Here is a 220,666-nt window from a genome sequence, read left to right on the forward strand (position 1 = left end):
GGGGGGGGGTCCGGGGGTTGGGGCGCCGGTGCCCGGGGGGGGGGGGGGGGGGGGGCGGGCGGGGGGGCGGGCCGCCGCGCGGCTCACGCCACCGCTCGACCTCCCCACCCTCCTCCGTATCCCTCCGCGTGTCATCGCGTGTCCTCCTCTGAAAGGCGTGCGCTCCCGTGTCTGCTCACGACGTCTTCGCCGCCGTCGACCTCGGCGCCTCCAGCGGCCGCGTGGTCGTCGGGCGGGTCGGCCCCGACACGTTCGACCTGACCGAGGTCCACCGCTTCGCCAACCGGCCGCTGCGGCTGCCCAGCGGCCTGCACTGGGACATCGGCGGCCTCTACCGCGAGATCCTGGACGGCCTGCGCGCCGCCGCCGCGCACGGGCCGCGCTCGGTGGGCGTGGACACCTGGGCGGTGGACTACGGCCTGCTCGACGCCACGGGGGCGCTGCTGGGCCTGCCCCACCACTACCGCGACTCCCGCACCGACGCGGTGGCGCCCGCCGTGGTGGAGCGGGTGGGCGCCTCCGAGCTGTACGCCGCCAACGGGCTCCAGTTCCTGCCGTTCAACACCGTCTTCCAGCTCGCCGCCGCGCGGGGCGGCGCGCAGTTGGCGGCGGCCGACACGCTGCTGCTGATCCCCGACCTGATCGGGTACTGGCTGACCGGGGAGCGCGGCGCGGAGGTCACCAACGCCTCCACGACCGGGCTGCTGGACGTGGCCACCCGGCGGTGGTCGGCGCCGATGCTGGCGGCGGCCGGGGTGGCGCCGTCGCTGCTGCCCGAGCTGCGCGCGCCCGGCTCCCGGCTGGGTCCGCTGCTGCCGGAGGCGGCCGAGCAGACGGGCTTGAGCGGGGCCGAGGTCCGGGCGGTGGCCTCCCACGACACCGCCTCGGCGGTGGCCGGGATCCCGGCGCGCACCGAGCGGTTCGGCTACATCTCGTGCGGCACGTGGTCGCTGGCGGGGCTGGAGCTGCCCGCGCCGGTGCTCACCGAGGCGGCGCGCGAGGCCAACTTCACCAACGAACTGGGCGTGGCGGGCACGACCCGGTTCCTGCGCAACATCATGGGGCTGTGGCTGGTGCAGGAGTGCCTGCGCGACTGGGGGCTGATCGACGCCGCCCTGCCGGACCTGCTGGCGGAGGCCGCCGCCGCGCCCGCGTTCGCGTCCCTGATCGACGCGGGCGACGCCCGGTACATGGCGCCGGGGGCGATGCCCGCGCGCATCGCCGCGCACCTGCGGGAGACCGGCCAGCCGGTGCCGGAGGGGGCGGGGGCTCGGGGGGCGCTGCTGCGCTGCGTGCTGGAGAGCCTGGCCCTGGCCCACCGCGACACCCTGCGCCGCGCGTGCGCGCTGGCCGACCGCGAGATCGAGGTGGTCCACCTGGTGGGCGGCGGCGCGCGCAACGAACTGCTGTGCCAATGGACGGCGGACGCGACCGGCCTGCCGGTGGAGGCGGGACCGGTGGAGGCGACGGCGATCGGCAACATCGCCGTCCAGTCCCACGCCCCCGACTCCCCGGAGGACCTGGCCCACCTGCGCGCCCTCATCCACCGCACCCAGCGCCCGCGCCGCTACGAGCCGACCGGCGACCGTGCGTCCTGGGACGCGGCAGCGGCCCGCCTGGGGCTGCGCTGAGGGAAAGCGGGCCACGGGCACAGGCCAGAGGGCTCCGTACAATCCGTTGTTGAACACCCCGGCTTGCCCGTCGACCGCCCGTGGCCTTCCCCGTAACTTAAGAGGATGAAGTGGGATTCCTCGAATACTTTATAACCATGGTAGTCTGCGCGTCCATTTTTATTATGGCGCTTGTGAACTACAGGCACTGGGAGCGATTCCAGGAGTTCTTGATATCCATAAGCCCGAGAATGCTGCGCGCCTACGACAGAATAAAAAGAGGCCCGGCCGAGCAGTTCAACAGGGTCGCGACCACGGCAATCCTGATCTTCATTTCAGGCATGGTCATGGTTTCAGCAACGCGCGGCTATTTCGGCATATGACTACAGCCGTCCGCCCTGCGAGCCCGATGCGCGCCGCCCGGACGTCCCCCACGGCCATGCCGGGGCCAGTGAACGTCCGGTCGGCGACTTGGCTCGACCCGCCCCTACAGATCGGTGGCCTTCACCGCCGTGAGGAACGCCGGCCACTCGTTCGCTGAGAATGCGAGGTGGCCGAGGTGCCGGTTCTGCGTGTCCCGGACGAGCACGACGGGCGCGGTGTCGGCGACCTCGACGCAGTCGCCGCCCTTTTGATTGCTGTAGCTGCTTTTGCGCCATCCACTGACTGAAGCGGGCGTAGGCCCCATAGAGTCATCCTCCTGGTCCGACGCGCCGCCGCAGGCGGTGCGTCGCCTCGTCGCGAGGAGGGCGGCCGCCGGTTGCGGGCGGCCGAGGGGAGGAAAAACACTCCCCTCCACTCTCAACGTATAGCGCACCCCCGGGCTTGCGGCAAGACCCCGGTCATGCCGCACAATCAACGTCCGTGGCCGGGACCCAGCGACCTGGGACCGCGTATTTCCCGTTTTCCGCTTGCCGTTTCCCGTTCCTCGGGTTCTGGTCGGCGCGCGAACACGAGGGGACGCCGACGCTCCCGCACCGCTCCCGGCCGGGTTCCTCATTCCTTCCTGATTGCCTGCTTCACGAACGGCGGATTTCCATGATTGACGTGATCGTTGCCGGTGCCGGACCGACCGGTCTGATGCTGGCCGCCGAACTGCGGCTGCGCGACCTGCGCGTGGTCGTACTGGAGAAGGAGGCGGAGCGGACCCCGCAGGTCCGCTCGCTCGGGCTGCACGCGCGCAGCATCGAACTGATGGACCAGCGCGGCCTGCTCGACCGGTTCCTCGCGCACGGCAGGAAGTACCCGCTCGGCGGTTACTTCGCCGCCATCCCCAAGTCCCCGCCGACCGGGCTGGACACCGCGCACGGCTACGTCCTCGGGATCCCGCAGACCACCACCGACCGCCTCCTGGAGGAGCACGCGGCCGAGGTCGGCGCCGACATCCGGCGGGGCCGCGAACTGGTCGGCCTGGCCCAGGACGACGAGGGGGTGACCGCCGAACTGGCCGACGGCTCGCACCTGCGCTCCCGCTACCTCGTGGGCTGCGACGGCGGCCGCAGCACGGTCCGCAGACTGCTCGGCGTCGCCTTCCCCGGCGAACCCGCGCGCAACGACATGCTGCTGGGCGAGATGGAGCTGGCCGAGGATCCGGACACGGTGGCCGCCGTCGTGAAGGAGGTCCGCAGGACGCACCTGTTGTTCGGCGCCGGACCCACGGAGGGCGGGGCCTACCGCGTACTGGTCCCGGCGGCCGAGGTCGCCGAGGACCGCACGGTCCCGCCGACCGTCGAGGAGTTCCGGGAGCGGCTGCGGGCGTTCGCGGGCACCGACTTCGGCGCACACTCCCCGCGCTGGCTCTCCCGCTTCGGCGACGCCACCCGCCAGGCCGAGCGCTACCGGGTCGGTCGGGTGCTACTGGCGGGCGACGCGGCGCACATCCACCCGCCGACCGGCGGCCAGGGGCTCAACCTCGGCCTCCAGGACGCGTTCAACCTGGGGTGGAAGCTGGCCGCCGAGGTCAGCGGCTGGGCGCCGGAGGGGCTGCTGGACAGCTACCACGCCGAACGCCACCCGGTGGCCGCCGACGTGCTGGTCAACACCCGCGCGCAGATGATGCTGCTGTCCACCGACCCGGGTGCCCAAGCGGTCCGGCACCTGATGTCGGAACTGCTGGACTTCGAGGAGGTCAACCGGTACCTGACCGAGAAGGTCACCGCAATCTCGGTCCGCTACGACTTCGGCGAGGGGCACCCCCTGCTCGGCCGCCGCCTGCGCGATGTCGAATTGAAGCAGGGGCGCCTCTACGAGCTGCTGAGGAGCGGCCGGGGGCTCCTGCTCGACCAGACCGGCCGCCTCTCGGTCGCGGGCTGGGCGGACCGGGTCGACCACGTGCACACCACCGGCGACGACCTGTCCGCCCCGGCCGTGCTGCTCCGCCCCGACGGCCACGTGTCCTGGGTCGCCGGGGACGGGGAGGACGAGCGAATGCAGCGGGACCTGACCGCCCACCTCCCCACCTGGTTCGGCCCCGCCTCCCGCTAAGGGCCGTTCGCCCCCCAGTCGGCACCCGCGCGGACCGGCCCTCAGTGCCAGGGGCCGGTCCGCCCGAGGGTGTCGACGGGGGTGGCGCCGGGGCGGGTCCACTGCGGCACGGGGCGGCTGGTGGGACCCCAGGTGGCGTTGCCCTCGGCGTCCGAGCGCCAGAACCAGCACGGTTCGCGCCCCTCCGGGTAGCCCTCGGGCTTGTCCTCCCACGCCTCGCCCCGGCCGTAGGGCGTCATGTCGAGCAGGCCGAGCGACCCGTTGACCCGCTCGGTGCCGCGACCCGTCGTGGAGTAGGTGAGGAACGTGCGGTCGCCGTCGCGCAGGAAGGAGGTCATGTAACCCGTCGCGCCGCCGACGGGCTCGGGCACGTCGCGCACCGAGTACCAGGGCTGGGTGTAGCCCATGAAGGCGACGAAGGCGGCCACCTCGTCCCAGCTCCCGGTGGTCACGATGGCGAAGGAGACGCCGCGTGCGTTGAGGTAGACGGCGTCCTTCAGGTGCCAGGCCGTGGTGGTGCACCCCTCGCACTGGCCCTGGGGCGGCGCGCCGTCGTACCACATGTGCTTGTAGACGACGAGTTCGTCGCGGCCCTGGAAGAGGTCCAGGAACGGGACCGGGCCGTCGGCGCCGACGACCTCGACGGTCCCGTCGAACTCCACCATCGGCAGCCGCCTGCGGGCCGCCGCGATGGCGTCGCCCTCGCGGGTGTGGGCCTTCTCGCGAATCAGCAGCTCCTCGCGCGCGGCCCGCCAGGTGTCCAGGTCGACAACGTCCGGCCGCCCAGGCAGGTCGGTGGTCGGCTTATCTGGAGTGTTCGACATTGCGCACCTCCACGGTGTCTCAAGGCCGACCGACACCACGCCGCCCGGCACCCCTCACCAGTACCGACTCCCGCCCCACCCGAAACTCATCGCCCAACCCCCGCCCGCCGCGAACACAAACAACCCCCTCCGGCCACCGCCACGTCGGCCGAAGGGGGTTGTCGCCGTGTCAGGACCGGTCGGACAATCAGTCCCGCGCCTGCGGGGGGACCAGCGGCCAGCGCCGGTCGCCGTCCTCGGAGCCGAACCAGACGTACTGCTCGTTCGGGGTCACGGTGGCGCCGAAGGCGCTCCAGTCGGGTGCGTTGTTGGCGGTCCACCACCGGTGGGCCTCCTCCACCGCCGTCCACAGCCGCCGGGGGCCGCCTTGCACCACGCGGAACCGGCTGCTCTCGACCGGTGCCAGGTCGATCTCCGCCCACGAACCGTCTCCGCCCTCCATGAAGAGGAAGTCGGTGCCGTCGTCGGCCTTCTTGAGGAGGGTCTCGGCGTCGCCCGAGGCGAGTTGGGCCACGAACGCCATGGCGGGGTCCCGCACGGCGGCGGGGTCCAGCGCCGTCCAGCCGTCCTCGCCGTCGTCGTCAACGGTGGTGCGTGTGTGCGGGGAGTGGCTCCGGGCCGGCATGAAGCCCGCCCACTGCGGGAGGAAGCGTCCCGTCGCGGTTCCGTCGCCGCGCACGTCGAGCTTGACCATGGCGCCGCCGGTACCGCCCGCGACGTTGACGAGCACACGTCCACCGGGCACCACCTGACCGAGCCAGGCCGGAGGGACATGGGTGAAGGCGGTGGTGGCGATGATCCGGTCGTAGGGTGCGCGCTCGGGATAGCCCAGGTGGCCGTCGCAGACGGCGGTGACGGGCGTGTAGCCGGAGCGGTCGAGCCGGTCGGCGGCGTCGGCGACCAGGCGCGGCGAGATGTCGACACTGGTCACCCGCTGGGAGCCGAGCACCTCGCACAGGATCGCGGCGTTGTACCCGGATCCGGCTCCGATCTCCAAGACGCGCTCTCCACCGGCCAGGTCGAGTTCGCCCAGCAGCCGGGCCATGAGGCCGGGCATGGTCGAGGAGCTGGTCCAGCGGCCTTTGCCGGTTCCCTCGGGGAGGGCCTCCACGACCGGCGTGCCGTTGATCTCGATGACCAGCGTCTCGTCGGCGTAGACGTGGGCGGCCCACTCCTCGCGCTGCTCGGCACGGTCGCCACGCACGAGCCGGTACCGGGTGCCCTGCGGGGTGTGGTCGAAGAGGGCGAACGCGGGAACGAACGCACCCCGGTCGACCCGCCGGAACGCGTCGATGAGAGCGCCCTCGGGCTCCAACACGCCCGCCTCGACAAGCCGATCGGCAAGCGCCACCGAAGGGGCGTGGACGGCACGCGTCACGTCTCTCCTCTTTCCAGTAGGGCGGCGATGGTCCGAGCGACCGGAAGATCGCAGTGGTGCGCCAGCCAGCCCCATTCGCCGTTGGGATTGACCTCCAGGAAGGACCAGCTCCCGTCGGGCGACACCACGAAGTCGACTGCTCCGAAGACGAGCCCGAAGGCGTCCATACAGCGTCTCAGGCCGACACGCACGTCATCCGGGATTTCGCAGACCTCGTACCGATGAGCGGCGTAGTCGCTGCGCCAGTCGACGTGCGCGGCCTGGGACTCCGCGTGGATGGCCACAGCGAACATGGCCTCGCCGACGATGACCACGCGGACTTCGTGGTGCTTGTCCACCCACTGCTGGAAGCAGTGCGCGGTCAGCGCCAGGGCCGGATCACGAAGTTCCCCGAGCGCATCGACAGGGGTGGTGTAGACGATCTTGGTGCGCCCTTCCTCGACGTGCAGCGCGCCCCCGAGCGGCTTGTACACGACCGCCCCGGAGACTCCGGCCGCCCACGCGGCGGCGTGCTCGGGCACGTTGGTGATGATGGTGCGCGGCACCCGCAGACCGGCCTTGGCGGCCGTCGCCAGTTGAACGGGCTTGTATTCGGCCGCGCTCATCAGTGACGGCCGGTTGATCCACAGGCAGTCCAAGCTCAGCAGGACGCCGCCCAGCCCCATCCGGGCCTCCCGGTAGGACCAGCGGGCCTCGGGGCCGGACATGCCGTCGACGAGCGTGAACTGGGACGGGCGGCGGTAGTAGACACTGCGCACCGACTTCAGGTCGATCCCCCGAAAGGCGTCCTGAACGGTACCCGTCCAACGCACGGAGTCGAACTCGGCTTCAACGGTCATTTCCGAGGGGAAATCGCCGGGGTCCAACCTGACGACCGGAACTCCCCGCTCGGTGAGGTGATGGATCACGGGGTCGACGGTGCTGTCCTCGACACCGGTGAGGACGAGCACTGCCTTCCGCGCTGAGGCGCGGGCCATCAGTCGTCGGTGGTCTCTTCCGGCGCGGGACCGCTGCTGTCGGGCTCGCCTGTGGTCTCCTTGGTGCCGCTGCTCCGCTTGCCGAGCGTGGGCGCGCCGGTGATTCGGTCGACGCCCATCTGGCTCACGGGGTCGTAGACCCGCCGTTTCCTCCAGAAAACCCCCTCCGGCCACCGCCACGTCGGCCGAAGGGGGGTAACGCTGTGAGAGGGCTACAGGTTGAAGGACTTCACCGCCACGAGGAAGGCGGTCCACTCCGCAGCGGGGATCTCCAGGTGACCCGCACCGCGATTCTGGCTGTCACGCACGTCGGCCCCCGCCATGTGCTCCCGAACTTCTACGCAGTTGGCGTTGTCGGGGGCACTGAAGCTGCTTGTGTGCCAACTGAAGTCCTTCATCCAAGCACGCCTCTCATCCGATCGATCAGTTCGCGCGATGCGGTAGGTGACAGTGCCTCCGATTGTAGATTGTCGAAGTAGCGGAACAGCTTCCCAACGTCCTTAGCTTGATTGACAACGACCTGCCCTAGTGGGTGCTCACTGTGAGCGACCATGCCACCGGTGGGCAGGGTCATGATCCGGAAGCTGCCACCAACCAGAGGACGATGAGGAGCATCACGGGGGATCACGGTGATGCGCACCCGTTGGTTGCTGAGTTCCAGCAGGCGAGTGAGCTGCTCCCGCATGATGTCCGCCGTTCCCACTACACGCTCCAGCACAGGCTGGTCCACGACAAACGTGAGCAGTGTCCTCGGAAGGGCCTCGTATCGCTCCATCCGGGCTTGGACTAGACGTTCGACCTCTTCTTCATCATCCACGCTGACGCTCTGGCGCAAGAGGGTACGGGCGTAGTCCTCCGTCTGTAGAAGTCCCGGAACCATCAGCGGCTGATACTCCCGGACCTGCGTTGCCTGCCGTTCCAACATGACGAAATCCCTCCAATCGGGAGGAATCTCCTCCTGCGCCTTCAGTTCGCTCCAAAGGTGTTGCAGGACTCCTCCTGTAGCAAGGGCCTCGTCTAGGGCGCCCGATATGGCAGAGCTTGGGGTGCGCGTCCCTGATTCGAGTTTGCCCAATTGAGGACGGCTGATCGTGACCAGATCTGCCAACTCCGCCTGCGTTTTACCAGCTCGGGACCTATGTTTTCGCAACTCGATCCCCCACCGGGACCAAACTTTGCTTGGTTTCTCAGTCATAGTGCCATCGTGCTACATCGACGTGCCAAGGATCTACGACTTCGCCGAATCGCTTCCAGTCCTGTACCAAAGGTCGATTTCCGCCATGTGGCCCACGAGGATCTTCACAAGAAGGCGGCCCTGTCGGTGTAGCTACCACCAGACAGGGCCTTGGTCCCCGACCTGGAGGAGCCAGGTGGAAACCCAAGATGAACCCTATACGCCCGCAAGTGCCCTATTCGGCACCGGCAAGCTCACAATTCCGGCGGCGGCCATGACCGTTCTCGCCACTTCGCGTACTTTCGCCGGTCATCGGCGAATGGTTCCCGAGGCGCGGCGGTGGCTGGACCTCATGCTCGGGGCCTCGCGACTCAGCGTTCCCGACGACACCCAGGCGACCGCCGTTCTGCTGTGCTCCGAGGCCGCAACGAACGCCGTCGTCCACACCGCCAGCGGGCGCCAAGGCACATTTACCGTCCACATCCGCGCCATCCCCGGCCACCTCACCGTCGAGGTCGAGGACGACGGCGCGGCGACCAACCCCGTCCCCGTCCAGGCCGGCGCCCTGGACGAGCACGGGCGCGGGCTGGCCCTGATCGCGGGCTTCGCCGACACGTGGGGGCCGCGCGCCCTCGGGTGCGGGATCTACTACACCCTCTCCTGGCGGCCCGCCCCGCTGAACATGTAGGCCGACCGACAAGCCACCCCCCGCGCGGGGCGGCCGACTCACCGGGAGGGGGAGACGGCCGCCCGCGCACGAGGGCCGCCGGGATGCCAGGCCCGGCGGCCCTCACTTTCCCTCCTGCACTCTCCCGCCCCAACACGGAGACCCGGCCCCATGCCCGAGACGCACGGCACCGCCCGACCGCCCCGCCTCTACACCACCACCGAGGTGGCCCGCATGTTCCGCGTGGACCCCAAGACCGTCACCCGGTGGGTGAGAACAGGCCAACTCCGCGCCCTGCGCACCCCCGGCGGGCACGCCCGCATTCTCGCCGACGACGTGGACGCGGCACTCGCCGGCCTGACCCAGCCACCCCCCGCGCACGGCGGCTGACTCGCCGGAAAGGGGAGACGGCCGCCCCGCGCACGAGGGCCGCCGGGATGCCAGGCCCGGCGGCCCTCACTTTTTCTCTGCAACTCCCCCGCCCCCGCTCCTCCGCCTCCCCTCCCTCGCGCTCCCGACCGACCCCTCCCGGGCCGCGATTTTCTTCGCGTTGACAAAACGGAACATGGTTCCGTATGTTCAAGCGGAACAGAGTTCCGCTTCGATGGCCACGGCCGTCCGAGTCGGGCTCCCCTCCTCCTCGGTCGCCGTCGGGTTCGGCCCGGCGGGCCGTCCGGGGCCTGCAACGGAAGTGCGCATCATGAGTGTTTCGTCCACCGCCGCCCGCGCCGCCGAACTCCTCGGCCCGCCCGCCCCCGTCCTCTCCCTCGCCCCGGTGGTGCTGCCCGCGCCCGGCCGGGCCGTGGACCTGGAGCTGCGGGTCTCGGCGCCCGTGACCGGCGACGACCTGCCCGTCATCCTGCTCTCCCACGGCCACGGCTGGTCACACCACCTCTCCTCCCTCAACGGCTACGCGCCGCTCGCCGACTTCTGGGCCGCGCACGGGTTCCTCGTCATCCAGCCCACCCACCTGAGTTCGCGGTCCCTGAGCCTGCCCGCCGACACCCCCGGTGCGCCGCTGTTCTGGCGGTCGCGCGCCGAGGACATGACCCGGATCCTGGACGCCGCCGACGCCGTCGAGGCCGCAGCCCCCCACCTGCGCGGGCGCGTGGACTGGAGCCGGGTCGCCGCGGCCGGGCACTCCATGGGCGGGCACACCACGGACCTGCTGCTGGGCGCCCGGACCACCGACCCCGACGATGGCTCGGAGCCGGACCTGTCCGAGCCGCGCATCACGGCCGGCGTCGTGCTCACCGGGACCGGCCGAGGCGGCGACGCCCTCAACCCGGAGGCGGCCCGGAACTACCCCTTCCTCCGGAAGACCGACTTCTCCCGCATGGCCACACCCGCGCTCGTGGTCGTCGGCGACAACGACGCCTCCCCCCACCTGACCGTCGCCGGCCCCGAGTGGCACGCCGACCCCTACCGCCTCTCCCCCGGCCCCAAGACCCTGGTCACCCTGTTCGGCGCCGAGCACGGGCTGGGCGGCATCTCGGGCTACGACGTCGCCGAGACCACCGACGACAGCCCCGAGCGCGTCGCCGCCGTGCAACTGCTCACCTCCGCCTACCTGCGCACGCGCCTGTACCCCGGCGACCCCGCGTGGCAGGCGGCCTGCAAGGAGCTGACGACCGGCCCCGACGCCCTCGGGAAGGTCGAGTCCAAGGGCGACGACATCGCCTAAGCCCTGAGCCCCGCGCTCGGCGCGCGGTCCGCGACGCCCCCCTGGTCCCGCTCGACGGCGGCCCCGCGTCGGCCCCGCAGCCCACTCGGCGCGCCGCCTGCGCGGCGCCGGCGGCGGCCCTTTCCGCCCGCCCCCGCGTCCGCCCCGGTCACCGACGGCACACCCGCCGTGGCCGGGGCGGATGCGTTCCTGGGAATTTGCTGAGAGAATTCGTCGGACGTTCGGACAGGCGACTGCGGGGCATCCCCTCGGGACGCCTGGCGGCACGGCCCGCCCGTTCCCCGCAGCGGGGAACCGGCGGGCCGTGCCGTCCTCCGCCCACTGGAGAACGGAGACCGCGCCCGGTGACCGCCGACACCCGCACCCTCGCCGCCCCCGCGTCCACCGCCTCCGCACCCGGCGCGCGCCGGTTCCTGCCCGAGGTGCAGGGGCTGCGCGCGGTGGCGGTGCTGCTGGTGCTGATCTACCACGTCGACCACGATCTGCTGCCCGGCGGCTACGTCGGCGTCGACGTGTTCTTCGTGATCTCGGGCTTCCTCATCACCACCCTGCTGCTGCGCGAGGCGCGCGAGACCGGCCGCGTCTCCCTCGCCGGGTTCTACGTTCGCCGCATCCGGCGCATCCTCCCGGCGGCCGGCCTGGTGCTCGCCGTCACCGGCGCGCTGTCCTTCGTGCTCCTGCCGGAGTTCCGGCTGCTGGACACCGCCATGCAACTGGCCGCCAGCGCCTTCTACGTCGAGAACCTGTTCCTGGCCGACCAGGCGGTGGACTACCTCGCCGCCGAGGCGGCCGCCAGCCCGGTGCAGCACTTCTGGTCGCTGGCGGTGGAGGAGCAGTTCTACCTGGTGTGGCCGCTGCTGTTCGTGGGCTGGGCCGCCCTGCCGCGCCGCCTGCGCACCGTGCGCGCGCTCCTGGCCGCCACCCTGATCCTGGCCGCCGCCTCGCTGGCCTGCTCGATCGCGATGACCCCCGACGGCCCCCAGCAGTCCTACTTCCTGCCGCAGACCCGCATGTGGGAGCTGGCGGTGGGCGGCGTGCTGGCGATCTTCCTCAGCCGCCGCGAGGTCCCCGCGGCGCTGCGGTGGGTCCTGGGCTGGGCCGGTCTGGCCGCCATCGGCGCCGCCGCCTGGTACTACAGCGACGCCACGCCCTTCCCCGGCTGGACGGCGCTGCTGCCCGTGCTGGGCGCGGCCGCCGTCATCGCCGCCGGGCACAACGGGCGGCGCCTCTCCTCCTACCAGGTCCTCTCCAGCCCGCCCGCCCGGTTCGTCGGCGACATCTCCTACGCCCTGTACCTGTGGCACTGGCCGCTGATCGTCTTCGCCCTCAGCCTCACCGACTCCACCCGCCTGGGCCCCCTGCACGGCGCGCTCGTGCTGGCGGCCTCCTTCCTGCTGGCCTGGGCCACCAAGGTCGCCGTGGAGGACCCGGTGCGCCGGTTCGGCCTGCTGCGCACCGGCCGCGCGGCCGCCGCGTTCGCGGTGTGCGCGTCGCTGCTGGTGGGGCTGATCGCCGCCGGCCAGTACGCCCGCTACGACCACCTGCGCGGCGTGGAGTTCGACCCCGTGCGCCACGTCGGCCCCTCGGCGCTGGGCACCGCCGAGCCCGCCGGATCGCCCGACGTCCCGATCTACCCCGCCCCGGTGGCCGCCGACGAGGACGTGCCCGACGTGTTCGAGCGCTGCCAGGCGTCGCCCCGGCTGACCGAGCTGCGCTCCTGCGTCTACGGCCCGGCCGACGCCGACACCACCGTCGCGGTCACCGGCGACTCCCACGCCGCCCACTGGGTGCCCGCGCTGCGCGAGATCGCCCGCGAGCGCGGCTGGCGGCTGCACATCTACGCCAAGTCCTCCTGCGCGTTCACCACCACCCTGCTGGAGCACCCGGCCGACGGCCGCGACTACACCGAGTGCGCCGACTGGAACGCCTCGGTGCTGGCCGAGCTGACCGAGCAGGTGCGCCCCGACGCGGTGTTCACCAGCTCCAGCGCCCGCTCGCAGGCGGCCGGGGCCGGGTTCCCCGAGGCCGGCAGCACCGACATCGCCGCCGGGATGAACGAGCTGTGGGCGCCGCTGGAGGAGGCCGGGACCGACGTGGTGGCCATCCGCGACACCCCGCGCATGGGCGCCCGCCTGCCCGAGTGCGTCTCCGAGCACGCCGCCGCCCCCGGCGCCTGCGCCCGCGGGCGCGCCGACGCCTTCGCCGACCAGGACCCGCAACTGCTGGCGGCGGGCAACGCCCCCGACGCCGACGTGGTGGACCTCACCGACGCGCTGTGCCTGGGCGGGGAGTGCCTGCCGGTGATCGGCAACGTCATGGTCTACCGCGACAGCCAGCACCTGACCGCCACCTACTCCCGGCTGGCCGCGCCGCGCCTGGCCGCCGCGATCGAGGACCTGGAGGAGGCCGGGTCGCTGAGCGGCCTGTCCTGAGGGCGGGCGCCGGCCGCCGCCTCGCCCCGGCACCCGGCCCGCCCCCGGCGGGGCCGCCGCGCTCAGCGCCCGGCGGCTTCGCCCAGCCCCTCGTACATCCGCGACAGCCCGTCCAAAAACGCCGACAGCGCCAGCTCGAAGCTGTCGCGGTCGATCTCGGCGGCGTGCTCGGAGAGCCGGTGCGCCTGGGAAAGGTTGGGGTAGCGGTCGCGGTAGACCTGCACGTCGGCGTCGAACCCCCGGGCGAAGGAGTTGATCGCCGCGCCCACCACCAGGTACTTGGTCGAGGCCCCGATCATGGTGGCGTGCCGCGCGGGCCAGCCCGCCGCCACCAGCCCGCCGTGCACGGCGTCGGCCCGGCGCAGCGCGGCCTCGCGGCGGCCGGGGCCGTGGGCGATCACCGGCACCAGGTTGGGGTGGGCCGCCAGGGCGGCGCGGTAGGAGCGCGCCCACACCGTGAGGCCGTGGCGCCAGTCGCCGGTGGCGAAGCCCGACACGTCGACCTCGGCCATGATCTCGTTGGCGATGTCGGCGAGCAGGTCCTCCTTGGTCCGGTAGTGGCTGTAGAGGGACGCCGCCCGCACGTCCAACTCCTGGGCCAGGCGGCGCATCGACAGCGCCTCCAGGCCCTCGCGGTCGATCACGGCCAGCGCCGCCGCGCGGATCCCGCTCACGCTCAGGATGGGGGTCCTGGGTCGGGCCATCCGGTGTCCTCCCTGGTTCGACGGCTGCTCGGGCGGCCCGGGCGCGGGGCCGGGGCGCGCGGTGGACGCGTGCTGCGATCCTGCCATGCCCGCGCCCACCGCGCGGCAGCCCTTGCGGGGACGGCGGTCCAGCGCCTACATTCAAAACCGAACAGCGTTAGGTTAAGGGGATGAGATGGTCGACTTCGGGCTGACCGAGGAGCAGCGGGAGATCCAGGCGTGGGTGCGCACCTTCGTGGAGCGCGAACTCATGCCCCTGGAGAACGAGGTGCTGCGCCGGGAGCGGGCGGGCGCCCAGCCCGGCCTCACCGCCGACGAGGTGCGCGACCTGCGGGCGCTGGCCCGCAAGTCCGACTTCTGGGGCGTGCAGACCCCGGTGGAGTACGGCGGCATGGGCCTGGACTCGGTCACCGCCGCCCTCATCGAGATCGAACTGGGCCGCACCTTCCTCAGCTTCAAGTTCGGCGGCGAGGCCGACAACATCCTCTACCACGCCAACGACGACCAGCGGCAGCGCTACCTGCTGCCCACCATCTCCGGCGAGCGCCGCTCCTGCTTCGCCATCACCGAGCCCGGCGCCGGCTCCGACGCCAAGGCCATCCGCACCCGCGCGGTCAAGGACGGCGGCGACTGGGTGATCAACGGCGAGAAGACGTTCATCACCGGCGGCAACGAGGCCGACTTCGCCATGGTGTTCGCGGTGACCGACCCCGAGCGCGGCGCCGACGGCGGGGTCACCTGCTTCCTGGTGGACCGCGACGCGGGCTGGACCTCCGAGCCCATCGACACCATGGGCGAGCGCCGCCCGGCCTCCCTGGTGTTCGAGGACGTCCGAGTGCCCGAGGCCAACATCCTCGGCGAACTGGGCGGGGGCTTCAAGCTGGCCATGCAGTGGATCGGCAAGGGCCGGTTCCTGCTGCCGGCCAACGCGCTGGGCGGCTGCGAGCGGCTGCTGTCCATGGCCATCGACTACGCCAAGACCCGGCACACCTTCGGCGCGCCCATCGCCGAGCGCCAGGCCATCCAGTGGATGATCGCCGACTCCCAGACCGAGATCGAGGCGCTGCGGCTGCTGGTGCTGCACGCCGCCTGGCAGGTCGACCAGGGCCGCGACTCCCGCCACGCCCAGTCCATCGCCAAGCTCTACGGCGGCGTCAAGGCCAACGAGATCGTCGACCGGGTCATGCAGATCCACGGCGGCATGGGCTACACCCGCGAACTGCCGATCGAGCGGTGGTACCGCGACCTGCGGCTGCTGCGGATATTCGAGGGCACCGACGAGATCCAGCGGCGCACCATCGCCCGCGACCTGCTCAAGGGGCACGTGAAGGTCGGGCAGACCCTGCGCTAGCCCGGCGCCGGGCCGCCGCGCAGGAGCCGGGCTTGAGATTGGGGCGCGCCGCGCACCCCGCCGCACGCGCGGCGCCCCGCACCGGAACCGCGTCCGGTGCGGGGCGCCGCGTCACGTCTCGTGCATCCGCGCCGGGCACCGCCCGGCGCGCTGGGGGTCAGTGGACGTCGACCAGGTCCACGACGAACACCAGCGTCTCGCCGGGCTTGATGACCCCGCCGGCGCCCCGGTCGCCGTAGGCCAGGTGCGGCGGGATGACCAGTTGGCGCCGGCCGCCCACGCGCATGCCCAGCACGCCCTGCTCCCAGCCCTCGATCACCTGCCGGCCGCCCAGGGTGAAGCTCAGCGGCTCGCCGCGCTCCCAGGAGGCGTCGAACTCCTTGCCGGTCGAGTGGGCGACGCCGACGTAGTGGACGTCGACGGTCGCGCCGAAGCCCGCCTGCGGGCCCTCGCCGATGGTGAGGTCGGACACCGCCAGGTCGGCCGGCGGAGGTCCGGGGGCGACGTCGACTACGGGACGTTCGAGCGTCATGAGGGCACTCCTCGCCATGATCGTGATGAAGCTCTCAGCGTACCCGCGCGCACGGGTGGTCGCGGCCACGGGCGCCCTCACGCGCTGGTCCCCCGCCGCGCGGCCCGCGCCCGCGGCGCCTCCGCCCGGCCCGCGGCGCCCTAGCCGCCGACAACCTCGGGGCCGTGCCCCACGGTGGCCACCACCAGGTGCCCCTCGCCGCGCACCTTGACGTGCCCGGCGCGGGCGGGCACGAACACCGACTCCCCGCGCGCCAGGCTGAGGGCGTCGCCCGACTCCGCCACCAGGTCGGCGCCGCCCTCCAGGGCCAGCGCGATCGCGGGCGCGCCGCCCGGCAGCCGGGTCTCCACCGGCCCCGGCCCCAGCGTGGCCAGCGCGAACTCCGGCACGCCCGGCCGGAACTCGGCGCGGCCGTCCACCTCGACGGGGCCGGTGTAGGGGATCGGCAGCACGGAGAAGTCCACGACCGACAGCAGTTCGGCGGTGTCGACGTGCTTGCCGGTCAGCCCGGCGCGCAGCACGTTGTCGGAGCTGGCCATGACCTCAACGGCCGTGCCGCGCAGGTAGGCGTGGACGTTGCCGGCGGGCAGGAACAGCGCCTCGCCGGGGCGCAGGCTCACCCGGTTGAGCAGCAGCGCGGCCACCGCGCCGGGGTCGCCGGGGTAGCGCTCGGCCAACTCCACCACGGTGTCGTGGTGGGCGCCGGTGCCGCCCGTCTTCCACTCGGCGACGAACGCGCCGACGTCGCGCTCGCAGGCCGACTCCCGCGAGAGCAGGCGGGTGAGGGCGGCGCGCAGCGCGCGGTGGGGGTCGGGGTCGGCGAGGTCGCGGCGCAGCACCTCGGCCAGGTCGCCGCCCAGGCCCTCCAGGTCGGCGCGCGCGGCGGCGGGGTCGCGGAACCCGCACAGCGCCTCGAACGGCTCCAGCGCCAGGACGAGTTCGGGCTTGTGGAAGGGGTCGCGGTAGTTGCGGTGGGGCGCGGTGACGGGGATCCCGGCGGCCTCCTCGGCGGCGAACCCGGCGCGGGCGCGCTCGGCGTCGGGGTGGACCTGGAGGGACAGCGGCGCCTCGGCGGCCAGCACCTTGAGCAGGAACGGCAGCCGCTCGCCGAAGCGGCTGACGGTGGCCTCGCCGAGCATGTCGGCGGGGGCGGCGGCGATGACGTCGGCGAAGGGGAAGGCGCCGTCGGGGGTGACCACGGTGCTGGGGGCGCCGGGGTGGGCGCCCAGCCACAGCTCGGCCTGGGGCCGGCCGTCGGGCTCCACGCCCAGCAGCCTCGGGATCGCGGTCCGCGCGCCCCACGGGTAGGGCCGTATCCGGTTGATCAGCCTGTGCATCCGCCCCGCTCTTCCCGTTCGCCTTGACCACCGCTGTCGGGGGACAGTCTGCTAAACGGGGCACCGCCGCGTCAGCCCTGCCGACTCCCCCGCCACCGGTAGTGCGGGCACTACCCCGCGCGGGGGCCGCGCCGGTCCGTGCGCACCATCCAACGTACCGAACGCCGAGGTCGGCCTACAGGGGGCGCCCGGGGCCGCCGGGCGCCCCCCGGGTCGGGCGGCACGTCGGACGGGCGGCGCGCGGGGCCGCCGGGCGGGCCGGGGACGCGGCGGCGCGGGCACCCCGGGGGTGATCGGCGCTGGTGGGCCGCCCGGGGCCGGTGCGGGCACCGGGGAGATAACAATTCCGAACGCCCGGGATCACATAAGCTCACAAATGGTATTACCATTGCGCCCAGCCATCCTCCGGCGCACGTCACACCCGCGCCCCGCGCACCCCCCGCGCCGGACCGTCCCCATTCGCGGAAGGCACACCGTGGAAGCCATCGAACCCGCCTACGGCACGGTGCCGCTGCTGCTCATCGCGGCCGCGGCGATCGCCGTCCTGCTGATACTCGTGATCTGGGTGCGCCTGCACGCCTTCGTGGCGCTCACCCTGGTCAGCCTGCTCACCGCCCTGGCCACCCGCATCCCGCTGGCGGACGTGGTGCCCACCCTCCTCGACGGGTTCGGCGGCACCCTGGCCAGCGTCGCCCTGCTGGTGGGTCTGGGCGTGATGATCGGCCGCCTGCTGGAGATCTCCGGCGGCGCCGCCGTCCTGGCCAACTCCCTGATCCGCGTCTTCGGCGAGCGCCGCGCTGGCTTCGCGCTGGGCGTGGCCTCGCTGATCTTCGGCTTCCCGATCTTCTTCGACGCCGGCCTGATCGTCATGCTGCCGATCGTGTTCAGCGTCGCCCGCCGCCTGGGCGGATCGGTGCTGTTCTACGCGCTGCCGGCCGCCGGCGCCTTCGCCGTGATGCACGCCTTCGTGCCGCCCCACCCCGGCCCGGTGGCCGCCGCCGACCTGGTCGGCGCCAACATGGGCACCACGCTGATCGTGGGCACCGTGCTGGCCATCCCCACCTGGTACATCGCCGGCTACCTGTTCTCGCGCTACGCCGGGCGCCGCTTCGACCTGCCGGTGCCCGAGGACTTCGTCGTCGCCGAGGGCCAGGAGGAGCGGCGGCCCCCGCACCTGCTGACGGTGCTGGCCGTGCTGCTGCTGCCGATGCTGCTCATCTTCGCCAACACCGGGGCCTCCACCCTGGTCACCACCGGCGCCCTCAGCGAGGACGCCGCCTGGGTGCAGGCGCTCGTGCTCATCGGCCAGACCCCGGTGGCCCTGCTCATCACCACCCTGGTGGCCATGGTCGTGCTGCCCATCGGGCGGTTCGGGCGCGGCCGGGTGGAGGACATCGCCAACGAGGCGCTGGGGCCGGTGTGCGCGATCATCCTCATCACCGGCGCCGGCGGCATGTTCGGCGGCGTGCTGCGCACCAGCGGCATCGGCGAGGCGCTGGCCTCCAGCCTGGAGGCCACCGGCCTGCCGGTGATCGTGGCGGCGTTCGTGATCGCCACCGCGCTGCGCGTGGCGCAGGGCTCGGCCACGGTCGCGCTGACCACCACCGCCGCCCTGGTGGCGCCGCTGGTGGAGGCCACCGACGGGCTGTCCTCGCTGGACCTGTCGCTGATCGTGATCGCCATCGCGTGCGGCTCCACCGTGCTCTCCCACGTCAACGACTCCGGGTTCTGGCTGGTGGGGCGGTTCCTGGGCATGGACACCAAGACCACCCTGCGCACGTGGACGGTGATGGAGACGCTGATCGGCGTGGTCGGGTTCGCCTTCGCGGCGCTGCTCAGCCTCGTGCTGTAGCGCCGGGTCCGCCCTGGGGGGAGCCGGCGGCGGAGTCCTCTGCCGCCGGCTCCCCGGCCGCGTCCAGCGCGGCCACCACCTCGTCCACGATGGCGCGCATGGCGGCCTCGGCCACGTCGGCCAGACCGCCGCCGATCGCCTCGGCGACGTGGGTGTGCAGGCGCAGCGCCTCGGGCCGGGGCAGGTTGGGCATGAGGTCGTACTCGGTGCGGCCGGTCAGGACCTCGGCCACCACGCCCGACAGCCCGGCGAACATCTCGTTGCGCGACAGCTCCAGGATGCGGCGGTGGAACTCGATGTCCAGGTGCAGGAACGCCTCCAGGTCGCCGCTGCGGCCGGTGGCGACCATGCGGGCGTTCAGCTCCACGATGCGCTCGCGCTCCTCGGGCGCCGCCCGGCGGGCCGCGAACGCCGCGGCGGGGGGCTCCACGGCCGCGCGCAGCTCGGTCAGCGACCGCAGTTGGGCGATGCGGTGGGGGCCGGCCAGGCGCCACCGGATGAGCTGGGGGTCGAACACGCTCCACTCCTCGGAGGGGCGCACCCGGATCCCGGTGCGGGGACGGCTGACCACCATGCGCATGGACTCCAGCACGCGCACGGCCTCGCGCGCCACGGTCCGCGAGACGCCGAAGCGCTGAGCCAGCCGGTCCAGGGTAAGGACCGCGCCGGGGGCGTACTCTCCGGCGGCGATGGCCGGGCCCACCTCCGCGAGCACGCGGTTGTGCAGGGTGCGGTGGTGGTCGGTCATCGGTCTCCTTCGCCGGCGGACGGGGCGCTCCCCGCGGAGCGCATCATTGATAACACTATTAGTACGTAGGCCGCGCACCTTCACAAAACAGCACGCACACGAACAACGGCCGCGCGGCCGCGCGAAGCGCCGCAGGGCGCGGGAACGGGACGGAGCCGGGAATGGCAGACGCACACACGGAGAACACCGCACCCACCACGCACTTCGTGGTGATGGGGGTCTCGGGCAGCGGCAAGAGCACGGTCGCCGAGGCGATCGCCGAGCGCCTGGACCTGCCCTTCGCGGAGGCCGACCACTTCCACCCCAAGGCCAACATCGACAAGATGTCGGCGGGCACCCCGCTGACCGACGACGACCGCCGGCCGTGGCTGGAGTCGCTCGCGGAGTGGATCGGCGAGCACGACCGGCGCGGGCAGGCCACGGTGACCGCGTGCTCGGCGCTGCGGCGGTCCTACCGCGACATCCTGCGCTCGGGCGCCCAGGACGTGCGGTTCCTCCACCTGGCGGGCGACACCGAGACCCTGGCCCGGCGGCTGCACGCGCGCAAGGGGCACTTCATGCCCGAGTCGCTGCTGCGCTCCCAGCAGGCCACCCTGGAGCCGCTGGCCGACGACGAACCGGGCGCCACGCTCGACATCGCGCCCCCGGCCGAGGAGGTCATCGAGCGCGCCGCCCGGATCGTGGCCGCCGCGCTGGGCACGGACGCCGACGCGCGGGGGCCGGAACGGGGGTGAGGCGGCGGGCCGGCGGGGTCAGCCGCCGGGGCTCTCCATGTGCCCCATGCGGATCGAGATCTCCATCGCGGCCTTGCCCACGGTCTCGCCGATGGTGTCGAGCTTGTCGCGGTCCATCCGGTAGGAGGGGCCGGAGGCGCTCAGCGCCGCGATGACCTCGCCGGTCAGCCCCCGGATCGGCGCGGCCACCGCGTTGAGGCCGACCTCCAGTTCCTCCACCGCCGTGGCGTAGCCGCGCTCCAGGATCTCCTCGATCTCCGCCCGCAGGACGTCGGGGTCGGTGATGGTGTCGGGGGTGAGCCGCTCCAGGCGGCCGCGCAGGATCCGGCGCTGGTCGGCGGGGCGCATGTGGGCCAGCAGCACCTTGCCGGTCGAGGTGGAGTGCAGGGGGTTCTGCCGGCCGATCCAGTTCTGGCTGACGATCGCCGAGGCGCCGCGGACCTGGTCGATGTTGACGACCATGTCGCCGCTGGGGATGGCGATGTTCACCGTCTCGCCCAGGTCGGAGGCCAGGTCCTCGCACACGCGGCGGCTCTGCTGGGTGAGGTCGAGCCCGGCGGCCATGGTGCCGGCCAGCCGGATGATGCCGAACCCCAACTGGTACTTGCCCCGCAGGCCGGGCTGCTCGACGAGTCCGCGCCGCTCCAGGGCTCCCACCAGGCGGAACGCCGTGGACTTGTGAACTCCCAACTCGGCCGCGATCTCGGTGACCCCGGCCTCGCCGTGCTGGGCCAAAATCTCCAGGACCGTGATGGCCCGGTCGACCGACTGCACGGGGGCACCGCTGCCCCCGGACGCCGCCCGGGCCGGTACCGCTTCACCACCCGACCGCCGCTCGATCTCCTCCGGATCAAGGATGCTCCGACTCTTTTCCGCGCGGTGGTCGTTGGAAGCCATGCGCACCACGATAGTGGGAGAACCTGTGCTCTCCCTGGACACGGAGTGCTCCAGGCCACACCACCGGCGCCGCCCCGAGCATCCGGGTGCGGGCGCGCGGGCCACTGACCTGCTGCGGGCCGGACGTCGGCGGCTCCCCCGGCGCGGAGGGTAACGGCCGTCCCAATCCCGGTGCCGCCCGTGGCCCGCAACCACGCCACCCAGCGCCCCGGCCCTGCTCGGCGGGGCCGAGGCGGGTGCGGCGCCACCGAACCGCCACACCCGTGTTGCCCGCCCGGCCCCGGCCGAGCCGCCGGAAGGGCGGTGGGGAAGGCGCCGCTCACCCCGCCGCGCCCGGCCACCGGGGGCGGCGGTGAACGGGGGGCCGGCGCCACCCAACCGTGATCGGAACGGAATCCGGCACCCCCTCGGCCAGCCGGAAACGGACGTCTGTTTCCGCCCGCCCTTTCATTCCGGAACGAAGGAACGCCGCTCCCGCGCGCCGGCCACAAGCCCCCGGGGTGCACCCGCCGCTGGAGACCCGGGGCTCCCCCTCGCTGAAGATCGGGAACCGGGCACCGCCGGACGCCCAAGGACCATCCCCTCGCCGCAGACCTGAAACCCAGGCACCGCCGCGCTCACGGGCTCACCCGCCGCTGGAGACCCGCGGACCGGGCACCGCCCCGGCGCCGCCTTGGGCGGGTGCGGCGCCTCCCGCCGCCGGTGCGGGGTCGTCAGCCGCCAGCGCGCCGTCGCCGGCCATCAGCGCGCCGTCGCCGGCCACCGGTGCGGCGTCACCCTCGCCCCCGAGGGCCGCGCCCAGGCCCGGCAGCGCGTCCAGCCGCGCCTGGAGCGGGACGGTGCGGGCGAAGGCGATCAACTCGGCCGCCACCACCGGCTCGGGATGCCGTTCGGCGACCACGATCCCCACCCCGGTGGGCTCGGCGGTCTCGGCCATGGGGACGGCGCGTAGGCCCTCGGGCACCCCGGTGGGGCGCAGCCACGCGTGGGTGATGACCGCGCAGCCGCCCCCCGCGCGCAGGTGGGCGAACAGGGCGTCGGGCGAGTCCACGGCCACGCGCACCTCGGGCTCGGCACCGGTGGTCATGGCCAGCGCCTCCCGCACGTGCCGCCACGTCGGGTCGGGCAGCAGGCGGCAGAACGGCACGTGGGCGAGTTCGGCCCACTCCAGGCGCGTCCGGCCGGCGAACCGGTCGCGGTCGCCGGTGAGCAGCACGGCGCGCTCGCGGTAGAGCAGCGCCTTGCCGCCGCGCGCGCGGGCGGGCGAGAGCGCCACGCGGATCACACCGCAGTCGACGGTGAAGTCGGTCAGCCCGTGCTGGATCTCGGTGGCCGGCATGGTCCGCACCGTCAGCGCCACCCGGGGGTGGCGCGCGGCGAAGGGCGCGGCAACGTCGGCGAAGGCGGCGGCGGCCTCGGGCAGCACCCCGACGCGCAGGGTGCCGATGTGGCCGGCGCGGACGGTGTCGACGTCGGCGGCCAGGCCGTCGCGGTCGGCGAGGATGCGCGCGGCCCAGCGCAGCACGCGCTCGCCCTCGGGGGTGAAGCCCTCGAACCGGTGCCCGCGCCGCACGATGGGCACGCCCAGTTCGCTTTCGAGCTTGCGGATGCCGGCGGACAGCGCCGGCTGCGAGACGTGGCAGGCGGCGGCCGCGCGTGCGAAGTGCTGCTCCCGCGCCAGCGCGACCAGGTACTCGAACTGCCGTATCAGCATCGTCGTCCCCACCCGCGGCACGGCCGACCGGGGCCGGACCCAGGGGTAGTCCGGCCCCGGAGCTTGACGACCGCCGCGAGCGCCAACGGCACCCACGGCGGTGCACGCCTCCGCGGCCCCCGCACGGGGGGCCGGGAGTTCATTGTGGTGTCTCAGACCACATTCGCGCCAGGTGTCGGAGCGATTCCCTAGGGAGGCGATCCGCAACGACCCGCAAATCCGGAGGTCAGACGGTGTGGACGGCAGGGAAACGTATCGGCGAGCCCCACGACCCCGCGCCCCGGCCACCCGGCCGCCTCAGCCGAGGCGAACCCCGCCGCGCCTCAGACAGCAACTCTTCGCGCGTTTCCCCTGCCCCCCACGTGCGCCGTGGCCGTGGGTGAGGAGGCCATTCTCCGTAAAACCCGCCGAGAGTCCGGCGACGAAGTCGCGTGCCGGCGCACAGGGCGACGCCGTCCACCAATGAGGAAAAGGTCTGCGCGCCTTGACAGGCACATCGGCGGAGCCGGCACGTCAACAAGGACAAGGGCGCGGCACCGGAACGGGATCTACGGGTCCCACAGCCGGACCCCCGGCCACCCAGTCGCCTCACCCAAGGCGACAGCCGCGCCCAGACGGCGACTCCTCGCGCGGTCTGCCCGCCTCCGGCGGGCACACGCAGCTTGGCCGACCAGCCAGGGACGGTCGCCAGTGGAACCGCACCGCCCTACCTCTCCCCCCTCTCCTTCAGCGGCCTTGCGAGGACGGCACCCGTCCCAGCACGCGCCCTGCGCGCCACCAGAGGGCGCCCCGCACCCGGCATGGGGGTGCACACGGCTGCGCCGTTGTCCACGAGTGGGGGCTAGAGCCCGGCGGCCCGGTCGGCCTCCGCCTCCGCCGAGGCGTCGGCCGCGCGCTCGTGGTAGGCCAGCCGGGTGGCCTCGGTGTGCTCGCGCATCAGTTCGGCCGCGCGCTCGGAGTCGCCGGCCTCGATGGCGTCGATGATGCGGCCGTGCTCGTCCCAGGACTCCCGGCCGCGCTGGGTGACCACCAGGCCGTGGTACCAGCGCACGCGGCGCGCGACCTGGCCCGCCAGCCCGGCGAGCACCGCGTTGCCCGACATCTCGGTGATGGAGCGGTGGAGGTCGGCGTTGCGGTCGACCATCGCGTCGCTGTCGCCGCGCTCCAGGCCGGCGACGCCCGCGCGCCACAGCTCGCGCAGCCGCTCCACGCCCTCGGGGGTGGCCGAGGCCGCCGCCAGCCGCGCCGCCTCGGTCTCCAGCAGCGTGCGCACGGCGAGCAACTGCTCGGCCTCGCTCTCGCTGGGCTGGTGCACGAACGCACCGTAGCCGGGGCGCAGGTCGACCCAGCCCTCGTTGCTGAGCCGCTGGAGCGCCTCGCGCACGGGCTGGCGGGAGACGCCGAGCTGCTCGGCCAGTTCGTTCTCGACCAGGTGCTGCCCGGGCGGCAGCCGGCGCCGGGTGATCAGCTCCAGCAGGGTCTCGTAGACGCTGTCGCGCAGCGGAGCGGGACGCTGCACCGGAGTGGCGAGCACGCCCTTGTCGAGGCGAGGCGAGGTCATGGGTTCATGGCTTTCGTCGGCGACGCGTCGGAGCCCTGGCGATTACGGGCGGGGACGGGATTTACGGCACCGAGTCTAAGCCAGTCCGGCCCGCCGATCGGTACAGCGCACCGCCGCGCCGCCCCTCCCCCACGGGGCGGCGCGCACCAGGCCGCAGTCCCCGCCGCCGGGCGCTTTTCGCCGCGCTTCGCGGCTGGCACGTCGCCGGCCGGCCGTCGCCGACCGCCCGCCACCGGGCACCGGGCACCGGGGCGTCAACCGCGCGGGAGCCACACCAGCGGGGCGTAGGGGCCGCTCCAGCCGGGCGGGATCACGGCGTAGGCGTCGGCGAGGGCGGGGCCGCGCAGGCTTCCGGGGCGGTCGTGGCCCACGGGCTCGGCCTGGCCGCCCATCACCCGCACGGCCACCAGGCGGGTGTCGTGGGCGTGCGGGCGGATGGCGCCCTTGACCCGGATCGTGGGCGGGAGCGCGGCGTCGGGGTCGGGGGCACCGGCCATGGCGCGCAGCAGGGGCGCGAGCAGGGTGACGGCGGCGGCCAGCGCCGCGTTGGGGTTGCCGGGCAGGCCGACGACGACCGTGCCGGGGTCCTCGGGCGTACCCAGGTGGGCGAGCAACTGCGGGTGGCCGGGGCGGCAGGAGACGCCGTCGACGACCACGGTCGCGCCGATCCGGGCGAGGGCGGCGCGCAGGTGGTCGGCGGGGCCCTTGGACGACGCCCCGCACACCACCACGACGTCGACCGGTCCGGCCGCCGACGCCAGCGCCTCGACCATGGTGTCGAAGCCGTCGCCGATGTGGCGCAGCCCGGTCAGCTCGGCTCCGGCCGAGGCGGCGAGCGCGGGGAGCATGGGGCCGATGGCGTCGCGGACCTGCCCGGCGCCGGGACGGCCCGTGGCGGCGATCTCGTCGCCGGTGACCAGGGCGGCGATCCGGGGGCGCCGTACGGTCAGCGTGTCGTGGCCGAGGCTGGCGGCGAGCCCGACGACGGCGGGGGTGACGGCGCTGCCGGCGGGCAGCACGGTGGCACCGGGGGCGGTGTCCTCGCCGGCTCTTCGCACGTGCCGGCCGAGGGCGATCTCCCCGGCCACCTCCCCCCGCGCCGCGGTGGCGTGCTCATAGGGCAGCACGGCGTCGGTCCCGGCGGGGACGGGGGCTCCGGTGGCGATCTCCACCGCCTCGCCCGGCCGCAGCACGGGATCGGGCATGGGTCCGGGCACGGGGTCGGACGTGGGGAGTCCGGGCACGGGGTGGGAACCGGAATCGGCAGCGGAAAGCCCACCCGCTCCCCCGCCCGGCAGTTCACCCTCACCCCCGGCCTCAGCCCTCTCGGCCCTCCCCACACCCTCAGTCTTCTCCGCCGCACGCCCGCCGGCGAGGACGCGCCCCACCACCCGCCACCGGGGTCCGGGGCCGGCGACCGCGTAGCCGTCCATGGCGGCGGCGTCGAACGGGGGCACCCCGACAAGCGCGGTCAGGTCCCGGGCGAGCACCGCCCCGACGGCCCGGTCGAGCGCCACCGGCCGCCCGGTGGCGGGCCACAGCCGGTCCCCCAGCTCGCGCGCGGCCTCGCGCGCCTCGGCCCATGGCGTCACCGCGTTCCCACACCGGACCATCCGCACTCCTCCTGGCCCACCCGACGCCGCGACCGTGCACGGCCTTCTGTATATCTGCCGCCTCCGGGTGGCCCGGTGTCAACCCACCCGCCGATTTGCCGTCTGCTGACTTTCCGCTACAGTTCTAACTGCACGAAGGCACGGGAGCCCGGGACCACACAGGACCCGCCCCGCCGCCCGAAGCACGCGGACGTGGCTCAGCTGGTAGAGCATCACCTTGCCAAGGTGAGGGTCGCGGGTTCGAATCCCGTCGTCCGCTCGGAGACACCTCGGGGGCTGTCGACACCCCTGACCGTAGAGTCCGGTGGAGTGGCCGAGAGGCGAGGCAGCGGCCTGCAAAGCCGTCTACACGGGTTCAAATCCCGTCTCCACCTCTGGTTTCACCCCTCTGGGGCGGTTAGCTCAGTTGGTTAGAGCGCTACCTTGACACGGTAGAGGTCACAGGTTCGAATCCTGTATCGCCCACCAGCATCACCCCAGGTCAAAGGCCGCCTCGGCGGCCTTTTTCCATGCCCGGGCACCGCCCGTGGAGCGAACCTGGAGACGATCTTGCCCCAGACCTCTACGCAGCCTCCGCCTCTATCTGCGTCCGGAATGCCCGGGACGGGAGGGGGAAGAAGAGGAGGAGGTCAGGCTGACGGCCGGCACCGCCGCCATCGTTCCGCGCGGACGGTGGCACCGGATCCAACTCGACATCCCCAGCACCGTCATGACCATCACTCAGCCCTGCGGCGGCCGCTTGGAGAGACGCGCCGACGCGCTCTGACGACGCGTGCCCTTCGGCTCTTTGGGGTGGAGGTGGGAGATCAGCATCCGCAACCGCTGACGGTCGGCGGGGTTCGTGCCCTCGCCTATGGCGTACCACAGGGTCGGGGTGAGGCGTGGGCCGATGGGGACCGGGCGTACCGGGGCCGCTGATGCGTGGGCGAGGCCGCCGGTCTGGTGGAGGGCGGCGGGGCCCAGGGCCAGGCCGATCGGGATGAGGGCACCGCTGTGGGTCGCCGCGCGGGTGAGGTCGGGGCGGCCTCGGCGGCGGTGGACGTTGAGGGATTGGAGGCCGCCGCTCGCGGCCAACTCCTCGACCAGCCCCCTCACCGCCGACAGGTCGGGCTCGGCGCCCGCCGGGTAGGCCACCGCCAGCGTGGTGCTCTCCTTCACGCCCTCCGCGACCCGTTCCACGCGCAGGCTGCCGCTGAACGGCCGCGCGCCGCCGTGCGGTCCCAGGAAGACCAACCGCGAGCCGCGCGGGGAGCGGCGCCGGACGAGGTCGGTCAGTCTGTCCCGGTCCCACACCAGCGGCGCGGGCTCGCTGGTGCCCCACAGCGCCGGCGCTGACCCCGCCAGGGCCGTGGCCAGCAGCTCGGCCTCTCCCCCGACGCGCAGCTCGGCGTCGGCGGCGTGCAGCATGTTCAGGTCGAGGACCAGGTGGTCCACCAGGGAATCGGGGTTGCGGCGGAAACGCGGATGCGCCGTGGGTCCGGACCCGAGGGAAGGGTCTCGCACGAAGCCGGCGTCCTCGTGCCACACCAGCGGGACGCCGAAGAGGCCGTCGTAGTAGCCGCCGTCGGACGCGCGCACGACCCACCGCGCCATCGGGTTGTGCAGCAGGGCGGCCAACTCGTGGGTCAGCCGCGCCTCGGGCGGGGTGACCAACTGGAACGCGCGCCGCTGCCGCCCGTGCCCGGCGACGGCGTCGATGATCCACGGCGACAGCGGCACCACGGGCCGGTCCTGGACCGCCACCGCGACCCGCTCGGCGGCCAGGGAGACGGCGGGGTGGTCGGTGGCTCCCAGCAGCAGCGGATCGTCGCGGCGCAGGCGCGGCTCGGCCTCCCAGGTGGCGCCGCCGAACTGGGCCACGAGGGCGGCGGCGAAGCGGCGCACCATGCCGACGGTGTCGACGTCGCTCTCGCCTCCGGTTCCGGTGCCCTCGGCGTCGAACTCTCCGCCGCGCGCCTCGACCCACCACGGGTGCTCGGGCAGCGGGGTTCGGGCGGCGTCCGCGCCGGCGCCGCTCCGCCACACGGCGCGGTCGCCGCCGCCCAGGAGGCGGCGGACCTCGTCCAGGCCGGACAGCCGCTGCCCGGCCTGCGCGGCGGCGAGCAGCCGGCCGGAGTCGTCGCGGATCTCGACCACGGCGCCGTCGGCCACCGTGCGGACCCGCGCCCGGGGGTCGGCGTGGACAAGGGCCCTGGTCATGCCGCGCATGGTGGGGCGGTTCTCCAGCAGTGCGACGACGTCGTGGGTCATGGGGGTCCCCTCTGTGCCGGGTCTGGGGCCTACAGGTGGTCGCTGGCGGGATCCGCGAGTGCCCTGGCGGCGGGATAGTGGAGTTCGCCGGATGGCGTGGTCCGCGCCCGCAGGAGGAGGGAGGTGAACCGGGAGTCGTCCTCGCTCGCGGGGGTCCGGTCCACCGCGGGTTCGCAGCGGTCGACCACCCCGTGCGAGAGGACGAGAGTTCTGGTGGGGTCCGGACCGGATTCCGCGGTCTCCCGCCTCCAGCGGGCAACGGCTTCGCGCGCGTCCGGGATCCGCCTCATCGGTCTCCACCTGCCTCTTCGGCTTCGACGGTAAGCACGACGCCGTAGCCGCAGGGTTCGGCGTAGGCGGTCGCCTCGTCGGGTTCGTCGGCGTCGAGCCGCGCGCCCAACGCGGTCTCAAGGTCGCGCAGCGCCTTTTCGAGCCGTGGTGCGTTCCGTTCACTCACCTCGGGGTGCGGCCGTCCGCGGAAGTCCCTGGGCGACCAGATGTCGTGGTGGACTCCCACCGAGAGCATGGTGGCCGAGTCGTACACGGCGAGGGTCGCCGAGCAGATGTCCGGTTCCTCTCTGAGGGTGTCAGCGGGGGTGACCCAATATCCCCTGCCGCGCATGTGGAGGTAGGAGGGAATCGCGTCCGGATGGCCCGCCGGGCGGCTTTTCCAAATGTCCGCGGCAAACTCCTCAGGGGTCTCCCGGAAAGGGGCGCGGATCCGCGTTCTCGACCGGACGAGCCCGGTCGTGAGGCTGTGCCACTCCACATCGACATGATCGAGCACCAGCAGGCCGGACTTCTCCAGTGTGTCGGCCACCGTCAGCGCGATCGGCGCCCCTACGTCGAGCCCGTCCGCGTCCACGTCGTGGTCAAGAAGCCAGGTCCATGTCGCGATCGGGCTTCGCACGCTCATCAGTGCAGACATCGTTCAACGCCCCTGGCTCTCCTTGGCGGATCGGGGGCCTACAGGTGGCCGCTGACGTCGACGCCCGTGCCGTCCTCGGCGACGTGGGACCTTACGCCGTGGTTGAAGGGGGTACCGAAGAACGTCGGGCCGCCGGGGGTTCCGGGGGAACCAAGGGCCTGCTCGACGGCGCGGAGGCCGGCGGACAGGCGTGGGGCGTTCAACTCGTGGATCTCGGGGTGCGGGGTGCCGAAGAAGTCGTGCTCGGCCCAGATGTCGTGGTGGGCGGCCAGTTCCAGGTAGGCGGCCGACGGGCCGAGGCGGACCGTACCCGTCAGCAGGGCCGGGTCGGTCCGGGAGTCGCCGCCGGGGGCGAACCACCGGCCTGCGCCGATGAGGGCGAGCGCGGCGGGCGGCAGATCGGGGTCTCCGGCGGGGCGGGCGTCGCGGATCCGCTGCGCCAGGTTCTCGGCGGTGAACGGCTGGGAGGAGGAGACCCGGGTCCGAAACGGCGCCTCGGTCCCGTCCGGCGCCGCCCAGGACACCTCCACGGCCCGCAGATGCAGGAGTTCGGTCTTCTCCAGCACGTCGGCGGCGGTCACCGCGACCCGCGCGCCAAGGTCGAGCCCGCCGGGGCCGCCCCCGGGAGCGCCGACCTCCCACGTCCACGACGCCACCGGCGCGTCCGACCGGTACAGCAGCACCACTTCGCCTCCTACCGTCTCCGACTGGGCCTCTCCCGTCTGGGCGGGATGTCCGTTTGGGCCGCGCTCCGCTAGAGCCGCTCCGTCACATCGAGGGGGCGGCCGTTGGCGCCGCTGGGCGCGCGCACGCCGTAGTTGAACGACGTGCCCAGGAAGGTCGCGCCGTCGGGTTCGGTCTCCACGCCCAGCGCGCGTTCGACGGCGAGCAGCACCGCCTCCAGCCGGGGCGCGTTGCGCCGGTGCACCTCGGGGTGCGGGCGCCCGGCGAAGTCGTTCTCCGCCCAGATGTCGTGGTGGACACCGAGTTCGACCATGGTGTCCTCGTCCACGACGTTGAACGACACCCCGAACAGGTCGGGCTCGCCGCGCCGGGTGCCGTCGGCGGCGATCCAGTACCCGGTTCCGCGCAACTCCAGGATCGTCGGCTGGGCGTGCTCGTGGGCGGCCGGGCGGGTGTGCCAGACGCGGCGGACCAGGTCTTCGGGGGTGAGGCCGGCGGCGCCGCTCAGCCGCGTGCGGATGCCGAGGTAGCCGACACCGTCCTGGAACCACTGCGTCTCCACGTCCTCCACCGTGAACACGCCGGTCTCGCCGAGCGCCCGCGCCACGTTGACCACCACCGGGGCCCCGGCCGCGAAGCCGTCCGCGCCCTCGTCGTGCTCGACGACCCACGTCCACGTGGCCGTCCTCTTCAGCGATCTGGTCAGCAGAGACATACCTACCTACCTGTGGGCAAGCTCGGGAACGCGTCGCCGTCGGGCGGGATCATCAGGACTCCGTCGCGATGGTAGATGACGAAGACCATGTTGTTCCGGCGCGCGTTGTTCAGAATGCTGCGGTACTGCTTTTCGGAGATTTCCCCGAGCGGGGCGTCGGCCTCCATGATTCCGACCGTCCGGGTGTTCTCCCAGCCCGAAACGACTCTGAGCTGGTTGGCGATCTTCTTGGAGTTGTTGACGAGCTGGCTGCCCCGGATGGTCCCGTCCTGCACGTCCAGGTGCTTGATCTGGTAGGCGTAGTCGCCCGCGCTCCCGTCGGACCTGATGAAGGTGTCGATGTCGTAGTTCTCCGCCGCGTTCCGGGTGTCCTGCTCGGATTTCTTCTCGGCGAACTCCAGGCGGTCGACGGGATATCCCCGGTCTATCAGGTGGTCCATGAAGCGCAGCTCGGCGGCGGCGTCGCGGGCCATCGACGGGCTGGAGAAATCGGAGACGAATTCCGCGAAGTTGTGGACCTTGTCGACCCGGCCCTCCAGCAGGATGTCGGCGACCTGCCTTCCCACGGAGTCCCCGGACGCGCCGTCCCGCAGGCTGTCCACGATCTCCTCGACCTTGTTGGCGTTGAGGCCGGAGTTGCGCAGGACCTCCCGGACCCCCGCCTCCTGCTCGGGTGTCATCGGGCCGTCCGCCCGCTCGGGGTCGGGCCTGTCCTCGTCGGGGGACGACGGGCCGTCCCCTCCCCCGCCGCCTCCGGGTGGGCCGCCGCCGGGTGGGCGGTCGCCGCCGCCCCCGCCTCCGCCGGTTGACGGGTTCTGCTCGGGCCGGTCCTCGGTCACCTCCACCGGGCGGCCGGCGTCGTCCGGGCGGGGGTCGGCGCCGGGGCTGTTCGTGCCCTCGGTGCCGTCCGGGTCGTTGCGGCTCATCTCCAGGCCGTCGGGGGTGACCGGGACCCGGGTCCGGTCGTCGGGGCCGCCGCGGCCGCCGTCCGGGCCGGTGTCCTCCAGGGCGCCGATGGTCCAGGGCGCGTCGCCGTCGAGTTCGGCCATCCGCCCGCCGTCGATGTCGTCCATCTGGTCGGCGAGGTCCTCGTTGCGCCGGGCGATCTCGGAGAAGGCGTCGTCGACCTCCTCAGCGGTGGGGTCGCGGCGCGGGGCGGTCTGCCCGGGGGGTTGCTCCGGTTGCTGATCCGACTGCCGCTCGGGCGGCTGCTCCGGCCGCTGCTCGGGCGTTTGCTCCGCCGACGGCCGGTCCTCGGGCGGCCCCTCCCCGGTCTCCGGATCCGGCTCGGGCTCGGGGGTGCTCTCCTGCCTCGGCGGGGGGCTGGGGTCGGGCGCGCCCTCGGGGGCGAGGTCCGCGGCGGGCGGTGCCGCGGGCTGGTCGGGGACCGCGTTGCGGGTGGCGTTGAGCCGGCTGAGCGACTCGCTCATGTCCCCGATGCCCGAGGTGTCGAAGCCCTCGCCCGGCTCGATATTCTCGGGCCGGGTGACCTGCTGCGGCCCGCCTTCGGGCGTGGCGCCGGTGATCCGGTCGTCGCGCCGCTCGGCGTCGTCGCCGCCCTCGGAGCCGTCCCCGCCCCCCGAGGAGTCGCCGCCGCGCCCCACCGACCCCAGGATGCGGGTGACGCGGCTGGTGATCATGGGCACGCCGGCGACCGCCCCCAGGCCGGTGGCGCTCAGCGCGATCCCGCCCGCGATCATGCCGATGTTCGTCAGCGCGGTGCCGAAGACGTACCCCGGCCGCTCGTCCAGCTCGGTCCAGGGGAAGAACCCGTGGATGGCGTCGCCCCAGGCGCCCCTGGCCACGTCCCACGCCTCGCCGAGGCCGGCGGTGAACTCCCCGGTCTCGGGGTTGTAGACGCCGGCCATCGCCCCCAGCCCGGCGATCGAGTCGCCCCAGTAGCCGCCGAGGTTGCCCGTCCAACTGCCGCCCTGCCACAGCCAGCCCTCGTCGCCGTGGAGGCCGAACGCGCCGCCGAAGTCCTCCAGCGTGCCCATCAGCACGTCGCCCGCGCCGTGCACCAGGTCCACGTGTCCCTGGTGGTCGGTGCTCTGCGGCGACCCCCACGGCGTCTCCACGCCGGAGAAGGGCTCGGCCGTGCCGTAGACGGACTCGCCCGCGCCCGGCTGCCCGCCATCAGCACCGGCCCCGACGAACCGGGTGCCGCCGAACAGTGCGGTGATGGCGTTGGCGCAGTCGCGCTCGGCCGCCCAGTAGCGGTGCACCAGGGAGTTCACCCGGTTGAGCAGGTCGTTGTGCTCGCCGACCTTGTCGCTCTCGCCGCCGAAGAAGCCGCCCTCGTCCCAGTCGTCGTCGCCCTCGATCGAGGCGCGGAAGTCCTGGGCGTCCGCCTTGGCCTGCACCAACTGGGCCTTGAGGTCGCGGGCGGTCTCCGCGAAGGTCTCCAGCGCGGCGGCGACCTGCCCCAGGTCCACGTTGACCTCGTCGCCCTTCTCGGCGACCGGGTCCATCACCGCGAACAGCGTCTCGGCCTCGGGGGCGACGTAGTGGTCCCGCAGGTCCGACCAGGAGGTCTTGACGGCCTCGCCGGTCTCGGCGATGTTGCCGCCCTGGGCGCGCAGGTCGGCGGCGGCGTCCTCCAGCGCGTCGGGGTCGACGGCGGGGATGGGGATGGAGTCCGGGTCGATGAGGTCGTCACTCACTGCGGTGTCCTCGCCGGGGGGTGGGGGGTGCCGCCGGCCTGCGGCGCCGGCGGATGGGGGCGCGGTGGTCAGTCCTCGACGCTGCCGGCGTTGGCCTGGGCCTCGGCAGCCATCTCCAGGTTTCCGTTGATGTAGTGGCGGGTCGCGTTGCCCGCGCCCGTGACGCCGCTGGAGCCGCGGCCGATCATGTCTCCGACCAGGCCGAAGCAGTGGCCGGAGAACTCCTGGAGCGCGGTTCCGATCGGCGCGCTGGCGGCGGCGTCGTTGGCGTCGTTGACGGCCGTCTCCAGCGACTTGGCGTGCAGGCTCAGCCCTTCGGTGCCCGCCTCGTCGCCGATGTGGCCGGCGACGGTCTCCAGCACCCGGAAGACGTCGCCGGTTCGCAGGTCCCACGTCGACATCGCGGCCGCCACTCCCCTCCGCCGGGCTGCACGGCCGCGGCGATCGGCTGTCCGGGCTGCCACGGCCCCGCCTCCTGCGGGGTCCGCGGACGGCGCTCGCGGGGACCGGAAGCCGTGCCCGGCACCGGCCGCGCGCCGTGCTCGCAGCATGCAACACCGGCCGCGCCCCGCGCGAGGGCCGCCGTTTGCGCGGCGGCGGAGATCAACGGGGCGGCCCGCGCAGTTGGGCGACCATGTGGATCTTGGCGGGCAGGCGGCGAGTGTGACGTGGACCACTGTCCACAAACGGTCACGCGGCGCGCCTACGGCAGGACGCCGCGCGCCTGGCAGACGACCGCCGTGGAGACCATGAGCATGACGCCCGCACCCATGGGGAAGGTGATGACGGCGTAGTCGGACTGCCCGCCGAGGAGCCCTTGCCAGTACAGCCATGACGCGGCCGACACCAGGAGCACGGCCACGAGCAGGAGCACGCACGCGCAGCCGACGACGACCCGCTCCCCGCCTCTGCTCAGCGGTGACCACGGCCGCCCGACGTGAACGCCGAGGGCCAGGTAGAAACCGCCGGACACACTGGACGACGCGGCCCCCACGCCGTGCAGGTCGAGTACGGCGGCCGAGATCCCCATCTGCACCACGGGCACGGCCACCGCACCACCGATGACGATGAGGATCCACCCGAGGACCGCCGAGCCCCGCACCGCCCGCTTGTCCGCCGCGGTGAAACCGCTTCGGCTCTCCATGTGCGCAGACCGCCTTCCGCCGCCGAAGCCGCCGGCGAACCGGGGGGCGCGGTTCGTGGAGGACCGATGGTTCCCAACGCCCCTCCACCGCCACCGCCACCGTAGTCGCCGGCTCTGTCGGGCGGTGTCCTCGGGGCCGGGGAACCGGGGTCCCGTGGCGCCCCCCGCCGTGGTCCGGGCTCCGCCGGGCGGTGTCCTCGGGGCCGGGGAACCGGGGTCCCGTGGCGCCCTCCGCCGTGGTCCGGGCTCCTCCGGGCGGGCCGCCCGTCGCGGGGCGGGCCGTCCGGGGTGGTCAGGGCGTGGTCCACTCCGTCCGGTGGGCGCTGGCGAAGTCCCGGAAGGGGCGGGGCGGGCGGCCGGTCAGGCGGTGGACGGTGTCGGTGACGCGGTCCTCGCGGCCCTCGGCGATGGCGGTGTCCACCCCGACCAGCGCCGCGGCGAAGGGCTCGGGCATGCCCGCGGCCACGTTGCGCGCGACCAGTTCGGCCACCGGGGCGGGCGTGTGGCGCACCGGGCGGCCGGTGACCTCGGCGATGACCGCCGCCGCCTCCGTGTACCCCAACGCCTCCGGCCCGGTCAGCACGTGCTCGCCGGCCACCGGCCCCGGCGCCGACAGCACCTCCGCGGCCACGGCCGCGATGTCGGCGGCGTCGATCCAGCCGAGCCGCCCCTGGCCGGTCGCCGAGCGGATCTCGCCGCGCTCCCGGATCCCCGCCGCCACCGGGTGCGCCCCGGTGAAGTTCTGCATGAACCCCGACGGCCGCAGCACCACCCACTCCGGGAACGACCGCACGGCCCGGCCCAGCTCCGCGACCCCCGGGGCGCCCGGCAGCTCCGCCAGCGAGCCCAGCAGCACCACGCGCCGCACCCCGGCGGCCCGCGCGGCCGCCAGGAACGGCCCGACCAGCGGCATGGGGTCCAGCGTCAGCGGCGGCGGCACCAGGTACACCGCCTCGGCGCCGGCGAGCGCCGGGGTGTGCGTCCGCGGGTCCGCCCAGTCGAACGGCACGCCGCCGGGGCCGGGCCGGCGGGCGGCCGCGCGGACGTCGGCGCCGCGCTCCCGCAGCGCCGCGACGAGAGGGCGGCCGGTGTTGCCGGTAGCGCCCGTGACCAGGATCGTCACTGCCCCAGCCCCTTCCGCAGCGCCTCCAGCGCCCCGCCGGCGCGCGCCGCCTGGACGGGGCTCCAGTAGTCGCGGTACTCGGCGATCAGCCCGTCCCGGACCGTGACCACGGTGATGTAGTCCATCCGGTAGGGCGCGCCCGTGCGCACCGTCCGGCCCTCGGCGCTGAACTCGGCGACGACGGTCTCGGGGTCCCCGGTGCGGTGCACCCGCACCGCCGCCACCCCGGTGACGTCGTACACGTCGGTGTAGCCGGCCAGGTAGTCGCGGACGGCCGCGCGCCCGCTCAGGCGGGTGGGCGCCCCGGCCTCGGCGAACGGGAACTCGGCCGTCCCGTCCGGCGCCCACAGCTCCGCGATGCCGGCCATGTCCTTGGCGACCAGCAGCTCCAGCAGCCGCCGGAACACCCCTTCGGGTGATCGGTCCATCTCCCACCTCCGGTGTCGGTCCGTCGCCTGCCAGGTTCGCCGGGTCCGCCGCGCGGCGGAACGGCAGCGTCGTCCCCTGACCACCGGTCCGTGGTTCGCCGACCGCGCGTGTGCCAGGCTGGGGGCGTGGACAAGCGAGAACTCGGCGGGTTCCTGCGCGCCCGCCGCGAGGCCCTGCGCCCGGCCGACGTCGGCCTCCCCGACCACGCGGGCGGGCGCGCCCGGCGCACGCCGGGGCTGCGGCGTGAGGAGGTCGCCGACCTCGCGGGCGTCTCGGTGAACTACTACGAGCGGCTGGAGCAGGCGCGGGCGCCGCGCCCCTCGCCGCAGGTGGTCGACGCGGTCGGCCGGGCGCTGCGGCTGTCGGAGGCCGAACGGGCGCACCTGTCCCGGCTCGCCGGGCACGCGCCGCCCGCGCCGCCCGACCCGGCCGACCGGGTCCCGCCGGGGGTGTCCGCCCTGCTGGACCGGCTCGGCCCGGTCGCCGGCTACGTGTGCGACGCCCGCCACGACATCGTGGCCTGGAACGGCCTGGCGGCGGCGCTGATCACCGACTTCGGCGCGCTGCCCCCGGCCGAGCGCAACGTGCTGCGGCTGGCCATGGGCGCGGGCCGGGCGGTGTGCTCGGCTCCCCCGGAGGCGGCGGGCGGGTTCGAGGCCCAGGCGGCGGCCGAATCGCGCGAGGCGCTGGCCCGGCGCCCCCACGACCTCGCGCTGCGCCGGCTGGTCGGCGAGTTCGCCGAGTGGTCGCCCGCCTTCGCGGCGCGGTGGCGGCGGCACGACGTCCGGCCGCGCGCGACGCTGCGCAAGCGGGTCGACCACGCCGACCTCGGGGTGCTCGACCTCGACTGCCAGACGCTCACCGTGCCCGGCACCGGCCTGCGCGTGGTGCTGCTCAGCGCGGAACCGGGCACCCTGGCCCACGACAAGCTCACCCGGCTCCAACTTGGCCTCGCGGCCACCAAGCCCGAGCCCTCCCCGCGCGCGTAGCGGAGCGGTCCTCTTCACGATCGGCTCGAAGTCGGCGATGGAGCCCCATCCGCGCGCCTAGCGCGGCGTAGCGAGCGCCCCGCCGACGCACAACCGGCCCTTCCCGCGCGCGTAGCGGCCGGGAGCACGGTCGGGACACGCGCCGGGCCGGCGTGGCCGGCGCCGACGCCTGCTCCCGCGCCCCGGTCCCGCCCGGCTCGTACGCCGCCCCGCTCCTAGACTGCCCGCATGGACGAACGAGCCCTGTACCTGGTCGTGACCGGCGCCCCCGCGCGGGACGCCCCGGTGGCCCGCCTGGTGGCCGAGGCGCAGCGCCGGGGCTGGGCCGTCACCGTGATCTCGACGCCCATGGGCACCCGGTTCCACGATCCCGACGAACTGGAGCGCCTCACCGGGGCCGCGCCGCGCGTCGACTTCCGCCGCCCGGGCACCGGGCAGCGCCTCGTCCCGCCAGACGCCCTGCTGGCCTGCCCCCTCACCTTCAACTCGCTCAACAAGATCGCCGCCGGATTCGCCGACACCATGGCGGTCGCAGTGGTCTGCGAGATGCTCGGCTACGGGGTCCCCACCGTGGCTGTGCCCCACGTCAACGCGCCGCTGGCCCGGCACGCCGCCGTCGAGCCGAGCATCGCCGCGCTGCGGTCGATGGGCGCGCGGGTGCTGTTCGACCCCGATGCCCCCGCGGAGCGGCGGACCCCGCCCTGGGACCGGGTCCTCGACGCCGTCGAGGAGGTCTGGCACCGGCGCCCGCAGCCGCGCGCGGCCACCGACCCGCCCTGACGCGGTCCACGGCAAAAGAAACTGGGCATGGCGGAGCCGGCATATGCCGCAGGTGAAACCGCACTTTTTCCGACTCTTTCTCCTGTGCGCCGCCCATTGCCGGGGGTTGTCCGGATGGACTAAATTTGCACTGCGAAACGCGCGCGGGAAAACCGTCCTGCTCGACGAAAAGGGAGAGGTCGCCCATGGCCGAGGAACGGCACAAGGACCCACGGACGCTTCCCCACGAATCCGAGTACGAACGCGGCGCGCGGGAGCGGCTCGCCGAACTTCTCGCCGATTCCCCGGTTCCCGCGAATTACCTGCTGGACAACCTCGGCCTGTACACGCGCCGGCACACCCTCGCCGACCTGCTGTCCATGGACGCCCTCTACCGGATGGCCATGGACGTTCCCGGTGAGTTCATGGAGTTCGGGGTTTTCCACGGCCGCCACCTCGCCACTCTCACCGCCCTTCGGGGGCTTTACGAGCCCTACAACTCCACCCGCCGCATCATCGGTTTCGACACCTTCACCGGATTTCCCGACCTCGCCGATATCGACCGGGTGAGCCCGAGCGCCGACCCGGGCCGGTTCGCCACTCCCGAGGGTTATCTCGGCCACCTGCGCGAGGTCATCGCCGCCCACGAGTCGCTGGAACCGCTCGCGCACATCCAGCGGACGTTCGCGGTCGAAGGAGACGTCCGGGAAACCGTTCCGGCCTATCTCGCCGACAATCCGCACACCGTTGTCGCGCTCGCCTATTTCGACCTCGACATCTACGAGCCCACCCGCGCCGTCCTCTCCGCCGTTCGGCCCTATCTCACCCAGGGCAGCGTGATCGCCTTCGACGAACTCGCCCACCCCAAGTGGCCCGGCGAGACCGCCGCCCTGCGCGAGACCCTGGGCGCCGACACCGTCCGGCTCCGCCGCCTGCCCGTCCACGGGCGTGAGGCGCCCATCGTCTACCTGCGCTGGGGCGAGTAGCCGGCCCGCCGCCCGCGGAGCCGGTCGAGCAGGGCGCGCACCGGCTCCTCCAGAGCGCTCCAGGAGTAGCGGTCCCGCACCAGGTCGTAGGCCGCGGCCCGGCGGCGCAGGTCGGCCGCCGGGTCGCCGAGCAGGTCGGCGACCGCGCGCACGTGGGATTCCGGGTCCAGGCCGACCCCGAGGTAGTGCGTCCCCGCCACCGCGTCGAGCCCCTCGGCGCCTTTGGCGGTCGACAGCACCGGCACGCCCGCCGCGAACGCCTCCAGGATCTTCAGCCGGGTGCCGCTGCCCAGGGCCAGCGGCACCACCAGCGCGGTGCCGTCGAACAGCGGCTCGACCTCCGCGGGGTTCTCCAGCAGTGTCGTCCCCGCACCGGGCGAGGACCGGGTCCGCCCCTTGCCCGGCACCCGCCCGGCGACGGTCAGGGCGGCGTCGGGGAACGCCGCGCGGACGGCCGGGAAGATGTCCCGGGTCAACCGGTCGACCGCGTCGGCGTTGGGGATGTACCCGAGGTGGCCGAGGAAGAGCAGCCGGGGTCCGGGCAGCGGGCGCCGCAGCCGCTCGGGCGGAGGCGCGGGCACCCGCACGCTGTTGGGCACCACGGCGGTGGCGGCGGCCGGCCGGTACTGGGCGCGGTACCGCTCCTCGTCCTCAAGGGAGACGAACGTGACCACGGCCGCGTGCCGGGCCGCGTAGGACTCGATGGCGCGCAGCGCCGCCACGTCGTGCTCGCGCCTGACCCGCGCGCGCACCTCGGCGGAGAGCCGGGGGTCCTCGGCCGCCTCCGCCCACAGCAGCGACTCCGCGTCGTGCAGGTCCAGCACGGCGGTGCACCCGGCCTCCACCGCGATCCGGAAGTAGCGGTGCAGCCGCGACTCGCTGACGACGACCGCCTCCACCTCGGGTCGGCGCACCAGCTCCGCCAGCCGCGCGGCGACCACCGGGTGGTGGTCGGCGGCGAACGGGTCGCGGAACCCGAGGTCGGGAGGCGGTGGTGCGTCCGCCGGCCGGGGCTCCCCGGTGGCCACCGGCACCACACGGACGTCGGCGACGGCGCGCAGCGCCGCCAGCAGCGCCCGGTTGCGCAGGACCGCGCCGCCCACCGCGCCGGGGCTGATGTCGCGCACGACCAGGACGATCACCGCGGCCTCCTCCGCTGGGACTCCGCGGGCGGGCCGGCCGTCGCAAAGCCGGCGTCGACCACGGCCCGCGCGCCCGCCTCAACCGCCGCCGCGGCCAGGCGGGCGTGGGCGCGCTCGGCGTCGGGGGTCATGGCCGCGGCGTGCCGGGGCAGCAGCCCCGACCCGGCCAGGGTGCCCAGGGCCGCATCACGCAGGGCCGCCGCCCGGGCGCCGGTCTCGAACGGGCCGCCGCGCGCGGCCTCGGCGCCCATCAGCCAGGCGTAGGCCCACAGCTCCTGGGCGACCCACCGGGGCGGCCCCGGCACCGAGGCGAGGCAGCGGCGCGCCGCGTCGCCGAACCCGGCCAGCACCTGGTCGGCGGACACCCCCAGGCCGTCCACCGCGCACCGCCACGGCTGGTCCGGGATCCAGCCGAAGTCGGCGCGCACGTCGCGCGGCAGCGGGCGGATCCGGCATTCCGAACGCCGCAGCCGCAGCCCGAAGTCGGGCACCGCGTCCGCCCTGGGCGGGCGCCGGCCCGCGCCCGGCGCGGCAGGCGTGTGCCCTCCGGTGGCGCCGAACGGCACCGCCCCCGTCCGCACGCCGTCGTCGTCGTTGCCCGCGAGGCTGGGCACGGTGCGGTGCTCCACCAGGTGCGGCAGCACCGCCCACACCTCCAGCCCGTCCTCCTTGCAGAACCGCTTGACCAGTTCGTCGTCGGCCTTCAGGGAGTCGGGGAAGCCCTGGAGGAACGCCGCGAGCCGGTGCGCGCGGCCGGCGGGCAGCACCAGCCCCTGGCACGGCACGTACTCGTGCAGGCTCAACTGCGCCCACGCCGAGCCGGCGGTCGCGGCGCGCCGGGCCAGGTAGGCGTTGATGGGCGCGTTCCACATGACGTGCAGGGCGATGGCGGCCTCGGGGCGCCGCGCGACGGCGGCGGTGACGTGCCGGGCGAAGCCGGCCACGGGCACGACGTCGTCCTGGAGGACGAGGTGGTGGGTGGACTCCGGTGCCACGGCGGCCCACGCGCGCTTGGCGGTCCGCAGCGGGCTGGGCGGGCCGCCGGGGTCGGGGTCGGCGACGGGCCGCGCGGTGAGCGGGCGGCAGCGCTCCAGCAGGTCGGGCAGGAACCGCTCGCGCGCGGGGTGGTGCATGACGGCCGCGCCGACGCGCGGCCGGCACGCGGCGGGCACGGCCGGCTCGGCCGCGCGGGCGCCGGGCCCCACCGCCGCGCCGACCCCGTCCGCCCCGCCGGCCGGGTCAGTGGAGCGGCGCACGGGCGTCCTCCTCGCGCAGGTGGGCGACCAGTGCCGCGATGCCCTCGGGCAGGGCGACCGAGGGCCGCCAGCCCAACTGCTCCTCGGCCCGGCGCGGGCTCAGGCACACGCGGCGGACCTCGCCCGCCAGCGCCGGGCCGTGCCGGACCACCGGTTCGGTGCCGAGGCACCTGGCCAGTTCGCCCAGCACGTCCAGGACGGAGGTCTCGATCCCGGTGCCGAGGTTCACCGGTCCGCTGCCGCGCTCCAGCGCGGCGAGGAAGGCGCGGACGACGTCGGCGACGTAGACGTAGTCGCGCGTGGTGCGGCCGTCGCCGTTGACCACGCACTCCCGCCCCCGCAGCATCCGCTGGGCGAAGATGCTGATCACGCCGGCCTCGCCCAGGGGATCCTGGCGCGGCCCGTAGACGTTGCCCAGGGCCAGCGCCACGTGGTCGATGCCGTACTGCTCCCGGTAGATCCGCAGGTACTCGTGGGCGACCGACTTGGTCAGCCCGTAGAACGACAGCGGGCGGTGGGGCAGGTCCTCGGTCAGCGGCAGGCGCTCGGGCGGCACCGCGCCGTAGACGGTGCCCCCGCTGGAGGCGAACACCACCCGGCGCGTGCCGCTGTCCGCGGCGGCCGCCAGCAGGTTGACCAGGCCCAGCACGTTGACGCGCGCGTCCAGCAGCGGGTCGCGCATCGAGGTCTTCACGCTCATCTGCGCGCCGAGCAGCAGCAGCGCGTCCGGGCGGAAGCCGCGCACCACCTCGGCCGCCTCGGGCGAGCTGACGTCCAGGTGGTGCAGGCTGAGGCGGGGCGAGTCGCGCACCGCGTCCAGGTTGCGCCGGCGGCCGGTCGAGTAGTCGTCGATGACGGCGGCCTCGTGGCCGGCCGCGAGGACGGCCTCGGTGAGGTGCGAGCCGATGAACCCGGCTCCGCCGGTGATGACAACGCGCACGGGTTCTCCAGGGTGCGGGGATGCGGGCGGTGTGGGCAGGGGCGGGCAGGGGCGGGCGGGGTCACCGGGCCGCCGAGGGGGACGGCAGCGGCGGTGCGGGGGGCCGCGCGGCCTCGGCCACGGTCACCGCACGCGTGCGGCGCAGGACCCGGGCGGCCATGTGGTTGACCGCCAGGCACAGGTCCTCGCCGATTCCGTAGTCGCCGGCCCCCATCGCCAGGGCGCGGTCGCTCAGCCGCGACAGGTCGCTCTCGCGGCCGACCATCGCCAGCACCCGCACGCCGATCTTGCGGGCGGCCTCGGCCGCGAGCAGCACGTTGCGGGAGGTGCCGCTGATGCTGATCAGCACCAGGACGTCGCCTTCGGCGGCCAGCGAGCGCAGTTGCAGGGAGAAGACGTCGTCGTAGGAGAAGTCGTTGGCGATGGCGGTGATCCGGGCCACGCTGTCGCTGAGGCAGTGGATGTGGCCGGCGCCGATGCCGCGGTGGCGGTCCACGGCGGCGGAGAGGTCGGCGGCCATGTGCGAGGCGGTGGTGGCGCTGCCGCCGTTGCCCGCGACGAACACGCGGCGCCCCTCCAGCAGCGGGTCGGTCAGTTCGGCGATGAACTCGGCGACGTCGCCAGTGGGCAACTGGTCGAGCGCGCCGCGCAGGTCGCCGACATAGTCGTGGACGCTGCCGCGGATCTCGCGCAGGGATTCGTTCGGCTCCGCGGACGCGGCGATCTTCACGGCGGACTCCAGGAGACCAGAGGGAATGCGCGGAAATGGCGCTGGGAACAGGAGGTGGGTCCAATGACGCCGGGAATCGGACAATCGCCCGGGGAGTCGGCGAGCGTCGTCTTTCGGTCGGGTTTGGCGTCGAACGCGGAATCGGACTGGCGCGCAACTCGCCGCCGAGCGTAGGCGGGCCGCTTCAGGGGTGTCAACCCGGCTACGCCGCACATCGGGGATCCGGAGAAAACCTACGGCACCCGGGAAAGCACCAGGTCAGGATCTTGACCGCGCGCAAGGCCGGACGGCGGGCACCGCGGCGGGCGGAACGGAGGGTTGACCCGGAATCACCCGCCGACCTGCCCAGATAAACCGGTTTTGCGGAAATACGCCCGCACCTCCCGCAAATGATCTTCGCCGTCCGGATCCGGTCATTGCAACTGAGGGTTTTGGCCGCTCCTTGACATCACGAACGGGTCTCGGTAGACATTTTTCTGGCGTTCAGGAGCAGTCCCGGTCCAGGCCGCCGAATCACGGGCCGACACCGCATTCGACCACGACGGACCGGCGCCGCCGTGCCGCGCACGCCGACCGAGGAAGACGAGGTGGCCGCCGTGCCCACGGCAGTCCGACGACCCCCAGTCAGCGACCGCGACCATCCCGCCCCGCACCGCCGCCCCATCGGCCGCCCCCACCCCCTCCGCCGCACCGCCCGCCGCTCCCTCGACGTCCGGGAGGCCCGGCCGTGACCCCCCTGACCGCCCCCGAGCCCGCCTGGGTGCGCGATCCCTGGTCGCGCCGCGGCGGCTACATCGCCGCGCACCGCAACCACCGGCCCGCCGACGGCCCCGACTGCCCCTTCTGCCCCTCCGGCCGCGAGGCGCCTCCCGCCTACGCCGCCCCCTACGCGTTTCCCAACCGGTGGCCGCCGCTGCCGGCGGGCCGCTCCACGGTCGTCGTCCACGACCGCGACCACGACGGCGACTTCGGCACCATCCCCGCCGCCTCCACCGCCGCCGTGGTGGACCTGTGGGCCGCCACCACCCGCGCGCACGCGGCCCTGCCCGGCGTGGGCTGCGTCCTGGTGTTCGAGAACCGCGGCGCCGCCGCCGGCGCCACGGTCGCCCACCCCCACAGCCAGGTGTTCGCCCTCCCCCCGCTCGACCCGCCCCCGCCGGGCGCCGACTGCCCCGGCTGCGCCCCGCCCGACCCGGCGCTCGCGGTCACCGGCCACGGCCGCTGGCACATCCTGGTGCCCGAAGGCCCGACCGCCCCCTATATGCTGCGCCTGGCCCCGCGCCGCCACGTCGGCGCGCTGCCCGACCTCGACGCCGCCGAGCGCCGCGACCTCGCGGCGGCGCTGCGCGACGCCGTCCGGCGGCTCGACGGCCTCTTCGGCACCGCCATGCCCTACCACCTCTCCATCCGCCAGGACCTCGACCGGCCGGCGCACCTCTACGCCGACATCGCCGGCCTGCTGCGCGCCCCCGGCCGGCTGCGGGTGCTCGGCGCCGCCGAGACCGCCACCGGCCTGTTCTTCACCCCGGTGGACCCGCGCGACGCCGCCGCCCGGCTTCGCGCCGCCGCCGGCGCGGGCGTGCGCCAGGCCCCCGGTGCGGGCGCCGGGGCCACGCGGTGACCGCCGTGCCGCGCGGGCCGGTGGCGGTCGGCCCGCTGCGGCCCTGCCCCACCGGGCGCGCCGTGTTCCTCGACCGCGACGGCGTCCTCATCGCCAACCGCGCCGACCACGTGCGCGACTTCCCCGACGTGGAGGTGCTGCCGCGCGCCCGCGCGGCGGTGCGGCGGATCACCTCGGCGGGCTACGCCGCCGTGGTGGTCACCAACCAGGCCGTGGTGGGCCGCGACGGCGCCCCGCTCGACCACATCGTCGCGGTGCACCGCCACGCCCTGCGGCTGCTGGGCGCCGCCGTCTCGGCCTCCTACCTGTGCCCGCACTCCCCCGCCGACGGCTGCCCCTGCCGCAAGCCCCGGCCCGGGATGCTGCTGCGGGCGGCGCGCGACCTCGGCCTCGACCTGGGCCGCTCCTACACCGTTGGCGACGCGCTCACCGACGTCGACGCCGGCCGCAGCGCCGGCACCGCCACCGCGCTGGTGCTCACCGGGCGCGGCGCCGACCAGTACCGCCGCGCCGACCCCGCCGACCTGGCCGGCACCGCCGTCCTGGCCGACGTGGGCGTCCTCGCGGACCTGCTGCCGTGAGGGGCGCGTGGGCCGAGGGCGCCCAGATCCTGCTGCGCCACGCGGTGCGCGGCCGCACCTGGTCGCTGGTGCCCGTCACCGTCCTGGGCGACACCCCGGACGGCGCGGTGGTGCGCATCAGCGCCGGCTCCCACTGGCTCGCCCCCACCGCCGCCGACGGCGCGCTCCTGCGGCTCGGCCCCGACCGGTGGCACCTGGCGGCGCGCCCGTGGACCACCCACGACCTCGTCTACGTCGTCGAGCCGGACCGGTGGTACGCCCTGGGCCTGCTCGTGCTGCCCACCGGCCGCCCCGTCGCCTGGTACCTCAACTTCCAACTGCCCGCCCGCCGCACCCCGTGGGGCATCGACACCCTCGACCTGGAGCTGGACATGACCGCCCCGGTGCGCGCGGCCGAGGCGGTGCCGCGGTGGCGGCTGAAGGACGCCCCCCGGTTCCGCGCGCTGGTGGCGGCGGGGTTCTTCTCCACCGACCAACTCCGGCACACGGTCGCGGCGCTGCGGACCCACCGCGCCGCCGACCTGCTCGCCGAGCAGCGCCGCGAACTGCTGCGCCACCGCCACCGCAGGCACCCCCCGGCGGGCATCGCCGCGGCCGCGCGCGGCGCCGGCCTGCCGCCCGACGTCCGCGCCGCCCCGCGCACCCCCACCGACGCCATCGCCTAGCGGAAGGAGACCACCCGTGCTCACCACCCTGCTGTTCACCCGCCACGGGGAAACCGCCGACAACGCGGTCAAGCGGCTGTCCACCCGGCCGCCCGGACCGCCGCTGAGCGACGCCGGCCGCGCCCAGGCCCGGGAACTCGCGCGCAGCGTCGCCGACCTCGACATCACCGCCGTCTACTCCAGTCCGCTGCGCCGCGCCCTGGAGACGGCGGCGTTCGTGGCCGAGCCCCGGGGGCTGCCCGTCCACGCCCACGACGGGCTGCGCGAGCTGTCGGTGGGTGAGCTGGAGGGGCGCAGCGACGACGCGGCCTTCGCCCACCTGGACTCGGTCTGGGCGGCCTGGACCCGGGAGTCGCGGCACGACGTCACCGCCGGCCCCGGCGGTGAGAACGCCCACGAGGTGCTGGGCCGGTCGACGGCGGCGGTCGCCGAGATCGTCGCGGCCGAACGCGGCGGCACCGTGCTCGTGATGGCCCACAGCGGGGTGCTCCAGGTCCTCGTGCCCGCGCTGTGCGCCAACCTCGCCCCCGACTACGGCATCGAGAACTGGCTGCGCAACTGCCAGCTCGTGCGGGTCGAGACCGACGGCACCGATCCCGTCGGCATGACGTGCCGCGCCTGGGGGCCGCTGACCCTGCCCGACCCCGCCGCCGCCCCCCTGGTGCCCGAGCGTCCGGCCCCCGACGCCGCACCGCGCGAGGGCGCCGCGGACGCCGCCGCGCCGGAGGCCCGGTGACCTCGGGCGTCCTGGCGGCCACCCCGCTGCGGCTGTCCCTGGGCGGCGGGGGCACCGACCTGCCCAGCTACGCCCGCGTCCACGGCGGGCTGGTCGTCGGCTTCGCGATCGACCGGGTCGTCTCCGTGGCCGCCCACCCCCGTATGTTCGGCGGCGGGGTGCGGGCGTGCCTGGAGCGCACCGAGACGGCGCCCACGGCGGCCGGCCTCAGCGACCCCTTCACCCGCGCGGCCCTGGCCGCCCACGGGGTGGACTCCGGGGTGCAGATCGCCTCCTTCGGCGACGCGCCCCCGGGCAGCGGGCTGGGCGGATCGGCGGCCTACACGGTGTCGCTGCTGCACGCCCTGCACCGCCTGGGCGCACCGCACGGCGCGGTGGACGCCGGCCTGCTCGCCGAGCGGGCGGCCGCCGTCGAGATGGAGCGGCTGGGCCGCCCCGTGGGCAAGCAGGACCACTACCTCGCCGCGCTGGGCGGCGCCCACGTCCTGCGCGTCGGCACCGACCTGGGCGTGACCGCCGAGCCCCTCAAGCCCGCGCCGGAGGTGGTCGGCTACATCGCCGACCGGCTCCTGCTCTTCCACACCGGGCGCACCCGCGACGCCGGCGGCGTCCTGGCCGCCCAGGCCGGCCGGACCGACGCGGGCGACCGCGCCACCGTGCGGGCGCTGCACGCCATCCGCGAGGTCGCCGACGCCATGACCGCCGCGTTCACCGCCGGCGACACCGAGCGGATCGGCCCGCTGCTCGACGCGCACTGGCGGCACAAGCGCGCCCTCAGCCCGGCGGTCACCACCCCCGAGATCGACCGCCTCTACAGCGCCGGAACCGCCGCCGGCGCCGACGGCGGCAAGCTGCTGGGCGCCGGAGGCGGCGGCTTCCTGCTGCTGTCCAGCAGACCCGGCCGCCAGGCCGACATCCGTGCCACCATGACCGCGCTCGGCGCCGCCGAACTGCCCTTCGCCTACTCCCCGGCGGGGACCCGCTCCCTGGCCCTGGGCGCGTGAGGCGGACGGCCGGCGGCGGCGCCGCGAACCCCATTCACAACCGGACGCCGAGGACGACATGACCGAAGGCAACGAACTGCGCGGCGGCGTGAACGTGGTGCGGCGGGTCGGCGACGCCGTGCACCGCCCCGCCACGGCGGCCGCGCCCGCCATCCACCGGCTGCTGCGCCACCTGCGCGACCAGGGGTTCGAGGGCGCCCCCGAGCCGCTGGGCTTCGACGCCGAGGGCCGCGAGGTGCTCAGCTACGTCCCCGGCGACGTGCACGAGGCCCTGCCGCCCGACCTGCGCACCCCCGAACTGCTGACCTCGGCCGCCGTGCTGCTGCGCCGCCTCCACGACGCCACCACCGGGTTCGCCCCCGCGCCCGAGGACCGGTGGCTGCTGCCGCCGCGCTCCCCGGCCGAGGTCGTCTGCCACGGCGACACCGCGCCCTACAACTGCGTGGTGCGCGAGGGCCGGGCGGTCGCCTTCATCGACTTCGACGCCGCCCACCCCGGCCCGCGCGTGTGGGACCTCGCCTACGCCGTCTACCGGTTCGCCCCGCTGCACGCCCCCACCAACCCCGACAGCTACGGCACCGTGGCCGAGCAGGGCCGGCGCGCCGCCCTGTTCTGCCGCGCCTACGGGCGCCCCGCCGACGCCGAACTGCTGGACGCGGCGGCCGAGCGGCTGCGCGCCCTCATCGCCTTCATGCGCGCCGAGGCCGAGCGGGGCAGCGCCGCGTTCCAGGCCCACATCGCCGAGGGCCACGTCGACCTCTACGAGACCGACATCGCCTACCTGGCCGCCCACCGCGCCGACCTGCTGAGCGCCTTCGCCGAGGAGTGACCCGTGCCGCACGCGCTGCTGCTCACCCCCTGGTACCCCCCTTCGCCCGGCGGAGCCGAGACCTACGCGCGGCGGCTGTTCCTGCACACCCGCGAGTACGGCTGGACCACCACGGTGGCCACCGACGGCCGCGCCGCGCCCCCGCCGGGCGCGGCGCCCGCCGACCACCCGGGGGTGCTGCGGCTGACCCGCTACGCCGACCAACTGGCCGACCCCCGCCGGGTGGCCTGGCGGTCCATGCAGTTCGCCGTGCTGGACGAACTCGCCGAGGCGGCGGCCGGCGCGGCGGCGCCCGACATCGTGCACGCCAACAGCATCGAGACCGCCGTGCTGGGCCGGATGATCGCCGACCACCACGACGTGCCGCTGGTCGCCACCATCCACGAGCACGCCCCGCAGGCCGCCGCCTACGGGCGCGGCCGCACCCGGCTGGCGTTCCGCCGGCTGGCGCCCGACGCGGTGATCGCCCCCAGCGGGTTCTACCGCGACCGGGCGCTCGCCGAGGGGGTCCCGGCCGACCGGGTCCACCTCATCGAGCACGGCGTCGAGGCCCCGGCGGCGGCGCCGCCGCGCCCGCCGGACGGCCACGGGCCGGGGTGGGGGCTGCCCGCCGACTCCTGGGTCGCGCTGAGCGTGGGCCGCATCTACCGGCCCAAGGGCACCCTCGAACTCGTCCGCGCCGCCGCGGCGGCCCGCGCCGCCCTGCCCCGGCTGCGGGTGGTCGTGGTGGGCCCCGACGGCCCCTCCGACTACGCCCGCCACGTCCGCGCGGAGGCCCGCCGCCTCGGCCTGGCCGACACCGTGGTCTTCGCCGGCCCGCACCCGCCCGACACCATGGCGCGGGTGCTGGCCCGCGCCGACGCGGTGGTCGCCCCCAGCCTCACCGAAGGGTTCGGGCTGGCGGTGGCCGAGGCCATGGGGCTGGGGCGCCCCGTGGTGGCCGCGGCCGTGGGCGGGCTGGCCGACATGGTCACCGACGGCCGCGACGGGCTGCTGGTGCCGCCGGGCGACGTCGGCGCCCTCGCCGCGGCGCTGGTCCGGCTGGCCGGCGACCCCGACCTGGCCGCGCGCCTGGGCGCGGCCGCCCGCCGCACCGTGCTGCGGCGCTACACGGTAGTGCGGATGGCGGCCCAGACCGCCGCCGTCTACGACCGGCTGACCGGGGCCGGCCCGCGCACCGCGCGGCGGGACGTCCACCGGCACCGGACGGCACCCCTCCCCCAACCGACGGGAGAGTCGGCATGACCCACCCCCCGGCGGCACCGGCCGCCACCGCCATCCCCGCCACCGGTGTGGACGCCCTGCTGCTGGACGCCGGCGGCGTCCTGCTGCGCCCCGACCCCGCCGCCCTGCGCGCCGCGCTGGGCGCGGGCGGTGTGCGGCCCGACGACGACGCCTTCGACCGCGCCCTCTACCGCCACGGCCCCGTGGGCGCCGGCCTGGGGCCCGGCGACGACGACGACGCGTTCGTGCTGAGCTACGCCGTGTCGGCCGGGGTGCCCCTCGACCGGGCGCGGGCGCGCCTGGACGCACTGCGCCAGGTGGTCCTGTTCCGCCCCTGGGTCCCCCGCGACCCCCGCGCCGTCCGCGCGGCGCTGACCGCGTGCGCCGCCCGGGTGCCCCACGTGGTGGTGGTCACCAACTCCGAGGGCGGGGCGGCGGCCCACCTGGCGCGGGCGGGGGTGTGCCAGGTGGGACCCGGCGCGGGCGTGGAGGTGCGCCTGGTGGTGGACTCCGCGGAGGTCGGCGTGCACAAGCCCGACCCGGGGATCTACCGCCACGCCGCCGAGGCCGTGGGCGTGGCCCCCGAGCGCTGCCTGCACGTCGGCGACTCGGTGCGCAACGACGTCGCCGCCGCCACCGCCGCCGGGATGGCTGCGCTCCACTTCTGCCCCTTCGGTGACTGCCGCGACACCGCCCACGGCCACGTGCGCTCGCTGGCCGAGGTCGCGGGCCTGCTGAGCGGGGCGCCCGCGTGAGCGCCGGGGCGGGCGCCGGCGTGGGCGCCGACTACGCCCTGGTGGGGTTCGGCCGCATCGCCGAACTCCTCTACGCGCCTCACGTGCGCGCGCTGCCCGGCGCCCGGGTCAGTGTGGCCGAACCCGACGCCGAGCGCCGCGCGGCCGCCGCCCGCCTGCTCCCCGGCGCGCGGATCGCGGAACGGGTGGCGGACCTGCCGGCGCCCGAGGGGGCGCGGCGAACGGCGTTCAACCTGGTCCCCGGCTCGGCGCACGGCGCGGTGACCCGCCGCCTGCTGGCGGCGGGCTGGGACGTGTTCTCCGAGAAGCCGCCGGCGGCGAGCGCCGCGGAGTGGGCCGAGCTGTCCGACCTCGCCCGGAGCCGGGGGCGCGTCCTGGCCGCCGCGCCGGTGTCGCCCTACCACCCCGAGGTCGCGGCCGCCCGCACCGCCCTCGCCGAGGGGGCCATCGGCACCCTGGCCGAGGTCCACGGGCGCTACCTGGCGCCCGGGCCCGCGCGGCGCGGCCACATCGACCCCCACCGCGCGTGGTTCTTCGGGCCCGACTCCTGCGTGCTGCGGGACCTGGGGCCCTATGTGCTGTCGGTGCTGGTGCGCCTGCTCGGGCCGCCCGACGCCCTGGCCTGGACCCGCAACGGCGTCCACGAGCCGGTGCCGGTGCGCACCGGCGGCACGGTCGTGCCGGCCTTCGGCAGCGCCGCGGTGGGGGTGGGCCGCTGGGGCGGTGCCGTGGGCACGGTGCACCTGGCCTACCGCCGCGCCGTCCCGGGGGCGGCCGCCGACATCACCCTGGTCGGCACCGGCGGAACGCTGCACTGCACCGCCGACCCCCAGGGCGAGGGCGGCCCCGCGCCGGAGAAGGCGGAACTGGCCCTGCGCCTGGTGGAGCGGGCCCGCACCGATGCGCGGCTGCGCGCCGAGCACACCGCCGCCGTGGGCCACTGGCTGGACCTTCTCGACACCGCACCGACCCGGCCGCCGGCCGCGCCGCCCGTGAGGAAGTGAGTCGCCCCATGCACCGACCCGCCGCGCTCGGCGGAGCCCCCGCCTTCGCCCCCGACGCGTTCCCCGCCTGGCCGCAGTGGACCGACGACGAGCGCACCGGCCTCACCGCCGCCCTGGACGAAGGGCTGTGGGGCTCCAGCCGCGCCCGCCGCGCCGCCGACTTCGCCGCCGACTTCGCCCGCTTCCAGGGCGCCGCCATCGGCCTGCCCATGGCCAACGGCACCTGCACCCTGGAGGCCGCCCTGGTGGCCTGCGGGGTGGGGGAGGGCGACGAGGTGGTGGTGCCGGCGCTGACCTTCGCCGCCACGGCCGTGGCGGTGCTGCGGGTCAACGCCGTGCCGGTCGTGGCCGACGTCGACCCCGACAGCCTGTGCCTTGTCCCCGAGCACGTCGAGGCCGCCCTCACCCCGCGCACCCGGGCCGTCATCGCGGTGCACCTGGCCGGCGCGATGGCCGCCACCGACCGGCTGGCGGCGCTGTGCGCCGCGCGCGGGATCGACCTCATCGAGGACAGCGCGCACGCCCACGGCAGCCGGCTGCTGGGGCGGGGCGCGGGGAGCTGGGGTGTGTTCGGCAGCTTCTCCTTCCAGCAGTCCAAGCTCCTGACCGCCGGCGAGGGCGGCGCCCTCATCACCTCCGACCCCGCCCGCGCCGAGACCGCCCGCAGCTACGCCAACTGCGGGCGCCGCACCGGCGGCGCCACCTACGAGCACGTCCGGCTCGGCGTGAACTACCGGATGACGGAGTGGCAGGGCGCGGTCCTGGCCGCGCAACTGCGCCGCTACCCCGCGCAACTGGCCCGGCGCGAGGAGGGCGCCCGGCACCTGGGGGCGGCCCTGGCCGCCACCGCCGGCCTGCGCCCGCAGGGCCGCGACCCCCGCATGGACCGCAGCGCCTACTACGCCTACGTGCTGCACTACGACCCCGAGGCGTTCGGCGGGCTGCCGGCGGCGCGGTTCTCCGCCGCGCTGGCCGCCGAGGGCGTCCCGGTGGCCACCCCCTACCCGGCGCTGAACCGCCTGGACATGTTCGCCGCCGGCGCGGCGGCGCCCGCGCCGCCGACCGCCGCCGAGCGGGTGCGCGCGGCGGTGTGCCCCGCCGCCGAGCGGGCCGCGCAGACCACGGTGTGGCTGCACCACCGCCTCCTGCTGGCGCCGCCCGACCGCCTGGCGCGGGTGGCGGAGGCGTGCGACCGCATCCGCCGCGCCGCCGGGCGGCTCAGCGCGGTGGGCGGGTGAGATGGCCGCCACCGTCACCCACACGATCGTCTCGCCACACTACGACGACGCGGTCTTCTCCTGCGGCGGCCTCCTGGCCCGGATCGGCCCGGCGGCGCGTGTCGTCACCGTCTGCGGCGGGCTGCCGCCCGAGGGGCGCGCCGCCTCCGACTGGGACCAGCGCTGCGGGTTCGCCACCGCGCGCGCGGCGGCCCTGGAGCGCCGGGCCGAGGACGCGCGGGCGCTGGCCGGTGTCGGCGCCCAGGCGGTGCCGCTCGGCTGGCTGGACCGGCCCTACGCCGAGGCCGCGCCCGACGCCGACGCCCTGGCCGCCGCGCTGGCACCGCTGCTCACCGGCACCGAGGTGGTGGTGCCCGCGGCCATCGGCGCCCACGCCGACCACGTGCTGGCGCGGGACGCCGCCCTGCGCGCCGCCCGCGCGGTGGGGGCGCCGGTGCGGCTCTACGCCGACGTCCCCTACGCCAGCGCCGGCGACTGGACCCGGCCGGAGGAGCTGCGCGACCGGCGGCTGCGCTGGCGCCCGGCCCTGGAGGAGGTGGCGCGGGCGGGCTTCGCCCTCGCCCCGCCGCGGCCGTGCCGGCTGGCGCCGGAGGCCGCCGCCGCCAAGATCGCGCTGGCCCGGATGTACGCCTCGCAACTGTGCGGCCTGGGCGCCCACCACCCGCGGCTGATGCACGTGCGCGGCGAACTCGCCACCGAGGTGTACTGGAGGGCGCGGGAGGACGCGGAGGCGGCCGCCGCGCCGGTGCCCGAAGAGTGGCTCGCCATAGCCGACCGCCCCGGCCGGAAGGAGCACGGTGGCGACCACTGACGGCGGCGGCGACCCGCGTCCGCCGGGCGGCCCCGAACCGCTGTCCGCGCGGCTGGGCGTGCCCTCGCCCCGGGGGCGGTGGCCGGTGCTGACGGCGATCGTGCTGGACACGATCGGCGTGGCGCTGCTGCTGCCGATCGCGCTCTTCTACTTCACCATCGTCACCGACATCCCGCTCCCCCACCTGGGCGTGCTCATGTCGGTCGCCCTGGTCCTGGCGCTGCCGACCGGGCTGCTGGGCGGCGAACTGGTCGACCGGTTCGGGGCCAAGCGGGTCATGGTGGGCAACAACCTGCTGTCGGCGCTGGGCTACGTCGGCTACTACCTGGCCGGCGGCGAGGCCGTCGTGTTCGGCGGGATGCTGCTGGTGGCGGTGTCGGAGTGCGTGTTCTGGTCGTGCTGGCTGCCCTACGTGAAGGGCATGGCCGGCCGGGACGGGTTCGACACCTGGTTCGCGTTCATCGAGGCGGCCAAGGCCGGGTGCATGGTGCTCGGCGCCGGGCTGACCGCCGTGTTCCTGGCGTCCTCGGACCCGGAGTCGGTACGCGTCCTGGTGCTGGTCAACATCGCCACGAGCCTGGTCTCGGCCGTCCTCATCGGCCGGCACCCCGTCAGCGGCGCCCGGCGCGAGCGCGCGGCGCCGGCCCGCCGGCAGGGGTGGGGGGTGATCCTGCGCGACCGCCGCTACGTCCTGATGACCGCCGGCCAGTTGCTGTGCACCCCGATCAGCCTGCTGGGCGGGCTGGCGTTCCCGGTGTTCTTCGCCGAGGACTGGGAGTTGCCGCCGTGGATCGGGCCGGCGCTGTTCGCGCTGAGCAACCTCATGGTGCTGCTGCTCCAGCCGTGGATCACCCGCGCGGTGCGGCCGGTCAGCCCGCGCGTGCTGCTGGTGTGGAGCGCGCTGCTGAGCCTGGCGGGGCTGGCCCCCCTGGTGGTGGTCGCCGACCCCGCCGCAGTGACGGGCACCGCCGTGGCGGTGGTGAGCACGGTGGTGCTCACCGTCGCGGGCATCCTGTTCTTCCCTACGACCAACACGGCGCTGATCGCCTTCACCACCGAGGACAACGCCGGGCGGGTGTCGGCGCTCTTCCACACCGGCACGTCGGTGGCCACCGCCGCCACCCCCGCCCTGGTGGGGTGGCTCCTGGGCGTGCCCGACGCGCTGTGGGCGGTGATGGCACTGCTCAACCTGGCCGGAGTGGCGTGCTTCGAGTTGGCGCTGCGCGGGGTGCGGGCGGTCGGCCCGCGATGACGGACGGAGGAGGACCCATGGCGGATCGGGCGGAACGGGCGGAGGCGGCGGGGGTGCCCGTGGGAGCGCCGGTGGACGCGGCGCCGGGTGCGCCGGTGGGCGTCGCGTTCGTCGGCACGGGCTACGTGGCCGACCTCTACCGGGCCACCCTGCCCAACCACCCCGGGCTGGCGCTCACCGGTGTCTACGACCGCTCAGCCCGGCGGTGCGGGGAGTTCGCCGACCATTACGGCGACACCCGCTACCCCTCGCTGGCGGCGCTGCTGGCCGATCCCGCCGTCGAGATCGTGGTGAACCTGGTCAACCCGCGCGAGCACGCCGGCGTGACGCGCGCGGCGCTGGCGGCGGGCAAGCACGTCTACAGCGAGAAGCCGCTCGCCATGGACCTCGCCGAGGCGCGGGAGCTGGCGGAGTCCGCGCGTGCGGCCGGGCTGCTGCTGGCCTCGGCGCCGTGCAGCATGATCGGCGAGGCCGCCCAGACGGCGTGGCAGGCGCTGCGCGCCGGCGCGGTGGGCACCCCGCTGCTCGCCTACGCCGAACTGGACGACGGCTACCTGCTCGCCGAGCACTACACCGAGTGGCGCAGCCGGTCCGGCGCGCCGTGGCCCTACCGGGACGAGTTCCGCACCGGGTGCACGATCGAGCACGCCGCCTACGCCCTGGACTGGCTCACCATGTTCTTCGGCCCGGTCACCGAGGTCACCGCCTTCGCGGCGGGCGTGGCGCCCAACCCCCACCTGACCGCCGAGGAGCACGCCCGGGCCCCGGACTTCTCGGTCGCCTGCCTGCGGTTCGCCGGGGACGGGGCCGGGGACAGCGGGGGTGTGGCCGGGGACGGCGGCGGGACCGGCGCCGGCGGGGTCGTGGCCCGGATGACCAACAGCATCGTCGCCCCCGAGCAGCACCGGATTCAGATCGTCGGCGACGAAGGGGTCCTGGTCGTCGACAACGTGTGGGACTACACCTCACCCGTCACCGTCCGCCGAGGCCGGAAGGGCCGCCCCGAGCCCTACCCGCCGGCGCGCCGCCCCGCGCACACGATGGACCGGATCGGCGCCAACCACATGGACTTCGCCCGGGGCGTCGCGGAACTGGCGGGCGAGGTCCGGGGGCGGCGCCCGAGCCGGCTGCGCACCGACCACGCCCTCCACGTCCTGGAGGTGACCCTCACCGTGGCCCGCGCCACCGGCGGCGCGGTGACCCGCCCGACCACGACGTTCGCCCCCCTCACCCCCATGCCCTGGGCCGCCGGCACTCCCCCGTTCCCCCGTCCCGCCGACCCTCCGGAAGCCCTCCGGACGCCGTCACACACGACCGAATAACCACGACCGCCGACCGCCTCCGACGAGAGACACCCCGGACGATCTCGAACCGCGGTAGACGAGACCTGCCATCAGGACGGGCGGCCCGCGGGTTGCGTGGGCCGCCGTGGTCAGCCGCGCAGGGCGTCCGCTCCCGCGGGTTCCCCGGTCAACTGCCGGGGGACCTCCACGGACGCGTCGGAGGCGCGGATCAGCTCGGGGACGTCGCCGTCGTAGTAGTCGCGCTTGGCCTGCTCGGCCCTCTCCCCCAGGCCGTGCCACATCGGCTTGGCCGACGCCTTTCCGCTCTCGCACATGGCGTAGCGCAGCCCCGCGTTGAACCCCACGACGTTGCGGTCGTCGTCGGAGCAGAAGGTGTGGTCGGGGTCGTTGCGCACGGCGTAGACCACGTGCTTCTCGGCGTACATCGCCGTGACCTTGCCGGCCGCCGCTCCCCCGCCGACCTTCACCGTCTGCTGCTGCATCTCGGTGTTGGAGAAGGAGCTCTCATAGCCCATCTCCTGGGTGACCGACCCCGTGACCTTGGCGCCGATCCCCTCGACCTCCACCCCGGCCTCGAAGCCGATGGTGACCCCCACGCTCTCCCGGTAGGTCTGGGTCTGGGTCTTGGAGATCCCCCAGCTCACCTCCTTGGAGATCTCGCCGTCCTTGCTGGCGTTGCGCAGGTCCAGCGAGGCGACGAACGCGTAGGAGCGGCGCCGCCGCAGGGTGTAGGTCGGTGAGTTCGCGATGATCCACCGCCAGGACTTGTTGCGGTCGTTGACCGCGACGCAGGGGACGGTGACCTCGCGGTCGACGTGCGCGCCCTGTTCCGACGGGATGTTGTCGGGGTCCTTGATGACGGGCCGGTTGAGGGTGCCGCTCGTCTTGGTGAGCGTGGGCAGGTTGAGGACGTAGACCTCCCCGGGCCGCTCGCCGTCCTCCTGGCCGAAGGGGCCTTTGTACCACGCCCAATAGGCGCGTTCCGGCGCCACCATGGTGCTGTTCTTCTCGATGATCTGGGGCGGCCGCTTCACGCACTGCCATCCGCCCACGGACTCCAGTTCTCCGGGGACCACGTACCTCTTGCCGTTGATGGTCTCCTTGACGCAGGCGATCCGCTCCTTGGGCAGCGGAGTTCCCAGAAACCGGGTCTCGTGGTGAGGGGCGTCGCACAGGGCCACATAACCCTGCGGAGGCTGGGCGCGGTGCCACTCGCCGGTGCCGAACTTGATGGCGCGCCAGTTCTCGATCGGCCGCACGGCCTGGGTCGCCGGATTCGTGGACTTCACCCACAGCGATACTCCGTGCCCGTGGGCGTGGCTGGACAGGCTGTAGTAGTCGTCACTGGGCGGATTCACCTCGTCGGTGCTCATGACAAGGGTGATCTCACCGAAGACGCATTCCTTGGAATAGGACATGGCAATCCCCCGGGAATTTGTTATGGCATTGAACGCGGGCACGCGAAAAGCGTTCCGGAATACCTTTTTCACCCTACTCGCGGCCTGAAAAGAGCACACCGCGATCACGCCACGATGGTGCAATAGGTGCAATGGCGCCGGCCGGGGACCGCCGGCGTTCGGCCGCCTGACCCGCCGGGCGCCCGGACCCGTGGGCGGGACGGGCGCCCCGGGGGCGGGTCAGACCCTCGCCCGCGAGCGGGTCACGCCTGGAGGCCGCCGTCCACCGGCAGGACCACTCCCGTGACATAGGACGAGCGGTCGCTGAGCAGCCAGGCGGCGGCCTGTGCGATCTCCTCGGGGTCGGCCGCCCGCCGCAGCGGGGTCTGGGCGTTGAGGTGGTCGACCAGGCCCGGCGCCACCTCCTCCCAGGCGTCGATCATGGCGGTCATGGTCGTTCCGGGGGCGACCGCGTTGACGCGGATGCCCTCCGGGCCGTAGGTGATGGCGGCCGACTCCGTGAGGCTGTTGAGCGCCCGCTTCAGGGCGCCGTAGGCGGGCAAATTGGCGTTGCCGCGCCAGCCGCCGACGCTGGAGGTGTTGACGACCGCGCCCCGCCCGGCGGTGGCCCGGATGGCGGCGACCTCGGCGGCCATGGCGGTCCACGGGCCGCGCAGGTTGACCGCGTAGAGGTGGTCGAGGTCGGCCTCGGCCACCCGGTCCACCGGGGCGGGCGGCAGGGCGGTCGCCCCGTTGTTGAAGGCGACGTCGAGCCGTCCGTACACCTCGACGGTGCGCTCGACGGCGGCGCGCACGGCGTCCGGGTCGGCCAGGTCGCACACCGCGTACTCCGCGGCGCCGCCGGCCGCCCGGACCTCCTCGGTCACCGCCGCCAACTGCTCCTTGGTCCGGGCCGCCAGCAGGACCTCGGCGCCTTCGCGGGCGAACAGCCGCGCCGCCGCGGCTCCGATGCCCCGGCCGGCACCGGTGATGAAGGCGACCTTGCCGGCCAGCAGCCCCGAGCCGGGGGCGCCCGGGGTGGGCGCGGTGGAGGTGGTGGAAGCGGAGGATGCGGTGGTTTCGTGGGTGTTGTCCATGGCGGTGAGCCTGGTGCCGGACGCGCGGCCCAGCCAGGCACCGGCGGTACCTGGCTGGGCGGCGCGCGGGAGGAGCACACTGGAGGCGTGGACAGACGAGAGCTGGCCGGATTCCTGCGCGCCCGCCGCGAGCGGATCACCCCCGCCGACGTCGGGCTGCCCGCCGGGCCGCGCCGCCGCACCCCCGGGCTGCGCCGCGAGGAGGTGGCGCAACTGGCGTTCATCTCGACCGAGTACTACACCCGGCTGGAGCAGGCCCGGGGGCCGCACCCCTCGCGCGAGGTGCTCACCGCCCTGGCCCGCGCCCTGCGCCTGACCGACGCCGAGCGCGACCACCTGCACCACCTCGCCGGCGCCCCGCCGGGGCCGCCGGCCGGGCCGTCGCGCGAGGTGCGGCAGAGCATCCTCGACCTCCTGCGGCGGCTGCCCAACGCCGCCGCCATCGTGCTGTCGGCGACCGGCGAGGTGATCGCCTGGAACGACCTGGCGGCGGCCCTGCTGGCGGACTTCTCAGCTCTGTCCCGGCGCGACCGCAACCTGCTGCGCCGCGCGTTCCTCGGGCCGCGCCCCGGCGAACCGCTGCTCTACAGCCGGGCCGACGCCCAGGAGTTCGCCCACACGGCCGTCCGGCACCTGCGCGCGGCCGCCGCCCGCTACCCCGACGACCCCGAGGTGGCCGAACTGGTGGGCGACCTGCTGGCGGGCAGCGCGGAGTTCGCGCGGATGTGGGCCGTGCACGACGTGCGCCCCGGCCCCGCCCTGCGCAAGACCGTCAACCATCCGCAGGTGGGTCCCGTCACCGTCAACTGCGACGTCCTGGACATCGCCGACCGCGACCAGCGGGTCGTCATCTACACCGCCGACCCGGGTTCACCGGCGGAGGAGGCACTGCGGCTGCTGTCGGTGATCGGCACCCAGCGCATGAACGTCCCCGGCTGAGGAGGCGGGGCCGGCACGTGCCCCCGGTGCCCGGGGCACGGGTCGAGGTGGCAACAGGGTGGCGAAAGTCGCGGACCCCGGTTTCCTGTTCGCCCCCGCGTGAAGGGGACACGAGGACGGGCCGGCGGTGCGCGGCGCCGGGGGCGGGAACCGTCCGCTACGGCTAAAGATCCCCACCGGCGGCACGCGCCGGCGGGCTCGGCTCGGTCGCCGAGGCGGCGCGGGACCGGAGGAGCCCCTCGACTCCGTGCAGGAAGGTCTCGCAGACCAGTTCCGGGTCGAAGAGGCAGCCGGCCGCCATCGCGCCGTCCCTCAGCATGACGAAGTGCCGGCCGGCCGCGTCGGCGGGCGCGAAGCCGGCCCGCGCCAGCAGGTCGGTGACCGTGTCGAGGAGCCATTCCCGGTGGGCCAGGACGGCCTGGTGGACCGGGTGGGCGGGGTCGGGGTACTCGGCCGCCGCGTTGATGAAGGCGCAGCCGCGGAACGCCGGGGACCGGATGCCGTCGGCGATGGCCCCGGCCACGGCCCGGACCCGGTCGGCGGCCGACCGGCCGCCCTCCTGGGCGGCGGTGATCTGGCCGCGCATCCCCTGGTCGACCTGGTCGAGGTAGGCCAGGACGAGTTCCTCCTTGCCGGAGAAGTGCCGGTACAGCGTGGCCCGGGTGACCTGCGCCTCCGCGGTGATCCGGTCGACGCCCACGGAGTGGATGCCCTCGGCGTAGAAGATCCGGGTCGCCGTGCCGAGCAGGCGCGAGCGCGCCTCGGAGGTGACGCCCGCTTCTCGGTTCCGACTCATGCCGCGAGCGTACCAGAGCTGTGAGGGAGAACGTTCGGTCTTGACACCCGTGACCGCGACCCTTTTTAATCATGAGACCGAACGTTCTCCCTCATGATGACGCGCTACCGCGTCCCCCGCTCCACCACCGCACTGGAAGGCACGTCCGTGGACACACCCACCGCCACCGCTCCCGCCACCACCCCGGCCGGCGCTCCCGCGACCCTGCGCGAGCTGTACTTCGCGCGCTTCGCCTTCGCCGCCGTGTGGGCCGGTCTGCTCTTCGCGACCGCCGACACGCTCAATCCGCTCAGCACGGCGCTGCTGCTCGCCTACCCCCTGTTCGACGTGGCGGCGGCGGTCGTGGACGTCCGCTCCGCCAAGGCCGGCGGCGGCAGGGCGCCTCTCCTGTACGCCAACATCGCCGTCAGCGCGCTGACGGTGGTCGCCCTGGCCTTCGCCGTCACCTCGGGCGTGCCGGGGGTGCTGCGGGTGTGGGGCGCCTGGGCGGTCGCCGCGGGAGTCGTCCAGCTCGCCGCCGCCATCACCCGCCGCCGCCTGGGCGGCCAGTGGGCGATGATCATCAGCGGCGCCGTCTCCACCCTCGCCGGCGCGTCGTTCGTCGCCCAGGCCGCCGGGCCGGCCCCGGCGCTGACCGCCCTCGCCGGCTACGCCTTCCTCGGCGGGGTGTTCTTCCTGGTCTCGGCCCTGCGCCTCACCCGCGCGGCCCGCAGCGCGGGCTGACCGGCGGCCGGCGGCCGGCGCCTGAAGCGACCACCGCCGCCGGGGCGGGCCGGCACCGCCCCGGCCGGCGTCAGTCAGGTCGGACATGTTAAGCACGAAGCGGTACCGGACGTCGTTGCGATCCAGGCGGGCGTTGACCGCGTTCACCCGGGCCGACGGCACCAGGGCGCCCCCGGCGCGGGCCGTGCCCGGCCCCGGGCTCAGGCCAGCGTTGCGGTGTCGATGACGAACCGGTAGCGGACGTCGGAGGCCAGCACGCGCTCGTACGCCTCGTTGATCCGGTCGGCGGAGACCACCTCGACGTCCGCGCCGATACCGTGCTCGGCGCAGAAGTCGAGCATCTCCTGGGTCAGGGCGATACCGCCGATCATCGACCCGGTCAGCACCCGCCGCGAGCCGACGAGCAGGAACCCGTCGAAGGTCAGCGGACCGGGAGCCACGCCCACGTTGACCATGGCGCCGTCCACGGCCAGCAGGCCCAGGTAGGCGTTGACGTCGATGTCGGCGCTGACGGTGTTGACGATCAGGTCGAACCGTCCGGCCAGCCTGGTGAAGGTCTCGGGGTCGGAGGTCGCGTGGTAGTCGTCGGCGCCCAGCCGCAGGCCGTCCTCCCGCTTCTTCAGCGACTGCGACAGCACCGTGACCTCGGCGCCCAGGGCGTGGGCGATCTTGACCGCCATGTGGCCCAGGCCGCCCAGCCCCACGACCGCGACCCTCTTGCCGGGACCGGCGCCCCAGCGGCGCAGCGGGGTGTAAGTGGTGATGCCCGCGCACAGCAGCGGCGCGGCGGCGGCCGGGTCGATGCCCTCGGGCACCGACAGGACGTAGTCGGCGTCCACCACCACGTGGGTGGAGTAGCCGCCCTGGGTGGTGGTGCCGTCGCGGTCGGTGCCGGCGTAGGTGGGCACCATGCCCTCGACGCAGTACTGCTCGTCGCCGTTGCGGCAGTGGACGCACTGCCCGCAGGAGTTGACCATGCACCCCACGCCGACGCGGTCGCCGACCGCGTGCCGGGTGACCTCGGCGCCGACCTCGGCGACCACGCCCACGATCTCGTGGCCCGGGACCACGGGGAAGGGCTGGGGCCCCCAGTCGCCGTTGACGGTGTGGATGTCGGAGTGGCAGATGCCGGCGTGGGTGATCTCGATGAGGACGTCGTTGGGGCCGACGTCGCGCCGCTCGACGACCGTGGGGGCCAGCGGCCGGCCGGCGGCGGGTGCGGCGTAGGCGGGGACACGCATGAGGACTGCTCCTTGGGAATAGGGGTCCGCTCCCGGGACGTCCGGGAGGGCCGCCACCCAGTAAAGGTTCTGCGGCGAACGGGAGAAAGGCACTGCTGAGGGGTGTACTGGCAGGGCACCCCAGGCGGGCGGCGGGCCGCCTACCGTGGAGGGGTGGACCACCGCAGCCAGATCCGTGAGTTCCTGACCTCCCGGCGCGCCAGGATCAGCCCGCAGCAGGCCGGCGTGCCCTCCTACGGCACCCGCCGGGTCCCCGGCCTGCGCCGCTCCGAGGTCGCCCAGCTCGCCGGCGTCAGCGTGGAGTACTACTCCCGGCTGGAGCGCGGCGACCTGTCGGGCGTCTCCGACAGCGTCCTGGACGCCCTCTCCCGCGCCCTGCGGCTCAACGACGAGGAGCGCACCCACCTGGAGGACCTGGCCCGCGCCGCCGGGCCCCGGCCGCGCCGCCGGCGGCGCGCCCCGCAGCGGCAGGTGCGGCCCACGGTGCAGCGCATGCTGGAGGCCATGACCGACGCGCCCGCGTTCGTCATGAACGGCCGCGGCGACATCCTGGCCTTCAACGCGCTGGGGCGCGCCCTGTACGCCCCCATGATCGAGTCGGCCCGGGGCCGGGTGCCCAACCACGCCCGGTTCATCTTCCTCGACGCCCGCTCCCACCACTTCTGGGGCGACTGGGAGCGCGCCGCCGACGACACCGTCGCCCTGCTCCAGGCCGAGGCCGGCCGCGACCCCTTCGACACCGCCCTCACCGAACTCGTGGGCGAGCTGTCCACCCGCAGCCCCGACTTCCGCACCCGGTGGGCGCGCCACGACGTCCGCCAGCACCACATCGGCGCCAAGCCCTTCCGCCACCCGGTGGTCGGGGAACTGGAGCTGACCTACGAGTCCCTGGAACTGCCCGCCGACGGCCTCATCCTGGTGGCCTACGGCGCCGAGCCCGGCAGCGGCTCCCAGGACCGGCTGCGCCTGCTGGCGAGCTGGTCCACCACGCCGGACGGCACCGCGCCCGACCGCGCCGGCGCCCGCCCCGGATCCGGCGAGCCGCCCTCGGCCGCGCCGGAGGCCACCGGCGGGCCGGGCCGCACCCCCTGAGGGAAGCTCCCAGAGCCGCCCGGGGCGGGCCGTGGAGCGCGCCGCGCGGGGGCGCCCGCACTGTGCGGACCTCCCCCGCCGCCGGAGGCGGCGGGCAGGAGCGGCCCGGGGTGAGCCCGGCGCGCACGGACCGGCGGCACAGCCGGAGGGCCGCGCGGGCGGGGCTACAGCACCGCCGGCAGGAGCACGAGCAGCGCCAGCCAGCCCAGGCAGACCCACGCGGCCGCGCGCAGCGCGCGGTCGTAGGGCGCGGCGGCCGCGATGGCCGCGCGGCGCCGGCGCAGGGTGTCGGCCGCCTCCCGGTCGATCTCGGCGATCCGGCGGTCGCGCTCGGCGTCCAGGCCGGCCAGGTCGCGGCGCAGCTCGGCCAGCAGCCGCGCGCCCTCCCGGGGGTCGGCCACGGCGGCGCGCCCGCCGTCGGCCGGCTCCCGCTCGCCGGCCGCGCCGTCCTCAAGGAGGCGCACGCGCACCTCGGCGCCGTAGACCCGCTCCTCGCAGGCGCGGACGAGCGCCATCCGGCGGCGCAGGTCGTCCTGGCGGACGGCGGCCCGGCGGACCTCGGCGGTGTTCTCGGCGTCGAACGCCAGCAGCACGTCGGGGATCTCCTCCCCCCGCTCCCCCACGGAGCGCAGGATGCGCAGCAGCCCGGCGAGGGAGAAGGCGAACAGGGCGAAGACCAGCACCTCGGTCCCCATCACCGCGCACCCGCCGCTGCCCTCGCGCCGGGGCGGTCCGCCTCACACACCGCGCCCCCTCCCCTCTCCGCCGTTCTGCGCGGCGCGCAGGGCGTGCGCCTTCTCGCTCAGCGCCCGCGCCTGCGCGTACAGGGTGGTCCGCCGGAAGGACTCCTTCTTCCGGGACACCTCCCGCCCCTGGCGCCGCCGCGAACGGAAGCCCCCCGGCACCGGGAGGTTCAGCGCGTCCTCCAGCACCGCCATGTCCAGGACGGGCGCCTCCCGGTCGGGGGGTATCTCGCCGAACAGCTCCGCGGCGCGCCCGGCCTCGTCCACGACCGGCACCTGGGCGAACGACTCGTGGAATTCCCGCCGCGGGCTGACCGCGAGCGTCCTGTTGTACTCCCGGATGCGCCGGAGGACGCGGCCCTTCTCTTCGTCGGTCAGATAGGAGTCGTCCACCAGTTTCAGCTTGCGGGAACGCGGCCCGGTGAAGGCGATCCGCGGGTTCTCGCCCTCCATGAAAGGCGCGAGCACGCCGAGGATCTGGTCCCGGCTGCGCTCGATGCCGTCGACCGCCTCGCGCAGCATTTTCTCCCCCAGCTCGTACTGGTCCACGCTCGCCTTGTCGGCCTCAAGCGCGATGACGTTGGCGTAGAACTGGGACGCCTCGCCGCCCGTGAGCGCGGCCTCGGCGGCGACGAGGTCCTTGTCGCCCCTGTCGTGCAGCTCCCTGCGCGACGCCAGCAGCTCCATCGTCGCGGCCTTGGCGTCCGCGCTCACCTTGCGGATGACCAGGGCGTAGATGACGGCGAACAGCGCGATGACGATCCCGCCTAGCACGGGCTCCTCCTACCGCTCCGGCGCGGCCCTCCGGCGGTCCGGTGCGCGGGGGCGCGGCCGGGCCGGGAGCGGTCACCCGCCATCGACGTGTCCCTTCGCCTCGATCGCCGCGGCCGCGCTCCGCTCGGCGTGGGCGAACCGCCGATCGGTCGCACTGATGTGCCGGGCGGCGTCGGCCAGGGGGACGAGCACCCGGCCCTCGGCGGCGTCGCGCACCGCCTCGGCCAGCAGGTCGACCCGGCTCTGCGCGATCGCCTCCTGCCGGGCCAGCGGCAGGCCCACCGCGTCCAGGCCGCGGCGCGCCCGGACCAGGCCGTCGACGTGCTCGGCCGACGGCGGGGCCGCGCCGGCGCGGCTCCGCAGCCGGCGCAGCACGAGGTCGGCGACCAGCAGCAGGGCCGTGGCGGCCGCCACGGCCGCCATCTGCCACGCAACCGCATCCATCGCGCTCCTTCCTTTCCTGGGCGGCCGACGGCCTACGTGGGGGTCCGCGTCTTCGTGCCCGCCGACGTACTCCGCGGGGGCCGGGTGCGCCGGACCACCTTCGGGACGACGATCCCCTGCTCCCGCTGCTTCTCCTCCGCCTCCTCGCGCCGTTTGTCGGCCCTCTTGAGGTCTTCGGCGATACCGCGCGCGGCATGGATCTGAGCCATGGCCGACCGCTCCGCGTTCTGGAACCTCCGGCCCTTGGACTCGGCCCTCCTGGCGTGGAGCAGGCGGCGCTCCACGGCCAGCTTGGCCAACTCGGAGCGGGTGCGCTGCACCTCTCGCCAGTACTCCAACTCGGTCCGCAGCCGGGCGAGCGGGCCGCCCGAGGCGAGCGCCTTGTTGCGCAGCGCCTCGGCTTTCTTGCGCGCGGTGCTGCGGCCCGCGATGGAGTTGATCGCCAGCAGGACGGCGGTGTTGCCGTAGACGAGGACCCGGAGGCCGGGGCCGGTGGAGAGCACGTCGCCCATCTGCCCCAGGAGGCCGGTCAGGGTCTCCAGCACGCCGCGCCCGCCTTCCGTGCTCCGTCGCCCGCCGCAGGTCCGTGGGCGGTCGGCCGCGCTACACGCGTCCCGCGCGCCACTTGTGGCACACGGGAGCCCACTCCGGCGCTTACGATGACTGAGCGAACCGCGCGAATCAAGGATCCATAGCCGAAATTGGGACAAATGGCCTGGACCTAAACCTGGTTCACCTCCGTGCCCACTCGTCTCACCCAGCCCGGAGCGCGGCGTCGGCACAGCGCACAAGGCCGCCGCCCGCCGCGCCGCAGGCGGAACACGCCGGCGGCGGCGGCCGTTTTCGCCCTCCCCGGCCGCCCCGAGACGCCGGCGTGTCCGGCCCGGCCCGCGCGGGCCGGGCCGGACACTCGGACCCGGTCAGGCCGGGGTGACCGCCGAGATGGTCGAGGCGCCCAGGTCGGGGTTGGCGCAGACGCGGTCGGCGCCGCCGGTGGGCGCGTACTCGGCGCCCTCGTCGTTCTGGAAGAACAGGTGCGCACCGGCCACCTCGGTGGGGCGGCAGTCCTCGGGGGCGTAGGCGTCGGGGTTGGGGCGGGCCACCGTCACCACCGCCGTGTCACCGGGGTACAGCGCGAAGACGTCGCCGCCCTGGCCCTCGCGGACGGCGTGCGCGCCGATGGGGTTGCCCTCGGAGTCGCCCCAGTACATGTCGGCGACGGCGGGGTACATGACGCACGCCTCGTCGTCCCAGGGGCTGAGGGGTTCCCGCTTGGTCAACTCGAACTCGACGTAGACGGTGCCGGCCGCGCCCTCGCGCGCGGTCTCGGCGACCTCCAGGTCCACCGCCGTGCAGTCGCGGACGCTCAGGGCGCCCGCGCCGGCGGCGGTGTCGGCGGCGGCCGAGGGGGCGGCGAGCAGGAGGGCGGGCAGGGCCAGGGCGCCCAGGGCCGCGGCGCGGACGGAACGGGCTCGGATTGCGCGTGTCATGGCGGACATGCTCCTCAGTCAGGGGGCGACGTCGATCGAAGATCAACTACTTCCCCATGGGACGCCGGACGCGACGCTGTGGTTTGCCGCGAATACCGTCTGTTGCCCGGTTTTCCGCGGAGAGCCGGAAAACCGGGGCCGCCCGGACGGGCGGGCTCACGCCCCGGTGGGTGAGCCCGCGTCCCGGCGGGCCGGGCGGGCGCCGGCGAGGCCGAAGAGCACCCGGGTGAGGGGCGTGCGGCGGACCAGTTCGTAGGTCGCCAGGCTCAGCGCGAACGGAACCGCCGCGATCACCGCGAAGGCGACGGGGCCGTGGTCCACGACCGCCACCACGTAGTACGCGGTGGCGACCAGGTAGGTCTGGTGCAGGATGTAGACCGGGTACGCCGCCGGGCTGAAGTAGGACGTGAACGCCGTCGGGCTGTTCAGGTAGCGCCTGCCGTAGCCCAGGAGCGCGAGCAGGGCCGGCAGGCAGGCGAGGTTGCGCACCTGCGCGAGCGCCGCCGACTCCGGGGCGTCGAACACGTAGACGCCGGCCAGCACCGCCGCCGCGCCGACGGCCGCCGCGGCGAGGTAGACCCGCCGGTGGCGCCGCACCATGTCGCCGACCTCCCCGTCCGCCGCGATCACGAAGCCCAGCAGGAAGTAGGCGGCGAACACGAAGATGTTCTTGCCGCCGGCGTCGGGCAGCAGGGACAGCACCGCCACCGCCACGGCGGGCAGCAGGATCCCCACCGGGTGGCGCGGCCATGCGGGCGTGCTCCCCGACTCCGCCATCCGGCGCATCGGCAGGGCCAGGGCGGTCGCTATGAGGAAGAGGAACAGGATGAACCACAGGTGCGCGGGCGAAATCCCGCCGCCGTACTCCGACCAGTCGGAGAAGTCGGTGAAGTAGGACCACAGGAACTCCGGGTAGCCGCCCTGGTGGCCCGAGTGGAACCGCATCGCGTAGTAGGCCTGCGGCGGGACGACGACGAGGAACCCGAACACCAGCGGCACCAGCAGCCGGGAGAACCGCTCGCCGACGTACTGCCGCACCGTCCGGCGCCGCAGGGCGTGCAGACTCGACATCCCCGCCAGCAGGAACAGCAGCGGCATGAACCAGTACGACAGATGCACCAGGACCGAGGAGAACGCGTTCACCTCGCCCTTGACGTAGAAGGAGGCGCCCTCGTTGAAGACCCGCGCCGTGTGGTAGGGGAAGAGGAAGAGGATCCCGAGGTTCCTCAGCCGGTCGATGTGGTGTTCGCGCATGGCGAAGAGCGCCTTCCTGGCGTTGGGGGTGTGAACGCGGCCGCCGGTCGCGGTGCGCGCGTGGGACCGCACTCGGCTAGCGCGCGGTGTGCAGCCCGATGGCCCCGTTGTCGGTGGTGACCGTGACGGTGTGCGGGCTGCCGGGGTCCTCGGAGAGGTCGGAGTCCACGGTCCCGCTGTCGGTCGTGGCGGTGAGGGCGTAGGGGGCCTCCGGCAGGGTGAGCGAGACGGCCCCGTTGTCGGCGGTCGCCCGCACCCGGTCGGGGACCTCCGCGTAGGAGAGGTCGATCTCGCCGTTCTCCGACTCCGCGGTGGTGTGCCCGGCCGCGATGCCGGTCGCGGTCAGCCGCCCGCTGGATGTCTCCAGAGCCAGGGGGCCGGAGGCGTCGGCCACCCGGACGGCGCCGTTGTCGGAGGTGACCCGCAGCGCGGTGGCGAACCCCTCGGCGGCGATCTCTCCGCTGCCGCCCTCGACGGCGACGTCGACCCCACGGGGCACGAGCACCTCGTAGCGGGCGTCGCACCGGCCGAAGACCACCAGGCCGCAGTCGAGGGCCAGGGTCAGCGTCTGCCCCGACAGCTTCCAGGTGGGCCGGGGGTCGGCGCCGGTGAGGGACCACGCGTCCACATAGCGCGTGACCTGGACCTCGGCCACGTCAGCGGGGCGGATGTCCAGATCTCCGTCGGCGACCGAGACCGTGAGCGACCGGTCGGGGAGCGCGAAGCCCCGCTGCTCCCCCGGCGGCTCCGCGGCGGAGCCGCATCCGGTCAGCGCGGCGAGGACGAGCGGGACGACCCATGCCCGGCGTGGGCGGGCACTGCGCTGCGGGAGTGGTGCGGGCATGGCGAAGGTCCTCCGGTCAGGGTGAATACAGGGGGTGGGGGGCGGCGCGGTCGCGCCGCGGTCCAGGGACGCTGGAAGATTTCCGCGGATCAGCCGCTGGCCGGGGGGCTCAGCAGGGCGTTCAAAACGGTGGCCAGCGCGCGCTCGACGGTGGCGGCGTCAACCGCCTCGGGGTCGGCCAGGTGCTCCATGGACAGGCCGTTGGTCAGGCAGTGCACGATCAGCCCGGCGAGGCGGGGGTCGACCGCCGGGGCCGCGCCGCCGCTGTCGGCGACCTCCGCCAGGGACCGGGCGGCGGCCTCGCGTTGGGCGCGGCGCAGCGGGGCGACGATGTCGCGGGTGGCGCTGTCGCGGGCGGCGAGCGCCGCGACCTCCAGCCCAAGCCGGCCCCGTTCGGTGTCCTCGGCGATGCGCCGCGCCACCAGGCGCGCCGCGGCGGCGACGGCCGCGGCGGGGTCGTCGGCGTCGCGCGTCCGCGCCGTCACGGCGTCCAACTCGGCTTCGGAGCGCTCCCGCAGGATCGCGGCGAACAGCTCCTGCTTGCCGCCGAAGTTGGAGTAGACGGCTCCCTTGGTGAAGCCGGCCTCGCGGGCGATGTCCTCCAGCCGGCTGTCGGCGTAGCCGCGCTCGGCGAACACGCGGACGGCCGCGTCGAGAAGGCGCCGGCGCACCTCATCGCGTCGCGTGCGCGGGGTCGGTCCGCCGCGGGGGCCCGTGGTCTCACTCATGAGACGAACATTAGCATACCCATGGGTATCGGATACCCATGGGTATTGAGATGGCCGCGCCCGCCCGCGGGCGCGGTGCGGCCGCCCCGCGCGGGCGCCGGTGCGCGGGGCGGCGGCTCAGGCCACCGCGCGGGCCACGAGGTCGGCGATGCGGGCCTCGACCTCGGGGGTCATCTCGTCCAAGGCGTAGGAGGCGGGCCACATCGCGCCATCGTCCAGGCGGGCCTGGTCGCTGAACCCGAGCGTGGCGTAGCGCGACTTGAACTTGGCGCGGCTCTGGAAGTGGCAGATCAGCTTGCCGTTGAGCGCGTAGGCGGGCATCCCGTACCAGAGCTTGGGCTCCAACTCGGGGGCACTGGCGGTGACGACGGCGTGGACCCGCTCGGCCATGCCGCGGTCGGGTTCGTCCATGGCGGCGATCTTGTCGAGGACGTCGCGCAGCGCCTCCGCCGCCTTGTCCGCCTTGGAGGTGCGGCGCGCCGCCTTCTTCACCTCGGTGGCGTGGTCCTTCATGGCGGCCCGCTCCTCGGCGGTGAAGCCTTCGTAGGTGCGCTGGTCGGTGCTGGTCATGGCGATCCCCTTCCGGACGCGGCCCGGTCGGGCGCGCGCGTTCTGACGTTACGGAACGTTTCGTAACGTGTATGGAACCTACTCCGGCCTGCTGTTTCGCGTCAAGGTAGAACGCCGCGTAACGTTCCGCTAGGCTCGGGGCCGTGGGTCACACATCCGGCACGCCGAGTCCCAGGCGGCGCAGCGAGCGGTCGCGCCGCGCCACCCTGGACGCCGTCTTCACCCTGACCGTCCAGCGGGGGTACGCGGCGGTCACCATCGAGGCCATCGCCGCGGCCGCCGGTGTCGGCAAACCCACCATCTACCGGTGGTGGCCCTCCAAGGGCGCGCTCGCGCTGGAGGCCATCAACGACAAGGTCGGCGGCGTGCTCGACTTCCCCGACACCGGCGACATCGCCGCCGACCTCACCAGCCAGCTCACCGCGCTCGTCGCCCTGCTCAACAGCGACTTCGGGACCGTCTACCGGGGCGTGATCGCCGAGGCCCAGGGCGACCCCGACCTCTCGGCCGCGCTGCGCGACACCGTCATCGCGCCCCGCTCCCGCGCCTGCCAGGACCGCCTGGCCAAGGCCGTCACCGACGGCCAACTCCGCGGCGACGTCCCGGTCCGCGCGATGGTCGAACTCCTCTACGCCCCGCTCTACTACCGCTTCCTGCTGCACACCGACCCACTGAGCACCCGCCAGGTCGCCGACCAGGTCGAATGGGCCCTCACCGGCCTGCGCCCGGTCTCCTGACCCCGCCCGCGCGGACTCCCCCGGGCACGCCGCCGCTCAGCCGCGACCGCCCGGCCATGTCCGCCGGCGCGGTGACGGAGGCGGCACCCGGGCGCCGCCCATGGCCGAGACCACGGTTCCGGCGCCGGTGCACGGACAGCACCTCATTCCCCGTCACCGCTCCGGGACTCCCGGCGGGACCCGCCAGGGGGTGACTGCTCCTGAGTGGCCAGGCGGGCGAAGGCGGCCAGTTCGCCGGCGAGGAAGGCCCGGGTCTTGCGGGTGAAGAGGGCGCGGGCCGGCCAGGCGCCGGGGCCGGTCCAGGTGATCGACAAGCCGACCTGGGTGCCCGTGCCGTCGGGGCGCAGGGTGTGGGCGGCGACCGTCGTCACGCCCACCGACCTCGCCTGCCAGGTGAACCCCGCGTTGGGGCGCCAGTCGGTGACCTCGTACACGGCGGGCGCCAGCCCTGGCTGGCGCACCCGGAACCGGGCGCCGACGCCGATGGCGGGGCCGCCGCCGTCCACACGGGAGATGGCGTCGATGGTCGGCAGCATGCGGTCCCACCGGTCCAGCGCGCCCATGAACCGCCAGACCGTCTCCGGGGCCGCCTCGACCCGTCCCGCCACGGTGATCATCGTGCGCCGCCTCCGCCGCCCTCGGCCTCTGAACCCTGGCCCCTGATCTCTGACCGCCCCATCCCCGCCCGCAAAATGTACCAGTTGGTACATTTCCTGGGGAGGGGTGCCAGCGGCACCTCCGAATCCCGGCGGCCCCGACCGAAACGATGGAGGACGTGGAGGGCGATGAGCCAAGCCCGAGAGGAGCTGCTCGACCGGGTCGTCGCGTGGTTCGCCGAGCACGGCGTGGGCGACACCAGCATGCGCGCGCTCGCGGGCGGTCTGGGCACCAGCCACCGGATGCTGCACTACCACTTCGGTTCGCGGGAGGCCCTGCTCGGCGCGGTGATCGAGCACGTCGAGCGCCGCGAGCGCGACGCCCTCGCCGGGCTCCTCGCGACCGACGCGGACCCCTTCGCCGCCGGGACGGCCTTCTGGGACCACCTCGCCGACACCGCGCAGGTGTTCGCGCCGCTGTTCTTCGAGCTGTCCGGCCACGCCATGGCCACCCGCCCGGCCGCCGACCCCTGGCGGCGCCGGATGGCCACCGGATGGACCGACGTGCTGGCGCGGCTGTTCCGCGACGCGGGGGCCGCGCCCGGCCGCGCCGACACCCTGGCCCGGCTCGCGCTCGCCCAGGCCCGCGGGCTGCTGTTCGAGCTGGCCCTGACCGGCGACAGGCCGGCCGCCGACGCCGCGATGGGCCACTTCATGGCGATGCTGCGCGCCGATGTGGACGCCGACGCGCGGCACCGCCCCGCCTGAAGGGCACGCCGCCGCCCCGCTCGTGAAGGCGGCGGCCGCCCCGCTCGGGAACTCGGGCGACCGCGCGGTGCTCTAATACCTGAAAAGCGCGGCGGAGGGAGCCGGGATGCCGGAGCGGAGACGACGCAACCCGGGGCGGCGCCGCGGCGTGATCTTCGCGGCGATCTCCGTCGTCACCGCCGCCGTCGGCGCGGTGACCAACATCGTCACCGGCCAGTCGGCGGTCGCGTGGTGGCTGGTGGGGCTGCTCGCCGTCCTCATCGCGACCGTCGCGGTCCTGTCCTACCTCTCCGAGCGCGGCCCCGCCCCCGACACCTCCGACGCCTCCGACGCCCCCGGCAGCCAGGGCGTCCCCGACACCCCGGGCTCCTCCGGCGGCGCCGGCCCCCGCCGGGGGCGCGGGGTCGTGCACGAGCACCGCCACTCCTTCCCGCTCCCCCGCCCGGCCCCGGGGCCGGTCAACGCGCTGCCGCCCAAGCTGCCCGGTTTCACCGGACGTCAGCGGGAACTGGCGCACCTGCGCGACCACATCGAGGCCGACGGCGGCGGCGCCAAGATCTACGCCATCGACGGCATGGGCGGCGTCGGCAAGACCGCGCTGGCCGTGCGCCTCGCCCACGAGGTGGCCGCCCGCTTCCCCGACGGCGTGCTGTTCTTGGACATGCGCGCGCACACCTCCGGCCAGGACCCCTACCGGCCCGCCGAGGCGATCGAGGCGCTGCTGCTGCAACTCAGCGACGACAACGCCGCCCTGCCCGCCCGCCTGGAGGCGCTCCAGGCCCGCTGGCGCGCCGAGCTGAACAGCCGGCGCCTGCTCGTGGTCGTCGACAACGTCGCCGACGCCGACCAGGTGCGCCCCCTGCTGGCGGGCGACGGCCGCTCGGCCCTCATCCTCACCTCGCGCGCCCGCCTCGCCCTGCCCGGCGTCCGGGCGGTCTCGCTGACGCCCCCGCCCGCCGGCGAGGCCCAGCGGATGTTCGCCGACGCCCTGGGCGACCACCCGGCCGCCGCGAGCACCGAGGACATCGCCGAGGTGGTGCGGGCGCTGGGCGGCCTGCCGCTGGCCGTGGTGCTGGCGGCGACGTGGCTGGCGCACCGGCCCGCCGCGACGGTGGCCGACCTGCTCGCCCGCCTGCCCGCGTCGCAGCAGCCGGTCGAGGACATGCTGGAGCTGTCCTACGGCGAACTCCCCGAGGACCTGCGCACCTTCGGGCGGCTCATCGCCCACCACCCCGCCGCGGTGATCACCCCCGTGGCCGCCTCCGCCCTGGCCGACCTCCCCCTCGCGCGCGCCCGGGAGCGCCTGGACGGCCTCTACGACCGCCACCTGATCGAGGCCGCCGAGGAGCGGGCGGGGCAGTACCGCCTGCACGACCTGGTGCGGTCCTTCCTGCTGGAGCGGTCAGCGCGGGCGGAGACCCCGGCGCAGGCCGAGGCGGCGTTCGCACGGCTGGCGGGCGCCTACTGCGGGCTCGCCGCGAAGGTCGAGCGCGACGCCTACGCCGCCCTCGACCAGGACCGCGAGGGGCTGCTGCTGGCCGCCGAGCGCGCGGTGGAGCGGAGGATCATGCCCTGGGCCTGGCGGCTGCCCGTGCAGATCACCCCCTACCTGCGGATGCGCGGGCTGGCCCGCACCGGGGTGCACCTGTGCACCCGGGCGCTGGCCGGGATGCGGCCGGTGCGCGACCTGCGGGCGCGGGCGCACCTGTCGCGGGCGCTGGGCCAGCTCGCCCTCGTGGTGGGCACCCCGCCTGAGGCGCGGGAGTGGCTGCGCACCGCCCGCCGCCTGGCGCTGCTCGGCCTGGATCTGCGGTCCTACGCGATGGCCACCCACCCGGCGATGCGCTCCGGCCCGGCCGAGGAGGCCGACGGCCCGTTCACGCGGTGGGTGGTGGACCGCGTCTACACCTGGCAGCTCCGCGGCGCCTCGCCCAAGACCACCGGCCATCTCCTGGTGGGCTGGGCCGGCGAACTGCGCCACGCCCGGGAGACCGACCGCGCCCGCGCCACCCTGGAGCGGGCGGTGGAGGTGCTGACCGAGGCCGGCGACCTGCACTGCGCGTCGGGGGCGCTGACGGCGCTGGCCCACATCCAGTGGCACGAAGGCGCCTACGACGACGCCCGCGCGACCGTGGAGCGGGCGCGCGCCTACAGCGTGCACATGTCCTGTAGCTACTGCACGGCGCGCGACGACGTGCTGCTGGCGTCCTACCAGCGCAACGGCGGCGACGACGCGGCGGCCGAGCGGCACCTGCGCGGCGCCGTCGCGGTGTTCACCGACATGGGCGCCGCCCAGGACCGGCTGAGCGCGCTGCTGGACCTGGCCCAACTCCACCACCGGCGCGGGGAGCGGGCCGCCGCGGCGGCCGCGCTCGACGAGGCGCAGGCGGGGCTGCGCACCGACGACTGGTCCGGCCACGCGCTGGTGCGCCGCCGCCGGGCCGTCCACGCGGCCGAGGCCGGGGACGCGGCGGCCGGGCACCGGCACCTGGCCGCCGCGTTCGACCTGCTGGAGATCATCGACGGCCCCGATGCCGCGGACGACCGCGCCCACAGCCACCTGGACATGGCGGCGCTGCTGCGGATGTCGGGCGACCTGGAAGGCGCCCGCACCCGCGCGCGGCGGGCGCTGGAGATGCTGGAGGCACTGGAGAAGCCCACCTGCCAGGCGTACGCCCACAAGGAACTGGCCCAGATCGCCGAGGCCGCCGACGACCCGGCCACGGCCGAGACCCACCGCCGCCGCGAACGCGAGTTGCGCGAGGCCGTTTTCCACGGGTAGCCGGCGGTGGTGGGGGCGGCGGCGTCCAGACGGCGCGGCGGCCCGGCAAAGCGGCGCGGATCCGCGCGGGGCGCCGGAGTCGTCGGTGGCCGGCGGGCGAGCGGGCGGCGCGGCCGAGCGGAGCGGCGCGGCCGAGCGGAGCGGCGCGGCCGAGCGGAGCGGCGCGGCCCGACAGCGGCCCGGCGAAGCCACCCCGGCCTGCGAAGGCCGAGCCGGCCTCGCCGCCACCGGTGCGCCTGGGCCGGGACGCCAGGACGCCCCCGGGGCCGGGACCGCATGGCGCCGGTCCGCTCAGCGGCGGACCCGGTAGCGGATGTGGGTGGCCTCAGGCGTGTCCACCACCCGGACGACCTCCAGCTCCACGCGCTCGGGCAGGACCTCGAACAGCCTGCGGCCGCCGCCGAACAGCAGCGGGACCACGTGCATCTGGATCTCGTCCAGCACCCCGGCCTCGATCGCCCGGCGCCCCGTGTAGGCGCCGATCACATGCACGCGGCGGTCACCGGCGGCGGCCTTGGCCCGCGCCATGGTCTCGGCGATTCCGCCGGCGACATAGGTCACCAGCGGATAGTCGGCCACGGTCGGGCCGGGCGGCCGGTGGCTGGGCACGAAGATCGGCACCCCCTGGCCGTGGTGGTCGCCGCCCCAGTGGTCGACCTGCTCGGCGGTCCGCCGACCCACCAGGATCGCGCCCGACGCCGCCACCTCCCCCATCAGCTCCCCCGCCGCGCCCGTGTCCCGGATCCGGCCCTCAGGGGTGAACGCCCACGCGTGCAGCGGCGCGAACCCCTCGCCGCCCGGGTTCCCCGGCCCGTCGTCGGGTCCGGCGATGTAGCCGTCCAGCGACATCGACATGTCCAGTACCGATACGCCCACTGCGACCTCCCTGGGTCGGATCCGGTTCGGCGTCCTCACATGGTGGACCCGCCAAAGCGGCGTTTCTCATCGGTCCCCGGCCCGGACGGGCACGGGAGTCCGCCGTCCGCCGCGGTGCACGGCCCATTCCGCGACCGCGAGGTTGATCAGCCACCCGGCCGCCATGGACACCGCCTTGCCGCCCTCCCCCACCGGCTCCTCCGCCAGTGCCCACGGCATGAGGGTGAGCACCTGGGTGCCGGCCCCCATGCCGATCGCGTAGCCGCGCAGCATCCACGCGCGGTGGCGGGCCACGTCGCGGCGCAGGATCGCGACGAGGCCCAGGGCGATGCTCGCCGCCCTCGCCGCACCGTCCCCCGTCTCCACCCCCGGCGCGCGGGCCGATGGCCGCACGCCCATCACCCCCGCAGCACCCCCGCCTACGGCTTGGCGCCCAAGACCTCCTGGACGCGGGTCTCGCGCCATTCCGCCAGGAGGCGGTGGAAGGCCACCGGACCGGGGCTGTAGGTGGAGCCTCCCCTGACCCCGGCGCCCTCGCGGTTGTAGTAGCCGGGGGTGCACTGGGCGTGGAACGCGGAGTTGTCGTGCGCGCACTCCCGGAGGGTGCGCAGCCACTCCTCCTCGGCCTCCCGCGACGGCTCCACGACCCCCACGCCCGCCTTGCGGGCCTGCTCGATGACGGCGGCGATGTGCCCGGCCTGCTCCAGCAGGATGTGGGCGAAGTTGACGGAGTTGGCGTTCTGCAACGAGCCCAGGTGGAAGAGGTTGGGGAAGCCGTTGCTGTAGAACCCGTGCAGCGTGCGCGGGCCGCGGCTCCACACCCCCAGCAGGTCGCGCCCGCCCCGGCCGCGCACCGGCATGGTGCCGGAGAGCACCCCCGAGACCCCCACGTCGAAGCCGGTGGCGAAGATGACGCAGTCCACCGGGTAGGCGGTCTCGCCCACCACCACCGCGTCCTCGGTCATGCGCGTGACGCCGCCGTGGTCGGCGGTGTCGACCAGGGTGACGTTGGGCCGGTTGAAGGTCTGGAGGTAGTGGTCGCTGAAGCAGGGCCGCTTGCACATGTAGCGGTACCAGGGCTTGAGCAGTTCGGCCGTGCGCGGGTCCGCCACCACCTCGTCCACGCGCGCCCGGATGGCGTTCATCTTGCGCGCGTCGACCAGTTCGTCGATCCGCTCGCGCTCCTCGGGCGACACGCTGGTGTCCAGCGCGCCCGAGATCGTCTTGCGCTGGAGCCGCGCCGTGGAGGTCCACCCGTCCCGCGTGAGGTCGGCATCGACCGGTTCGCCCGAGATGACCGCGAGGAAGTTCTCCATGCGCTCGCGCTGCCAGCCGGGTTTGAGGGACGCCGCCCACTCCGGGTCGGTGGGCCGGTTGTCGCGGACGTCGACCGAGGAGGGCGTGCGCTGGAACACGTACAGGTGCTCGGCGTCGCGGCCCAGGTGCGGGATGACCTGCACGCCGGTGGCGCCGGTGCCGATCACCGCGACGCGCTTGTCGGCCAGCTTGTGCAGCCCGCCGTCCTGGTCGCCGCCGGTGTAGCCGTAGTCCCACCGGCTGGTGTGGAACGTGTGGCCGCGGAACGCCTCGATCCCGGGGATGCCGGGCAGCTTGGGCCGCGTCAGCGTGCCCGAGGAGGTGATCACGAACCGGGCGCGCATCCGGTCGCCGCGGTCGGTCTCGACCGTCCACTCCTCCGCCTCGTCGTCCCAGGTCAAGCCGGTGACGCGGGTGTGGAAGAGGGCGTCGCGGTAGAGGTCGAAGGTGGTGGCGATGGCGACGGCGTGGCGGCGGATCTCCTCGCCGGGGGCGTAGCGCCACTTCGGCACGTAGCCGACCTCCTCCAGCAGCGGCAGGTAGGAGTAGGACTCGATGTCGCAGTGGATCCCGGGGTAGCGGTTCCAGTACCAGGTGCCGCCGAAGTCGCCCGCCTCGTCCAGCATCCGGATGGAGTCCACACCCGCCTGGCGCAGCCGCGCGCCGGTCGCCAGGCCGCCGAACCCGCCGCCGATCACCAGCGCCTCCACGCTGTCGGTCAGCGGTTCGCGCTCGGTGCGCGGGGTGTAGGGGTCGGTGGCGTAGTAACCGAACTCCCCGGCGGCGGAGCGGTACTGGGCCACGCCGTCGGGGCGCAGGCGGCGCGCGCGCTCGTGGGCGTACTTGGCCCGCAGGGCGTCGAGGTCGATCCCCTCGGCCAACGCGTCGATGTCGGAGGGCGCGCCGGAGGCGGTGCTCATGTGCAGTCCTCACTTCGTTGCCGACGCCTCGCGGCGCGGACGCCACGGCGGACCCGCGCGGGGAGGCCGTGCCGATGCGACGGCGTGTGGATGGTCCGTGACGCGAAAAAGGTTAGCATCAGGCTAAGCATTTGCCTCCGGGGCCGCCTTCGGCGGCGCCCTATCATGGCGGCATGCGGCAGGAGGCGCCCGAGCAGGGCGAACACGAGCGCGAACGCCTCGTGCACGAGATCCAGGAGCTGAACGGGGCCATGGAGGAGGCCGTGATGGCCTCCCTGCTCCAGAACCTGCTGTCGATGGACCTCACGATCCAGCAGCTCAGGGTGCTTATGGTGTTGGTCACCACCAAGGAGGGCGCCACCGGGCGCGGCCTGTCGGACTCCTTCGGCGTCTCGATGGCCTCGATGTCGGGCGTGCTGGACCGGCTGGTGGACCACGGCGTCGCCGTCCGCACGCCCGACCCCCGCGACCAGCGCGTCCGCCGCGTCCACGCCACACCCCTGGGGGCCTCGGTCGTGCGGCGCCTGATGGTGGCCCGCCCCTTCCGCGGCGACATCCTCATGCGCCTGCCGCTGGCCGACCTGCGCGCCCTGGAGCAGGGCTTCCGCGCCGTCAGCCGGCAGATCTCCCTGCTGGAGCAGGCGGGGGACTGACCGGCGCCGCGCCGGGGTGCGCCCACGGTCACCGGTTGGAGCGCGCGACGGGACGGCGATGAGGAGAACCGCGCCGCAGGCGGAAGAGGTCGGGCCGCAGAAGAGAGGTCGGGCCGCAGAAGACGGGCCACGGCTCCCGTCCCGTCACCGCCCTTGACGCGCCTCGGGGGGCGGGGCGGTGGGGCGGGTGAAGTGGCGGGCTCCCGGGGCCAGGGCGGCGGCGGCAGGGGCGGCGAAGCACACGGCCGCGCAGACCGCCAGGACCGCCGCCGTGCCGAACGCGTCGGCGGCCGGGGCGATGAGCGCCAAGCCCACCGGGGCCAGGCCGTAGGAGAACAGGAAGTCCAGCGACGACACCCGCGCCAGCTTCGACGGCTCCACCTCCCGCTGCGCCGCCGTGAACCACGGGACGTTGAACAGTTCGATCCCCACCCCCGCCACCACGTAGGCGGCGATCACCACGGCCGGGTGGACCGCGAAGAGCAGGCTCAGCGGCGCGAACCCGTACAGGGCCAGCCCGGCCAGCGCGGCCCAGCCCGCCGAAGGCGGGCGCAGCCGGGCGATGAGCACGGCGCCCGCCAGCGCCCCGGCGGTGTAGGCGGTCAGCGCGCCCGCCAGGACGGCCTCGCCGCCGAAGCCGTCGCGGCTGACCACGGGCAGCAGGACGCCGGTGGCCGAGTAGCCCGTGGCGATCACCGCCGTCAGCGCGCCCAGCCCGGACACGAACCACGGGTGCCGGCGGGCTTCGCGCAGCCCCTCGGCGAGGTCGGCGAGCAGCCGGAACCGGCCCGAGGCAGGACCCGAAGCCGGTGCGGCACCGGGTGCCGCCGCCGACGGCCCGGCCGCGGGCGCCGCCGCGCCGCGCGGCGGCAGCAGCGCGGCCACCGCCCACAGCACGGCGGTGCCCGCCAGCAGCGCCCCGGTGCCCAGCACGGTGGACGCCAGCGCGGTGGCGCCCGGCGCGACCAGGGTGGTGACCCGCACCGACAACGTCAGGGCGGCGTTGGCCTCCTGGCGGCGCGGCTCGGCCACCACCTCGGCGGTCAGCGCCTGGAACGCCGGTCGGCACGCGCCCTGCCCCGCGCCGACCACCGCCGCTGCCGCCGCCATCAGCACCGCCGACTCCGCCGCGCCCACGGCCACCAGCGGCGACGCACCGGCGGCGGCCAGGCCCGACCAGAGAACCACCCCCCGGCGGGACCGCCGGTCGGCCAGCGCACCGGCGATCGGCACCGCCGCCAGGAACCCGGCCGTGCGCGCGGCCAGGGCGGCGCCCAGACCGGCGGCCGTGAGGGTCCCCTCCAGCACGGCGAGCCCCAGGATGAAGGGCAGGGCCCACGTGGCCAGGCCCGATGCGGTGCTCCCGGCCCACAGCCGCAGGAACGCGGGGTCACCCAGGAGCCGCCGCCCGGTCGGTGCGCTCGGCGCGGCGGCGGGCTGGGGGTCGGCGGACGGCTCGGCGGGCACGGGACTCCTCGGCGGGTGGTGCTGGTGACTGGCGTTGCCGGGCGGTGCCGGTCGGTACCGACCGGCACCCTCCGCACCTACTCGGTCCGCAGGTCGCGCAGGTACTCGGCGAACTTCTCCAAACCGTCGACGTTGCGCGGGCCGGAGATGCCTTCGTTGTAGTCCAGCACGAAGAAGTTGTCCTCTTGCACGGCGGGCAGCTCGGCCGTGGCGGGTGAGGACTTCAAGAACTCGATCTTCTCCTCGGCGGGCTGGTCGCCGTAGTCCAGGATGATGATCACCTCGGGCTCGGCCTCCACCACGGCCTCCCAGCCGACCTGGGTCCAGCGCTCGTCGAGGTCGTGGAAGACGTTGCGGCCCCCGGCGAAGCGGATGATGTCGTTGGGCGGCACCTGCGCGGCCGCCGTGAACGGCTGGTCGGTGCCGGAGTCGTAGAGGAAGACCGGCACGGGGTCGCCCTCGGGCACGTCCTCCCGCACCCGGTCGACCCGCTCGCGCAGGTCGGCCACCACCTCGGCCGCGCGGTCCTCGACGCCGAAGATCGCGCCCAGCCGCTCCAGGTCGGTGTAGAGGCCCTCGAACGGGGCGACCCGCTCGGGGTGGCCGGGGTAGTTGTAGCAGGACTCGGTGTGCATGAAGCTCTGGATGCCCAGGTCGTCCAGGATCTCCGGCGTGATGCCGCGCTCGTCGCTGAAGCCGGAGTTCCAGCCCGCGACGACGAGGTCGGCGCGGGCGTCCACCACGAGTTCGCGGTTGAGCAGGTCGTCGCCGAGGAACTCGACCCGCTCGTAGTCCTCGGCCCAGGGCGACTCCGACACCGGCGGGTTGGCCGGGGGCATCACGTAGCCGTGCACCTGGTCGGCGAGCCCCAGCGCGAACAGCTTGTCGGCGCTGCCGCCCTCGTAGGCCACCGCCCGCTGGGGCGTGGTGTAGGTGACCTCCTCGCCGCAGCGCCGGACCGTGACCGTGCGGGCGTCCTCGGCGCCGTCCTCGACCTGGGCGCCGCAGCCGGCGGCCGTGGCGGCCACGGCCAGCGCGCCGGCCGCCGTGCGCAGGGCGAGGGAGCGGCGCGCGGGCGGCGCCGGGTGGGTGTGCGGTCTCATGGGGGTGCCTTTCCAACGGGGGTGCGGGGATCGGTGCGGTGGGGGGTTGGGGGGCGGGCGACGGTGGGGGTTAGGGGCGGGAGCGGCGGGGGCCGGACGGTGCGGGCCGGACGACGCAGACCGGACGGTGGGCGGCGCTGAGGGGCGGCTCCGGCGGCGGACCTTCAGGTGCCCACGGTGTAGAGCAGTTGCGGCGCGCCGGTGCGCGGGTGGGCCACCACCTCGGCGTCCACGCCGAAGACCTGCTTCACCAGGGGCGGGGTGAGGATGTCGGCGGGTGTCCCGGCGGCGACGAGCCGCCCCTGTTCCAGGACGCCGATGCGGTCGCACACCGCCGCCGCGAGGTTGAGGTCGTGCAGCACCAGCAGCACGGTCAGCCCGGTGGAGCGCAGCAGCGACAGCAGCCCCACCTGGTGGCGGACGTCGAGGTGGTTGGTTGGCTCGTCCAGCACCAGCACCTGGGGCTCCTGCACCAGGCACCGGGCCACCAGCACCCGCTGGCGCTCACCGCCGGAGAGGGTGAGCACGCCCCGGTCGGCCAGGTGGGCGACGTCCATGCGCTCCATGGCGTCGCGGCACAGCTCGCGTTCGCGCGCGCTGAGCGGGGCGTTGCCGCGCAGGTGGGGGGTGCGGCCCAGGGCGACGGTCTCGGCCACGGTGAAGTCGAGTTCGCCGCTGTTCTCCTGGGTGAGCGCCGCGACGGAGCGGGCGCCGGCGCGCAGGCTGAGCGAGGTGATATCGGTGCCGTCCAGCCAGACCGTGCCGCGCGTGGGCCGCAGCGCGCGGTAGACGCAGCGCAGCGCCGTGGACTTGCCCGAGCCGTTGGGGCCGACCAGGCCGACCACGCTGCCGTCGGGCACGTGCAGGGAGAGGTCCCGCACCAGGGCGCGTCCGGCGGCCTTCACCGTGACGCCGTCGAGTCGCAGGTCCATCATCGGCTCCCGAACAGGTAGCCCCGGCGGCGCAGCAGCACGACGAACACCGGCACCCCCACCAGGGCGGTGATGGTGCCCAGCGGGAGTTCGCGCGGGGCGGCCAGGCCGCGCGCGGCGAGGTCGGCCCAGACCATGAACACCGCGCCGACCAGCGGCGCCACGGTCAGCACGCGGCGGTGCCCGGCACCGACGAGGATGCGCACCACGTGGGGCACGACCAGGCCGACGAACCCGACGGCGCCGCTGACGGCGACCATGGCGCCGGTCATCAGGGCGGTCAGCCCGAACAGCACCCGGCGCAGCCGCGTGGCGTTCACGCCCAGCGAGGCGGCGGACTCGTCGCCCAGCGCGAGCGCGTCGAGCGGGCGGCCCAGCGCGCGCAGCGCGAGGGCTCCGGCGACCACGGTGGCGGCGACCGGCGGCAGCACCCCCCAGGTGGCGGCACCGAACCCGCCCATCGACCAGAACAGCACGGCGCTGGTGGCCTCGCCGCTGGGGGTGAAGTAGATGACCGTGCTCATGACCGCCTGGAACCCGAACGACAGCGCCACGCCGGTGAGGACCAGGCGCAGCGGCGTGGTGCCCAGCGGGGAGCGGGCGAGCAGGTGGACGAGCAGGGTGGCGGCCAGCGCGCCGGTGAAGGCGCCCGCCGACACCGCGTAGACGCCCAGCGCGCTCAGCAGGCCGAAGGCGCCGACGGCGACCGCGCCCACCGACGCGCCGGAGGACACTCCCAGCACGTAGGGGTCGGCGAGCGGGTTGCGCACCATGGCCTGCACGGCGACGCCCACCGCGCCCAGTCCGGCGCCCACCACGGCGGCCAGCAGCACGCGCGGGGTGCGCAACTGCCAGACGATCTGGTACTGCGGGACCTCGTCGGCGCGGATGGACCCGCCGGTCAGGCCCGCCCACAGGTAGCGCAGGGTGTCGGCCGGCGCGACCCCGGCCGAGCCCAGCCCGATGGCGAGCAGGATCGAGGCCGCCAGCAGCGGCACCAGCACGGCGGTTGCGGCCGGCGCGCCGAGGCGGCGCGGCGGGCGCGCGGCCCCGGGGTCGGCGGATCCGCCCGGCGCCGCGTGGACGGGGGCGCCGGGCGGCGCACCGGTGGTTGGCACGGGGACCGCCCTTCACATGGGAATGAAAACGGTTTTCATCCCAATGATCCGGTTTTGCGGTGCTCTGCGCAACCCGAGGCCGGTGGGGCTGTCCCTCAGCGACCCTCAGCCTGGGGCGGAGGGGCGTCGGCCGGGGTCTGGGTCCCGGGGTCGGGGTCGGGATCGGGGTCGGGCTCCACGAACTCCAGGTCGTGGCCGGGTTCCTCCGCCCAGCGGTCGGGCGGGGTGCCGACGGTGAGGGCGCGCCGGGAGCCGCCGCCCAGGTCCTCGGCCGAGACGGTGATGACGCCGTTGGCGTCGACGTCGAAGGCGACCTCGATCCGCGGCACGCCGCGCGGGGCCGGCGGCAGGCCGGTGAGGTGGAAGGCGGTCAGCCGCTCGTTGTCCCGCGCGGCCTCGCGCTCGCCCTGGAAGACGCGCACGCGCACCCGCTCCTGGTCGTCCTCGGTGGTCGTGAAGGTCGCCGACCGCTTGGTCGGGATGGTGGTGTTCCGCTCGATGACCTTGGTGAACACCCCGCCCCTGGTCTCGACGCCCAGCGACATCGGGGCGACGTCCAGCAGCAGGAAGTGCCTGACCTCGCCCTTGAGGACGCCGGCCGCGAGCGCGGCGCCCACGGCCACGGCCTCGTCGGGGTGGACCGCCCGGACCGGTTCCGCGCCGGTCAACTCCCGGACCAGGTCGGCGACCGCCGGCATGCGGGTGGCGCCGCCCACGAGCACCACGCGGTCGATGTCGCCCGGCCGGCATTCGGCGTCGGCCAGGGTCCGGTGGACCGCGTCCCTGGTCCGGTCCAGGAGGTGGGCGGTCAGCCGCTGGAACTCCGCGCGGGTCAGCCGGTCGTGCAGATGCAGCGGGCCGTCGGCCGAGGCGGCGATGTAGGGCAGGTGGACGGCGGCCTCACCGGCGCCGGACAGGTCGATCCTGGCCTGCTCGGCGGCCTCGCGCAGCCGCTCCAGCGCCGTCGCGTCCGCTGACAGGTCTACGCCCGTGCGCGCCGCGAACCACTCCACCAGCCGGTCCACGACCGCCCGGTCCCAGTCGTCGCCGCCGAGCCGGGGGTCGCCGCCGACGGCCCTGACCGCGACCACGCCGTCGCCGACCTCGACCACCGCCGCGCTGAAGGAGCCGGCGCCGAGGTCGTAGACGAGGACGGTGGCCTCGTCCTCCTGCACCAGGTGGTAGGCCAGCGCCGCCGCCGTGGGCTCGTTGACGACGCGCAGGACGCTGAGGCCCGCCATCGCGCCCGCCTCCGCGACGGCGCGGCGCTGGGCGTCGCTGAAGCAGGCCGGGACGGTGATGACCGCGTCGGCGACCTCCTCCCCCAGGTAGGACTCCGCGTCGCGCTTGACCTTGCGCAGGACCAGCGCGCTGACGCGCCGGGCGTCGAACACGGCGCCGTTGCGGCCGGCCGTCCAGCCGGCGCCCATGCGGCGCTTGGCCGAGCGGACGGTCCGCTCGGCGTTGGCGACCGCCTGCCGCCGGGCGGCCTCGCCCACGAGCGCCTCGCCGTCGCCGGCGAAGACGACCACCGAGGGGGTCGTCCGCGCCCCCTCGGCACTGGGGATGACCTCGGGCTCGCCGCCCACCATGGCCGCCGCACACGTGTGCGCCGTGCCGAGGTCGATGCCCAGCGCCCTGGACCCGCTCGGCCGCCCGCCGCTTCGGCCGCGCCCGCCGGGCTCGGCGCCGGGGGCGGTGCGGGCGCGGGCGCCGGCGCGAGCGTCCGTCCGGGCCTCGCGCAGCCGTCCGGCGACCTCCCGGGCCGTGCGGGGCCGCCGGTCGGGGTCCTTGGCGAGCAGGTCGGCCACCACGCGGGCGAGCGGCTCGGGGACCTCGGCGGCAGGCAGCGGCGGCGGCGCCTTGCTCAGGTGGCCGTGGATGACGGCGGGCGTGTCCCCGGTGAACGGCGGCCGCAGGGCCAGCAGCGCGTAGAGGGTGCAGCCGAGGGCGTAGAGGTCGGTGCGGGCGTCCACCGGCCGCGCGTCGAACTGCTCGGGCGCCATGTAGTGCAGGCTGCCGATCGCGCCCCGGGTCAGGCCGTGGGTGGCGTCGTCCAGCCACGCGATGCCGAAGTCGCAAATCTTCACCCGCCCGCCGGAGGTCCAGAACAGGTTGGCGGGCTTGACGTCGCGGTGCACCACACCGGCCTCGTGGGCGGCCGCCAGCCCCTCGGCCACCTGGACGCCGATGTCCACGACCTCCTCGGCGGCCAGGCCCGATGTGCGCCGCTCCAGCACCCGGTGCAGGTCCTCCCCCTCCAGCAGCTCCAGCACCAGGTAGGCGCGCCCGTCGTGGCTGCCGGTGTCATACACCCGGGCGATCGCGGGGTGGTCCAGGCGGGCGGCGGCCCGACCCTCGCGGCGCAGCCGGGCCGCCACGTCCCCCGAGGCGTGGTCGAGCACCAGCTTGACCGCCACCACGCGATCCAGGGCGAGGTCCCGGGCCCGCCACACCTGCCCCATGCCGCCGCGGCCGAGCCCGGCCTCCAGTCGGTACCGGCCGTTCAGCACGGTCCCCTGCCGCATGTCCCCACCGCCTCGCCCCGGCGCCCGACCGCCCTGCGGCCGACCGCGAAGTCCCGTGCGGCAAGGGTCCCAGACGCCCGCCCCGGCGCGCTCCCCCGGCCGGGCCGGGGCGGCGCCCGGCCGGCCCGGCGGGGCGCCGCCGCTCAGTCCCGCTGCGGCACGCCCAGGAAGCGGCGCAGGTGGTCGGCGGTGTGGGTGGCGGCGGTGGCGGCCATGTCCTGGGGGGTGCCCTCGAAGACGACCGTGCCGCCGTCGCGGCCGGCCTCGGGGCCGATGTCGATGACCCAGTCGGCGGCGGCGACCACGGCCGGGTTGTGCTCGATCACCACCAGGGTCGACCCCGCCTCCACCAACCGGTCCAGCAGGTCCAGCAGCCGCTCGACGTCGGCGATGTGCAGCCCGGTCGTGGGCTCGTCCAGGACGATGGTGCGGTGGGGTCCGCCGAGTTCGGCGGCGAGCTTCAGCCGCTGCCGCTCGCCGCCCGACAGGCTGGTGAGGGACTGCCCGAGGGTGACGTAGCCCAGGCCGACGTCGCTGAGGCGGGTGAGCACGGCGCGGATGGCGGGCTGCTCGAAGAAGCCGAGGGCATCGGTGACGCTCATCTCGAACACGTCGGCGATGCTGCGCCCGGCCACGGTGTGGGACCGCGCCTCGGGGGTGAACCGCCGCCCGCCGCACACCTCGCACGGGGTGACCACGCCGTCCATGAAGGCGAGGTCGGTGTAGACCGCCCCGCTGCCCTCGCACGCCGGGCAGCCGCCGGCGGAGTTGGGGGTGAAGAGCTTCGCGGGCTGCCCGGTGGCCTTGGCGAACACGTCGCGGACCAGGTCGAGCAGGCCGGTGAACGTGGCCGGGCTGGAGCGCCGCGACCCCCGGATCGGGCGCTGGTCCACCAGCACCGCGTCGGGGTCGGCCGCGGGCAGGCTGCCCATGACCAGGCTGCTTTTGCCGGACCCGGCGACACCGGTGACGGCCGTCATGACCCCGCGCGGGAACCGGGTGCTGACGTGCTTGAGGTTGTGGGTGGTGGCGTCGGTGACGGCGGTCCACCCGGTGGGTTCGCGCGGGGTCCGGGTGCGGGGGCGCAGGCCGCGCAGGCCCCGGCCCGTGGGGGTGTCGGCGGCGGCCAGGCCGGCGAAGTCCCCCTGGTAGACGACCTGGCCGCCGGCCGCGCCGGCACCCGGTCCCAGGTCGATGACGTGGTCGGCCATCGCCATGATGTCGGGGTCGTGCTCCACGACGAGCACGGTGTTGCCCCGGTCCCGCAACTCCAGCAGCGTCTCCCCCAGAGCCTGGACGTCGCGCGGGTGCAGGCCCACGGTCGGTTCGTCGAAGACGTAGAGCATGTCGGCGAGCGCGCTGCCCAGGTGGCGCACGGTCTTGACGCGCTGCGCCTCGCCGCCGGAGAGGGTGGAGGTGGCGCGGTCGAGGCTGAGGTAGCCCAGCCCCAGCCGCGTCATGCGGTCGAGACCGGCGCGCAGGCTCGCCACGAGCGGGGCGACCTCAGGGCGGTCGATGCGCGCGATCTCGCGGGCCAGGTCGCTGACCTGCATGGCGTTGTGGTCGGCGATGGACAGGCCGTTGATCCGGCTGGCGCGCACCGCCGCGGCGAGCCGGGTGCCGCCGCAGTCGGGGCAGGGCCGCCGGGCGACGATGCGCTCGAACGCGGCGCGCTGGGCGCCCTTGAAGGACGCCGGTTCGCGTCGCAGGTAGATGCGGTTGAACCGGGTGACCAGCCCTTCGTAGGCGGTGCCCACGGCGTCCATGCCGGCGGGCGGGGTGAGTTGGCCGGCGGGGGCGTGCAGGAGGATGTGCCGCTCCTCGGGGGTGTAGTCGCCCACCTTCTTGTCGGGGTCGAAGAACCCGGACCTGGCGTAGGCCTTCCACAGCCAGGTGCCGGGCTTGAAGGTGGGGAAGGTGATGGCCCCCTGGTTGAGGGAGCGGGTGTCGTCGACGAGTTCGGTCTCCACCGCGACGGCCGCCACGCCCAGGCCCTCGCAGACGGGGCACATGCCCGCCGGGTCGTTGAAGCCGTAGGCGTGGGAGTACCCCGCCGAGGGCTCGCCGATGCGGGAGAACAGCAGCCGCAGGCGGGCGCCGATGTCGCTGATGGTGCCCACGGTGGAGCGCGGCCCGCCGGTCAGGCGCCGCTGGTCGACCACGATCACCGCGGAGAGGTTCTCCAGGGAGTCGACGTCGGGGTGGGCGTAGCTCGGCAGCCGGGCCTGCTGGAACGCCGTGAACGTCTCGTTGAGCTGGCGGGCCGATTCGGCGGCGATCGTGTCGAACACCAGGGAGGACTTGCCCGACCCCGACACCCCCGTGACGACGACGAGCCGGCGCTTGGGGATGTCGAGGTCCACCCCCGTGAGGGAGTTCTGCCGCGCGCCCCGGACGCGGATCGGCTCGTGGCGGTCGTGGGACATGGGGGCCTCCGTGGGCGGGAGCGGACAGCGGCGAACGGCACGGCGGCGGTCGGCGGCGGCGCGGGACCGCTCCGGCCGGCGTCGGACGGCGCCTGGGCTCGGACTCCCGCCACCATGCTCTACAACGAACTCTACAACGTAGAGTGCAATGTAGGCTCGGAGCGTAGGGCACGGAGGTGGAGATGGCAAAACGCGCGGACCGACCCGCGGACCCCCTGAAACTGATCGGGCTGCTGTGGCGGGAGCAGCCGCCCGCCCCCCGCAGCGGGATCACCACGCGGCAGGTGGTGGCGCTGGCGGTGGACCTGGCCGACCGCGAGGGCGTCGACGCGGTCACCATCCGCCGGGTGGCCGAGGAGGCCGGGGTGACCGCCATGGCGCTGTACCCGCACATCGGCGGGCGCTCCGAACTGCTGGAACTGATGTTCGACCACGTCGCCGGCCAGACCTACGAGCGCGCGCCCGCGCCGGTCGCCGCGCACTGGCGGGAGCGCCTTGAGGCGGTCGCCCGCGCCAACTGGGCCGCCTGCGTCCGCCACCCCTGGATCACCGACCTGTCCCCCGGCCGGCCCGCCCCCGGCCCCGGCACCTCGGCCAAGTACGAGACCGAACTGCGCGCCCTCGATGGCATCGGGCTGAGCGAGGTCGAGATGGACCAGACCCTCACCGCGCTGCTGGCCCTGGTCACGGGGGCGGCGCGGGCGGCGGTCGCGGCCCACCGGGTGCGCGAGCACAGCCGGACCAGCGACACGGAGTGGTGGCGGGCGATCGAGCCCGCCCTCGCCGCCGCGATGGGCGATTCCGACCGGTTCCCGGTGGCCGGGCGGGTCAGCCGGGCCGTCGGGGAGTCCACCGGCCGGGCCAACGACGCCGAGGGCGCCTACCGCCTGGGGCTGTCCCTCCTCCTCGACGGCCTCGCCGGCGTGGTGGAGGGCCGCCGGGCCTGATCCGGGCGCCCCGCGCGGCGGGGGCCGGGCGTGCCGCGCCGGTGTCCGCGCCGGCACGGGGCAGGGGGTCCACGGGGGCGACGAGGAGGGGTGGCGGCAGTGGGGGTAGCGGCTACGCAGAGCTAGGGTGGCACCATCTCTGAGTGAGTGCTAGATTTCCGAAAGCACAAACTATTGGAAAGTGCACCGTCCGCATGTCGGACGAACACCGGGATCTTCGTGCCGCCCGGGCGCCGCCGGGCGTCCGCGCGCAGCACCGCCGCGGGGCGGCACGCCCATCCTCACCGCCACCGACGAAGGACCGCCAATGACCACCACCTTGCTCCGTGACCTGGCCCTGCTCGCCGGACGTGTCGCGGTCGGAGTCGTCTTCATCGCCCACGGCTGGCAGAAGCTCACCGAGTCCGGGCCGGCCGGCACCGCCGCCGGGTTCGCCCAGATGGGTGTCCCGCTGCCCACCGCCAGCGCCTGGTTCGCCACGTTCGTGGAACTCGTGGGCGGCGCCGCGCTGGTGCTCGGCCTGGCCACGCCGGTGGCCGGGGTGCTCCTGGCGCTCAACATGCTCGGCGCCTTCGTGCTCGTCCACGCGGGCAACGGGGTGTTCGTCGCCGAGAACGGGTTCGAACTCGTCCTCACCCTGGCGGCGGCCTCGCTCATGCTCGCCGCCGTGGGCGCCGGGCGCTTCAGCCTCGACCGGCTGGTCGCGCCGCGCCTGCCCGGCCTCGCGCGCCGCGAGACGGCCGGCGCCGCCAACTGACCCGCGCCCCGGCCGGGCGGGAGCCGCCCGCCCCGGCCGGGGCTCCCGGCGTGCTTTCGGCGTGCCTCCGACAAGCCGTCGGCGGGGGCGCGGTGCAACTGCCGGAAGGCCGTCGGCACCGCCCCGGGACGCCTCGGCACGGCCCGGCACGGCCGCCGCGCGGGGCACCGCCCGTCGGCGCCGTCCCGGTTTGTCGGTGGGATGTGGTTCACTCCTGCCCGTGCGACCACACGACCTCAAGACCGGCTTCCACCGGCTCTGCACCACCCACCTGGGCGCGGACCTCGGCCCGCGCGTCGCGGCGCTGGCCCGCCCCGGCTTCCACCTCGACCCGGTCGGCGACCCCGCCGACTCCTCGGGGCGGTTCCGCTTCGGGGGTCCGGCGCTCCTGGAGCCCGGCACCCCGTGGCCGGTCGCCGACGGCCTGCCCATGCCGCTGCTCGCGGTCGTGGACACCACCGCGCTCACGCCCTGGCTCGACCTCCCGCTGCCGCCGGGCGCCGGGCTGCTCAACGTCTTCTACAACGGCTGGGAGGACGGCGTCGCCGACGACGTCCGGGCCGGCCGCCAGGTGCACTTCGAGGCGCCCACCGACTGGCGGGTGGTGCCCGCCGACCCCGCCGCGGCGGTCGAGACCCCGCCCCCGCCGGGGGGCGTGCTGCTGCCCGCGCGCCCCGTGCGCGCCGCGCCCATGCTCGCCCTGCCCGACACCTCCCGCACCTTCGGCCGCCCGGTCGAGCACGGCCCCGGCGACACCGAACTGTGGGAGGCGTTCAAGCGGGTCCAGGAGCACATCCCCGACCTCGCCGACGGCGGCTGCGGCCTCCCGCCGTTCGCCAACATCCCCGCCGACCTCGACGAGGACTCCGACGAATCCGGCCATCGCGCGTTCGGCTGGCCCTGGCCCATGCAGGGCTGCCCGGTGCCCGACACCGGCCGCGTCCACCTCCTGCAACTCGACACCGACCCCGCCTGGACCTGGGCCGACTGCGGCATGGTGACCTTCGACATCCCCGCCGAGGCCCTGCGCGCGGGCGACTTCAGCCAGGTCGACTGCGAACTGGAGTCCTGCTGACCCTGCCGGCCCTGCCGCGTCAGCGCCCCCGGCGCCCGGTGCTCAGCGCAGCCCCAGGCGCCGGTAGCGCGTGTGGCGGGCCGCCGTGCGGGCGGCGGGGTCGGCGGTGACCAGCGCCGCCAACTCCTCGCGCAGCACCCCGCCCAGGCGGCGGCAGAACGCGTCGGGCTCGTCGGCGGCGTCGTCGCGCTCGGGCACCACCCGGTCCACCACCCCGTTGGCGTGCAGGTCGCGGGAGCGCACCCCCTGGGCGGCGGCGAGTTCGGGTGCGCGGTCCACCGTGCGGTGCACGATCGCGCTGGCGCCCTCGGGCGGCAGCGGCGACAGCCACGCGTGCTGGGCGGCGATCACCCGGTCGGCCGGGACCAGCGCGAGCGCGCCGCCGCCGGTGCCCTGGCCCAGCAGCACCGCCAGGGTGGGGGTCTCCAGGGTCACGAGTTCGGCCAGGCAGCGGGCGATCTGGCCGGCCATGCCGCGCTCCTCGGCGTCCTTGGACAGCGCGGCGCCGGGGGTGTCGATGACGGTGAGCAGCGGCAGGCGCAGTTCGCGCGCGACGCGCATGCCGCGCCGCGCCTCGCGCAGGGCGGCCGGTCCCAGCGGCCGCTCCATGGACTGGCGCACCCGGTCCTGACCGAGCACGACGCAGGGGGCGTCGCCGAAACGGGCCAGGGCCAGCAGCAGCCCGGGGTCGGACTCCCCCTCGCCGGTGCCGTTGAGCGGCACCACGTCCTCGGCGGCGTGGCGCAGCAGGTTGCGGACGCCGGGCCGGTCGGGTCGGCGGGAGCGGGTGATGGACTCCCAGGCGGGGACGTCGGGCACGGGCTCGTCGTCGGCGCCGGGCGGCGCCCCGCCGGGCGCCGCGCCCTCGCCGCAGGGCCGGGCCAGCAGGATGTTGAGCGCCCGGTCGGTGATGGCGGGGACGTCGGCGGGCTCCAGCACGGCGTCGATCAGCCCGTTGCGGTAGAGGTTCTCGGCGGTCTGGACGCCGTCGGGGAAGGGGCGGTCGTACAGCGCCTCGTACACGCGCGGGCCGAGGAAGCCGATGAGCGCGCCCGGTTCGGCGACGGTGAGGTGGCCCTGGGAGCCCCACGAGGCGAGGACGCCGCCGGTGGTGGGGTGCCGCAGGTAGACGAGGTAGGGCAGGCCGGCGCTCTTGTGCGCGGCGATGGCGGCGGAGATCTTCACCATGGACAGAAACGCCAGGGTGCCCTCCTGCATGCGGGTGCCGCCGGAGGCGGGGGCGGCGATCAGCGGCAGCCCTTCGGCGGTGGCGCGCTCCACCGCGCTGACCAGCCGCTCGGCGGCGGCGATCCCGATCGAGCCGCCCAGGAACCGGAACTCGCACACCATGACGGCGACGCGGCGGCCGCGCAGCCGGCCCTCGCCGGTGAGGACCGACTCGTCGCAGCCGCTGCGCTCGCGCGCGGCGGCGAGTTCGGCGGCGTAGGCGGGGTCGGGGCCGACGTCGACCGGCTCGGTGTCCCAGGAGCGGAAGCTGCCGGGGTCCAGGGTGGCGTCGAGGAGGTCGCGTGCGCCCAGTCTCCGGCTCCGGCCGTGCTCGCGCGGACTCGCCACTGCGGTCTCCTCTCGGGGGGACGGACTCCTAGTGGCCTAGCCAATAGGCCAGTACCGCCGATGTCAATCCCCCGCGACCGGGCCGTCGCGCGGCGGTCGCGGCCGCCCCGGTCGGAGTGCGGGCGGGCCGCGCCCACGCCGGCGGGCCCGGGCCCCCCCCCGGGCCCGCGCCGCAGGGGAGTGAGGGGAACCGGCCGGTCCGCGCGCGCGGACCGGCCCCGAGGGAGAGTCCGGCTACAGCCAGCCGGGCAGCACCAGCACGCCCCAGGCCAGCAGCGGGCCCACCAGCACCACGATGGCGCTGTAGACCAGGATCTGGCGGTAGAACCGGTCGGGCTCGACGCCGGTGGCGTTGGCCAGGACCAGCGCGCCGTTGGTGGAGAAGGGGCTGACGTCCACGATCGTGGAGGCCACCGCCAGCGCCGTGATCACCCCGACCGCGCCGATGTCGCCCTGGAGCAGGAACGGCACCGCCAGCGGGATGGTGGCGCCCAGGATCGCCGCCGAGGAGGCGAACGCCGACACGATGCCGCCGATGTAGCACAGCAGCAGCGCCACCAGCAGCGGAGCCGCCAGGCCGGCGGCGCCGTTGCCGACGTACTCGATCGTGCCGGCCTCCTCCATGACGCCGACGAAGGTCAGCATGCCGGTGATGAGCAGCACGGTGGACCAACTGATCTGGCTGATGGCGCCCTTCTGCGCGGCGGGCGAGAGCAGCGCCAGGACCACGGTCACGGTGATGGCGACGAAGCCGACGTCGAGGCCGAAGCCCAGGGCGAGGACGCCCAGCACGATGAGGCCGAGGATGGTGGCGGCCTGGTCGAACCGGAAGCCGCCGGCCGGCCTGTCCCCAGCGGCGTCGGCGCCCGTGGTCGACGTGGCGTCCTTGGTGGCCGTGGCGGCCGTGGTGGTCGTGGTGGCCGTGGTGGTCGTGCCGGCCGTGGCGTCCTTCGCCTCGGCGTCGGTGCCGCCGGAGGCGCCGCCGGTCGCGGGGGCGCCCTCCGCCGGCATGCCGCCGCCGGCGCCGCCGCCCACGGCGGCGGTCTCGAAGTCGCGGGCGTGCACGCCGATCAGGCGGTGCCCGCCCAGCGCCAGGAACAGCACCGCCGAGATGGCGAGGTTGAACAGCAGGCTGCCGAAGAACAGGGTGAGCGGCGCCAGGGGCAGGTCGCTCTCGGCGACGATGCCGTTGACCGTGACGCCGTAGACGCTGGCCGGCGAGAACCCGCCGCCCTGGGCGCCGTGGACCACCATCATGCCCATCAGCAGCGGGCTGATCCGGTACTTGGCCGCGAACCCCAGCGCGATGGGGGCGATGATGGCGACGGCGGCCGGGCTGAGCGCGCCCACCGCCGTGAGCAGGGCGGTGATGGCGAACATGACCCACGGGATCGCGATCACGTAGCCGCCCACCAGCCGCACGGCGCCGCGCACCAGCAGGTCGACGGTGCCGTTGTTCTTGGCGATGGCGAACAGGTAGGTGACGCCGACCAGAGTCAGGAACAGGTCGGCGGGGAACCCGGCGAGGATGGTGTCGGTGTCCATCGCCAGGGCGAGGGTGCCGACCAGGAAGGCGGCCACGAACGCCAGCGCGCCGATGTTGATGGGCAGGAAGGTGGCGATCGCGAACATCGCCACGAGGACGAGGATGGTCAGGAGTTGGGGAGACATGGTGGACCGATCAGGGGCGGGGACGAGCTGTGATGCAGCTCATGAGGAACAGTGGCCTAGCCAATATGTCAGCTATCCTCCTGTCAAGGCCCTTGCATGATCCACCCCCTTGTCGCCGGGACCTCCCGGAGGAACCATGAGGCCCAAACCGCCGCGCCCGCGCCCGCTCGCGCGCCCCCGGCTCTACGAGCAACTCGTAGAGCGACTGTGCGAATACATCCGCGAAGCCGAACTCGGACCGGGCGACAAACTACCCCCCGAACGCGAGTTCGCCGCCGCCCTGGGGGTGAGTCGGGTGTCGCTGGGCCAGGCGCTGGTGGCGCTGGAGGTCCAGGGCATCATCGACGTCCGCCACGGCGACGGCGCCGTGGTGCGCTACAGCCCCTCCGACGACCAGGTGCTGCGGGTCCTGCGCGACCGCGACAACCGCCGCGCCGAGATCATCGAGGCGCGTCAGGCGCTTGAGGTCAAACTCGCCGAGTTGGCCGCCCGCCGCCGGAGCAGGGCCGACATCGAGGAGATCGACGCCGCCCTGGCGCAGATGCGCCGCGAGATCGACTCCGGCGAACGCGGCACCGAGGGCGACGAGCGCTTCCACGCCGCCATCATGCGGGCCGCCCGCTCAGGGCTGCTGGCGCGGATGATGGACGAGATCGCCCCGATGATCTTGCAGACCCGGATGGAGTCGCTGTCGCAGCCCGGCCGCCCGCCCGCGTCCCTGGCCGGGCACGAGCGCATCGCCGACGCCATCCGCGCGGGCGACGCGAAGGCGGCGGGCGAGGCCATGCGCGACCACCTGGAGATGGTCTCCGACGTCGCGCCTGTGGACGAATGAGTCCCCGGTCCGCCGTGTGCGCCGCACGGGTGCCGTGACCCGGCGTCACCTAGACTGGTGGGACCAGGCACTTTTTGCTTCCCGCGCTCCTTGGGAGGAGCAATGGCGAAGAACAGTGAGACGTTCGGCAAGGGCGACAAGGTCACCTGGAAGAGCCACGGCAGCCGGGCCGTCGGCCGGGTCGAGGAGGAGATCACCTCCCGCACCGAGGCCGCCGGGCGCACGGTGGACGCTTCGCCGGACGACCCGCAGTACCGCGTGCGCAGCGAGAAGTCCGGCCGGGAGGCGGTCCACCGCCCCGAGGCCCTGCGCGAGGAGGGGTCCGACGATGCCTGACCGGCGAAGCGGCGACGAAGACGCCGTCACGGAGTTCGGCAGGCTGGTCAACCTCACCCCGAAGCAACTGGAGGACTGGCTGGCCACCGAGGAGTCCCGGGCCGCCGGGGAGCACAAGGACGGCGGCGAGAGCACCGGCCACGCCTCGGGCCGCCGCATCGTCTCCCTGCTGCGGACCTCCACCGCCGACCTCGGCGACGACGACCTCGCCCACATGCGCAAGGTCACCGGCTACATCAAACGCCACCTGGCGCAGCGGCCGGCCGGCGACATCACCGACAGCACCTGGCGTCGGTCCCTGATGAACTGGGGCCACGACCCGCTCAAGGACTCCTGACCGCCTTCAGCCGGCCGCGCACCGAACCGCCACGGCACGCTCACCCCGCGCCGGCTGCGGCCGACGCCGAGTCGGCCTGCCCGCGACGCGGACGAGCGGAGCGGGACCGGACGACGCGACGGACGCGCGCGACCGCCCGGCTTTCCGGGTGGCGGGCGTCGCCTCCTCGCGCGCGCCCGTCCTACCGGCCGCCCGGCCCGTGGACGTGCAGGGTCCCGTGCTGGGTGGCGTAGACGGCGCCGTTCCCGGTGGCCGTGTTGACCATCGTGGAGTGCCCGCCGGGCTGCCCGCCGGCGGGTTCGTGGCCGCCGGAGGGCACGGCTCCGCCGCCGGACTCGGGACCGCCGGCGGCCTCCGGCCCGGCCTCCGGAGACCGGTGCGGTGGCCGCCCGGCGGCGGCCGAGTCCGGCGCCAGGTGCAGCCACGCCTCGGCCGTGTACTCCTTGGCGGCGCACGTCACCTGGTGGAAGTCGCCGGGGTCGATGCCCGGGTAGCCGTGGGGCACCGTCTCCTCGTAGAAGTGCCGCGACATCAGCAGGGCCAGGGACACGCTGTCGGGCGCATCGGCCAGCGCGCCCTTGAGGACGGGGGCGTCGAGGAGGCGGGCGAGCACCTCCAGCGGGCCGCCCGTCACCGTCGCCCCCTGGCCGTGCCCATCGGGGACGTCGACCTCGCCGGCGTGCAGGGCGGCCCGGACCCGCACGGCCGTTCGCGGCGCGGCGCGGCGGTTGTGGGCGCGCAGGCGCGCCGCCAGTTCGGGGACCAGCGGGTGGACGAGCGCGGCCTTGGGCAGCCCCGTTGGGGCGACCACCCGCAGGCCGTCGCCGAGGTCGTCGTGGAGGCAGGCCGCCCAGTCGATCCCGCTGCGCGCGACCGCCGCCCGCAGCGCCTCGGCCAGCACCGCGCGGATCTCGCGCAGCGCGACGTTGCCGCGCCCGGCGGAGCGTTCGATGTCGACCGCCAGCAGCGCACGGTACTGCACGGAATCCGCCATTCGCCGCCTCCTTCACTCCGCCGTCACTCACCATGCCGTCATCACGCGGTCCGCAATCGGGAACGCATATCGGCGGCGTCGCCGCCTCCCGCATCCACCATGGCACGCCCGCGGCGCCAAGACGCGAAAGCGGAGGGGAACGAATGGTGCTGAACTCCCGCACCGAACCGGCGGCACCTTTTTGACCGGGACTTTCGCGGAAGAACGGCCGCTCCCCCACCGGCGGTGCGACCGAATTCGGTCAGCCGCACCGTAGGGGACCGGTCGGTGCCGTAGCGTCGGAACACCGTTGGGGGCCGGGCGAATCGGCCGCCGGAACGGATCGCCGCCGCCACTGCCGGGACGACGTCGGGGAGGGAGGCCGAGTAGATGACCATGTCCGGTCCGGCTCGCGGCCCCGCGTGGCCCGCCGCCAGCCTGCTGGGCGGTCTGGACCCCGCGCGGCGCGACCGGCTGCTCGCCCTTGGCGCGCGGGTCCGCTACCCGGCCGGCCGGGTGCTCATCCGCCAGTCCGAGGAGTCGACCTTCGTGCTGCTCCTGCTGGAGGGAGTGGTCAAGGCGACCGGGCGCGCCGGCGCCGACCGGGACGCCCTGCTGGCCGTGCGCATGGGCGGTGACCTGGTCGGGGAGTTCGCGGCGATGGACGGGCGGCCCCGCTCGGCGACGGTGACCGCCTGCGGGCCGGTCGTGGCGCGCGTCGTCACGCGGGCCGAGTTCCTCGCCTGCCTGGACCGCGACCCCGACCTGATGCACGCCGTCAACCGGGCCGTGCTGGCCAAGCTCCGCGCGGCCAACGGCCACCGCCTCGACCTCACCGGGTGCGACGTCCCCACCCGCCTGGCGCGGGTGCTGCACGAGGTCGCGCTGGCCTACGGCAGGCGGGCGGGCGCGGGAGCGGAGATCCCCTGGCCGCTCACCCAGCCCGAGTTGGCCAGCCTGGCGGGCGCCGCCGAGCCCACCGTGCACCGGGTGCTGCGCACGCTGCGGGAAAAGGGCGTGGTGTCGACCGGTTACCGCACCATCAAGATCAACGATCTCGCGCGGTTGAGCGACATCGCCTTCGGGTGACGCGGAAAAAGCCCGCCGAAACCATCGAAAGACGGTATGGCGCGCCTTCCGCGCGACTAGCGTCCAGCCCAGCGCCGCGGTGTCGGTATCACCGCGACGCGCGCGCAGAAAGGGGCGGAAATGGGCGAGCCGGACGAAAACGCCACGGAGGCGAACGGCACCGAGCGGGATCCCGAACCGGAACGCTCCCCAACGGCGCGCAGCGTCCACGTCGGGGGCCACGCCGACGGCCCCGTAGTCGCGGGCGACTACAACCTGCTGATCGACGCGCGCCACGGGTCGTCGGTGACCGTGACGCGGGAGGGCGAGCGGCCGCGCTTCCGGCGCCGCGACCGGGCCTGCGTGCTGCCCCGGCGCCAGCCCGCGCCGCTGGGCCGGGAGGCGGAGACGGCGGTCCTGGCCGAGCTGGTCGCCGGCGGAGGGGCGGTGCAGGTGTGCGGCCCGCCCGGGATCGGCAAGAGCACCCTGCTGCGCCACGCCGCGACCACCCTGGAGCCGGGTCCCGACGGGGCGGTCTTCGTGAGCGCCGCGCACCGCCACATGGCGGACGTGGCCCAGGAGATCTTCGAGGCGTGCTACGACTCGGGCGGCTACGCGCCGTCCTGGCCGCAGCTACGCCGGCTGATGGCCGGCGTGCGGATCACGGTCTACGTGGACGACGCCGACCTGGACGCCGACCGGCTGCGGGAGCTGGCCGACGCCCTGCCCGCCGCGACGTTCGTCCTGGCCGGCCGGGAGGCGTCGCTGCGGGGCGAGGCCGCCGTCATCGACCTGGAGGGGCTCGGCCGCCCCGCCGCGGCACGGCTGCTGTCCCGGGCGCTCGAACGGCCGCTGACCGACCGGGAGCGCGCCGTCGCCGACGACCTGTGGCGGGCCACCGGCGGCAGTCCGCTGCCGCTCCTGCGCGCGGCCGGGCTGGCGAGGGCGGGCCGGTCCGCCCTGCCCCGGCCCGGCGCGGTGCCCGAACTCCTGCCGCTGCTGCTCCGGCAGCGCGACGCGGCGGAGACGGAGGTGCTGAACCTGCTGGCGACCCTGGGCGACACCGGCCTGGCGCCCGCGCACGTCGCGGCGCTCACCGGAGCAAAGGACGCGACCGCGCTGTGCGCCCGCCTGGCCGACCTCGGGCTCGCCGTTCCCACGCCGGAGGGGTTCCGCGCCGCGCCCGACATCGGCGCGGCGCTGCGGGCCGGGCGGGTGGCGCCGTTCCCGGTGGAGCGGCTGTGCCGGTACCTCGGCCGGTGGGCGGCGGACCCGGTGACGCCGGCGGCCGAGGTGGCCGACCACAGCCGGGTGTTCGAGCGGGCGGCCGACCTGGCGACGGCGGCGGGACGACCGGATCTCGCGGTGACGGTCGGGCGCGCGGCGGCGCCCCGGGTGGCCCGGTCGCTGCGGTTCGACGCCTGGGGCCGGCTGCTGGGCCGGGGCTGGCGGGCGGCCGAGGAGGCGGAGGACCACGCGGCCAAGGCGTACTTCACACACGAGGAGGGGGTGCGCTGCCTGGTCGTCGGGCAGCGCGTCGCGGCGGCGGCGCTGCTCGCGCAGGCGGCGGTGCTGTGGCACGTCGCCGGCGACGAGCACGGGCTGTCGGCGGCCACGCAGGCCCATGACCTGCTGCCGCCCATGCAGCACCCGTCGGTGCTGGCCGGTGGTCCCGACGCGGGCGCGGCCGCCGCCCCCGACGACGGCGCGGCGGCCCAGGCGGTGGCCGACCACATGGCGGACCTGGCGGCCGACCCGACCGCGGAGGCGGCTCCCGGGGCCACCGGGTGGCAGGGGCCGACCGAGGCGCCTGCGGCCGACGCCGGAGGCCGGGTGCCGCAGGGCGACGCCCACGGCCAGCCGCCGCCGGACGCCTACAGCCAGCCGCCGCCCGCCGACGCCGCCGGCCATGCCGGTCCCCCCGGCCCTGACCCCGCCCACTCCGCCGGCGAGCACACCTCGGCCGTGTTCGCCGACGGCGGCGTCTCCACCGCGAGCGGCGCCGGCGCGGCGGGCACGGGCACCGGGGCGGCGGCCGGCGGTTCGGCCGCCTCCGCCGCCCTCACGACCGTGCTCGTGGGCCTGGCGATCACGGGCGCCGTCTTCGTCGCCCTCGAAGTCGCCGCCGAGCAGGACACCGTCGAGCAGGCCGGCGACTCCAGCCAGACCACGGACGGGGCGGGGAGCGGTCTCGAGACGGACCCGGCGGACGAGTACGAGCCGTTCCCCACGGAGGAGTACGAACCGTTCCCGACCGAGGAGTACGAGCCGCCGCCGGAGGAGACGGAAACCTACTCGGCGGAGGAGCCGGTCGAACCGACCGGGCTCGAAGGAACATGGGACGACGGCCGAGGCGGAGTGGCGACGATAGTCGAGACCGCGCCAGGTGTTTACGCCTTGCCAGCGCCCTGCGGTGAGCCCGATGTCGTCCTGACCGGCACGGACACCCAGGCCACCGGAGAAGCCCCTCTCATCGAGTCCGCAGACGGCGATTGCGGACCGGTCATCGGCACCGTCACCATCACGATCACTGTGGCACCGGACGGCGACACCGCCGAACACGTCACCGCATTGCCTCCCGGACAGGACACCGGCGATACGTACATCACTTGCTACACCTGCGGTACCACCACCCTGACGCGCGTGGGATAGCAAATGACCTGATTATCGAAGGGACATAGCACAATGACCACGGCACGGGATGACCGCTACTCGATCACCATCGGCGGAAACGCCTCCGGTCCGGTGGTGGCCGGCAACCACAACAGAGTCGAGGCGGCCGAACGCCGGGACGCCGCCGAGGCCGCCGCGTCCGCCGAGGCCGGCCCGGCGGCCCCCACCCCGCACAGCCCGCACTACCGGCAGCGGAACGAGGCGGCCGACCACGGCACCGTCTTCGCCGTCACCCACGGCGACATGCACGTCCACCAGACCCTCCCCGCACCCGCCGCCCTCGCTGAACCGGCCGCACCGGCCGCCGAGGCGTAGGTGGCCACGGGGCGGGCCGCCGCCGTGGGCGCGGGCGCGGCGTTCGTGCTGGCCGCCCTCGCCGGGGTGCTCGGCAACCAGCTCGCGGTGGGCGCGCCGTGGGCCTGGGCCGGGTTCGCCGCGGCGGTGGCGGCCGGCGCCGCCGTGACGGCGTGGGCGGCGCTTCCGGCGCCGGAAGCGGGGTGCGGCACGACGGACGGGCACCCCGCCCCGGCGCCGGGGGAAAGCCGGATCGCGCGGCAGCACAACGTCGCCCGTGATTCCGGGCGCGTCTTCGCCGCCCAAGACGGCGACGTCGTCATCCGCCCGAGGCCGGGCGGGGCGGAAAGCGGTCCGCCGCCCCGGTAACGGCGTCGGGCGCGACGGCGCCGACCGGGTGTCCGCGCAACGCGGGTCCGCCGCCCCGCTATGCGGATGCGCCGCCGCGCTACGCGGGCGCGCCGCCGCGCCACACCCGCGGGTCGACGTGCTCCAGCAGGTCGATCAACTGGTCGGCGATCGCGGTGATCTCGGCGGGGTCGAGCGCGGCGCGCTCCGTGGTCATCAGGTGGGAGCCGCAGAAGCGCAGCGGCCGCCGGGGCGCGGTGTGCAGGATCCGCTCCATCATCGGGCCGGTCAGCACGGCGCGGGCGAAGCCCTCGTGGGAGGTGGCCACCCGGAAGGCGCCGTCGAAGCCGGGGTGGCCCACGACGAAGTCGTGGAGGCCGATGATGTCGAGCAGCTTGTGCCCGATCCGCTGGTCGCGGATGTCCAGCAGCGGCGTGCTGCCGGGCGTGGGCACGGCGATGACACGGTTGACGATCGCCGGCGAGCCGCCGGGGCCGGTGCGGTGGTTGGGCTCCACGTGCTCGAAGGCCAGCACCGGCCGGCCCCGGTGGGTGCCCGAGAGCACGTGCCGCGCCTCGTGGTAGGCGAGCAGGTGCGGCGGCAGCGGCGGGAAGAGGGCGCCGAGGAGGTCGGAGCGCTTCTCCGCGTACTCCCACCCGCTGCGCGCGGCCCACTCCGACAGCTCCCGCGTCCGGCGCCGCTTCTTGAGCGCCGGCAGCCCGAACGCGAGGAAGAGCAGGGCGCAGAAGAAGAGGAGCATTCCGATGATGATCAGGGGAAGCAGAGGATCCACCTTGCCGGCCTTCCGTCGCCGTCGACACGCCTACGGCGGGTAGGACTCCCCCCGCCCGCCCCCGGTTCCCGGCCCCCGGCGGTGAGGCCGGCGCGCCTCCGCGCCGCGCCCGCCCCGCCGCTGCGCACGGCCGCCTCCGCGCGCGGGCGACCGGATGCGGCCATTCGCCCGCGCGCCTCGGCGGGCGCGCGCGCCGGTGGGAAGAGTGGCAGTGACGCTCGGCTCACGAACCGCCGCGAAGGGCGATGAACGCGAGGAGGCCGGATTGGGCAGGCAGGGCTTCGGCGGCAGGTTGACGGACGCCCAGTGGAGCACCTTCCTCAGGGAGGGCGCCACCCGCGGCTACGGCGACGGCCAGACCATCGTGCGCCAGGGCGACCGCGACACCGCCGTCTTCCTGCTCGTGGAGGGGACCGTCAAGGTCACCGCCCTCCGCCCCGACGGCGAGCACGTGCTGCTGGCCCTGCGCGGACCGGGCGAGGCGCTGGGCGAGTTCTCGGCGCTGTCGGGGCTGCCGCGCACCGCGACCGTCACGGCGTCGGGGGGCGGGTGCCTGACCCGGACCCTCAGCAGCGCGCGGTTCCGCCACGTGGCCCGCCGGCTCGGCGTGGAGGACGCGCTGTGGCAGCACGCCGTCCTGCGCCAGACCGAGAGCGAGTCCATGCGTGCGGAGATCATGACGCTGCCCTCCGCTCAGCGGCTGTCGGCGATGCTGCTGCGCCTGTGCGCCCTCATCGGCCACGAGGTCGACGCCGCGCCCGACCAGGACGCCGGCCGGCGCGCGGTCACCCTGCGCCTGGGCCTCTCCCAGCGCGAACTGGGGTATTCGGTCGGCCTGTCGCGGACCTCGGTGGCGGCGGAGTTCGCGCGGCTGCGCGCCCTGGGGGTGGTGCGCACCGGCCGCCGCTACGTGGCCGTCCTGGACGTCGAGCGCCTTCGCAAGCTCGCCGAGGGCGCGGAGTGACGCAGGTCTCCCGCCGCCTTCGGGCCATGTGTCCGATCCCGGACACAGCGCCGCCGCCGGGGGCGTGAGGGTCGGAGCAGGCCGGACCCGCCGGGTCCGCCCGTTTCCGAAGAGGGTGATGTTGTGACCGAGACGTTCCGCCCCACCCGGCGCAGTGCGCCGCTCGCCCCCTACCGCGCGGTCCTGGTGGTCGACGCCGAGCGCTACAGTCGGACGACCTCGCTGCACCAGCGCTTCCTCAGCGGCATGATCCGGTCCGTCCTGGCGGACTCCTTCAGCCACGCCGGGCTGGCCGAGGCGTGGCGCACGGCGAGCTTCCCGCAGCACACCGGCGACGGCTACCTGGTCGGCCTCCCGCCCGAGTACCTGCCGTTCCTGATCGATCCGCTGCTGGACAGCATCCAGCACGTGCTGGAGGGCGTCCAGGACGAACTCGCCGCCCACGACCGCGCGCTGCGCCTGCGGCTGCGGGCGAGCATCGAGGTCGGCCCCCTGCACGACAGCGGGGGCGCCGACGACCTCGACGGCGTGGGGCACGCGATGACCCAGGCGCACCGGCTGCTGGACTCCCCGCCGGTGCGGGCCGGGCTGAGCACCTCCGAGCCCGACATCACCCTGGTCAGCGCCATCATCTCGCGCCGCGTCTACGAGGACGCCGTGCTGGGCGGCTACGTGGGGCTGAACCCGCGCCACTTCCGCCCGGTGCAGGCCGACATCCCCGCCAAGGAGTACCGCGACGAGGGCTACCTCTACATCCCGCGCCCCTCGCCCGCCTCGGGCACCGCCGGCGCCGAGGCGCGGCCGGAGCAGCCCCCGCAGGACGGCCCGGCGGCCGGCGCGGGGAAGCCGCGTCCCGGGACCGGCCCTTCCGGCCCTTCCGGCACACCCGACCGGGCCGCCGCCTCCGCCGACCGGGGCGGCACCGTCAACCGGACGGGTTCCGTCTCGGGCCGCAGCATCCAGGCCGGCACCGTCAACGGGGACCTGCACGGCGGCGACCGGGTGGACAACCGCTACCGCCGCGGCGGGGTGGGCGACATCAGCGGCGACGTCGGCACCGTGATCACCGGCGCGCACGGCCCCGTGCACACCGGGCGCGGCGACCAGCACAACAACCCCGAGCGCCCCGCCCGACCCCGCCGCCGCGCCGACTCCCCCGACACCACGGACCCCGCCGAGCGAGAGGACTCCCGGTGACACCGGAGGCGCCGGAGCCGCCCTGGGCCGCAGACCCCGGCGGCGGGATCGGCACGGTCAGCGGCGGCGCCCGGACGGTCGCCGCCGACCTGCGGGGTCCGGTGCACTCCGGCGACGGCGACCAGTACATCAACAACTACTACACGCTGACGGACGCGCTGAAAGAGATCCAGGCGCTCACCCCGCACCGCCCGCGCGCCCGCGCGGCGGGCCGGGTGACCACCGAGGAGATCGAGCGGGTGCTGGCGTGCTTCGTCCCTCCCCCGGGATTCACCGCCTCCGCGCGGACCGGCGGCACCGCCGTCGTCCTCTCCGGCGGCCAGGGCAGCGGCCGCCGGGCGGCGGCGATCCGGCTGCTCCAGGAGGGCCGCCGGGAGACCGGGCCGATCCGGGTCCTGCCCGACAGCGACGAGGAGCCTCCCCACCTGGACGAGGACTCCGTCGAGGAGGGCGAACCGCTGCTGCTCGACCTGTCCTCGGCCGACTCCGAGCGGTTCGCCCGCGTCGCCGCCGAACTGGCCTCCTACCGCGACCGCGTGGCCCGGTGCCGCGGCCGGCTGGTCGTGGTGGTCGCCACGGAGCAGGAGGCGGCCCTGCGGGAGGCATTCCCCGCCCCCGTGCTGCGCATCGGGCGCCCCGACCCGGTGGAGGTGCTGCGCCGCCATCTGGCCTACCACCGCGTCGAGGTGGCCCCCGACGTCCTCGCCGCGGCCGACATGCGGGCGCGCCTGGAGCGGTCCGCCGCCGACGAGGCGGCCCACATCGCCGACCTCGTCGCCCGGCACCGCGAGCAGAACCCGTCCGCCGGCGGCGCCGACCTGGCCGAACTGCTGCGCCAGGCGGCCGGCGAGGACGGGCACTGGGCCGCCAAGGTGGGCGACAGCATCGAGCGGAACGCCGGCCTGCGGCAGCGCGCCGTCCTCCTCACCGCGGCCATGCTGCACGGCTACTCCACCGACGCGGCCTTCGAGGCGGCGGAGCAGCTCATCGCCGCCGCCGCGCCGCCCGAGGAGCCGGACCAGCCCCCGCGCCTGGCGCGGCAGGGGTTCATCAAGCAGCTCCAGGACCTCGGCGTGGAGGTGCGTCGGGACCGGTCGTTCGCCTTCACCGGGCTGAACTACGACGCGGCCGTGCGCAACCGCTTCTGGGACGAGTTCCCCGACCAGCACGCCACGTTCCGGCGGTGGGTCGAGGAGTGCTCCCGGAGCCGGCGGTCGCCCGCCACCGCCCTGGACTCCTCGGCGCTCGCCGCCCTGGGCCAGCGGTTCGCCGAGCAGGTGCTCCGTACCCGCGAGCCCAAGCAATTGCTGCTGGTCGCCGAGGACTGGCGGGCCGAGGCGCGGCGGGCCGGCCACTGCCACTCCGACCTCATGCTGGGCGTCCTGGAGATGATGCTTGGCGACGAGAAGGCAGCCTTCCCGGCCCGCGTACGCCTGCGCGAATGGTCCCGGGACGCCGACCTGGCCGTCCCCCTCGCGGAGGTGCTGATCGTGGTGTGCGAGCGGACGCTCGCCCTGACCCACCCCGAGCAGGCGGTGGTGCGGCTGCGCCACCTGACGCGCCACCGGCGCCCACGCGTCGCCGAGCAGGCCGCGGCAACGCTGGTCGGCCTCGCGAACGGCGACGCCGCGATGCACCGCACGCTCGTCCACGTGCTCGCCAACCGCATGGTCGACGCCCGCCGCAACGGCGCCCGGCTGTACGCGGCCGACCGCGACCTGCTGTGGCGGGCCACCGAGCCGGACCTGCTCCACCGCCTCGGGCCGCCGATCGCCGCCTCCCCCAGCCGGCACGAGCGCGCCGCCCTGGCGGAGGCGATGGCCGACGACCCGGCGGAGGCGCGCCGGCACACCGAGCGGTGGCTGGCCGCCTCCACCCACGGCCGCAGGGCGGCGCCGCCTCCGCCCGGCGGCGACCGCCCGCTTCCCGACCGCCTTGAGTCCGTCGCCGTCGCGGCCGTGGCCGCCGGGCGCTGGATGGAGGCGTACTCCACCGCCCTCCGCTTCGCCGAGAAGGCAGCGGAGGACGCGGCGGAGGCCAAGGTGACCTCGGAGAGCGGCCCGCCGCAGGAGCGGCGCCGCGAGACCGCCGAGACGTTCACGGCGCGGCTGCGCGTCCTGCGGGGCCTGGCCCCGCGCTCCCGCGACCGCGCCGACGCGAGGAAGGACCCCCGATGACGATTCCGGACACGCGCATCCCCGCGGTGGTCGCGCTGGCGGGCGCCGGGGCGAGCGCCGTCGTGGCCGTGGCGGCGGCCTGGTGGGGCCTGCTCTGGCTCACGCTGCTCCTGGCGCTGGCGGGAGGCGCGCTGCTGCTGTGGCGCCGAGAGGAGCCGGCCTTCGGCGGCGGCCCGCTGTCGGGCACCACGTGGACCACCGACGACCCGCCGCCGCCCATGCCCGCCGCGCACGAGGAGCCCGAGGAGCCGCGCACCCCCCGGCGGACCCACCTCACCAAGGTGCCCCTCCCCAGCGCCCACCCGGAGTACGACGTCCTGCTGTCGGCGGTGGTCAACTGGTATCCGGACCGGGACACCCGCCCCGGCGCCGACGGCCGCGCCAAGACGCTGGTGGTGGAGCGGGCGGCCGGACTCACCCGGCGCGAGCCGCCCGAGGAGTTCGCGGTGACGGGCCACCGCCTGGCCGCCGAGCTGGGCGAGCCCGCGCGCAGCGGCGCGGACGGGAGCGAGGTCTGGGCCGAGGAGGTGCGGCTGGAGCTGCGCGAGGAGGACGCCGCGCGGCTGAAGCGGATCCGCGACTTCCGCAAGGACGAGGAGATCCGGAAACTGGAACGGGCGGCCGAGCGGAGCCTGCGGGACTACCTGCGCAGCGACATGCTCTCCGATCCCGGTCAGGCCGTGCTGTGGTGGCTGTCCCGCGACCCCGACCGCATCCACGAGACCGCGAACGAGATCGGCACCCTGTCGCTGCTCTCGGCGGCGGCCAGCGGGACCGAGATCCCCCGGCTCTACCGCGACCTCGCGGGCGAGGGCGGCGGGGCGGAGGCGCCCGGGACCGGGTGGCCCGGTGCGTGGCAGGCCGGCGCGCACACCGGCGGCGGGAACGGGCAGGCCACCCTCTTCGGGGACGACCGCCTCGGCGGTGCCGCCGCCGGGGCGTGCGCCGAAGCGGCGCCCGAGCCGGGCGGCGGAGGTGGCGGTGGCGGTGGCGCCGGCGGTGGTGGCGGGGAGGCGGACGCGGCGGACGACGTGCCCGAGCGTGCCGCCGAAGCCTTCATCTACCTGCTGAGCGGGCCGGGCGGAAGGATGGACCGGCCGGTGGCCGTCCACGTCGCCGCGGAGATGCTCAAGGAAGCCGGTCGCGTGGACCTGGCGGAGCGGCTCAAACCCGTCCCGGGCGCGGCCGACACCGGAGCCGCCGCGATGCCGGAGGAGGACCGGACCCCCTCGGACGAGGATCGGGCCGCCCCGGGCGAGGAGACGACCGGGCCGCCGCCTCCCGACCGCCGGACCGGTGCCGGCCCGGACCGCCCGTGGCCGGACTTCCCCGCCGACGACGGCCCTTCCCCCAACGGCTCCCCCAACGGGCGTCCGGCACCGCAGGCCGAGCCGGGCGGAACCGTGGCGCAGTACCCCGCCGACGGCGGCGCGGGAGCGGGACGTCCCGCACCGCCCGAGCGCGGCTGGACCACCGGCCCCGAGGGCTGGTTCGGCCCGATGGCACCGGGGAGCACACCCGCGCAGGACGGCCCCGGTGCCGGCTCCGCGCCCACGGCCCCCGAGGCACAGCCACCGCAGGGCCGCGATGGCAGCCAGGATCGCGAGGACCGCCAGGGCGGAGACCGGGGTGCCGCGCCGGAGGGGTACGGGCCGGCGGAGTACGGCCGCGCGGACGCACCGGGCGAGCGGCCCGAGCGGCCCCGGCAGCCTGGGGTCCCCGAGCCGCCGGACGAGGAGCCCGGCCGGGGCTGATGCCCCCGAGCCGACGCCTTCGCCTTCTCCGACCGCCGCGCAGCGGCGCCGGCCGGTGGGCCGGCGCCGCTGGGCCGCCCGGCGCCGCTGTGAGGCGGGGCCGGGCGGCCGACCCGGGGTGCGCAATCGGGTGCGGGCCGCTCGGGCGCCCAGGGCCAGGTCGAGGGCGAGGAAGGCGAGGAGGGAGACGCCCAGGACCGGGAGGAAGACGCCGATGGCCGCGGCGGTCGCGGCGACGACGATCTTCCACGGCCAGGGCAGCGCCCACCACGAGCCCCGCGCCGGGGGCCGGCCCAGGGGCCAGGAGGCGCTTTGGGACGGGCGGCGGAGCCACCACATGCGGTAGCCCAGGACCAGCATGGTGATGAGGCCCAGCATCAGGGCGGTCAGCAGCAGTTGGTTGGGGACCCCGAAGAGGAGGCCCATGTGGGCGTCGATGCCCCAGCGGCTGAGCTTGGCCATCAGCGGGTAGTCGGCGAAGCGGACCACGTCCACGACCTCGGCGGTGGCCGGGTCGACCGCTGCGGCGTCCACGCGGGTGGGCCACAGCTTGTCCAGTTCGGTGACGGTGTAGGCGGTGCCCTCGGCCGTGGGCACGACCAGTTCGACGGGGCCGTCGATGTCGGCGGCGCGGGCCGCCGCGAGGACCCGGTCGATGCCGGCACCGGTTTCGGCCGGCGGTTCGGCGCGGCCGTGCTCCCCGTCTCCGGTGTGGTGGGCGCCGCCCTCGGCGTGGCCGGCGTGACCGGCGTGGTCGGCGTCCGCCGTGAATCCCTCAGCGGAGTGGGCGCCGCCGGAGTGGCCGTGCTCGGCGTGTCCCTCGCCGGAGAGCTCTCCGTGTTCCCCGTGGTCCCCGCCCGCCGGGGCGTGGTCGGCCAAGGCCGTCGACACCGCCGGGGTCTCCCAGGCCAGCGCGGCGCGCAGAGCGGTGACGTTGCCGCCGGCGTACTGGGACCACGTCAGGCCGGTGGCCGACATGAACAGCAGTCCGGCCAGCGCCCACACCCCGATCGAGCCGTGGAAGGACAGCACCCGCCGCAGCCCGTGGGCGCGCGGCTGAGGGAGCAGCACGCCGCGCACGCGGCGCCGGGCGCGGGCGCGCGCCACCCACAGCACGGCGCCGCCGGCCGCGATCACCCACAGCCAACTGGCGGCCAGTTCGCTGTAGAGCCGGCCGGTGTCGCCCAGGTGCAGGTTGCGGTGCAGCAGGTCGATCCAGGTGCGCACCGGAAGCGCGCCGCTGCTGCCGTAGGAGGTCAGCTCACCGCGCACCTCGGCGGTGTAGGGGTCCACGAACACGGCCTGGCGGTGGCTCTCGCCGAGGCCGTCGAGGTCGAAGAGCACCCGCGTGGTGTCCTCGGCGCCGGCGCCGGGCCGGACGGCGGCGAGCGTGCCCTCGGGCAGCGCCTCCTGGGCGGCCGCCACCTGCCGCTCCAGCGGCAGCGGCTCCTCACCCACCCGGGCGACGTGCAGTTCGCGGTCGTAGACCAGCTCCTCGATCTGCGGTGTCCAGACGTAGAGCAGGCCGCTGACGGCGGCGACCAGGATGAACGGGGCCACCAGGACGCCCGCGTAGAAGTGCGTGCGCAGCAGGAGCGCCCGCAGCAGCGCCCACGGTGACGCGGGGGCCGGGTCGGACGGGGGAGACGCGGAGGACGCGGGCGGAGGCGGCTGTTCGGATTCGGCGATGGGCATGGGGGTCCCCATCCGTTCTGTGTCGGCCGCCGGGTCGGCGAGCGTGGATACGGCTGTCACGGCAGTGGTCGGATGCGGGGCCGGAAAAGTTCCCGATCATGGGCGACCGCTTTTCGCCTTCCGCGCGGAACCGACCGCAGTGCCCGCCGGCGTTTTCCGTTCCTCGCCCGCCCCTCGCCCGCTCTCCCCCGGCGAGCCGCGTGTCCTTCCCGCATCCGCGAACGCCGGGCGCCGGTCGACGGGCGCCGACCGGCGCCCGCGATCCACGCACCCGCGCACACGGCGAAGGCGTGGGCGGTTCCGCCCACGCCTGCCGGTCACGGCGCCGTACGGCCGCCCGCTCGCCTACGCCCTCCCCCGCGCCGCTGCGCTCGCCGCCGTGCTCAGCCCCGCTCGGGCGGCGGCAGCAGCCCGCGCCGGTAGGCCGGGACCAGTCGGTAGGGCACCCGGACCGTGCGCCCGTCGAGCTGGATCGTGGCGAGTTCGGGGCGTTCGGCCTTCCAGGCGGACCGGCGCTTGCGGGTGCTCGACCTGGGTTTGCGCTGCTTGGGCACTGCCATGGCGGTGTCTCCTGTTCTGTCGGAGGTCGGTTACCGGCGGCGGACGCCGGTCACTGGGGGCGGGAGTAGCGGCGCTTGAAGCGCTCGACGCGGCCGGCGGTGTCGACCACGCGGCTCTGCCCGGTGTAGAAGGGGTGGCTCGCCGAGGAGATCTCGACGTCGATGACGGGGTAGGTGTTGCCGTCCTCCCACTCGATCGTGGTGTCGCTGGTGGCGGTGGAGCGGGTGAGGAAGGCGAATCCGGCGGCGCGGTCGCGGAAGACGACCGGGTTGTAGGGCGGGTGGATGCCGGGGCGCATGGCGGTGTCCTTTCGGGTCGGCTGCGGGCGGCGGTGGCATGCGGGCGCGCGGGCGCGGTGAGCGCGCGGGCGCGGTGGTTCGCGGGGTTCGCGGGGTTCGCGGCGGGCGCTCAGCGCTGCTCGCGGAACTCCACGTGGCGGCGCACCACCGGGTCGTACTTGCGCAGCACCAGCCGGTCGGGGGTGTTGCGGCGGTTCTTGCGGGTCACGTAGATGTAGCCCGTGCCGGCGGTGGAGGCCAGCTTGATGATGGGACGTGCTCGGTCGCGTGCCATGGGTCTCCTCGGCTGAGGTGGTCGGGGCGGGGCGCCCGCCGCGCGGATGGGCCGCCCGCCGGGCGGGGTCGCGGCGGCGGGGTCACCAACTGGACTTGGTCACTCCGGGCAGTTCGCCGCGATGGGCCATCTCGCGGAAGCGGATGCGCGAGAGCCCGAACCGCCGCAGGTGGCCCCGGGGCCGGCCGTCGACGGCGTCGCGGTTGCGCACCCGGGTGGCGCTGGCGTCGCGGGGCTGACGCTGGAGGGCCACCACGGCTTCGGCGCGCTCCTCGGGGGTGGTGCGGGGGTTCTTGATGATCCGCTTGAGTTCGGCCCGCCGCTCGGCGTAGCGGGCGACGACGCGCTTGCGGTGCTCGTTGCGGGCGATTTTGCTGGTCTTGGCCATGTCAGACCCGCTCCCCTCGCGCGCGGATGTCGGCGACGACGCGCTCGATGCCGCGTGCGTCGATCACCTTCATGCCTTTGGTGCTGACGGTCAGCCGGACGTAGCGGTTCTCGCTGGGCAGCCAGTAGCGCTTGCGCTGGATGTTGGGGTTGAACCGCCGCCGGGTGCGGCGGTGGGAGTGGGAGACGGCGTTGCCGAAGGCGGGTGCCTTTCCGGTCACCTGGCAGATGCGGGACATGCGGATTCCTTTCAGTGGGCTCACAGGTGCGCACGGGTCTCTCAGGGGGTGAGGAGGAGACCCGGAAGCGGCGGGGAAGCAGGTGCCGCGCGGGTCAGGACCGCCCGCGCGGCGGCGGCGCGGAGGGGTAGGGCAGCAGCGCCATCTCGCGGGCGTTCTTGATGGCTCGCGCGATGAGCCGCTGCTGGCGCGCCGTGACGCGGGTGACCCGGCGGCTGCGGATCTTGCCCCGGTCGGAGATGAACCGGCGCAGCAGGTCGGTGTCCTTGTAGTCGACGTAGTCGAGGTCGCCCAGGGGGTTGGCGAACCGGGACGGCGTCCTGCGCCCGCCCGACCGCCGAGGTGTCGAGGTCATGGTCTGCCTCCCGTGCCTGTCGCGGGGAATGGTGAAAACGATAACCGTTTTCATCGTACCGGCATGACGACCCCTCGGTGCACGGCACGCCGGGTGAGGAGTGACGGAAGCGAGGGAGGGGGGCGGAACGGGCGGCGCCGGGCAGGCGGCGGGCAGACCGCAGCCGCCGGCGGGCCGTGCGGCCCGTCGGCGGCGGAGGCAATACCTGGGGGAGGGTCCGCCCGCGCGCGGCCTCCTTCGCGCTCAGCGGGTGACGGCGGTCTCCCGGTCGACCCACGACAGCTTCTCGGGGTTGCGCACCACGTAGAGGCCGGTGACGAGCCCGTCCTCGACGCGCGCCGACACCACGCTGTCGACCGCCCCGCCGACCCGGAGCACCAGCGCGGGGCAGCCGTTGACCTGCGCCGGCTCCACCGACACCCCGGCCGGGAGCCGCAGCATGCTCATCTCCAGCAGGCGGGCCACCTTGTCGGCGCCGGACACGGCCCGGGGAAGGGCCTGCTTGACTCCGCCGCCGTCGCCCACCAGGACCACGTCGGGCGCCAGCAGGTCGAGCAGCCCCTGCACGTCGCCGGTCTCCACCGCCCGCTGGAACGCCGCCAGTGCGCCGCGCGTCTGCGCCGGGGACACCGCGCCGCGCGGCCGGCGCGCCGCCACGTGCGCCCGCGCCCGGTGGGCGATCTGGCGGACGGCGGCGGAGGTCTTGTCCACGGCCCGCGCGATCTCGCCGTACTCGAACTCGAACACCTCCCGCAGCACGAACACCGCCCGCTCGACCGGCCCCAGCGTCTCCAGCACCAGCAGCATCGCCGTGGAGAGGCTGTCGGCCAGTTCGACGTCCTTTGCCGCGTCGGGCGCGGTCAGCAGCGGCTCGGGCAGCCAGGGGCCGACGTAGGTCTCCCGGCGGCGGCCGAGCGTGCGCAGCCGGAGCAGCGCCTGGCGCGTGGTGATCCGCACGAGGTAGGCCCGCTGGTCGCGCACCTCGCCGAGGTCGACGCCCGCCCACTTCAGCCACGTCTCCTGGAGGACGTCCTCGGCGTCGGCGGCCGAGCCGAGCATCTCGTAGGCGACCGTGAAGAGCAGGTTGCGGTGGGCGGTGAACGCCTCGGTCGCGGGCGTGAACGCCGAGCGCGGCGGGGTCGCGGTCGCGGTGGGACTCGGGGGCGGGGTCGGGGTCGGGGTCGGCGACGACGGTGATGGTGGCGGCGACGACGTGGCGGCCATGCCGGCTCCTTCTCGCTCTCGGCGGTGTCCCCCATCAGACACCGCTCACCGCCGTTCTGTGACACCTCGGGCGGGGGTTCCTCCCCCGGCCGCCGTGTGTCCTGCGCCACAACGCGGCCCTGTCACAGGGTCCGGCCCGTCGGCATCTTGTGGGCGGCACGTAAACACGACCAGTGAGGACCACGCCATGGAGTCCCGTTTCAACCTGTTCGACAGCCCCACCGCCGCGAAGTTCATGAAGCGGCTGCACGGCGCCGGGATGCTCTTGGATCAGTCGACGCTGCCGAGGCTCACGCAGGAGTTGGTCCGGCTGCGCGTCAGCCAGATCAACGGCTGCGCGATGTGCGTCGACATCCACACCAAGGAGGCGGCGGCCTCCGGGGAGACGGCGCTGCGCCTGAACCTGGTCGCCGTCTGGCGCGAGGCCACGGTGTTCACCGAGGCCGAGCGCGCCGCCCTGGCGCTCGCCGAGGAGGGCACCCGCCTGGCCGACGCCCACGAGGGCGTCTCCGACGAGACGTGGGCCAAGGCCCGCGAGCACTTCGACGACGACCAGCTCGGCACCCTGATCGTCGGCATCGCCATGATGAACGCCGCCAACCGCATGAACGTGATCGTCCGCACCCCGGCGGGCGCCTACGAGCCGGGCATGTTCGCCGCCGCCGTGGACTGAGCACCACGGCAGCGGCTTCCGGCCCCGGTCCGGACCGCGCGGTCCGGACCGGGGTCAGGCCACGGGTTCGGACGCGGGCTCGGGGGTGCGGCGGGCGGGCGCGAGGCGGCCGGTGCGGTGCAGCCACCAGTCGGCGGCGAGGGTGCCCAGGGGCGGGACGGACGCCGCGAGGGCCAGCAGCGTCGACCACACGTTCCAGCGCAGGTGGACGGCCGCCGCCAGGGTGACGGCCACGTAGACGATGAAGGCGCCGCCGTGCAGCGGGCCGAAGAACTCCACGCCCGCCTCGCTGCGGCTGCCCAGGTACTTGACGTACATGCCCGCAAGCAGGCCGATCCAGGTCAGGGCCTCGATGATCGCCACCACGCGGAAGGCGACCGCTGTGACACGGGGACTGATACTCACGCTGTTCCTCGGATTCGCTCGGCCTGGGGCGGTGAAAGGCAGGGGAATGCGGATATGCACGCCGAATATGCGGCCATTTGCCGCCATTAACCGGTATCCGCCGCTCACAGGCTAAGGCGCGTGTCCGGGTGCGCGTATGCGGGGCCGCTGTTGCGTCCCCCACGGAAGGTCGGCGCGCTACTCGGTGAGGGGTGCCAGGGCGGCCACCACCCGGGCCAGGCCGAAGCGCCAGGCGGCCTCGGGGTTGTAGGCGGCGTTGTTGGCCGCGCCCGCCGCCGCGCCCACCCGCTGGGCCAGGGGGTGGTCCGCGCCGAGGTAGGCGGCCAGGCGGCGGCCCGTCTCGGGCCAGGACTCCGCCATCCGGGCGGCGTGGGGGTCGGGGCGCCGGGCGCGGGCTGCCGCGCGGGCGAAGTCCAGGACGAAGGTCAGCGCGGCGTCGCGGTCGACGTCGGAGAGCCCCATGGGGTCCAGGGCGTGCAGCTCGTGGTCGTACTTGGCGATGGTGCCCGGCCCCAGGGCCGTGCGCTGGTCGGTCACCTCCAGCAGCCACGGGTGGGCGGTGTGCAGGGCCAGGTTCGCCTCGGCGACCCGGCGCACCCGCGCGCGCCAGTCGTCCTCGGTGTGGGGCGGGCGCGGCGCGGCGGCGTGGACGGCGTCGGCCATCAGCACCAGCAGGTCGTCGCGCGAGCCCACGTGGGTGTACAGCGACATCGTGGACAGCCCGAGGTCGCCCGCCAGGCGCCGCGCGGTCACCGCCGCCAGGCCCTCGGTGTCGGCCAGGGCGACCGCGGCGTCCACCACCTGCGAGGTCGTCACCCGCGCGCGGGGGCCGCGCGCCCCGCCGCGCGGGGCGTCGGGATGGTCGCGCCACAGCAGGTCGATCAGATCGCGCGCCACGAAAAATCTCCTTCGATGTCGGGAATACCCGAGCCGTCTGTTACCTTGTACATCGTACATAGTTTTGCGATCCCGGGAGGCTCCCCTGAAGACCACCGCCACCGCCCTGTCCCTGAACGTCCCCGACGTCGCGGCGTCCGCCTCCTTCGCCAAGGAGCACTTCGGGTTCACCGAGGCGATGTCGGACGACGGCTTCGTCTCCCTGGCCCACCCCCACGCCGCTCTCAACCTGATCTTCCTGCGCACCGGCCTGGGCACCTTCAAGCCCGCCTCCATCGCCGGCCCCGCCGGGCAGGGGATGCTGATCGTGTTCGTCGTCGAGGACCTCGACGCCGAGTTCGCCCGCATCGCCGCCGCCGGCGCGCAGGTGGTCACCGAGCCCGAGACCGAGCCGTGGGGCGAGCGCTTCTGCCAGTTCGCCGACCCCAACGGGCTCATCTGGCAACTCGTCCAGTGGGTCTGACCGATCCGTGGGTCTGACGGCCCCGACCGCGCCGCGCCCGGGAACGCCCGGGCGCGGCGCCCCACACCCGGGCCGCCGCGGCCCGGCCGCCGGGCCGTTACCAGCATCGGGCGCGCGGAACAAGAGGCGGGTTCGACCTCAGGCAGCGCGCGCCGATCAGTGCTGTGCTGGAGGCGCCCTTCTTCGCCCCGGTCCCCCTGGAGGAACCGTGCCCGCCTTCGGCCTCACCCGCCCGGCCGCCGCCCTGGCCCCGGCCGCCGTCCTCGCCCTGGCCACCGCCCTGCTGGCGGTCGCGGCGCCGTCCGCGTCCGCCTCCCCCGCCGCGTCCGGCGCGGGGGCTCCCGCCGAACCTCCCGCCGACGTCAGCCTCCTGCACTACCCCTGCGGCACGTCCGCTCCCACCGATTACGACAGCGTGGTCGGCTATCCCCGGACCGACGGCCTCAACATGCGCACCGGCTCGGGCGTCACCTGCCCCTCCAACGGCCAGGCCCAGCGCGGCGACCGCCTCGACTACCACTGCTACACCGTCAACCGCCACGGCGACCGGTGGACCTATGTGCGCAACGTCCGCACCGGCGTCGCCGGGTGGGTGGACAGCTCCCTCATCTCCTACGACGGCAGCATGCTGTGGTGCGAGCGGTGACCTGGCGGCGGAGGGTTCGCCGCCTCACGCGCTCCTAGCCGTGGGGGGGGGGGGGCGGCCGCCGGGGGCGCCACCCCCCGGCCCCACAACGCCCCCCCCCCCGGCGGGGGGGGGGGGGGGGGGCCCGCCCCCCCCCCCCCCCCCCCCCCCCACGGCCCTCACACGGCCCCCGCCCATTGCGCGCCCGCTTTCCTTGTGGTCCCGCACCGTTTGTCCGGACGTTTTTCCTTGTGGTCCCGCCCTGTTTGTCCGGACGGTTTCAGCATTCCGTTCTCCGGAAACGCCGTCGCTATTCTCTTCCCATGAACGCCGTCGAGTGCTGGTTCTGCTCCACTCCGATTCGCGGTGGCCGATTCCTGCGTTTCGACATGTACCGGAACGCCCAGTACACGCCCCTCCTCGTGGCGGTGCACGCGCGCTGGGAACAGGCGTGGGTGAACATTCCCCGGTGCGAGCGGTGCGGTTTCGGGCACGGCGTCGAACGGGTCACGCGGTGGATCCTCGCGGGTTCCGCCGTGGTCACCGTCCTGCCCACGCTGCTGATGACGGGCTCCTACCTCGGCGGCGAACCGTGGGCCGACTCCTGGCAGATCGTCTACCCCTGGATCTGGACGCTGGCCTGGCTGGGCCTGTGGCTGGGCATCCGACAACACCGGATCCCCTGGCGCCGCCTGGCGCCCCGCCCCGAGCGCCACGCCCGCGCGCACCCCGGCGTGCGCGCCCTCGCCGAGGAGGGCTGGAAGCCCGGCGGCCCGTTCGGGCCGGGGTGAACTTGTGAACCCGGGCGCCCGCAACCCGGCGAGCACCTAACCCCGGGAGCCCCTGACGCCCTCAACCCCCCCCGGCGCGCGCCCCCGAACGACCGACCTCCCCGCCCACGCGGCCCCTCCAGGGCGGGTCCTCCGCGTCGGCCGGTGCCCGCACGAGTATCCTCACCCGCGTGACCTGGCGCTCCGGGCACCGCCGCCCACGGCCGCTCACGGCCGCCCCGGTCCGCCCGGGTGCCTCCGGTGGTCCGGCCCGGCCCGCGCCCACACCACCGAGGGGGAGCAGCACGTGATCGAATCGCCGGACCGCGCCGTCCTGTCCGCCGTCGAGGCGGCCGTCCCCGGCATCGCCCGGACGCGGGTGAGCGACCGGCTCGGCATGGCCCACGACGCCTCGCACTACCTGCTCACCCCCCAGGCCGTCCTCGTGCCGCGCGACACCGACCAGGTCGCCGCCCTCATGCGCGCCGGCCTGCCCCTGACCTTCCGCTCCGGCGGCACCAGCCTCAGCGGGCAGGCCGTCAGCGGGCACCTGCTCGTGGACACCCGCCGCCACTTCCGCTCCATCGAGGTGCTCGACGGCGGCGCCCGCGTGCGCGTGCAGCCCGGCGCGGTCCTGCGCCAGGTCAACGCCCGCCTGGCCCCCTACGGCCGCAAGCTCGGCCCCGACCCCGCCAGCGAGTCGGCGTGCACCATCGGCGGCGTGGTCGCCAACAACTCCAGCGGCATGACCTGCGGCACCCACGCCAACACCTACCGGACCCTGGAGTCGCTGACCCTGGTGCTGGCCAGCGGCACCGTCGTGGACACCGCCGCGCCCGACGCCGACGCCCGCCTGCGCGCGCTGGAGCCCGACCTCGCCGCCGGCCTGGAGCGGCTGCGCGACCGCATCCGCGACAACCCCGACTCCGTGCACCGCATCTGCACCCAGTTCGCTCTGAAGAACACCATGGGCTACGGCCTCAACAGCTTCCTGGACCACGAGTCCCCCGCCCAGATCCTGGCCCACCTGGCGGTCGGCAGCGAGGGCACGCTCGGGTTCGTGGCCGAGGCGGTGCTGCGCACGGTCCCCGCCCACCCCCTGGCCGCCACCGTCCTGCTCGTCTTCCCCACCCTGCGCGCGGCCATGGACGCCATGCCGCGCCTGGTGGCGGCCCAACCCGCCGCCGTCGAACTCCTCGACGCCGAGTCCCTGCGCGTGGCCCAGGCCGACCCCAAGGCCGGCGACGTGCTGCGCTCGCTCACCGTCGCCGAGCACGCCGCGCTGCTGGTGGAGTGGCAGGAGGCCGACTCCGAGGCGCTGGCCGAGCGCGAACGCGCCGCCGAGAAAGTCTTCGCCGACCTGCGCCTGGCCGCGCCCGCGCGCTTGAGCCGGGACTCCGCCGCCCGTGCCGCGCTGTGGCACATCCGCAAGGGGCTGTACGCGTCGGTGGCCGGCGCGCGGCCCAGCGGCACCACCGCCCTGCTGGAGGACGTCGCCGTGCCCGTGCCCGAACTGGCCGGCCTGTGCGGCGACCTCACCGCGCTGTTCGCCCGCCACCGCTACGAGCACAGCGTGATCTTCGGCCACGCCAAGGACGGCAACCTGCACTTCATGCTCAACGAGCACTTCGCCACCGACGTGCGGCGCTACGCCGACTTCACCGAGGACATGGTCGCCGCCGTCCTCGACCGGGGCGGCACCCTCAAGGCCGAGCACGGCACCGGCCGCGTCATGGCGCCCTTCGTGCGCCGCCAGTACGGCGACGAACTGTACGCGGTGATGACCGAGGTCAAGCGGCTGTGCGACCCCGGCGGCGCGCTCAACCCCGGCGTCGTCCTCAGCGACGACCCCCAGGCCCACCTGCGCGACCTCAAGGTCGCCCCCGCCGTGGAGCCCGAGGTGGACCGGTGCGTGGAGTGCGGCTACTGCGAACCCGTGTGCCCCAGCCGCGACCTGACCACCACGCCGCGCCAGCGCATCGTGCTGCGCCGGGAACTGGCCGCCGCCCAGGCCGCCGGCGACCACGAACTGGCCCGGCAACTGGAGCGGGAGTACGGCTACGACGCGGTGGACACCTGCGCGGTGGACGGCATGTGCGCCACCGCCTGCCCGGTGCAGATCAACACCGGCGAGCTGACCAAGCGGCTGCGCGCCGAGCGCCACGGCCGCGCCGCCCAGCGGGGCTGGACCACCGCCGCGCGGCACTGGGACGGGGTGACCCGGGCGATGAACCTCGCCCTGGACACCGCCGCCGTCGCCCCGGACGCCCTGCCGGAGTCCGCCAGCCGCGCGGCCCGCGCGGTGGCCGGCGCCGAGGCCGTGCCCCAGTGGAGCCCCGACCTGCCGCGCGGCGGGCGGCGGCGCCGCCCCGTGCCCAGGGCCGAGGCCGACGCCGTCTACGTCCCCTCGTGCCTGAACACGCTGTTCGCCCCGGCCGAGGGCGGGCCGGGCGTGATGGCGGCGTTCGGGCGCCTGGCCGAGCGCGCCGGGGTGCGGCTGCGGGTGCCCGAGCAGGTGGCGGGCCTGTGCTGCGGCACGCCGTGGTCGTCCAAGGGCTACGCCGAGGGGTACGCGGCCATGCGCCGCCGGGTGGCGGCGGCCCTGTCCGAGGCCACCGAGCGGGGCCGCATCCCCGTCGTCAGCGACGCCGCGTCCTGCACCGAGGGCTTCCACCGCTTCGCCGAGGACGCCGGCGCCGAGGTGGTCGACGCGGTCGCCTTCACCGCCGAGCACATCCTGCCCCGGCTCGCGGTGCGCCGCCGCCTGCCCTCGCTGGCCCTGCACCCCACGTGCTCGGCCACCCGGATCGGGCTGGACCCCGCCATCACCGCGATCGCCGAGGCCGTCGCCGAGCGGGTGGTGGTGCCCGTCGACTGGCAGTGCTGCGCGTTCGCCGGCGACCGCGGCCTGCTGCACCCCGAACTCACCGCGTCGGCCACCCGCGCCGAGGCCGCGACGGTCGCCGCCGCCGGGTGCGCCGCGCACGCCTCGGTCAACCGCACCTGCGAGATCGGCCTGTCGCGCGCCACCGGCGAGCCCTACCACCACCTGCTGGAACTGCTGGAGCAGGCCGTCGCCGACTGACGACCGCGCGGGCGGGTCACCCCCGCCCCTGGTCAGGCCCCGGGCCGGAGTCCTGGCCCTGCCCCCGCTCCCGGCCGGCGCCGCCGCTCTCGTAGGCGCGCCGGTAGTAGGCGCGCAGCGCGAGGCTGGCGGCCGCCGTGACGGCGCCGACCACCAGGCAGCGCAGCGCGAAGGGCAGGCCCGCGTCGTCGCCCTCCCGCACCACCAGGAGCAGGCCCATCGCGCCGGCCATCAGCGCCGGGACGGCCACCGCGAGCAGGGCGGTGCCGTACAGTTCGACCTCGCGGCGGCCGGTCATCAGGGACGCCGCGTGCTTGAGGACGGTCCACGGGCGGGCTCGTTCGGGCATGGACGATGGCCCCTGTCGCTCGGCGGGTGGGGGACGCGCGGCGGCGCGGGTACGGGCGGGCGGGGCGGGGCCGTCGCCGGTTCGGTATGCCGGAATCCGTCGGAGTACGGCGATTATGGCCGACCGCGCCGCGCCCGTCGACCGCCGGGAATCCGCGCGGCGGCGGGCCGTGGCGCCGCCCGGTGCCCGCGCGGTGGTGCTGTGGTGGGGTTTCCCGGCCGCCTCACGACCGCGCGGTCACGGTGTGGCCGGATGCGGACGCCCCCTCGGCGCGGCGGGCGTCGCGCAGCGCCCGCACGGCGGCGCCCACGGCCGGGATCTGGTCGGCCTCGCGGTGGTGGAAGGCGTGCAGCGCGCGCGGACGCAGCCCCGGCACGTCGCGCACCGCCACCTCCGGGTGGCGGAACGCGGCCAGGGCCAGTCCGGGCAGCAGCGCCACGCCCAGCCCCCGCGCCACCAGCGCCTGGGTCGCCACGTAGTCGTCGGTGCCGTGCCGGATGTCGGGCGCGAACCCGGCGTCGGCGCAGGCCCGCACCAGGTAGGCCGTGCACCGCTCGCAGCCGGCGATCCAGCGCTCCCCGGCCAGGTGGCCAGGCCGGCCGCCGGTCCGGTGCGCGCGCCCGGCACCACGAGGCGGACCGGGTCCGCCCCCAGGGGCACCCGGACCAGGCCCGCCTCCTCCGGCGGGGGCGCCCCGGCGTGGGCGAACGCGACCGCGACGTCCACCGCGCCGGTCCGCAGCAGGTCGAGCGCCTCGGGCGGCTCGGCCTCCCGCAGCCCGACGTCGAGGCCGGGATGGCGCTCGGCCAGCAGCCCGATCGCGGCGGGCACCAGGGTCGCCCCGGCCGAGGGGAACGCCGCCAGCCGCACGGTGCCCGACCGCAGGTCGGCGAGCGCGGCCAGGTCGTCGGCGGCGGCCCGCAGCCGCGACGCGACGGCCTCGGCGTGGCGCAGCAGCACCGCGCCCGCCTCGGTCAGCCGCACCCCGCGCGGCACGCGGACCACCAGCGGCAGGCCGGCCTGGCGTTCGAGGGCGCGCAGGTGCTGGCTGACCGCCGGCTGGGTCCAGCCCAGCGCGCGGGCCGCGCCCCCGATGGAGCCCGCGCGGGCGATCTCGCGGAAGACGAGCAGGCGGTGGGGGTCGGGGCCGGTCATGCCATAAGTATTCCTTGGGTCAGGGCCAAGGAGGTCAGGGCTGCCTAGGGGCGGCTGGCCGCGCCACGATGGGGCCATGACGCGAACGATCGGCCTCATCGGAGGCATGGGCTGGGAGTCCTCGGCGGAGTACTACCGCCTGCTCAACGAGGGGGTGCGCCGGCGCCTCGGCGGCCACCACAGCGCGCGCGTGGTCTTGAACAGCCTCGACTTCGCCGAGGTCGAGGCGATGCAGCGGGCCGGGGACTGGGCCGCCGCCGGCGCGGCGCTGGCCGAGGCGGGCCGGGCGCTGGAGCGCGCCGGCGCCGAGGCGGTGCTGCTGTGCACCAACACCATGCACCGCGTGGCCGACGCCGTGGAGGCGGCGATCGGGGTGCCGTTCCTGCACCTGGTGGACTGTACGGCCGCGCGGCTGGCCGAGGCGGGCGTGGCGCGGGTCGGGCTGCTGGGCACCCGCTTCACCATGGAGCTGCCGTTCTACCGGGACCGCATGCGCGCCCGCGGGGTGGAGGTGGTGGTCCCGGAGGCGGCCGACCGCGCCGTCGTGGACGCCGTCATCTACGACGAGCTGACCCGGGGCCGGATCGAGGAGTCCTCGCGCGCGGAGTACCGCCGGATCATCGCCCGGCTGGCCGAGGGCGGCGCCTGCGGCGTGATCCTGGGCTGCACCGAGATCACCTTGCTCATCGGCGAGCGCGACAGCCCGGTGCCGGTGTTCGACTCCACCCGGATCCACGTTGAGGCGGCCCTGGACCTCGCCCTGGCGCCGTAGCCCGAATATTCGCCAACGCGCTCGACCACCTTGAAGAACAGGACGATCTTTACGTCGTAGATTACGAAAGATGTCCGGTTCGGTCGGCCAGGTGCGGCCGCATCGAGGGCCGAGCCGGCGACCGCCGCGCCCCCGTAGCACGTACGGCCGGACCGTACAAGAGGGCAACCTGTGCCCTTCCTGGATTCGTGGGGATGGAGAGCATGGAGCCCCACGCGCATCGAACGGAGGAAGGGCGAGGACGTGCCTTGGGGTGAGGAGTCGGCGGACGCCGGGGCGCGCGGCCGCGGCGGGGGTTTTGCCGGGGGCCGCGCGGCGGTGCGGGCCGGGGCGCGCGGCTCCGGCGCGGGTCATCCCGGGCGGGCGCCCGGGGCCGGCGCGCGCAGGACGGCGGGCTCCCGCGACTCCGGGAAGTACACGATCAGGCTCTGCCGGGGCGCCTCCGGAAGGCGCAGGCCCCGGTACGCCAGGGTGAAGTCCGCCTTCCCCCGGCCGCCGATCCGGTACCGCCCGTGCGTCTTCTCCGCCACGTGCTGAAGGTCGCGCAACCGGCGGAAATCCGCGCTTTTCCGGGCCACTTCGGCGGTGAGCGCCCGCAGTTCGGTGTCGTCGGGGTAATAGGCCAGGCTCATCCGCAGGTAGGAGATCACCGCGAGGGCTTTGAGCTCCCAGTCGGGGAACATTTCCCGGCCCAGGGAGGTGAGGAACATGATGCGCGTCATGTTGCGCTCATCGGGCGGAATGCGCCCGAAATCCGTGAACACCTCCGCCGCGCACGCGTTCCACGCCAGGACGTCGGTCTTGCGGCCGATCACGTAGGCGGGTGCGGCGCCGATCCCGGACAGCATGTCGCGCAGCCCCGGCATGATCCGCTCGGGGAGTTCGAGGGCGGGCCGGTCGTCGGCGGGCCGCGCCAGGCGCAGCAGGTGGGTGCGCTCCACCTCGGTGAGCCGGAGCGCTCGGGCGATGGAGTTGAGCACGATGACCGAGACGGTCTTGTTCCTGCCCTGCTCCAGGCGGAGGTAGTAGTCGGGGCTGACTCCGGCGAGTTCGGCCACCTCCTCGCGGCGCAGGCCCGGAACGCGGCGGCGACCCGAGTGGCGGACACCGGCGATGTCGCGGGGCTGGATGGCCGCGCGGCGCTGACGCAGGAAGTCGCGGAGTTCCGTACGGGGGTCCATGCCCGTATTCTCGCGGACCCCCTCGGCCTATCGGATTGTCCACTAGCGGCCTTTCCCGAGCGAGTTTCCTCCGGTTTCGCCCCGGCTCCGCGCCGCGCTCCACCGCGCTCTTCCCGGACGCTCGTCCGCGTCCGCCCGTCCCGACCCGACTACTCCAGGAGAGACCCGGTGACACGTTCCGCCCCCCGCCCCCGCCCGCTGAGCGCGCTCGTCCGGCCCTCGGGCGCCGCCGCACTGGCCGCCGTCCTGCTGGCCACCGCCTGCTCGGAGGCCCAGCCCGGCTCCGGCAGCGGCGACGGCCGCGACGGAGGAGGCGGCGGCGCAGGCAGCGAGTCCGGCGCGCCCCCGGCCGCCGGTTCGTCCGAGTACTACGACACCCTGTACGCCGACGACGACCGGCCCCGGCCGCGGGACGACGTGCTGGGCTACCACTACTCCCCCGAGGAGCCGGGGGTGCGCGTGGACCTGCTGGCGGCCGACCGCCACGGCGGGCACCTGGTGGTGCGACTGCGGCTGTCCCGCGACCCGGCCGACGACGACCACGCGGTGCACCCCTTCGGCATGCTCCAGAACGAGTTCGGTGTCGGCAGCAGCCGGAGGTATCCCCGGGGCCGGGCATCGGGGGTCGCGGTGCTCGACGCGGAGAACCGGGCGCTGCAACTCCCCTACCGCGTCGCCGCCGCCGAAAACCACGCCAACGACTGCCTGTGCAGCAACAACGACGAACTGGAGTCCTTCCTCGACCCGGGCGAGGAGATGACGTTCCACACCGTGCACCCGGTGTCGCCCGACGCCCAGACCACCACCGTCTTCACCGACGCCGCGCCGCCCTTCGTGGACGTGCCCATCACCGACCGCGAGCCGAGCGCGCCGGAGGGCCAGACCCTGCGGATGCCCGAGGACGTGCCCGGGGCCGAGCCCGACACCCTGGCCTGGGGCACGTCCGTGGAGGCGGCCGACGACAGCCAGGCCACCCGCACCGACGCCGAGTCCACCAGCATCGACCTGTCGGCCGACGTGCTGTTCGCCACCGGCGAGTCGGAGCTGTCGGCCGAGGCGCGGGAGGTGCTGGAGCGCACGGCCGAGCAGATCGACGCGTCCGGCGCCGCCGAGGTCACCGTCGAGGGCCACACCGACGACACCGGCGACGACTCCATCAACGACCCCCTCTCCGAGGAGCGGGCCGAGAACGTCACCTCGGCGCTGGAGGAGCTGGTCACCGGCGGCGCCGCCTTCACCGCCGAGGGCTTCGGCTCCGACGAGCCCCTGTACAGCAACGACACCGAGGAGGGCCGGCGGCTCAACCGCCGTGTCACCATCACCTTCGCCGGGCAGGCGGAGGCGGCCCCCGGCGGCGCGGCCCCGTCGCCGACCGCCTCCCCCACCGGCCAGGCCCGCCCCGCGCGGGAGTTCGAGCAGGAGCACAACCTGCGCACCGAGATCGGCGACGCCGACATGGGCACGGCGCGGCTGCGGCTGCTGGACCTGCGCCGCCTCGACGGCGGCCTGGCCCTGCTCGTTTACGAGTTCACCGGGGTCGACTCCGCGTCCACGATCGACTTCCTGGACACCGCGCCGCTCAACGAGGACGGCGGGGTCTGGACCTCGGGGGTCACGCTCACCGACCCCGCGGCCGGCACCCGCCACCGGCCGCTGCTGCTGGAGCAGGAGGGCGCCGACCGCCCGGACCTGCTGTCCACACGGATCGTCAACCCGTTGAACAACCGGGAGGCCGGCGAGAGCGCGGTGCTTTTCACCGTGGTCCCGCTGCCGGAGACCGCGACCGCCGCCACGGTCCAGGCGGGTGAGTTCCCGCCGTTCGAGAACGTCGCGGTCGCCGACTGACACGTCGGCACCTCGGCACCGGTCCGCCCGCCGCAACCGGGCGGGCCGGACCGGCGGCCGGGAATCGGGGGGCCGGTGGCCGGTTCCGGTAGGCCGGGCGGCCGCCGGGCTCGGGAGCCGGCCGCCGGGATCCGGACCCCGGACCCGGAAGCCGAGCGGCGGTCCGGCGCGGGGCGGTGCGGGACGGGCGCCGCCCCGCGCCGGGCCGCCTGCTCAGCGCAGGCTCTGGCCGTACACGCGCTCGACCGCCATCACCATGAGCACCCGGCGGTCGGACACCATCACCGACCGGTACTCCGCCCAGTCCGGGTGCTCACCGGCGGCGCGCCGGTAGTAGTCCACCAGCGCCTCCACCTCGGGACCGCGCGGGTCGGTGCCCGGCCCGACCAGGGTCACCGTGCCCTCGGCCGTGGCCCACTGCCGGCCGTCGTCGGCGGTGACCTCCAGCGCGGCGCGCGGGTCGCGGCGCAGGTTGGCGGTCTTGGCCCGCCCTTCGGTCATCGACACGTAGAGGCGTTCGGCCTCCCGGTCGTAGTAGGGCTGGACGGGCGACAACTGGGGCCGCCCGTCCGCCTTGATCGTGGCGAGGACGCCGAGCCGGCTCTGCGCGAGCAGCGCGCGCGGGTCGAATGCAGTGCCTGTCATGCCCGTCACAATCCCCCGCGGCCCCCGCCTATTCCACTCCCCCGCCGCCTCCTGCCGGACGTCCCGCACCGGACCCGCCGGCGCGCCGGCCCGGCACCCGCGCGTTCGCGGCGGACCGGGCCGGTCAGCCGCCGAAGTGGGCGGCGTGCTCGCGCACCCACTGGGCGAAGGTGCGGGCGGGCCGGCCCGTGATCTCCTCCACCGTGGGCAGCACCGTGCGGCCGGCCGCCGGCGGGTCGGTCCGCATCGTCAGGAAGAACGCGATGTCGTCGTCGCCGAACCCCTGCGCGCGCCACTGCGCCACGACCTCGTCGCGGCTGAGTTCGACGTAGCGCACCTCGCGCCCCAGCACCTCGCCGATGATGCGCGCCTTGTCCGGCGGAGTCAGCACCTCGGGGCCGGTCAGCCAGTACTCCCGGCCGCCGTGGCCCTCGCTGGTGAGGGCCACGGCCGCCACCGCGGCGATGTCGGCGTCGTGCACCAGCGCGCTCTTGGCGGACGCGAACCCTTCGCGTACCACGCCTTCGTCTCGCACGGATCCGGCGAACTCCAGGGTGTTGGACATGAACTCCACCGGCATCAGCAGGGTCCGGTCCAGTCCGCTGTCCTCGACGGCCCGGTCGAGGTCGGTGGGCTCCACGTCGCCCTTGAGGACGGTGACCCTGCGGACCCCGGCCGCAGCGGCGAGGTCCATGAGCTGCGGCCCGGTGGTGAGCGGCGCGTAGTCTCCGCCGAAGCTGATCAGGTGCACCGCCGTGACGCCGTCGAACGCGCCCGCCAGCCCGGCGGGCTCGGTCAGGCTGCCGGCGACGACCTCGGCCCCGGCCGGGAGGCCGGCCCGGCGGGGATCGCGGGTGAGCGCGCGGACGCGGTGGCCGTCGGCGAGCAGCCGCTCGACCAGCGGCCGCCCGACGTTGCCGGTGGCACCGGTCACGAGAATGGTCATGGTGACTCCTTTCCGTCGGCCGCCGAACCTAACGGTGGTGGCGGCCACCCACTGTCCGCCACCGCCCCGTCCCGGACCACGGCGCCCCGCCACCCTCCCCCTCCCGGGCGTGGAATACCCGGCCCGGGCGGGTGGTTGACAGGGGTGCGGGTCGATGCGGTCAGTGTCCCCCGGGCCTCACCTATCGCCTTCGCGGAATACCGCGTCCGGCCTCCGCCTCGGCGGATCCGGACGGCCTCGGAGCCGCGTTGTGCCACTCGCCGAGAGGCGACCGCCGCATCGCGCCCGCACCGCGTCACGGCCCCGGTGGATTTGTCCCGCCGGGGCCGTTTCGCGTGTTCGCGGGCGGCGGGCGCGCTCAGGCGCGCGGTGCCCGGCGCGAGCGGGCCGCGGCGGCGGGGCCGCCGGCCGCAGCCGGCGCCGAAAGGCCGGGTCGGTGCGGGGCGCGGGGCGCGAGGGGCGCTTCCATACCCGCCAGCATGCCCGCAGGGCGGGCGGCGCCGGCAGAGTACGCGTACTCACGCGGGCACGTGCGGCCGCCGGCCCGGCCCGGGTGCGGCGAGGTCGGGGTGGGCGAAGTCCGTGTCCTTCATCCGGGCCGCCTTGCCCCTGGTGCGCCACCAGCGGAGCAACGGGGCCGTGGCCGGCAGCAGGCTCAGGCGCAGCACCACACGCCGCAGTCCCAACTCGAAGCGGCCGGCCGGCACGAAGAACGCGCGCATCTGCGCCCCGTTGCCCTGGAGGTAGGCGATGTGAGGGCGCAGCCGCCGCTCCCACGCCGCCAGTGCCTCGGGCACCTCTCCGCCGTGGTGCTCCAGCACGGTGCCCAGCAGGTCGGCGCCGGCCATCCCGGTGGAGGCGCCCATCCCCGCGTAGAGCGTCACGCACCAGGCGGCGTCGCCGACGAGCACCACCCGGCCCCGGTGCCAGCGGTCCATGCGCACCTGCTCCACGGAATCGAACAGCACGTCGGGGGCCGACTCCAGCGCCTCCAGCGCCGCTCCCAGCACCGGGCCGGGCGGCTGGGGGCCGAACGCCTCGCGCACCCGCTCAGGGATCGGCCGGGTGAACTCCGCGTCCACGTCGGCGGTGCGGTAGCTCAGCAGCACGGTCGGCGGGCCGTCCGCGAACGGGAAGACCCACATGGACCGCGCGGACTCCGCCATGATGACCGAGTCCGTTTCGGAGAAGCCCGGCAGCGCGCCGGGCAACTGGAAGGCCACCGCCATGTGGTTCAGCCGGTGCAGGTGGTCCTCGTGCGGGCCGAACACCAGCCGCCGCACCGTGGAGCGCAGCCCGTCGGCGCCGACGACCAGGTCGAAGCGCTCGGTTACCGAGGTCTGGCCGGCGGTGTCGGCCAGGGTGACGTCCACCCCGCGCGCGTCCTGGACGATGCGGGTCGGCACGGTGGAGTAGCGGACCTCGACGTCGGCGGGCAGCGCGGCGAACCCGGCGGCCTCCACGTCGCCGCGCGTCATCAGCCACGGCCGGCCCGGGAAGTCCTTGAACCCCAGGCCGGGCCGGCTGCGGCCGGACCGGTCGATGTCGTGGCTGGCGCCGTCGGGGCCCCGGTCGGTGAGGTGGTCCAGGACGCCCAGCCGTTTGGCGGCGGCGCGGCCCGCGCCGAACAGCGCGACGAAGTACCCGCCGGTCCTGCGGCCCGCCGCACGTTCGACCACGACCGGGGTCCAGCCGATCTGCCGCAGCCGCAGCGCCGCGGCGATCCCGCTGACGCCCAGCCCGACGACCAGGGCGCGGCCGCCGCCGGTGGTGCTCTGCTCCATCAAGGTGCCTCTCCTCGCAGGTGTGACGGCGTTGCCGGACTCGTGCGGCCCACCGCTCAGCGGGCCGGCGCGGTGCGGTCGCGGGCCTGGAGCCGTTCGCGGCGGCTGCCGTCGGCGACCCAGGTCAGCGAGCCGGGCTTGCGCGCCTCGTGCGCCAGGTGCTTGAGGGTGGAGCGGCAGACGACCTCCTTGACCCGGGCGCCGAGGCGGCCGGAGATGTAGCGGCCGGTGGCGGTGTCGTCCCGGTCGGCGAACTGGAAGATCCCCGCGCCCCGCCCCAGGCTGATGCACTGGCCGAAGAACCCCAGGTTGACGGGTTCGGGCGGCTGCCCCGCGATGCGGCGCAGCACCGTGTCGGCGGCGTGGGCGCCCAGCCGGGTGGCCGACTGGCAGCTCATCCGGAACGGCAGGTCCGAGGGCGCGGCCGCGTCCCCGGCCGCGACGATGCGGGGGTCGTCCACGCTGGTCAGGGTCTCGTCGGTGAGCAGCCGGCCCAGGGTGTCGGTGCGCAGCCCGCTCCGCGCGGCCAGGTCGGGCACGCCGAACCCGGCGGTCCACACGGTGACCCGGCTGGGCAGCTCGCGGCCGTCGGCCAGCCGCACGGTGTCGGCGGTGACGGCCGCCACCGCCGCGCCGGGGCCCTCCAGCACGCGCACGCCGAGCCGGTCCAGGCGCCGGGCGACCGAGCGGCGCCCCTTGGGGTGCAGGTAGGGACCGAGGACCCCGCCGCAGGCGAGGACGACGCGGCGGCCCTGCTCGGCCAGTTCGGCGGCGGTCTCGATGCCGGTCGGGCCGGCTCCCACGACCGTGACCTCGGCCGCGGCGGGCGCGGCGGCCAGGGCGTCCTTGAGCCGCCGCGCGTCCTCCAGGGTGGCGACGGGGTGGGCGAACTCGGTCGCCCCGGGCACGTCGGCCCGCCCGCCGCCGCTGCCCGCCGCGTAGACGAGGTGGTCGTAGCCCAGGGTGCCGCCGCCGGCCAGCGCCACGGTGCGCTCACCGGCGCCGATGCGCACGGCGGAGTCCACGACCAGCCGCACGCGCGGGGCCAGGACGTCGCGGTAGTCGGCGACCGCGCCGTGGGTGCCGCCCGCCAACTGGTGCAGGCGGATGCGCTCCACGAAGACCGGGCGCGGGTTGACCAGGGTCACGGCCACGTCGCCGCGCCGGGTGAGCCGGTTGGCCGCCAGGACGCCGGCGTAGCCGCCGCCGATCACGACGACCTCGGTGCTGTCTGCCATGGTGCCTCCTCCACTGCGGGGTTCCGCCCACAAGACACCGGCCCGGCGCCGCCTGTGACACCGCGTGGCACACGTCACCCCCGGGGGGCGGGCGCCCGGCGGGGCGGCCCCGGACCCGGTGCGCTCACCCTCCGGGGCGGCCGGCCGCCGGGTCCGGGGCGTCCGCGCCCAGGCGGGCGGCGATGTCGCGCAGGCACTCCTCGAAGACGGGCTCCATGTCGGTGTAGGCGAAGTCGAGTTGGTGGAGGACTTCCATGCACAGCAGCCCGTAGAGCCGGGTCCAGCAGGTCAGGAAGACGTGGGCCGCCTCGGGCGGCAGCCGGCCGCCAATGGACGCGGAGTAGGCGGCGAGCTGGTCGCGCAGGGAGGCGTCCAGCGCGGCGGGGTCGGGCACGGGGAACGGCCGGGTGCGCCACAGTTCGGCCACGGGGTCGAGCAGGATCTCCTCGAAGCGCCGGCCGGCCAGGCGCCGCTCCGCGTCGTCGCGCCGGGCGGCGGGGGCGACGGGACTGGCGAAGATCCAGCCGAACTCCGCGCGGTGGGCGACGGCCCAGGCGCGCATGGCGCGGCAGGCGGCGGCCAGGCGCTCGACGGGGGGCGCGCCGGGGCGGGCGTCGCGGGCGCGCTCCATCTCGGCGGCCAGCTCGCCGAAGAAGCCGGCGGTCACCGCCCCCACCAGCTCGTCGTGGCCGGCGTGGTAGTGGTACAGCGCCGGGCCGCTCATGCCGACCTCCCGGGCCACCGCGTTGACGGTGACGGCGGCCGGCCCCTGCTCCACGAGCAGGCGGCGCGCCGCCGCGTGGATCTCCGCCAGGGCGGCCTCGCGCATCCTGCGCCGCCGGTCGGTGGTGCGTGCGGGCATGGGCGTCCCTCTCCCCGTTCCTCGGTGCCGTTGACATCCTAGGGGACCTATGTTTATTTAATGGTCCTAAGAGAACTTACGACCTCTAGACAAGTGAGGGACGATGGAACCGAACTGGTGGATGCTGCCCGTCGCGCTGTGGACGGCGACCGCGGTGTGGTGGGGGCTCTCCCGCCTCGCCCACGACCGGCGCAACCGGGTGCCCGCGGCCGACCGGCGGCCGGCGGCCTGAGCGCGGGCGCCGGGCGGCGGGGCCGGGCGGTGTCCGTCCCGCCCCGCCGCCCGGCCCGCCGTCCCACCCCCGACCCCCGGCGGCCCGCCGCCGGTGCGAAAGGCCACGCCATGACCCTCGCCCGCGTCCTCGTCATCGCCGTCGCGGCGGTCACCACCGCCGGGGCGGTGCTCGCCGACCTCGTCGTCCCCGAACTCGCGGCCCAGCACGCGTTCAACCCCCGCTGGCCGCCGCACGCCAAGTTCCACGACGCCCAGTACATGGTGATGACCGTGCTCCTGGGCCTGTTCGGCCTGGTCCTGGCGCTGCGCCGGGAACCGGGCGGGCGGGACCGGCTGCTGGGCGCCGCGGCCGTCCTGGCGGTGCCCTGGGCCGCCATGCTCGCCGCCCCGCTCTTCCCGGGGACCGCCACCTACGACCCGGAGTTCGCCGACCGCACGGTGTTCGTCCTGGGGCTGCACGGCCAGATCTTCTTGGCCCTGGTCCTGCTCACGGCCCTGCTCGCCGCGGTGGCGCTGGCCCTCGGCGCGCTCCCGTGCCACCGGGGCCGGTCCGCGCCGGACCTCAGGGCGCGGTGAGGGGTTCGGCCGCGTAGGCGCGGTGCAGCAGGTCCACGAAGTCCGGGGCCTCGGGGAGGGCGGCGGGGCCGATGCGGTGGACCGGCACGCCGGGCGTCCAGGAGTTCATGACCACGGCTCCGGCCAGGTCCGGCACGTCGGCGGGGGTGACCTCCTTGTCGACCTGGGGTACCCCCAGGCGGTCCAGTTGGCGGCGGAGGATGTTCATCGTCGTGCCGGGCAGCACCTCGGCCACCGGCCACACCACCGACGCGCCGTCCCAGAAGGCGAGGTTCCAGATCGTCGCCTCGCTGAGCCGCCCTTGGCGGTCCACGAACGCGGCGTCGTCGAAGCCCTCGGCCACGGCCCGGCGCAGGTGGTGGGTCTTGGCGGCCTCGCCGACCTGCTTGACGCGGGGCAGCCACCGCTCGTGCGCCGCGACGGCCAGCGCCAGGGGCCCGGCGGGGCCGGAGGAGGGCGGGCCGGTGCGCACCAGCAGCTCGGGCTCGGCGTCGGCGGCGGTGAACTCGCCCGCCGGTGAGTACACCGTCGCCGTCAGCGAGGCGTCGGCCGGCCCCTCGGCCAGCGCCGCCCGCAGGGCCGCGCGCACTCGCTCGTCGGGCAGCGCCCGGCCGAACAGCTCCACCGAGGCGCCGCGCAGCCGGTCCAGGTGCAGGTCCAGGCCGCGCACCCGGCCGCCGCGCACCTGGGCGGCGGTGAAGTGGGCGTAGCCGGCGAAGGCCAGCGGGGCGAGGTCGGCGGCGGTCGCGGGGCGCTCGCCGCGGTGCACAGCGAAGAAGGTCATGGCGTGCTCCTGTGTGAGCGGTGTGAGCGGACGACCGGCACCCCGCCGGGGGCGGTCGCGGCCGACCCCGGCCGGACGTGCGCGGACGTCCCTTTCCGCTGGTGAGGCTATGCCTTCACACTGATGTGAAGGTCAACCCCGCGCCGCCGCCGGCCCGTCCCCGCCGAACCCGCGCCTTCCCCGGCCCCTCTCCCGCCGCCCCCGCCCGGACCCGGCGCGCGCCGCGCACGCGCGCGGCCCCCCGACCCGGACGGGTCAGGGGGGCCGCGCGGCGGGTGTCGCGGGTCAGCCCAGCTTGGCCTCGATCGCCTCGATGATGCGCGGGCGCATCTCGGCGGCGCTGATGACCGCGTCCACCGAGCCGACCTCCACGGCGCGCCGGATGTTGTGCACCCCGTCGAACTCGGCCGCGACCTCGCCCAGCTTCTCGGCGCGCACCGCCGAGCGCAGCTCCTCCAGCTCCGCCGCCAGCGCCGCCTTGTCGGTGCCGGTCGCCGCCGCCACGCGGCCCTCCAGCTCGCGCACGCGCGGGTCGGCGGCGGTGCGGGCGTTGACGTCGGCGGAGAACACCACCGCCGCGGCGGGGGCGCCGCCCAGCACCGAGGCGAAGGAGCCCTCCAGCGCCAGCACGGTCATGTCGGGGTTCAGCGCCTTGGAGAACACCACGAAAGCGCCGCCGTGGTAGCGCGAGATCACGCAGAACACGATGGGGCCGCGGAAGTTCACGATCGCCCGGCCGATCTCGGCGCCGTACTCCAGTTGGAGCTTGCGCATCGACTCCGGCGAGCCGTCGAAGCCCGACAGGTTGGCCAGCACCACCAGCGGCCGGTTGCCGCTGGCCGCGTTGATCGCGCGGGCGACCTTCTTGGACGAGCGCGGGAACAGCGTGCCGGCGGTGTAGGTGTCGGGGCCGTCGGTGGGCGGGAAGCCGCGCCGGGGCACCGACCGCGACTCGATGCCCACCAGGCACACCGGGATCCCGCCCAGGTGGACGTCTTGCACCGCCGCGGTCTCGGCGTCGGCCATGCCCGCCCAGCGCTCCAGCACCGGGTGGTCCTGGTCGGACAGCGCGCGCATGACCGTGCGGATGTCGAAGGGCTTCTTGCGGTCGGGGTTGGTCTCGGCCGAGAAGATCTCGCCGACCGTGGTGAAGTCGCTGCCCTCCAGCGTGTGCGGGAAGTCGGAGACGTCGCGGTCGAGGGGGTCGGTGGTGGCGGCCCGGCGCGGCCCGGACTCCCCGGGCACCACGTAGGTGTGGTCGTAGTGCGCCATCAGCACGTCGCGCGCGGCCGGCAGGGTGGGCGCCCAGTACTGGGCCTGGCCGTTGGGGCCCATCACCCGGTCGTAGCCGCCGATGCCGAAGTTGTCCTCGGCCGACACCCCGCCGGAGAAGTCCAGCGACTGCTTGCCGGTGAGCACCATCGCCGAGTCGGGGGTCATGACCAGGACGCCCTTGGTGTGCATGAGCATCGTGGCCTCGGCGTTCCAGTACGGCTGGGCGCCGACGTTGATGCCCGCGACCACGATGTTGATCTCGCCGCCGTCCTGGGTGAACTCCACGATGCGCTTGAGCGCGGCGGCCACCCAGTCCATGTTCTCGGTGCCCGACTCCATGGAGATGCGGGCGCCGGCCGACAGCGCGTACCACTCCAGCGGCACGCCCATGCTCTCGGCCAGGTCCAGCGCGGCGATCACCCGGCGGCACTCGGGCTCCGACAGCGCGCCCAGCGCCTTGGTGGGGTCGCCCAGCAGCACCACGCGGGTGACGCCCTCGGGGTGGCGGCGGGTCGGCGTGGTGACCACCCCCGCCACCATGGCGGCGGTGTTGCCGCCCTTGGGGCGGTCCACCGGCACCAGGCGGTGGTCGCCGTCGAGGTCGTACTCGGTGAAGTCGCCGAGCAGGCCGGTCAGCTCGTAGGGGTAGACGGTGTTGCGGCCGGCGGCGCGCAGCACCTTCTGCCGGTAGCCGTCGATCGGCTCCACCGGCGCGGTGTCGGGCTCGCCGATGGTCAGCTCGGTGCCGCCGTTGGCGTGGAAGGTGGCGCGCACCGCGACCTTGGCCAGCTCGCCGGTGCGGCGGTCGCGCTGGCGGGCGATGAACAGGATCTCCTCCAGGCCGGCGCCGGCCGTGGTGGGCAGCACCCGCCGCGCGATCCGGTTCAGCTCGGCCCGGGTGATGTCGATCGGCGGCCAGACGTAGACCACGATCCGGTTGGTGGGCAGGCGCTTCTTGGAGGGGCGCCGCGCCTGGGCGCGCCGGATGGAGTCCAGGCAGGCGGCGACGGTGTCCTCGGCGGTGGGCAGCGCCACCAGCCGGCCGTCCTGCTCGCGCAGCTCGGTGAGGTCGCGGACCTGCGCGAACGCCACCAGGCGGTCGTCGGAGGGGTTCTCCCGGGCCACCGCCTGGAAGAGGTAGACCTCCTCGTCGGAGGACGGCAGCCGGGTGAGGTCGAACTTGCTCAGCCGCTCGATCTGCATGCGCTGCGCGATGTAGGGGTGCAGCCCGCGGATCAGCCGCTCCTCGGTCATGCCGGTGGTGGAGGGGCGGAAGGTGAAGTGGTGGTGCATCACCGCGCCGGCGCGGCCGGCGACGGTGGCGGTGACCCGGCGGACCTGCTCGGGCAGCGGGTGGGCGCTGATGGCCTCGTGCAGGGCGGCGGCCATGGCGTCGGAGTCCTCGGGCTGGTTCTCCCAGGCGAGGTAGATGTCGGCGTCCACGGCGTCCTCGCCGCCGGCGACCTCGGCCAGCCCGCGCAGGGCGCTGCCCAGCGCCTCGAAGGACGCCGCCGAGGAGGCCAGGCAGGAGCCGCCGCGCCGGGCGACGACGAACGTGCAGCCGGCGGCCTGGCGGGTGTGGACGTCGGTGAGGCCCTTGTTGCCGTAGTAGCGGCGGGTCAGGACCTCCAGCATCACCGGGTCGTGCAGGCCGTGGCGGACCAGCCGCTGGCCCAGCAGCCGCACCAGCGGCTCGGTGCTGCGCACCATGGCGGCGACCCGCTCGGCGCGGTCGGGCGCCTCGGGGTTGGTGTCGAGGTAGCGCAGGTGGCGGCGCACGTCGGCGTAGACGCGGGCGCGGTTGCGGCGCAGCAGCGGCTGGGCGAACCAGGAGAACACCAGGCCGCGCGCGAGGTCGGCGACCACCGGGAAGCGGACCTGGGTGGCGGCCACCAGCCGCTCCAGGGCCAGGCCGACGGGCTCGCGCAGCGCCTCCTCGGGCGGGGGGTCGCCCAGCCAGGCGCGCAGCAGCGCCGTGACGACGGCGGCGTCGGCGGAGGCGCGCTGCTGGGCGAGGAAGATCCGGAACACCGCCGACTCCAGGTCGGGGCCGCGCTCCAGGTCGGTGACGCCGTAGTGGCCCAGCGCCTTGGCGAGCTTGGCCTGGAAGCCCTGGGGCAGCCCGGCCCGCTCCACGTCGAGGCTCTGGAGGTAGGTGTGGAAGTACTCGCGGGCGCTGTGCACGTGGACGTCGCCGTCGTCCTCGCCGGCCGGGCGGTTGCGGCTCAGTTCGGCGAGGTCGGCGAAGACCCCGACCAGGTCGAGTTCGGCGGCCAGCGGGCGGTGTCCCTCGGCGGCGGCGGCGCGGCGCACGGCCAGGTAGCCGTCGACCACCCGGCGGTCGTCGTGGGGGTCGACGTCGAAGCCCAGCAGCAGGGCGCGCAGGTCCTCGCGGCCGCGCGCCAGGCGCTCGGCCACCGGGACGGTGTCGGGTTCGGCGGGCAGGTCGAGTTCGACGGCGGGGCCGTCGGCGGTGTCCTCGGTGTCGGTGAGGGGCTCCAGGCGCAGCAGCGGCGCGCCGGTCTCGACCTGGCTGCCCACGGAGACGGAGTACTCCTTGAGCCGGGCCTTGACCGGTGCCCGCAGCACCGTCTCCATCTTCATGCTCTCCAGCACCAGCACCGGTGCGCCGGCCTCGACCTCGGCGCCGGCCTCCAGCGGGGCGGCGACGACCAGCGCGGGCGCGGGGGCGCGCAGCACGCCGCCCTCGTCGCGGCTGACGCGGTGGACCACCCCGTCGACCTCGATGCGGTGGATGGGGCCGTGGGTGCCGGTGACCAGGCGGTAGCGGGCGCCGTTGACGGTGATGCGGCCGGTGTGCCGGTCGAAGCGCTCCAGTTCGACGTCGGCCGTGCGGACGTCGGCGCCCGCCTCGACGCCGACGCGGAAGCGGTGCGCGCCCACGCGGGCCACGCGCACGCGGTGGCCCACCCCGTGCAGCTTGAGGTCCAGCGGCCGGCCGCTCTTGTGCTGCACCTGCGGGCGCCCGCCGAAGGCGGTGGACAGCAGCCGCTGCCGCTCGACGCGCTCCTCCTCCTCGTAGGCCTCGATGGCGGCGGCGGCCAGCGCGACGGCGGAGTGGCGGTGGGTGACCAGGCGGCCCTCGCCGCGCACGCGGTCGATCCAGCCGGTGTCGGCGCTGGCGTCGATCACCTCGGGCTGGTCGAGCAGGTCCAGCACGAAGTTCTTGTTGGTGGCGCCGCCCTCGATGATCACCGTGGTCTGGGCCATGGCGCGGCGCAGCCGGCCCAGCGCCTCGTCGCGGTCGCGGCCGTAGGCGATGATCTTGGCGATCATGGAGTCGAACTCGGTGGGGATGGTGTCGCCCTCGCTGACACCGGTGTCCACGCGGATGCCCGGCCCCACGGGGAGGTCCAGGCGGGCGATGCGCCCGGGCGAGGGCGCGAAGTCGCGGTCGGGGTCCTCGGCGTTGAGGCGGGCCTCGACGGCGTGGCCGCGCTCGGCGGGCGGGGCGCCCTCCAGCCGGCCGCCGGAGGCCACGTGCAACTGCGCCTTGACCAGGTCGAAGCCGGTGGTGGACTCGGTGATGGGGTGCTCGACCTGGAGGCGGGTGTTGACCTCCAGGAACGCGAACATCTTCTCGCCGGGGTGGTAGAGGAACTCCACGGTGGCGGCGCCGCGGTAGCCCACCGCGACGGCCAGCCGCTCGGCCGAGGTCTTGAGGTCGGCCGCCTGCTCGGGGGTGAGGACCGGCGAGGCCGACTCCTCGATGATCTTCTGGTTGCGCCGCTGCACCGAGCAGTCGCGCACGCCCAGCGCCCACGCGGTGCCCTGGCCGTCGGCGATGACCTGGACCTCGACGTGGCGGGCGCCGGTGACCAGGCGCTCCAGGAACATGACGCCGCTGCCGAAGGCGCGGGCGGCCTCCTGGCTGGTGCGCTCGAAGGCGTCGACGAGTTCGGCCTCGCCGGTGATGACGCGGATGCCGCGCCCGCCGCCGCCGGCGGTGGCCTTGAGCATCAGCGGGTAGCCGACCTCGGCGGCCGCGGCGAGGGCGGCGTCGAGGGTCTCCACGGCGCCGCGGCTCCACGGCGCGACGGGCACGCCGACCTCCTCGGCCAGCAGCTTGGCGCCGATCTTGTCGCCCAGGCGGCGCATGGCATCGGCGCTGGGGCCGACGAAGGTCACCCCGACGCGCTCACACAGCTCGGCGAAGGCGGGGTCCTCGGCGACGAAGCCCCAGCCCACCCACGCGGCGTCGGCCCCGGTCTCGACCAGGGCGCGCTCCAGCACGGCGAGGTCGAGGTAGGGGCGCGCCGAGGCGGGGCCGAGGTCGTAGGCGATGTCGGCCTCGCGCACGAAGGTGGCGGTGCGGTCGACGTCGGTGTGCAGGGCCACGGTCTCGATCGGCCGGCCCGCCTCCGCGGACAGTTCGCGGACAGCGTTGATGAGCCGCATCGCGGCCTCACCACGGTTGACGATGGCGATACGACGGAACACCCGACCGAGCCCCCTCCTTAGAACCCCGCGCCCGGCCGGTCGACTCCCGACCTGGCGATCCGCTTCAGCGGCGGGCGGTTAACCGGGCCGAGTGTAGCGAACGGCGACCGGTGGAGATGCCGGGCTCGGGTGCGGCGGGGGCGCGCGGGCGTGGGCGCCGCCCGGCCCGGCCGTCACTCTTCGTGACGGCGGGCCGGGAGCGGAGGCGGCCGCAGGGACGGGTCGGCCGGGGGCGCGGGAGCGCGGGCACGCGGGGCGCACCTACGGGGAGTGACGGCCGGCCGCGCCGGTCGGGCCGCCTTGACCGCGCTTGGATCGCCGCGCGGCACCGGCGGCGGCCGGGCGGCCACCCGCGCGCGACGGCGGTTGGCCCGGCCCGCGAGCGGGCGGGAACGCCGGCTGGAGCGGCGGGCGCGCCGCCGGGTCGGGAGGTGGCGGCCGGGCGTCGTCGAAGACCGGCCGCCGGGTGTCGTCGGGCGGGCAGCCGCGTCGGGGGCGCTGCCGGGCCGGAGACCGGCCGCCGGATGTCGCCGCACGCCCCGGGTGTCAGTGGCTCGCGCCCAGTTCGATGCAGAGCACGCCGGCGGCGATGAGGACGATGCCCAGCAGCATCACCTTGGTCAGCGGCTCCTTGAACAGCACCCGGGAGGCCAGCGCGGTCAACGCCACGCCCACCGCCGCCCAGATGCCGTAGGCCACGCCCAGGGCCAGTCCCCCGCTCAGCGCCAGGGTGAGGAATCCGAAGGCGGCGACGTAGCCCGTGCCGACCCCGGCCCACCACGCCTTGGCCGCGCCCGGCTGCGCGGCCATCCGCAGCGAGAGGGTGGCCGCGACCTCGGTGAGGATCGCGCCCGCCAGGTAGAGCCAGGTCATGAGGCGGCCCCGTCGCGCTGCCGCCGCGCGGCGGCCTGGGCGCCGAGCTCGACGCACAGCACCCCGCCGATGACCAGGGCGATGCCCACGCCCATCACCACCGTCAGCGGGTCGCCGAAGAGCGCCGTGGCCAGGACGGCGGTCAGCGCCACCCCGCTGGCGCCCCAGATGCCGTAGGCGACGCCGATCCCCATGCCGGCGCGCAGCACCAGCCCCAGGGCGGCGAACGAGCCGATATAGCCGAGAGCGACCCAGGCGTAGAGAGCCGGGTGGTCCAGGGCGCCGCGCAGGGCGAGCGTGGCGCTGACCTCCAGTCCGATCGCCGCCGCCAGCAGCAGCCATTGCCTCATGGGCGTCCTGCCCTCCCCTTCCCGAACGCGGTGGCGGCCGCCGTCCGCGCCGGGCCGGGCCGATGCGCGCGGCACCCGAAGGGACGGCGCCGCCGAGCCTACGCGGGCCCGCGCGCACCACTCCCACCGCACCCACTGCCCGCGCCGCGCGCCCTATCGAGGCCGGTCAAGCGGGCCGACGGCGTATCTACGCACCGGGCGGCGGCGGCCGCGCGCGGCGCGGTCATCGGCGGCGCGGCTAGAATCGCGGAATGTTCGGCAGGGTCCGGATCTGGTCTCGGCAGCACGTGACACTCGTCGACGCCGCCTTGGTGGCACCGGTCCTGCTGGTGTGCGTGGTGGGCGTCCTCTCCGCCGCCGACACCGGCGACCCCCTACCCGTGTCGGCGGATCTGGGCTTTACGCTGGCGCTGCTGCTGCCCCTGGTGCTGCGGCGGCGCTTCCCGGTGGGCGTGTTCGCGGCCGTGGCCGCCGTGGCGGCGGCCCAGCTCGCGCTGGGCCTGGACCTCCTCCTGGCCGACGCCGCCGTCCTCGCCGCCATGTACACCGTGGCGGCGCACTGCCGGCTGGGCCGCGCGCTGGCCGCGCTGGCGGTGGTGGAACTGGGTGTGGTCGTGGTGATCGCGCGGTCCCCCCACACCACGTGGCGCGACGAGAGCGACTGGAGCGCCCTCGCCTTCTACACCTTCCTGGTGCTGCTGTGCTGGGTCACCGGCCGCTACGCCAGCGTCCGGCGCGGCTACCTCGCCGGGCTGGAGGAGCGCGCCGAGTCCCTGGAGCGCGAGCGCGACGCCCGCGCCCAGGCCGCCGTCGCCCGGGAGCGGGCGCGCATCGCCCGCGAGCTGCACGACGTGGTGGCCCACAACGTCAGCGTGATGGTGGTGCAGGCGGACGGCGCCGCCTACGCCGTGGCCGACGACCCCGACCTGGCCCGGGGCGCCATGGAGACCGTCGCCGAGACCGGGCGGTCGGCGCTGGCCGAGCTGCGCGGGATACTCGGGCTGCTGCGCGAGGACGACCACGACGGGGACTACACGCCCCGGCCCGGCGTGGAGCGTCTGGATCACCTGGTCGAGCAGGTTCGCCGCGCGGGGCTCCCCGTGGAGTTCACCGTGGAGGGTCAGACGCGCGAGGTGCCCGCCGGGGTGGGGCTCGCGGTCTACCGGGTGGTGCAGGAGGCGCTGACCAACACCCTCAAGCACGCCGGTCCGGCGGTGGGCGGCGCCCGGGTGCGGCTGCGCTACGGCGCCGACACCGTGGAGGTGCGCGTCACCGACGACGGGCGCGGCGCCGCGTCGGCGCGGGCCGGCGACGGCGACGGCGGCGGGGACGGGTCGGGCCACGGCCTGATCGGCATGCGCGAGCGAGTGGCCGCCTGCGGCGGCTCGGTCCGGGCGGGGCCGTGCGCGGGCGGCGGGTACGAGGTGGTGGCGGCGCTGCCGCTGCGGCCCGGGGAGCCGGTGGATCCGGGGGAACCGGTCCGGGGAAGCTGAGGAGGAGCACACCCGTGGAGACACCCCAGGACGGCGCGGCCGGGCCCCCGGCCGGGGCCGAAGCCCAAGCCCAGGCGGACCCCGAGCCCCGGGCCGAGCCCGTGCGCGTGGTCCTGGTCGACGACCAGGAGCTGGTCCGTGCGGGCTTCCGCATGGTCCTCAACGCCCAGCCCGACATCCGGGTGGTCGGCGAGGCCGGCGACGGCGCCGCCGCGCTGGAGGTGCTGCGGCGGGTGCGGGCCGACGTCGCGCTCGTGGACGTGCGCATGCCCCGCCTGGACGGGGTGGAGCTGACCCGCCGGGTCCGGGCCGCCGGCGGCGGCCCGCGCGTGCTCATCCTGACCACCTTCGACCTGGACGAGTACGCCTTCGCGGCGCTGGAGGCCGGGGCGAGCGGGTTCCTGCTCAAGGACGCCCGCCCCACCGACCTGCTGTCGGCCATCCGCGCGGTCCACTCCGGCGACGCGGTGGTGGCGCCCAGCACCACGCGGCGGCTGCTCAACCGCTTCGCCGGGCGGCTGACCGCCGAGGACACCGGCCGGCCCGCCGCGCCGCCCCCGGCCCTCGACGCGCTGACCCCCCGCGAGCGCGAGGTGCTGGCCGTGGTCGCCGAAGGGCTGTCCAACGGCGAGATCGCGGCGCGGCTGTGCGTCTCCGAGGCCACCGTCAAGACCCACGTGCGGCGGATCCTGCTCAAGCTCGGGCTGCGCGACCGGATCCAGGCGGTGGTGCTGGCCTACCGGACCGGCCTGGTGGAGGTGCCCCGGACCTGAGCCGCCCGCCGCCGCGCGGGTGCGCGCGGCGGCGGGCGGCGGCGGGCGGCGAGGCCGGAACCGGGGTGGAGGAGGGGTGGAAGCGGGCGGAGGCCGGGCGCCTGCCTCCGCCCGCGCGCCGCTCCCCTACTCGTCGGCGAGTGCGGCCACCACGGAGGCGCGGGCGGCGCGCCGCGCGGGCAGGACCGAGGCCAGCAGCCCGGCCAGCACCGCGCCCCCGACGAGCCCGGCCAACTGGGCGGCCGGCACGTCCAGGACCACCCCGAAGGACGCGCCCAGCATCGACCTCAGCCCCACCCAGCCGAACACGGTGCCCAGCACCACGCCCAGCACGGCGCCGACGGTGGACAGCAGCACCGCCTCCACCGCGAGGGTGGCCCGCAACTGCCGGCGGGTCAGGCCCAGCGCGCGCAGCAGCGCCGACTCGCGGGTGCGCTCGATCACCGACAGCGCCAGGGTGTTGGCGATGCCCACGACGGCGATGAGCACGGCCACGGTGAGCAGCCCGTTGACGACGAGCAGCACGGTGTCGAGGACCTCGGTGTAGACGGCCTCGGTCTGGGCGGTCCCGGTGACCGTGACGGAGGCGCCGGCTGTGGCCCGGTCGAGGGCGGCGCCCACCCGGACGAGGTCGGCGTCGGGCGCGGCCCGGGCGAACACCCCGGCGACGGCCGCGTCGGGGAAGTGGCGCTCCAGGTCACCGCGCGTGACGTAGGCGGCCTCCGCGCCCTCGCCGGACAGGACGGCGCCCACGGTCAGCTCGGCGGTGCCCGCTCCGGCGCCGTCCAGGCGCAGCGGGTCGCCGGGGCCCGCGCCGGTGCGCCGGGACAGGCTCTGGGAGACCACCGCCTCACCGCCGCGGACCTGGGTGAGTTCGGGGAGCTGGGAGGTCACCTCGGCGAGTTCGCGCGGGTCGACGCCGCTGACCCAGACCTCCTCCCCGCCCGCGCGCGCCGCCGCCCCGTGGACCACGGCGACGTCGGTGATGCCGGGGATCGCGGCGATGTCCTCGGCCATCCCCGGCGGGATGTCGGCCTGCTGGGAGCGGACCATGTAGTCCACGGGGAACTGCGCGGCCATCTGCGCCTCGACCGTGGACCGCAGGGACGCCGCGCCCACGCTCATCACGGTCATCAGCGTCACGCCCACCAGCAGCGCGGCGGTGGTGGCGGTGGCCCGTCGCGGGTTGCGCACGGCGTTGACCGCCGCGATCCGCCCGGGGGTGCCCAGCAGGCGGGCCGGGCCGGCGCCCGCCAGGCGGAGCAGCGGCGGGATCAGCACCGGGCCGGCGAGCAGCACGCCCGCGAACGCCGCCGCGCCGCCGAAGAACGCGGCCAGGAACGCCGGCGTGTCGGTCAGCACCAGGGTGCCCGCCGCCATGCCGGCGCAGCCGGCGGCCAGCGCCGCCGCCGCGAGGGCCAGGCGCACCCGGCCGGACCGGCGGGTGGGGGCGGCCTGGTCGCGCAGGGCCGCCACCGGCGGGATGCGGGTGGCGGCGCGCGCCGGCGCCAGCGCGGCGCCCACGGTGACGGCCAGGCCCACGGCCACGGGCGCCAGCACGGCGAGGGCGGAGAGCCGGACCGCCCCGAAGGGGAACCCCGCGAACGCGGCGTCCAGGGCGGCGCCCACCGCCCAGGCGAGCCCGTAGCCGACCGCCACGCCGGCCGCGGAGCCCGCCAGGCCCAGCACGGCCGACTCCGCCAGCACGGAGCGGAACACCTGCGCGCGGGTGGCCCCCACGCAGCGCAGCAGCGCCATCTCGCGGGTGCGCTGGACGAGCAGGATGCTGAAGGTGTTGGCGATCACGAGGGCGGCCACGAACAGGCCGATGCCCGCGAAGGCGAGCAGCGCGCCCGTGGCGCCGTCGGCCAGCCCGCCCGAGGCGACCTCCGCCGAGGCGTGCTCCTCGGCCGTGCGGACCTCGTAGGGACCGTCCACGGCGGTGTCGATCGCCTGGGCGAGTCGCGGCCCGGGGACGCCTTCGGCCCCCACGACCAGGACGGTGGCGGGCTCGGGGTCGTCGGTCAGCTCACGCAACTGGTCGGCCGTCACGCCGACGAGCGGCACGCCGGAGTACTGCGGGGAGGTGCCGACGTCGACCAGGCCCACCACGCGCAGGTCCACCGACTCGCGCGCGGTCTCACGGGAGCCCGTCCAGCCGCGCGGGACGCTTACGGTGTCGCCGAGGGCGATGCCGCTCCGCTGGGCGGTGCGCCGGTCGAGGACCGCCTCGCCGGGGCGGTCGGGCAGGCCGCCCTCGGTGACGCGCGGCCACCCCAGCGCGGGGTCGGCGGGGACGGTGACCACCGTCGCCGGCTCGAACCGGTCCTGGGAGCGCAGCGCGGCGCTCCAGGTGGCGCGGCGCTCGGCGTGGGCGACGCCGTCCACCGCCCGGACGGCGGCCAGCACGTCCGGGGGGACGTCGGCGCCGCCGGGCGCGGCGACCACGGCGTCGGCCTCGCCCAGGTCCTCGGCGAACGCGCCGAAGAGCGCGGTGCGCATCGCGTCGGTGAACACGAGCGTGCCGGCGACGAACGCGGTGGCCAGCACCACGGCCAGCGACGACAGCAGCAGGCGGCCCTTGTGGGCGCGCAGGCCGGCGAGTGTGACACCCAGCACGGTCGCCTCACCCCTCCAGGGTCTTGAGGGCCTCGAGGACCCGCTCGACGGTCGGCTCGGGCATGTCCTCCACCGGTTCGCCGTCGCGCAGGAACACCACGCGGTCGGCGTAGGAGGCCGCGGCGGCGTCGTGGGTGACCATGACGACCGTCTGGCCCAGCTCGTGGACGCTCATGCGCAGGAACGACAGCACCTCCGCGCCCGAGCGGGAGTCGAGGTTGCCGGTCGGCTCGTCGGCGAACACCACGTCGGGGCGGGTGATGAGCGCGCGGGCGCAGGCCACCCGCTGCTGCTGGCCGCCCGACAACTGGCTGGGGCGGTGCCGCAGGCGGTCGCGCAGGCCGAGGGTGTCGACGACGCGGTCGCGCCAGGCCGGGTCGAGGGCGCGGCGGCCGCCGGCGATGTCTAGCGGCAGCGTGATGTTCTGCGCGGCGGTGAGCGTGGGCAGCAGGTTGAACGCCTGGAAGACGAAGCCGACGCGTTCGCGGCGCAGCAGGGTCAGCCGGGTGTCGCCGAGTCCGGCGAGTTCGGTGCCGCCGAGCAGCACCGACCCGGAGGTGACGGTGTCGAGGCCGGCCAGGCAGTGCATCAGCGTGGACTTGCCCGACCCTGAAGGACCCATGATCGCGGTGAAGGTGCCCGAGGCGAAGTCCAGCGAGACCCCGTTGAGCGCCGTGACGGCGGCGTCGCCGGTGCCGTAGACCTTGACCAGGTCGCGGGCGGTGACGGCGGCCCGCGCGGGCGGGCCGCCGGGTCCTTCGGTGCGGTCGGGTGCGGTGATGGGCACGGGGTTTCCCTCCCGGCGCGCGAGCGCCTGGCGGACGGGCCGCCCGGGGACGCGGGGTCCGGGGCGGCGGACGGATCGGTGTGGTCGGGGCGGAGCGGCCGGGCCGGTCGGCGGGGCAGGGCCGATGGAGCGGCGCCGGCGGGACGGTGACCGCGGTCCGGCGGCCGGCGGCCGGGAACCGCGACGGCGACGGGCCGTCGCCCCGGAGGGGTTCCAAGGAGACCGGGGCTGTCCCGAGGCGGTCCCGCAGCCGCTCTTCGATCCTGGCCGCGCCGCCCCCGGCGCCGCGTCGCCCGCAGGGCTGGTCCTCGCGCCGGAACAGGCGCCGCGTCAGCCGCCGGGAGTACGCCCCCGGGCGGACACCGGGACGGGTCAATGGCCGGGCGCCCAAGCGAGGGGGCGCCCTGGACCGGGCGTGCCCGCGGTGCGTCCGCGTTCGGATGTCAGGACAGCACCGTGAGCAGGCTCATATTGTGTACAAACGTACTTTTACTTTTGTACTTGTACATTTGTACACAAGGAGGTGAGGCACGTGGACTCCACCGACCACACCGGATCCGCGAGCGCCGCTGGATCCGACCACGCCGCCGGAGCGGGTGAACCCCCCGGCAAGCGGGCGCGGCGGGACCCCTCGGGGCGGAGGCGGGCCATTGTCGAGGCGGCGGCGGAACTGATCGCCGAACAGGGCGCCGTCGACCTCACGCACCGGCGGGTGGCCGCGCGGGCGGGGGTGCCGCTGGGGGCGACCACCTACTACTTCTCGTCCCTGGAGGAGTTGAGCACCGAGGCGCTGCGGCTCCTCGCCCGCCGGCAGGACGAGGAACTGGCCGACATCCGGCGCACCCTGGACGCCGACCCCGACCCCGACGCGCTGATCGGCCAACTGCACGAGTACCTGTGCGACACCGCCCAGGTCCACGCCGACATGGCCCTCTACGTCGCCGGAGCCCGCGACCCCGCGCTGCGTCCGCTGGCGCTGAGCTGGTTCGACGACCTCGTGGACATCCTCTCGGCGCACACCGATCCCGCGTCCGCGCGCGCCATCGCGGTCTTCCTCGACGGGGCCACCGTGCACGCGGTGCTCCACGACGAGCCGCTGGACCGCGCGGCCCTGCGCCACGCCGTCGCGCCCTTCTTCCCCTCACCCCGCTCACCCCGCACCGCGCCCGAGAAGCCCGAAAAGCCCGAGGCGCGCGGCGGGCACGACACGCACGACCCGCACCACGAGCACGAGAAGCGAGAGTGACATGAGCATCCGGCGTCCGGCGGACCCCGCGGCCCCCGCCGTGTCCCGGGCCCGCCGCTGGGCCTGCCTGGCCGTGCTCTCGGCCAGCCTGCTGGTGGTCGTCATGGACTACACGGTCCTCAACGTGGCGCTGCCCGACCTCACGGCCGACCTGCGGCCCACCGCCGACCAGCAGTTGTGGATCGTGGACGTCTACTCCCTGGTGCTGGCCGGGCTGCTGGTCTCCATGAGCGCCCTGGCCGACCGCTGGGGCCGCCGCCTGCTGCTGCTCCTGGGGTTCGCGGTCTTCGGCGGCGCCTCGCTGCTGGTCCTGGCCGCCGACACCCCGGCGGCCGTCATCGCGGTGCGCGCCCTGCTGGGCGCCGGCGGGGCCATGATCATGCCCACCACGCTGTCGATGATCCGCTCGGTGTTCACCGACCCGCGCGAGCGCGCCACCGCGCTGGGCGTGTGGGCGGCGACCTCCTCACTGGGGCTGGTGGTGGGCCCCGTCGTCGGCGGGTTCCTGCTGGAGCACTTCAGTTGGCACGCCGCCTTCCTGCTCAACGTGCCGCTGATGCTCGCCGCGCTGGTGGCCGGCCTCCTGGTCCTCCCCGAGACGCGCGACCCCGCCCCCGGACGCTGGGACGCGGTGGGCACCGCGCAGTCGATCGCGGGCATGGCCGCCCTGGTGTGGGCGATCAAGCGCCTGGCCAAGGAGGGTCCGGGCGACTTGGTGGCCCTGGGCGTGCTGGCCGCCGCCCTGGCCCTGCTGACCTGGTTCGTGCTGCGCTGCCTGCGCCGCCCCGACCCCCTGCTGGACATCCGGCTGTTCACCCGGCGCCCGTTCACCGCCGGGGTGCTGGCGGCGCTGGCGGCGATGTTCGCCGAGGCCGCGCTGCTGCTCCTGGTCGCCCAGTGGTTGCAACTGGTGCAGGGGCTGACGCCGCTGTGGGCGGGGGTCTACCTGGTGCCGATGGCCGTGAGCGCGGGCGCCGCCTCGCTGGCGGCCTCGCCGCTGGCGCGCCGCGTGGGGGCGCGGACGGTCCTGGCGGGCGGGCTGGCCGTGTCGGGGGTGGGCTTCCTGTCGCTCTACCTCACCCCCGGCGAGCTGACCTATCCGGCGGTGCTGGTCGCCCTGGCGCTGATCGGCGCGGGCACCGGGTCGCTGGCCATCGCCTCGGCCATCATCATGACGGGCACGCCCCCGGCCCGGGCGGGCAACGCCGCCGCCATCGAGGAGACCGCCTACGACCTGAGCAACCTGCTGGGCGTGGCGATCCTGGGCAGCGTGGCGGCGGCGGTCTACCGGGGCCACCTCGACACCGCCGGGCTGGGCCTGTCGGCCGGGGAGGCCGACGCGGCCCGGGAGTCGCTGGCCGCCGCGCAGGAGATCGCCGAGCGCACGGGGGTGGTCGAACTGGCGGCGCACGCGCAGGAGGCGTTCTCCGACTCCCTGGCCCAGACCGGGTTGATCGGCGGCCTGGTCATGCTCGCGGCCGCGGGGGCGGTGTTCGCCCTGGTGCCCCGGGGGTTCGACCTGAGCGAGCAGCACCACTGAGCCGGGCGGGGCGGGCGGCGCGGGCCGGCGGCCACCGGGCCGCCGCCGACCGTCCCTCGGGGCGGTCGGCCGGACGGCGCCTCCGCTACGCGACCCGGCCCACGCCCCCGAACAGGTACACCTCCGGCGGGTTGCCCACGGCCGTGGCCTCCGGGCGCCACCGGGAGCACGAGACCACGCCCGGCTCCAGCAGTTCGGTGCCCGCGAAGTAACCCTCGATCTCCTTGCGGGTGCGGGCGATGATGGGGGTGCCGCCGCGCTCGTTCATCTCGCGCATGACCTCCAGCATCGGCTCGCCGTGGATCTCGGCGGTGGAGTGGGTCAGCACCAGGTGGCTGCCCGGCGCCAGTTCCTCGACCAGGCGCCGCACGACCGCGTAGGACTGCTCGGTGTCGACCAGGTGGTTGACCACGCCCAGCAGCATCAGCCCCACCGGGCGGCTGAAGTCGAGGGTCTGGCGGGCGGCCTCCAGGATGGCCTCGGGCTCGCGCAGGTCGGCCTCGATGTAGTTGGTGGCGCCCTCGGGGCTGCTGGTCAGCAGCGCGCGGGCGTGCACCATCACCAGCGGGTCGTTGTCGACGTAGACCACCCGCGACTCCGGCGCCAGCTCCTGGGCGACCTCGTGGGTGTTGTTCATGGTGGGCAGGCCGGTGCCGATGTCCAGGAACTGGCGGATGCCGGCCTCGCGCACCAGGTGGTGGATGACCCGGACGAGGAAGGCGCGCTCAGCGCGGGCGCCGTCGGCGATGTCGGGCAGGCGCTTGAGCACGTCGTCGCCGGCGGCCCGGTCGGCGGCGTAGTTGTCCTTGCCGCCCAGCCAGTAGTTCCACACCCGCGCGGAGTGCGGCACGGACAGGTCGAGGGAGGCGGGAGCCTCGCGGGGCTCGTCGGCCGGGGGGAAGAAGGGGGTGCTCATCAACGACTCCAGGACCGTGATCGGCGGCGATGCCATGGTGGCCGCCGCGGTGGCGGCGGCGCCGGGGAGCCGGACGCCCCGCCCTGCGGCGGGATGATCCCGACAATACTCACCCGTACCCCCCGCCCCACGCGGATCCGGCGGTCGCCGCGGGCACGATCCGGTGAACTTTGCCAAGTCGTCTTCGTGAACCTATATCCAATATCCAGAATATTGAATATATTGCTCCGCATGTCCCGTATGCAGGTGCTGATGTCCAAGGCCGGAGCGGTCGCCCACCGCATGGCCGCCGAGCTGACCTCGGCGTCCACGGGCGACCGCATGCCCACGGCCCAGGAGCTGAGCGAGCGCCACGGCGTCGGCAAGGGCACCGTCCAGGCGGCCCTGGCACTGCTGGAGGAGGCCGGCGCGGTCGAGATCCGCTCGCGCGGCAAGCTGGGCACCTTCATCGCGGCCATCGACCACCGGCTGGTCTGGGAGCTGGCCGGCAGCGGGTCCATCCCCATCGCGATGCCCCTGCCCTACACCCGCCGCTACGAGGGCCTGGCCACCGGCCTGCACGCCGCCTTCGAGCACCTGGGCCTGCCGTGCACGCTGATGTTCGTGCGCGGCTCGGCCAACCGCGCCCGGGCGGTCCGCCAGGGGCGCGCCGACTTCGCGGTGATGTCGGGGTTCGCCGCCCGCGCCGACCCCGAACTGGAGGTCGTGCGCGACTTCGGCCCCCAGACCTATGTGGGCGCCCACGGCCTGGTGGTGGCCCAGGGCCACGACCCCGACGACCCCGCCCTGCGCCTGGCCGTGGACCCCTCCTCGGCCGACCAGCGCGAGCTGACCGCCCTGCGGTTCCCCGACCTGGCGCCCGAGCGCCGGGTGGAGGTGTCCTACAACCAGCTCGGCCGCCACTTCGCCGACGGCCTGGTGGACGCCACCGTGTGGAACGTCGACGAGATCGACGCCCACATCGCCGCGCCCATCACCGTCCACCCGCTGGACGGCGTGGACGACGCGGCCACCACCTCCGCCGTCGTCGTGGCCCGCCGCGGCGCCGACCCCGCCCCCGTGGCGGTGCGGGAGGCGCTCGCCGCCGACGTGGTCATGGCCGCGGCCGCCGAGGTCGTGGCGGGCACGCGGATCCCGACCTACTAGACCCGACCCGCCGGCCCCGAACGGACCCACCGGCCCGACCCGACCCCCGAGTCCCGTCCGTCTCACCAGTCCCACCCGCCCCACCAGACCCACCCGTCCCGACCCACCGGACAGACAGGAGCGCTCGCGATGGACCCGGCCCTGCTCCAGCGGCTCGACCTCGTCCGCGGCCTGCCCGGCACGCCGCCGGGCGTCGTGGACTTCGTCGCCGCCGAACTGGCCCGCCTGGAGGCCGGCCACCGCGTCACCGAGGAGACGGCGGGCACCCTGACCGCCCACCTCGTGGCCGCCCTCACCCGGGCGCTCGGCGGCGAACCCGACGTGGACCCGCCGTCCGAGGCGGTCTACCGGGAGGTGGTCGAGGCGGTGCCCGGCGCGCCCGCCGCGGCCGCCGCCCTGGCCGGCCGCGCCGAGACCGCGCTGGGCGTGCGGCTGTCGGCCGCCGAGCAGCGCTACCTCAGCCTCCACCTGGGCACGCTCGCCCTCACCTCGCCAAAGGAGAAGCCATGAAGTTCATCGCCGGCGGAGTCGCCAAGACCGAGGTCGCCGACACGCTGCGCCCGCTCCTGCGGGAGGGCGACACCGTCCAGGTGGGCACCGACATGGACGCCGCCGCGCTGCTGCGCACCGGCGCCGTCGACTACTACCTGGGCACCTGCCACACCGGCGCCGGCGCCAGCCTGGGCGTGCTGGTGGGCCTGCTGGGCTCGGACCGCATCCACACCTTCGGCCGCCGGGTGCCCTCCGAGGCCGACGTGCGCGCCGCCGTGGACGCCGGCAAGGTCGCCTTCGGGTTCGCGCTGGACCAGGTCCAGGACGTGGTGCCGCTGCTGTGGGCCGCGCTCGACGCCAAGCGCCAGGGCTGACCCATGGACCTCGCGACCACCGTCACCGCCGCCTCCGCAGCCACCACCTCCGCCGGCGTCGCCTTCGAGCCCTGGCAGGCCGGCCTCGTCATCGTGCTGTGCGCCTTCGCGGCGCTCATCGCCAACGCCGCGCTGGCCGTCTTCAACGACGGCGCGCGGCCCTTCATGCTCGACTACATCCAGGGCCGCTCCACCCGCCCGGCCACCGCCACCATCGTCTTCGGGCTGTCCGCCGGGTTCATCTTCGGGCTGGGCGCGCCCATGGCGCTGTCCACCGGGGTACTCAACCCGTGGCTGGTGTTCCTGCCCGTGGAGATCCTGGGGCTGCTGGCGCCGTGGCGCTGGCTGGCCGCCGGCGCGGGCGCGCTGTGGGGCGCGGTCTGCGTCTTCGGGCTGGACGCCGCCAACCGGGTGGCCACCGCGATGCCGGTGGACTTCATCAGCGCGCTCCAGGAGATCTCCACACCCATCCTGTGGCTGTTCGCGATCTTCCCGGTGCTGGCGATCACCCGCCAGTTCGGCCGCACCAAGGGCCTCGTGGCCCTGGCCGCCGAGGTCGCGGTCATCGTGGCCTCCATGCGGCTGTGGCCCGACCTGTTCCCCGGGTCGGCCGCCATGGCGCTGGGCGTCGTCCTGCTGCTGGTGTTCGCGGTGCTGCGCGACCGCGCCGCCAAGCGGGCCGAGGCCGCCGAACTGGCCGCCAAGACCGAGGAGGAGCGCCGCGCCCACGAGGAGCAGCAGGCGGCCACCGCCGCGGCCTCCGACCAACTGTTCGGCCCCAGCGCCGACCGGCTGCGCCGCAACGCGCCCTGGCTGGCGGTGCTGGGCGGCCTGGTGGCCGCGCTCGCCGCGAGCGGGGTGTTCGGCGGCGGCGAGGCCACCAGCTTCCTGGTGGCCGACGGCTCCTACACCGAGGCCGCCCAGGTGGACTTCCTGCGGGCGTTCGGGTTCGTGCCGCTGATCGCCACCACCGCGCTGGCCTCGGGCGCCTACGCCATGGCCGGGTTCACGTTCGTCTACCCGGTGGGCTACCTGGTGCACGTGTTCGTGGACTCCTGGCCGCTGGCCATGGGCGTCGCGTTCGTGCTGGGCGCCCTGGTGATGGCGGCGGAGGTCTACCTGCTCAGCGCGCTGGGCCGGTGGCTCCAGCGGCGGCCCAGCATCCGCGACGCCGCCGACCACATCCGCAACGCCATCACCGAGTCACTGGGCCTGGCGATCCTGGTGGGCTCGCTCATGGCCGGCCTGGCGATGGGCGACGGCCTGGGCATCGCCCTGGTCGGCGGGCTGTACCTGTTCAACGAGGCGCTGGGGCGGCCCGTGGTGCGCATGGCCGCCGGCCCCACGGCGGTCATCGCCGCCGGGATCGTGCTCAACCTGCTCCACCTCGTCGGCCTGTTCACCCCGGCCGCATGATCCGCACCGTCACGGGGCACCGGATGGCGCCGGCCGAGGTCGCCGGCGCCGTCCTGGCCCACGAGCACCTGCGGATCGACCTGCGCACCCCCACCGACGCCGCCGCGGCCGTCACCGACGACGCCGCCGTGGTCGCCGAACTGCGCGCGGCCCGCGAGCGGCACGGCCTGGGCCTGGTGGTGGACCTCACCTGCCGGGGCATGGGCCGCGACGTGCGGGCCGTGCGCTCCATCGCCGAGCGCTCCGGCGTGCCGGTGGTCGTGGCCACCGGGTGGTACTACGAGCGGTTCCACCCCGGCGGTGAGCCCGGCGGCTCGGTGGAGCGCGCCGCCGACCTGCTCGTCGCCGAGATCGAGGAGGGCGTGGCCGGCACCGGCGTGCGGCCCGGCGTGATCGGCGAGGTCGGCAGCCACGGCCCCGCCGCCACGCCGGCCGAGCGCACCGGGCTGGTGGCCGCCGGGCGCGCCGCCGCGGCCACCGGCCTGTCGGTGGCCACCCACGCCCACCTGGGGCAGGGCGCCCTGGAGCAGTTGGACCTGCTCACCGGCGCCGGGCTGCCCCCGCACCGGATCTCGCTGGGCCACCAGGACCTGTCCGCCGACACCCGCCAGCACCGCGCGCTCGCCGAGGCCGGGGCCTACGTCGCCTTCGACACCGTCGGCAAGGCGTCCTACCGCTCCGACGCCGACCGCCTGGCGGCGCTGCTGGACCTGCTGGAGGCCGGGCACGCCCGCCGGATCCTGCTCAGCAACGACATCTCGCGCGACGCCTACCTGGCCGCGCACGGCGGGCAGGGGTTCGGCCACGTGCTGGGCACCTTCCGCCGCGCGCTGGCCGAGCGCGGCGTGGACGAGCCCACCCTCGACCTGCTCTACCGCGCCAACGCGCTGCGGTGGCTGACCGGAACGGAGGAGTCATGACCGCCAGGGAGGGCGGGCGGCCCGAGCTGCCCGCCACCGCGCCCCTGCCCATCGCCACGGCGGCCGACGCCGAGCGGGCGCAGCAGCGCCTGGTCGCGGCGGTCGCCGCGCACCTGCCCGGCGCGGAGCAGTTCCGCGCCGACGCCGGGGTGGTGCCCGGCACCGGCCGCCCCGACACCACCCGTCGGGTCGAGGCGGCGCTGGCCGACGCCTTCGGCGCGCCCGACGCCTGCCTGGTGCAGGGCGCCGGCACCGGCGCGATCCGCGCCGCGCTGTCGGCGGGGCCGTGGGCCGAGGGCACCCGCCGGATCATCGCCCACGACGCCCCCGACTACTCCACGACCGCCACCACCTTCCGCGACGGCGCGGCCGAGGTGGTGCGGGTGGACTACGAGGACCCCGCCGCGCTGGCCGCCGCCCTGGCCGGCGACCCCGCCCGCTGGGTCTACGTCCAGCACACCCGCCAGCGGCTGGCCGACCGGCACAGCCCCGCCGAGGTGGTGGCCGCGGCCCGCGCCGCCGGGCGCCGGGTGGTCGTGGACGACAACTACGCGGTGTTCCGCACGCCCCGCACCGGGGTGGAGCTGGGCGCCGACGTGTCGGCGTTCTCCCTGTTCAAGCTGCACGGCCCCGAGGGCGTGGGCGTGGTGCTGGGCGACGCCGAGGTGGTGGCGCGCGCCCGCGCAGCCAACTACTCCGGCGGCGGCCAGGTGCAGGGGCACCAGGCGCTGGCGGCGCTCCAGGCGCTGGTCATGGTGCCGCTGAACTGGGCCGCCCAGGCGCGCGCGGCCGTGGAGCTGCGCGACCTGCTGGCGGCGGGCGGGGTGCCCGGGATCGTGGACGCCCGCCTGGCCAACGCCCAGGACCTGTGCGTGGTGGCGCTGCTGGAGCGCCCGGTGGCCGAGCACGTGCCCGCGTGGGCGGCCCGCCACGGCGCCGTGCCCTACCCGGTGGGCTCCAACTCCCGCTTCGAAATCACCCCGCTGGTCTACCGGCTGTCCTCGGCGGCGCTGGCCGCCCAGCCCGAGCTGCGCTCCTGGGCGGTACGGATCAACCCCATGCGGGCCGGCGCGCCGCTGACCGCGTCGATCCTGCGCGCGGCGCTGGCCGAGGGGGGCGCCTGATGTTCCTGCAGATGACCGAGCGCCGCAACCCCGCCCTGATCGAGGCCGCGGTGGCGCTGCACCGATCCGGCGCGATCGAGCCCGACACCTACGTGGTGGACCGCGACACGGTCGAGCACAACGCCGCCGCCCTGGCGGCGGCCGGCGCCGAGCACGGCGTGGGCCTGTGGTTCGTCGCCAAGCAGTACGGCCGCAACCCGCTGGTGACCGCCACGGTGGCCCGCCACCTGCCGTTGGCCGCCGCCATCGACCACCGCGAGGCCGAGGCGGTGGCGGCCGCAGGTGCCCGGCTGGGCAACGCCGGGCACCTGGTGCAGGTCCCCCGCCGGCTGCTCCCCCGCGTCCTGGCGCACGAGCCCGCCTATGTGACCGTGTTCGACGTGGAAAACCTGGCGGCGGTGGCCGAGACCGCCGCCGCGCTGGGGCGCCGCCAGCGGGTGCTGCTGCGGGTACGCGGCGCGCCCGAGACCACGTTCCCCGGCCAGGACGGCGGGTTCGAGGCCGACGGCCTGGCCGAGGCGGTGGAGCGCGCCGCGCGCCTGGGCGGGGTGGAGGTCGCCGGCGCCACCGGTTTCCCCTGCATCAGCTTCGACCCCGAGGCGGGCCGCCCCCGGCCCACCGGCACCCTGGAGCGGGTGCGGGCCGCCGCCGAGCGGCTGCGCGACCTGGGCGTGGCCGACCCGGTGCTGTCCCTGCCCAGCCACACCAGCGTCAGCACCATCCCCCGGATCGCCGCGCTGGGCGGCGCCTTCGGCGAACCCGGCCACGCCCTCACCGGCACCACCCCCGAGCACGCCGAGGACCCCCACCTCGCCGAGCGGCCCGCGATCGTGTACGTGTCGGAGGTCGCCCAACTGGGGTCGGCGCCCAGCGTGTTCGGCGGCGGGTTCTACAGCCGGGGCCACGAGCGCGAGGCGCTGATCGCCACCTCGGGCGGGCCGCGCCGCGCGGCGCTGCGCTCGGCGCCGGCCGCCAGCATCGACTACTACCGGCGGTTCGACTGGCTGGAGGAGGGCGCGGGCGCGCGCGTGGGCGACACCGCCGTCATGGCGTTCCGCACCCAGGTGTTCGTGACGCGCAGCCGGGTGGCCGTGGTGTCGGGGGTGGCCGCGGGCCGCCCCGTGCTCGACGGCGTCTTCGACGCGCTGGGCGGGCGGGTCGCGTGAGCGCTCAATCGTCCCAGCGCCCCGCCGCCGGTGCGCCCGCCGGCCCGGCGCGCCGCTCGGCCACCCTGCTGGTCCTGGACGGCCTGGGCGTGGGCGCGCTGCCCGACGCCGCCCGGCTGCGGGCCGCCGACGCCACCGCCGACACCCTCGGCGCGGTGGCGCGCTGGTCGCTGGCGCACCGCCGCCGCCCGCTGCGGGTGCCCCACCTCGCCGGACTGGGGCTGGCGGCCGTGCGCCCCGACCTGGCCGGGGCGATGGCGCGGCCGGTGCCGCTGCTGCGGGCCGCCGGCGCGCGCTCGGCGCTGGGCTACCCCGGCGCGGACTCCTTCGCCGGGCACCAGACCCTCATGGGCGCCGACATGTCCCACGTGGTGCTGCGCCGGCTGGCGGAGTCCCAGGCCGAGGTCGCCGCCGCGCTGAAGGCGGCCGGGCACCGGGTGGAGCCGCTGGCGGGCGGCCCGGTGCTGGTGGTGGACGGCGCGGCGCTGGTCCACGACAACCTGGAGGCCGACCCCGGGCTGAACTGGAACGTCTCGTGCCGGCTGGCCGACCTGCCGTTCGAGGAGGTGGTGGCCGTCGCCCGCACCGTGCGCGCGGTGGCGCCGGTGGCGCGGGTGATCGCCGTGGGCGGCGACTCCGACGGCCCCCTCGCCGAGGCGGTGCGCCCCGGCGCCGACGGCACGGTCGGGCTGGACACCCCGGCCAGCGGGTTCTACCGCAACGGCGGGCTGCGGGTGCTGCACCTGGGCGCCGAGGTGGACCACCGCCGCCAACTGCACGGCGCGGCGGCGGCCCAAGGCCGCCCGGTGGCGCTCGTGGGCAAGGCCGCCGACCTGCTGCGCACCGACGCGGAGGTCGAGCGGCGCTTCGAGGTGGAGACCGAGCGCATCCTGGCGTCGGTGCGCGAACTGGCGGGCCGGGGGCTGGTGGTGGCCAACGTGCAGCGGACCGACCTGGCCGGGCACTCCCGCGACGCCGAGGCGTTCGCCGACCAGTTGGAGTTGGTCGACGCCGCGCTGCCGGGCGTCGCCGAGCGGCTGGGGCCGGACGACCTGCTGGTGGTCACCGGCGACCACGGCAACGACCCCGCCGCCGGCCACCCCTTCCACACCCGCGAGTGGGTGCCGGTGCTGGCCGCCACGGGCGGGCCGCCCGGTGCGGTGCGCGGCGCCGACCTGGCCACGCTCGCCGACGTGGGGGCCTCCGCCGCCCGCTGGCTGCGCCTGGGCCGCGACGCGACGGCGGTGGGCACGGCGACCGACCTGCTCGCGCCGGCGCCCGGGGCGCCCGGCGCGCACTGAAGCCGCCCCGCCCGCGCCGGGGGCGCGGGCGGGGCTTTCCACGACCGGGCGAAGCCAGGCGGGACGGGCGGGCGTGTCGGGGGGCGCGGCGGGCGGGCCGGCGGGCCTCAGTCGCCCAGGTGGTCGATCACGGCGGCGGTGACGTCCTTGGTGGTGGCCGTCCCGCCGACGTCGCGGGTGAGCACGCCCCGGGCGCAGGCCGCCCGCACTGCGCGCTCGACCCTCCCGGCCTCGGCGTCCAGTCCGAAGTGGCGCAGCATGAGCGCGGCGCTGCCGATGGCACCCACGGGGTTGCACACCCCCTGCCCGGCGATGTCGGGGGCCGAGCCGTGCACGGGCTCGAACATGCTGGGGAAGCGCCGCTCGGGGTTGAGGTTGGCGCTGGCGGCCAGGCCGAGGCTGCCGGCCAGCGCGCTGCCCAGGTCGGAGAGGATGTCGGCGTGCAGGTTGGAGGCCACCACCACCGACAGGTCCGCCGGCCGCAGGACGAACTTCGCGGCCATGGCGTCGACCAGCACGCTCTCGGTCTCCACGTCGGGGTAGTCGGCGGCCACCCGCGCGAACACCTCGTCCCACAGCACCATGCCGTACTGCTGGGCGTTGCTCTTGGTGACGCTGGAGACCTTGCGGCGGTCGCGGGTGCGCGCCAGGTCGAAGGCGAAGCGCATGATCCGCTCGCAGCCGGCCTCGGTGAACACCGCCGACTGCACCGCCACCTCGGCGCCCGGCCCCCGGCCGGAGAAGTTGCGCCCGCCGAACCCGCCGTACTCGCCCTCGGAGTTCTCGCGGACCACCATCCAGTCCAGCTCGGCGGAGTCGGCGGCGCGCAGCGGGCTGGTGACGCCGGGCAGGAAGTGGACCGGGCGGACGTTGGCCCACTGGTCGAGGTTCTGGCAGAGCCGCAGCCGCAGGCCCCACAGGCTGACGTGGTCGGGCACGGTCGGCCAGCCCACGGCGCCGAAGTACAGGGCGTCGAAGCCGCGCACGCGCTCCAGGCCGTCCTCGTCCATCATCGCGCCGGTGCGGGCGTAGTGGTCGCAGCCCCAGGGGAACTCCGTCCAGGCGAACTCCAGGGCGCCGGCGGAGTCGGCGGCGAGGGCGTCGAGGACCTGGCGGCCGGCGGCGACCACCTCGGCGCCCACCCCGTCGCCGGGGATGGCGGCGATGCGGAACGTGCGGCTGGACGGTGACATGGCTCCTCCACGGGTCGGCGTCGCAGGCCGAGTCAACCGCGCCGGCGCGGGCGCCGTCCAAGACCGATCCCCGATACCGGTCATAGGCTCGTCCTATGAATTGGCGGCGCCGGAGCCGTCGGCAGCGTCGGTGTCGGCGGTGTCGGCGGAGCCGTGGCCGGCGGCCTCGGCGGCATCGGCGGCATCGGCGGTGTCCGCCACGTAGCCCTCGACCGTCTCCAGGAACGCCTGGGCGGCCGGGGTGAGCCGGGCGGCGCGGCAGACCACCATCACCCGCAGCAGCGAGACCGGCTCGATGCGCCGCACCCGCGCGCCCAGCCGCTCGGCGGTGGGCCGCCACGACTCGGGCACCACCGCGTGCCCCACCCCCGCCAGCACCAGCGGCAGGATCGAGGTGCGGTGGCCGACCTCGGCGGCGATGTGGGCGTCGGCGCCGCCGGCCAGGATGTCGTCGACCAGCCGGCGCATCAGGCTGCCGGGCTGGGAGACCACCAGCCGCAGCCCGTCGAGGCCGGCGCGGTCCACCGGCCCGGGCGGCGGGTCGTCGTCTCCCTCGGGCGGGGAGAGCAGCACCAGCGGCTGGTCCGCCACCGGCAGCACCCGCAGGTCGGCGAGGCGGGGGTGCTCGGCGGCGCCCAGCAGGCCGATCTCGGCGGCGCCGGTGCGCACCGCCTGCACGACCTCCTCGGGGGTGAAGGCGCTCTCGGCGCTGACGGTCATCAGCGGGTGGGCGCGGGCGAAGCGGGCCATCAGCGTGGTCAGCGGCTCGATGCCGGGCGAGGGCATGGTCACCAGGGCGACGCGGCCCCGCCGCAGGCCCCGGGCCGAGCGGGCGGTGGCGCGCACGGTCTCCAGGTCGCGCAGCACCTGGCGGGCCGGCTCGACGATCCGGGCGCCGGTGTCGGTGAGCACGGCGCCGCGCCCCACCCGGTGGAACAGGTCCACGCCCAGTTCGCGCTCCAGCCCCGCGATGGCCTGGGACAGCGAGGGCTGGGCGATGTGCAGGTGGGCGGCGGCCCGCCCGAACCCGCCGTGGTCCACGATGGCCAGGAAGTAGCCCAGGTGCCGGGCGTCCACGTCAGGTCCCCTCGCGTCTCGTCGGGCCGCAATCCATAGGGCCAGCCTATGGGTGTCAGAGCCATCGCGTCATTGACGTGTTCGCGGTCACACGTGAGAGTGATCCAGCGAAACCGAGCGAAGGAGACCCCCCATGGCATCGGAGTCCACCCCCGCACCCGAACCCTCCCCGCCCGGTCCGGGCGCCCGCACCGACGTGGAGCGGGCGCTGCTGGCCGGGCGCTCGCAGGGGGAGCTGACCGAGCAGCGCCTCTCCCCCGCCGAGGAGCGGTTCGAGTCGGGCCGCCGCACCCTGGGCTGGTTCCTGGCGCCGGCCGCCGCCCTGGTGTTCTACTTCCTGCCGCTGGACATGGACCCCACCCAGCAGGCGCTGGGTGCGGTGCTGCTGGGCGTGATCGCGCTGTGGATCTGCGAGAGCGTGCCCATCCCCATCGGCGGCCTGATCGGGGTGGCGGCGGTGGTGCTGCTGGGCGTGGCCCCGCCCGACGAGGTGCTGGCGCCGTTCGGCTCCACGACCGTGTTCACCTTCATCGGGGTGTTCATCATCGCCCAGGCCATGCTGAAGCACGGCGTCGCCCGGCGCATGGCGTTCTTCATCCTGGCGCTGCCGGGGGTGGGCTCCTCGACCCTGCGGATCGTGCTGGCGTTCGGCGTGATCACCTGCCTGGTGTCCAGCTTCATCTCCAACACCGCCACGGTCGCGATGCTGCTGCCCACCGCGATGGGCATCCTGACGGTCATCGCGCGCATGATGCAGGACCGGGGCCAGGTGCGCCCCGACTTCGACCCCACCCGACTGCGGGTGGGCGCCGCGCTGATGCTGATGCTGGCCTACGGCGCGAGCGTGGGCGGCCTGCTCACCCCCATCGGCTCCCCGCCCAACCTCATCGGCCGCGCCCTCATCGAGGAGGCCACCGGCGAGCGCATCTCGATCCTCCAGTGGATGGCGGCGGCGCTGCCGATCGTGCTGGCCATGTTCCTGGTGCTGGCCGTGGTGGTGCTGCTGCTCAACCGGCCGGAGGTGCGCCGGATCGAGGGCGTCAACGAGTACATCCGCGAGCAGCGGGCCGCGCAGGGCCGGATGAGCCGGGCCGAGCGCAACACCGTCGTCGCCTTCGGCGTCACCGTGGTGCTGTGGCTGGCCCCGGCGGTGGCCGGCCTGGCGCTGGGCACCGAGGCGCCGCTGTACACCCTGCTGGACGAGCGGCTGGACGAGGGGATCGTGGCGGTCTTCGGCGCCTCGATGCTGTTCGTGCTGCCGGTGGACTGGCGCCGGCGGCGGATGACCCTGGACTGGAGCGACGCCGCCCGGATCGACTGGGGCACGGTGCTGCTGTTCGGTACCGGCATCATCTTCGGCGCGCTGCTGTCCTCCACCGGCCTGGCCGAGACCATCGGCGAGGGCGCGGCGAGCGGGCTGGGGATCGGCAGCGTGTTCGCCATCACCGCGTTCGGGGTGTTCCTGGCGATCCTGGTCTCGGAGACCACCAGCAACACCTCCTCGGCCACGGTGGTGGTGCCGATCGTGATCCCGCTGGCGGCGGCGGCCGGGGTGGACCCGTTCGTGCCGGCGCTGGCGGCCACCTTCGCGGCGTCCTTCGGGTTCATGCTGCCGGTCTCCACACCGCAGAACGCCATCGTCTACGGCTCGGGCTGCGTGGCGCTGCCCCGGATGATCCGCACCGGCATCGTGTTCGACATCGTCGGCGCGGTGCTGATCATCCTGCTGCTCCCCCTGATGGCGGCGGCGGTGGGCCTGGGCGGCTGAGCCGCCCGCCCCCGCCGGCACCCGGCGCCCGGAGTCAGCGCGGCGCGGTCCCCTCGGGGGCCGCGCCGCCGTGCGCGCGGGACTCCTCGACCACGCAGGCGGCGCCGCTCAGGCCGCTGAGCCCGGCCGCGTCGGCGGCGAGGCGGCGGTAGGCCGGGCACTGGGTGAAGTCCTCGGCGGTGCACTCCATCAGGTGCTCGATCAGCGCCTTGGCCGCCGCCAACTCCTGGAGGCGGCGGTCGAGGTCGGCGTGGTGGCGGGCCAGCAGCGCCCGCCGCTCGGCCCGCCCCGACACGGTGACGACGTCGCGGATCTGCTCCAGGCTCATGCCCGCCGCCTTGCCGCGCAGGATGGTCAGGACCCGCACCGCGTGGTCGGCGGTGTAGCGGCGCCGGCCGCTGACACGGGCGGCGGGCTCCAGCAGGCCCATGGCCTCCCAGTGCCGCAGGACGTGCGGGGCCAGGCCGAAGCGCTCGGCCAGTTCGCCGATGCGCAGCGTCTCAGTTGACTTCATGTTGACATTAACTTGCAGTATTGCCGCCACGTCAAGCGAAACCCCGCGAATGTGGAGGCAGCGATGTATGACGCCGTCATCGTCGGCGGCGGCCCGGCCGGTATGGCCGCGGCCCTGGCCCTGGGGCGGGTCCACCGGACCGTGCTCCTGATCGACAGCGGCGAGGGGCGCAACGCCCCGGCCGCGCACGTGCACAACTTCCTCACCCGCGACGGCACGCCGCCGGGCGAGCTGCGCGCGATCGGGCGGCGCGAACTCGCCGCCTACCCCGGCGTGGAGGTGCGCTCGGGGGCGGTGGCCGACCTCGCGCGGGCGGGCGCGGACGGCACGGTCGACGCGGCGGGCGCGGACGGCGCCGCCGAGCCCCGCTTCTCCGTCGTCCTGGCCGGCGGCGATAGGGCGGATGCGCGGCGGGTGCTGCTGGCCACCGGCCTGGCCGACGACCTGCCCGGCCCGCGCGGGGTGGAGGCGCTGTGGGGGCGCTCCGCGTTCCACTGCCCCTACTGCCACGGCCACGAGTGCGCCGGCCGCCGCGTGGCGGTCCTCGGCGCGGCGCCGCCCCGCGTGCGGCTGGCCCTCCAGCTGAGCCGCTTCGCGGCCGAGGTCGTGCTGTGCACCGGCGGCGAACCCCTGGACGCGGACGCGCGCGCCGCGCTGGCGGCGGCGGGCGCGGCCGTGCGCTGCGAACCCGTGGTCTGCCTGGAGGGCACCGGCGGGCAACTGGAGCAGGTGGCGTTCGAGGGCGGGGCGCCCCTGGCCGCCGACGCGGTGTTCGTGGTCAACGCGCCCCGGCAGCGCAGCGGCCTGGCGGCCCGGCTGGGCTGCGCGGTCTTCGCCGACGGCTGCGTGGAGGTGGACGAGCTCCACCGGACCAGCGTCCCCGGGGTCTACGCGGCGGGCGACATGGCGCGGCGCGCCACCCTGCCCGTGCCGGCGGCGGCGGTCGCCGTCGCGGCGGGGTCCGGGTCGGTGGCCGGCGCCGCGATCGACCAGGACCTGCTCAGCGCCGACTTCGGCCTGCCCCACCCCTTCCCCCGCGCGGGGAGCCCGTCGTGACCGCGCCCGCGACCGCCGGGGCGCCCGCCCGCACCGGTCCGGCGACGGCCGGCCTGCTCATCGGCATGCTGCTGTCGGTGCTGGACCAGACGGTGGTGGCCATCGCCCTGCCCACCATCGCCGCCGACCTGGGCGGCATGGCCGGGATCGGCTGGGTGGTCACCTCCTACCTGCTGGCCTCCACCGCCACCGGACCTCTCTACGCCCGGCTCAGCGACCGGTTCGGCCGCCGCGCCGTGTTCACCGCCGCCATCACCGTCTTCCTCGCGGGCTCGGCGCTGTGCGGGCTGGCCCAGACACTGCCCCAGCTCGTGGTGGCCCGCACCGTGCAGGGCCTCGGCGCCGGAGCGCTGTTCGTGCTGCCCACCGTCGCGCTCTCGGAGCTGTACCCCCAGCGGCTGCGCGGCCGGGTCCAGGGATTGACCGGCGCGGTGTTCGCGCTGGCCAGCGTGGGCGGGCCGCTGGCGGGCGGCGCCATCACTGACATCTGGGGCTGGCGATGGATCTTCCACGTCAACCTGCCGCTGGGCCTGCTCGCGCTCGGGCTGACGGCGTGGGCGCTGCGCCTGCCCCGGCCGCCCGGTGGCGGCGGACGGACCGACCTGGCCGGCGCCGCCCTGCTGGCGGGCGCGACCACTGCGGTACTGCTGGTGGCCGAGTGGGGCGGCGGCGCCCGGGCGTGGACGTCGGGCACGGCACCCGCCCTCGCGGTGGCGGCGGCGGTGCTGGCGGCGCTGTTCGTGTGGCGGGAGCGCCGTGCGCCCGACCCGCTGCTGCCGCCGCGCCTGTTCGCCGTGCCCGCGCTGCGGGTGCTGCTGCCCGCGTGCGGGCTGCTGGGCGTGCTGCTCGGCGGGTCGGTGTTCTTCCTGCCCGCCTTCCTCCAGGCCGCCTACGGCATGGGGGCCACTCAGGCGGGGCTCGCCCTCAACCCCTATGTGCTGGTGTTCATGGCGGTCTCCACGGTCGCGGGGTCGCGCGCCGGCGCCACCGGCCACTTCGCACCCGTCCTGGTGGCCGGGGCGGTCGTCGCGGCGGCGGGCTTCGTCCTGCTGGGCGCGCTCGGTCCCGGCACGCCCTACGCCGTGTTCGCCGCGGAGATCGCGCTGCTGGGCGCGGGGTTCGGACTGTTGATGCAGAACCTGGTGGTGGCCGCGCAGAACGCCGCCGCGCCGGCCGACCTGGCCGCCGTCAGCTCGGCGGCCGTGGTGGTGCGCGGCCTGGGGCTCGCGCTGGGCGTGGCGGCCTTCAGCGGCCTGCTCACCCGCGAACTGGCGGGTGCCGCCGGCCCGGAGGCGACGGCGGCGGCCGTGCCCGACGTGCTGCTGTGGGGCGCGCCGGTCGCCGCCGCGCTGGCCGCCCTGCTGCTCCTGCTGCGCGGGGCGCCCGCGCACGGGGGCGCGCGGCCGGAGGCGGGCTGAGGTGTGCGGCGCGCCGCCCGCGCGGGGGGCGCGCCGCACCCGGCGGCCGGGGGCGGAGGCACCGGCCGGGGTCAGGCCAGGACCGCGCGGACCTGCGCCGACACCCCGGGGTCGGTGAGGAAGGCGGTGTGGCCCACGCAGCCCGCGTAGCGGTTGTCGGCGCCGGTGAGCATGACGTTGGTGCTGGGGCGCACGATCAGGTCGCACAGCGAGCGGAAGGTCGTGTAGCCGACGGCCCCCGGGGTGGGGTCGCCGGAGTTGAGCCGGGCCAGGAACTCCGAGCCCGCCACGACCTCCTGGCAGGAGGGCTGGACGGCCACGCACGGCAGCCGCACCGTGGAGCCCTGGTTGGGGCCGGCCAGCGACACCCAGTCGTCGACGCGCTCGTGGCCGCCGAGGAACTTCAGGTACCAGCGGGAGGACAGCCCGCCCATGGAGTGGGCGACGATGTCCACCCGGTCGGCGCCCGACTCGGCGAGGACGGCGTCGACCTCCGCGGCGATCACCTCGGCCGTCTCGGTGTTGGAGGCGGTGGAGTCGTAGTCGATCGCGTGCAGGTCCGCCTCCGGCCAGCCGTCGGCGACGAGGTCGGCGGCCAGGTCGTCCCAGTTGCCGGCGGATCCGCCGTAGCCGTGGACGAAGAGGACGGGGACGCGCTCCTGGGCGTGCGCGGCGCCGGGCGCGGCGGCCGCCGCCAGGAGCGCCGCGGTGGTCAGCAGGGCGGTGAGAACGGCTCGCATCGGCGGGTTCTCCTTTCGGGCGGGGGACCTCCAGTCTCAGCGGGCACGGCGGCCGCGCGCATCCGTCGAAGCACCGGTCGCGCACCTGCTGTCGCTCCGCGCGGCCGGCGCCGGGGCGGGCCGGGTGTTTGCGGCCGGTGGCGCCGGTTAGGGGCAACTCCCGCACAAGGAAGCGCCACGCAACGGCAAAGACCGCAAGGGCACGACAAGACAGATACAGCGCACGCCCTGAAGAAGAAGCGACGACTGAGGGAGTGACCCGGCATGGACAGCCGCGAGCATCTGACCGTCTGGCTGAACGACGCCTACGCCATGGAGAAGGCGCTGGAGGAGACCCTGGAGCGGCACGCCAAGGACGCCGAGGGCGACTCCGACGTGCACGCCCGCATCCTGCGCCACATCGACGAGACCCGCGAGCAGGCGCAGATCGTGCGGGAGTGCGTGGAGTCGCTGGGCGGCAGCGTCTCGGGCGCCAAGTCGACGGTGGGCAACCTGTTCGGCTCGGTCCAGGGCATGGCCAACAAGCCGCTCAAGGACACCCTGGTCAAGAACGCCCTGGCCGACTACGCGGCCGAGCACTTCGAGATCGCGTGCTACCGCGCGCTGATCGAGGCCGCGCACAGCCTCGGCGAGGACGGCATCGCCGCGCGCCTCACCCCCATCCTCCGCCAGGAGGAGGACATGGCGCGGTTCCTGGAGGAGCGCCTGCCGATGACGGTGCGCGCCGCCCTCGACAAGGGCTGAGGGCCTGACCCCTCCGCCAGGGGCCCTTCACCGGATAGCGTCCCCGGCCCCGCACCGCCCGGTGCGGGGCCGGACGCGTTCGTACGGGCTCGTACGGGCTCGGGCGGGTTCCGTCGGTTTCCGTCGGCGTTCGGGTGTCCCCGCGGGCGCGATTTTGCGATGATGCGGAGCGAGGAGTGCGCACCGGAGCGGAGGGATGCCATGGCGGAGCCCCAGCGGCCCGGCGCCCCGCACCGGATCGGTCCCTACAGAGTGCTGCACCGGCTGGGCCGCAGCGCGGTCGGACGGACCTACCTCGCCGCGGCGCCCGACGGGCGGCGCGTGGCCGTCACCCTGCTGGACGCCCTGGCGGCGGCCGAACCCGGCCTCCGGCGCGGCCTGGTCCGAGAGATCGCGGCGCTGCGCCGGATCGGCGGCGCCCGCACCGTCCCCGTGCTCGCCGCCGACACCGAGGCCGACCCGCCGTGGGTGGCCACCCCGTTCGTCGCCGGGATGCCGCTGGACCGGGCGGTGTACCGGCACGGCCCGCTGCCCGCCGCCACCGTGGCCGTCCTGGGAGCCGGCGCGGCCGAGGGGCTCGCGCAGGAGCACGCGGCGGGCCTGCTGCGCGGCCGACTGGTCCCCGCCGACGTCCTGCTGGCCGCCGACGGCCCGCTGCTGGTCTCCCCCGCGCTGGTGCGCGCGGCCGCCGGCGACTCCTCCTCTTCCGTGGCCGGCCTGGGCCTGGGCGCCCTGGGCTTCCTGCCACCCGAGACGCTGGCGGGCGCGCCGGCCGGTACCGCCGCCGACGTGTTCGCGCTGGCCTGCGTGCTGGTCTACGCCGCCACGGGCCGCTCCCCGTTCGCCGCGGAGACGGACGCGGCCGCGGCCTACCGCGTCCTCCACGCGGCCCCCGACCTCGCGGACGTGCCCGCCGCATTGGCGGAACCGCTCGCCGCGTGCCTGGCCAAGGACCCCGCCGGGCGGCCCACGGCCGAGCACCTGGCCGAGGCGCTGCGGGCGGCCGAGGCGCCCGCACCCGGCCAGGGCTGGCTGCCCGAGCCCATCGCGCGGATCATCGCCGCCGGGTACCCGGCGGTCGACACCGTGGCCAACAGCGGGACCACGGACGCTCCGCCCAAGTCCCGGCCCGCCACCGTGGTGCCGCTGCCCGACTCCCCCTTCGGCCCGGCGGTCCCGGCCATGCCGGTAACCCCGGTGGCACCGCCCGCGCCGAGGAGCACCGCGCCCCCTGCCCCACCCCCGCCCGACCGCGAGGCGCCCGTCCGGGTCGCCCGGCCGATGCGGCGGCGGCTCACCGCCCGGGGCGCGCTCAGCGCGTGGGACCTGTCAGGCGCCACGGCCCTGGACACCCGGCTGGCTCCGGCGCCGCGCCGCCACGCGCCGCCGCCCCGCCTGGCGGCGCGCCCGGCGCCGCGCACCGGCACGCGGTCCCCGGAGTACGCGGAGGCCGCGGACCTGGCGGACGCCGATCCGGCCGACACCGCCGACTTCGCGGACGAGGACGACGTCGTGCTCCCCTCGGGGTGGGGACCGTCCCCCGCCACCGACCCCCGCGCGGGCGGCGAGACCGCGCCCCCGCCCTGGGCGGAGCCGGTCGTGCCCGCGCCTCCTCCCGTGCCGGCTTCCTCCCGGACCGGCGCGCGCCTGCTGCCCGCCCTGCTCGCCGGAAGCGGCCTGGTCATCGCGGTCGTGCTGGTCGGCACGGTCTCCTCGGCGCAGTCCTCGGCCCTGCTGTGGGTCCTGGGCGCGCTGGTGGCGGCGGGCGTCGCGGTACCGGCCACCGCGCTCGGCTTCCACGCGTTCCGCCGCCCTCACGTCGCCTGGCGGGCGAACCGGCGCCGCCTCGGCGGCTCGCACGAGGACGACACACCCCCCAACGGCTCCACGGATCCGGAGAGTTCGGAGTGACCGAGAAGACGGACGGCCCGGGCGGCCTGGTCGAACTGGAGCGGCTGCGCTTCGACCACCAGGTCGCGATGGACATGCGGGAGCAGGACCGCGCCGACCGCGAGCTGGAGCTGCGCGCGCGGATCGCCGGGCGCGGCCAGGTCTTCGGCCTGGTGTCGCTGTTCGCCATCCTCGGCACGGCGATCACCCTGGGCCTGCTCGGCCAGGAGTGGGCGGCGGCCGGGGTCGGCCTGCCGGGGGTGGCGATGATCGTGGGGGTGTTCGTCAGCGGCCGGCTGCGCTCGCCCGAGCCGCTGCCCGGCGCGGACCCGGCGGGCACGCAGGCGCCCTGAGGGGAGGGGCGCCCGCGTGCCCTGGCGCGCGGTGCCGGAGCCCGGTGCCGGAATCCGTTGCGGAGCCCGGCTCCGGGGTCCGATGCCGGGTCGGGTTCCGGGACCCGGCGGCGGCGCGCCGGTCAGGCGGCCGGCAGGCCGGTCAGCTCGTTGGACGCCTCCGGCAACTCGGCCTCCGTGGTCACCTCGCCGGTGGCGATGTCCACGGCGTAGACCTTCTTCTCACCGGGCTCGGTCACATAGGCGGTGTCCCCGCGCACATACAGCGTGGGGCGGGGGTCCTGCCACTCCAGGGGCTCGCTCCACTCGCCCACCACCGGGTGGGAGGCGGTGACCTCGCCGGCGGCCATGTCGATCACGTGCAGCGCGCCGTCGGTGCCCAGCACCAGCCCCTCGCCCTCGGGGCCGCGCCCCAGCGAGCGGAAGCTGTAGCTGGTGCCCAGGTCGACCAGCTCCAGCTCGCCGCTCTCGGTGTCGATCACCGAGACCCGCTCGGGCCGCTCCAGCTCGGCGTCGGGGTCGGTCTTGTAGTCGCCCAGGACGTAGGGCGACTCCTCGTGGCCGGCCTGGTTGCCGATGCGGCCGTAGTCGTCGGGGCTGTCGACCTTGGTGATCTCACCGCCGGAGTAGACGAGCACGCCGTCCTCGCAGCCGATCACCACGGCCTCGTCCCGCGCGGTGGCCTCGCCGTGCACGCCGGGGCACTCCTCGTTGCGGGTGACCTCCTCGCGGTCGGCGTCGAGGACCTGGATGCCGGGGCGCTCCTCCTCGTCGCCGAGGGTCACGACCATCTCGCCGTTCTCCAGCACCAGCGCGACACCGTGGTGGGGGTGCTCGGTGGTGTGCTTCTCGGCCTCGGGCAGGCCCTCGCCCAGGTCGGCCGGGTCGAAGACGGTGGCCTCGCCCGCGCCGTCGGAGAACAGCACGGTCTGCCCGGCGTGGTGCACGACGTGGCCGGGCTCGGGGGCGGGGAACTTGTCGTCGGTCAGCCGCGCGCCGGCGGCGTCCAGGACGCGGAACCCCGAGGAGGTCGACACGAGCACGTGCCGGTCGTCGCCGGCCGGGTTGACCCGGTTGAAGCCCTCCAGCGGGATGTCCTCGACGACCTCCAGGGTCTTTCCGTCGAGGACGTAGAGGCCGCCGTCGTAGGTGGCCACGAGCGCGTCGGCGGCCTCGGCGGCCGGCCGCTCGGACTCCTCGGGCGCGGCGCCGGTGCCCGCGCCGCCGGATCCGCAGGCCGCGGTGGCGCTCAGGCCGAGCACGGCCAGGGCGGACAGCGCCGCCCGGCCGCGCCGCCGGGAGAGGGGGCGGGGGTGGTGGGGCATGGTTCACTTCCGTTTCTCGTGATGCGGGTGGGGGACCCGAGCGGGCCGCCCCGGAGTGCGGGGGGTGGGGTGGCGCCGGGGCCTCACCGGCTCAGCCGGTGAGGCCGTCGGCGATGGCGTCGGTGTTGTGGCGGGTCATCTCGGCGTAGGTGGCGGCGCCGCCGTCGGGTCCGGTCAGCGACTCCGAGAACAGCGGGACGACCTCGATGTCCACGCCGGCCTCCTCGGCCATGACCCGGGCCAGGCGGTCGGGCTGGGAGGAGTCGGCGAACACGGCGGGCACCCCGGCCTCCTCCACCGCGGTGGCCAGGGAGTCCAGGTCGGCGCTGCTGGGCGAGGCCAGGGTGGTGCCGCTGGGGATGACCGCGCCCACGACCTCGAAGTCGTAGCGCTGGGCGAGGTAGCCGAACACGTGGTGGTTGGTGACGAGCCGGCGCCGGTCCTCGGGGATGGCGCCGAACCGCTCCCGGGCGTGGGCGTGCAGTTCCTCGACCTGTTCGCGGTAGTCGCGGGCGTTGGCGCGGATGCGGTCGGCGTCCACGCCATCGACCTGCTCGACCACGGCGTCGGCGATGAGGTCGACCGCCTCGCCGGCGCGCACGGGGTCGGTCCAGAAGTGCGGGTCGGGCTGCCCGGCGGTCTCGCCCTCGGTGTAGCTGATGGGGTCGACGCCGTCGCCGACCGCCAGGGCGGGGGTGCCGGCCGCCTCGGCGGCCTCGACGTTGCGCAGCACGCCCTCCTCCAGGCCCAGGCCGTTGTAGACGACCAGGGCGGCGTCCTCCAGTTCGGCGGCCTGGCGGGCGGAGATCGCGAAGGAGTGGGGGTCGGCGTTGGGCCGCATCAGCACGGTGACGTCGGCCTGGTCGCCGACGACGTTGCGGGTGAGGTCGCCCAGGATGTTGGTGGTGACCACGATCCCGGAGCGCTCGCCGCCGGCGGCGCCGCAGCCGGTGAGCGCGACGGCGGCGGCCAGGGCGAGCAGGGCCGCGGCGGCGCGGCGGGGGGCGGGCCGGCGGCCCGGCCGCGGGGTCACCATCCCGTCTCCACCATGAGGTCGGGGCTGAAGCCCAGGTCGAAGGTGCGGGCCAGGCGCAGGTCGTCGTTGTAGTCGATCTCGTAGACCGCGTCGGCGGCGGGGTCGTTGACGTAGGCGCGGTTGGTGTCGATGCGGACGCTGACACCCTCGGGCACGTCGTCCATCAGCTCGGTGGCGGCGGTCTCCTCGCCGGTGGCGGGGTCGTAGGCGCGCAGGGTGCCGTCCTCGCCCAGCACCAGCACCGGGAGGTCCTCGCCGGCCGCGCTGACGGCGGCGGCGGGGCCGGTGTCGAGGCGGGTCCAGCTCCGCTCGCCGACGTCGAGCACCCACACGCCGTCGCCGCTCGCGCCCGCCAGGACGGCGGCGCCGGGGCGGTGGTGGAAGGCGGTCAGCGGGTCGGCGGCGCCGTCGGGGTAGGGGACGGTGTCGGCGGTCCAGGTGCCGTCGTCCTCGGTGAGGACCAGGGCGCCGTCGGCGCAGCCCAGGACGGCGCCGCGCCGGGTCAGGGCCTGGCCTGCGGGGTCGGGGCAGCGCTCCTCGACGGCGGTGCCGGCGGGTTCGCCGTCGCGGTCGAGGACCTCGACGGTTCCGTCGGCGCCGACCACCACCACGTGCCCGCCGTAGGGCAGGGCGGCGGCGGCCTCGCGCTCGACGGCCCGGGGGACCTCGCCCTCCTCCAGGGCGGGGCGGTCCAGGATCGCCACGCCGGCCGCGGAGGTCAGCGCGGCGGCCTTGGTGTCGGCGGCGGCCTGGAGGCCGCCTTCGGCCGCGATCTCGCCGACCATCGCGGGTTCGGCGCGGTAGTAGTGCACGTGGTCGCCGTGGTCGACGGTCCAGGTGCCGCTGTCCAGGACGGCGGCGGTGCGGCCGGTGCCGAAGTAGGCGAACCGGCCGTCGGCGGCGGCCTCCTCGGCGCCCGGCGCCGAGCCGACCTCGGTCACCTCCTCGGTGGCGGGGTCGAGCATGTGCACGGCGCCGGTGCCGGTGTCGGCCATCACCAGGCGCCACTGCGCCTCGGCGGTCTCCTCGGCGCCCTCGACGTAGCCGTGGGGGGTGGGGGTCTCCTCCGGCGCCGCGGTGTCCTCGGCGGCGGCGCCGCAGCCGGTGGCGAGCAGCCCTCCGGCGGCGCAGGCCAGGACGGCTCTGGTTGTGCTGCCCAGCTTCATGGTGGGGACTCGTGCTCCTTGTCGCGGGTGCGGGGACGGGGTGCGGGGGGTGCGGTGGGGGGCGGGTCCTAGGGGGCGGGGCGGGGGCGGTCGGGAGGGGGTGGCGGGGAGGGGGCGCGGGGTGTCAGGAGGCGGCGGCCGCCGCGCGGGCGGGCCGGTGGTCGCGCACGCGGGCGGCCAGCGCGGAGCAGAAGAACAGTCCGACCGCGACGGCGGCGATGGTGGCCCCGGCGGCGGTGTCCAGGTGCCAGGAGACGACCAGGCCGGCGGCGGTGGAGGCGGCGCCCAGCAGGGCGGCGCCGATCATGATCGCCGGGATGCGCCGCGCCCACAGGGCCATGGCGGCGGGGGGCGCGATGAGCAGGCCGAAGACCAGCAGGGTGCCCACCACGTGGAAGGACGCGACGATCGCCAGGGTGACCAGGCCGACCATGGCGGTGTGGGCCAGGCGGGGGCGCAGTCCCAGGGTCTGGGCCTTGCGGGGGTCGAAGGCCAGCGCCACGAACGCGCGGTGGCCCAGCAGGGAGACCACGGCGGCGGCGGCCGCGGCGGCGCCCAGCACGGCGAGGTCGGCGGGCCGCACGGCCAGGACGTCGCCGAACAGGAACCCGGTGAGGTCGACCGCGAAGGACTGGGAGCGGGAGACGATGATCACGCCCAGCGCGAGCATGCCCACGAACAGCAGGCCGATGGCGGTGTCCGCGGAGAGCCGCGACCACCGGGTCACCGCGCTGACCCCCAGCGCCATGGCCACCGCGCTCAGCGCGGCGCCCAGGAAGAGGTTGCCGCCCAGCAGGGAGGCCAGGGCCACGCCGGGCAGCATGCCGTGGGACATCGCGTCGCCGAGGAACGCCATGCCGCGCAGCACCACCCAGGTGCCGGCCAGGGCACAGGTGCCCGCGACGAGGAGTCCACCCCACAGTGCCCGCGCGACGAAGGACGCCTCGAACGGGTCGGTCAGCCATTCCATACGGACGACTGTACGATGGAAACGATAATCGTTGTCAATTGGGGGTGCCGTGGAAAAGCCCACATCAACCGCCGTCGACCTGCGCGGAGTCAGCGCCGCCTACGGGTCGGTCCCCGTGCTGCACGAGGTCCGCGCCGCCATCCCCGCCGGCCGGGTGACCGCGCTCGTGGGGCCCAACGGCTCGGGCAAGTCCACCCTGCTGGGCGTGGTGGCCGGGGTGCACACCCCCTCCTCGGGCACCGTGGAGCGCTTCCACACCGGGCGGCCCGCGCTGGTGGTCCAGCACAGCGCCGTGCCCGACACCCTGCCGGTCACCGTGGCCGACACCGTGGCCATGGGCCGGTGGGCGCATCGGGGGCCGTGGCGGCGCCTCACCGCCGAGGACCGCGCGATCGTCGCGGAGTGCATGGCGCGCCTGGGCATAGCCGACCTCGCCCGCCGCCGCCTGGGCTCGCTGTCGGGCGGCCAGCGCCAGCGCGCCCTGCTCGCCCAGGGGCTGGCCCAGCGCTCCGACCTGCTGCTGCTGGACGAGCCCTCCACCGGGCTGGACGCCGCCGCCCAGCAGGCGGTCCTGGACACCGTGGCGGCCCTGCGCGACAAAGGGGTCACCGTCGTCCACGCCACCCACGACCCCGCCGTGGCGCGCGGCGCCGACCACGTGCTGCGCCTGGAGCGCGGCCGCCTCACCGCCGACGCGTCCGCCGGCCCCGCCGAGCCCGTGCTGCGCTAGCGGTGGCGCGGCGGGCCGGCCTCCTTCTGCACGCGCGGGCGGCGCCCGGCGGCCTCACCCGCCCGTCGCGGCCCCGCCCGCCCGCAGCGCGAACGCGCGCACCGGGGCCGACCACGCGTCAGGGTGGGACCAGCAGAACGCGTGGGCCCCGGGCATCGGCGCGAAGGCGCCCTCGCGCGCGGCGGCGGCGACCCGGCGCGCCCAGTCCTCGGTGGCGATCCGGTCGCGGCGGCCGCGCAGCACCAGCACCGGCACCTCCAGGCGGGCCACCGACTCCTCCAGGTCGTCGGCCAGGTGCGCCGCCACGGTGTGCAGCAGGCGGCGCGGCCCCGCCCGCACCCACTCCGGGCGCTGGGTGGCGTTCATGCCCGGCGCCTCCAGCCGGCCGTCGGCCAGCCAGCGCGCCACCAGCGGCGCCCAGTGCCGGGCGGCCGGGTCGATCGTGGGGGCGGCCAGCACCGCGCCGGCCACCAGGGGATGGTGGTGAGCGGCGCGGGCCGCCACCTGGGTGCCGCTGGAGTGGCCCATGAGGACGACGGGCGCGTCGTGGCGGGCGAAGACCCACTCGGCCACGCACCGGCCGTGCTCGGCGACGCCGAGTTCGCGGGGCGGATCGCCGCTGCCGCCGAACCCGGGCAGTTCCAGCAGGTGGGCGCGGGTCCAGGCGCCCAGCGCGGCAAGGGCGGGCAGCAGGTAGCGCGACACCCCCAGGCCCTGCACCAGGACCGCCTCGGGCACGCCGGGGCGGGGTTCGCCCACGGTGTGGGCGCGCATCCGCCCGAACAGGCCGTCGTGGTGGGTGACGACGCTGCGGCGGGGGAAGCGCGGGTGCCCGTGCCCGTCGGCGCCGCTCATCGGGGGCTCCTCTCGCGCGGGGGCGGGCGCGGGGTCACGGCGCGGCGGTGCCGGCGCCGGTGTCCTCGTCGGCGACGCGCACCGGGCGGTGCGCCGCACCGCCGCGCGCCGACTCCAGGAACTCCTCCAGTTCCGCCAGGGTCAGCGGCGGGGGCAGGTCCTGGCGGGCGCCCAGTGCGGCGAACGCCGAGCGGTAGCGCAGCAGGCCGCCGATGTCGGTGGGGTAGGCGCGGGCGTTCACCCCGAGCAGCCCGCCGGTGCCGGTCGCGTGGCGGCGGGCCAGCGCGCCCCACTCCGCTGCCGGGAGCTGGCCCATCGACCGCAGCCCGTTGGAGAACAGGTTCACGTGGATGTCGCGGTAGGCGGGCGCCGCGCGCAGGTGGTCGGCGAGCCGGTCGCGGGAGGGCGCCGTGGGGAAGTGCAGCCAGAACGGCACCGAGCCGGTGCGCATCGCCCAGTAGGGCTCCCACTGGTTGTAGGTCTCCACCACCAGCCGGTCGGCGGGCAGGCCCAGGCGGGCGTACCACCAGTGGTACAGCTCGGCCACCAGGGGGCTGAGCAGCTCGGGTTCGGGCACGGTGACGCGGCGCAGGCGCAGGCCGCGCTCGGCGGCCACGGCGCGCAGGTCGGCGGTGAGGGCGTCGTCGTAGCCCCATTCGGCCTCGGGGCGCTCGGCGTCGGCCTCGGGCGCGTCCCAGGTGCGGGCGGCGGCGCCCTGCTCGGCGAGGAAGCGGGCCACCGGCTCGCCGCCCTCGGTGTAGGCGTGCGGGGGGATCCCGCCCAGCGCGCCGAACTGGAAGCGCTGCCGCTCGCCCAGCACCGTGGCGGGCCAGCGCAGCGGGCAGTCGAGGACGAACACGGTGCCGCCGGGGGCCAGGCGCTCGCGCAGGAACCGGGTGAGCACGGCGCCCAGGCGCAGCCGCTTGACCCGGAAGTACATGAAGCGGCCGACCATCGCCCGGTCCTGGTTGGGGTCGTGCATGTGGCACAGGTCCAGGTCGGGGTTGCGGTCCAGCAGGAGGCGGCCGAGGGGGCGCCCGTGGCGCAGCGCCGCGCGCGGGTCGTCGGGGTCCAGGCGGGCGCGCACGGGCAGCAGGAAGGTCTGCGGCAGCACGGGGGCGCCCAGGGCGGCGGCGAGGTGCAGCGCGGCGCCGCTGCCGGAGCCGACGAACACCGCCGGGAAGGGGCCGGGGCCGTAGTGGTCGGCGGTCCAGGCGGCGAGGTCCTCGCCGGTCAGCGCGGCGATCCGGGCGGCGGGCCGGGCCTGGCCGGCGCCGCCCAGGACGAACGCGCGCCGGCGGGCGGGCTCGGGCAGGGCGGACGCGAGGTCGCCCAGCCGCGCCGACCCCGGCCCGGTGCCCAGGCCGGGGAAGTCCCGCCCCCGCAGGAACCTCCCCATCGCCCGGACGGCCGTCACCGAGGAGTCGAAGTCGCACAGCAGGCGGCCCGCCTCCCGGGAGCCCCGCATGGCCGCCTCCTCACCCGTTCCGTTTCCGTGGTGCCTGGAGGCCACGACTATCCGGCGCCCGGCCGGGTACACGCGCAAGCCTGGGAATGGCGCCCTGACCTGCGGCCCCGCCGGGACGGCGGTGCGGCCCCCGCCCGCGCGGGGCGGGCGGCCGCCGCCGAAGCGGCGCCCGAAAGTGTGTACGAACGCGGTGGCGGACTGGTATTCCTGGGAGGCCGCAACCGTACTTCGCCCGAGGAGTCGCCATGTCCGTCCGCCGCGTCGTGCCCGTCGTCCGGTCCGAGGCCGTCCGGGAGACCCGCGCGTTCTACGGCCTGCTGGGCTTCGAGCAGGTCATGGACCTGGGGTGGATCGCCACCTTCGCCTCGCCCACCGTCCCGGCGGCCCAGGTCAGCGTGATGGCGAGCGACCTGACCGCGCCGGTCGCCCCCGACATGAGCGTCGAGGTGGACGACGTGGACGCTGTCTACGCGGCCGTCCGCGAGAGCGGCGCCGAGATCGTCCACCCCCTCCGCGACGAGGAGTGGGGGGTGCGGCGGTTCTTCGTCCGCGACCCCGCCGGCCGGGTGGTGAACGTCCTCAGCCACCGCTGAGCCGGGCGCCCGGCGCAGGGCCGCGCCCCCTCGTCACGATTGCGGCTCGGATCGTGACCGATTGCGGCAACGCCGGTGTGACAGGGGGTTTGGCCCGTTATGGTGCCTGCGGGAGGCGCCATGAGTCGTGCACTGCGGGCCGAGGATCCCCGGCGGATCGGGCCCTACCGCCTGCACTCGCGGCTGGGCGGCGGCGGCATGGGGCAGGTCTACCTCGGCCGCTCCCCCGGCGGGCGCGCCGTGGCGGTGAAGGTGGTGCGGCCCGAACTCGCCGACGACATCGGCTTCCGGCGCCGCTTCGCCGCCGAGGTCGAGGCCGCCCGCCGGGTGGGCGGGTTCTACACCGCGCAGGTTCTGGACTCCGACACCGACGCCGACCCGCCGTGGCTGGCCACCGCCTACATCCCCGGCCCCTCCCTGTACGAGGCCGTCGAGACCCACGGGCCGCTGCCGGCGGAGACGGTGGCCGCGCTGGGCGCCGGGCTCGCCGAGGGGCTGGCCGCCGTCCACGCCTGCCGCCTGGTGCACCGCGACCTCAAGCCCGGCAACGTCATCCTGGGCTCCGACGGCCCGCGCCTGATCGACTTCGGCATCGCGCGCGCCCTGGACGCCACCAGCTACACCCAGACCCGCACGGTGATGGGCACCGCCGGGTTCATGTCGCCGGAGCAGGCCACGGGCGCCCGGGTCGGGCCGGCCAGCGACGTGTTCTCGCTGGCATGCGTGCTGACCTACGCCGCGACCGGGCACAGCCCCTTCGGCACCGGGCGGATCGAGGCGGTGGCCTTCCGCGTCGTGCACGCCGAGGCCGACCTGACCGGCGTGCCGGCCCGGCTGGTGCCCCTGCTCGCCGCGTGCCTGGCCAAGGAACCGGACGCCCGCCCCGGGGTGGCCGAGGTGCTGGAGCTGCTGGCCGGCGGCGGTGCCTCCACCACGCTGGTGCTGCCGCGCGAGGTCACCACCATGGTCACCCTGCGCGAGACGGTGCTGCTGACCGACGTCCTGCCGCCCGGCCACAGCACGGAGTCCGAACTGCGGGCGGCGCTGGAGTCGCGGTTCCTCGCCGACCTGCACCTGCTGACGGCCCGGCGCTACGCCGAGGCCGCCCGGCGGCGGGCCGCCGCGAAGGCCGGGGAGCGGTCCACGGCGAAGGAGAAGGGCGGGTCCGCCGCCAAGAAGAAGACGTCCGGGTCCGCATCGAAGGGCAGGCCGCCGGGGTCCTCGGGGCCGCCGGGCAAGAAGAAGTCCGGCTCCTCCTCCGGCAAGTCCGGCTCCTCCTCCGCCAGGAAGTCCGGGTCCTCCTCCGCGCGGCGGCCCTCCGACGCGCGAAGCGCGCCGCGCCAGGCGCCCCCGGCCCGGCCGAAGCCCGCGCCGGCCGGCGCCGAGAAGAAGCAGGAGGAGAGCGGATCGGAGTACGGGTGGTGGCTGTTGATCGCCGCCGGGATCGCGGGGGCGCTCTACGTGTTCCACGACGGGTTCTCCGGCTGGGTCAGCCAGGCGCTGAACGACGGCACCGGCTCCCTTGAGACCGGAGACTGCGTGGGATACGTGCCTGAGGAGGGTGAGGTGGAGGTCCCGTGCTGGACGGCGGTGGCCGAGTACTCGGTCCTCGGCCTGGCGTCTCCGCCGCCGCCGGACCTGGGGACGGACCTGAGCACCGATTACGACACCACCCATGTGTGCACCGGTGTGACCGGCTGGGACCCGATCGTGGACAGCTCGCTCGAACTGGGCGGGTACACGGTGTGCGTGGAGGCCATCGACTGAGCCGCGCGCGGCCCGGCGCCGGTCGCGGCCGCGTGCGGGCGGCGCGCCGCGCCCGCGCTCACGGCCAGAGGCAGTCGCGGCGCCAGGTGCCGGCCCCTGGCTCGCGGGTGTAGCGCAGCCGGGTGTGCCGCCGGTCGGCGGCGCCCTGCCAGAACTCCACCGCGTCCGCCGCCACCAGGTAGGACGTCCACTCCGTGGGCACCAGGCCGGGGTCGGCGGCGAGGCGCTCGCGCACCGGGCCGAGTTCGCGGTCGATGTCGGCGGGGTCGGCCAGCACCTGACTCTGGCGGCCCAGCAGCGCGAGTTCGCGGGCGCTCGCCGAGCGGGCCCGGAAGTCGGCGGCCGAGCGCGCGGGGTCCTCGGCCGCCGCCCGCCCCGACACCCGGACCTGCCGGCCGAGTTCGCGCCAGTGGAAGGTCAGCGCCACATGCGGGCTGTGCGCCAGGTCGCGGCCCTTGCCGCTGGCGGTGCTCGCGGCGAACCGCCACCCGGCCGCGTCGACGGACTTGAGGATGAGGACGCGCGCCTCGGGCCGTCCCTCGGGCGTGACGGTCGACAGCGTCATGGCGTGCGGCTCGACCACGCCGGCCGCGACGGCGTGCGCCAGCCACGCGGTGAACAGGGCGGTCGGCTCCTCGGGCGCGGCGCCGGGGTCGAACTCCGGCAGCGGCCCGGCCAGCACCGCCAGGCCCCGCAGCAGTCCCGCCGTGTCCTCGCGGTCCTCGGCCATGGCCCCTCGCCTCCCTCTGCGCGCGTTCACCGCACGATAGGCCCGCCGGGGCGCCGGCGCGGGCGCGGGGTCAGCCCTCGGCGCGCTGCTGGAGCCAGGCGTAGGCCAGTTGCAGCCAGTCCGACAGCGCCACGGCGGTCATGGTGCCGGCGGCCAGTCGGGTGGCGCGGGGCGCGAAGAGGAGGCCGGCCACGTGGGCGGTGGCCACCCACTGGGCCAGGCAGAACGGGCAGGTCACGAGTTCGCCGATGGCGTGGCGGGCGCCCGTGCCGCGCACCTCCTCGTGCAGCTCAGCGGGGCCGGAGGCGCCCTTGAAGCGGGTGAAGGGCGCGCGCAGCGGGCTGGCCACAGGGTCCTTGGCCAGGGTGCGCGAGAGCTTGTGGGTGGAGAGGGAGACCAGGAGCAGGTCCCACGGCGAGAGGGAGTCGGGCAGCGCGCGCCCGCGCAGGCGGGCCAGGCCGCCGACGGCGGCGAGGCAGCCCCCGTAGGTCAGCAGGGTCGCGAAGTAGGCCCGCGTCGGCCGGGAGGCACCGCCCTCGTACGCGCGCGCCTCCTCGTTCACGGTCTGCACGATCGAGGTCATGAGCGTCCTTTCGCAGCGTCGGGTGGCGCTCCCCGATCGCTACCGCACTTCATGCGCCCCCAAACGTGGGACGCCCGCGACGGCGAACCCGCTGGTACCGGTTCACCGGTCGCGACCTCGGTGCGGGACCGCCGACGGCAACCCGCCCCCGCGCGCGTGCGGGGGCGGGTTGCCCTCGGCGGGCGGCGGGCGACGGGCGGATGGCCGGCGGCGGGTCAGCGGCGGCGGCCGGTCAGCCCCCGGACCAGGGCGGCGGTGCGGTCTCGGCGGCCCCAGGCGACGACGGCGGCCAGGACGCCCAGGATCACCGGCGTGGCGGCGTTCTGGCCGTCGAAGTAGACGAACTGGGTGATGAACGCGCCGATCATCAGGCCGACCAGGGCGATCCCCGACAGCCCCGACAGCGCCGGGACCACCAGCGCCACGGCCCCCGCGAGTTCCAGGACCCCGATCAGGTACATGAACCAGGTGCCGGCGCCCATCTGCGCGAAGAAGTCCACCGCCGACTCGTGCGCGATGAGCTTGGGCAGGGCGCTGGCGAACGCGAAGAACACCGCCATCAGGACCTGCACGACCCACAGCGCGATGTTCGCGGCGCGGCCGGGCGTGCGGCCGCCGCCGCGGGCGGGGGTGTGCTCGGTGTCGTTCATGGGTGTCTCCCTCTCAGCGTGGGCCGTCACAGGGGTAGACCGCCCCGCCCGCCGTTCCTCATCGGTCCCGCCCCCGCCGATGTCTCCGCGTCCGCCGGAGCCGGCCCGCCGCCCGCCCCCGCCTCAGCGCGCAACGGCGGCGGCGACCACGTCGACCAGCCGCTCCACTCCCGGAGACTCCACGGGGAAGTGCCCGGCCCCCTCCAGCACCACCAACTCCTTGGGTGCGGCGATGCGCTCGAAGAACGGGAGGCTGATCGCCAGTGGCGTCCACCGGTCATCCCCCGGGTGCGCCAGGACGAGCCCCGGCGCGGTGGCCTCCTCCGGCTCCACGGCCGGCGCCGAGTCCAGCAGGTCGCGCAGGAAGCCCAGCGGCACCCGGTTGCCGCCGCCGCGCCGGTCGCCCGCGATCAGCCCGGTCAGGGCGGGCCGGTTGCTGATGGCGCGCATGTTGGTCAGCCACCGCAGCGGCACGCGCACCCCCGCCAGCGGACCGGCGGCCACCCGCAGCGCCGGCCGGGCCGCCGCGCTCAGCAGCGGCGAGCGCGAAAGGTGCCGCCGCACCGCCGCGTCGCGCGGATCGGGCAGGCAGGTGGCGACCACGCGGTCCACCGCGCCGGTGCGGGTGGCCGCGTCGTAGGCCAGCATCCCGCCCATGCTGGCGCCCACGGCCACCAGCGGTCCCGGGTGCGCCGCCCGTTCGGCCCGCATCAGGTCGCAGGCCGCCGCGACCCAGTCGGCGTAGCGCAGGGCGCCGGGGCGGGGGAGGCGGGTCCGGCCGAAGCCCGGCAGGTCGGGGACCACCACGTGCGGGCCGCGCGCGGCCAGGAGGGCGGCATAGGGCCACATCGCCGCCGCGTGGCCGCCCAGCCCGTGCAGGAACAGGACCCGGGCCGCCGCCTCCGGGTCGCCGACCCGTTCGACGTGGACGTCGGTGCCGCCCCAGCGCCACCACGTGGACGCGCGGCGGGGCAGGGGGTCGGGCCGCAGGGCGGCGGGCAGGGCGTTCAGGTAGCGTTCGTGCATGCCAGCAGTCTCGAAGCCGCCGAACGGCGCCACAACTCGCGTTTCCGCAGGTGGTGGCGGCCCCTCGGCACCGCGCAGACGGCCACGTCAGCAGCGGTCCCGGCACACGGTCGAGGTGCTGCTGGAGGCGGCTGCTCAGGTTTTCGACCGGGAGGGGCTCGGCGCGACGACCAACCGCATCGCCGAGCGGGCGGGCTACTCCATCGGCACGCTCTACCAGTACTTCCCGGACAAGCGGGCGATGCTGCTCGCCCTGGCCGAGCGGCACCTCGACGAGGTCGAGCGCGCGGCGACGGCGGCACTCGCGGGTCTGCGCGGTGCGGAGCCCGACCCGGGGCGGGCGGTGCGGACGCTGGTGGAGTCCGTGGCGGCGATCCACCGCGAGCGGCCCGGACTGCACCGGGTGATGTACCGCTTCACCCCGCGCTCCCCGGAGGCGGTGGAGCGCCTGGAGTCGACCTGTGGCCGGGTGGCCGATGCGCTGGCGGCCGAGTTCGCGCGCTGCGGACGCGACCACGCCGAGGCCGAGCGCACCGCCGCCCTGGTCGTCCACGCGGCAGACGCCCACCTGCACCGCATCGTCCTCGCGAACCCGGCGGAGCAGGCCCGGGTCGCCGCAGCCCTGACGGCGATCGCCGCCCCCACCGCCTGACGCCCCGCACGCCGCCCGGAGGGCGGCCGCACCCCGCCCATTCGGGTCGCGGCGCGGGGAACCGGAGAACGCCGACCCGCTCACCGACCGCCTGAGCGCGCCCGAGGGGGTCCGTCGGCTTTCGGCTGCGATGCCGGCGGCGTGCCCCGCCTTCGGCGGGGCGCCGCGCCCCCGTCCGGGCTGTGGGCGTCGCCGTGGCGGGCGGCGGTCGCGTCGGCGGGGTGGGCCGCGTCACGGGGGTGTGTTGTGTGATCGGCGGGGGGTGATGGGCTTCTACCTGCGGTGATGCGGTTATCGTGGACGGCGCGCGCCCCTCGCCGCTGCTCCGGTCGACTTCGGCGGCGGGCGCGTCCCCGGTTCCGGGGGTCTCCCCCGCCCCTCCCCCGCCCCCGCCGTGCCGACCGCCGCCGCGCACACCGCCGCGACGCGGCGCCCGCCCCTGCCCGGCTCCCGCCCGGCCCCGGCCGCCCGCGCCTGCCGACCCGCTCCCCCGCGACCTGCTCCCGAGACCCCCGCAGACCCTCGCCGACCCCCTCAAGGAGGACCAGCCGATGCGGTTGGCCCGGTACGCCGCCGCCGTGCTCATCGGCGCCGCGCTGCTGCTCGGCCTGTCGGTCGCCCCGGCGGGCACGGAGTCGGCGGGCACCGAGGCCGCCCCGCCGCGCCCCCAGGCGCAGTCGGCGCTGACGTGGAACCTGTGCGGCACCGCCGAGCACTGCCCCGGCCGCACCGACCCCGAACTCAAGGCGGCGGCGGCCGCCGGGCAGGCGCTGGCCGACCCCGATCTGGCCTACATCATGCTCCAGGAGGTCTGCGCGGTCTCCCACATCGCGCCGCTGCGCAAGCGCCTGGGCGACGAGTGGGCGGTGTACTTCCGGCCGGCGCGCGACGTGCGGACCGGCGAGTTCATCCGGTGCGGGCTCCCCAACGGGCCGGGCTCGGTGCAGCCCGAACTCGCCGGCACGGCCGTGGCCGTCAAGGAGAGCGGCGCCGGCCGCGTCCGCGTGGTCGGCATGGAGTTCGAGCCGCCCGACGCGGGGGCGCCGGCCACCCAGGGCGCCGCCTGCCTGGTGGACGACACCTCGCGCACGCTCGCCTGCTCCGCGCACTTCGTGCACAGCGGCGTGGACCCCGACGGATCGCTGCGCACCTGGTACGCCCGGCAACTGGGCGAGCGGATCGACGCGGCGGTGGAGCGGGGCTACCGCGTGGTCGTCGGCGCCGACCTCAACACCACGGCCGCCGACGGCTACGCCGCCGGGCTCGCCGCGCGGGCCGTCGCCGCCGACGCGGGCGCCGCGCCCACCTACGGCCCGACCTACCCGTTCGAGGCCGCCACGCTGGCGATCGACTACCTCTACTTCGACACCGCCGGGTGGTCCCCCGGGCGGGCGTCGGTGGGCGACGTGGTCTGGAGCGACCACCGCATGCTGCGCGGCAGCGCCGTGCCCCGCTGACCGGGCCGAGGTCCGGCCGGCGTCCTCCCCCTCAACGTCGCCATCGGCCGCCCCGGTCGCGCCCCTCACCCGGTCGCGCTCGCGCCCGGCCGCCCGCTCCCCGCCCTCCCCCGCTGTTCCGCGCCCCTCCCCAACGGCCCGGCCGCCGTCTGCCTCCCTGTTTCCGGCGGCGAACCGCCGACGGTTCGCGAGGCAGGTGATAGCTTTGTCCCGAAAATTGGGACGGTGTACCGATGATCGGTACATACGGGGACCGAAGGAGAAGGCATGGATGTCCGCTTCGCCACCAATCCCGACGACGCCCGCCACTACGGCACCGACGAACTGCGCCGCCGCTACCTGGTGCAGGGCATGTTCACCCCCGGCGAGCTGCGGCTGACCTACAGCCACCAGGACCGGGTGGTGCTGGGCGGGGCGGTGCCGCTGGCGGAGCCGCTGCGCCTGGGGTCCTACGACCCGCTGCGCACGGCCTACTTCGCCGAGCGGCGCGAGCTGGCGGTCTTCTGCACCGGCGGGCGCGGCGCGGTCACCGCCGACGGCGAGGTCTATGAGCTGGGGCCGCGCGACCTCGTCTACCTGGGCATGGGCACCCGCGAGATCGCGCTCTCCTCGGCCGACCCCGCCGACCCCGCCCGCCTCTACCTCTTCTCCACCCCCGCCCACCAGGCCCACCCCGCCGCCGTCGTGCGCGAGGCCGACGTCGAGGGCGTCGCGCTGGGCAGCCCCGACAAGGCCAACGTCCGCACCCTGCGCAAGTACGTCGACGGCACCACGGTGCGAAGCTGCCAACTGATGATGGGCTACACCGCGCTGGCGCCCGGCAGCGTCTGGAACACCATGCCCGCCCACACCCACGTGCGGCGCACCGAGTGCTACCTGTACTTCGACCTCGGCGCCGAGGACCGCGTGCTGCACCTCATGGGCCGCCCCGAGGAGAGCCGCCACCTGGTGGTCGCCGACCGCGAGGCCGTCATCTCGCCGAGCTGGTCCATGCACAGCGGCGCGGGCACGGCCAACTACAGCTTCGTGTGGGCGATGGCCGGCGAGAACTACGACTTCGCCGACATGGACCACGTCGCGATGGACGAGCTGCGATGAGCGCGGCGGCACCGGCGCCGGCCCCCGGGCTGGCCGCGATGTTCTCCCTGGAGGGGCGGACCGCCCTGGTCACCGGCGCCCGCACCGGCCTGGGCCGGGCGGCGGCGGCCGGGCTCGCCCAGGCCGGCGCCGACGTGGTGCTGCTGGGCCACGGCGGCGACATGTCGGCGGCCCGCGCCGACGTCGAGGCGGCCGGGCGGCGCGCCTGGGAGGAGACCGTCGACCTGGCCGACCCCGCCGGCGTGGCCGAGGCGGCGCGCGACCTGCTCACCCGCCACCGGGTGGACGTCCTGGTCAACAACGCCGGCATCATCCGGCGGGCGCCCGCCCGCGAGCACGCCGACGAGGACTTCCGCGCCGTGCTCGACGTCAACCTGGAGTCGCTGTTCGCGCTGACCCGCGAGGTCGGCCGCCCCATGCTGGAGCGCGGCGCGGGCAAGGTCGTCAACATCGCCTCGCTGCTGTCCTTCCAGGGCGGTATCAACGTGGTGGGCTACGCGGCCAGCAAGCACGCCGTCGTGGGCGTCACCAAGGCGCTGGCCAACGAGTGGGCGCCGCACGGCGTGCAGGTCAACGCGCTGGCGCCGGGCTACTTCGCCACCGCCAACACCGCGCCGCTGCGCGCCGACGCCGAGCGCTCGGCCGCCATCGAGGCGCGCATCCCGGCGGGGCGCTGGGGCCGCCCCGAGGACCTGGCCGCCGCCGTGGTGTTCCTGGCCGGCCCCGGGTCGGACTACATGGCCGGCCACGTGCTCGCCGTCGACGGGGGGTGGCTGGCCCGCTAGCCGCCTCGCCCACCCCTCCCACCCGGCCCGGCCGGCCCGCGCGCCCGCCGGGCCGCCGGCGTGCCCGCGATCCGCCGCATCGCCGCCCCCGCCGCCGACCTGGTGCGATTTGCCCGCCCCGCCCTCCTTGCCACTGCAATGTGACTCGGCTTACCCTCTTCCCGTTGAAAGAGACCATGTACCGATAGGCGGGACACAATGTCGGGTCAGCAGTCAGTACACTCGTCTCCCGATGGAGGAGATGGGCGTGACGGAGACCGCGCGGGGCATGGCGGGGCGGGGCACCCTCGAACGGGGCCTGGCGATCATGGAGCACGTCGGCGCGCACGGCGACATCAGCACCAACGCCGTCGCGCGGGCACTGGGGCTCAGCCGCAGCGCCACCTACCGCACGGTCAACACGCTCAAGGAGCTGGGCTACCTGGAGGCCGACCCCGCCACGGGGCGCATCCGGCTGGGCGTGCGCCTGGTCGACCTCGGCGTGAAGGCGCTGTCCTCGGCCGACCTGTTCCGCCTGGCGCCGCCGGTCATGGTCGACCTCGCCCAGCGCACGCGCGAGACCGTGTACCTGGCGATCCCCGATGACGACTCCATGCTCTACGTCGCGCGGGAGCAGGGGCCCAGCTCGGTCGCGCCCAGCGCCGGCCTGGGCGGGCGCCGCCCCCTGCACGCCACCAGCCTGGGCAAGGCGTGGCTGGCCGCGCTGCCCCTCCACGAGGCGGCCGAGCGCGTCCGCGCGCTGCCGCTGTCCCGGCGCACGCCCAACACCATCGTCGACGCCGGCGAACTGCTGGCCGAACTGGACCGGGTGCGCGCCCGCGGCTGGGCCGTGGACAACATCGAGAACGAGCCCGACGTCGGCTGCGTGGCGGCCGCCGTGCGTGACCGCTCCGGCGCCGCGGTCGCCGCCGTGAGCATCGCCGGACCCGCGGGCCGGGTGCTGATGCGGGTGGACGAGCTGGGTCCGCTGGTGGCCGAGACCGCCGCCGCCCTCTCGCGCCGCCTGGGCCACGTGCCCGCCGCCGGCTGACCCGCCGCCGCCTCCCCGGGCGCCCGACGGTCCGCCCGGCGGTGCCCGCGCACCCCGGTGCCGCCCGGCGCCACCCGCTGCCGCGCCTCCTCCCCGGCGCCTCCGCGCCCTGCGCCCGTGCTCACCGGCGCGGCGCCCCGGCCCGCGCCCCGCGCGTCCCGGCGCCGCGTCGCCGCCGCACGGCGCGCCCACCCCCTCACCCCCACCGCGCCACCGCGCGCCGACTCCCCTCCGAGGTTTCACCATGGGTTGGGTCCAGAACTACCACCCGGTCGGGCCCCTGTGGCTCTCCGCGATCGTCGCCGCACTCCCCATCGTCGTCCTGCTGCTCGCCCTGGGCGCCTTCCGCCGCTCGGCCCACCTGTCGGCCGCCCTGGGCCTGGGCACCGCGGTCGTCGTCGCCTTCGCCGCCTACCGGATGCCCGTGGACCTGCTGGCCTCCAGCACGGTGCTGGGCCTGGTGTTCGGCGTCTGGCCGATCGCCTGGATCGCGTTCAACGCCGTCTACTTCCACAACGTCACGGTGGCCACCGGCCGCTTCGAGAGCATCCGCCGCGCGCTCTCCGGCTTCAACCCCGACCGCCGGCTCCAGGCGCTGCTCATCGCCTTCGGGTTCGGCGCGCTGCTGGAGGGCGTGGCCGGCGGCGGCTCGCCGATCGCCATCACGGCGGCGATGATGGCCGCGCTGGGCTTCCAGCCCATCAAGGCCGTGGTGCTGGCGCTGCTGGCCAACACCGCTCCGGTGGCCTTCGGCGGCCTGGGCAACCCGCTCATCGTCCTGGGCACGGTGGCCGGCCCGCTGATGGACACCGACCCCGAGACCGCCACCGAGCTGTTCTCGGCCATGGCCGGCCGCCAACTGCCGCTGCTGTCGCTGGTGGTCCCGGCGCTGATGGTGGCGGTGCTGGCGGGCTGGCGGCGCACCCTGGAGGTGTGGCCGGCGCTGCTGACCACCGGTGGCACGTTCGCCGTCACCCAGTTCCTGGTGGCCAACTACCTCGGCCCCAGCCTGGTGGACGTGGTCTCCGCGCTGGCGGCCATGGGCGCGCTGTGGGGGCTGACGCGGTTCTGGCAGCCGCCCACGGTGTGGCGGTTCGAGGGCGAGCCCGCCGACGACGACGCGGCGGCGGTCGAGCGGGCGCGCGCGGCCGGGGCCGACACCGAGCCCGAGCACCGGGGCGTGCGCGCCTGGACCCCCTACCTCATCCTGATCGCCGTCATCTTCATCTCGCGCATCGGCAGCATCTTCACGCTGCCGCCGTGGGCCGACGTCACCGCCTGGCTCCAGGCCGCCACCGTGGTCATCCCCTGGCCCGGCCTGCACGAGGAGGTCGTGCGCGTCCCGCCGATCACCGCCGAGGACACCCCCTACCCCGCCGAACTGAGCCTGGACCTGCTGTACTCGGCCGGCACGGTGGCGCTGATCGCCTCGGTGATCGCCGGGCTGGTGATGCGCGCCTCGGTGCGCACCCTGGTGCGGGTCTACTGGGAGACGGCGGTGCAGATGCGGTGGGCGCTGGCGACCATCACCATGATCCTGGCGATCGCCCACGTCATGAACTACTCGGGCGCCACCTCCACGCTGGGGCTGGCCCTGGCCACCACCGGCTTCCTGTTCCCGTTCTTCGCGGCGTTCGTCGGCTGGCTGGGCGTGTTCCTCACCGGCTCCGACGCCTCCTCCAACAGCCTGTTCGGCCCGATGCAGGTTGTCTCGGCCCAGCAGTTGGACGTCAACCCGGTGCTGGCCGGCTCGGCCAACACCACCGGCGGCGTGATGGGCAAGATGATCTCGCCGCAGAACCTGTCGGTGGGCGCCACGGCGATCGGGCAGAGCGGCCGGGAGTCGGTGCTGCTGCGCCAGACGTTCGGCTGGTCGGTGCTGCTGACGGCCGTGGTCGGCCTGCTCACCCTCGTCCAGGCCCACCTGCTGCCGTGGATGATCCCCACGCCCTAGCCGTCCGGCCCGCCGGACGCCATGTTTGGCGGGCCGCCGCACCGGTAGTCCCCCGGGCATCGAGGACGCGGACGGGAAGGAGGCGGCCATGGTGATCAAGGGGGCCGCGCAGGGGGCGGCGGCGGGCGTGCTCGCCACGGGGGCGATGACGGCGGTCCTGGAGGCCGGGCGCCGGCTGTCGGGCCACGGGCAGCCGCCCCGCAACATGGTGCGGGCGCTGCTGCCCGGGGGCGGCGCGGCCGTCCCCCGGCGCGGCGAGGACGCGGCCACGGCGGTGGCCCACGCCGGGTTCGGCGCGGCGGCGGGCGCGCTGTTCGGCGCGGTGACCGGCCGCCGCCGGCCCTCCCGCCTGCTGGGGGCGGGCTACGCGCTGGCGGTCATGGCCGCCGGCTACCAGGGCTGGGCGCCGCGCATCGGCGCCCAGCCGCCGCTGCACCGCGACCGGCCCGACCGCGTGGCGACCCTGGCGGCCGCCCACGTCGTGTACGGCTGGAGCCTGGCCGCCGCGCTGCGCCGGTGGCGCCGGGGCCACTGAGGACGCGGCGGGCGCGGCGGGCGCGGCGGCCGCTGAGGACGCCGCTTGCGCGGAGGTCCCCGCGCACGCCGGCGGCCCGGCCCGGGGTCTGCACCCGGTGCCGGGCCGCCGGCGGCGCGCGGGGCCGCGCTAGCGGCGGCCCTCCTCCAGGCGCAGGGCGATCCCCAGCGCGAAGAACGTCGGCGCCCACTCCCCCACGAAGAGGCCCCAGCGGTCGGCGCGGTCGATGCCGGCATCCTCCCGCTTCAGCGACACACACCATGACAGGAAGCTCAGCCCGATCGAGGCGGCTCCCGCGGCGTAGGCCATGTCGGCGGTCAGACCCATGTGGGCCAGCTTCTTGATCATCGTCCACCCGTTCCCTGTCGTGTACGGCGCACGGGCGTGCGCCCACGGGGCAGCGCTGCCCGCGGGGGTGTCAACACAACCCGGGGTGCGGGTCAAGGGCGGATGAAGGCGCGGCGCCCATGCCCGCGCGGCCACCCCGCCGCACCGGTCACAGGGCCAGGGACTCCCCCGGCGCCACCACGGCGACGTCGGCGCCCAGGCCGCGCTCGCGCATGGCGGCGAGGAAGTCCGCCAGGCCCGACCTGAAGACGGTGTAGTCGTCGTAGTGCACCGGCAGGGTGCGGCCGGGCCGCAGCAGGTCGGCCAGCCGCGCCCCCGCCCGGCCGTCCATGGTCACCACCAGTCCGCCGGGCAGCGTGGTTCCGCCCAGGTGCACGATCATCAGGTCGATGCCGGGGTAGCGGTCGCGGATCTCGGCCAGGCCCGGGAACAGCAGGGTGTCGCCGGTCACGTAGACGCGCAGGGCGGCGCCGGGTGCGGAGAAGTCCAGGACGCTGCCCATCACCGGCGGCAGCAGCCACGGCAGGCCGCGCGGCGCGTGCCGGCCGGGCACGGCGGTGACGCGCAGGGAGGTGTCGGCGGCGGCCAGGGTGTGGTGGCGCCAGGTGCGCAACCCCACGGAGCGGGAGAACCCCCACTGGTGCAGGCGGGCGGCGGCCTTGGGGGTGGTGAGCACGGGGACCTCGCGGTGCAGGCGCCGGCGGGCGACCCGGTCGAAGTGGTCGCCGTGCAGGTGGGACAGCACCACCGCGTCCAGGTGCGGCAGGTCGGCCACGCCCAGGGCGGGCTCGGTCAGCCGCCGCGACACCAGGCCCTTGCCGAGGTAGGCGTACTGGCCCCGGTGCAGGAAGTTGGGGTCGGTGAGGACGGTGAGGTCGCGCCAGGTGATCAGGGTGGTGGCGGTGCCGATGAAGCGCACCGACCCGTTGGCGCCCGCGTGTTCGGCCATGGCCGGCGACTACCCCGGGCCGGCGCCGGCCCCACACCCGGGCGCCGGCCGGATGCGGCGCCCGGCGCGGCGCGGGCCGGCCGGTGCGGGCCGCGATCGGCGCGCGGCGCGCTGGCCTGGGTATATGCCGCGAAGCAGCCATAAGCGCAACTTATATGGATCATGGAAACGCCCCTCTACCCAAACCGAGTGGCGTTCGTGTTGCATGGGCGGGTCTGTGTCGCGGACCACAGGTGGTGGTGACCCCATTCAGCCACACGCGCCCCGCCGCCTTCGGCGGCGCGCGGGATGGCCTTCACCGCCCTGGCCCCCGACTGCACCGCGCCGCGCCGCCACCGCTGTCGGCCCCGCGCGCGGTGCGTGCCGAAGTGTGCGAGCCGTGCGAGGAGCGGGCGCGCGCGCCACCGCGCGCCGAGGACCGCCGCGCCGCGCGCGGGCCGCGGCGCCCACCCCCGCACGGGTCTGACTATGGAAGAGCAAGATGACTGACACCTTGGTCGTGCTCCACGCGACGATCGCGATCGTCGGCGTGGTGCTGCTGATCATCTGGGCGGGTGTCGAGCCGGTCATCGCCCTGGTGATCGGCTCGATCTACCTGGGCCTTGCGGCCGGGCTCGGCTTTGAGAAGACCATCACCACCATCGCCACCGGGTTCGGCGACATCATGGCCGAGGTCGGCCTGTTAATCGGGTTCGGCGTCCTACTGGGATCACTGCTGTTCGCCATGGGCGCGCTCCAGAAACTGGTGGAGCTGCTGCTGCGGCTCCTGGGCGCCCGGCGGCTGCCCTACACGCTGGCCGCCGTGCTGAGCACGATCTTCCCGTCCATCTACGTGGACGTGCAGCTTGTCCTGGCCTCCCCGCTCGCCCGCTCGGCCGCCCCGCGCATCGGAAAGCACGGCCTGGCGCTGATGGGCGGCGCGCTGAGCGCCGGCATCCTCATCGGCTACGTGTTCGTGATCCCGGGCCTGGGCACGGTCTCCATCGCCGGCCTGCTGGACCTGCCGCTGGGCACGATGATGCTCTACGGCTTCCCGATCGCGCTGGTGACCTCGGTCCTCACCACGTTCCTGTTCAGCCGCCTGCTGAAGATGGGCTGGTGGAACTCCGCCAAGGACGAGCAGGAACTGGCGGCCGGCGAGCCGGGCGCCGAGGGCACCGGGAGTACCGGGGGTACCGCGGATACCGGCGGCACCGAGGGTGCTGACGGCACCGGCGGCGGCGTGGCCGTCGAGCGGCGCAGCGAGACCCGCACCCCGCCGCTGTACGTCTCCCTGCTGCCGATCCTGGTGCCGCTGCTCATGATCGGCGGCGGCGCGGTCGCCGAGGCCGCCGGGGTGGAGTCCGCCGCCGTCGCGTTCTTCGGCGATCCCGCGCTGGCGCTCTTCGTCGGCCTGGTCGGCGCCTACCTGCTGGCGCGCGGCGCGCTGGGCACCAAGCGCACCAACGAGGCGCTGAACGAGGGCCTCAACACCACCGGCCAGATCCTGCTGGTCACCGGTGTGGGCGGCTCCCTGGGCGCCGTCATCGGCGAGACCGCGCTGGCCGACGTGCTGGGCGGCTTCTTCTCGGCCGAGCACGGCACGCCCGCGCTGGTGGCCGTGGTCCTGGCCTGGCTGATCGCGGCGGTGCTGCACCTGGCCATCGGCTCGATCTCGGTGGCCGCGATCACCGCCGCCGGCATCCTCGCCCCCATCCTGGGCGGCCTGGACGTGCCCACGGTCATCATCGGCCTGGCGATCGCCTCGGGCGCGCTGTTCGCGCTGCACGTCAACAGCAACTTCTTCTGGATGTTCCAGTCGCTGCTGGGGATCTCGACGCGCGGCGCCCTCAAGGCGCTCACCTTCGTCACGGCGCTGGCCTCGGTGGTCTCGCTGGTCCTGGTGTGCGGCCTGGCCCTGGTGCTGTAGCCCGCCCCGGGCGGGCGGCCGGTCGCCCCGGCCGCCCGCCCGCCGGGCGCGCCCGCCCGCCGCCCGGCCCCCGTTGCTCCTCCCCCCGTGCCCCCCGCGAACGCACCCGACTCCGCCACGCACAGAAAGGACGCCATGCAGCCGCTTCGCGGAACGACGGTCGTGTCCTTGGAGCAGGCCATCGCCGCTCCCTACGCCACCCGGCAGCTCGCCGACCTCGGCGCGCGCGTCATCAAGGTCGAGCGCCCCGGCGCCGGCGACTTCGCGCGCGGCTACGACTCCCGCGTCAACGGGCTCAGCTCGCACTTCGTGTGGGTCAACCGCAGCAAGGAGTCGCTGACGCTGGACTTCAAGGATCCGCGCGGCCTGGCCGTGCTGCGCCGGCTGCTGGCCGGCGCCGACGTGTTCGTGCAGAACCTGGCGCCCGGCGCCGCCGCCCGCGCGGGCCTGGGCGCCGAGGAGCTGCGGGCCGCCCACCCCGGCCTGGTGGTCTGCGACATCTCCGGCTACGGCTCACCCGGCCCCTACGAGACCATGAAGGCCTACGACCTCATGGTGCAGAGCGAATCGGGTCTGCTGTCGGTCACCGGCACCGGCGAGGACATGGCCAAGGTGGGGATCTCGGTCTCCGACATCGCCGCCGGCATGTACGCCTACAGCTCGATCCTGGCGGCGCTGCTGGAGCGCGGGCGCACCGGCGCCGGAGCCCACCTGGACGTGTCGATGCTGGAGGCCACCGTGGAGTGGATGGGCTTCCCGCTCTACTACGCCTACGACGGCGCCGAGCCGCCGCCGCGCGCCGGCGCCGCGCACGCCACCATCTACCCCTACGGCCCCTTCACCGCCCGCGACGAGACGGTGGTCATGATGGCCATCCAGAACGAGCGCGAGTGGCGCGCCTTCTGCGCGCGCTTCCTGGAGCGCCCCGAGCTGGCCGAGGACCCCGACTACGCCTCCAACGCCGCCCGCAACGCCAACCGCGCGGCGCTGGGCGCGGTGATCGCCGCGCGCTTCGCGGAGCTGTCCGGCGACGAGGTCACCGCGCTGCTCGCCGCCGTCCCGGTGGCCTACGCCCGCGTGAACGGCATGGCCGACGTGTGGCGCCACCCCCAGCTCGCCGCGCGCGGGCGCTGGCACGAGGTCGACACCCCGGCGGGGCCGGTGCCCGCGCTGGCGCCGCCCGGTGTCGCCGGCGCGCCGCGCATGGACCCGGTGCCCGCCCTGGGCGAGCACACCGACGCCATCCTCGGCGAGCTGGGGCTGGCGGCCGAGGAGGTCGCGGGACTGCGCGCCGAGGGGGTCGTGTGATGGCGGACGCCGCGCCCCACCCCGCCCTGCCCGACGCGGTGACCTGGCTGTTCGTCCCGGCCGTGCGCCCGGACCGCTACGCCAAGGCCATCGCCGCCGGCCCCGACGCGGTGGTCGTGGATCTGGAGGACAGCGTGCCGGCCGGCGCCAAGGCCGACGCCCGGCGGGCGCTGGCCCAGGCGTGGCCGCACGCGGTGGCGCCCGTGCTCGCCGCCGGGCCGCGCCCGGCGGTGGTGGTGCGGGTCAACGCGCGCACCACCGCCGAGTTCGCCGCCGATGCCGCGCTGTGCCGGGAGCTGCGGCCCTCGGCCGTGGTGCTGCCCAAGGCGGAGTCGGGCGAGGACGTGCGCGCCGCCGCGCAGGCGTGCGGCGTGCCGGTGCTGCCGCTGGTGGAGTCGGCGCGGGGCCTGGTGGACCTGCGCGAGGTCGCCGCGTGCGCGGACACCGCGCGGCTGCTGTTCGGCGGGGTGGACCTCGCCCTGGACCTGGGCGCGGCCGACGACGTGGCGCTGGACTCCGCGCGCGCCGACCTGGTCCGGTACTCGGCGGCCTTCCGGCTGCCGCCGCCGGTGGACGGGGTGACCACCGCCGTGCGCGACCCCGACGCCGCCGCGCGCGACGCCGCGCGGGCGAGGGGCTGGGGCTTCGGCGGCAAGCTGTGCGTGCACCCCTCCCAGGTGGCGGTGGTGGCGGCGGCGTTCGCGCCGGAGCCCGCCGAGGTGGAGCGGGCGCGCGCCGTGCTGGCCGCCGCCGATCGGGCGGACGCCGCCGGTGAGGGCGCGGTGGCCCTCGACGGTGAGATGATCGACCGGCCGGTCGTGGAGCGCGCCCGCCGCCTGCTGGAACGCGCCGCACGGGCGGCGCGCGCCGAGCCCGCCGGCTGACGGGACACCGCGGAGGGGCGGTGCCACCGGGGTCCGCGGCCGGCGCGTGGGGAGCCTGGCCGAGGGGGGAACCGGTGGACATCGCGCACCTGCGGGACTTCATCGCCGTCATCGACAGCGGGAGCTTCACCCGCGCGGCGGCGCGGCTGTTCGTCTCGCAGCCGGCGGTCAGCCAGCGCATGACCCAGTTGGAAAGCGAGCTGGGGGTGCGCCTGGTGGAGCGCGGCCCGCGCGGCGTGGTGCCCACGCCCGCCGGCCGCGCCCTCTACCGCGACGCCCAGCACCTGGTGCGCCAGTTCGACCGGATCACCCAGGACGTCGCCAGCGACCGCCACACCATCCAGGGCGCGGTGGCGGTGGGCCTGCCCACGACGGTGGCGGTCTACCTGGCGCCGGCGCTGTTCACCTGGACCAAGCGGCACTACCCCGGGGTGCACCTCCAGCTCTTCGAGTCGATGAGCGGCTACATCCAGGAGCTGCTGCACGTGGGCCGGCTGGACCTGGCGGTCCTGTTCCGCGCCGACGCCGCCCCCCGCGCGGGCGAGGCGGTGCTCTACGCCGAGGAGCTGTACCTGGTGGGCCGGCGCACAGGAGCCTGCCCCGAGCCCGGGGTGGAGGCCGGCGGGAGCGCCGAGGAGACCGAGGCCGCCGGGCGCGCCGCCCGGGCCGGAGGGAACGGCGGGAGCGGCGGGAACGCCGGAGGCGGCGCAGCGGACACGGGCGGCGAGGTGCCGCTGTCGGCCCTGCGCGGCCTGCCCCTGGTGGTGCCGGGGCGGCGCAGCAACCTGCGCGACATCCTCGACCGGGCGTTCGCCGACCGGGGGTGGACCCCCACGATCGCCGCCGACGTGGAGTCGCTGGGCACCATGACCCGCATCGCCGAGAGCGGCGAGGCGTGGGCGGTGCTGCCGGTCTCCAGCGTCGCCGCCCTGATGCGCGCCCCCGACCTGGTGGTGCGCCGCATCGTGGACCCCGTGCTGGACCGCTACGTGGCGGTGTGCACGGTCTCGGACTACTACGAGCCCCGCGACGCGGTGTCGGCCGTGCGCCACGGAATCGTGGAGGTCACCACCGCCCTGGCCGCCAAGGGCGAGTGGCCCGGCATCCGCCTGACCCCGCCCACCCGCCCGGAATAGCCGAAGCATCCGAGGCCGCCGCGCTCTCCCGGGCGTTGACGGGCTCGCGCTCAGCTTCCGGGGGCCGGGTGGTCCGGGTCGTTCTCCGCCGGGGCGTCGTCCGTGGGGGTGGAGTCACCCGAGGTGGCGGAGGTGGCGGACGTGTCAGCGGTGCCGGCGGCGGCAGCGGTGTCGGACGCGGTGGGGGTGTCGGGGGTGTCGGGGGTCTCGGGGGCGTCGCCGTGGAGGTCGGCGGTTCCGTCCGGGGGCAGCGGGATCTCCAGGGCCAGGCGGAACAGCGCCGCAGTGGGCCGCTCGGCGACCAGGCTGCCGCCCAGGGCCGCCGCGCGCTCCTCCAGGTTGCGCAGGCCGCCCGAGGAGCGCACCGCGGCGCCGTCGACGTCCTCGTCAACGCCGTCGTTGGCGATTTCGGCGTGGAGGCGGCCGCCGCGCACCTCCACGGTGATGGCGCAGTGCTCGGCCTTGCTGTGCCGCAGCAGGTTGGTGACGCCCTCCCGCAGCAGCGTGGCCACCACCGTGGCCACGGCGGGCGGCAGGTCCACGGTCTCCACCCGCATCCGCAGGTCCACGTCGGCCGACTCCAGCACCGAGCGCACCGACCGGCACTCGTGCTCCAGGGACAACTCGCGGTAGCCGTGGGCGACCGCGCGCACGTCGCTCAGCGCCTGGCGGCCGATGTAGAGCACCTCGGCGACCTCCTGGCGGGCCTTGCCCGGCTGGCGGTCGACCAGCCGGTGCGCCAGCTCGGCCTTGAGCGTCATCGCCGAGAGGCTGTAGCCGAGCAGGTCGTGCAGGTCGCGCGCGAAGCGCAGCCGCTCCTTGATCACGGCCATCTGCGCCAGCTCGCCTTGGGCCAGGCCGAGTTCGCGGACGATCTCGCCGAGGTGGCACAGCAGGTACACCGCCAGCCCCAGCACGCAGGTGGAGACCGCCGTGTAGGCGACGGCGGCCGGACCGCCGCCGAAGGCGCCCTGCACGGCGCCCATCACCGCCGCCAGCAGCGCGAACGCCACCCGGCCGGCGGTGCGGGGCAGCACGAGCAGCAGGCTGCCCGCCAGCAGGCTGGGCATGCCCACCCACGCCTGCCCGTAGTACAGCAGCGGCAGGCAGGCGAGCAGCGCCTGGGGGATCAGCAGCCAGATCGCGGCCGTGCGGCGATCGCGCCGGCCCGACCAGGCGCCCTGGAGGAGTTGGAGTACGAGCAGGCCGGCCATGAGGACCAGGGACACGGCCGTGGGCACCACGCCCAGGCGCAACTGCACCACGTTGATGAACCCGACCGCGCACAGTCCGGCGAAGACCGTCGCCGTGACGGCCCACGCCAGGCGCGGGGCCATGGTTGTCGCAGCAGAGGAGGGAGTCTGGTCCGCCGAGCCGTTGTCGGATGCCATGGATATCCGCTCCCGCAGGCGTCGAACCGGGCACAGGGGGTCGGACGGGCGGCGCTGCCGGTCCGCATCGGAGCATATACGGCCGAATCCGACACGTCCCGGCCGTCGCGGAGCGCACGCCGCGAGGCACGCCAAGGGGGCGGCGCACCGCTGTGCGCCGCCCCGGGCGGGCGGCGCGTGTCCGCGCGCCGCCCGCCTTCGCGCCCGACCGCGTTCAGGAGGCCGCGGGGCGGGTGCAGATCGAGGTGGGGGTGACCACGGCGTCCTCGGCGGTGGTCCAGTTGTCGAACCGCTCGATCACGAGGTCGGTCGGGTCGGCCGCCTCGGCACCGGGTCGGGCGGGCGTTTCCGGGGTAGACATGTTCCGCTCCTCCATTCGCACATTCCCATGGAACACAGCATTCGGACGGGGGGCTGACATGCACGGCCCATTGTCGTGCCGTGCGCGGAGCCCGGGTAGTGCGCCCGTCACGACCGGGCGGGTGCGTTCCTCACGGCCCGGCCCGGGCGCCGCCGCGCGCGGGGGCCGCCGCGGGGGTTCCGCAACGTCTTCGGAACCCCTTGCGGGCACCGTGTCGTAGAGACGTGTGGAGGAGGTGCCATGGCAGTATCCGTCGCCCCGACACCCGCGCCCGGGGTAGCCCCGTCGCGCGGCGACGCGGACCGCGGACCCGCCGAGGGACCGTCCCGCGCCGGCCGGGCCGCCCACGAGGCGCGGCGCCCCGAGCTTTCGCGCGCGCCGGGCCGCCGCATAGGCTCAGCGGAGACCGGACCCCCCGGGCGCGCTCCGCGCCGGGCCGGCGCGGCCGTGTGCCCGCGGCGCGGCAGGGTCCGCTCCCCGCGGCAGCGGAGCGGTCAGTGCGACCCGGGGAGGACCGGCATGCGTGGTGGTGCGCGCGACAGCGACCTCGTGCCCGAGTCGGCGATGGGCTGCCTTCGGTCGTCGGTGGCCCTGGTGGTGGGCGGTTACTACCTGATCAGCGCGCTGCACCTGTTCATGCGGCCGTCCACGCCGCTGGAGACCGCCCTGGCGCTGGCCGTGCTGACCGCCCTGCTCCCGCTCCAGTTCGCGCTGTGCCGCTGGGCGCCGCGCCCCGCGCGGCGCGGGCGCGCCCGCGCCGGGCTGGCGGCGCAGGCCGTGCTGGTGTTCCTGCCGCCGCTGGTGACGCAGGACGCGTGGATGGGCATGCCGGGGTTCCTCGCCGGCAGCGCGCTGCTGATCCTGCCGCCCCGCGCGGCCTGGCCGGTGTTCGCGCTGGTGGTGTCGGGCGTGGTGCTGGTGCACACCCAGTTCGGCGCGGTGCCGCTGGCGCAGAACGGCGGCCCGGTGTACATGGCGGTGCAGGCGGTGGTGTCGGGGCTGGTGCTCTACGGGATCTGCCGGCTGCGCGACCTGGCCGTGCACCTGAGCCGCACCAAGGACGAACTGGCCGACGCGGCGGTGGCGCGCGAGCGGCTGGGGTTCGCCCGCTCGCTGCACGACCTGCTGGGCGACAAGCTGTCGGAGCTGTCGATGAAGTGCGAGCTGGCGCTGCGGCTCATCACGTCCCGGCCGGCCCAGGCGCGCGAGGAGCTGGCGCAGATACTCCAGATCAGCCGGCAGGCGTCCACCGACATGCGGGCGGTGGCGCGCGGGTACCGGGAGCTGCTGCTGGAGGCGGAGTGCCGCTCGGTGCGCGCGGTGCTGACGACGGCGGGCGTGCGGGTGGACATGGCCAACGACTGCGGTCGGCTGCCGCTGAACGCGAGCATGCTGCTGGCCTCGGCGCTGCGTGAGGGGGCGAGCAACGTGCTGCGCCACAGCCGCGCGGAGTACTGCTCGGTGGTGATCCGCCGCCGGGGCGGCGAGGTGGTGGCGGAGATGGTCAACGACGGCGTGAGCCACGCCGACCAGTCGGCGGCGGGGGGCGCGCAGGCGTCGGCGGCGCAGGTGGCGGCCGCGCGGACGCCGGGGGCGGAAGAACCGGCGGGGCCGGGGATGGCCGAACCGGGATGGCGGGAGTCGGCGGCGGCATCGACGGCGGAGTCGGCAGCGGCGTCGGCGGATTCGACGGCCGCACTGTGCGAGGGCCGCCTCACCGAACTGGCCGAACGCCTCCGCGCGGCGGGCGGCTCCCTGACCACGCGCCGAGCGGGAGCGGGCCGCTTCCACCTGCGCATCACCCTGCCCGTGGAGCCCACCTCCACCGCCCCACCGGCGGCCCACGCGGGAACGGGCGGCTGACAGCTCGCGAGCCTTGGTTGCCCCTGGCCGCCCCCGGCCTCCGTCCGGCCGCGCCGGGCGGAGGCCGGGGCGGCGGCGGAGGTCGGGGGCGGCGATGGGGCACCGAAGCGAGGCGGGGATCGGGGTCGGCGACCACCGGCCTTCATCGCGATTGGCTGGGCTGCGACGGGCGGTGAGGCGGTGCGCGGCAGCGGGTGCGCGATCACCGGCACGCAACGCGCATGACGAGGCGGCGACGAGGGCACCGAGGCGAAGCGCGGGTTCGGGGCCGCGTTCACCGGCCTTCATCGCGATTGGCTGGGCTGCGACGGGCGGCGAGGCGGTGCACGGCAGCGGGTGCGCGATCACCGGCACGCTCTGCGGATGCCGAGGCGGCGACGAGGCGGCGAGGGCGGGCGGAGGCCGGGGGCGGCGGTCGCCGGGTCGCCCGTTCGCGGTCGCGGTCGCGACGGAAGCGGAGAAGCCGCGCGGGGGCGCGCGGCCCCGCACCTCCTCTCCGCAGTCCAGCAGCGGGTTCGCCCGGGGCGGCGGAGCAAAACCCGCACCTCGTCGCCCCACGCAACGGCACTTCCTCATGCTTTGCCCCTTTTGCACCCAGCCAGGGCGGCCGCAGCGGGACCCAAGGGGCCACCCAGACGCCCAAGTGACCACATAATGAGACACCCACGGCCCGCACCGCGCTCTTATGTCCGCAATGCCCGTTTCCTTGGGCAACGAAAGTGCCCTACGCACCAGAACGGCGAACGGTAGACGCGACTCGTCGCGAAAGGGGCCGTTTTCGTCTCGCCATGTAAGATCTCACGGCTTCCGTGTCCACTGTGCCCCATTTGCGAACAGGGGTGGAAACACCAGTCGCCCCCTGTCCGCAGGGGAGCCGCCAAGGACCCGCCCGGCCCCGACCACCCACCCCGAGGGCCGATGCCGCCCGGCCATCCGCAGCCGTCGCCGCCCCCGTCGCCCGCCCCGGGACCCGCCACGACGACCGATGAACACCGACCCGAACCCCGCGCCCCCTCGCCGCCCCGTTACCAGCACCAACCACCCGCCCCGCGACTCGACGACCGCCAGCCCCGCCCACCCGCCGCCGTCGCCGCCCCCGTCTCAACCCCGGCCACACGCCATGGGGAACGACGGCCGCGCGCCCCGGCCGCATACCGCCGAAGCACCCTCTTTGGTGGCGGTCAGCCGTGGTGGGCCGCTGCGGGGGTGGGGTGCGACGTGGGCCAGGTGGCGGGGATGAACTCCTCGGCGGTGTCCGGTGGGGTGAGGGCGCCGGGGAGGCGGGGCAGGGCCGGGCCGCCGACTGCGCCCGCCACCGCGCCGCAGCCCGGGGCCGGGCGCACGGCGCCCGTGCGGCCGAGGCCGGGGGCGAGGGTCTCGGCGAGCCGCCGGACGGCGGCGGCGCCGCCCGCGCCGTGCTCGTCGGCCAGGGCCTCGGGGTCCAGCCTCAGGCGCAGCTCGCGGGCGAGTTCGGCCAAAGTGTGCGTGGCCCCGCCGGTCAGCCGCAGGCACTCGCGCAGCAGCGTCCACTCCCCCTGCCAACTGCCCGGCGGGCGGTCCACGCTCGCCGCCGCGCAGCGCACCAGCGCGCCCGACAGCGCCGGGATCTGCGCCGCGCAGCCCTGGAGCGCCGCCGCGAGCACCGGTCCGCGCTCGTCGGGTCCCACCCAGGGGCTCGTCCGGCCGCGCGGCAGCACCGGCACCGCCGCGGCCACCCGGCCCAGCACCTCGGCGGTGACGTCGCAGGCCGCGGCGATCTCGGCCAGCGGTCCGCCGACCTCCCCCGATCCCGTCTGGAGTCCGGTCGGCAGCGGGCCCGCGGCCAGCCCGCACTCGCGGGCGAAGGCGGCGGCCAGCAGCGCGGTGCGGCGGGCGGGGTCGGGGGCCTGGACCGCGCCGCCGCTGTCACCGCCTTCTCCGTTGCCACTGCCTTCGCCGCTGTCACCGCCGACCGTGCCGAGACCCTCATCGCCGCCGATACCGGCCCTGCCACCGCCGCCGATACCGTCGCCGGTGCCAGTGCCGGAGCCGAGGCCGTCGCCGGGGCCGGTCGCGTAGTCCTCGTCGCCGAACCAGTCCCCCGTGCCGCCGCCCAGCACCACCGGCAGGCCGGTGTCCAGCACCGACTCGATCCGGGCGCGGGCGCGGCGCACCTGGGCCGACCAGCCCGCCGCCCGCAGGCCGAGCATGGTGCCGACCGCGCGGGCGGCGGGGCCGCGCCCGTCGGGTGGCGCGGTGCGGTGGGCCGCCGACAGGGCGGCGAGCGCGCGTTCGGCGGCCTCCAGGTCCCCGCGCAGCACCCGCAGCGCGCGCTTGGCGACCAGCATCGCGCCGGTCTCGAACACGTCCTGGGCGGTGGTGCTGCGGCGGACGTGGCGCGCGCAGGCGGGGTCGTGCTGGGCGAGCACGGCGGTGAACGCCCGCTGGAGGGCCGCCGCCGGGTTGGCGTTCTCGCGCGCGGCGACCGCGACCAGGCGCGGGTCGAGGCCGTGGCCGGCGGCCACGGACGTGATGGTGCGGGCCGCCTCCTCGGGCAGCGCGCCCAGCGCCGCCTGCGCGCGGGCCAGCGCCGCCTGGGCGTCGAGTGCGGCCTGGAGCCACGCCTCGTCGGCGACCGCCCGCTCCACGGGGGTCCCCGCGCGCACCGGGCACAGCAGGCCGGTGTCGGTGAGCGGCCCGGCCGCCGCCAGGGCGGGGGCGGCGGCCGGCGCGGTGCCGACCATGCGGCCGCCCCGTTCGGGGGCGCGGCGTCGGCGGGCGGCCGCGCGGGTGCGCGGCGCGCCGGGCGCCCTCCTCTCGGGCATGGGCATGTCCCTCCCTTCGAGCGCGGTGCCGTCTACACGTCTGCGAGCGCGGGGCCTCCCGCCGCCTCCGCCTGCGGGGTCTCCTCCACGCCTGGTCCGGCGGTGCCGCCACACGCCTTCCGGCGCTGCCGGCGTTCGCCCCTCTCCGGCGATGCCGCCTGTACGCGTTCTCCGGCGGGGCCTCCTGCGCGCCTCCGCCGCCGGGGCCGTCCAAACTCCTGCACCGGCGCGATACCGGCGCACGCCGCTGCCGCCCCCGCGCGGCCGGACGGTTGCGGCGCGGGGGCGGCCACCGGGCGGTCAGGTGCTGCTCGCGGCCTGGTGCAGGCGGCTGGCCAACTCCAGGCGCTTGATCTTGGTGGTGGCGGTCTGGGGCAGGTCCTCCAGGCGCCACTGCACCGGGTCGGCCAGCGGCGGCAGGTCCTCCACCGCGCGCTTCCAGGCGGCCGGGTCGAGCGGTTCGTCGTCGCGGGTGCACACGACGGGCACGGGGGCGCCCTCGGGCGAGGGCACGATCACGACCTCCACCAGGGACGGCAGGCGGGCGAACAGCCGGTCCTCGATCTCCAGCGTGCTCTCGATGCCGGGGATCTCGTCCACCTCGCGGTCGAGCAGGTGCAGGCAGCCCCACTTGGTGCGGTAGCCCAGGTCGCCCATGCGCCACCAGGAGCCCTGCGCCTGCTTCTCCCAGCGGTGGTGCTCGCCGAGGTAGGTGAGGATGCGGCCGTCGCTGCTGACCTCGATGTAGCCGGGCGAGGACTTGGTGACGGGGCGGCCGTCGCGGCTGACCACCCGCACCCCGGTCATGCCGGGGAAGGGCCGGCCCACGCAGCGGCCGTCGAAGTCGTCGCCCATGGCGCGGTTGTAGGTGCGCGCCGCGATGGGGCCGACCTCGCTTTGGCCGTACGCCTGGGCGAACAGCGGGTTGCGCCGGCGCGAGGCCGAGAGCATGCGCTGCACGGTGCGGGGGTGGATGGCGTCGAAGGTGCTGCTGAAGTACTTGACGTTGGCCAGCGGCCGGCGGGGGTCGTCGGCCAGCACCTCCCAGCGCAGGAAGGTGTTGGGGTGCGCCTCGATGAATCCGGGCGGGACCTGGGAGAACACCTCGGCGACCCGCTCGGGGTCGTCGTCGCGCAGGACGATCAGCGGGTGCCCCTGGAGGATGGAGATCGGCATGGCGGTGTACATGCGCGAGTGCACGAACGACACGTGCACGGCGACCGGTTCGCTGCGCCGCACCGCCGCGCCCACGATGGTGGCCTGCGGCCGGTACCGGGCCTGGAAGGTGTGCCCGGTGTGCACCGCCAGCTTGGGCAGGCCGGTGGTGCCGGAGGTGTGGGTGATGAGGGTGGGGTGGGAGGCCGGCATCTCCACGGGGCGCACCCGGGGCGCGTCGGCGAGGGAGGCCAGGGAGACGGCGCCCTCGTAGGTGCCCGAGGCCAGCAGCACGGCGCGGCTGGTCTCGAAGACCTCGGCGGGCAGCTCGTTCTCCAGCTTGGCCTGGTCGGTGAGCAGGTAGGGGGTGTCGACGCGGCGGATGAGCTGGGCCACGGTGTCGCCGTCGAGCTTGGCCGACAGCATCACCGGGATGGCGCCGATGCGGGCGAGGGCGCACGCCAGCAGCGAGATGTCGAAGTTGTCGGACTTGTGGACCACGACGTAGTCACCGGGGCGGACCCGAACCGCCCACAGGCGCGAGGCGGCGTCGGCCACCACCCGCGCCAGCTCGGTGAGGGAGGGGCGCCGGCCGGTCTCGGGGGCGATGTCGAGGTCGTGGTCGAGGATGACGGGCGAGGCGGGGTGCCGGGCGGCGGCCCGGTCGAACAGGGTGCCCAGCCGGATGCCCTTGTTTGCGATGCGCTGTAGGAACATTGCCCTTCCGTCCTGGTCGTCGCGCGTGAACGGCGGCCGGTCACGCCTGCTCGATGACGTCCTTGATGCGGCTCAGCGTCACGGCGAGGTCGGATTCGAGCTTTTCGGTCCACTCGGCGATGAACCGCTTGCGGTCCTCCTCGTCGAGGTCCGCGACGATCTTGTGGATGCCGGCGGTGGCGCGGCCCATCCGGAAGTGGTGGATGAGCACCGAGCCGTCGTCGCCGTCGGGGACGATGTCGAAGCCCCAGACGCTCTCCTGGTCCTCCTTGGCGTGGGAGAGCATCATCCAGCGGAAGGTGCGGTCGGGCTCGGCGGCCACGACGCGGGCCTCGGTGTGCCAGGTGCCGCGCACCAGCGGCGCCCACCCGACGACGTCCTGGGCGCGGTAGTTCTCGCCGCGGAACACCGAGCCCACGGCCCCCGGCTCGCCCTGCACCCACTCGCCGCCCCGGCACTCCGGGCTCCACCGGCCCTGGGAGGGCAGGTCGCTGACGAGCTGGTAGACGGCGGACGGCGGCGCGGACACCCGGGTTTCGGCGCGCACCTCGAACAGCGGGGACTGGTCCACAATCGAAGTACTCATGGCGCTGAGGCTGGCAGCAGCGCCGCGCTCGCGGCCACGGCCGGGGCGGGCGTTGGTCAAGTCGGCGGCGTCGCCGCTGACGGCGCGCTCCCCCGCGCTCTCGCCGAGGCCGGTGCCCAGCACGAAGCGCAGCCCCGCGCCCTCGCCCGCCTCCAGGCGGCGGTGGGCCTGGGCGGCCTCGCTGAGCGGCAGCACCGCCACGCGGCGCGGCCGCAGCCGTCCGGCCGCCGCCAGCTTCGCGACGTGGTCGGCGGCCTCGGCCAGCTCGGCGGTGGTGGCCTGGGAGATCGCGAACCCGGTGACGGTGCGGTCCAGCAGGTAGAGCGGCCCGGCGGGCAGCACGGGCCGGGTGGCCATGCCCGCCAGCAGCACCATCCGGCCGCGCCGCGCCAGCAGCGGCACGGCGGTCTCGACGTCGTTGCGCCCGGCGGCGTCGACGATCAGGTCGGCGCCCTCGGGGTGCAGCGCGGCCAGCGCGCCGGCCAGGTCGGGGGTGCGGTAGTCCACGGCCGCCTCGGCGCCCAGGTCGCGGCAGTGGGCGGCGTCGGCCGCCGAGGCGACGGCCGTGACGCGAGCGCCGGCCTCGGCCGCCATCACCACGGCCGCGCCGCCGACGTTGCCGCCGGCGCCCACGACCACCACGCGCGCGCCGGGGCGCAGCCCGCCGTGCACGAACAGGGCGAGGTACGCGGTGGCGGCGGGGTGGGCCAGGGCGGCGGCGTCGGCGCCGGGGACCTCGGGCGGGAGCCGGTACAGCCGGTCGGCGGGCACCGCGACCTGCTCGGCGGCGGCGCCCTGGCGGCCGGCGTGCCCCATGCTCAGGGACCACACCCGCTCGCCCGGCCGGAAGCCCGCGGTGGGCGGGGCGCCCTCGGCGACGGTGCCGACCAGGTCGCGGCCGATGACGAACGGGAAGGTCAGCGGGGTGCGCCACGCACCGGAGCGGACGAAGGTGTCGACGTGGTTGACGGCGGTGTAGGCGACGTCCACCAGCACCTCGCCGGGGGCCGGCCGCGGCGGGGGGAGGTTGCCGTAGCGGATGTGCTCGGGCGGGCCGAGCGCCTCGATGTAAGCGGAGCGCATGGTGCGCCATTGTGGCCGGGCCCCCTCGGCCGGCGCCGGGGCGCGGGCGGGCGCTGTGTCATCTCACCGTGTCATCTCCAGCGGGAACGCCGCGGCGCCCGGGGCGGCGGTGGAATCCCTCACCTGGGCGCCCCTCACCGACGAACATCCGATTCGTGATGGATGCACATTGCTACCGAATCGTGACGCTTTCTAGCATTGCGGTGCAGGCGAAGAACGGCCGCCAGGCACGGCGGACCGCAGTGACCAGTAGCCGCGACCGAGACCGCCCGAACCGGCCATAAGCCGTCCGGGCAGCCCCATCCGTGGTTTTCGATCTTTCGCCCAAGGACGCACAGTGCACCCCATCCCTACCGTGATGGCACAGGCAAGGCGCCACACCGCCGACGACACGAGCAGTCCGAGCAGCCCGAGCGCTCCCGGATCCCCGAGTGCTCCCCGAACCGTGAGTGCCCCCGGTACCCCGAGCACTCCCTGGACCCACTTCTCCACGCCCCTGATCGGCCGCGACGCCGAACTCGACGCCCTCCAGCGCCGCCTGGCAGACCCCGCCGTGCGCGTGCTGACCCTCACCGGACCGGTGGGAGTGGGCAAGAGCGCCCTGGCGGCCGCGGTCTTCCGCACGGTGGCGCACCGGTTCACCGCCGGTGCCGCCGCCATCGACGTGGAGTCCGCCCGAACCGCGCCGGAGGTGGCCGACCGGCTGCTGCGGGCGCTGCCGCCCGCCTCCGCCCCCGGCGCGCCGCGCCCCGCCGCGCGCTTCCTGCTGGCCGTCGACGGCGGCCCCGGCCTGGGCGCCCTGCTGGGCGGCCCGCTGGCGCGGGCGCTGGCCGAACGGCCCGAGGTCACCGTGCTGGTGGCCGCCCGCGAGGCGCTGGGTGTCTACGGCGAGGAGGTGTTCCGCCTCCACGCCCTGCCCGTGCCCGCGCCGGGCGGCGGCGCGGCGGGCGGCGCCTCGGCCGGTGCGGCGGGAAGCGCGGCCGGAGGCGCGGCGGGCGGTACGGCAGGACGTGCGACGGGCAGTACGGCGGCCGGTGGGTTCGGCGGCGCCGCGCGCCCCGAGGCCCTGCTGGCGGTGCCCTCGGTGCGGCTGTTCGTCCGCCGCGCCCGCGCGGCGCGGCCCGGCTTCCGCCTGACCCCCGCCAACGCCGAGGCGGTCGCGCGGCTGTGCGAGCGCACCGACGGCCTGCCGCTGGCGATCGAGCTGGCCGCCGGGCAGCTCAAGCTGCACACGCCGCAGGACGTCCTGGCGGTGCTCGACTCCGACCTGGGGGTGCTGGCCGCCGACGGCGCGTGCACCCTGTCGCGGCACGCCGACATGCGCGCGGCCATCGACTCCTGCGTGGAGCGGCTGTGCGAGGGCGACCTGGACCTGCTGGGGCGCGTCGCCGCCTACCACGACGGCGTGGACCTGGCGGCCGCGGCCGCTCTGGCCGGCGACGACCTCGCGCGGGCGCGCGCCCGCGTGGCCCGGCTGATCGACGCCGGCCTGATCAGTGCCGAGGAGGCCGACGCGGGCGGGGCCGCCCACGGCCCCGCGCGGGAGGCGGCGGCGGTGGCGGGCGTCCGGCCGCCGGGCGAGGGCGGGCTGGTGTTCCGCGTCGGCGGGCTGACCAAGCGCTACGTGCTGGACCGGCTGCGCGGCGGCGGCCGCCTGGAGGAGGCGCTGCGCGCCCACGCCGGCCACCTGCTCGACCTGGTGGCGGCCGGCCCCGGCGCGCCGCCGCGCGGCGTGCCCGGCCGGTGGCGGGTCGACGCGGAGTCGGCGCAGTACTTCCTGCTGGACTCCGGCGACGTCGCGGGCGCGGTGCGGCTGGCGTGCGCGCTCGCGCCGACCTGGCCGGTCGACGGCGGGCTCCGGCGCACCGCGACCTTCCTGGAGGAGGCCCTGCGCGACCCGGCCCTGGGCACCGAGGCGGCGATCGACGCGGGCTCGGCGCTGGGCGAACTCCTCACCTGGCAGGGCGAGCACGAGCGGGCCGGCGCGGCCCTGGACGCGGCCCTCGCGGCGGCCCGCCTGCTGGACGAACCGCTGCGCGCCGCAATCGCCGAGCGCCGCCTGGGCGCACTGGCCGCCCACCGCGGAGACCACGCCGCGGCGCTGCCGCTGCTGCGCGCCGCCCTGGACACGATCGACACCCTGCGCGCCCACCACCGCGCAGTCCTCGTCGGGGACGGAGTCGGCGGAGTCGGATTCGGCGGGAGCCCAGCGGACGGGTTCACCGGCGGCCGCGCTGTTCTCGGAGGCGGCCCCGACATCGGCGGCGAGCGTCCCGGGCGCCGGAGCGGCCACCCCACCACGGCGACCGGGAAGAAGCTAGGCGCCACCGGTGCCGACGAACTCCTTGGCACCCGGACCGCCACCGGGATAGGCGACGCCGCCGCCCGGCTGCCCGGCCGTCGAAGCCACCGCACCTCAGCGGCGCTCGGCCGCGAACCCGGCGCCACCGCAGACGGATTCCCCGGCGGCCAACTCCCCACCCCGCGCAACCGCACCGCCACCAGTCCGCTCGGGCGTTCACTCGGCCATCAGGACGGCGACGCCCCCGGCGAACTCCTCGACGCCCGGACCACCATCGGGAACGGCGGCTTCGGCGCCGGGCTTCCGCCGCACCGGGGCGGCCGCGTCACGGCGATGGCCGCCGATGGACCGGGTGACGGGGCCGGTGCGGCGCGCGGCGCCACTGCCCGGTGGGCGGCTCTGCCCTCGGCGGCGGCCGGCGCGCGGGCCGGTCGGCGCGCCCACGGCCGCGCCGCGCACCGGCGCGCCGGCGGCGCGCTGACGGGCGGCCTCGCCGCCGTCGCCGACATCGGCGGAGCGGACGGCACGCCCCACTGGCACCGCGCGCCGCGCGGCGGCCACGCCGGTGCCGGACTCGCCGGTCGGCTGTCCGCCGGCTCGCCGCCCGCCGGACGCGTCGGCGCGCACACCGGCCGGTTCGGCGGTGCGGCTGGCGCCGGCGGCACCGGTCGCGGCCGGGCCGAGGGCGTCTTCGGCTTCCCCCAGCCCACCGACGGGCGCCACGGCGCCGACCCGCTGCCGGGCGCGGCCCGCGCCACCGGGACCGGCGCGGACGCGCGGGCGATCCACGAGCGCGCGGGCGCCCTCCTCACCGGTGAGCGCGCCCACTGCCTGCGCCACCTGGCCGAGGCCCTGCTCGCCACCGGCCAGCCCGCCGAGGCCGAGTCGGCGGCAGTCGACGCGGTGTGCGCCTACGAGAGCATCGGCGACGCGCACGGCGCCCTGCTCGCCGGGCTGGTCCTGGCGTCGGCCCGCGCCGCGCGCGGCCGGACGGCCGACGCCGAGCGGCGCCAGCGCACGGCCCTGGAGCGGGCCCGCGACCGCGCCGACGGCGCCGGGGGCGCGGCGGCCCTGGAGGAGTGGGCCGCGCTGCGGCTCTCGCGGGGCGCCGAGGGTCGCCGTCCGCAGGAGGCGGTGGCGGCCCTGGCCGCCGCGTCGGCGCTGCGCGCCGACCTCGGGTGCGCGGCGCCGCACGCCCTCGCCGCACGCGTGCGCGAGGCGATGGCGACCGCGCGCGCGGCGGCCGACCCGGCGGCGGTCACCGCCGCCTGGGAGCAAGGAGCGCGAGCCGACCTCGGCACGGCGGTGGCGGCGGCCCTCGCCACCGCCCCGGACGGCCCCACCCCGATGCCCGCTGAGGGCACCGCCGGTGAGCACCCGCACGCGGTGGCCGCCAACGCACCCGTTCCGGCCCCGCCGGCGCGAACGGCGATGGTCGCCGGGCGTCCGGATGCGGGCGCGTACACGGGGTTCGCGGGGACGGGATTCGCGGAACCCGGGTTCCCAGGGTCGGGGCTGGCGGGAACGGGGTTCGCGGGGCAGGTGGAGGCCGCGTTCACCGGCATCCCGGCGGGCGCTCCGGTGCGCACCGGCACCCACCGGCCTTCGCCCCTCGGCGACGGCCGCCGCGCCACCGCCCCGACCGAGCGCGAGAGGCCCCCGGCCCCGCTGAACGCGGAGGCGGCGACGACCGGCACCGGCAACAACGGGTCGGACACCGCCGCGTCGACGGGCACGACCGCCCGCCCGGACACGCCGCCCGCCCGCGCACCGCGGACACCGGCCCCGCAGCCCGCGCCGCCGGGCGCGGCCGACAACGGCGCGCGGCCCCGCCCCGAGGACACGGGGCGTCCCGGTGGGACGACGGCTCCCCTGCCGCCGGACTCGCCGCTGACCCCGCGCGAGACCCAGGTGGCCCGCCTGGTCGCGGAGGGCATGACCAACCGCGAGATCGCCCGCGCGCTGGGCATCGCGGAGTGGACCGCGATCAACCACCTGCGCAAGATCATGCGCAAGCTGGACTGCTCCTCCCGCGTCCAGGTGGCCCGCTGGGTCACCCGTGAGTCGGCGCGGACCGCCGGCCGCTGACCCCCAACCGCCAGACCAGCAGCCCGGGTCGGCCGGAAGCCCCGACCAGGGGCCGCCCCCGGCCCGGGCTGTTCCACCCCCGCCGCCACCACCACAAGCCCGCGCCCCGGAGCCCACCCGCCGACCAGGGGGTGGACGCGGCGGCGACACCCTTCGCCCAAGGGTTACCAAGGGTTCCTTCCTGAGCGACGAGGTGCGGCGGATCGCCCAACGCGTCGACTCGCCACCGGCCACGGCGCGCCGGTCCGGCACCGAAGGCCGCGCGGGCGGCTTCGGGTTCCCGGACCGACGCGCCTTCGCGCGGTCCCGTCGCCGAGCCCCCTCTCACCGCGCTCCGTCGCCCCGGTGAACGGCAGCGGACGGCTTCGCCGGTCACCGGACCCGTGACCGGCGGCGGTGGAGAGAAGCTGGAGGGCCGGGCCGGTGATACCGCTCGCCGGAGTCCAGGCCGTCGGGCAGCCGCGCGCCACCAACTCCGCCCGGCCCTCACCTGCCTGTCCGGACAGCCGGACAAGTCACCAGCCCGCCGTGGAACCTCACCCACGCAAGCGGCCCTGCCGTGCCGGCCAGCACCCCCATGCAGCGGCGAACACCGGCGACCAGCGGCGTCTGACCTCCGCCCCAGCGGCGCGCCAACGCGCCCCCCGCCGGGCAGTGGCGGACGCTGCGGCAACTCCCCTCACCGAGGGATTGGCAGGTCTCTCATCGAGCGGCACCGCACCGGGTGCGGGCCGTGGCCGCCGCTCGACCGCTCGCCGGTGGGGGCGGGCGGGCGAGCGGGAGCCCATGGCGTCTTCCGCCCTGCCCGGGCGCCTACACGGCTTCGGCTGCGGCGGTGCCGTCGGCGATGTGGAGGACGGCGTCCGCGGCATCCACGGTCGGCTGCTCCAGGGGGAAGTAGCCCTGCTCAGGGGTGTGGTCGGTGCGCGTCCGGGCCGGGCGGACGGTGTCGGCCGGGACCAGGTCCCAGGCGGCCACGCGGGTCTGGAGGCCGCCCTCGTAGGTGTCGGCCGCCGGTTCCTTCAGGCCCTTGGCCGCGCTGCGCCCCAGGCTGCCCGCGATGAAGGTGTAGCGCCCCTCCTCCGCCAGGCGTTCGGCGACGGCGCCCGCGGAGAACCAGGTGAAGTCCACCTCCTCCGTCCGCCACCTGCTCGCGTTGCGCTGGAGGTGTGTGTTGTGCGCGAACACCAGCGTGGGCCCGCGCCCGGCCTCCACCGCGCGGATGTCGGCGAGGTTGTCGGCCATGAGCACGTCGCGGGTGACGAGCATGCGGGTGTAGCGCGCCTGCGGGTCGATGCGCTCGGCGCACCGCTCGTGGTAGCGCAGCAGGCCGATACCGGCGGTCAGGTGGGTCCGGGCGCGCTGCCAGGCGGCGCGCGAGGTCGCCGGGATCAGTTCGGGCGCCCGCGCGTGGAGCGTGGTCAGCAGGTCGTCGGCGATCACCCGCAGCCGCGCGGCCTCGGCAGTGGCGCCCATCGACTCCTCCGGGTCCATGACCGCCTCCACCCGGCTCCACCGCTCGTCGGCGCCTGCGGCGCCCGCGATGTCGGTGTCCAGCCCCAGGTAGTCCCGCGCGAACTCCAGGTACGTGCGCGGGCTGGGGGCGCTCATCATCTCCGTCGAGATGTCGAACCCGTGGAAGGCCAGCCGCTCCTCGGGCGGACGGCCCGCGTTGTACTCGCGCATCCATGCGACCAGCGGCCCGTTGCCCTCCGGACCGCCCAGGCCCCCGACTCCGTGCGAGAACCCTTCGTTGAGCACCGATTCGAGGGTGCCCGCCCCGCCTTGGACGTAGTCGTCCACGGCGAGGGCCGCGACGCGGTCGGTCTCCAGGGCGATCGACCGGAAGCCCTTCTCGGCGAGTCGGGCGAACAGGTGATTGCGGACCAGCGCGAAGGCCGGTTCGCCGTGGGTGGGTTCGCCGAGCCCCAGCAACTCGCAGGAGCCGGGGACGACGTGGTGAATGTCCTGAGTCATACCCCTCAAGCGTAACGTTGAAAGGACCGTTGGGACTTTCGGCGGTCTGGCCGCCTGCCGATGCGGTAAAGTCTCAAACCGGTGACAACCATGCGACCCTCCGACCTCGCCCGCGAGCACGGCATCTCGACCCAGGCGGTCCGCAACTACGAGCGGGACGGCTTCCTCCCGCCCGCCGAGCGCACGCCCGCCGGTTACCGGGTCTACACCGAGGTCCACGCGGCGGCGCTGCGCGCCTTCCTCGCCCTGGTCCCGGCCTACGGCCACGCGGCCGCCGGGCGGATCATGAACGCGGTCCACGGCGGTCGGCTCGACGACGCCCTGGCGCTCATCGACGACGGCCACGCCCAACTCCTCCGCGACCGGGCCACCCTCGACGGCGTACGGGAGGCCGTGGAGCACCTGCGGGCCGGGACCGACGTCGAGGCCGGAGCCGGGGCCGGATCGCGGGCCGACGCAGGGGCGGGGGCCGACGCCGGGGCTGGGGCGGCGGCCGACGCCGGGGCGGGAGCCGGAGCCAGGGCCGCCTGGTCGGAAGCCCGCACCGTCGGCGAACTGGCCCGCCGTCTGCGGATCACTCCGGCGACCCTGCGCAACTGGGAGGAGGCGGGCATCGTGGTCCCCGCGCGCGACCCGGCCACCGGGTACCGCCTCTACCGCGCGGACGACATCCGCGACGCCGAACTCGCCCACCTCCTCCGGCGCGGCGGCTACCCGCTGGACCGCATCGCCGCCGTGGTCGGGCAGATCCGCACGGCCGGGGGCACGGAAGCGCTCGCCGACGCCCTGTCGGACTGGCAGCGCCGACTCACCGCACGGGGAGTCGCGATGCTCGACGCCGCCGCGCTCCTCAGCCGCTACCTGCGCATGCACTCCCCTTAGCAGGTAGCAGGCCGGAACCTCGGCGAGGGCGACGACGGCAGCGGATGGTGGGTGCGCGGTCATCGGATCGCGGCGCGGGGGGCGGGGTAGGCGACGGCGGCGGACGGCTTGGGCTGGCATTCATCGGTCGCCATGGCGGGGCCGGGGCGGCGACGGCAGCGGGTGGCTTGGGTGTGCGGGGATCGAGTCGCGGGGCGGGGGGCGGGGTGGGCGACGGGTCGGGGGCGGCGCCTTCGCGGCTCCCTCTGCGGATAGGGGGTGGTTGGTGTTTCCCCTCCCATTCACAAATGGGGGCACAGCGGACACGGCGGCCTCGAAATCTCACCAGGTGAGACGAAAATGGCCCCTTTCGCGACGAGCCGCGTCTACCGTTCACTGTTTTGGCGCGTAGAGCACTTTCGCCCCCCACGGAAACGGGCATTGCGGGCATAAGGGTGCGCACGCGCCGTGAGCGTCTCACCATGTGGTCACTTGGTCGCCTGGGCGGCCCTTTGGACCTCGCTGCGGCTGCCCTAGCCGGGGACAAAAGGTGCAAAGCGCGAGGAAGCGCCGCCCCGTGGGGCGACGAGGTGCGGGTTCTGCTTCATTGCCCCGGTCGGACCCGCTGCCGGACGGCGGCGAGGAGGGGCGGGGCCGGGTGCCCCCGCCGAGCGGGGGCACGGCTGCGGCGGACACCCCCGGCCCGCCTTCGCTGATCCCGTCTCGACCGCGACCGCAGACGGGCGACCCGGTGACCGCCACCTCCGGCCCACGCCTAGCCTCGCCGCCCCCGTCGCCACCCCAGCCCACCGCGACCAGGCGCGCTCACCGCCGGACCCCCACCCCCACCCCGCCTCGGCGCCCCGTCACCACCCCGGCCAACCGCAAAGCGGGCCGGTGAACGCCACCCCGAACCCGCGCCTGCCCTCGCCGCCCCCGTCGCCACCCCGGCCAACCGCGATGACGGACGCTGACCACCGGACCCCTGCCATTCCCCCTTGCCATTCCCCCTTGCCATTCCCTCGCCATCCCTTGCCATCCCTTGCCATCTACCCTGACATGATCCTGCCATCCCACTGCCATCCCCTTGCCATGGCAACCCGCCTCCCACCCCTCCCCCACGGCAATTACCTGCCGTTCTCCCGTCCCCCGATTGCGCAACATATTGCCATTGGCATTGCCATTCTTTCCGCGCCCGCAGATTCCTATTCTCCGTTCAGTACCGCGAAACAGAACAGAAATGAAATCGATTTCGGCGGAATACACCAGCGGAGGCAGGAATGGACACTGGAACAGCGCACCGGCCGCGCACGCGTGTCGGGTCAGGGCACCCCGGCCACCCCGCCCACGCCACGCATCACTCCCACGCCACCCACGCCACCCACGCCACTCACCCCGCTCACACCACCCATCCCGCCCACCCCCACCACCCCGACCCCCGGGTGCGACCCCTGCGCGAGCATCGCGGCCGCCCCGGGCGGCCCGTCCGGACCCGGCCGGCTCCGCTCACCGCCTCGCCGATCTTCCGGGAGCTGAGCCAGGACCTGTTCGCCTCCCTCCCCCGCAGCGACCAGCGGGGCAAGGGCGTCGCCTACCTGCGCGGCCTGCTCGCCACGCCCGGCCGCAAGTCCGTCCGCAACATGGCCGCCGGCCTCGGCGGCGCCGAGAGCTGCTCGGCCACCGGCCAGAGCCTGCACCACTTCATCTGCAACTCCACCTGGGACTGGCTGCCCGTCCGCCAAACGCTGGCCCAGCGGCTGGCCGCCTGGCTGCCGCCGCACGCCTGGGTGGTGCGCCCGCTGATCATCCCCAAGACGGGCCAGCACTCCGCCGGGGTCGGCCGGTTCTTCTCCGACGGCGGCCGGGTCGTCAGCGCGCAGCGCGCCGTGGGCGTCTGGTTCGTCACCGACCGCACGGCCGTGCCCGTCCACTGGCAGCTCGACATGCCCGAGCCGGGCGCCGACACCGACACCGAGGCCGGCACCGCCCCCGGCGCCGGCGGCCACGCCGACCTCGCCGCCGACGCCTGCCTGGAGATGGCCGCCGAGTGGGGCCTGCCCCCCGCGCCGGTGCTGCTCGACCTCGACGGCGCCGACCCCGTGCCCGCCCTGCGCCGCCTGCGCGCCGCCGGGCTGACGCCCATCGCCCGGCTGCCCCGAGACCGCGAACTCGCCGTGGCCGACCCCGCGCTGACCGGCCACACCGGCACCGTGCTGACCGCCGAGCGGATCATGCGCGCCGCCCGCGCCCTGCGCCGCCCCCTGCCCGGCGCCCGCGCCGGCCGCCCGCCGCGCCCGGTGCTCGGCGTCTCGGTGGGGGTCACCCTGCCCGGCCGGTCCGTCCACGGCGAGCCCGACCTGGCGGTCACCGGCACCGCGCCGGCCGGAGGCACCTGGCCCGAGGAGATCTGGCTGTCGGGCCGCACCGCCGACCGCTCCGCGCCGCCGCTGTGGGCGCTGCGCACCCTGGTGCGGCGGGTGGACGTCTCCTCGCACGCCATCGGCGACCGCGTCGGCCTGCGCGACTACGCCGGCCGCTCCTTCGCCGGGTGGCACCGCCACATCACCCTGGCCTCCGCCGCCCACGCCGTCGCCGCCTTCAGCACCGACCACCGCGTCACGCGCCGCCCCCTGGCCTGAAGGCGGTGCCCGTGCCCAGCGCCGCGCGCCGCCGCTTCCCGGCGCGCGGCACCAGGCCACCCGATGCGACCGCGCATCAGCGGGCGCGCGCGGCGCGTCCGGTCACCGGCGGCGCCGCGCCCGCGGCGCCCGGCAAGTGGAGGACAGTGGAGGACCCCGTGGACATCGACCTGCTCGCCGCCCGCTCGCACACCGCCCCCCAGCAGCCCGACTGGGCGTCCCACCCCCGGCTGCCCGAGGTGCGCGCCCGGCTGGCCGAACTGCCGCCGCTGGTGCGCCGGCGCGACACCGACCGGCTGCGCGGCCTGCTGGCGCGCGTGGCGGCCGGGGAGGCCCAGGCCGTGGTGGTCGGCGACTGCGCCGAGGACCCGGCCGAGAGCGGCGGCCCCGACGTGGCCGCCAAGTCCGGCCTCGCCGAGGCGATCGCCGGCACCCTGAAGATGATCACCCGCCGCCCGGTCGTGCGGGCCGCCCGCATCGCCGGCCAGTACGCCAAGCCGCGCTCGCGCCCGGTCGAGCGCGTGGGCGGGCGCGACCTGCCGGTCTACCGGGGCCACATGGTCAACGCCCCCGAGCCCGACCCGGGCTCGCGCACGCCCGACCCCGAGCGGATGCTGTCCGGATACGCCGCCGCGCACGCGGTGATGGGCCACCTGGGCTGGCTGAGCGGGCGCACCCGCGAGGGCTGCCCCTCGGTGTGGACCGCGCACGAGGCGCTGCTGCTGGACTACGAACTGGCGCTGACCCGCCGCTCGGCCGACGGCCGGCACCTGCTGGCCTCCACCCACTGGCCCTGGCTGGGCGAGCGCACCCGCGCCGCCGACGGCCTGCACGCGCAACTGCTGGCCGGGGTGGTCAACCCCGTCTCCTGCAAGGTCGGCCCCACCATCACCCCCGAGGAGCTGCTGGCGCTGTGCGAGCGGCTCGACCCCGACCGCGAGCCGGGCCGGCTCACGCTGACCGTGCGCATGGGCGCCGGGCGCACCGGCCGGCTGCCCGAGCTGGTCGAGGCGGTGCGCCGCGCCGGCCACCCCGTCATCTGGATGTCGGACCCCATGCACGGCAACACCGTCACCGCGCCCTCCGGCCTCAAGACCCGGTTCGTGGAGGCGATCGTGCAGGAGGTCCGGGAGTTCCAGGCGGCCGTGCGCGAGGCCGGCGGCGTGCCCGGCGGCCTGCACCTGGAGACCACGCCCGAGCCGGTGACCGAGTGCGTCCAGGACGTCTCGCGCGTGCACCAGGTGCCGGGCAAGTACACGTCCTTCTGCGACCCCCGGCTCAACCCCGGCCAGGCCACCGCCGTGGTGGCCGCCTGGAACGGCTGAGGCGGCGCCCCCGCGCGCCGCCGCCGGCCCCCACCGATCCCACCGACCCTCACCGTTCCCCCACCGACCGAGAGGACACGACGCCATGAAGGGAACCACGGCACTGGTCACCGGCGCCGCGGGCGGTATCGGCGCCGCCGTCGCCCGCGCGCTCGCCCGCGAGGGCGCGGCGGTCGCCCTGGTCGACCGCGCCCGCGAGGGCGTCGACCGGCTGGCCGCCGACCTGGCGGCCGACGGCCACGACGTGCTGGCGCTGGCCGCCGACGTGCGCCGCGACGCCGAGGCGCGCAGCGCGGTGGCCGCGGTCGAGGACCGGCTGGGTCCGCTGGACCACCTGGTCAACGCGGCCGGCGTGCTGCGCCTGGGCCCGGCCTGGGAGCTGAGTGACGACCAGTGGGCCGAGAGCCTCGGGGTGAACGCCACCGGCGTGTTCACCATGAGCCGCGCGGCGGCGGCCCGGATGGTGCCGCGCGGGCGCGGCGCGATCGTCACCGTCACCTCCAACGCCGCCGGCACCGCCCGCAAGGGCATGGCGGCCTACGCCGCGTCCAAGGCGGCCTCGGAGATGTTCACCAAGTGCCTGGGCCTGGAGCTGGCCGAGCACGGCATCCGCTGCAACACCGTGGCGCCCGGCTCCACCGACACCCCGATGCTGCACTCCATGTGGGCCGGCTCCGCCGACCGCGCGCGCACCCTCGACGGCGACCCGGCGGCCTACCGCGTGGGCATCCCGCTGCGCCGCCTGGCCGCGCCCGAGGACGTCGCCGCCGCCGTGGCGTTCCTGCTGTCGGACTCCGCCCGCCACATCACCATGCACACCCTCACCGTCGACGGGGGCGCCACCCTCGGCGTCTGATCCGCCGGGGCGCCCCCGCCGACCCGCGAGAAAGGGGACCCATGCCCGCCATCCCGCCCATCAGCGCCTACCCCATGCCCACCGCGGGCGAACTGCCGGCCAACACGGCCGACTGGACGCTGGAGCCGCACCGGGCCGTGCTCCTGGTGCACGACATGCAGCGCTTCTTCCTGCGCCCGTTCGCCTCGGCGCCGGCGCTGCGCGACCGCCTCGTGGAGAACTGCGGGCGGCTGCGCGACCGCTGCGCCGAGCTGGGTGTTCCCGTGGCCTACACCGCCCAGCCCGGCGGCATGACCCCGGACGAGCGCGGCCTGCTGCGCGACTTCTGGGGTCCGGGCATGGACGCCACGCCCGAGGACCGGGCGGTGGTGGACCGGCTCGCGCCCCGCGACGGCGACTGGCTGCTCACCAAGTGGCGCTACAGCGCCTTCCACCGCACCGGCCTGCTGGAGCGCATGCGCGCGCAGGGCCGCGACCAACTGCTGGTGTGCGGCGTCTACGCCCACGTGGGGATCCTGATGAGCTGCGTGGACGCCTTCACCAACGACGTGCGGGTGTTCCTGGCCGCCGACGCGGTGGCCGACTTCGCGCCCGGCTACCACCGCCTGGCCCTGGACTACACCGCCCAGCGCTGCGGCATGGTGCACGTGACCGCCGACCTGCTCGCCGCGCTGGAGGCGCACCCGGCGGGCGCCGGGCGCGCCCGCGTGGCCGAGGAGGTGCGCGCGTGAGCACCGCACCCGCGACCGACCGCGACCTGCTGGGGGCCGTGCTGGCCGACCCGCCCGAGGCGTTCGCGCTGCTGCACCGCCCCCACTCCGGCCCCGGCCCCGACCGCGTCGAGGTGCTGACCGGCACCGCCGCGGCGGTGTCCCGACTGGCCGACCTGCCGCTGCCGCCGCCGGAGGGGCCGGGCCGCGCCCGCCACGACGTGGTGGCCGTGGTGCCCTACCGCCAGCTCGCCGAGCGCGGGTTCGCCTGCACCGACGACGGCGCGCCGCTGATCGCCCTCCAGGTCGCCGAGCAGGGCGAGGTCGCCCTGGAGGAGGTGCTGGCGCGCGTCGGCGACTCCGGGATCACCCTGGCCGACGGCGGGTTCGACATCGGCGACGAGGACTACGCCGCCGTGGCCCGCGACATCATCAACGGCGAGATCGGGCGCGGCGAGGGCGCCAACTTCGTGCTCCGCCGCTCCTTCGTGGCCCGCATCGAGGGCTACTCCCCGGCCAGCGCCCTGACCCTGTTCCGGCGGCTGCTGGCCCAGGAGACCGGCGCCTACTGGACGTTCGCCGTGCACACCCCCTACGGCGCGTTCGTGGGCGCCTCCCCGGAGCTGCACGTCAGCGTCGACGGCGGCACCGCGCGGATGAACCCGATCAGCGGGACCTACCGCTTCCCCGGCACCGGCCCCACCCTCGACGGGGTCCTGGGCTTCCTCAACGACGCCAAGGAGACCGACGAGCTGTACATGGTCGTGGACGAGGAGCTGAAGATGATGGCCCGCGTCTGCGACAGCGTGCCGCGCGTGGTCGGCCCCCGGCTGCGCGAGATGGCCCGCCTGGCCCACACCGAGTACGTGATCGAGGGGCGCACCCGCCGCGACCCGCGCGAGGTGCTCGGGGAGACCCTGTTCGCGCCCACCGTCACCGGCAGCCCGCTGGAGAGCGCCTGCCGGGTGATCGCCCGGCACGAGCCGGGCGGGCGCGGCCACTACAGCGGGGTGCTGGCCCTGCTGGGCCGCGACGCCGCCGGCGCGACCAGCCTGGACTCCGCGATCATGATCCGCACCGCCGAGATCTCCCCGCGCGGCCGGGTGCGCATCGGCGTGGGCGCCACCCTGGTGCGCCACTCCGACCCCGCCGCCGAGGCCGCCGAGACCCGCGCCAAGGCGGCCGGCATGATCGCTGCGCTGGAGGGCACCCCGCGCAGCGTGGGCGACCACCCGCAGGTGCGGGCGGCGCTGCTGCGGCGCAACGAGCGGGTGGCCGACTTCTGGCTGGGCGGCGCCGGCGCGGCCGCCGAGCGGCCCTTCGCCGGGCTGGACGTGCTGGTGGTCGACGCCGAGGACACGTTCACCGCGATGCTGGCCCACCAACTGCGGGCGCTGGGTCCGCACGTGGAGGTGTGCCGCTTCGACGAGGACCCGTGCCTGGACGGGCGCGGCCTGGTGGTGATGGGTCCGGGGCCGGGCGACCCCCGCGACCGCGACGACCCCAAGATGGCGGCGCTGCGGGCGGGCGTGCGGCGCCTGCTGGCCGCGCACCGGCCGTTCCTGGCGGTGTGCCTGAGCCACCAGGTCCTCAGCCAGGAGCTGGGGCTGGAGGTGGTGCGCCGCCCCTCGCCCAACCAGGGCGCCCAGCACACCATCGACCTGTTCGGCAGCACCGAGCGGGTGGGGTTCTACAACACCTTCAGCGCGCGCTGCGCCGCCGACGAGATCACCCCGGCCCTGGCGGCGGGGCCGGTGCAGGTCAGCCGCGACCCGTGGACCGGGGAGGTCCACGCGCTGCGCGGCCCGGGGTTCGCCTCGATGCAGTTCCACCCGGAGTCGCTGCTGACCCGCGACGGCGTGGACATCCTGGGCCGGATGCTGGCGGGGGTGCTGGAGCGCGCCGCCACCGAGGTCGGCTGAGGCCCCCGCCGCGGGGGGGCGCGCCCCCCGCGCCGCAGCGGCCGGCGGCCTCCCGCGCGCGGAAGGGCACAGGAGGTGCAGGAGAGGGGTCCCGCTCCAGGCGGGACCCCTCTCTTCGTGTCCTCGTCCTCTTCGCTTGTGCGTCTCCGCGCCCCGCGCGGCCCGGCCTTACAGGTCCACCGCCCCGCAGGCGAAGCAGGCCAGCAGGGTGCGCGCCTGGACGTTGACGTAGCGGGTGTGGCGCACCAGCCCGTGCATCTGGTCCAGGCTCACCCAGCGGTACCCGGCGGGCTCGGGCGCCGCCGCCGTCGCGGCGTCGGCCTCCACCACCAGGTAGCGGCTCTCGGCGTGCAGGAACCGTCCGCCCTCCTCGGAGTGCACGGCCGCGTAGCGCACCCGCTCGGGCGGGGCCGCCAGCACGGCGTCCAGGAACGGCGGGGGCGCGTCCAGGTGGGCGTAGTTGGCGGGCGTGCACTGGACCGTGGGGGCCAGCTCCACGCCGTCCATCAGCCCCGCCTCGGGCCGGGCGTGCACCAGGACGTGGGGCACCCCGCCGAAGCGGCGCAGCAGGAACGCCGTCACGCCCAGCCCGCAGGGCCGCAGCAGGGGCTGGTGCCAGCGCGCGACCTCGCGGGTGCCGGCCTCCACCGCCACGGTGACGACCTCGAAGTAGCGGCCGGCCTCGTGGCGGATCCGGTCCTCCTCGCGCACCCAGTCGGGAATCGCGCCGAGCGGGGCGGTGCGGGCGCGCACCCGGTGGCGGGTGCGCTCGCCGGTGAACCACGACAGCAGCTCGGTGTCGTCGTGCAGGGCGCGGTCGGCGCCCTCCTCCACCGGGGCGCAGGCCAGTACCGTGCGGGCGTCCATGTTGACGGCGTTGTCGTGGCGCAGCAGCCGGCCCAGCGCGCCCAGGGTGACCCAGCGGAAGTCCTCGTGCTCGGGGATGTCGGCGGCGGGGTCGGCCTCCACGAGCATGTTGCGGTTGACCTTGCGCAGGAACCACGAGCCGTGCTCGGACTGGAGGACGTCGGCCAGCACCCGGCCCCGGCGCGGCCCCATGAAGTACTCCAGGTAGCGCACCGCCCGGCCGCCGTGCACGCCGGTGTAGTTGCTGCGGGTGGCCTGCACGGTCGGGGAGAGCTGCACCAGGTTGCGGTTGCCCGGCTCCATCTTGGCCTGCATGAGGAACCGCAGCACGCCCCCGCGGCGCTGGGCGAGGATCCCCAGCACCCCGATCTCGGGCTGGTTGATGATGGGCTGGTGCCACTCGGCCGCCGCCTCCTCCTCACCGGAGTCGGCGCGCACGTGCAGCCCCTCCACGCTGAAGAAGCCGCCGCTGCGGTGCACCAGGTCGCCGGTGTCGGCGCGGAAGTACCAGCCGTCGGCCTCGGCGAAGGGCACCGGCCGCACGGAGAACCCGCCCTGGTCGGCGCGCCGGGACAGCCAGGCCAGCACGTCCTCGGGGGCGGCGCCCTCGGGCGCGGTCAGCGCGGCCGAGGCCCGCAGCGCCGCGGCGGCGCGGCCGTCGCGGCGGGGCCGCGGCAGGGGGCCGGCGCCGCGCCCGGCCGGG

The 220,666-nt window shown here is 75.6% G+C and carries 196 protein-coding genes, 3 tRNA genes and 6 pseudogenes; 99 read left to right on the forward strand and 106 right to left on the reverse strand.

The features are described from left to right. The first annotated feature begins 167 nt into the window (after positions 1 to 167). Positions 168 to 1,631, forward strand: a complete 1,464-nt coding sequence (locus tag LG943_RS05270) for a rhamnulokinase (protein ID WP_270071039.1) — start codon at positions 168 to 170, stop codon at positions 1,629 to 1,631. 173 nt (positions 1,632 to 1,804) lie between these two features. Then, a complete protein-coding gene (locus LG943_RS05275; RefSeq protein ID WP_270071040.1) occupies positions 1,805 to 1,993 on the forward strand; it encodes a hypothetical protein in 189 nt (62 codons plus the stop codon). Positions 1,994 to 2,097: 104 nt separating this feature from the next. On the opposite strand, the gene LG943_RS05280 is transcribed toward LG943_RS05275, so the two are convergent. Then, positions 2,098 to 2,298 (reverse strand): DUF397 domain-containing protein, encoded by a 201-nt coding sequence (locus LG943_RS05280; RefSeq protein ID WP_270071041.1) that lies wholly within the window; start codon positions 2,296 to 2,298, stop codon positions 2,098 to 2,100. A gap of 350 nt (positions 2,299 to 2,648) precedes the next feature. Between LG943_RS05280 and rox the strand changes: the two genes are divergently transcribed. After that, positions 2,649 to 4,094 carry a rifampin monooxygenase gene (gene rox, locus LG943_RS05285; protein ID WP_270071042.1) on the forward strand — a complete coding sequence of 482 codons (1,446 nt, stop codon included), beginning with the start codon at positions 2,649 to 2,651 and terminating at the stop codon, positions 4,092 to 4,094. Between the two features lie 41 nt (positions 4,095 to 4,135). Here the strand turns inward: rox and LG943_RS05290 are convergent, their stop codons facing one another. The 6 genes and pseudogenes from LG943_RS05290 to LG943_RS05315 form a co-directional block, all read right to left on the reverse strand. Next, positions 4,136 to 4,918 (reverse strand): DUF899 family protein, encoded by a 783-nt coding sequence (locus LG943_RS05290; protein ID WP_270071043.1) that lies wholly within the window; start codon positions 4,916 to 4,918, stop codon positions 4,136 to 4,138. Between the two features lie 187 nt (positions 4,919 to 5,105). Then, the gene (tgmC, locus tag LG943_RS05295) at positions 5,106 to 6,296 is read right to left on the reverse strand and encodes an ATP-grasp peptide maturase system methyltransferase (RefSeq protein WP_270071044.1); all 1,191 of its coding nucleotides are present in this window, start codon (positions 6,294 to 6,296) and stop codon (positions 5,106 to 5,108) included. Next, entirely contained in the window at positions 6,293 to 7,246 is a 954-nt protein-coding gene (gene tgmB, locus LG943_RS05300; protein ID WP_270071045.1) for an ATP-grasp ribosomal peptide maturase, read from the reverse strand. The genes tgmC and tgmB overlap by 4 nt, the downstream gene beginning before the upstream one ends. A 26-nt stretch (positions 7,247 to 7,272) precedes the next feature. Then, a pseudogene (locus tag LG943_RS05305) lies at positions 7,273 to 7,407 on the reverse strand (putative ATP-grasp-modified RiPP); the annotation flags it as partial. Positions 7,408 to 7,485: 78 nt separating this feature from the next. Further along, the gene (locus LG943_RS05310) at positions 7,486 to 7,671 is read right to left on the reverse strand and encodes a DUF397 domain-containing protein (RefSeq protein ID WP_270071046.1); all 186 of its coding nucleotides are present in this window, start codon (positions 7,669 to 7,671) and stop codon (positions 7,486 to 7,488) included. After that, positions 7,668 to 8,468, reverse strand: a complete 801-nt coding sequence (locus LG943_RS05315; RefSeq protein WP_270071047.1) for a helix-turn-helix domain-containing protein — start codon at positions 8,466 to 8,468, stop codon at positions 7,668 to 7,670. Before LG943_RS05315 ends, LG943_RS05310 begins: the two co-directional genes overlap by 4 nt. A 298-nt stretch (positions 8,469 to 8,766) precedes the next feature. Here LG943_RS05315 and LG943_RS05320 point away from each other — a divergent pair, with 298 nt between their 5' ends. The 4 genes from LG943_RS05320 to LG943_RS05335 all read left to right on the forward strand — a co-directional run bounded on the left by LG943_RS05320 (position 8,767) and on the right by LG943_RS05335 (position 13,230). After that, the gene (locus LG943_RS05320) at positions 8,767 to 9,135 is read left to right on the forward strand and encodes an ATP-binding protein (RefSeq protein ID WP_270071048.1); all 369 of its coding nucleotides are present in this window, start codon (positions 8,767 to 8,769) and stop codon (positions 9,133 to 9,135) included. A 150-nt stretch (positions 9,136 to 9,285) separates the two neighbouring features. Beyond that, on the forward strand, positions 9,286 to 9,504 hold the full coding sequence (locus LG943_RS05325) for a helix-turn-helix domain-containing protein (RefSeq protein ID WP_270071049.1): 219 nt from the start codon (positions 9,286 to 9,288) through the stop codon (positions 9,502 to 9,504). Between the two features lie 310 nt (positions 9,505 to 9,814). Further along, entirely contained in the window at positions 9,815 to 10,798 is a 984-nt protein-coding gene (locus tag LG943_RS05330; RefSeq protein ID WP_270071050.1) for an alpha/beta hydrolase family protein, read from the forward strand. A gap of 344 nt (positions 10,799 to 11,142) precedes the next feature. After that, a complete protein-coding gene (locus tag LG943_RS05335) occupies positions 11,143 to 13,230 on the forward strand; it encodes an acyltransferase family protein (protein WP_270071051.1) in 2,088 nt (695 codons plus the stop codon). A gap of 62 nt (positions 13,231 to 13,292) precedes the next feature. Here the strand turns inward: LG943_RS05335 and LG943_RS05340 are convergent, their stop codons facing one another. Then, positions 13,293 to 13,934, reverse strand: a complete 642-nt coding sequence (locus LG943_RS05340; protein ID WP_270071052.1) for a TetR/AcrR family transcriptional regulator — start codon at positions 13,932 to 13,934, stop codon at positions 13,293 to 13,295. A 175-nt stretch (positions 13,935 to 14,109) separates the two neighbouring features. On the opposite strand from LG943_RS05340, the gene LG943_RS05345 reads away from it, so the two are divergent. Next, positions 14,110 to 15,285, forward strand: coding sequence for an acyl-CoA dehydrogenase family protein (locus tag LG943_RS05345; RefSeq protein WP_270071053.1), 1,176 nt, complete (start codon positions 14,110 to 14,112; stop codon positions 15,283 to 15,285). Between the two features lie 157 nt (positions 15,286 to 15,442). On the opposite strand, the gene LG943_RS05350 is transcribed toward LG943_RS05345, so the two are convergent. Both LG943_RS05350 and manA read right to left on the reverse strand, forming a co-directional pair. After that, on the reverse strand, positions 15,443 to 15,817 hold the full coding sequence (locus LG943_RS05350) for an FKBP-type peptidyl-prolyl cis-trans isomerase (RefSeq protein WP_270071054.1): 375 nt from the start codon (positions 15,815 to 15,817) through the stop codon (positions 15,443 to 15,445). A 140-nt stretch (positions 15,818 to 15,957) separates the two neighbouring features. After that, the gene (manA, locus tag LG943_RS05355; protein ID WP_270071055.1) at positions 15,958 to 17,154 is read right to left on the reverse strand and encodes a mannose-6-phosphate isomerase, class I; all 1,197 of its coding nucleotides are present in this window, start codon (positions 17,152 to 17,154) and stop codon (positions 15,958 to 15,960) included. 475 nt (positions 17,155 to 17,629) lie between these two features. Here manA and LG943_RS05360 point away from each other — a divergent pair, with 475 nt between their 5' ends. Continuing rightward, positions 17,630 to 19,006 carry a GntP family permease gene (locus LG943_RS05360; RefSeq protein WP_270071056.1) on the forward strand — a complete coding sequence of 459 codons (1,377 nt, stop codon included), beginning with the start codon at positions 17,630 to 17,632 and terminating at the stop codon, positions 19,004 to 19,006. Here the strand turns inward: LG943_RS05360 and LG943_RS05365 are convergent. Continuing rightward, positions 18,990 to 19,754 (reverse strand): FadR/GntR family transcriptional regulator, encoded by a 765-nt coding sequence (locus tag LG943_RS05365; protein ID WP_270071057.1) that lies wholly within the window; start codon positions 19,752 to 19,754, stop codon positions 18,990 to 18,992. The genes LG943_RS05360 and LG943_RS05365 overlap by 17 nt on opposite strands. Positions 19,755 to 19,915: 161 nt before the next feature. Between LG943_RS05365 and LG943_RS05370 the strand changes: the two genes are divergently transcribed. After that, complete coding sequence (locus LG943_RS05370) at positions 19,916 to 20,488, forward strand: gluconokinase (protein WP_270071058.1); 573 nt, start codon at positions 19,916 to 19,918, stop codon at positions 20,486 to 20,488. Positions 20,489 to 20,506: 18 nt separating this feature from the next. Here the strand turns inward: LG943_RS05370 and LG943_RS05375 are convergent, their stop codons facing one another. The 4 genes from LG943_RS05375 to LG943_RS05390 form a co-directional block, all read right to left on the reverse strand. Further along, positions 20,507 to 21,262 carry an IclR family transcriptional regulator gene (locus LG943_RS05375; RefSeq protein ID WP_270071059.1) on the reverse strand — a complete coding sequence of 252 codons (756 nt, stop codon included), beginning with the start codon at positions 21,260 to 21,262 and terminating at the stop codon, positions 20,507 to 20,509. 748 nt (positions 21,263 to 22,010) lie between these two features. Beyond that, positions 22,011 to 23,099: a LysR family transcriptional regulator gene (locus tag LG943_RS05380; protein ID WP_270071060.1), complete on the reverse strand. Its 1,089-nt coding sequence runs from the start codon at positions 23,097 to 23,099 to the stop codon at positions 22,011 to 22,013. A gap of 841 nt (positions 23,100 to 23,940) precedes the next feature. Continuing rightward, positions 23,941 to 24,660, reverse strand: coding sequence for a GntR family transcriptional regulator (locus LG943_RS05385; protein WP_270071061.1), 720 nt, complete (start codon positions 24,658 to 24,660; stop codon positions 23,941 to 23,943). Positions 24,661 to 24,914: 254 nt separating this feature from the next. Beyond that, on the reverse strand, positions 24,915 to 26,273 hold the full coding sequence (locus LG943_RS05390; protein WP_408648550.1) for a molybdopterin molybdotransferase MoeA: 1,359 nt from the start codon (positions 26,271 to 26,273) through the stop codon (positions 24,915 to 24,917). A gap of 186 nt (positions 26,274 to 26,459) precedes the next feature. On the opposite strand from LG943_RS05390, the gene LG943_RS05395 reads away from it, so the two are divergent. From LG943_RS05395 to LG943_RS05405, 3 genes are all read left to right on the forward strand, one after another. Then, positions 26,460 to 26,532 (forward strand) — tRNA-Gly (locus tag LG943_RS05395). Positions 26,533 to 26,576: 44 nt separating this feature from the next. Beyond that, a tRNA-Cys gene (locus LG943_RS05400) sits at positions 26,577 to 26,647 on the forward strand. A gap of 17 nt (positions 26,648 to 26,664) precedes the next feature. Beyond that, positions 26,665 to 26,741, forward strand: a tRNA-Val gene (locus tag LG943_RS05405). 252 nt (positions 26,742 to 26,993) lie between these two features. On the opposite strand, the gene LG943_RS05410 is transcribed toward LG943_RS05405, so the two are convergent. The 10 genes from LG943_RS05410 to LG943_RS05455 all read right to left on the reverse strand — a co-directional run bounded on the left by LG943_RS05410 (position 26,994) and on the right by LG943_RS05455 (position 36,208). Continuing rightward, positions 26,994 to 28,523, reverse strand: coding sequence for a DUF6177 family protein (locus tag LG943_RS05410; protein ID WP_270071063.1), 1,530 nt, complete (start codon positions 28,521 to 28,523; stop codon positions 26,994 to 26,996). Between the two features lie 29 nt (positions 28,524 to 28,552). Then, entirely contained in the window at positions 28,553 to 28,687 is a 135-nt protein-coding gene (locus LG943_RS05415) for a hypothetical protein (RefSeq protein WP_270071064.1), read from the reverse strand. Between the two features lie 122 nt (positions 28,688 to 28,809). Then, positions 28,810 to 29,451, reverse strand: coding sequence for a hypothetical protein (locus tag LG943_RS05420; RefSeq protein ID WP_270071065.1), 642 nt, complete (start codon positions 29,449 to 29,451; stop codon positions 28,810 to 28,812). Positions 29,452 to 29,489: 38 nt separating this feature from the next. After that, complete coding sequence (locus LG943_RS05425; RefSeq protein WP_270071066.1) at positions 29,490 to 30,137, reverse strand: hypothetical protein; 648 nt, start codon at positions 30,135 to 30,137, stop codon at positions 29,490 to 29,492. A gap of 68 nt (positions 30,138 to 30,205) precedes the next feature. Next, positions 30,206 to 30,850 carry a hypothetical protein gene (locus LG943_RS05430; protein ID WP_270071067.1) on the reverse strand — a complete coding sequence of 215 codons (645 nt, stop codon included), beginning with the start codon at positions 30,848 to 30,850 and terminating at the stop codon, positions 30,206 to 30,208. A gap of 2 nt (positions 30,851 to 30,852) precedes the next feature. Further along, positions 30,853 to 33,513 (reverse strand): hypothetical protein, encoded by a 2,661-nt coding sequence (locus LG943_RS05435; protein ID WP_270071068.1) that lies wholly within the window; start codon positions 33,511 to 33,513, stop codon positions 30,853 to 30,855. 68 nt (positions 33,514 to 33,581) lie between these two features. After that, the gene (locus LG943_RS05440; protein WP_270071069.1) at positions 33,582 to 33,914 is read right to left on the reverse strand and encodes a DUF6507 family protein; all 333 of its coding nucleotides are present in this window, start codon (positions 33,912 to 33,914) and stop codon (positions 33,582 to 33,584) included. Between the two features lie 302 nt (positions 33,915 to 34,216). After that, entirely contained in the window at positions 34,217 to 34,657 is a 441-nt protein-coding gene (locus LG943_RS05445; RefSeq protein ID WP_270071070.1) for a hypothetical protein, read from the reverse strand. A gap of 292 nt (positions 34,658 to 34,949) precedes the next feature. Beyond that, positions 34,950 to 35,780 (reverse strand): NAD(P)H-binding protein, encoded by an 831-nt coding sequence (locus tag LG943_RS05450; protein WP_270071071.1) that lies wholly within the window; start codon positions 35,778 to 35,780, stop codon positions 34,950 to 34,952. Further along, positions 35,777 to 36,208 carry a nuclear transport factor 2 family protein gene (locus tag LG943_RS05455; protein ID WP_270071072.1) on the reverse strand — a complete coding sequence of 144 codons (432 nt, stop codon included), beginning with the start codon at positions 36,206 to 36,208 and terminating at the stop codon, positions 35,777 to 35,779. Before LG943_RS05455 ends, LG943_RS05450 begins: the two co-directional genes overlap by 4 nt. Before the next feature lie 126 nt (positions 36,209 to 36,334). On the opposite strand from LG943_RS05455, the gene LG943_RS05460 reads away from it, so the two are divergent. From LG943_RS05460 to LG943_RS05470, 3 genes are all read left to right on the forward strand, one after another. Further along, on the forward strand, positions 36,335 to 37,198 hold the full coding sequence (locus LG943_RS05460; RefSeq protein ID WP_270071073.1) for a helix-turn-helix transcriptional regulator: 864 nt from the start codon (positions 36,335 to 36,337) through the stop codon (positions 37,196 to 37,198). A 228-nt stretch (positions 37,199 to 37,426) separates the two neighbouring features. Continuing rightward, positions 37,427 to 37,978 carry a flavoprotein gene (locus tag LG943_RS05465; protein WP_270071074.1) on the forward strand — a complete coding sequence of 184 codons (552 nt, stop codon included), beginning with the start codon at positions 37,427 to 37,429 and terminating at the stop codon, positions 37,976 to 37,978. Between the two features lie 185 nt (positions 37,979 to 38,163). Further along, entirely contained in the window at positions 38,164 to 38,943 is a 780-nt protein-coding gene (locus tag LG943_RS05470) for a class I SAM-dependent methyltransferase (RefSeq protein WP_270071075.1), read from the forward strand. On the opposite strand, the gene LG943_RS05475 is transcribed toward LG943_RS05470, so the two are convergent. The 4 genes from LG943_RS05475 to LG943_RS05490 all read right to left on the reverse strand — a co-directional run bounded on the left by LG943_RS05475 (position 38,922) and on the right by LG943_RS05490 (position 43,011). Continuing rightward, on the reverse strand, positions 38,922 to 40,085 hold the full coding sequence (locus LG943_RS05475) for a glycosyltransferase (protein WP_270071076.1): 1,164 nt from the start codon (positions 40,083 to 40,085) through the stop codon (positions 38,922 to 38,924). The genes LG943_RS05470 and LG943_RS05475 overlap by 22 nt on opposite strands. Continuing rightward, positions 40,082 to 41,341, reverse strand: coding sequence for a hypothetical protein (locus LG943_RS05480; RefSeq protein WP_270071077.1), 1,260 nt, complete (start codon positions 41,339 to 41,341; stop codon positions 40,082 to 40,084). The genes LG943_RS05475 and LG943_RS05480 overlap by 4 nt, the downstream gene beginning before the upstream one ends. Continuing rightward, complete coding sequence (locus LG943_RS05485) at positions 41,325 to 42,281, reverse strand: NAD-dependent epimerase/dehydratase family protein (RefSeq protein WP_270071078.1); 957 nt, start codon at positions 42,279 to 42,281, stop codon at positions 41,325 to 41,327. The genes LG943_RS05480 and LG943_RS05485 overlap by 17 nt, the downstream gene beginning before the upstream one ends. A gap of 61 nt (positions 42,282 to 42,342) precedes the next feature. Next, on the reverse strand, positions 42,343 to 43,011 hold the full coding sequence (locus LG943_RS05490) for a D-sedoheptulose-7-phosphate isomerase (protein ID WP_270071079.1): 669 nt from the start codon (positions 43,009 to 43,011) through the stop codon (positions 42,343 to 42,345). Positions 43,012 to 43,738: 727 nt separating this feature from the next. On the opposite strand from LG943_RS05490, the gene LG943_RS05495 reads away from it, so the two are divergent. Genes LG943_RS05495 through LG943_RS05555 form a run of 13 tightly spaced genes read left to right on the forward strand, consistent with a single transcriptional unit; the run spans position 43,739 to position 56,053 of the window. After that, entirely contained in the window at positions 43,739 to 44,632 is an 894-nt protein-coding gene (locus LG943_RS05495; RefSeq protein ID WP_270071080.1) for an HIT family protein, read from the forward strand. A gap of 5 nt (positions 44,633 to 44,637) precedes the next feature. Continuing rightward, positions 44,638 to 45,213: a D-glycero-alpha-D-manno-heptose-1,7-bisphosphate 7-phosphatase gene (locus LG943_RS05500; protein ID WP_270071081.1), complete on the forward strand. Its 576-nt coding sequence runs from the start codon at positions 44,638 to 44,640 to the stop codon at positions 45,211 to 45,213. After that, positions 45,210 to 45,878 carry a DUF402 domain-containing protein gene (locus LG943_RS05505; RefSeq protein WP_270071082.1) on the forward strand — a complete coding sequence of 223 codons (669 nt, stop codon included), beginning with the start codon at positions 45,210 to 45,212 and terminating at the stop codon, positions 45,876 to 45,878. Before LG943_RS05500 ends, LG943_RS05505 begins: the two co-directional genes overlap by 4 nt. A gap of 16 nt (positions 45,879 to 45,894) precedes the next feature. Continuing rightward, the gene (locus LG943_RS05510; protein ID WP_270071083.1) at positions 45,895 to 46,614 is read left to right on the forward strand and encodes a histidine phosphatase family protein; all 720 of its coding nucleotides are present in this window, start codon (positions 45,895 to 45,897) and stop codon (positions 46,612 to 46,614) included. After that, positions 46,611 to 47,618, forward strand: a complete 1,008-nt coding sequence (locus LG943_RS05515; protein ID WP_270071084.1) for a GHMP family kinase ATP-binding protein — start codon at positions 46,611 to 46,613, stop codon at positions 47,616 to 47,618. The genes LG943_RS05510 and LG943_RS05515 overlap by 4 nt, the downstream gene beginning before the upstream one ends. Positions 47,619 to 47,676: 58 nt before the next feature. After that, the gene (locus LG943_RS05520; RefSeq protein WP_270071085.1) at positions 47,677 to 48,447 is read left to right on the forward strand and encodes a phosphotransferase; all 771 of its coding nucleotides are present in this window, start codon (positions 47,677 to 47,679) and stop codon (positions 48,445 to 48,447) included. 3 nt (positions 48,448 to 48,450) lie between these two features. Then, positions 48,451 to 49,692: a glycosyltransferase family 4 protein gene (locus LG943_RS05525; protein WP_270071086.1), complete on the forward strand. Its 1,242-nt coding sequence runs from the start codon at positions 48,451 to 48,453 to the stop codon at positions 49,690 to 49,692. Continuing rightward, the gene (locus tag LG943_RS05530; RefSeq protein ID WP_270071087.1) at positions 49,689 to 50,426 is read left to right on the forward strand and encodes an HAD family hydrolase; all 738 of its coding nucleotides are present in this window, start codon (positions 49,689 to 49,691) and stop codon (positions 50,424 to 50,426) included. Before LG943_RS05525 ends, LG943_RS05530 begins: the two co-directional genes overlap by 4 nt. Then, the gene (locus LG943_RS05535; RefSeq protein ID WP_270071088.1) at positions 50,423 to 51,430 is read left to right on the forward strand and encodes a Gfo/Idh/MocA family protein; all 1,008 of its coding nucleotides are present in this window, start codon (positions 50,423 to 50,425) and stop codon (positions 51,428 to 51,430) included. The genes LG943_RS05530 and LG943_RS05535 overlap by 4 nt, the downstream gene beginning before the upstream one ends. Positions 51,431 to 51,438: 8 nt before the next feature. After that, positions 51,439 to 52,668 (forward strand): DegT/DnrJ/EryC1/StrS family aminotransferase, encoded by a 1,230-nt coding sequence (locus LG943_RS05540; protein WP_270071089.1) that lies wholly within the window; start codon positions 51,439 to 51,441, stop codon positions 52,666 to 52,668. Position 52,669: 1 nt separating this feature from the next. Continuing rightward, entirely contained in the window at positions 52,670 to 53,479 is an 810-nt protein-coding gene (locus tag LG943_RS05545; RefSeq protein WP_270071090.1) for a PIG-L family deacetylase, read from the forward strand. Further along, positions 53,466 to 54,731, forward strand: a complete 1,266-nt coding sequence (locus LG943_RS05550; protein WP_270071091.1) for an MFS transporter — start codon at positions 53,466 to 53,468, stop codon at positions 54,729 to 54,731. Before LG943_RS05545 ends, LG943_RS05550 begins: the two co-directional genes overlap by 14 nt. 17 nt (positions 54,732 to 54,748) lie before the next feature. Continuing rightward, positions 54,749 to 56,053, forward strand: a complete 1,305-nt coding sequence (locus tag LG943_RS05555; RefSeq protein WP_270071092.1) for a Gfo/Idh/MocA family protein — start codon at positions 54,749 to 54,751, stop codon at positions 56,051 to 56,053. A 110-nt stretch (positions 56,054 to 56,163) separates the two neighbouring features. Here LG943_RS05555 and LG943_RS05560 read toward each other — a convergent pair whose 3' ends face one another. After that, a complete protein-coding gene (locus LG943_RS05560; protein WP_270071093.1) occupies positions 56,164 to 57,453 on the reverse strand; it encodes a hypothetical protein in 1,290 nt (429 codons plus the stop codon). 242 nt (positions 57,454 to 57,695) lie between these two features. Further along, entirely contained in the window at positions 57,696 to 58,529 is an 834-nt protein-coding gene (locus LG943_RS05565) for an SDR family NAD(P)-dependent oxidoreductase (RefSeq protein ID WP_270071094.1), read from the reverse strand. A gap of 87 nt (positions 58,530 to 58,616) precedes the next feature. Here LG943_RS05565 and LG943_RS05570 point away from each other — a divergent pair, with 87 nt between their 5' ends. Then, positions 58,617 to 59,468 carry a helix-turn-helix transcriptional regulator gene (locus LG943_RS05570; RefSeq protein WP_270071095.1) on the forward strand — a complete coding sequence of 284 codons (852 nt, stop codon included), beginning with the start codon at positions 58,617 to 58,619 and terminating at the stop codon, positions 59,466 to 59,468. A 163-nt stretch (positions 59,469 to 59,631) separates the two neighbouring features. On the opposite strand, the gene LG943_RS05575 is transcribed toward LG943_RS05570, so the two are convergent. Further along, positions 59,632 to 60,264: a TetR/AcrR family transcriptional regulator gene (locus tag LG943_RS05575; RefSeq protein WP_270071096.1), complete on the reverse strand. Its 633-nt coding sequence runs from the start codon at positions 60,262 to 60,264 to the stop codon at positions 59,632 to 59,634. Positions 60,265 to 60,411: 147 nt separating this feature from the next. On the opposite strand from LG943_RS05575, the gene LG943_RS05580 reads away from it, so the two are divergent. Continuing rightward, a complete protein-coding gene (locus tag LG943_RS05580; RefSeq protein WP_270071097.1) occupies positions 60,412 to 60,987 on the forward strand; it encodes a hypothetical protein in 576 nt (191 codons plus the stop codon). Positions 60,988 to 61,187: 200 nt separating this feature from the next. Here LG943_RS05580 and LG943_RS05585 read toward each other — a convergent pair whose 3' ends face one another. Then, positions 61,188 to 62,228 carry an NAD(P)-dependent alcohol dehydrogenase gene (locus LG943_RS05585; protein WP_270071098.1) on the reverse strand — a complete coding sequence of 347 codons (1,041 nt, stop codon included), beginning with the start codon at positions 62,226 to 62,228 and terminating at the stop codon, positions 61,188 to 61,190. A 153-nt stretch (positions 62,229 to 62,381) separates the two neighbouring features. Here LG943_RS05585 and LG943_RS05590 point away from each other — a divergent pair, with 153 nt between their 5' ends. Continuing rightward, on the forward strand, positions 62,382 to 63,320 hold the full coding sequence (locus tag LG943_RS05590; protein ID WP_270071099.1) for a helix-turn-helix domain-containing protein: 939 nt from the start codon (positions 62,382 to 62,384) through the stop codon (positions 63,318 to 63,320). A gap of 164 nt (positions 63,321 to 63,484) precedes the next feature. Here LG943_RS05590 and LG943_RS05595 read toward each other — a convergent pair whose 3' ends face one another. The 9 genes from LG943_RS05595 to LG943_RS05635 form a co-directional block, all read right to left on the reverse strand. Further along, entirely contained in the window at positions 63,485 to 64,015 is a 531-nt protein-coding gene (locus tag LG943_RS05595; protein ID WP_270071100.1) for a hypothetical protein, read from the reverse strand. A gap of 42 nt (positions 64,016 to 64,057) precedes the next feature. Further along, entirely contained in the window at positions 64,058 to 64,837 is a 780-nt protein-coding gene (locus LG943_RS05600) for a hypothetical protein (RefSeq protein ID WP_270071101.1), read from the reverse strand. Between the two features lie 72 nt (positions 64,838 to 64,909). Further along, positions 64,910 to 65,281 carry a hypothetical protein gene (locus tag LG943_RS05605; RefSeq protein ID WP_270071102.1) on the reverse strand — a complete coding sequence of 124 codons (372 nt, stop codon included), beginning with the start codon at positions 65,279 to 65,281 and terminating at the stop codon, positions 64,910 to 64,912. A gap of 32 nt (positions 65,282 to 65,313) precedes the next feature. Then, a complete protein-coding gene (locus LG943_RS05610; RefSeq protein WP_270071103.1) occupies positions 65,314 to 65,826 on the reverse strand; it encodes a hypothetical protein in 513 nt (170 codons plus the stop codon). A gap of 375 nt (positions 65,827 to 66,201) precedes the next feature. Next, positions 66,202 to 66,771 (reverse strand): DUF4232 domain-containing protein, encoded by a 570-nt coding sequence (locus LG943_RS05615; protein WP_270071104.1) that lies wholly within the window; start codon positions 66,769 to 66,771, stop codon positions 66,202 to 66,204. Positions 66,772 to 66,927: 156 nt separating this feature from the next. Next, a complete protein-coding gene (locus tag LG943_RS05620) occupies positions 66,928 to 68,025 on the reverse strand; it encodes an acyltransferase family protein (protein ID WP_270071105.1) in 1,098 nt (365 codons plus the stop codon). 76 nt (positions 68,026 to 68,101) lie between these two features. Then, positions 68,102 to 68,869, reverse strand: a complete 768-nt coding sequence (locus LG943_RS05625) for a DUF4097 family beta strand repeat-containing protein (RefSeq protein WP_270071106.1) — start codon at positions 68,867 to 68,869, stop codon at positions 68,102 to 68,104. Between the two features lie 89 nt (positions 68,870 to 68,958). After that, complete coding sequence (locus LG943_RS05630; RefSeq protein WP_270071107.1) at positions 68,959 to 69,597, reverse strand: TetR/AcrR family transcriptional regulator; 639 nt, start codon at positions 69,595 to 69,597, stop codon at positions 68,959 to 68,961. 117 nt (positions 69,598 to 69,714) lie between these two features. Beyond that, on the reverse strand, positions 69,715 to 70,167 hold the full coding sequence (locus LG943_RS05635; protein WP_270071108.1) for an iron chaperone: 453 nt from the start codon (positions 70,165 to 70,167) through the stop codon (positions 69,715 to 69,717). A 143-nt stretch (positions 70,168 to 70,310) separates the two neighbouring features. On the opposite strand from LG943_RS05635, the gene LG943_RS05640 reads away from it, so the two are divergent. After that, positions 70,311 to 70,904 (forward strand): TetR/AcrR family transcriptional regulator, encoded by a 594-nt coding sequence (locus tag LG943_RS05640; RefSeq protein ID WP_270071109.1) that lies wholly within the window; start codon positions 70,311 to 70,313, stop codon positions 70,902 to 70,904. 143 nt (positions 70,905 to 71,047) lie between these two features. Here LG943_RS05640 and LG943_RS05645 read toward each other — a convergent pair whose 3' ends face one another. After that, entirely contained in the window at positions 71,048 to 71,512 is a 465-nt protein-coding gene (locus LG943_RS05645; RefSeq protein ID WP_270071110.1) for an SRPBCC family protein, read from the reverse strand. Positions 71,513 to 71,689: 177 nt separating this feature from the next. Here LG943_RS05645 and LG943_RS05650 point away from each other — a divergent pair, with 177 nt between their 5' ends. Then, a complete protein-coding gene (locus LG943_RS05650) occupies positions 71,690 to 72,268 on the forward strand; it encodes a TetR/AcrR family transcriptional regulator (protein ID WP_270071111.1) in 579 nt (192 codons plus the stop codon). Positions 72,269 to 72,374: 106 nt separating this feature from the next. Continuing rightward, on the forward strand, positions 72,375 to 75,050 hold the full coding sequence (locus tag LG943_RS05655; protein WP_270071112.1) for an ATP-binding protein: 2,676 nt from the start codon (positions 72,375 to 72,377) through the stop codon (positions 75,048 to 75,050). 291 nt (positions 75,051 to 75,341) lie between these two features. On the opposite strand, the gene LG943_RS05660 is transcribed toward LG943_RS05655, so the two are convergent. From LG943_RS05660 to LG943_RS05670, 3 genes are all read right to left on the reverse strand, one after another. Continuing rightward, a complete protein-coding gene (locus tag LG943_RS05660; RefSeq protein ID WP_270071113.1) occupies positions 75,342 to 75,926 on the reverse strand; it encodes a dihydrofolate reductase family protein in 585 nt (194 codons plus the stop codon). Positions 75,927 to 75,992: 66 nt separating this feature from the next. After that, positions 75,993 to 76,319 carry a DUF2306 domain-containing protein gene (locus LG943_RS05665; RefSeq protein WP_270071114.1) on the reverse strand — a complete coding sequence of 109 codons (327 nt, stop codon included), beginning with the start codon at positions 76,317 to 76,319 and terminating at the stop codon, positions 75,993 to 75,995. Between the two features lie 26 nt (positions 76,320 to 76,345). Then, positions 76,346 to 78,163: a flavin-containing monooxygenase gene (locus tag LG943_RS05670; protein ID WP_270071115.1), complete on the reverse strand. Its 1,818-nt coding sequence runs from the start codon at positions 78,161 to 78,163 to the stop codon at positions 76,346 to 76,348. Positions 78,164 to 78,336: 173 nt separating this feature from the next. Here LG943_RS05670 and LG943_RS05675 point away from each other — a divergent pair, with 173 nt between their 5' ends. Further along, on the forward strand, positions 78,337 to 78,816 hold the full coding sequence (locus LG943_RS05675) for a MarR family winged helix-turn-helix transcriptional regulator (protein ID WP_270071116.1): 480 nt from the start codon (positions 78,337 to 78,339) through the stop codon (positions 78,814 to 78,816). A gap of 144 nt (positions 78,817 to 78,960) precedes the next feature. On the opposite strand, the gene LG943_RS05680 is transcribed toward LG943_RS05675, so the two are convergent. From LG943_RS05680 to LG943_RS05710, 7 genes and pseudogenes are all read right to left on the reverse strand, one after another. Continuing rightward, positions 78,961 to 80,283 carry an MFS transporter gene (locus LG943_RS05680; RefSeq protein WP_408648551.1) on the reverse strand — a complete coding sequence of 441 codons (1,323 nt, stop codon included), beginning with the start codon at positions 80,281 to 80,283 and terminating at the stop codon, positions 78,961 to 78,963. Between the two features lie 77 nt (positions 80,284 to 80,360). Then, positions 80,361 to 81,386 (reverse strand): ABC transporter substrate-binding protein, encoded by a 1,026-nt coding sequence (locus LG943_RS05685; protein WP_270071117.1) that lies wholly within the window; start codon positions 81,384 to 81,386, stop codon positions 80,361 to 80,363. A gap of 164 nt (positions 81,387 to 81,550) precedes the next feature. Next, complete coding sequence (locus LG943_RS05690; RefSeq protein WP_270071118.1) at positions 81,551 to 82,318, reverse strand: ABC transporter ATP-binding protein; 768 nt, start codon at positions 82,316 to 82,318, stop codon at positions 81,551 to 81,553. Then, positions 82,318 to 83,436, reverse strand: a complete 1,119-nt coding sequence (locus LG943_RS05695; RefSeq protein ID WP_270071119.1) for a FecCD family ABC transporter permease — start codon at positions 83,434 to 83,436, stop codon at positions 82,318 to 82,320. Before LG943_RS05695 ends, LG943_RS05690 begins: the two co-directional genes overlap by 1 nt. Positions 83,437 to 83,666: 230 nt before the next feature. Beyond that, positions 83,667 to 85,028 (reverse strand): annotated as a pseudogene (locus LG943_RS05700) (Hsp70 family protein); the annotation flags it as partial. 234 nt (positions 85,029 to 85,262) lie between these two features. Next, positions 85,263 to 85,964 (reverse strand): annotated as a pseudogene (locus LG943_RS05705) (serine/threonine-protein kinase); the annotation flags it as partial. A gap of 143 nt (positions 85,965 to 86,107) precedes the next feature. After that, positions 86,108 to 88,390, reverse strand: a complete 2,283-nt coding sequence (locus LG943_RS05710; RefSeq protein ID WP_270071120.1) for an excinuclease ABC subunit UvrA — start codon at positions 88,388 to 88,390, stop codon at positions 86,108 to 86,110. Between the two features lie 182 nt (positions 88,391 to 88,572). On the opposite strand from LG943_RS05710, the gene LG943_RS05715 reads away from it, so the two are divergent. From LG943_RS05715 to LG943_RS05725, 3 genes are all read left to right on the forward strand, one after another. Continuing rightward, positions 88,573 to 89,337, forward strand: a complete 765-nt coding sequence (locus LG943_RS05715) for a TetR/AcrR family transcriptional regulator (protein WP_270071121.1) — start codon at positions 88,573 to 88,575, stop codon at positions 89,335 to 89,337. 307 nt (positions 89,338 to 89,644) lie between these two features. After that, entirely contained in the window at positions 89,645 to 90,094 is a 450-nt protein-coding gene (locus LG943_RS05720) for a DoxX family protein (protein ID WP_270071122.1), read from the forward strand. 220 nt (positions 90,095 to 90,314) lie between these two features. Then, positions 90,315 to 91,169, forward strand: coding sequence for a DUF1963 domain-containing protein (locus tag LG943_RS05725; protein WP_270071123.1), 855 nt, complete (start codon positions 90,315 to 90,317; stop codon positions 91,167 to 91,169). A gap of 42 nt (positions 91,170 to 91,211) precedes the next feature. Here the strand turns inward: LG943_RS05725 and LG943_RS05730 are convergent, their stop codons facing one another. Both LG943_RS05730 and LG943_RS05735 read right to left on the reverse strand, forming a co-directional pair. Then, positions 91,212 to 92,744, reverse strand: coding sequence for a carboxyl transferase domain-containing protein (locus tag LG943_RS05730; protein ID WP_270071124.1), 1,533 nt, complete (start codon positions 92,742 to 92,744; stop codon positions 91,212 to 91,214). A gap of 234 nt (positions 92,745 to 92,978) precedes the next feature. Beyond that, entirely contained in the window at positions 92,979 to 94,415 is a 1,437-nt protein-coding gene (locus LG943_RS05735; protein ID WP_270071125.1) for an SLC13 family permease, read from the reverse strand. A gap of 136 nt (positions 94,416 to 94,551) precedes the next feature. Between LG943_RS05735 and LG943_RS05740 the strand changes: the two genes are divergently transcribed. The 3 genes from LG943_RS05740 (at position 94,552) to LG943_RS05750 (ending at position 95,923) form a co-directional block, all read left to right on the forward strand. Beyond that, complete coding sequence (locus tag LG943_RS05740) at positions 94,552 to 95,250, forward strand: FadR/GntR family transcriptional regulator (protein WP_270071126.1); 699 nt, start codon at positions 94,552 to 94,554, stop codon at positions 95,248 to 95,250. 102 nt (positions 95,251 to 95,352) lie between these two features. After that, the gene (locus LG943_RS05745; RefSeq protein WP_270071127.1) at positions 95,353 to 95,586 is read left to right on the forward strand and encodes a hypervirulence associated TUDOR domain-containing protein; all 234 of its coding nucleotides are present in this window, start codon (positions 95,353 to 95,355) and stop codon (positions 95,584 to 95,586) included. Beyond that, positions 95,579 to 95,923: a DUF3140 domain-containing protein gene (locus LG943_RS05750; protein WP_270071128.1), complete on the forward strand. Its 345-nt coding sequence runs from the start codon at positions 95,579 to 95,581 to the stop codon at positions 95,921 to 95,923. The genes LG943_RS05745 and LG943_RS05750 overlap by 8 nt, the downstream gene beginning before the upstream one ends. Positions 95,924 to 96,104: 181 nt before the next feature. Here the strand turns inward: LG943_RS05750 and LG943_RS05755 are convergent, their stop codons facing one another. Continuing rightward, positions 96,105 to 96,917, reverse strand: a complete 813-nt coding sequence (locus LG943_RS05755) for a hypothetical protein (protein WP_270071129.1) — start codon at positions 96,915 to 96,917, stop codon at positions 96,105 to 96,107. 369 nt (positions 96,918 to 97,286) lie between these two features. On the opposite strand from LG943_RS05755, the gene LG943_RS05760 reads away from it, so the two are divergent. The 4 genes from LG943_RS05760 to LG943_RS05775 all read left to right on the forward strand — a co-directional run bounded on the left by LG943_RS05760 (position 97,287) and on the right by LG943_RS05775 (position 101,300). Further along, entirely contained in the window at positions 97,287 to 97,985 is a 699-nt protein-coding gene (locus tag LG943_RS05760; protein WP_270071130.1) for a Crp/Fnr family transcriptional regulator, read from the forward strand. Between the two features lie 120 nt (positions 97,986 to 98,105). After that, on the forward strand, positions 98,106 to 100,616 hold the full coding sequence (locus tag LG943_RS05765) for a hypothetical protein (protein WP_270071131.1): 2,511 nt from the start codon (positions 98,106 to 98,108) through the stop codon (positions 100,614 to 100,616). A 33-nt stretch (positions 100,617 to 100,649) separates the two neighbouring features. After that, positions 100,650 to 100,952, forward strand: coding sequence for a hypothetical protein (locus tag LG943_RS05770; protein ID WP_270071132.1), 303 nt, complete (start codon positions 100,650 to 100,652; stop codon positions 100,950 to 100,952). Further along, a complete protein-coding gene (locus LG943_RS05775) occupies positions 100,953 to 101,300 on the forward strand; it encodes a hypothetical protein (RefSeq protein WP_270071133.1) in 348 nt (115 codons plus the stop codon). It abuts the gene before it with no gap. A gap of 79 nt (positions 101,301 to 101,379) precedes the next feature. Here the strand turns inward: LG943_RS05775 and LG943_RS05780 are convergent, their stop codons facing one another. Then, positions 101,380 to 102,072, reverse strand: a complete 693-nt coding sequence (locus tag LG943_RS05780; RefSeq protein ID WP_270071134.1) for a hypothetical protein — start codon at positions 102,070 to 102,072, stop codon at positions 101,380 to 101,382. A 265-nt stretch (positions 102,073 to 102,337) separates the two neighbouring features. Here LG943_RS05780 and LG943_RS05785 point away from each other — a divergent pair, with 265 nt between their 5' ends. The 4 genes from LG943_RS05785 (at position 102,338) to LG943_RS05800 (ending at position 108,164) form a co-directional block, all read left to right on the forward strand. Beyond that, positions 102,338 to 103,036: a Crp/Fnr family transcriptional regulator gene (locus LG943_RS05785; RefSeq protein ID WP_270071135.1), complete on the forward strand. Its 699-nt coding sequence runs from the start codon at positions 102,338 to 102,340 to the stop codon at positions 103,034 to 103,036. Between the two features lie 123 nt (positions 103,037 to 103,159). Continuing rightward, positions 103,160 to 104,233: a hypothetical protein gene (locus LG943_RS05790; protein WP_270071136.1), complete on the forward strand. Its 1,074-nt coding sequence runs from the start codon at positions 103,160 to 103,162 to the stop codon at positions 104,231 to 104,233. Continuing rightward, positions 104,230 to 106,410 carry a hypothetical protein gene (locus LG943_RS05795; protein ID WP_270071137.1) on the forward strand — a complete coding sequence of 727 codons (2,181 nt, stop codon included), beginning with the start codon at positions 104,230 to 104,232 and terminating at the stop codon, positions 106,408 to 106,410. The genes LG943_RS05790 and LG943_RS05795 overlap by 4 nt, the downstream gene beginning before the upstream one ends. Further along, entirely contained in the window at positions 106,407 to 108,164 is a 1,758-nt protein-coding gene (locus tag LG943_RS05800) for a hypothetical protein (protein ID WP_270071138.1), read from the forward strand. Before LG943_RS05795 ends, LG943_RS05800 begins: the two co-directional genes overlap by 4 nt. Positions 108,165 to 108,548: 384 nt before the next feature. Here the strand turns inward: LG943_RS05800 and LG943_RS05805 are convergent. The 8 genes and pseudogenes from LG943_RS05805 to LG943_RS05840 all read right to left on the reverse strand — a co-directional run. Next, positions 108,549 to 109,871, reverse strand: a pseudogene (locus tag LG943_RS05805) (PepSY domain-containing protein); the annotation flags it as partial. Between the two features lie 371 nt (positions 109,872 to 110,242). Beyond that, entirely contained in the window at positions 110,243 to 110,419 is a 177-nt protein-coding gene (gene rpmF, locus LG943_RS05810) for a 50S ribosomal protein L32 (RefSeq protein ID WP_270071139.1), read from the reverse strand. Positions 110,420 to 110,469: 50 nt separating this feature from the next. Continuing rightward, complete coding sequence (locus LG943_RS05815) at positions 110,470 to 110,718, reverse strand: type B 50S ribosomal protein L31 (RefSeq protein WP_270071140.1); 249 nt, start codon at positions 110,716 to 110,718, stop codon at positions 110,470 to 110,472. 110 nt (positions 110,719 to 110,828) lie between these two features. Beyond that, the gene (gene rpmG, locus LG943_RS05820) at positions 110,829 to 110,993 is read right to left on the reverse strand and encodes a 50S ribosomal protein L33 (RefSeq protein WP_270071141.1); all 165 of its coding nucleotides are present in this window, start codon (positions 110,991 to 110,993) and stop codon (positions 110,829 to 110,831) included. An 82-nt stretch (positions 110,994 to 111,075) separates the two neighbouring features. Next, on the reverse strand, positions 111,076 to 111,381 hold the full coding sequence (gene rpsN, locus LG943_RS05825; protein WP_270071142.1) for a 30S ribosomal protein S14: 306 nt from the start codon (positions 111,379 to 111,381) through the stop codon (positions 111,076 to 111,078). A 1-nt stretch (position 111,382) separates the two neighbouring features. Beyond that, positions 111,383 to 111,619: a 50S ribosomal protein L28 gene (gene rpmB, locus LG943_RS05830; protein ID WP_270071143.1), complete on the reverse strand. Its 237-nt coding sequence runs from the start codon at positions 111,617 to 111,619 to the stop codon at positions 111,383 to 111,385. Positions 111,620 to 111,713: 94 nt separating this feature from the next. After that, on the reverse strand, positions 111,714 to 111,974 hold the full coding sequence (gene rpsR / locus LG943_RS05835) for a 30S ribosomal protein S18 (RefSeq protein ID WP_270071144.1): 261 nt from the start codon (positions 111,972 to 111,974) through the stop codon (positions 111,714 to 111,716). A 243-nt stretch (positions 111,975 to 112,217) separates the two neighbouring features. Continuing rightward, positions 112,218 to 113,198: an RNA polymerase sigma-70 factor gene (locus LG943_RS05840; RefSeq protein WP_270071145.1), complete on the reverse strand. Its 981-nt coding sequence runs from the start codon at positions 113,196 to 113,198 to the stop codon at positions 112,218 to 112,220. 187 nt (positions 113,199 to 113,385) lie between these two features. Between LG943_RS05840 and LG943_RS05845 the strand changes: the two genes are divergently transcribed. After that, complete coding sequence (locus LG943_RS05845) at positions 113,386 to 113,871, forward strand: carboxymuconolactone decarboxylase family protein (RefSeq protein WP_270071146.1); 486 nt, start codon at positions 113,386 to 113,388, stop codon at positions 113,869 to 113,871. 54 nt (positions 113,872 to 113,925) lie between these two features. On the opposite strand, the gene LG943_RS05850 is transcribed toward LG943_RS05845, so the two are convergent. Further along, positions 113,926 to 114,276: a DUF3817 domain-containing protein gene (locus tag LG943_RS05850; RefSeq protein WP_270071147.1), complete on the reverse strand. Its 351-nt coding sequence runs from the start codon at positions 114,274 to 114,276 to the stop codon at positions 113,926 to 113,928. A gap of 177 nt (positions 114,277 to 114,453) precedes the next feature. Continuing rightward, entirely contained in the window at positions 114,454 to 115,173 is a 720-nt protein-coding gene (locus tag LG943_RS05855) for a TetR/AcrR family transcriptional regulator (protein WP_270071148.1), read from the reverse strand. A 64-nt stretch (positions 115,174 to 115,237) separates the two neighbouring features. On the opposite strand from LG943_RS05855, the gene LG943_RS05860 reads away from it, so the two are divergent. From LG943_RS05860 to LG943_RS05875, 4 genes are all read left to right on the forward strand, one after another. Continuing rightward, positions 115,238 to 115,636: a VOC family protein gene (locus tag LG943_RS05860; protein WP_270071149.1), complete on the forward strand. Its 399-nt coding sequence runs from the start codon at positions 115,238 to 115,240 to the stop codon at positions 115,634 to 115,636. Positions 115,637 to 115,844: 208 nt separating this feature from the next. Then, positions 115,845 to 116,282, forward strand: coding sequence for an SH3 domain-containing protein (locus LG943_RS05865; RefSeq protein ID WP_270071150.1), 438 nt, complete (start codon positions 115,845 to 115,847; stop codon positions 116,280 to 116,282). A 302-nt stretch (positions 116,283 to 116,584) separates the two neighbouring features. Beyond that, positions 116,585 to 117,052, forward strand: a complete 468-nt coding sequence (locus tag LG943_RS05870; RefSeq protein WP_270071151.1) for a hypothetical protein — start codon at positions 116,585 to 116,587, stop codon at positions 117,050 to 117,052. Between the two features lie 286 nt (positions 117,053 to 117,338). Continuing rightward, positions 117,339 to 120,116, forward strand: coding sequence for an FAD-binding and (Fe-S)-binding domain-containing protein (locus tag LG943_RS05875; protein WP_270071152.1), 2,778 nt, complete (start codon positions 117,339 to 117,341; stop codon positions 120,114 to 120,116). Between the two features lie 16 nt (positions 120,117 to 120,132). Here the strand turns inward: LG943_RS05875 and LG943_RS05880 are convergent, their stop codons facing one another. The 3 genes and pseudogenes from LG943_RS05880 to LG943_RS27740 all read right to left on the reverse strand — a co-directional run. After that, a complete protein-coding gene (locus tag LG943_RS05880; protein WP_270071153.1) occupies positions 120,133 to 120,465 on the reverse strand; it encodes a hypothetical protein in 333 nt (110 codons plus the stop codon). 223 nt (positions 120,466 to 120,688) lie between these two features. After that, on the reverse strand, positions 120,689 to 121,051 hold the full coding sequence (locus tag LG943_RS05885) for a LysR substrate-binding domain-containing protein (RefSeq protein ID WP_270071231.1): 363 nt from the start codon (positions 121,049 to 121,051) through the stop codon (positions 120,689 to 120,691). 95 nt (positions 121,052 to 121,146) lie between these two features. Further along, positions 121,147 to 121,728: pseudogene (locus LG943_RS27740) on the reverse strand (LysR family transcriptional regulator); the annotation flags it as partial. Here LG943_RS27740 and LG943_RS05895 point away from each other — a divergent pair. After that, positions 121,697 to 122,392 carry an aspartate/glutamate racemase family protein gene (locus tag LG943_RS05895; protein ID WP_270071155.1) on the forward strand — a complete coding sequence of 232 codons (696 nt, stop codon included), beginning with the start codon at positions 121,697 to 121,699 and terminating at the stop codon, positions 122,390 to 122,392. The pseudogene LG943_RS27740 and the gene LG943_RS05895 sit on opposite strands and share 32 nt — an antisense overlap. 350 nt (positions 122,393 to 122,742) lie before the next feature. On the opposite strand, the gene LG943_RS05900 is transcribed toward LG943_RS05895, so the two are convergent. After that, positions 122,743 to 123,573, reverse strand: a complete 831-nt coding sequence (locus LG943_RS05900) for a helix-turn-helix domain-containing protein (protein WP_270071156.1) — start codon at positions 123,571 to 123,573, stop codon at positions 122,743 to 122,745. 168 nt (positions 123,574 to 123,741) lie between these two features. On the opposite strand from LG943_RS05900, the gene LG943_RS05905 reads away from it, so the two are divergent. Continuing rightward, entirely contained in the window at positions 123,742 to 125,418 is a 1,677-nt protein-coding gene (locus LG943_RS05905) for an OmpA family protein (RefSeq protein WP_270071157.1), read from the forward strand. 213 nt (positions 125,419 to 125,631) lie between these two features. On the opposite strand, the gene LG943_RS05910 is transcribed toward LG943_RS05905, so the two are convergent. From LG943_RS05910 to LG943_RS05930, 5 genes are all read right to left on the reverse strand, one after another. Then, positions 125,632 to 126,063, reverse strand: a complete 432-nt coding sequence (locus tag LG943_RS05910; protein WP_270071158.1) for a PPOX class F420-dependent oxidoreductase — start codon at positions 126,061 to 126,063, stop codon at positions 125,632 to 125,634. Positions 126,064 to 126,187: 124 nt separating this feature from the next. Next, positions 126,188 to 127,009, reverse strand: a complete 822-nt coding sequence (locus LG943_RS05915) for an NmrA family NAD(P)-binding protein (RefSeq protein ID WP_270071159.1) — start codon at positions 127,007 to 127,009, stop codon at positions 126,188 to 126,190. A gap of 518 nt (positions 127,010 to 127,527) precedes the next feature. Next, positions 127,528 to 128,793, reverse strand: coding sequence for an FAD-dependent monooxygenase (locus LG943_RS05920; RefSeq protein WP_270071160.1), 1,266 nt, complete (start codon positions 128,791 to 128,793; stop codon positions 127,528 to 127,530). Between the two features lie 56 nt (positions 128,794 to 128,849). Then, positions 128,850 to 130,031 (reverse strand): NAD(P)/FAD-dependent oxidoreductase, encoded by a 1,182-nt coding sequence (locus tag LG943_RS05925; RefSeq protein ID WP_270071161.1) that lies wholly within the window; start codon positions 130,029 to 130,031, stop codon positions 128,850 to 128,852. A 124-nt stretch (positions 130,032 to 130,155) separates the two neighbouring features. Beyond that, positions 130,156 to 130,893, reverse strand: a complete 738-nt coding sequence (locus LG943_RS05930) for a TetR/AcrR family transcriptional regulator (RefSeq protein WP_270071162.1) — start codon at positions 130,891 to 130,893, stop codon at positions 130,156 to 130,158. Between the two features lie 103 nt (positions 130,894 to 130,996). Between LG943_RS05930 and LG943_RS05935 the strand changes: the two genes are divergently transcribed. Next, complete coding sequence (locus tag LG943_RS05935) at positions 130,997 to 131,125, forward strand: hypothetical protein (protein WP_270071163.1); 129 nt, start codon at positions 130,997 to 130,999, stop codon at positions 131,123 to 131,125. 110 nt (positions 131,126 to 131,235) lie between these two features. Further along, positions 131,236 to 131,703, forward strand: coding sequence for a DUF6640 family protein (locus tag LG943_RS05940; protein ID WP_270071164.1), 468 nt, complete (start codon positions 131,236 to 131,238; stop codon positions 131,701 to 131,703). On the opposite strand, the gene LG943_RS05945 is transcribed toward LG943_RS05940, so the two are convergent. The 4 genes from LG943_RS05945 to LG943_RS05960 all read right to left on the reverse strand — a co-directional run bounded on the left by LG943_RS05945 (position 131,690) and on the right by LG943_RS05960 (position 139,446). Then, the gene (locus tag LG943_RS05945) at positions 131,690 to 132,487 is read right to left on the reverse strand and encodes an aminotransferase class IV family protein (protein ID WP_270071165.1); all 798 of its coding nucleotides are present in this window, start codon (positions 132,485 to 132,487) and stop codon (positions 131,690 to 131,692) included. The genes LG943_RS05940 and LG943_RS05945 overlap by 14 nt on opposite strands. A 285-nt stretch (positions 132,488 to 132,772) precedes the next feature. Continuing rightward, positions 132,773 to 138,223, reverse strand: coding sequence for an ATP-binding protein (locus LG943_RS05950; RefSeq protein WP_270071166.1), 5,451 nt, complete (start codon positions 138,221 to 138,223; stop codon positions 132,773 to 132,775). Positions 138,224 to 138,769: 546 nt separating this feature from the next. Continuing rightward, entirely contained in the window at positions 138,770 to 139,096 is a 327-nt protein-coding gene (locus LG943_RS05955) for a DMT family transporter (protein ID WP_270071167.1), read from the reverse strand. Next, positions 139,093 to 139,446, reverse strand: coding sequence for a DMT family transporter (locus LG943_RS05960; RefSeq protein ID WP_270071168.1), 354 nt, complete (start codon positions 139,444 to 139,446; stop codon positions 139,093 to 139,095). The genes LG943_RS05955 and LG943_RS05960 overlap by 4 nt, the downstream gene beginning before the upstream one ends. 251 nt (positions 139,447 to 139,697) lie before the next feature. Here LG943_RS05960 and LG943_RS05965 point away from each other — a divergent pair, with 251 nt between their 5' ends. Beyond that, positions 139,698 to 140,939, forward strand: coding sequence for a sensor histidine kinase (locus LG943_RS05965; protein ID WP_270071169.1), 1,242 nt, complete (start codon positions 139,698 to 139,700; stop codon positions 140,937 to 140,939). Between the two features lie 101 nt (positions 140,940 to 141,040). Continuing rightward, on the forward strand, positions 141,041 to 141,712 hold the full coding sequence (locus LG943_RS05970; RefSeq protein WP_270071232.1) for a response regulator: 672 nt from the start codon (positions 141,041 to 141,043) through the stop codon (positions 141,710 to 141,712). A 126-nt stretch (positions 141,713 to 141,838) separates the two neighbouring features. Here LG943_RS05970 and LG943_RS05975 read toward each other — a convergent pair whose 3' ends face one another. Together LG943_RS05975 and LG943_RS05980 are read right to left on the reverse strand one after the other, a co-directional pair. After that, the gene (locus tag LG943_RS05975; RefSeq protein WP_270071170.1) at positions 141,839 to 144,331 is read right to left on the reverse strand and encodes an ABC transporter permease; all 2,493 of its coding nucleotides are present in this window, start codon (positions 144,329 to 144,331) and stop codon (positions 141,839 to 141,841) included. 7 nt (positions 144,332 to 144,338) lie between these two features. Continuing rightward, a complete protein-coding gene (locus tag LG943_RS05980) occupies positions 144,339 to 145,118 on the reverse strand; it encodes an ABC transporter ATP-binding protein (protein WP_408648552.1) in 780 nt (259 codons plus the stop codon). A gap of 532 nt (positions 145,119 to 145,650) precedes the next feature. On the opposite strand from LG943_RS05980, the gene LG943_RS05985 reads away from it, so the two are divergent. Next, positions 145,651 to 146,364 carry a TetR/AcrR family transcriptional regulator gene (locus tag LG943_RS05985; protein ID WP_270071171.1) on the forward strand — a complete coding sequence of 238 codons (714 nt, stop codon included), beginning with the start codon at positions 145,651 to 145,653 and terminating at the stop codon, positions 146,362 to 146,364. A gap of 1 nt (position 146,365) precedes the next feature. Beyond that, positions 146,366 to 147,904 carry an MFS transporter gene (locus LG943_RS05990; protein ID WP_270071172.1) on the forward strand — a complete coding sequence of 513 codons (1,539 nt, stop codon included), beginning with the start codon at positions 146,366 to 146,368 and terminating at the stop codon, positions 147,902 to 147,904. An 85-nt stretch (positions 147,905 to 147,989) separates the two neighbouring features. Here LG943_RS05990 and LG943_RS05995 read toward each other — a convergent pair whose 3' ends face one another. After that, positions 147,990 to 148,820, reverse strand: coding sequence for an SAM-dependent methyltransferase (locus LG943_RS05995; RefSeq protein ID WP_270071234.1), 831 nt, complete (start codon positions 148,818 to 148,820; stop codon positions 147,990 to 147,992). A 231-nt stretch (positions 148,821 to 149,051) separates the two neighbouring features. On the opposite strand from LG943_RS05995, the gene yhfZ reads away from it, so the two are divergent. The 8 genes from yhfZ (at position 149,052) to LG943_RS06035 (ending at position 156,759) form a co-directional block, all read left to right on the forward strand. Beyond that, positions 149,052 to 149,966: a GntR family transcriptional regulator YhfZ gene (gene yhfZ, locus LG943_RS06000; protein ID WP_270071173.1), complete on the forward strand. Its 915-nt coding sequence runs from the start codon at positions 149,052 to 149,054 to the stop codon at positions 149,964 to 149,966. 129 nt (positions 149,967 to 150,095) lie between these two features. Further along, on the forward strand, positions 150,096 to 150,476 hold the full coding sequence (locus LG943_RS06005) for a hypothetical protein (protein WP_270071174.1): 381 nt from the start codon (positions 150,096 to 150,098) through the stop codon (positions 150,474 to 150,476). After that, the gene (locus tag LG943_RS06010) at positions 150,473 to 150,832 is read left to right on the forward strand and encodes a DUF2620 family protein (RefSeq protein WP_270071175.1); all 360 of its coding nucleotides are present in this window, start codon (positions 150,473 to 150,475) and stop codon (positions 150,830 to 150,832) included. The genes LG943_RS06005 and LG943_RS06010 overlap by 4 nt, the downstream gene beginning before the upstream one ends. Before the next feature lie 3 nt (positions 150,833 to 150,835). Further along, a complete protein-coding gene (locus LG943_RS06015; protein ID WP_270071176.1) occupies positions 150,836 to 152,248 on the forward strand; it encodes a YhfT family protein in 1,413 nt (470 codons plus the stop codon). Next, on the forward strand, positions 152,245 to 153,168 hold the full coding sequence (locus LG943_RS06020) for a phosphotriesterase family protein (RefSeq protein ID WP_270071177.1): 924 nt from the start codon (positions 152,245 to 152,247) through the stop codon (positions 153,166 to 153,168). Before LG943_RS06015 ends, LG943_RS06020 begins: the two co-directional genes overlap by 4 nt. Further along, positions 153,165 to 154,292, forward strand: coding sequence for an aminotransferase class V-fold PLP-dependent enzyme (locus tag LG943_RS06025; protein ID WP_270071178.1), 1,128 nt, complete (start codon positions 153,165 to 153,167; stop codon positions 154,290 to 154,292). Before LG943_RS06020 ends, LG943_RS06025 begins: the two co-directional genes overlap by 4 nt. Beyond that, positions 154,292 to 155,458, forward strand: a complete 1,167-nt coding sequence (locus LG943_RS06030; protein WP_270071179.1) for an alanine racemase — start codon at positions 154,292 to 154,294, stop codon at positions 155,456 to 155,458. The genes LG943_RS06025 and LG943_RS06030 overlap by 1 nt, the downstream gene beginning before the upstream one ends. Next, complete coding sequence (locus tag LG943_RS06035; protein WP_270071180.1) at positions 155,455 to 156,759, forward strand: phosphopentomutase; 1,305 nt, start codon at positions 155,455 to 155,457, stop codon at positions 156,757 to 156,759. Before LG943_RS06030 ends, LG943_RS06035 begins: the two co-directional genes overlap by 4 nt. Positions 156,760 to 156,866: 107 nt before the next feature. Here LG943_RS06035 and LG943_RS06040 read toward each other — a convergent pair whose 3' ends face one another. Together LG943_RS06040 and LG943_RS06045 are read right to left on the reverse strand one after the other, a co-directional pair. Beyond that, the gene (locus tag LG943_RS06040; protein WP_270071181.1) at positions 156,867 to 157,952 is read right to left on the reverse strand and encodes a tartrate dehydrogenase; all 1,086 of its coding nucleotides are present in this window, start codon (positions 157,950 to 157,952) and stop codon (positions 156,867 to 156,869) included. A gap of 93 nt (positions 157,953 to 158,045) precedes the next feature. Beyond that, positions 158,046 to 159,029, reverse strand: a complete 984-nt coding sequence (locus tag LG943_RS06045; protein ID WP_270071182.1) for a LysR family transcriptional regulator — start codon at positions 159,027 to 159,029, stop codon at positions 158,046 to 158,048. Between the two features lie 133 nt (positions 159,030 to 159,162). Between LG943_RS06045 and LG943_RS06050 the strand changes: the two genes are divergently transcribed. Next, positions 159,163 to 160,797, forward strand: a complete 1,635-nt coding sequence (locus LG943_RS06050) for an SLC13 family permease (protein WP_270071183.1) — start codon at positions 159,163 to 159,165, stop codon at positions 160,795 to 160,797. A 34-nt stretch (positions 160,798 to 160,831) separates the two neighbouring features. Here LG943_RS06050 and LG943_RS06055 read toward each other — a convergent pair whose 3' ends face one another. Next, positions 160,832 to 161,311: a helix-turn-helix domain-containing protein gene (locus LG943_RS06055; protein ID WP_270071184.1), complete on the reverse strand. Its 480-nt coding sequence runs from the start codon at positions 161,309 to 161,311 to the stop codon at positions 160,832 to 160,834. 63 nt (positions 161,312 to 161,374) lie between these two features. On the opposite strand from LG943_RS06055, the gene LG943_RS06060 reads away from it, so the two are divergent. Both LG943_RS06060 and LG943_RS06065 read left to right on the forward strand, forming a co-directional pair. Continuing rightward, entirely contained in the window at positions 161,375 to 162,367 is a 993-nt protein-coding gene (locus LG943_RS06060) for an NAD(P)/FAD-dependent oxidoreductase (protein ID WP_270071185.1), read from the forward strand. Continuing rightward, on the forward strand, positions 162,364 to 163,785 hold the full coding sequence (locus LG943_RS06065) for an MFS transporter (protein WP_270071186.1): 1,422 nt from the start codon (positions 162,364 to 162,366) through the stop codon (positions 163,783 to 163,785). Before LG943_RS06060 ends, LG943_RS06065 begins: the two co-directional genes overlap by 4 nt. Before the next feature lie 71 nt (positions 163,786 to 163,856). On the opposite strand, the gene LG943_RS06070 is transcribed toward LG943_RS06065, so the two are convergent. Beyond that, positions 163,857 to 164,525 (reverse strand): esterase/lipase family protein, encoded by a 669-nt coding sequence (locus LG943_RS06070; RefSeq protein ID WP_270071187.1) that lies wholly within the window; start codon positions 164,523 to 164,525, stop codon positions 163,857 to 163,859. 264 nt (positions 164,526 to 164,789) lie between these two features. Here LG943_RS06070 and LG943_RS06075 point away from each other — a divergent pair, with 264 nt between their 5' ends. The 3 genes from LG943_RS06075 to LG943_RS06085 all read left to right on the forward strand — a co-directional run bounded on the left by LG943_RS06075 (position 164,790) and on the right by LG943_RS06085 (position 167,512). Then, positions 164,790 to 165,269 carry a DUF892 family protein gene (locus LG943_RS06075; protein WP_270071188.1) on the forward strand — a complete coding sequence of 160 codons (480 nt, stop codon included), beginning with the start codon at positions 164,790 to 164,792 and terminating at the stop codon, positions 165,267 to 165,269. Positions 165,270 to 165,470: 201 nt separating this feature from the next. Then, positions 165,471 to 167,180: a serine/threonine protein kinase gene (locus LG943_RS06080; protein ID WP_270071189.1), complete on the forward strand. Its 1,710-nt coding sequence runs from the start codon at positions 165,471 to 165,473 to the stop codon at positions 167,178 to 167,180. Further along, the gene (locus tag LG943_RS06085; RefSeq protein ID WP_270071190.1) at positions 167,177 to 167,512 is read left to right on the forward strand and encodes a hypothetical protein; all 336 of its coding nucleotides are present in this window, start codon (positions 167,177 to 167,179) and stop codon (positions 167,510 to 167,512) included. The genes LG943_RS06080 and LG943_RS06085 overlap by 4 nt, the downstream gene beginning before the upstream one ends. A 122-nt stretch (positions 167,513 to 167,634) precedes the next feature. Here the strand turns inward: LG943_RS06085 and aztD are convergent, their stop codons facing one another. The 4 genes and pseudogenes from aztD to aztB all read right to left on the reverse strand — a co-directional run. Beyond that, complete coding sequence (gene aztD, locus LG943_RS06090; RefSeq protein ID WP_270071191.1) at positions 167,635 to 168,837, reverse strand: zinc metallochaperone AztD; 1,203 nt, start codon at positions 168,835 to 168,837, stop codon at positions 167,635 to 167,637. A gap of 91 nt (positions 168,838 to 168,928) precedes the next feature. Beyond that, positions 168,929 to 169,873, reverse strand: coding sequence for a zinc ABC transporter substrate-binding protein AztC (gene aztC / locus LG943_RS06095; RefSeq protein WP_270071192.1), 945 nt, complete (start codon positions 169,871 to 169,873; stop codon positions 168,929 to 168,931). Beyond that, positions 169,867 to 171,039 (reverse strand): hypothetical protein, encoded by a 1,173-nt coding sequence (locus tag LG943_RS06100; protein WP_270071193.1) that lies wholly within the window; start codon positions 171,037 to 171,039, stop codon positions 169,867 to 169,869. Before LG943_RS06100 ends, aztC begins: the two co-directional genes overlap by 7 nt. 151 nt (positions 171,040 to 171,190) lie before the next feature. Then, positions 171,191 to 172,009, reverse strand: a pseudogene (aztB, locus tag LG943_RS06105) (zinc ABC transporter permease AztB); the annotation flags it as partial. A gap of 49 nt (positions 172,010 to 172,058) precedes the next feature. Between aztB and aztA the strand changes: the two are divergent. Then, entirely contained in the window at positions 172,059 to 172,739 is a 681-nt protein-coding gene (gene aztA, locus LG943_RS06110; protein ID WP_270071195.1) for a zinc ABC transporter ATP-binding protein AztA, read from the forward strand. 54 nt (positions 172,740 to 172,793) lie between these two features. Here aztA and LG943_RS06115 read toward each other — a convergent pair whose 3' ends face one another. Together LG943_RS06115 and LG943_RS06120 are read right to left on the reverse strand one after the other, a co-directional pair. Next, the gene (locus LG943_RS06115) at positions 172,794 to 173,594 is read right to left on the reverse strand and encodes an alpha/beta fold hydrolase (protein ID WP_270071196.1); all 801 of its coding nucleotides are present in this window, start codon (positions 173,592 to 173,594) and stop codon (positions 172,794 to 172,796) included. 34 nt (positions 173,595 to 173,628) lie between these two features. Next, entirely contained in the window at positions 173,629 to 175,062 is a 1,434-nt protein-coding gene (locus tag LG943_RS06120; RefSeq protein WP_270071197.1) for a hypothetical protein, read from the reverse strand. Between the two features lie 245 nt (positions 175,063 to 175,307). On the opposite strand from LG943_RS06120, the gene LG943_RS06125 reads away from it, so the two are divergent. Both LG943_RS06125 and LG943_RS06130 read left to right on the forward strand, forming a co-directional pair. Next, a complete protein-coding gene (locus LG943_RS06125; RefSeq protein ID WP_270071198.1) occupies positions 175,308 to 175,655 on the forward strand; it encodes a VOC family protein in 348 nt (115 codons plus the stop codon). A gap of 120 nt (positions 175,656 to 175,775) precedes the next feature. Then, positions 175,776 to 177,422 (forward strand): serine/threonine-protein kinase, encoded by a 1,647-nt coding sequence (locus LG943_RS06130; RefSeq protein WP_270071199.1) that lies wholly within the window; start codon positions 175,776 to 175,778, stop codon positions 177,420 to 177,422. Positions 177,423 to 177,480: 58 nt separating this feature from the next. Here LG943_RS06130 and LG943_RS06135 read toward each other — a convergent pair whose 3' ends face one another. The 4 genes from LG943_RS06135 to LG943_RS06150 all read right to left on the reverse strand — a co-directional run bounded on the left by LG943_RS06135 (position 177,481) and on the right by LG943_RS06150 (position 180,411). Beyond that, a complete protein-coding gene (locus LG943_RS06135; RefSeq protein ID WP_270071200.1) occupies positions 177,481 to 178,152 on the reverse strand; it encodes a pyridoxine/pyridoxamine 5'-phosphate oxidase in 672 nt (223 codons plus the stop codon). Positions 178,153 to 178,222: 70 nt separating this feature from the next. Next, positions 178,223 to 178,735 (reverse strand): DUF1360 domain-containing protein, encoded by a 513-nt coding sequence (locus LG943_RS06140; RefSeq protein ID WP_270071201.1) that lies wholly within the window; start codon positions 178,733 to 178,735, stop codon positions 178,223 to 178,225. 215 nt (positions 178,736 to 178,950) lie between these two features. Next, complete coding sequence (locus tag LG943_RS06145; protein WP_270071202.1) at positions 178,951 to 179,385, reverse strand: DoxX family protein; 435 nt, start codon at positions 179,383 to 179,385, stop codon at positions 178,951 to 178,953. Positions 179,386 to 179,508: 123 nt separating this feature from the next. Further along, the gene (locus LG943_RS06150; RefSeq protein WP_270071203.1) at positions 179,509 to 180,411 is read right to left on the reverse strand and encodes an alpha/beta hydrolase; all 903 of its coding nucleotides are present in this window, start codon (positions 180,409 to 180,411) and stop codon (positions 179,509 to 179,511) included. Here LG943_RS06150 and LG943_RS06155 point away from each other — a divergent pair. The 7 genes from LG943_RS06155 to LG943_RS06185 all read left to right on the forward strand — a co-directional run bounded on the left by LG943_RS06155 (position 180,410) and on the right by LG943_RS06185 (position 187,922). After that, complete coding sequence (locus LG943_RS06155; RefSeq protein WP_270071204.1) at positions 180,410 to 181,063, forward strand: TetR/AcrR family transcriptional regulator; 654 nt, start codon at positions 180,410 to 180,412, stop codon at positions 181,061 to 181,063. The two genes, LG943_RS06150 and LG943_RS06155, sit on opposite strands and share 2 nt — an antisense overlap. A gap of 551 nt (positions 181,064 to 181,614) precedes the next feature. Beyond that, positions 181,615 to 182,520, forward strand: a complete 906-nt coding sequence (locus LG943_RS06160) for an endonuclease/exonuclease/phosphatase family protein (protein WP_270071205.1) — start codon at positions 181,615 to 181,617, stop codon at positions 182,518 to 182,520. 267 nt (positions 182,521 to 182,787) lie between these two features. Further along, the gene (gene kduI, locus LG943_RS06165) at positions 182,788 to 183,618 is read left to right on the forward strand and encodes a 5-dehydro-4-deoxy-D-glucuronate isomerase (protein ID WP_270071206.1); all 831 of its coding nucleotides are present in this window, start codon (positions 182,788 to 182,790) and stop codon (positions 183,616 to 183,618) included. Next, positions 183,615 to 184,403 carry an SDR family oxidoreductase gene (locus LG943_RS06170; protein WP_270071207.1) on the forward strand — a complete coding sequence of 263 codons (789 nt, stop codon included), beginning with the start codon at positions 183,615 to 183,617 and terminating at the stop codon, positions 184,401 to 184,403. The genes kduI and LG943_RS06170 overlap by 4 nt, the downstream gene beginning before the upstream one ends. 247 nt (positions 184,404 to 184,650) lie before the next feature. After that, positions 184,651 to 185,433, forward strand: a complete 783-nt coding sequence (locus LG943_RS06175; RefSeq protein WP_270071208.1) for an IclR family transcriptional regulator — start codon at positions 184,651 to 184,653, stop codon at positions 185,431 to 185,433. Positions 185,434 to 185,677: 244 nt separating this feature from the next. Beyond that, positions 185,678 to 187,387 (forward strand): L-lactate permease, encoded by a 1,710-nt coding sequence (locus LG943_RS06180; protein WP_270071209.1) that lies wholly within the window; start codon positions 185,678 to 185,680, stop codon positions 187,385 to 187,387. 88 nt (positions 187,388 to 187,475) lie between these two features. Then, a complete protein-coding gene (locus LG943_RS06185) occupies positions 187,476 to 187,922 on the forward strand; it encodes a hypothetical protein (RefSeq protein WP_270071210.1) in 447 nt (148 codons plus the stop codon). 129 nt (positions 187,923 to 188,051) lie between these two features. Here the strand turns inward: LG943_RS06185 and LG943_RS06190 are convergent, their stop codons facing one another. Together LG943_RS06190 and LG943_RS06195 are read right to left on the reverse strand one after the other, a co-directional pair. After that, on the reverse strand, positions 188,052 to 188,270 hold the full coding sequence (locus LG943_RS06190) for a hypothetical protein (RefSeq protein ID WP_270071211.1): 219 nt from the start codon (positions 188,268 to 188,270) through the stop codon (positions 188,052 to 188,054). Positions 188,271 to 188,418: 148 nt separating this feature from the next. Then, a complete protein-coding gene (locus tag LG943_RS06195; protein WP_270071212.1) occupies positions 188,419 to 189,219 on the reverse strand; it encodes an MBL fold metallo-hydrolase in 801 nt (266 codons plus the stop codon). A 481-nt stretch (positions 189,220 to 189,700) separates the two neighbouring features. Here LG943_RS06195 and LG943_RS06200 point away from each other — a divergent pair, with 481 nt between their 5' ends. The 4 genes from LG943_RS06200 to LG943_RS06215 all read left to right on the forward strand — a co-directional run bounded on the left by LG943_RS06200 (position 189,701) and on the right by LG943_RS06215 (position 194,456). Continuing rightward, positions 189,701 to 191,128 (forward strand): GntP family permease, encoded by a 1,428-nt coding sequence (locus LG943_RS06200; protein WP_270071213.1) that lies wholly within the window; start codon positions 189,701 to 189,703, stop codon positions 191,126 to 191,128. Between the two features lie 135 nt (positions 191,129 to 191,263). Continuing rightward, a complete protein-coding gene (locus tag LG943_RS06205; protein ID WP_270071214.1) occupies positions 191,264 to 192,436 on the forward strand; it encodes a CaiB/BaiF CoA transferase family protein in 1,173 nt (390 codons plus the stop codon). Next, positions 192,436 to 193,320, forward strand: a complete 885-nt coding sequence (locus LG943_RS06210) for an HpcH/HpaI aldolase/citrate lyase family protein (RefSeq protein ID WP_270071215.1) — start codon at positions 192,436 to 192,438, stop codon at positions 193,318 to 193,320. The genes LG943_RS06205 and LG943_RS06210 overlap by 1 nt, the downstream gene beginning before the upstream one ends. 74 nt (positions 193,321 to 193,394) lie before the next feature. Next, a complete protein-coding gene (locus tag LG943_RS06215) occupies positions 193,395 to 194,456 on the forward strand; it encodes a LysR substrate-binding domain-containing protein (RefSeq protein WP_270071216.1) in 1,062 nt (353 codons plus the stop codon). Between the two features lie 50 nt (positions 194,457 to 194,506). Here the strand turns inward: LG943_RS06215 and LG943_RS06220 are convergent, their stop codons facing one another. Together LG943_RS06220 and LG943_RS06225 are read right to left on the reverse strand one after the other, a co-directional pair. Then, positions 194,507 to 195,847: a sensor histidine kinase gene (locus tag LG943_RS06220; RefSeq protein ID WP_270071217.1), complete on the reverse strand. Its 1,341-nt coding sequence runs from the start codon at positions 195,845 to 195,847 to the stop codon at positions 194,507 to 194,509. 214 nt (positions 195,848 to 196,061) lie between these two features. After that, positions 196,062 to 196,208 carry a hypothetical protein gene (locus LG943_RS06225; RefSeq protein WP_270071218.1) on the reverse strand — a complete coding sequence of 49 codons (147 nt, stop codon included), beginning with the start codon at positions 196,206 to 196,208 and terminating at the stop codon, positions 196,062 to 196,064. Between the two features lie 519 nt (positions 196,209 to 196,727). Here LG943_RS06225 and LG943_RS06230 point away from each other — a divergent pair. Next, entirely contained in the window at positions 196,728 to 198,071 is a 1,344-nt protein-coding gene (locus LG943_RS06230; protein WP_270071219.1) for a sensor histidine kinase, read from the forward strand. A gap of 1,181 nt (positions 198,072 to 199,252) precedes the next feature. Here the strand turns inward: LG943_RS06230 and LG943_RS06235 are convergent. From LG943_RS06235 to LG943_RS06245, 3 genes are all read right to left on the reverse strand, one after another. Next, a complete protein-coding gene (locus tag LG943_RS06235) occupies positions 199,253 to 200,881 on the reverse strand; it encodes a lyase family protein (RefSeq protein WP_270071220.1) in 1,629 nt (542 codons plus the stop codon). A gap of 294 nt (positions 200,882 to 201,175) precedes the next feature. Continuing rightward, positions 201,176 to 202,747: a class I adenylate-forming enzyme family protein gene (locus LG943_RS06240; RefSeq protein ID WP_270071221.1), complete on the reverse strand. Its 1,572-nt coding sequence runs from the start codon at positions 202,745 to 202,747 to the stop codon at positions 201,176 to 201,178. A gap of 40 nt (positions 202,748 to 202,787) precedes the next feature. Next, entirely contained in the window at positions 202,788 to 204,416 is a 1,629-nt protein-coding gene (locus LG943_RS06245; RefSeq protein WP_270071222.1) for a zinc-binding dehydrogenase, read from the reverse strand. A 445-nt stretch (positions 204,417 to 204,861) separates the two neighbouring features. Between LG943_RS06245 and LG943_RS06250 the strand changes: the two genes are divergently transcribed. Next, positions 204,862 to 208,806 carry a helix-turn-helix transcriptional regulator gene (locus tag LG943_RS06250; protein ID WP_270071223.1) on the forward strand — a complete coding sequence of 1,315 codons (3,945 nt, stop codon included), beginning with the start codon at positions 204,862 to 204,864 and terminating at the stop codon, positions 208,804 to 208,806. An 813-nt stretch (positions 208,807 to 209,619) separates the two neighbouring features. Here LG943_RS06250 and LG943_RS06255 read toward each other — a convergent pair. After that, a complete protein-coding gene (locus LG943_RS06255; protein WP_270071224.1) occupies positions 209,620 to 210,783 on the reverse strand; it encodes an erythromycin esterase family protein in 1,164 nt (387 codons plus the stop codon). 90 nt (positions 210,784 to 210,873) lie between these two features. Here LG943_RS06255 and LG943_RS06260 point away from each other — a divergent pair, with 90 nt between their 5' ends. From LG943_RS06260 to LG943_RS06285, 6 genes are all read left to right on the forward strand, one after another. Continuing rightward, entirely contained in the window at positions 210,874 to 211,665 is a 792-nt protein-coding gene (locus tag LG943_RS06260; RefSeq protein WP_270071235.1) for a TioE family transcriptional regulator, read from the forward strand. A 1,499-nt stretch (positions 211,666 to 213,164) separates the two neighbouring features. Then, positions 213,165 to 214,283: an IS701 family transposase gene (locus tag LG943_RS06265; protein WP_456340054.1), complete on the forward strand. Its 1,119-nt coding sequence runs from the start codon at positions 213,165 to 213,167 to the stop codon at positions 214,281 to 214,283. 158 nt (positions 214,284 to 214,441) lie between these two features. Then, positions 214,442 to 215,608, forward strand: coding sequence for a 3-deoxy-7-phosphoheptulonate synthase (locus tag LG943_RS06270; RefSeq protein WP_270071226.1), 1,167 nt, complete (start codon positions 214,442 to 214,444; stop codon positions 215,606 to 215,608). An 85-nt stretch (positions 215,609 to 215,693) separates the two neighbouring features. Further along, positions 215,694 to 216,464: a 2,3-dihydro-2,3-dihydroxybenzoate dehydrogenase gene (locus tag LG943_RS06275; protein ID WP_270071227.1), complete on the forward strand. Its 771-nt coding sequence runs from the start codon at positions 215,694 to 215,696 to the stop codon at positions 216,462 to 216,464. A gap of 41 nt (positions 216,465 to 216,505) precedes the next feature. Next, on the forward strand, positions 216,506 to 217,195 hold the full coding sequence (locus LG943_RS06280; protein WP_270071228.1) for an isochorismatase family protein: 690 nt from the start codon (positions 216,506 to 216,508) through the stop codon (positions 217,193 to 217,195). Further along, complete coding sequence (locus tag LG943_RS06285; RefSeq protein WP_270071229.1) at positions 217,192 to 219,096, forward strand: anthranilate synthase family protein; 1,905 nt, start codon at positions 217,192 to 217,194, stop codon at positions 219,094 to 219,096. The genes LG943_RS06280 and LG943_RS06285 overlap by 4 nt, the downstream gene beginning before the upstream one ends. Before the next feature lie 168 nt (positions 219,097 to 219,264). On the opposite strand, the gene LG943_RS06290 is transcribed toward LG943_RS06285, so the two are convergent. Beyond that, the coding region (locus LG943_RS06290) for an NDP-hexose 2,3-dehydratase family protein (protein WP_333486329.1) at positions 219,265 to 220,666 on the reverse strand (1,402 nt) is incomplete at its 5' end.

The sequence above is a fragment of the Streptomonospora mangrovi genome (assembly GCF_027604915.1).
In the GTDB taxonomy this organism is placed as follows: Bacteria; Actinomycetota; Actinomycetes; order Streptosporangiales; family Streptosporangiaceae; genus Streptomonospora; species Streptomonospora mangrovi.

What these genes read in the sequence shown, in the direction of transcription:
- LG943_RS05815 (WP_270071140.1), bottom strand. Translation starts at nt 110,718, where the DNA reads ATGCGCCCCGGCATCCACCCGCCCTACAACCCGGTCGTCTTCCGCGAC.
- LG943_RS05430 (WP_270071067.1), bottom strand. Translation starts at nt 30,850, where the DNA reads ATGTCTCTGCTGACCAGATCGCTGAAGAGGACGGCCACGTGGACGTGG.
- LG943_RS05715 (WP_270071121.1), top strand. Translation starts at nt 88,573, where the DNA reads ATGGCAAAACGCGCGGACCGACCCGCGGACCCCCTGAAACTGATCGGG.
- rpmB (WP_270071143.1), bottom strand. Translation starts at nt 111,619, where the DNA reads ATGTCCCGCATCTGCCAGGTGACCGGAAAGGCACCCGCCTTCGGCAAC.
- LG943_RS05760 (WP_270071130.1), top strand. Translation starts at nt 97,287, where the DNA reads ATGACCATGTCCGGTCCGGCTCGCGGCCCCGCGTGGCCCGCCGCCAGC.
- LG943_RS05740 (WP_270071126.1), top strand. Translation starts at nt 94,552, where the DNA reads ATGAGGCCCAAACCGCCGCGCCCGCGCCCGCTCGCGCGCCCCCGGCTC.
- rpsR (WP_270071144.1), bottom strand. Translation starts at nt 111,974, where the DNA reads ATGACCTCGACACCTCGGCGGTCGGGCGGGCGCAGGACGCCGTCCCGG.
- LG943_RS05370 (WP_270071058.1), top strand. Translation starts at nt 19,916, where the DNA reads ATGGCAGACGCACACACGGAGAACACCGCACCCACCACGCACTTCGTG.
- LG943_RS06245 (WP_270071222.1), bottom strand. Translation starts at nt 204,416, where the DNA reads ATGCGCTCCGCTTACATCGAGGCGCTCGGCCCGCCCGAGCACATCCGC.
- rox (WP_270071042.1), top strand. Translation starts at nt 2,649, where the DNA reads ATGATTGACGTGATCGTTGCCGGTGCCGGACCGACCGGTCTGATGCTG.
- rpsN (WP_270071142.1), bottom strand. Translation starts at nt 111,381, where the DNA reads ATGGCCAAGACCAGCAAAATCGCCCGCAACGAGCACCGCAAGCGCGTC.
- LG943_RS06100 (WP_270071193.1), bottom strand. Translation starts at nt 171,039, where the DNA reads ATGAAGCTGGGCAGCACAACCAGAGCCGTCCTGGCCTGCGCCGCCGGA.
- LG943_RS05520 (WP_270071085.1), top strand. Translation starts at nt 47,677, where the DNA reads ATGACCGAAGGCAACGAACTGCGCGGCGGCGTGAACGTGGTGCGGCGG.
- LG943_RS06235 (WP_270071220.1), bottom strand. Translation starts at nt 200,881, where the DNA reads ATGCCCATGCCCGAGAGGAGGGCGCCCGGCGCGCCGCGCACCCGCGCG.
- LG943_RS05290 (WP_270071043.1), bottom strand. Translation starts at nt 4,918, where the DNA reads ATGTCGAACACTCCAGATAAGCCGACCACCGACCTGCCTGGGCGGCCG.
- LG943_RS05635 (WP_270071108.1), bottom strand. Translation starts at nt 70,167, where the DNA reads ATGACCAGCACCGACCAGCGCACCTACGAAGGCTTCACCGCCGAGGAG.
- LG943_RS05990 (WP_270071172.1), top strand. Translation starts at nt 146,366, where the DNA reads ATGAGCATCCGGCGTCCGGCGGACCCCGCGGCCCCCGCCGTGTCCCGG.
- LG943_RS05350 (WP_270071054.1), bottom strand. Translation starts at nt 15,817, where the DNA reads ATGACGCTCGAACGTCCCGTAGTCGACGTCGCCCCCGGACCTCCGCCG.
- LG943_RS06005 (WP_270071174.1), top strand. Translation starts at nt 150,096, where the DNA reads ATGGACCCGGCCCTGCTCCAGCGGCTCGACCTCGTCCGCGGCCTGCCC.
- LG943_RS06190 (WP_270071211.1), bottom strand. Translation starts at nt 188,270, where the DNA reads ATGATCAAGAAGCTGGCCCACATGGGTCTGACCGCCGACATGGCCTAC.
- LG943_RS05630 (WP_270071107.1), bottom strand. Translation starts at nt 69,597, where the DNA reads ATGAGTGAGACCACGGGCCCCCGCGGCGGACCGACCCCGCGCACGCGA.
- LG943_RS05330 (WP_270071050.1), top strand. Translation starts at nt 9,815, where the DNA reads ATGAGTGTTTCGTCCACCGCCGCCCGCGCCGCCGAACTCCTCGGCCCG.
- LG943_RS05310 (WP_270071046.1), bottom strand. Translation starts at nt 7,671, where the DNA reads ATGAAGGACTTCAGTTGGCACACAAGCAGCTTCAGTGCCCCCGACAAC.
- LG943_RS05380 (WP_270071060.1), bottom strand. Translation starts at nt 23,099, where the DNA reads ATGCTGATACGGCAGTTCGAGTACCTGGTCGCGCTGGCGCGGGAGCAG.
- LG943_RS06020 (WP_270071177.1), top strand. Translation starts at nt 152,245, where the DNA reads ATGATCCGCACCGTCACGGGGCACCGGATGGCGCCGGCCGAGGTCGCC.
- LG943_RS05470 (WP_270071075.1), top strand. Translation starts at nt 38,164, where the DNA reads ATGGCCGAGGAACGGCACAAGGACCCACGGACGCTTCCCCACGAATCC.
- LG943_RS06225 (WP_270071218.1), bottom strand. Translation starts at nt 196,208, where the DNA reads ATGTCTACCCCGGAAACGCCCGCCCGACCCGGTGCCGAGGCGGCCGAC.
- LG943_RS05710 (WP_270071120.1), bottom strand. Translation starts at nt 88,390, where the DNA reads ATGTCCCACGACCGCCACGAGCCGATCCGCGTCCGGGGCGCGCGGCAG.
- LG943_RS05900 (WP_270071156.1), bottom strand. Translation starts at nt 123,573, where the DNA reads ATGGACCCCCGTACGGAACTCCGCGACTTCCTGCGTCAGCGCCGCGCG.
- LG943_RS05595 (WP_270071100.1), bottom strand. Translation starts at nt 64,015, where the DNA reads ATGGGGACCGAGGTGCTGGTCTTCGCCCTGTTCGCCTTCTCCCTCGCC.
- LG943_RS06070 (WP_270071187.1), bottom strand. Translation starts at nt 164,525, where the DNA reads ATGCGAGCCGTTCTCACCGCCCTGCTGACCACCGCGGCGCTCCTGGCG.
- LG943_RS06080 (WP_270071189.1), top strand. Translation starts at nt 165,471, where the DNA reads ATGGCGGAGCCCCAGCGGCCCGGCGCCCCGCACCGGATCGGTCCCTAC.
- LG943_RS05995 (WP_270071234.1), bottom strand. Translation starts at nt 148,820, where the DNA reads ATGAGCACCCCCTTCTTCCCCCCGGCCGACGAGCCCCGCGAGGCTCCC.
- LG943_RS06075 (WP_270071188.1), top strand. Translation starts at nt 164,790, where the DNA reads ATGGACAGCCGCGAGCATCTGACCGTCTGGCTGAACGACGCCTACGCC.
- LG943_RS06240 (WP_270071221.1), bottom strand. Translation starts at nt 202,747, where the DNA reads ATGTTCCTACAGCGCATCGCAAACAAGGGCATCCGGCTGGGCACCCTG.
- LG943_RS05800 (WP_270071138.1), top strand. Translation starts at nt 106,407, where the DNA reads ATGACGATTCCGGACACGCGCATCCCCGCGGTGGTCGCGCTGGCGGGC.
- LG943_RS05540 (WP_270071089.1), top strand. Translation starts at nt 51,439, where the DNA reads ATGCACCGACCCGCCGCGCTCGGCGGAGCCCCCGCCTTCGCCCCCGAC.
- LG943_RS05585 (WP_270071098.1), bottom strand. Translation starts at nt 62,228, where the DNA reads ATGCGTGTCCCCGCCTACGCCGCACCCGCCGCCGGCCGGCCGCTGGCC.
- LG943_RS05895 (WP_270071155.1), top strand. Translation starts at nt 121,697, where the DNA reads ATGACGCGAACGATCGGCCTCATCGGAGGCATGGGCTGGGAGTCCTCG.
- LG943_RS05735 (WP_270071125.1), bottom strand. Translation starts at nt 94,415, where the DNA reads ATGTCTCCCCAACTCCTGACCATCCTCGTCCTCGTGGCGATGTTCGCG.
- LG943_RS05365 (WP_270071057.1), bottom strand. Translation starts at nt 19,754, where the DNA reads ATGACCGACCACCACCGCACCCTGCACAACCGCGTGCTCGCGGAGGTG.
- LG943_RS05555 (WP_270071092.1), top strand. Translation starts at nt 54,749, where the DNA reads ATGGCGGATCGGGCGGAACGGGCGGAGGCGGCGGGGGTGCCCGTGGGA.
- LG943_RS05670 (WP_270071115.1), bottom strand. Translation starts at nt 78,163, where the DNA reads ATGAGCACCGCCTCCGGCGCGCCCTCCGACATCGACGCGTTGGCCGAG.
- LG943_RS05420 (WP_270071065.1), bottom strand. Translation starts at nt 29,451, where the DNA reads ATGTCTGCACTGATGAGCGTGCGAAGCCCGATCGCGACATGGACCTGG.
- LG943_RS05745 (WP_270071127.1), top strand. Translation starts at nt 95,353, where the DNA reads ATGGCGAAGAACAGTGAGACGTTCGGCAAGGGCGACAAGGTCACCTGG.
- LG943_RS05620 (WP_270071105.1), bottom strand. Translation starts at nt 68,025, where the DNA reads ATGCGCGAACACCACATCGACCGGCTGAGGAACCTCGGGATCCTCTTC.
- LG943_RS05960 (WP_270071168.1), bottom strand. Translation starts at nt 139,446, where the DNA reads ATGAGGCAATGGCTGCTGCTGGCGGCGGCGATCGGACTGGAGGTCAGC.
- kduI (WP_270071206.1), top strand. Translation starts at nt 182,788, where the DNA reads ATGGATGTCCGCTTCGCCACCAATCCCGACGACGCCCGCCACTACGGC.
- LG943_RS05565 (WP_270071094.1), bottom strand. Translation starts at nt 58,529, where the DNA reads ATGGACAACACCCACGAAACCACCGCATCCTCCGCTTCCACCACCTCC.
- LG943_RS06025 (WP_270071178.1), top strand. Translation starts at nt 153,165, where the DNA reads ATGACCGCCAGGGAGGGCGGGCGGCCCGAGCTGCCCGCCACCGCGCCC.
- LG943_RS06050 (WP_270071183.1), top strand. Translation starts at nt 159,163, where the DNA reads ATGGCATCGGAGTCCACCCCCGCACCCGAACCCTCCCCGCCCGGTCCG.
- LG943_RS05655 (WP_270071112.1), top strand. Translation starts at nt 72,375, where the DNA reads ATGCCGGAGCGGAGACGACGCAACCCGGGGCGGCGCCGCGGCGTGATC.
- LG943_RS05315 (WP_270071047.1), bottom strand. Translation starts at nt 8,468, where the DNA reads ATGACTGAGAAACCAAGCAAAGTTTGGTCCCGGTGGGGGATCGAGTTG.
- LG943_RS05765 (WP_270071131.1), top strand. Translation starts at nt 98,106, where the DNA reads ATGGGCGAGCCGGACGAAAACGCCACGGAGGCGAACGGCACCGAGCGG.
- LG943_RS06220 (WP_270071217.1), bottom strand. Translation starts at nt 195,847, where the DNA reads ATGGCATCCGACAACGGCTCGGCGGACCAGACTCCCTCCTCTGCTGCG.
- aztC (WP_270071192.1), bottom strand. Translation starts at nt 169,873, where the DNA reads ATGGTGACCCCGCGGCCGGGCCGCCGGCCCGCCCCCCGCCGCGCCGCC.
- LG943_RS05755 (WP_270071129.1), bottom strand. Translation starts at nt 96,917, where the DNA reads ATGGCGGATTCCGTGCAGTACCGTGCGCTGCTGGCGGTCGACATCGAA.
- LG943_RS05440 (WP_270071069.1), bottom strand. Translation starts at nt 33,914, where the DNA reads ATGTCGACGTGGGACCTGCGAACCGGCGACGTCTTCCGGGTGCTGGAG.
- LG943_RS05965 (WP_270071169.1), top strand. Translation starts at nt 139,698, where the DNA reads ATGTTCGGCAGGGTCCGGATCTGGTCTCGGCAGCACGTGACACTCGTC.
- LG943_RS06170 (WP_270071207.1), top strand. Translation starts at nt 183,615, where the DNA reads ATGAGCGCGGCGGCACCGGCGCCGGCCCCCGGGCTGGCCGCGATGTTC.
- LG943_RS05575 (WP_270071096.1), bottom strand. Translation starts at nt 60,264, where the DNA reads ATGAGTCGGAACCGAGAAGCGGGCGTCACCTCCGAGGCGCGCTCGCGC.
- LG943_RS05945 (WP_270071165.1), bottom strand. Translation starts at nt 132,487, where the DNA reads ATGACCTTCTTCGCTGTGCACCGCGGCGAGCGCCCCGCGACCGCCGCC.
- LG943_RS05545 (WP_270071090.1), top strand. Translation starts at nt 52,670, where the DNA reads ATGGCCGCCACCGTCACCCACACGATCGTCTCGCCACACTACGACGAC.
- LG943_RS06280 (WP_270071228.1), top strand. Translation starts at nt 216,506, where the DNA reads ATGCCCGCCATCCCGCCCATCAGCGCCTACCCCATGCCCACCGCGGGC.
- LG943_RS05605 (WP_270071102.1), bottom strand. Translation starts at nt 65,281, where the DNA reads ATGGATGCGGTTGCGTGGCAGATGGCGGCCGTGGCGGCCGCCACGGCC.
- LG943_RS05690 (WP_270071118.1), bottom strand. Translation starts at nt 82,318, where the DNA reads ATGGACCTGCGACTCGACGGCGTCACGGTGAAGGCCGCCGGACGCGCC.
- LG943_RS05445 (WP_270071070.1), bottom strand. Translation starts at nt 34,657, where the DNA reads ATGGAGAGCCGAAGCGGTTTCACCGCGGCGGACAAGCGGGCGGTGCGG.
- yhfZ (WP_270071173.1), top strand. Translation starts at nt 149,052, where the DNA reads ATGTCCCGTATGCAGGTGCTGATGTCCAAGGCCGGAGCGGTCGCCCAC.
- LG943_RS05955 (WP_270071167.1), bottom strand. Translation starts at nt 139,096, where the DNA reads ATGACCTGGCTCTACCTGGCGGGCGCGATCCTCACCGAGGTCGCGGCC.
- LG943_RS06010 (WP_270071175.1), top strand. Translation starts at nt 150,473, where the DNA reads ATGAAGTTCATCGCCGGCGGAGTCGCCAAGACCGAGGTCGCCGACACG.
- LG943_RS05465 (WP_270071074.1), top strand. Translation starts at nt 37,427, where the DNA reads ATGGACGAACGAGCCCTGTACCTGGTCGTGACCGGCGCCCCCGCGCGG.
- LG943_RS05685 (WP_270071117.1), bottom strand. Translation starts at nt 81,386, where the DNA reads ATGAGACCGCACACCCACCCGGCGCCGCCCGCGCGCCGCTCCCTCGCC.
- LG943_RS05650 (WP_270071111.1), top strand. Translation starts at nt 71,690, where the DNA reads ATGAGCCAAGCCCGAGAGGAGCTGCTCGACCGGGTCGTCGCGTGGTTC.
- LG943_RS06210 (WP_270071215.1), top strand. Translation starts at nt 192,436, where the DNA reads ATGGCGGACGCCGCGCCCCACCCCGCCCTGCCCGACGCGGTGACCTGG.
- LG943_RS05280 (WP_270071041.1), bottom strand. Translation starts at nt 2,298, where the DNA reads ATGGGGCCTACGCCCGCTTCAGTCAGTGGATGGCGCAAAAGCAGCTAC.
- LG943_RS06135 (WP_270071200.1), bottom strand. Translation starts at nt 178,152, where the DNA reads ATGGCCGAGGACCGCGAGGACACGGCGGGACTGCTGCGGGGCCTGGCG.
- LG943_RS05910 (WP_270071158.1), bottom strand. Translation starts at nt 126,063, where the DNA reads ATGACAGGCACTGCATTCGACCCGCGCGCGCTGCTCGCGCAGAGCCGG.
- LG943_RS06260 (WP_270071235.1), top strand. Translation starts at nt 210,874, where the DNA reads ATGCGACCCTCCGACCTCGCCCGCGAGCACGGCATCTCGACCCAGGCG.
- LG943_RS05750 (WP_270071128.1), top strand. Translation starts at nt 95,579, where the DNA reads ATGCCTGACCGGCGAAGCGGCGACGAAGACGCCGTCACGGAGTTCGGC.
- LG943_RS06205 (WP_270071214.1), top strand. Translation starts at nt 191,264, where the DNA reads ATGCAGCCGCTTCGCGGAACGACGGTCGTGTCCTTGGAGCAGGCCATC.
- LG943_RS06015 (WP_270071176.1), top strand. Translation starts at nt 150,836, where the DNA reads ATGGACCTCGCGACCACCGTCACCGCCGCCTCCGCAGCCACCACCTCC.
- LG943_RS05935 (WP_270071163.1), top strand. Translation starts at nt 130,997, where the DNA reads ATGGAACCGAACTGGTGGATGCTGCCCGTCGCGCTGTGGACGGCGACC.
- LG943_RS05345 (WP_270071053.1), top strand. Translation starts at nt 14,110, where the DNA reads ATGGTCGACTTCGGGCTGACCGAGGAGCAGCGGGAGATCCAGGCGTGG.
- LG943_RS05615 (WP_270071104.1), bottom strand. Translation starts at nt 66,771, where the DNA reads ATGACACGCGCAATCCGAGCCCGTTCCGTCCGCGCCGCGGCCCTGGGC.
- LG943_RS05840 (WP_270071145.1), bottom strand. Translation starts at nt 113,198, where the DNA reads ATGGCCGCCACGTCGTCGCCGCCACCATCACCGTCGTCGCCGACCCCG.
- LG943_RS05560 (WP_270071093.1), bottom strand. Translation starts at nt 57,453, where the DNA reads ATGTCCTATTCCAAGGAATGCGTCTTCGGTGAGATCACCCTTGTCATG.
- LG943_RS06125 (WP_270071198.1), top strand. Translation starts at nt 175,308, where the DNA reads ATGTCCGTCCGCCGCGTCGTGCCCGTCGTCCGGTCCGAGGCCGTCCGG.
- LG943_RS05390 (WP_408648550.1), bottom strand. Translation starts at nt 26,273, where the DNA reads ATGGTCCGGTGTGGGAACGCGGTGACGCCATGGGCCGAGGCGCGCGAG.
- LG943_RS06200 (WP_270071213.1), top strand. Translation starts at nt 189,701, where the DNA reads ATGACTGACACCTTGGTCGTGCTCCACGCGACGATCGCGATCGTCGGC.
- LG943_RS06195 (WP_270071212.1), bottom strand. Translation starts at nt 189,219, where the DNA reads ATGGCCGAACACGCGGGCGCCAACGGGTCGGTGCGCTTCATCGGCACC.
- LG943_RS05845 (WP_270071146.1), top strand. Translation starts at nt 113,386, where the DNA reads ATGGAGTCCCGTTTCAACCTGTTCGACAGCCCCACCGCCGCGAAGTTC.
- LG943_RS05530 (WP_270071087.1), top strand. Translation starts at nt 49,689, where the DNA reads ATGACCCACCCCCCGGCGGCACCGGCCGCCACCGCCATCCCCGCCACC.
- LG943_RS05920 (WP_270071160.1), bottom strand. Translation starts at nt 128,793, where the DNA reads ATGGAGCAGAGCACCACCGGCGGCGGCCGCGCCCTGGTCGTCGGGCTG.
- LG943_RS06115 (WP_270071196.1), bottom strand. Translation starts at nt 173,594, where the DNA reads ATGAGCGGCGCCGACGGGCACGGGCACCCGCGCTTCCCCCGCCGCAGC.
- rpmF (WP_270071139.1), bottom strand. Translation starts at nt 110,419, where the DNA reads ATGGCAGTGCCCAAGCAGCGCAAACCCAGGTCGAGCACCCGCAAGCGC.
- aztD (WP_270071191.1), bottom strand. Translation starts at nt 168,837, where the DNA reads ATGCCCCACCACCCCCGCCCCCTCTCCCGGCGGCGCGGCCGGGCGGCG.
- LG943_RS05340 (WP_270071052.1), bottom strand. Translation starts at nt 13,934, where the DNA reads ATGGCCCGACCCAGGACCCCCATCCTGAGCGTGAGCGGGATCCGCGCG.
- LG943_RS06060 (WP_270071185.1), top strand. Translation starts at nt 161,375, where the DNA reads ATGTATGACGCCGTCATCGTCGGCGGCGGCCCGGCCGGTATGGCCGCG.
- LG943_RS05880 (WP_270071153.1), bottom strand. Translation starts at nt 120,465, where the DNA reads ATGCCCGAACGAGCCCGCCCGTGGACCGTCCTCAAGCACGCGGCGTCC.
- LG943_RS05385 (WP_270071061.1), bottom strand. Translation starts at nt 24,660, where the DNA reads ATGACCTCGCCTCGCCTCGACAAGGGCGTGCTCGCCACTCCGGTGCAG.
- LG943_RS05915 (WP_270071159.1), bottom strand. Translation starts at nt 127,009, where the DNA reads ATGACCATTCTCGTGACCGGTGCCACCGGCAACGTCGGGCGGCCGCTG.
- LG943_RS05870 (WP_270071151.1), top strand. Translation starts at nt 116,585, where the DNA reads ATGAACGCCGTCGAGTGCTGGTTCTGCTCCACTCCGATTCGCGGTGGC.
- LG943_RS05325 (WP_270071049.1), top strand. Translation starts at nt 9,286, where the DNA reads ATGCCCGAGACGCACGGCACCGCCCGACCGCCCCGCCTCTACACCACC.
- LG943_RS05455 (WP_270071072.1), bottom strand. Translation starts at nt 36,208, where the DNA reads ATGGACCGATCACCCGAAGGGGTGTTCCGGCGGCTGCTGGAGCTGCTG.
- LG943_RS05770 (WP_270071132.1), top strand. Translation starts at nt 100,650, where the DNA reads ATGACCACGGCACGGGATGACCGCTACTCGATCACCATCGGCGGAAAC.
- LG943_RS06155 (WP_270071204.1), top strand. Translation starts at nt 180,410, where the DNA reads ATGCCAGCAGTCTCGAAGCCGCCGAACGGCGCCACAACTCGCGTTTCC.
- LG943_RS05625 (WP_270071106.1), bottom strand. Translation starts at nt 68,869, where the DNA reads ATGCCCGCACCACTCCCGCAGCGCAGTGCCCGCCCACGCCGGGCATGG.
- LG943_RS05940 (WP_270071164.1), top strand. Translation starts at nt 131,236, where the DNA reads ATGACCCTCGCCCGCGTCCTCGTCATCGCCGTCGCGGCGGTCACCACC.
- LG943_RS06160 (WP_270071205.1), top strand. Translation starts at nt 181,615, where the DNA reads ATGCGGTTGGCCCGGTACGCCGCCGCCGTGCTCATCGGCGCCGCGCTG.
- LG943_RS06130 (WP_270071199.1), top strand. Translation starts at nt 175,776, where the DNA reads ATGAGTCGTGCACTGCGGGCCGAGGATCCCCGGCGGATCGGGCCCTAC.
- LG943_RS06255 (WP_270071224.1), bottom strand. Translation starts at nt 210,783, where the DNA reads ATGACTCAGGACATTCACCACGTCGTCCCCGGCTCCTGCGAGTTGCTG.
- LG943_RS06230 (WP_270071219.1), top strand. Translation starts at nt 196,728, where the DNA reads ATGCGTGGTGGTGCGCGCGACAGCGACCTCGTGCCCGAGTCGGCGATG.
- LG943_RS05925 (WP_270071161.1), bottom strand. Translation starts at nt 130,031, where the DNA reads ATGGCAGACAGCACCGAGGTCGTCGTGATCGGCGGCGGCTACGCCGGC.
- LG943_RS05410 (WP_270071063.1), bottom strand. Translation starts at nt 28,523, where the DNA reads ATGACCCACGACGTCGTCGCACTGCTGGAGAACCGCCCCACCATGCGC.
- LG943_RS06030 (WP_270071179.1), top strand. Translation starts at nt 154,292, where the DNA reads ATGTTCCTGCAGATGACCGAGCGCCGCAACCCCGCCCTGATCGAGGCC.
- LG943_RS06055 (WP_270071184.1), bottom strand. Translation starts at nt 161,311, where the DNA reads ATGAAGTCAACTGAGACGCTGCGCATCGGCGAACTGGCCGAGCGCTTC.
- LG943_RS06120 (WP_270071197.1), bottom strand. Translation starts at nt 175,062, where the DNA reads ATGCGGGGCTCCCGGGAGGCGGGCCGCCTGCTGTGCGACTTCGACTCC.
- LG943_RS06040 (WP_270071181.1), bottom strand. Translation starts at nt 157,952, where the DNA reads ATGTCACCGTCCAGCCGCACGTTCCGCATCGCCGCCATCCCCGGCGAC.
- LG943_RS06275 (WP_270071227.1), top strand. Translation starts at nt 215,694, where the DNA reads ATGAAGGGAACCACGGCACTGGTCACCGGCGCCGCGGGCGGTATCGGC.
- LG943_RS06185 (WP_270071210.1), top strand. Translation starts at nt 187,476, where the DNA reads ATGGTGATCAAGGGGGCCGCGCAGGGGGCGGCGGCGGGCGTGCTCGCC.
- LG943_RS05720 (WP_270071122.1), top strand. Translation starts at nt 89,645, where the DNA reads ATGACCACCACCTTGCTCCGTGACCTGGCCCTGCTCGCCGGACGTGTC.
- manA (WP_270071055.1), bottom strand. Translation starts at nt 17,154, where the DNA reads ATGCACAGGCTGATCAACCGGATACGGCCCTACCCGTGGGGCGCGCGG.
- LG943_RS05930 (WP_270071162.1), bottom strand. Translation starts at nt 130,893, where the DNA reads ATGCCCGCACGCACCACCGACCGGCGGCGCAGGATGCGCGAGGCCGCC.
- LG943_RS06140 (WP_270071201.1), bottom strand. Translation starts at nt 178,735, where the DNA reads ATGACCTCGATCGTGCAGACCGTGAACGAGGAGGCGCGCGCGTACGAG.
- LG943_RS05675 (WP_270071116.1), top strand. Translation starts at nt 78,337, where the DNA reads ATGCGGCAGGAGGCGCCCGAGCAGGGCGAACACGAGCGCGAACGCCTC.
- LG943_RS06150 (WP_270071203.1), bottom strand. Translation starts at nt 180,411, where the DNA reads ATGCACGAACGCTACCTGAACGCCCTGCCCGCCGCCCTGCGGCCCGAC.
- LG943_RS05320 (WP_270071048.1), top strand. Translation starts at nt 8,767, where the DNA reads ATGGTTCCCGAGGCGCGGCGGTGGCTGGACCTCATGCTCGGGGCCTCG.
- rpmG (WP_270071141.1), bottom strand. Translation starts at nt 110,993, where the DNA reads ATGGCACGCGACCGAGCACGTCCCATCATCAAGCTGGCCTCCACCGCC.
- LG943_RS06180 (WP_270071209.1), top strand. Translation starts at nt 185,678, where the DNA reads ATGGGTTGGGTCCAGAACTACCACCCGGTCGGGCCCCTGTGGCTCTCC.
- LG943_RS06145 (WP_270071202.1), bottom strand. Translation starts at nt 179,385, where the DNA reads ATGAACGACACCGAGCACACCCCCGCCCGCGGCGGCGGCCGCACGCCC.